This is a genomic window from Stenotrophomonas sp. JAI102, assembly GCF_013409105.1.
In the GTDB taxonomy this organism is placed as follows: Bacteria; Pseudomonadota; Gammaproteobacteria; order Xanthomonadales; family Xanthomonadaceae; genus Stenotrophomonas; species Stenotrophomonas maltophilia_AA.
This window is the reverse complement of sequence record NZ_JACCCI010000004.1, coordinates 113249-337683: the sequence shown is the minus strand read 5'-3', so window position 1 is coordinate 337683 and position 224435 is coordinate 113249. Positions and strand designations below refer to the sequence as shown.

The following is a 224435-nucleotide window of genomic DNA, read 5'->3' as shown; positions in this document are numbered from 1 at the left end:
AGGCGCATGCGCGGTCCGTTCGGATCGGCATGTCGGCGCGGCACCTCCAGGTAGCCCGCCTCGGCCGCGATCGTGCCGTGCTTCTGTGTCTCGAGCGCATACGGGGTGAACACCAACGGCGCCGGCGCATCAGCTGCCAGCACGGGTGCCGCACCGACCAGGGTCAGGCAGAGCGCTGCCCACCGCGTGACCCGCAGGCACAGGCCGGGAGCAGGAGAACGGAACAGGGACATCGGGACGTTGGACATGACGGACTCCGGGTGGGAGGTAAGGGAATCGAGCGCCGAGTGACGGCGCATGCACCACGCCGCCAGCATCACCTTCCCCACGCCAGCCGAGGATGGCCCGTCCGCCGAACAGCTCCAGGCGGGGGTCCAGTGACTCCGTGCAACCGATACGATGGGTACATGCAGATGCCACGCACCCTGACCGCCCTCGTCGTGTTGCTCATCGCGGTCGCCGCGTGGCTGCTGCTGGTCGCGCCTCCACCGGGCGTGCACTACTACGAGGCCCAGGAGATGGCACCCGCCACGCTGGGCGCTGACGGCGCACTCCCCACCGCTCCGCCAACGACACTGGCGTGGCAACCGGCCAACCAGCGCGAACTGGTGCAGTGGCGCGGCCCCTACTGGCTGCGCTGGCGCCTTCCTGCGCAGCCAGCACACGACGCGACCGACCGTGCACTGCGCATCTCGGTACGCGCCGCGAGCCAGCCCTTCTGGAACGGCCAGCCGTTGGCCGCCAATGGCACCGTCGGCCGAAACGCACGCGAAGAGCGGCCGGGACAGGTGGACATCATCCGTGTGCTGCCGCCCTCTGCCTCAAGCGGCACCGACGCGCTGGTGCTGCTCGCCTCCAGCCACCATCAGTGGTTCAAGCTGCGGGGCGCGGATGCCTTCGTTGCGGTCGGGCCAGCCGCCTCGATCTACCGCCTCAGCCTTGGACCGTGGTTGATCGCCGCGCTTGCCACGGGGGCGCTGGGTGCGGCCTGCCTCTACTTCCTCGCTGCACAGCGCGGCCGGCCACGGGTGCCGGGTGCGCGCCTGCTGCTCGCATTGGGTGTCGTCGGCCTTGCGTTGCCCGTCGTCGAAGCATGGCGTCCGCTGGTCGGCTATGCCTATCCGTGGCACGGCCCGCGACTGCTCATGCTGCTTCTGCTGCACCTCGCCGCAGCGATCCTGCTGCCGGCTTACCTGGCGCGTCGTTTCGGCGTCGCGGTGCCGAAGACAGCCCGCATCGCCTATCTCGCCACACTGCTGGCGCTGGCCGCCTTCGTGCCCAGCTTCGACGGCCGCGGTGCCGCACTGCTGCTGCTCAGCCTGCTGACCTCCACCTACGTGCTGCTGCGCGCCCGCGGCGAGCCCGACGAGCGCTGGCCGATCCTGACCCTCGTAGTGGCCGGTGCACTCGCCGTGCCGCTCGCTGGCGGGATTTTCCTCGACGGCCCCTACTTCCTGTTCCTGTCCGTGCTGATGGGCTTCCTGCTGATCCGCCACGCCGCCCAGTTGCGGACGCTGGACCACCACAACGCGCAGCTGCGCGAAGAGCGTGCCCGCCTCTCGCTGCAGCTGCTGCAGCGGGGCATCCAGCCGCATTGGCTGATGAACACCCTCACCGGCCTGCAGGAACTGATCGAACAGGCTCCGATGCGCGCCAGCCGCATGGTCGAATCCCTGGCCGAGCAGTTCGACCGCCTGCGCGAGAGCAGCACCCGCCCCAGCGTGCCGCTGGAGGAAGAGCTGGCGCTGTGCCGCAACCACCTGGACATCGTCGGGCTCGCATTGGATCGCCACATCGGCTTTGAGGTCGAGGGCGAGCACACGGGCCTGTGGCTGCCGCCCGGCGTGCTGCATGCGCAGGTCGAGAATGCGCTCACCCATGCGGGGGCGGGGCCGTGTGCCGAGCATCCGTTCCGCCTGCGCATTCAAGGCGAGGGCGACCGTTGGTTGCTGGAACTGCGCAGTGCACGTGGCACTGCCCCGCATCGCGGGCAAGGCACGGGCACACGCTACATCGAGGCCAGCCTGGCCGCCACCTGCCCGGAGGGCTGGCGCTTTGAGCAACGCCCCGATGGCAACGACTGGTGCGGCCGCATGGAGCTGTCATGCGCATCCTGATCGTCGAGGACGAACTGCTGGTCCGCCAGCGGCTGCTGCGGATGTGCACCGAACTGGCTGGCAGCCGCGCCCGATTCGATGCCGTGGCCGACCTGGACGCCGCGGGTGACCGGCTGCAGCGCAGCGTGTATGACGGCCTGCTGCTGGATTTGAATCTGGGTGGAGAGGATGGCTTCGACCTGCTGAAGCGCGTGGTGGCTGGGCGCTATCACTGCGTGGTCGTCTCCGCACATCGGGAGCGGGCGCTGCAGGCGTTTGAGCATGGGGTGCTGGACTTCGTGCCGAAGCCTTTCTCTCGCGAACGGCTGGGGCAGGCGCTGGAGCGGCTGCTGGATGTTGGGCGGTATCGGTCTGGGGCGGCGCGTTACCTGGGCATCTGGCATGCGCAGGGGACGGCGATGGTGGAGCTGGCCGATGTGCTTTGGATTCGTGCTGATGGGGACTACAGCGAAGTACGTATGCGCGATGGGCGGAGTGAACTGCATGACAAGTCGCTGGCGAGTCTTACTGCCGTTCTACCGCCGGACTTTGTGCGTTGCCATCGGTCGTATCTGGTCAATCTGACGCATGTGCGGACGCTGCATGCTGCTTCGGGGAGCCGTTACTGGTTGGTGTTGAATGATGGGGCTGAGGTGCCGGTGGGGCGGGCGTTTGTTGAGGACGTGCGTGGAGAGCTCGGGTCGAGATGAGCTTTTCGAGGGAAACGCTGTAGTACCAATGTCCGCGTTCGGCCAAAAGCTGACATCTGTTGCACTAAAGGACCCCTACAAAACTCTGAGCAATTCAAAACAGATACTGCTGCCTTTGAAGATACGCTCCTGCTAGCATTGAAGCGACCTACAATGGGGGGGGGGAGATGCAATCCAGGTTTTCACAACGTTGGCATTCGTTCCGAAAAGCACGAGGCGCGACCCTTTGGGCCTATGCCGCGCCGACTATACTGTCTGGGCTGGCATTGGCTTCTCTGTTTGCTCTAGGTCCGCTTGTGCAAGCTATCGCGGTTGCGCTCGTATCTGGAGAAACATCGTCACTTTACGACAGTGAGAACGTTGGCCAACTCGTTAATGTCAAGGCATATCTGACTTCGGCTTTGTGGCCGCCCTATCTGGCAGCTGGAGTGTTCTCGGCAGCTGCAATGCTGCTAGCTTCTACAAAGCGAGCCGTATTTGCTTCCGGGACAGTAGCGATTGGCCTCTCTCTAACAGCCATAGACTTGTCGTCAGGTGTGCTGGATGGATTGGCGGCATCCATCCTCTGCAACTTTGCAGCGGGCGCAATCCTGGCAACCTTGACCTTAGTTCTAGTCCTAGACAACAGGATAGTCCGGCGCATAGCTAACGGCAACGCAAAGGTCGAGCGAATCGTTTGGCTACTCGCTCCAGCGATAGGATATTTTGCCCTGGCGACGATCCTTTTCTGCGTTCTCGGATTCTTGACTACAGTGCCGACAACTCCCGTCAGCTTTCGGCTCGAGCCCTCTCTCAACGGCTACTACGTCACAGAGGAAGAACAGCAGTGCCGGGCTGGTAACCAGGACGAGTCGAAGCAATGTGGTTCAGTGGACGGGAAGGATCACAGCAAGTTCTCATTCTTAGGAAACTTTAGCGAGGCAGAGAATGGCAGAACTGATTTCATTGGCGGTGGAGCCGGCCTAAAAATTGGATGGTCGAGGACTACCGAAGGCTCGACAAGAGGCTCTCTGTGGGCAACGCAAGGCTGCGTGGGAGAAAATGCTCCCTATGAAGATGCAATCAAGTCGCCCCCTATATACACTGGCGAGATTCGCAATCTATCACTTACAGCGGATGAAGGACTATCTGATTTTCGCGTCATTCATCCGAAGCTCAATGAAGTCACGGTTTCAGATGATCGCATCACCCAGTTCTGGGTCAATCCATCACGCGATGATCCTGAGAAGATTGACGTGAGTAGATTCCTTGGGAATGGAACCATCCAAGTTGCTAATAATTTCACCAAAACAACATTCGTGCTTGGACTTATTCCTTTGACTGGAAATGAGGAAGGCGCCGCATTCAAGGCACGAAGCGTGACCTACTCGATCAACGGTGATGATGAGCGAGTGATTAACTTTAGGATGGCCTCAGAAATGATACGGGCACAGGCTTCCATTTCCTGCGAAGCCTTGGAAGTGTTCGAGCATGGTGAGCAAATGTCGGCAGCTACGAACGTCCCGTACGTCAGCCTAGTGGTATCCCTGGAAGCTCCGGAGCAACTTAGTCTGGAGGAACTCGGCAAACCTAGTCACGTTACCGTTTCTGGAGCAAATGGCTGGATAAAGAGTATTGGCTACCGCAAAGAGAATTTCCATGAGGCGATTACGCCAGGCAGGATCTCACAGCTGTCGCTAATTGGGGTTGTGAGAGATCTGGTTATCGATGGACAGGCAGTTCCCACGGGGGCAACGAGCACGCTCCAGCTAAGCGGGAAAATGTACGCCCGTACAGATGGCCCCGCCATACTGATTGAAGGCGGAGCTGACTATCTCATTCTTAATGGAAAACGACTTAGTAGTACGAGGTGGGAGCAATTAGACGCAGGCGTAAGGATTCCGATAATTCTTGGGGTCCCGACGGCAGCATACTTCCTGCTAAGTTTCGCTGGCGCCGCGTTACGAAGGCCGGCTCGCCTGGTCTGGAGGCTTCCAGGAAAGCACAAAAGGCAGACATCAGAGTCTCGCTATCGGCATAGCGCTGTCCGCTAAGGGATGCCCTGTCTTCACGGACACTTACTAGAAGACCTACCAATGCCTTGACTCAGATCCGCCCAGTGCACTTAAACAAGAACTGGTTCCACAGTGAGCTTAAGTCAGAGGGCTAAAACAGTGTTACGAAGACGAACTTTCCTTGCCTCTCGAGTACCTGGAGACACGGTAGAATCATTCAAGCTTCAACGCTGCTGCACTATCCACGCAGTAGACAGATCCACTTTGAGGGCGACCTACAGGAAAGGCTTGCGGCCAGATTTTGGCGGCACAACATCTCCTTGGTAAGCGGACATTAGTCAGGCAGGCACCAGGGGCCGATGCTGGTAGCCACTCATCAATTGAGAGCGGCCCCACTCTGCGCACCGGATTAATTCAGGAGTTATATTATCTATGCGACATCCACATCGACTGTTGCAGATGCGCTTCCCAGTGTTCACGTATCGGCGCGATTTCCATTCTGCTATGAACTTTTCGAGAGAGCAGGGTCTTTCTGTGGACAACGAAAAACTGGCGACGACGCTACCGATGCTCAGTGAGTTGATTGTTGAGCTTTCACACAGAATTCCAGAAATTCTAGACCAGCTTTCTGGACAGAGTCGGGAGCCAGTTCATGAGTTCGGAGCTCAATGCGCCAACACCCACTACGCGATTCTTGGGTTCATCCAAGCCCACTATGGTGATATGCGCCCAAATTTGACCATCGGGGAATTTGGCGTCGACAACAAGACGCTCTACAACTTCTCTCGCGAGAAATTCAGAGATTGGTTGAAAGCGCGTCCCTCAATTGTTGATTTCCACACTTGGATCGCACTTGGGTCGGGAATAATCATTGACTGTACCGGGCCCACCTACCTGCAGACGCGCGTTAATCTTCAGGACGTTCTAGGAGGCATAGCACATGGCGAGCCTGGAAATCTAGAAATTACTCGCATTGAATCATTAGCGTATGAGCACCTTGATCTAGATACACGCGGAGTTCGCTATTTCCCAGTGGCTGTTGGGGCTGAGGCACTATTTGCTGTCGCCCCCAAGTTTGATGGGGACGACCCAAGAGCTCACTAGGATGGACTTGCAATATGTTGGTGGGATTTGAGTTGCGGAATGCGTAGGCCCGCAGCCCTTTGCGGCTCTCAAGACTCTCACAACGCTCGGGCCGAAGCCAACTTCCGCAATCAAGCAGAAGCACATATTGACTCCCTCCGCCCCCTCCCATCACCGAATGGACGCTTTGACCTCAGGCACAAACTGCATCGGCCGCTCGGGCCACGCGCATGCTTTGTTGAACGTGAACTCCAGATTCGGCGGTGCATGGCGAGGCGTCAGTCCGCTTCGGAACCCGAGCCACATCAGCGCCGTGTCCAGCGGCTGTTCCTGCTCGAATTCCGCACGCACGAAGCATTGGCGGTTCAGGTCGCCCACGGGCACGATGTGCAACTGAGTGGGGCAGCCAGGCGCAGCCGCGTCGGCCACCTGGCGATCGATCTGCACCTGCATGGCGTCAAGCATTTCTCCAATGGTGAGCAGATACCAACCCGTCGTGTCGATCCGGATCTTGTGCATCGTCGCGAACTGGCAGTGCAGGGATGCGCGTAACACGGGATCTGTCTGCGCCTGCACTCTGTCCCACAGTCCCTCGAGGATGACGATCGAACACCCCTCCGGATCGTCCGTTCCGCAGGACCTGAGCAGGGCATCGTTGCCACCCCACAAGCCGAACTGGTTGCGCACGCCTGTGCCGTATCCCATGTAGAGCTGGCTGATGACAGCGTCCTTTGGGTTGCGCCGCATCCAATCGACGTCATCGGCGGGAAGTTCGCCCAGAAGTCGATCGACGGCTTCATCAACCGTACCAGGCCAGGGTGTGCTCGCCGGCGCTTCAGGCGCGCGCGGCGCGCACGCGACCAGCCCCAGCGAAAGCACCGTGATCGTCCAGATCAACGTCTTGCGCATGACTGGCCGGCCTCAGCGCGGGCGCTGGCGGCGCGCGTAGTCCACCAGGTCGCGCGGATAGACGCGATGGTCGATGGCGCTGTCGTCGATATCGTAGAGATACGCGATCGCGGCCGCCTCGAACGCCCAGTAGCCGACGAAGCGGCCATCGTCGTCCACATGGCTGTCATGCCAGGGCGCGTGCTCGAAGGCGGCGTACCAGCCCTCGCAGTAGGTGGCAAGCAGCGTGCTGGCCTCTTCCGGTGTATCGGCGTAGATGGCCTGGACCAGCGGCGTGCAGTAGTCGTGGAACCACTCGTCGACATCATGCCGGTCCGGCAGCACGCGCATCAGCAGGTCTTCATACAGCGTATCGCTGGCGACGAAGTTGGCCTGGTCCATCAAGGCGGCCACGCGCGCCAGCAGGTCCGGACGCCCCAACAGGATGCACAGCGCGAACAGCTGCGTGCATTCCAGGTATTCATCCGGCCAGTGATCGATCGCAAACGGCGCAATCAGCGGTTGCCGCTCGTACTGGGCAAGCATCTGCTGGCGATGCTCCACGTGTTCCACCAGCGCTTCCAGCAGGGGCGGCAGCGACTCGACCGGGTGGCCGGCGGTGTAGGTGATGTACAGGTGCTCGGCGGCCAGGCGCTGGAACCAGCGCGCGCGCAGCGAGCGTTCTTCCGTGTCCGAATCGGACTGGAAGCGGTGTTCCTGGAAAAAGGCGATCGTCGCTTGGCGGTCTTCCAGGAACTGCGCGTAGTGCTGGGCTTCAAGCGGGGCTTGGCGTGGCTGCATGGATCTTCCTTGACCGGGCATGTACCCGCGGGATCGCCGGGCGCCGCAAACAAAAAAGCCGACCAAACGGCCGGCTTCTTCATGTTGCAGCGTGGTGGGCGGTACAAGGTTCGAACTTGTGACCCTTGCCGTGTGAAGGCAATGCTCTACCGCTGAGCTAACCGCCCGATGCTGCTGAGCCGCTCATTATAGAGCGGCAAATTTCGACGTCAACGGTTTCGCCGAAATTTCTTCACATCGTGTGCGTGGGCTTGTCCGCAGTCAGGATGCCGGCCAGCAGGGTCTCGATCCGGTGGCGAACGACCTCCCCTTCGGCGCCGTCGGCCAGCTGTACGCCGATGCCTGCGGCACGGTTGCCCTGGGCCCCGGCGGGGGTCACCCAGATCACCTTACCGGCCACTGGCAGGCGCTCGCTGGAGTCCGGCAGGGTGAGCAGCAGGAACACCTCATCGCCCAGGAAGTAGCGCTTGGGCGTGCGCACGAAGATGCCGCCGTTCTTCACGAACGGCATGTAGGCGCTGTACAGCGCAGCCTTGTCCTTGACGGCAAGGGACAGGATGCCCTGTCGGGCGTTGGTGGCGCTCATGCTCTATTCCCCTTGGCGTGCCGTTCGTTGACCTTTCCCCAGGCCAGCAGCAGCTCAACCACCGCTAGATCGGCGCGCACCGTGGTGCGCAGCAGGTCACGGGTGCGGTTGGCCGCATCGAACCAGGCGGCCAGCTTGTGCAATCGATCGGGATCGGTCAAGCCACCGCCGGTGGCCTGGGCCAGGGCGAGATCGGCGGCGTGGCGCAGGCGCAGGGCGGCGTTGTCGTCGGCGGTCCAGCGCTGGGCCAGTTCGACCGCGCCGGAGCGGCCGGCGACGAGGGCTTCCAGATCCGTGGCGACCTGGCGGCGCAGGGCCAGGCCATCCTCGCGCAGCCACTGGTCGGCCAGGCCGGGGTGGCCGCGGGCGGCGTCCAGTGCTTCGCGGGCGCTGGCCTCGCTGTGGCCCAAAGTCTGCAGCCAGGCGAGCGCTTCCTCGCGCGGCGGCAGCTTGAACTCCAGGCGCTGGCAGCGGCTGCGGATGGTGGCCGGCAGGCGCGCGGGGTCGGCGCTGATCAGCCACAGGTAGCGGCCGGGTTGCGGCTCTTCCAGGGTCTTGAGCAGGGCGTTGCAGGCGGCGCGGTTGATGGCGTCGGCGGGATCGACGATCACCACCTGGGCCACGCCGTACTGCGGGGTCAGCGAGAGCTTCTGCGAGACCTCGCGGATCTGCTCGATCACGATCTCGGTGCGCAGCTTGTCGCCGGATTTGTTGGGGATGAACGAGATCCGCTGCAGGTCCGGGTGGGTGCCGGCGGCCAGCAGCTGGGCGCTGCGCTTGGCCGCGGCCGGCTCGCCCTGCCCCAGCACGTGCTCGGCCAGCCGCAGCGCGACGCCGAGCTTGCCGAGGCCAGCCGGGCCGCAGAACAGCAGGCCATGGCCGAGGCGACCGGCGTCGAGCGCGGCCACGGTCTGGTCATAGGCGCGCTGCTGCCAGGGGGAAAAGGGTTCAGCCACGATCCGGCTCCTGTGCCAACCATGCATCCACGGCCGCCACCACCGCACCGGCGACGCCGGCCTGGTCTTGGCCGGCGTCGATCAGGCGGTAACGTGCGGGGTCTTCGCTGGCACGCTGGCGGAATACCGCGCGCACCCGCTGGAAGAAATCATCGTGCTCGCTTTCAATCCGGTCCGGCCACATGTCGCGGCCGTTGGCGCGCGCACGGCCGACCGCCACGTCCACATCCAGCAGCAGGGTCAGGCCGGGCAGCAGGCCGACGGCGCGGCGCTCCAGATCGGCGATCCACGCCGGGTCCAGGCCGCGGCCACCACCCTGGTAGGCGTAGCTGGAATCGGTGAAGCGGTCGCACAGTACATAGGCACCGCGCTGCAGCGCCGGGGCGATCACCTGGCGCACGTGCTGGGCGCGGGCGGCGAACACCAGCAGCAGCTCGGCCTCGGCCGAGAGCGGCTCGGCGGCGATCTCCGCGTCCGGCTTGAGCACCAGCGCGCGGATGCGCTCGGCCAGCGCGGTCCCGCCGGGCTCGCGGGTCAGCACCACCTCATGCCCGCGGGCCAGCAGGGCCTCGCGGATCGCGTTGATGGCGGTGGTCTTGCCGGCGCCCTCGCCCCCTTCCAGGCTGACGAAATGCGGGTGCCGGTGCAGCGCGGGACTCATCGGGGTGCGGCCTCTTGGGTACGTTTGCTGCGCAGCTGCTGCAGGTAGCGGGCAACGGCGGCGTTGTGGTCGGTGTAGGTGGCCGAGAAGATGTGCGCGCCACTGCCATCGCCGACCGCCACGAAGTACAGCGCATCGCCCTTGGCCGGCTGCGCGGCCGCATGCAGCGCATCGCGCCCGGGCATGGCGATCGGGGTCGGGGTCAGGCCGGCGCGCGTGTACGTGTTGTACGGCGTATCGGTGGTGAGGTCGCGCTTGCGGATGTTGCCGTCGTAGCTGCTGCCGATGCCGTAGATCACGGTCGGGTCGGTCTGCAGGCGCATGCCGATCTTCAGGCGGCGCATGAACACGCCGGCGATCTGCGGGCGCTCGCTGGGCAGTGCGGTTTCCTTCTCGATGATCGAGGCGAGGATCAGCAGCTCATACGGCGAGTTCAGCGGCAGATCGTCCACGCGGCTGTCCCACGCTGCGGTGAGTTCTTTTTCCATCGCGGCATGCGCGCGCTTGAGCACGTCGATGTCGCTGTCGCCGCGCTGGTAGACGTAGGTCTCGGGCAGGAAGCGGCCTTCCGGATGTTCGCCGGGGAAACCAAGCGCCTTCATCAGCGCGGCATCGTCCAGCGCATCGGTGGTGTGCACCAGCGGATCGGCACGCTTGAGCGCGGCGCGCAGCTGGCGGATGTTCCAGCCTTCCACGATGGTGACGCGGTGCTGCAGGACGCGGCCCTGGCGCATGCGGGTCAGCAGCTCGCGCGGGGTCAGCGCGGGATCGAGCGCGTATTCACCGACCTTGAGCTTGCCGGCGGCGTCGAGCTGGCGCGCCAGCAGCTGCCATTGGGTGTCACTGCCCTCGTCCACGCCGGCCTGGCGCAGCTTGCCCAGCACGGTGCTGAAGCCATCGCCCGAGGCGATCACCATGCTCTCGGCGCTGGGGGTGACCGGCGCATCGGCAAAGGTGCCCTGGCGATGCCAGAACCATGCGCCCGCGGCCGCGACCAGCAGGGCCACCACCAGCAGCACGGCCAGTACGGCCAGACATCCGCGTTTCGCACCCGCCATGGTCACCTCGAATGAAATTCTTCGCCGCGCAGCATACCGCGCGGGTACTGCACACCGCCAAACGGCTCAGGCATCGCTGCCCAGCGCACGCAGCAGGCCGCGGGCCTTGGCACGGGTTTCGTCCAGCTCCTTGTCGGCGACCGAATCGACCACGATCCCGGCCCCGGTGCGGAAGCTGGCGGTGTCGGCGGCCACTTCGGCGGTGCGGATCAGGATGTTCAGGTCCAGATCGCCATCGCGGTTCAGCCAGCCGAACGCGCCGGTATAGGCACCGCGCGCGGTCTGCTCCAGCTCGGCGATGATCTGCATGCAGCGCACCTTGGGGCAGCCGGTGATGGTGCCGCCGGGGAAGGTCGCAGCGATCACCTGGCCGGGGCTGATCTCCGCACGCAGGCGGCCACGCACGTTGCTGACGATGTGGTGGACGTGGGCGTAGCTCTCCACGGTCATCAGCTCATCCACCTCCACGCTGCCCGGCGCGCAGATGCGGCCGAGGTCGTTGCGCTCCAGATCGATCAGCATCACGTGCTCGGCGCGCTCCTTGGGATGGCCGACCAGCTCCTGGATGCGCGCGGCATCGTCATCGCCGGCGAAGCGTGGGCGGGTGCCGGCGATCGGGCGGGTCTGCACGTCATCGCCGTGCACCGAGACCAGGCGCTCGGGCGAGGAGCTGACCACCGCCCTGCCCTGCGCCATGAACAGCCCGGCGAACGGCGCGGGATTGGCCACGCGCAGCTGCGCGTACAGCGCCTGCGGCGAGAGCGTCCCGGCGAACTGCGCATTCCAGCGCCGCGAGAGATTCACCTGGAACACGTCACCCGCACGCAGGTAGTCGATCACCTTGCCGACGCCATCGGTGAAGCGCTGTGGCGCGTCCTCACCGATCGCGACCGGTGGCTGCCACGTCGGCAGCGGAGCCAACGTGGCGGCCGCGGCGAGGTCGTCCTGCAGGGTCTGCAGCAGCGCCGCCTGTCCAGTCTCGCAGACGGCGTGGAACTGGCCGAGCACGCGGTCATGCAGCACCGCCGCCGGGCAGCGCAGGGCCAGCGCGGCGGGCAGCCCATCGGCGCGCGCCGGCAAGGCCAGCACGTCCTCGATCTGGCCAGCCAGTTCGTAATCCAGCATCAGTGCCCAGCCACCGCGGAACGGCAGCGTGGTCGCTTCGCGCGGCAGCCGCAGCGCGGCCCAGTGCGCGTCCAGTACGTCGAGGAAGCGGCCGTCATGGGCGACGCCGTCCGCATCGCGCACCACGCCGTCGGCGTGCAGTGCGAGCGCTTCACCGTTGCCCATCAGCAGCAGATCCCAGCGCCCCTGGGCGGTGCCCGAGGCGGTGGACTCCATCAGCAGCGGGTAGCGCTGCGGGGCCAGGCGCTGCAGGGCCAGCAGGTCGGTGGTGGCGGGCAGCGGAAGCGTCTGGAACATGACAGGACACCGGAAGGGCGCAGCGTGCGCGGGGGCCAGATACACCAAGGCCGCCATGATGGCGGCCCGGGTGGGAGGACACGGAACGGGCGGTCAGACGCGCTTGAACACCAGCGTGCCGTTGGTGCCGCCGAAGCCGAAGCCGTTGGACATCACCACATCGACCTTGGCCTCGCGTGCGGTGTTCGGCACGTAATCCAGGTCGCAGCCCTCGCCCGCTTCATGCAGGTTGATGGTCGGCGGAATGATGTTGTCGCGCAGCGCCAGCACCGAGAAGATCGCTTCCACGCCGCCGGCCGCGCCGAGCAGGTGGCCGGTCATCGACTTGGTGGAGCTGACCATCATCTTGTAGGCGTGGTCGCCGAACGCGGTCTTCATGGCCATCGTTTCGCCCAGGTCGCCCAGCGGCGTGGAGGTGCCGTGCGCGTTGAGGTAACCGACCTGGTCCGGGGTCACGCCGGCGTCCTTCAACGCCATGGTCATGCAGCGTGCCGCGCCTTCGCCGTTCTCGCTGGGGGCGGTCATGTGGTACGCGTCCGAGCTGGCGCCGAAACCGGCCAGCTCCGCATAGATGCGCGCGCCACGCGCCTTGGCGTGTTCGTACTCTTCCAGGATCAGGATGCCGGCGCCGTCGCCGAGCACGAAGCCGTCGCGTTCCTTGTCCCACGGGCGCGAGGCTTCCGCCGGCGCATCGTTGCGGGTACTCATCGCCTTCATCGCGCAGAAGCCGCCCAGGGCGGTCGGCGAGGAGCCGCGCTCTGCACCGCCGACCACCATCACGTCCGCATCGCCGTACTGGATCATGCGCATCGCGGTGCCGATCGAGTGGTTCGAGGTCGCGCAGGCGGACACCGCCGAGAACGACGGACCCTTCAAGCCGGTGATGATGCTCAGCTGGCCCGGGAGCATGTTGATGATGGTCTTGGGCACGTAGAAGGGCGAGATCTTCTTGCCCTCGTGGAAATCGATGGTCTGCTCTTCGATGCCCAGCAGGCCGCCGATGCCCGCGCCCACGATGGCGCCGATGCGCTCGGCGTTGCCGTCGGTGATTTCCAGGCCCGAATCGTTCAAGGCCATGAAGGCGGCACCGAGGCCGTAATGAATGAACGGGTCCATCTTCTTGGCATCCTTGCCAGTGACCCGGAACTTGCCGAACTGTTCGTTGTCGGCGGTGATGTCGAAGTCCCTGACCTCACCTGCGATCTTGGTGGTGAAACGGTCCAGGTAGGACTGCGAAACGTTGGTCAGCGGACCGATGCCGGAACGGCCTTCGGTGATGCCCTTCCAACTGCTGGCCATATCATTGCCCAATGGCGAGACCATGCCCATGCCGGTAACGACGACGCGACGCTTCATTGCAGATTCTCCTGACCCGGATGTTGCGGGTATCACGCGGTATAACGCTCAAAAGCACAGGGCCGCAAGCGCGGCCCCATGGGTTTGCCGCACGCGGTCGCGGCAATCGCCACGGCCGCGCGCGAGCCGCCTGACATCAAGCCTTGACGTGGGCGTTGATGTAGTCGATCGCAGCCTGCACGGTGCTGATCTTTTCGGCTTCTTCGTCCGGGATTTCGCACTCGAACTCTTCTTCCAGCGCCATCACCAGTTCAACGGTGTCCAGCGAGTCAGCGCCCAGGTCATCGACGAACGATGCGCTGTTGGTGACTTCCTCTTCCTTGACGCCAAGCTGTTCGACGACGATTTTCTTGACGCGTTCTTCGATGGTGCTCATTGGATATCGCTCCAGATGGAGTAGTGGTTCAAAAATGACGCCATCCGGTGAGGGATGACCGTGGGATAGTGTAGTGGAAACCAGCGACACCTTGCATTGCAGCAAAACATCAAACGGATCAACCACTTGCGGCGCAATCCATGCGCCACATGCTTACGGCATGTACATGCCGCCGTTCACATGGAGGGTTTCGCCGGTGATGTAGCTGGCCGAAGGACCGGCCAGGAACGCCACCGCGTTGGCGATATCGGACGGCTCGCCGAGCCGCTCCAGGGCGATCGACTTGACCAGGCCGGTGCGCTGCTCTTCCGGCAGGGACTTGGTCATGTCGGTATCGATGAAGCCCGGCGCGACCACGTTGACGGTGATCCCGCGCGAGCCGATTTCCTTGGCCAGCGACTTGGAGAAGGCAATGATGCCGGCCTTGGCCGCGGCGTAGTTGGCCTGGCCGGCATTGCCGGTCACGCCGATCACCGAGGCGATGTTGATGATGCGGCCCTTGCGCGCCTTCATCATGCCGCGGATGACGGCCTTGGAGGTGCGGAAGACGCTGGTCAGGTTGGTGTCCAGGATCGCCTGCCAGTCTTCTTCCTTCATCCGCAGCAACAGGTTGTCGCGGGTGATGCCGGCGTTGTTGACCAGGATGCTGATGGCGCCGAATTCCTTGGCGATACCGTCGAGGACGGCCTCGAGCGCAGCGGCGTCGGTGACGTTCAGCGCGCGGCCGTGGCCACCCACAGCGGCCAGGCGTTCGCCGATGGCGGCGGCACCGGCGTCGGTGGTGGCGGTGCCGATGACGATCGCGCCCTGCGCGGCCAGTGCGTCGGCGATCGCGGCACCGATACCCCGGCTGGCGCCGGTGACCAGTGCGATTTCACCCTGAAGGGGCTTGCTCATCTCATTTCCTCAAACGGGACCGGTCCGGCCGGCCTGGCACGAAGCCATTCCAGCACGGACGCGATCGGAAGACATCAGGCGGCCCAGGTCTCGCGGGCCGTCTCGAAATCGGCGGGCGTGGACAGTGTGCGCGCGTCCAGCGATTTGTCGATGCGCTTGATCAATCCGCTCAGTACCTTGCCCGGGCCGCATTCGGCCACGCGGGTGACGCCACGGCCGGCCAGGGCCTGCACGCAGCCGGTCCACTGGACGGGCAGGTAGAGCTGCTGCACCAGCGCCTGGCGGATGGCGTCGACGCCGTCATGCACGCGGGCATCGACGTTCTGCACCACCGGCAGTGCCGGAGCGCGCCAGTCCAGGCCGGCCATGGTTTCCGCCAGGCGGTTGGCGGCTTCGCGCATCAGCGGGGTGTGCGAGGGCACGCTGACGGCGAGCTTGACGGCCTTGCGGACGCCCTTCTCGGCCAGCAGCGCCAGCGCACGATCCACGGCGGCAGCGTCGCCACCGATGACGATCTGGCCGGGCGAGTTGTAATTGGCGGGCACCACGACCTGGCTGCCGGCGGCCTGCTCGCAGACCTCCGCGACCAGGGCGTCTTCGGCGCCGAGCACGGCGGCCATGGCACCGACGCCGGTCGGGGCGGCTTCCTGCATCAGCTGGCCGCGCAGGCGCACCAGATGCGCGCCGTCACGCAGGGTCAGCGCGCCGGCGGCCACCAGGGCGGTGTATTCGCCGAGGCTGTGGCCGGCCAGCACGGCCGGCTGGGTGCCACCCACGGCGTTCCAGGCGCGCCACACGCCGATGCTGGCCGCGAGCAGGGCCGGCTGGGTGTATTCGGTGCGGTTGAGCATTTCCTCGGGACCGCCCTGCGACAGCGCCCACAGGTCGACACCGGCGCCGTCGGAGGCTTCGGCGAAGGCCTCGCGGATCTGCGGGTGCAGCTCGGCCAGTTCGGCCAGCATGCCCAGCGACTGCGAGCCCTGGCCCGGGAACACGAATGCGAGATTGGTATCGGTCACGCGATCATCCGCCTGCAAAAATCGAACGGCGAATGATAAAGGGGAACGTCGCCCTTCGTCTGTACTGCCGCGTATGTCGGGCCCTTCGTCAGGTGAACAGCTGGAGGATGTCCAGGTCGCCGTCGGTGAAGAAATCGAAGCAGAGGGCCACGACCATCAGCACGCCCAGCGTGGTGGCGCCGTGGACGATCAGGATGGAGTGGGCCAGCGCGCGGGCGGAGCGGCCCATCTTCAGGCTGGCGCGGGCCAGGCCCTGCAGGCGGCCGGTGACGTCGTGGGCATGCGCGAGGACCGGGGCTTCGGCGCCGTCCATGGCCTGGGCCATGAGGGTCTGGAGCTGCTGCGGGCGGTCCTCGTAGTACTTGGCGACGCCGTAGCCGAACATCAGCCAGTCGCGGGCCTGGGCCTGGGCGAGGTCCATGACTTCCAGGGGGTCTTCCTCGAAATCGATGAAGCCGATGGCGCTGCCATCCCAGGTGAGGTTGCGCGGCAGCGGCTGGCCGAAATAGGCGCCCTTGCCGTGCGCCTGGGCGATCGCATGCATGGCCGCGGACACGAGGCGGTCGCGGCCGGCGTCGTCGGCGTCGCGCAGGCAGGTGTTGAACGAGGAGCCGTTGTCGCCCAGCACCAGGGCCGCGTGGCCACTGCCGATGACGTTGGGGACGTTGACGCCCTGGGCCTGCAGTTCGGACAGGCGGCGGGCTTCGGTCCTGCGGGCGGCGTCGCCGCCACGGTGCGGCGGCGGGCGCAGCGCATCGAGCTGGAAGCGTCGTGCGATGAAATTCAGCAGGCCCAGCGCGACCACGCGGCTTCCTTCGCCGTACTGCTTCAGCCAGGCGCGCTGCCCTTCAATGACGATGGGCTCAACCATGACAGTTCTCCTGAAATGCATACGACCCCGTAATGGGGCCGTAACGACAGCGTCACGTTGTCGTAACTGACTCTATCAATAGCGCAGCAGAGCCGAACCCCAGGTGAAGCCGCCGCCGAAGGCTTCCAGCAGCAGCAGCTGGCCACGTTCGACGCGGCCGGAGCGGACGGCGTGATCCAGCGCCATCGGCACCGAGGCCGAGGAGGTGTTGCCGTGCTTGTCCACCGTCACCACGACCTGGTCCATGGACATGTCCAGGCGCTTGGCGGTGGCTTCGATGATGCGCAGGTTGGCCTGGTGCGGGATCAGCCAGTCCAGGTCGTCCTTGGTCAGCGCGTTGGCTTCCAGGGTTTCGTCGACGACCGAGTCCAGCGCCTTGACGGCGTACTTGAACACGTCGTTGCCCTTCATCAGGATCGCGCCGCGGGCATTCTCGCCCTCGCCGAAGCCGGCCGAGACACCCACCGGGTTCCACAGCAGCTCTTTCTTGCTGCCATCCGAGTGCAGGTGGGTGCTGAGGATGCCGGTGTCTTCGTCGGCCTTGAGCACGACGGCGCCCGCGCCATCGCCGAACAGCACGCAGGTGGTGCGCTCGGTCCAGTCGACGATACGGGTCAGGGTTTCTGCACCGATGACCAGCACGTGGCGTGCATCACCGGAGCGGATGAATTTGTCGGCCACGCTCAACGCGAACACGAAGCCCGAACAGGCGGCGTTGACGTCGAAGGCGGGGCAGCCGGTCGCACCGAGCTTGGCCTGGATCAGGCACGCGGTGGACGGGAAAATCAGGTCAGGCGTGGTGGTACCCACCACGATCATGTCGAGCTGCGAAGCGTCGATACCGGCCGCTTCAAGCGCACGTACCGCGGCGTGGTAGCCGAGGTCGCTGGTGGTCTCGCCTTCGGCCGCAATGTGCCGTTCGCGGATACCCGTGCGCGATTGAATCCACTCATCGCTGGTGTCGACCATTTTCTCCAGATCCTGGTTGGTCAACACTTTTTCGGGCAAATAACTACCAGTGCCCGCGATCCTCGAGTAGATCCGCTTGCTCATTGCATGTCCTGTAGCACGATCACCAAACGTGGTGATCGGGAAGAATGGGGCAAAGGCCGCCACCCGACCGGGCAGCGGCCTTCACAAATCAATCTTCTTCGACGGCCGAGTTCGACTTGGTCGTGATCACCTTCTTGCCGCGGTAGAAACCGTCAGCGGTGATGTGGTGACGCAGATGCACTTCACCGGTGGTCGGATCGGTGGACAGCTGCTTGGCGCTCAGGGCGTCATGCGCACGGCGCATACCGCGGCGGGACGGGGTGACACGGGATTTCTGCACAGCCATGGGATTGCTCCAAACTCGGTTCGTTTTGCTTCGTCGTATCGTCGCGCAGGACGCCAGCGCCCAGCACAGTTTTCGCTTTCGCCGCAGCCGCCGACGACAATCCGGCTGCTATTGTTTTTTCAGTGCCGCCAATGCCGCGAACGGATTGGCCTTGCTGATTTCTTCTTCGGTCGGTGCCCAGTCCTTGTCCACGGCCTCACCATCGGGAGACAGCGGCACGACGGGCACGGCCAGGACGAGTTCGTCCTCGACCAGTTCCAGCGGTCGCAGCATGCCGTCTTCCGGCACCAGCCACGGTTCCCAGCCTTCCGGCAGCGAGGACTCTTCCTCTTCGCTGCGGATCAGGCCGAGCCGCTGCACCATCGATACCGGCAACAGGAAACGCTGCAGGCTGCGCTGACAGATCAGCGGCAGCGCGGTGTCGATGGACAGTTCAACATAGGATACCTGCAGGATGTCGTCGTGCGCGAATTCCAGTGCATAGGTGCACGTTCCTTCGGTATCGGCGACAAGGCCCTGGAGGCGGGTCAATTCCGCTAGATCCACCTGGCCGTCGAAGCACCTGCGTGCTGCGACCATCCGCCAAGCATCCAGCATTTCGGGCACGTTTGCGGACATAAGCCGCTGAATGTTAAGGATCGTCCGGGCTGCTGTCAAATACCTGCGCAGTCAGGTTGCCGATCCCCGCCCGAAGGGCCCAGACTGCCGACCTTCCGTGCCGGTATTGTCGCATGACCCCACTGCTGCTTGCCTCTACTTCCCGCTACCGCCGCGAGCTGCTGGAGCGGCTCGGCCTGCCCCTGGAGACCGCCCGCCCCGAGGTGGATGAGACGCCCGCCGCCGGCGAGGCCCCACGCGCCGTGGCGGTGCGCCTGGCGCGGGCCAAGGCCGAGGCGGTGGCCCGGATCCACCCCGGCCGCTGGGTGATCGGCTCGGACCAGGTCGCGGAACTGAACGGCGCCCCGCTGGGCAAGCCGGGCACGGTCGACGCTGCCCACGCGCAGCTGGCCGCGATGTCCGGGCAGGTGGTGGCGTTCCACACTGCGGTGAGCCTGGTGCGCGATGGCGAGGCGCTGGAGACCTGCGACCTGACCCGGGTCCACTTCCGGGCCCTGGGCGCAGCCGAGATCGCCCGCTACGTGGCCGCCGAGCAGCCGCTGGACTGCGCCGGCAGCTTCAAGTGCGAGGGCCTGGGCATCACCCTGTTCGAGGCGATCGAGAACCGCGATCCGACCGCCCTGATCGGGCTGCCGTTGATCGCGCTGAGCCAGCTGCTGCGCCAGGCCGGCTACACCCTGCCCTGAGTCTCAGCGCAGCTGCCGCGCCTGCAGGCAGCCCGCATCGAGGTCGCCGGTCGCCCAGCCGACCCAGCGCCCGGCCACGGGCATGGCCAGGCCCACCGGCCGTCCCGCACAGTGCAGGACCAGCCGCGGCGCCCTGCTCTGCGCGGCGAAGTCGATGCGCCACGCCGTGCCACCGAGCGTGTTGCGCACGGCCACCAGGGACACATCGCGGATCGGGACGGCCACGGTCGTTGTCGCCGTTCGCGCCTCCTGCAGATAGACGGTTTCCGGCCAGGCGAACATCGCGCTGCGGTGCGCGCGCAGGCTGGGCAGCGCAGCCTGCACTTCGGCGGGCACGCTCTCGCCATGGGTCTGGTCCGGATCGACCACGCCGGCCGCCGCGGCCGTGGCGGTCATGTTGGCCACGCGCTGCATGCTGGCGCCCAGGTAGGCCATCCATGCCGTACTCGGCAGGGCCGCCAGCGCGAGCAGCAGCGCCGCCCAAGCCACCGCGCGGGGACGCCGCGGGCCGACGCGCACGATCGTCCACAGCAGCAGGCCGGACCAGAACAGCCACGACCAGGGCACATAGCGCGGCGCGGCCAGCTGTGCGGGGAAGTCGGCGAAATACGACCAGCGGCTGAGCGCAACCAGCCCCCCCACGGCGAGACCGAACCAGGCCATCGCGAGCGCGACGGATTCGCCTGCCCCGGCGCTGCGTCCGCGCTGCCCGCTGCGCCAGGTCATGCCAAGCAGGCCGACCACGCCGGCCGCGCCGATCAGCAGATGCGGCCAGCGCGAGGTCATGACCGGGCCGAACAGCGACTGGTATGCGCTGGCCACGGCATGCACCGCGCTGCGCAGCGGCGCGAACGGCAGCTGCTGGGCGGCCGCCGGATCCAGTGCCGGCCACGCCAGATATATGAAGGGCGAGGCCAGCCAGCGCAGCAGCACGTCCAGTTGTGCCAACGGCATCAGGCCCATCTGCGAGGGCATGCCGGTGCGCCCCATGCCCAGGTGCAGGCCGACCGCCGCGAGCAGCCCGGCGATCAAGGGCAGCCAGTGCGACACCGGCGCACGACGCACCGCCAGCACCGCCGCCAGACCGACGAACACCGCCACGCCACTGCCGAAGGAGAACGTCGCCGCCACGCCACACACGGCGGCCAGCACCGCACCGCGGCGATCCCCACGCAGCAGCAGGGCGACACCGGCCATCAGCGCCACGGTGATCAGGTAGGCATGCACGGACTCGTTGCCATGGGTCAGCACACGCTGGCTGCCCAGCCAGAAGATCGACAACACGCCGACCAGAGTTGCCGCGGCGCGCACCGACGGCGCCAGCGCATCGGCCTTGAGGATCCGGGCCAGCAGCCACACCGTCGCCAGCGCCAACACCATGCCGGTGCCGATCTGCAGCCATTGATTGCCGTGCAGCCAGCACAGCTCGGCGTAGCGCACCAGGTTCGGCAGGATTTCGCGGTGACCGTTGTCCGACACCAGCACGTTGGACGGCCATGGCATCTCCAGCAGCTTCTGGGTGAAGCGCCACGGATCGGCGTACGGCACGCGCGGCGAGAGCCAGGCCATGGCCGCCAGGCCCACCCCGACGACGGCCGCGACCGCGCACCACAGCAGGCGCGTCAGCACGGGCGATACCTTCGCGGCAGGCGCGTGGGCAGCAGGCGGGCAGACAGCAGACAAGGGGGCAGATTCCTGCGACGTAGTGCGCATGACGGTTTCATCCATGGAAGAGCATGTGCGCTCAGCGCGCGGGGACGGTGAAGGCCTGTTCCTGCCATTGCTCCACGCTGCCGTCCTTGCCGTGCAGCGTCATGCCCAGCCAATGGCGGCCGGGCGCAAGGTGGTCGGTCTTCAGCGTGGCATCGAAGGCCACGTTGGGGTGCTGCGGATCGGTGGAAATCTCCCAGGCGCCGGTGATGTCATACACGCGCCCATAGACCGCATCGCCAACCGGCGTGCCATCGATCAGCAGCTCGACCCGATCGATGCCGACGCCATCCTTGAAGGCCCAGCCCCGCACCTCGAGCGTGTCGCCGACTGCCGCGCCGGGCTGCGGCGCATCCACCCAGGCCATCGCCGGGGTCACGCACGGCCCTTCGGCGCGCTCGGCCGGCAGCCTGAAAAGCAGGAAGCGCTGATAGCCGTGATCGTTGCTGACCACGCGCGGCGGCGGCAGCGGCCCCACCTGCTCGCAGACCGCGTGGTAACGCTCCAGCAGATCGCGATAGCGTTGATCGCTGGGCGAGAGCACCAGCAGCATCGGCGTATCGCGCTGGCCGTCGTGCAGCAATCCCCACAGGCCGAGCTGCGCGCTGCGGCCATGTTTGTCGTTCAACGGATGCCGCAGCACCTCGATCGAGGCATCGCGCAACTGGAACCCCAGTTCCGCGCCGACCTTGAAGTTGCCGGCCAGCACGCGCGTACCGGGCGGCATGCGTTTCAGTTCTTCGCGCACCGCGCCGGCCAACGGCTCCCAGCCGGCGAAATTGCGCGGGTAATACTTGTAGCCCGCCAGCTGCTCGCGCACGCTCGGGATGGAGACCATCAGGTAGTAGCCGAAGGCCAGGGCGAGGCCGGCACCGGCCAACCACCAGCCGGTGCGGCGCAGCCAGCGCGGCCAGCCGTTGAGCACCACCGGCACCGCGATCAGCAGCGCGAGATAACCCGGCAGCGGCCAGTGGAAACTGATGCGCTCCACATCGGTGAAAAAGCCCAGGCCGAAGATGGACAGCGTCGATACCGCACCGATCAGGCCGAAGTAGCGCCACTGCGCGCGCGCGCCACCGCCGGAGCGGGTGCCGGCCAGGGCCACCTTCCACATCGCGATGCACAGGATCGGGGTGACCAGCATCGGCTGGATCACCAGGAACCACAGCCCGCTCCATTCGAACGCCCACGGGTGACGCTCGACCACCTGGAATTTCAGGCCCGCATCATGGTTGTCGGCATTCCACGACAGCAGCGGCAGCCACGCCACCACGCCGACCGCCAGTGCGACCCATACGCGCGGATCGCGCAGCATGCGCCGACCCTGCGGCAGCACCAGCAGCGCGATGAAGCCGACCACGATCACGCCGATGAAGCGGTAATGGCTGAGCGCGCCGATCGCCAGGCCGGCGGCCAGCTTCACTGCCGCCGCCGCATCGACACTGCGCAACAGGCGCGCGCCGGCATCCAGGCACAGCACCGCCGCCAGCGCCATCGGCACATCCGGCACGGCCAGCATGCCCAGCGTGGCCGACAGCGGCATCAGCAACGTCAGGCTGCCGGCCTGCCACCCGGCCACCGCGCCGAACCAGCGCGTGGCGATGCGCGAGACCAGCCAGGGCAGCCAGGCACCGATCGCCAGGAACGGCAGCCGCAGCGCGAGCACATGGTTGCCGCCCACCTCCACGCCCAGACGTGCCAGCCATGCGGTCAGCCCGGGCAGGTCCGAATAGGCCGCGGCCAGGTGCTGGCCTTCCTGCCAGTAGAAGGCTTCGTCCACGAACAAGGGCAGACGTGCGGCCACCACCAATTTGACGGCGGTGACCAGCGTCCACAACAACAGGAATATGGTGCGTGCGCGTTGTTCGCCCTGCATTGCTCTATAGAATCAGTGGAATCATCGAATCGAGACGGACATGGATCATTCGCCCCCCGTGCCAGCCATGCTAACCGATGTACTGCGCCAGTCCCTTCGCGCCGCCCAGGATCAGGTCAACGGACTGGTGCTGGGCAAGGCGCAGGAGGTGCGGCTGGCCTTCGTGGCGCTGCTCTCCGGTGGCCATCTGCTGATCGAGGACCTGCCCGGGCTGGGCAAGACCACCCTCGCCCATGCCATGGCCTCCAGCCTCGGGCTGGGCTTCCAGCGGGTGCAGTTCACCTCCGACCTGCTGCCTGCCGATGTGCTCGGCGTCTCGGTGTACGACGCCGGCAGCCGCCAGTTCCAGTTCCACCCCGGCCCGGTCTTCACCCATGTGCTGCTGGCCGACGAGATCAACCGCGCGCCACCGCGCACCCAGAGCGCGCTGCTGGAAGCGATGGCCGAGCAGCAGGTGACCCTGGATGGCGTGACCCATCCGCTGCCGGATCCGTTCTTCGTCATCGCCACCCAGAACCCGGTCGACCTGTCCGGCACGTTCCCGCTGCCGGACTCCCAGCTGGACCGCTTCCTGCTGCGGCTGGCGCTGGGCTACCCCAATCCGGAATCCGAGCGCGAGCTGCTGCGCGGGACCGATCGCCGCCATCTGATCGCGCAGGCCACCGCGCGCCTGAGCGAGATCGAGGTGCGCACGCTGCGCGAGGCGGTCGGCCAGGTACATGCCAGCGAAGCCCTGATCACCTACGTGCAGGCCCTGCTCGCCCGCAGCCGCCAGCACGCCGGGGTGCGCGTCGGCCTGTCGCCGCGCGCCGGCCTGGCGTTGCTGCGCGCGGCGAAGGCGCATGCGCTGCTGCTGGGCCGCGCGCACGTGGTGCCCGAAGACGTGCAGACGCTGTTCGTCGCGGTGGCCGGGCATCGCCTGGTGCCGGAGGCCGAAGCCGGCAACGGGCCCGCGCTGGCCCGCGCCATCCTCCAGACCGTGCAGGTCGACTGAGATGCGCCGCGGCTGGGGAGCCCGCTGGCAGCAACTGCAACACCTGGCGCGGCCGCGCCGACCGGAGCACCTGCCGTGCCGGTTCGACCGGCGCCGCATCTACGTGCTGCCGACGCGCTTCGGCCTGTTCGTCGCCGCGCTGCTGTCGGCGATGCTGATCGGCGCACTGAACTACAACAACAACCCGGCCCTGCTGCTGGCGCTGCTGCTGGCCACCGTCAGCATCGCCAGTGCGATCAGCGCGCACCTGCAGCTGTCCGGCCTGCAGGTGGATGCGGTCTCGGCCGAACCGGTGACGGCGGGCGCGCCGTTGCGCCTGCGCATCAGCCTGTCCCGCGCCGATACCCGCGCCCGTCGCGGACTGCAGGTGGAGCACGCCGGGGTCAGCGCGTTCGGGCATCTGGTCGACAGCGATCAGATCGAAGTCGATCTCGACCTGCCCACCCACCAGCGCGGCTGGTTCGACCTGGCGCGGATCCGCCTCGCCACCACCCAACCGCTCGGTCTGGTGCGGGCGTGGTCGTGGGTGTGGCCGGAGACGCCGCTGCTGGTCTATGCCGCACCGGAATCGCACGCCCCCGCACTGCCGGAAAGCGGCGGCGATCCGCTGCATACCCGCGTGCACGCCAGCGGCGACGAGCTGCATCAGTTGCGCCCCTATCGCGCCGGCGACCCCACCCGCAGCATCGCGTGGAAGCACTCGGCGCGGCGCGACACCCTGCTGGTGCGCGAGTACGAAAAACCGGTCGGGGTGGAGATCGTGCTGGACTGGTGGCGCCTGGCGCCGCTGGGCACCGAAGCACGGATCGCGCGGATGGCGCGCTGGGTCGACCTGGCCGAACGCGAAGGCCGCCGCTACACGCTCAAGCTGCCGGGCCAACCGGTGCTCGGTCCCGGCAACGGCAGCGCCCATCACCATCTGTGCCAGCGCGCGTTGGCGCTGTTGCCCCATGAGTGACACGCCCGCCGCCCTGCTGAGCCCCGGGGCGCGCGCCTGGACGCTGGCCAGCGCGGCGCTGGGTCTGGTGCCGCTGCTGCTGCAGTTGCCCACCGTGCTGGCCGCCGTCATCGCCGGTGTCGCCCTGCTCACCGCCGCCGCCTCACGCCAGCGCCTGCTGCCGGGCGCGCTGCGCCTGCTGCTGGTGCTCGGGATGCTCGCCGCCATCTACTGGCAGATGGGCCCGCGTCCCGGCCGCGACACCGGCTGCGCGCTGCTGGCAGCCATGCTCGCGCTGAAATCCAGCGAGCTGCGCAGCCTGCGCGATGCCCGCAGCCTGGTCGGCTTCGGCCTGTTCGGCCCGTTCGCCGCGTTCCTGCTCGACCAGGGCCCGCTGACCATGGCGCTGGCGGTGCTGGCCGGCCTGGTCGCCCTGCTCGCCCTGCAGCGGCTGGCGCACCTGGAGGGCCAGGCACCGCCGGCGCCGCTCAAGCGCCAACTGCGCGGCATCGGCCGGCTGGTCCTGCTCGGCCTGCCACTGGCGCTGGCCGGCTTCTGGCTGTTCCCGCGCTTGAGCGAACCGCTGTGGGGCATCCCAGACCGCGCGGTCGGCAAGCCCGGGCTGTCGGACACGATGGAGCCCGGTCAGTGGCTGGACCTGATGGCCGATGACACCCCGGCGCTGCGCGTGCAGTTCTTCGGTGCGATCCCGGCGCCGCAGCAGCGGTACTGGCGCGGCCCGGTACTGACCCGTTTCGATGGCCAGCGCTGGGAACAGGACACGCGACAGAGCGAACGCGCGCCCGCCGCGGTGACCCATGCCGCCACCCAGTGGGAGTACCAGATCGATTACGAGCCGACCGACCGCCGCCAGCTGGTCGCGCTGGACCTGCCGCTGCAGGCGCCGCCCGGCAGCGAGCTGGATGCCAACCACAGCCTGCGCAGCCGCGCGCCGCTGAACGCATTGACCCGCTGGCGGCTGACCTCCGCGCCGGCCGTGGCCTATACCGAAGCGTTGACGCCGTACGAACGCCGACTGGCGCTGCAGCTGCCCGCCGGCGTGAACCCGCGTACGGCCGTGCTGGCCCGCCAATGGCGACAGGAGGCCGGCAGCAACGATGCGGTGATCGTGCAGCGCGCGCTCGACTGGGTCCGGGCGAGCTTCGTCTACACCCTGGATACGCCCGAGCCGGGCCGCGATGGCGTGGACGAATTCCTGTTCGATCAGCAGGCCGGTTTCTGCCAGCACTTCAGCTCTTCGTTCGTCGTGTTGATGCGCAATGCCGGCATCCCCGCGCGGGTGGTGACCGGCTTCGCTGGCGGCATGCGCAATCCCTACGGCAACTACTGGGTGCTGCGCCGGATGGACGCGCACGCCTGGGCCGAAGTGTGGCTGCCCGGGCGTGGCTGGGTGCGGGTCGACCCGACCGCCGCCGTGGCGCCCGAGCGCGTCTACGACACGCTCGAAGACCGGCTGGCCGCCGGCGCGGCCGGCGCCACGTTCGACAGCCGCTGGCTGCAGATCGGACAGATGGGCGATTGGCTGCGCCGGGGCTGGAACGACCTGGTCCTGTCCTTCGATGCCAACCGCCAGCAGCAGCTTCTTGAACCGTTTGGTTTCAAACGGCTGGATCCGGGCCAACTGGTCGGAATTTTCATCGTCTTCGCGCTGGCCGCGCTAGGCTGGATGGCATGGCTGCTGGCCCGCGGCGAACGCGAGCGCGACCCGCTGTTGCGGGCCTGGCATCGGCTGGGACGCCGTTACGCACGCTATGGGCTGTCCCGCGCCAGCGCCGAACCCGCTGGCGAGTGGGCGCGCCGGGTGGACCGGCAGCGACCCGATCCTGCGCTGCTGTCGCTCAGCGCGCGTTTCGTCCAGGCGCGCTACGCTGGCGCTGACGTCGACCTCACTTCATTATTGCGCGACCTGCGCAGGCATCGCCCGACCTCCGGAGCATCCCCATGAAGATTCAAATCCTGCTTCCCCTTGCTGCCTCTCTGGCACTGGCTGCCTGCGCCACCGCGCCGAAGCCGTTGCAGGGGCAGTTCAGTATGGTCAGCCCGCGCGACGCGGTTCCCACCCAGCAGGTGGGCACCCCGGTACGGTGGGGTGGTCGCATCATCGAAACCAATCCGGGCCAGGGCCAGACCTGCTTCCAGATGATCTCGCGCCCGCTCAACGGCAGCGGCCGCCCGAGCACCACCTCGGCCGACGCCAGTGACGGCCGCTTCATCGCCTGCCGTGCCGGCTTCTACGATCCGGCGGTGTTCGAGCCGGGCCGCGACGTGACCTTCATCGGCAAGATCGGCGGCTACGAGAACACCCGCATCGGCGAGTACGACTACCGCCTGCCGAAGCTGGACGCCGACGTCATCTACCTGTGGCCGGAACAGCGCCAGGTCGATGTGGTGCCCGCCTACCCGTACGGCCCGTGGGGCCCGGGCTGGGGTCCGGGCTGGGGCTACCGCGGCTGGGGCTGGTGGTAACACGCTGACGCAGAAACGCCGCCCTCGGGCGGCGTTTTTGTTTGCGCCTGACCGGCTCAGCCGTTCGGCGTACCGAAGTGACCCAACTGCGCGCCGGCCAGCAGGTGCAGGTGGATATGGAACACGGTCTGCCCGGCATGCTCGCGGCAGTTCATGACGATGCGGTAGCCGTCCTGCGCGAAACCTTCGCGGCGCGCGTACTCGGCGGCGGCCATGGCCAGCTTGCCGATCAGGTGCGCCTGGTCCGGCCGCACATCATCCAGGGTCGGGATCGCCTCGTGCTTCGGAATGAACAGCACGTGCACCGGCGCCTGCGGGGCGATGTCCTTGAAACCGAGCACCTCCTCGTCCTCGTAGACGATGGTGGCCGGAATTTCGCGGCGGATGATCTTGCCGAACAGGGTGTCGTGGCTCATGAGGGCACCTCGTGGAACAGGGCTTTGGAGAGTAGCGCGGATGCGCGTCCGGTTTCGATCATTGCCGTGCGCTGCGCGGCGTCACTCCTGGACTTCGGTCCGCGTACCGAACGCGTGCGACAGCGTGCCGCGATCCACGTATTCCAGCTCGCCGCCCAGCGGCAGGCCCTGCGCCAGGCGGCTCGGCCGCACCTTGTAGCCGCGCGCCATCTGCGCGAGGTAATGCGCGGTGGCTTCGCCTTCCACGGTAGCGCTGGTGGCGATGATCAACTCGTTGACCTCGCCCTGCTTCAGGCGCGCCTCCAGCTGATCCAGGCCCAGTTCGCGCGGGCCGATGCCGTCCAGTGGCGACAGCCGCCCCTGCAGCACGAAATACACCCCGCGGTAGCCGGTGGCCGTTTCGATCGCCAGCCGATCCGCGGGTGATTCCACCGCACACAGCTGCTGGCGCTCGCGGCTGCCGTTGGCGCAGACCGCACAGATGTCGTTCTCGCTGAAATCCCGGCACTGTTCGCAATGCCCGATCCGCTCGATCGCCTTGGCCAGCACCTCGGCCAGCTTCTGGCCGCCCTCGCGCTCGCGTTCGAGCACGTGGTACGCCATGCGCTGGGCAGTCTTCTGGCCCACGCCCGGCAACACGCGGAAGGCCTCGATCAATTGTTCGAGCAGGGGCAGGCTCATGGCGGATCGCTCATCTCAGAAACAAGCGCGCGAAGCCCGAAGGCTTCGCGGCGCGGTCACCACGGTCGCGCCAGGCGGGCACCCGGCGCAGGCGGTGGGTCAGAACGGCAGCTTCATGCCCGGGGGCAGCTGCATGCCGGCGGTCGCCGAACCCATGCGGTTCTTCGACTCGGCATCGATCTTGTTGGAGGCATCGTTGAACGCGGCGGCCACCAGGTCTTCGGTCATTTCCGCATCGGCCAGCACCGACGGATCGATGCGCACCTTGCGGCATTCCTTGGTGCCGGTCAGGGTCACGCTGACCATGCCGCCGCCGGCACTGCCGGTCACTTCCAGCTTGGCGAGGTCTTCCTGGGCTTTCTGCAGGTTTTCCTGCATCTTCTGGGCCTGCTGCATCAGTTGGGCGATATTGCCGCGCATGGGTCTTTACTCTTCAAAAGGACGAATGGAATCGGCGACGACCCGGGCACCATGTTGCTGGACCAGCAACTGCACCGACGGATCGGCCATGAAAGCGGCTTCCGCCGCCGTTTGGCGTTCGCCACGCTGGCGGTCAGCGCGCTGATGCAGGGTCTCGGCACCGGCCGCGCCGGTATCGATCACCAGGCGCGGGGCCTGCCCCAGGGGGCCGGTCAACGCCGCGATCAGCGCCGCCTGCGAGCGGTCCGAACTCAAGTACTCAAATCCGGGCGAAATCGCCAGTTTCAAGACGCCGTGCTGGTAGCTGATGAACGCCGAGTGCGCGGCCAGCTGCTTGGACGGGCCATTGAGCTGGCTGCCGGCGACCAGTTCCAGCCACGCTTCGGCGGTCAGGTCGCCCTGTGCCTCCGAGGGCGCGGTCTCCGGCGCCGAGGGTGCGATGGCGATGCCCTGCGGGCGGACCACCGGGGCCGGGGCATCCCGTACAGGCGCGGGAGCAGCAGGTGCCACGGTCCGCTCGGGCGGCGCTTCCCACGGGGCGACCATGGCCGCATCCGGGGTGGCCATTTCAGCGGCCAGCGCTTCGTCGCGATCAGCCGCGTCGCTTTCACGGTGCCACGGCGGCAGATCGTCGTCGGCCGCGGGGGCTGCGACGGCAGGCTTGGCCGGTTTCACCGGTTCGGCGGCTGCCGGGGCCGGGGCAGGTTTCTTGGGTGCCTCGGTCGCCTCGGGCGCCGCGGAAACCGCGGCAACGACGGGGGCCATAGCGGCCGCCTGAGCGGCGGGGGCGCTGGCCCTGGTCGGCACCGCGGCCGGAGCCGCGCTCGCGGCCGCAGCGGCCATGCCGGTGCCCTGGCCGCTGGCCTGGCCACCACTGTTCACTTCGGTGCCGGTGCCCGGATCGCGGGGCACCGGCGGTACGGCGGCGGCCGGACGGAACGCCAGCATGCGCAGCACGGCCATCTCGAACCCGGCACGCGGGCTCGGGGCCAGGTGCAGGTCACGGCGACCGCCCAGGGCCATCTGATACCAGAGCTGGACCACTTCCGGGCGCAGGCGCTGGGCGAAGGCCTCGGCATCGATCCCCTCGCCTGCCGTCGCGGCGCCCGGCACCAGCTGCTGCACCTGGATCCGGTGCAGGGCTTCGGCCAGGGCATCGAGCACCCCGCTCCAGTCCGGCGAGAACTCGGCCAGCAGGGCCACGGTCTGCAGCAGGCGCGGGCCATCACCATCGGCCAGCGCATCCAGCATCGCCGCGACCTGCGTGCGGTCGACCGTGCCCAGCATCGCGCGCACGACATCCTCGCGCAGCGCGCCGCCGGCGTAGGCGATTGCCTGGTCCAGCAGCGACAGGCCGTCACGCAGGCTGCCATCGGCCGCCTTGGCCAACTGCACGATCGCCGTCGGGTCGGACTCGATCTCCTCGGCGGCCAGGATCTTCGTCATCTGGCCCTGGATCTGGTCCTCGTCCAACCGCTTCAGGTTGAACTGCAGGCAGCGCGAGAGCACCGTCACCGGCAGCTTCTGCGGATCGGTGGTGGCCAGCAGGAACTTCACATGCTCCGGCGGCTCTTCCAGCGTCTTCAGCAGCGCATTGAACGCCGCCTTGGACAGCATGTGCACTTCGTCGATCAGGTAGACCTTGTACTTGCCGCGGGAGGGCATGTACTGGGCGTTCTCGATCACCTCGCGGACATCATCCACACCGGTATTGGAGGCAGCATCGATCTCGAGCAGATCGATGTAGCGGCCGGAGTCGATATCCAGGCAGGCCGGACACTGGCCGCACGGATCGGCGCTGGTGCCCTGCTCGCAGTTCAGCGACTTGGCGAAAATACGGGCAATAGTGGTCTTGCCGACCCCGCGGGTGCCGGTAAACAGGAACGCATGGTGCACACGGCCGCTGTCCAGCGCATTGCTGAGCGCACGGACCACGTGTTCCTGGCCCACCAGCTCGGCAAAACGCTTCGGACGCCACTTGCGGGCAAGGACGAGATAGGACATCAGGCCACCGTCTTCATCGGGACGACCATTGTGCCACGCCTGTCCAGCCCCCCTGCCCCCTGTGACGAACCGCTTGTGCGATTCCAATTCCCCCGCTAGAATCTGCGCCCCTGCAGCGGGTTATCGCAGCAGGTCCGGAGAGGTGTCCGAGCGGTTGAAGGAGCACGCCTGGAAAGTGTGTAAGCGTCTAAACCGCGCTTCGGGGGTTCGAATCCCCCTCTCTCCGCCACACAAATAAAAAGGCCGCCCTCAGGGGCGGCCTTTTTATTTGTGCGACGGACAGCATGGGGGCCGAGAACCCCAACGGGTTCGACGGATTCGCCCGGAGCGAATCCGGACAGCCGAACGGCTGGCCCTGGAGCGCGTCAGCGCGGAAGGGCTGGGTGCATGGATGCACCCAGCAATCCCAATGACGCGGCCAGCCCGCATCCGAAGCCCTCAGCGCCATCGCCTACGCATCCGGCCGCGAACCACGGAATCAGACTATCGACCATCTCCAGCGATCTGCGTCGAAGGTACACAGGGCCACAATTCCGCCCCTCTCAAGCCGGCGCCCTTGATGGCCGCAGCGACCGTGGCGCTCACAACAATGGCATTGGCCGATTGGTGCTCTACGCCAAAACGTTGAGCACTGCGGAACAGTGGAACTTCCGGCGACAACACGGGCGCTGGGAAGAACCCGCGCTCGTGCCATGGATAACGCACTCTCCCACACCGTCCACAGCGGATTCCTTCTTCCTCTTCCAGGGAGAGTGGAAGTGCAGGGCCTGGATCAAGCTGAACGACGTCGTCCAATACCTCTCCCCTGCTGTCCTCCACCGGTAGCCGAGCAATGCCCAGGCTTGCGAGATGCTCTGCCCAGACAGAGGTCTGCACGAAGTAAGCCTCCTCGACCCAGTGCAGCTTCAAAAACGCGTTTCTTCCCCATTTGAGCGATCGCTTGATCCTGAAGGGTGCCACTTGGACCGCCCCCTCCCCGCATTTGGAGCACCAGTTGCTTAGGTCGTAGGCACGTTCTCGAAAGGAAAAATCCTGCTCTGGCTGTGGATAGCCGCTGGCATGAACGACGTGAAGCGCACAGTGATCAGCACCAGCAAACTCTGCAGGCGTGAACTCAGTGGTGACGGTAGTCATACCCTTCCATGAGCGGATGAGATGGCACGCCTCACTCCACCCAGGGTCACCCTCCACGGCATGACTCACCGCGATGCCCCCCACCTCCGGGCGAGGCTCGGCGGGCGCGAGCACCTTCAAACCCAAAGCGGCAAGCTTGGAGCCTCGGGACTCATCCCAAACGAAGGTGAACCGGTATCTGATCTTCATAAAATGATGCTATCAGAGCCCAAACGCCTCCCTTCCGGTGGGATTTCCGGCTCCTCGTCTTCCCAATCGCCCAATAGTTCACCATCCCAAAGGATCCGCCAGGAGCGAATCATGCCCAACCTCCGCCCCTACACCCCGACAGACGCCCCCGCCTGCCTCGCACTGTTCGACACCAACGTGCCGCGTTATTTCGCCCCACACGAACGCCAGGACTTCGCCACCTACCTGCTCCACCCGGAGCGCACCCACGATTACCTCGTGATCGACCACAACGGCCAGCTCGTCGCCTGCGGTGGCCTCGCCCTCGACAACGAACACACCGCCGCCTTCTGCTGGGGCATGGTCGACCGCACCCGGCATCGCCAAGGCCTCGGCACGCAGCTTTCCCACGCACGCCTGGCCCACGCAGAAACGCTCGGCGCCCAGCGCGTAACGCTAAGCACCAGCCAGCACACACAGGCGTTCTACGCCGGCCTTGGCTTCGTCGTCACCCACATCACCCCCGATGGGCATGGTCCCGGGCTGGATGCGGTGGAGATGGCGCTAGAGCTGGCGCCGCACTGAGCGGCGCCAGCGATTCGATCGGGTCGGCCGGGCGTCAGCCACGCATGGCGTGGCTCTACCCTTGAAGCCGCAGCCTGCGCTTCAACGCCTCAGGTGCTCGACAGCTTCATCAACACCAACCCGCTCACGATCAACACCGCCGCGGCAATCCGCATCGCGCTGACCTGCTCGCCGAGGAAGGTAATGCCGATGACGAACGCGCCGACCGCACCGATGCCGGTCCAGATCGTGTACGCGGTGCCCAGCGGCAACGTGCGCATTGCCAGCGACAGCAGCCAGAAGCTGGCGATCATGGTGACGAGGGTGATGATCGAGGGGGTGAGCCTACTGAACCCCTCGGATTGCTTCATCGAGAACGCCCAGACGATTTCCAGTACACCGGCTGCCAACAGATAGATCCAGGCCATGCGGCCCTCCTTGATGGGGGCCAGGCCGTCCTGGTCAGTGGGTCCCGAGATGGGGGAGGCCGTTCCTCCTGTGCCGCGTATTTTAGCAACCCGCCCACGGATTGGCCGCTGCCTGCGGCAATGGGCTACACGGGATTCAGCCTCCGCGTCTGGCACTGCATGCCGCGCATGCGCTAGAATGCGCGACTGCACTGCCGGACCTGCTCCTGCGCTGCAGCTTCCGCCTGCGGTTGGCTGATCCTTGATCGCCCAGCAGCCGGAACGTCTCTATGGTGGCCCCGTCGGCCCCTCGCGACGCTAGGTCGAAAATCCCGCCAGGGCCGGAAGGCAGCAACGGTATCGATCGACGCGGGCGCCGAGGTCAGCCGGCGGGGCCGCCACCTTTTTGGGCCCCTTGTTTTCCTTCGCGATGCTGCCGCTCAAGGCGCCGCGGGCGTGCCCTGGTGAAACACCACCCGCCACGCCTCGCCACGCCGTCGCCACAGCGAACTGCGCAGCACCTCGCGCTGGCGCTCGCCCTCGATCACATACCAGCTGCGGTAGCGCACCTGTGCCAAGGTCGGGGCCAGCAACACGACGTGGTAGTCGGTGGACACGATCTCGACCTGCGCGCGCTCGCGCGGAATCTCCGCCAGCGTAGCAGCCCGATCGAAACACGCACCCGAGCTGCCGATCTCACTGAAGTCGTCATCCAACAATGCCGCCAGCTGCCCGACATCGCCACGGACCGCAGGCTCGTGCAACGCGCGCTCGAGCGCCTGCAGATGGGCGGCCAGCGCGTCGTCCATGCTCAGGGAGGATCCTGCGCCAGCACGTGCATGGCGGTTGGAGTCGCCAGCGCCACACGTTCACCGGGCAGCGCCACGCGATGGCCACGCTGGCGCAATGCCTCGCCGTCGGCCTCGCTGGCGTAGTGATAGAGCATCATCCGCGCCTGCAGCTCGGCCGTGTACTCACGTTCCAGGTCGTCCACGCCGGTGTGCGACGGGTTGCCGTGCAGGCCGCAGTCATGGGCAATCAGCTCGTTGTCGTCGGCGTAGCGCGCCAGCATTTCCGGAATCGGACGGGTATCGCCGCTCCAGGTGACCGCCCCCTTCAGGCGCAGGCCATAGGCGGTTTCCGGCCAGTGATGGCGCACCGGGAACACCTCCAGGCGCACACCGTCATGCCAGAACGCGTCGCCGACGACGATCAGCTGGAAGGCGTCCCAGAAATTCGCACCGCCCTCGGCCAGCACGTTCGGGTAATCGGCTACGCGCTTGTGCAGCAGCGGCACCACGCTTGCCGGCACGTAGACGCGGATGCGCCCACGGCGCTGCGGCGAGAAGTACCCATCCACGAACAGGCGCTCGAAACCGGCGACATGGTCCAGGTGCACATGGGTGACGAACAATGCCTGCGGCACGTGGCCATAGTGAGCCTGGAATGCAGTGAGCCCTTCCCCGCCGCAATCGATGGTGAGCCACGGGCGGCCATCGCGCTCGATCACCGCCATCGGCGAACCCAGCTGCACGGCCGACGCATTGCCGACCCCCATGAAACGCAATGCCCAGTCCATCAGTAACCCCGGTTCCAGGCCAGATCGTAGGCGCGGCGCAGCCGTGCGTAGTCCTTCTCGACGTCGTCATGGCTGCGCTCACCACGCAGTTTGATCAGCGAACGCAGCAGCCGCTTGAGATTGCGCTCGCGCCAGCGGGTGGCGGGGATGCGCAGCACGCCACGATCGAAATCGATCAGCCAGCCGTGGCCGTTGGCGTCGAACAGAATGTTGTGGGCGTTGAGATCGGCATGATCCAGCCCCACGCGGTGGAAGCGCGCGATCAGCCGGCCGGTCTCTTCCCAGGGGGCGCCGCGCCCGGCAACCAGCGCGCGGTCGGCCAGCGAGCGCACGCCCTCCAGCCGCTCCATCAGGATCGCCGCCTTGTAGCGCAGGCCTTCGCGCATGTAGAACGCGGCGATCGGTCGCGGCACCGGCAGCTTCTGCGCGTGCAGGGCACGCATCAGCCGGAATTCGGCAAAACTGCGGGTGCGGTTGGCGCCGCGCCAGATGTAGTGGTCCCGGCTCAGCTTGGCCGCCAGGCCGCCGCGCAGGTACTGGCGCAACACGGCGTGGCCAAGGGGCGCATCGACGAACCAGGCGCCGCCGCGGCCGCCATCGCCGACCGGCCGCGCCCGCTCGCCCCAGTGGGCCGGCGAGAACAGGCTCATCTCGGCTTGCCGCAGGGCTTCGCGGTCGAACAGAATGGCACCGATACCGCGTCCATCGCGGCAGGGCGTCAGCGCTTCAGTGGCGTCGAATGCGACCATTCCTTCGAGTCTAACAACACCATGGCACCAACGTCCTCTTCCTTGTGTCTTTTGCGTTTGTCCGCGCTGGGGGACGTGACCCATGTGGTGCCGCTGGTGCGCACGCTGCAGCAGGCCGATCCCGGGGTGTCGCTGCACTGGATCATCGACAAGGCCGGCCACAAGCTGCTCGACGGGCTGCCCGGCGTGACCTTCCACAGCTACGACAAGAAGACCGGCCTGGCTGGCATGCGGGCCCTGCGCGACAGCCTTCCCGCCGGGCGCTTCGATGCGCTGCTGCAGATGCAGGTCGCCTTCCGCGCCAACGTGCTCTCGGCCTTCGTACCCGCCAAGCGCCGCATCGGCTACGACAGATCGCGCTCCAAGGACCTTCACGGGCTTTTCATCAATGAGCGCATTCCCGACCGCCCGGGCATACACGTGCTCGATGCGATCGGCAGCTTCTGCGAGCCACTGGGCCTGAAACAGACCGAGGTCAGTTGGGACCTGGCCGTGCCGCCAGCGGCGTTCGAGTGGGCCAACGCCCAGTGGGCCGACGACGGCCGCCCGGTGCTGATGATCTCGCCGTGCTCCAGCCACGTGCGCCGCAACTGGTACGCCGACCGCTATGCGGCCGTGGCCAACCACGCCACCTCACGCGGCTGGCGGGTGGTGCTGTGTGGCGGACGCAGCGAGCTTGAGCGCGGCATGGCCGATGCCATCCAAGCACAGCTCACCACGCCGGCGCTGGATCTGGTCGGCAAGGACACGCTGAAGCAATTGCCGGCCCTGTTGGCGCGCGCCGCGCTGGTGATGACGCCCGATTCGGGCCCGATGCATATCGCCAACGCGATGGGCACCAAGGTGCTCGGCCTGCATGCGGCGAGCAACCCGCACCGCAGCGGCCCCTATTCCGACCGCCGCTACTGCGTGGACCGCTACGACGATGCCGCGCGCAGATTCCTGGGCAAGCCGGCCAGCGAACTTAAGTGGGGCGCGAAGGTCGAGTTCGACGACGTGATGCAGCTGATCACGGTCGAGGACGGCATTGCCGCCTTCGAGCGGTATGTCGCCGATTACACGCCGCGCGGCGCGTAATCCTTGTACGACTTCTCTTCCACGTAGAGCGAGCCCAGCGCCAGGTTGATGTCCTTCTTGATGCGGGCGCGCTCATCGTTCTGCTGGTAGACGCTGCGGGCCAGTTCGACGAAATGGTCGTCGAAGGCCTGCGCCTTGTCCTGCAGGCGGATGTTGTCTTCGATGTCCCACAGGCGCTCGTTGACGGCCTTGAGCTCGGCACGCAGGCGCGCGATGTCCTTGACACCGGCCGGGTGCGCCATCCAGGTCTTTTCCAGCGCGCTCAGCTCGGTGCGGATGTTGGCCAGCTTGGCCTCGTCGCTGATGCGCTCGGACTTGATCTGCAGGATCGAGATCTTGTCGAGCAGTTCACCGAAGGACACGGGGACGAGGATTTCAGCGGTCATGGTGGGGATCCGTTACGTGAGGTGGGCAGTTTAGCGGAGCGTATGTTGGGCGGGTGTGGGGCGGGGGTGTTGCCTGTCCGCGGGTGGTCGAACCGGAAACGATGGTGGCTGCTTCGTTGCCGGGATTGCGGGGTGCATCCATGCACCCCGCCCTTCCGCGCTTGCGCGCTCCAGGGCCAGACGTGCGTCTGTCCGGATCTGCTCCTGCAGATCCGTCGAACCCCCGTCGGGGGTTCTCATCCGCCCATCAGGCAGATAAAAAGAAAAGGGCTGCCCGATGGGCAGCCCTTTTCTTTTTATCTGGCGGAGAGGGGGGGATTCGAACCCCCGAGGCGCTATAAACGCCTGCCTGATTTCGAGTCAGGTACATTCAACCGCTCTGCCACCTCTCCAGATGGTCCCGGCGAACCGGGACGCGAATGATACGGGTAGGACGCGCTGGCGACAAGTCATTGCGGGCAAAGAAGTGAATTTCTTCTGTATGGATGCCTTGCCGGATGTCCGGCGGGCCGCGATCATGCCGTTATCCCTCGCAATCCTCACCGGCCCGCGCCTTCATGATCGAATTCGGACACCTGACCCACCCCGGCCTGCGCCGTGACCTCAATGAGGATACGTATTACGGCGATGGCGAACTGGCGCTTTGGCTGGTCGCCGATGGCATGGGCGGGCACGCCTGTGGTGAGGTGGCCAGTGCGCTGGCGCGCGAGACCATCGTGCGCGAGATCCGCCGCGGCGCGACGCTGGCGCATGCGATCCGGATCGCCGATGAGGAGATCATCCGCACCTCGCGCCGCCGCAACGACAGCCTGCCGATGGGCACCACCGTGGTGGCGGCCCGGGTGCAGGGCAATCGATACGAGGTGGCGTGGGTCGGTGACAGCCGCGCGTATCTGTGGCGCGACGGCACGCTGGCCCAGCTCAGCCAGGATCACAGCGTGGTCCAGGAGCTGGTCGCACAGGGCAATCTGACCGCCGAGCAGGCGCGCGCGCATCCGCACCGCAATGTGGTGACCCAGGCGCTGGGCGTGACCGATCCGGCGCACCTGAATGTGGCGACCACCACCGGTGAGCTGCGCCCGGGCATGCAGCTGCTGCTGTGCAGCGATGGTCTGACCGAGGAGGTCGAGGACGGGGGCATCGCGCGCACCCTCGCCTTCGACGATGCCAGTGCACAGGAATGCGTGGATACCCTGGTCGCCGCCGCGCTGGATGGCGGCGGCTCGGACAACATCACGGTGATCCTGGTGCGGTGTCACTGATACCACCGTCCCGACCAACGGTCGGGACCTACCGCCGGGGTTGGGTCCTCAGGCGCTGACCGCTTCTACCGCTTCCGGTTCACCATCCCAGATCGCGCGGCCGGCCTTCTTGCGCAGCTTGGCCAGGCGCGCTTCGTGCGCTTCCAGCTCCGAGGCCGTGGCGACCACGCGCGGGCGTGGCAGCAGGCGCGAGGTGTCGAAGGTCTGCGCGTGGGCGCTGCCGGGCTTGTGGTCGTCGGCCGAGCCGAAGCCGATTTCTTCCTGGCCCGAGGTCAGCGCGATGTACACATCGCCCAGGATCTGGGCATCAAGCAGGCCGCCGTGCAGCTGGCGGTGCGCGTTGTCCACGCCCAGGCGTCGGCACAGCGCGTCCAGCGAGTTGCGCTGGCCGGGGAAGCGCTCGCGCGCCATCTTCAGCGTATCGATCACCGTGCAGCGGTCGGTGATCTTGCCGTAGTGGTCGCCGAGCAGCGACAGCTCGTTGTCCAGGAAGCCCAGATCGAACGCCGCGTTGTGGATGATCAGCTCGGCGCCGTCGATGTAGGCGAGGAAGTCATCGACGACCTGGGCGAAGTCCGGCTTGTCGGCCAGGAACTCCAGGGTCAGTCCGGTGACTTCCTGCGCGCCCTGCTCGAACTCGCAGTCCGGCTTGAGGTACTGGTGGTAATTGTTGCCACTGGGGCGGCGCTCGAGCAGTTCCACACAGCCGATTTCGACGATGCGGTTGCCCTTCCGCCATTCCAGGCCGGTGGTTTCGGTATCAAGGATGATCTGACGCATGGGCTCAGTGTACCGGGCCGGCGGCGCGGATCCGGATCGCGGCGTCGCGCGCCAGCTGGTCCACGCGCTCGTTGTCCGGGTCGCCGGAGTGGCCCTTGACCCAGCGCCAGTCGATGGTGTGCTTCAGCGTGGCCGCGTGCAGGCGCTCCCACAGCTCCCGGTTCTTGACCGGCGAGCCGCCGGCGGTCTTCCAGTTCTTGCGGATCCAGCCGGGCATCCACTCGGTCAGGCCCTGGCGCACGTACTGCGAATCGGTGAACAGCACGATGTTGCACGGCTCGGTGAGCGCTTCCAGCCCCGAGATGGCCGCCATCAGTTCCATGCGGTTGTTGGTGGTATGCGCTTCACCACCGCTCAGCTCGCGCTCGTGCGCGTTGTAGCGCAGCAACGCCGCCCAGCCGCCGGGGCCGGGATTGCCAAGGCAGGAACCGTCGGTGTGGATTTCTATCGTCTTCATTCCATTCCAGATCAGGTGGCCACGGTCCCGTGCCAGCGTGGCACGGCCACGGGCGTCGGTCCCGGCAGGGCCAGAGTGCGTTTTTCAGCGGTGAACAGACAGGCGGCCCGCAGCGGGGCGAGGTCGCGCCGGGCCGGCGAGCGGTCGCGCCACATCGGGCCGAGGTACTGCAGGTCCTCGCAGCTCAGGCCGGCCTGGGTGAGGGTGTGGCGCAGCCGCTGCGGGCTGCGCACGACCAGCCCGTGGTGGCGCCACTGGCGGCGGTACGGGCTGAACGGGTTGAGGGTGGACAGCCACAGGCGGCCGCCCGGCATCAGCACGCGGGCGCAGTCGGCGATCAGCTGCTCGGCATCGCGCGCGGTGACGTGCTGCAGGACGATCGCATTGACGCTCTCGTCCGGCAGCGGCAACGGCAGGCCGCAGTGCACGTCACCGGCGTAGGCCGCCCCGTCCCGGAACAGGCGCAGGCCGCGGCCGGGCAGTTCGACCCGCTCCAGCCAGCCGGGCGTCGGTGCCACCCACAGCCAGGGGTTCACCGGGCGCTCGGCGAGCAGGCTGCGCAACCGCTCGGATTCCAGACGGCACAAGGCGTGTGCCGCTTCAGTATCAAACCAGGATGCGACGGTCGCTTGACGGGGGCTCGGCACGAGGGGCATGGTCCAATTCTATGCGACTGACCGCCCTACCCGCGTTTGCGGACAATTACATCTGGGCGCTGGTCGCCGACGACGGCCGCGCCGTCGTCATCGACCCCGGCCAGGCCGACCCCGTCCTGGCCGCCGCAGCGCAGCAGGGATGGGTTCCCCACAGCATTCTGTTGACCCACCACCACGACGACCACATCGGCGGCGTGGCCGAGCTGCAGGCCCGTTTCCCCGCGGTGGAGGTGTACGCACCGGTGGAACCGCGCATCGCGGTCCCTGCCCAGCGGGTGGCTGAAGGTGAATGCGTTCAGGCATTGGGGCTGGGGTTCCACGTAGTATCCGTGCCCGGGCACACCCGGAGCCATATCGCGTTTCACACCGCTGAACACCTTTTCAGTGGCGATGCGTTGTTCAGCCTGGGCTGTGGGCGCATGTTCGAAGGTACGCCTCCCCAGCTTCTGGCATCCCTGCGGAAGCTGGCGTCCCTGCCAGCGCAACTGATGGTCTGTTGCGCCCACGAGTACACCCTGTCCAATGCCGTCTTCGCGCGGCATGTAGACCCCACCAACGCTGCGCTGTCGCAGCGCCATGAGGAGGCCTTGGCCATGCGCCGCGATGACCTGCCCACGCTGCCGGTTTCACTGGCAAGCGAGCTGGAATGCAATCCGTTCCTGCGTACGAACACCCCCGCCATCCAGGCGGCCGTCAGCGCCCATCTCGGGCGTCCCGTTACCGATGAAGTCGATGTTGTCGCAGGCCTGCGACACTGGAAAGACGGATTTCGAACATGAGTCGGCGATTGTTGCCGCTCGCGCTTGGCCTGGCGGTCGCCGTGGCCGGCAGCGCGGGCGCCCAGTCGTTGACCGCCGGCATGTCGCAGAACGTGGCCGGCCTGTCCTCCCTTCCCCTGACCGCTGCGGCCCTGCCGCCGGCCTCGGTGCGCAACGGGCAGGAGATCTTCGCCAGCTTCCGCGCTGGCCTGGCCGAACCCACCTGCAACGCCGAGGCGACCAGCCCGCGTTGGCAGAAGCAGTTCGCGCACGCGCCCTCGCGGTTGGCCAACCAGGACGATGACGCCCTGGTGCTGTTCGGCTACGTGGTCGAAGAGCTGCGCAAATCCGACCTGCCGACTGAGTTCGCGCTGATTCCCTTCGTGGAAAGCGGCTACCGGCCCAACGCCCGCAATGGCAGTGGCCCGGCCGGCCTGTGGCAGTTCATCGCCACCACCGCCAAGAACCACCGCGTGCAGATGACCCCGGGCTATGACGGCCGGTTGTCGGCGGTGGATTCGACCCAGGCCGCGGTGCGCTACCTGAAGACCCTGCACGGCATGTTCGGCGGCGACTGGCGCCTGGCCACGATGGCCTACAACGCCGGCGAGTACCGCGTGCTGCAGTCGCTGCGCAAGGCCGGCATGAATGCGCAGAACGCGCGTCCGGCCGAACTGCCGGGGCTCTCGCCGGTTACCTATGCCTACGTCGAGAAGCTGCATGCCCTGGCCTGCGTGCTGGAAGACGCGGAAACCGAGCCGGCGGTGATGGCCTCGCTGGACCGCACCGTGCCGGTATTGAAGGGTCATACCTTGCCGGCCGGCACCAGCGTCCAGCAGTGGGCCCAGCAGCGCGACCTGGATCCGGCACGGATCGCCCGCCTCAATCCGGCCCTGGCCAGTGGCAAGGGCCGTCCGGCCGGCCAGGTGACGGTTCTGGCCCCTACCGCGCACGCGCCGGTGGATGCCAGCGCCAGCGTGGCCGCCATCGCGGTGGCGCCGAGCGCGCCGACGGACACCACGGCCGCGCGTACTGCGCCCGGCCCGGTGGCCACCCGCGCCGTGGCCAGCGCGGATCGCCCGCGCAGCCGCCGCCACACCGTGCGGGATGGCGAGTCGGCCTGGGCGATCGCCCGCCGCTACGGGATGCCGCTGAAGGCCCTGCTGTCGCTCAATGGGCTCAGCGGCAGCAGCGTGCTGAAGCCGGGTGCGGTGCTGCGGGTCGAAGACTGACCCCACGCAGCCGGGCATCGCGCGGTGACGACAATGCCCGGTTCTGCCGGGCATTGTCGTTTCCGGGCATTGAACGTCCGAACAACAAAAAACCCGGCAGTGCCGGGCTGTTTGTTTTCCTGCAGAAGCCGACCCGGTTAGAGGTTGGCTTCTTCGGTCTGCACCTTGAAGTGCTTGCGCATCGCGTCGACGTAGGCCTTGGCGGCGGCCATGCCGTCGATCTGGCTCAGCTGTTCCTTGAGCTGCTGCTGCTGGGCGGCGTCCACTTCGGCGACGTTGCCCGGGCTGACCTTGGTGACCGCATAGATCACGTAGCGGCCCTGCACGGCGACCTTGCCGTAGCTGGGCTTGCCTTCGGCCGGCAGCGGCGCGCTGAACACGGCGCGGTTGATCTCCGGGGTCGGCACCGGCTGGGTGCGCGGCAGGCCCGGCAGCGGGCTGATCTGCAGCTTCTCGCTGGCAGCCAGCGCCTGCAGGGTCTGACCGGCCTTCAGCTTGGCCAGCACGGCGTCCACGGCCTTCTCCGAGGCCTGGCGGGTGCGATCGGCATGGATCGCGGCGATGACCTGCTCACGGGCCTTGGCCAGCGGCATCGCCTGCTCCGGGCTGTGCTCGGTCACGCGGATCATCACGGTGTGGTTCGGGCCCAGCTCGATCGGGTCGCTCACCGTGCCATCCTGGGTCAGGATGTCGGAGAACGCCGCGCGCAGCACGGCCGGGTTGGCGGCAATGCCACTGGCGGTGGTGCGGGTGAACGGGCCGAGGGTCTGCACCGGCAGGCTCATGTCCTTGGCCGGGCCTTCCAGCGAGGTCGGGTTCTTGTAGACCAGGTCGACCAGGCGGCCGCTCAGCTCGGTGAACACGCGATCGGCGTCGGCCTTGGCCTGCTCGGCGACCAGCTGGTCACGCACGTCTTCGAACGAACGGCCTTCACCGCCCTTGGTCTCGCGCAGCTTGAGCACGTGGAAACCGAAGTCGGTCTTGACCGGACCGGTGATCTCGCCCGCCTTCATGGCGAACAGCGCGTCTTCGAACGGCTTCACCATCGCGCCGCGCTCGACCCAGCCCAGGTCACCGCCGGTGTCCTTGGAACCCGGATCTTCGGAGTTGGCCTTGGCCAGTGCAGCGAAATCGGCACCCGGTGCCTTGGCTTCGGCGGCGATGCGCGTGGCCTTTGCTTCGGCTGCCTTCAGCTTGGCCGGATCGCTGCCGTCGACGGCGATCAGGATGTGCGAGGCCAGGCGCTGTTCCGGCGTGGCAAAGCGTGCCTTCTCGTCCGCATAGCGCTTGCGCAGCGTGGCTTCGTCGGCCGCGGCGGCAGCCGGCAGGTTCGCGCCGTTGATCTCGACGTATTCCAGCGACACGGTTTCCGGCTGGCGGAAATCCTTGGTGTGGCCGTCGTACCACTGCTTGATCTGCGCGTCGGTCACTTCGGCGGTATCGGCCGGGATTTCCGGCAGCGCGGCCAGCTCGACGTCGCGGGTTTCACCCAGCAGCTTCATCAGGCGCTCGGCTTCGCTCTGGGTGGTGAACCCCGAACGCTGCAGGGCCGACGGAATGATCGACTGCTGGATGCTCTCGCGGACCAGCGCTTCGAACTGCGTCGGCGTGCGCGGCGGATTGCCGCTGGCCAGCGCGATGCGGTAGTTGTCCTGGTTGAACTTGCCGTTCGCATCCAGGAAGGCCGGGATCGAGGCGATGTACTCGCGCACGGCACCATCGCCGATCACGATGCCGGACTGCTCGCCGGCCAGGCGCACGACCTGCTCGTCGATCATCTGGTCCAGCACGGCCAGCTTGCTTTCCGTGCTTTCGAACTGGCGCGGATCGAAGTCCTCGCCCTGTTCCTGGCGTGCCTGCTGGCGCGCCTGCTCGAAGCGCACGCGGAAATCATTGGAGCTGATCTCATGGTGCTGCCACAGGAACGAGACCGGCCACCACGACGGGGCGGACTTCCACCAGGTCGGCGGTGCGGCCACTTTGGCCACGTTCTGCGAGCCGACGCCACCGAGGTAGCTGGAGTCGATCACGAACAGGAACGGAATCATCAGCAGCCCCAGGATCACGGTAACGATCCAGCCCGAGGTCTTGTCGCGAAGTTTCTGCAGCATGGGAAAAATCAAGGCCTGATTGGCGAGCCCGGCAGTGTAACCCGCTTCGCGGCAGGCTCCAAAAGTCCGCGCGCCGCGCCCCTGCGCGCGATCCGCCCGGTGCCACGCCGGCGCATCGGCGGCTGGCGGACGACCGGCAATGCGAAGCCGATCGACCTGCTGGATCGGGGACAAAAAAAAGCCCTTGGTTTTCACCAAGGGCTCTTCAAAGATTGGCGGAGCGGACGGGACTTGAACCCGCGACCTCCGGCGTGACAGGCCAGCATTCTAACCAGCTGAACTACCGCTCCGCACTTGAAACTTTGCAGACGCTCATTCTATCCGAAGATATTCAGATTGCCCACCCCGAAATGCTGCTTTTTTCGAGGTTTTTGTAAAACTGGCGGAGCGGACGGGACTTGAACCCGCGACCTCCGGCGTGACAGGCCAGCATTCTAACCAGCTGAACTACCGCTCCGCACTAAACCGCTTTTGTTTCCGCCGCGACCTGCGTCGCTGGAGAAAACAAGGCCCCCGATCGCTCAGGGGCCCTATTGAAACTGGCGGAGCGGACGGGACTTGAACCCGCGACCTCCGGCGTGACAGGCCAGCATTCTAACCAGCTGAACTACCGCTCCACATTTCAAACCTTTTTACTGGCAGTGCCTGGTGGGTGCTGAGGGTTTCGAACCCCCGACCCTCTCCGTGTAAAGGAGACGCTCTACCGCTGAGCTAAGCACCCCAGCAAGCCGCTTAGTTTACGGCATCCTTCAGGGCTTTGCCAGCCTTGAACGACGGATTCTTCGACGCAGCGATCTTGATGGTGTCGCCGGTCTTCGGGTTGCGGCCGGTACGGGCAGCGCGGTCGCGGACCTGGAACGTGCCGAAGCCCACCAGCGTCACCGCGTCACCGCCCTTCAGGGCCTTGGTGACGGAAGCGATGACGGCATCAACGGCGCGGCTGGACTCGGCCTTGGTCAGGTCGGCGGCTTCAGCAACGGCGTCGATCAATTCGGTCTTGTTCATTCTCTACAGCTCCTTTGGCGGGGATTCCGCGGATTCAACATTGAGACACCCGACGACGATGCGCCGGCGGATGCCAGTGAAGTTCTCTGTTCGCCGAATTCAGAATTACGCTGACTCGCGAGTGGTGCTTTTATACCAGTGCCCCCCTACCCGCGCAAGCTGAAAAGCCAATAACGACGCGGGTTTCGGGCAGTTGGACAGCGCGCGTCAATGCTTGACGCGCGTGGTGGAAGCTGTCTTGGACTTGCCGCGTACCGTGACACGTTGCCCATCTTTCTTCGGCTTCGGCGCGGTCAGCGGCGTCTCCAGCGCCAGGTCGAGCACTTCCTCGATCCACTTCACCGGCACGATCTTCAGATCACGGGTGACATTGGCGGGGATATCGGCCAGATCCTTGCGGTTCTCCTCGGGGATGATGACCGTGGTGATCCCGCCACGCAGCGCCGCCAGCAGCTTCTCCTTGAGGCCGCCGATGGCCGTGACGCGGCCCCGCAGGGTGATCTCGCCGGTCATCGCCACTTCGGCCCGGATCGGCACCTTGGTCAGCGTGGAGACCAGCGAGGTCACCATCGCAATGCCCGCGCTGGGACCGTCCTTCGGGGTGGCGCCATCGGGCACGTGGACGTGCACGTCGTGCTTCTGCAGGAACTCGTTGTCGATGCCCAGCCGCTCGGCACGCGAACGCACCACCGACAGGGCCGCCGAGGCGGATTCCTTCATCACGTTGCCGAGCTGGCCGGTCAGGATCAGCTGGCCCTTGCCCGGCACCAGCGTGGATTCGATCTGCAGCAGATCGCCGCCCACTTCGGTCCAGGCCAGGCCGGTGACCAGGCCCACTTCGTTCTGTTCTTCCGCACGCCCGAAATCGACACGGCGCACGCCCAGGTACTTGTCCAGGTTCTTGCCGTTGACCACCACCAGCGCCTTCTTCTTCGCGCTGGCCTTCTTGCCGGCCTTGGCCGGCTTCGCAGCCTTGGCCGGCGCGACCGGACCGGCGAGCGCGATCTCCTTGACCACCTTGCGGCAGATCTTGGCGACTTCGCGCTCGAGGTTGCGCACGCCGGACTCGCGCGTGTAATAGCGCACGATGTCCTGGATGGCGTCCGCCTCGATCTCCAGCTCTTCCGGCTTCAGGCCGTTGGCCTTGATCTGCTTGGGCACCAGGTAGCGCATGGCGATGTTGAGCTTCTCATCCTCGGTGTAGCCGGGGATGCGGATCACTTCCATGCGGTCCAGCAGCGGGCCGGGGATGTTGAGCGAGTTGGAGGTCGCCACGAACATCACTTCGGACAGGTCCAGGTCCACTTCCAGGTAGTGATCGTTGAACGCGTTGTTCTGCTCGGGGTCGAGCACTTCCAGCAGCGCCGAGGACGGATCGCCACGGAAGTCCATCGACATCTTGTCGATCTCATCGAGCACGAACAGCGGGTTCTTGCTGCCGACCTTGTTGAGGTTCTGCACGATGCGGCCCGGCATCGAGCCGACGTAGGTACGACGATGGCCGCGGATCTCGGCCTCGTCGCGCACGCCACCCAGGCTCATGCGCACGAACTTGCGGTTGGTCGCCTTGGCGATGGACTGGCCGAGCGAGGTCTTGCCCACGCCGGGCGGGCCGACCAGGCACAGGATCGGGCCCTTCATCTGCTTCACGCGCGACTGCACCGCCAGGTATTCGAGGATGCGGTCCTTGACCTTGTCCAGGCCGAAATGATCGGCGTCCAGCGTGTCCTGCGCGGCCTTGAGATCCTTGCGGACCTTGCTGCGCTTCTTCCACGGCACGCCCAGCAGCCAATCCAGGTAGTTGCGCACGACCGCGGCTTCGGCGGACATCGGCGACATCTGCTTGAGCTTGTTGAGCTCGGCCTTGGCCTTGGTCTCCACCGGCTTGGGCATGCCCGCCTCGGCGATCTTGCGGGCCAGCTCGTCCATCTCGCCCGGCGCATCGTCCAGGTCACCCAGTTCTTTCTGGATGGCCTTCATCTGCTCGTTGAGGTAGTACTCGCGCTGGCTCTTTTCCATCTGCGACTTCACCCGGCCGCGGATGCGCTTTTCCATCTGCTGGACGTCGATCTCGCCATCGACCAGGCCGACCAGCATTTCCAGGCGGTCGCCGATCTGCAGCGTTTCCAGCAGCCGCTGCTTGTCGGCCAGGCGCACGCTGATGTGCGCGGCGATGGTGTCGGCCAGGCGCGCGGGCTCGTCGATGCCGGCCAGGGTCTGCAGCAGCTCCGGCGGCAGCTTGCGGTTGGTTTTCACGTACTGCTCGAACAGCGACATCAGCGAACGGGCGATCGCCTCGATCTCGCGCGGCTCGCGCGACTCGTCCGATTCGATTTCCATGCCCACGCCGTGCAGCGAGCCATCGCGCTCGGTCACTTCGGTCACGTTCACGCGCGACAGGCCTTCGACCAGCACCTTGATGGTGCCATCGGGCAGCTTCAGCAGCTGCAGCACCTGGGCGAGCGTACCGACCTGGTACAGATCGGCGGCGGACGGATCATCCGTCTCAGCGGACTTCTGCGCGAGCAGCAGGATGCGCTTGTCGGCCTCCATCGCCTGCTCCAGCGCGTGCATGGACTTGTCACGGCCGACGAACAGCGGAATGACCATGTGCGGGAACACCACCACGTCACGCAGCGGCAGTACCGGCAGGTCGAGAGTCTCAGTTGGGGAACGGGCCATGTGGGCTCCAGTGGAACAGTGGGGATGGCCTCCGGGCGCCTCGCCCGGATACAAAAAAAGCCGATGGCCTCGTTATGGGGCCATCGGCTTCTAGATGCAAGCTGTTCTGAAAAATTTCTTTCAATTCAATTACTTGAACTGATTATTCAGCACCAGCCGCCTTCTGTTCAGGCGCCGGTGGCGTCTGGTAGATCAGGTACGGTTCGGACTTGTGTTCGATCACCGATTCGTCCACCACCACCTTGCTGACGTTCTCTGCCGAGGGCAGGTCATACATGGTGTCCAGCAGGACGGATTCGACGATCGTACGCAGGCCACGGGCACCCGTCTTGCGCTTGAGCGCCTTGCGGGCGATCGCGGCCAGGGCGTCCGGACGGAACTCCAGCTCGACGTGCTCCATCTCGAACAGCTTCTTGAACTGCTTGGTGATGGCGTTCTTCGGCTCGGTCAGGATGCGCACCAGGGCAGCCTCGTCCAGCTCTTCCAGGGTCGCCACGACCGGCAGGCGGCCGACGAACTCCGGGATGAGGCCGAACTTGATCAGATCTTCCGGCTCGACTTCGGCCAGGATCTTGCCCACTTCCTGCTTGCGCTCGGAACTCTTCACCTTGGCACCGAACCCGATGCCACCCGAATCGTTGGAGCGCTGCTGGATCACCTTGTCCAGGCCGGCAAACGCGCCGCCACAGATGAACAGGATGTTCTTGGTGTCGACCTGCAGGAATTCCTGCTGCGGGTGCTTGCGACCGCCCTGGGGCGGCACGCTGGCCACGGTGCCTTCGATCAGCTTCAGCAGGGCCTGCTGGACGCCTTCGCCGGACACATCGCGGGTGATCGACGGGTTCTCGCTCTTGCGCGAGATCTTGTCGATTTCATCGATGTAGACGATGCCCTGCTGTGCCTTCTCGACGTCGTAGTCGCACTTCTGCAGCAGCTTCTGGATGATGTTCTCCACGTCCTCGCCCACGTAACCGGCTTCGGTCAGCGTGGTGGCGTCGGCCATGGTGAACGGCACATTGAGCAGGCGGGCCAGGGTCTCGGCCAGCAGCGTCTTGCCCGAACCGGTCGGACCGACCAGCAGGATGTTCGACTTCGCCAGTTCGACTTCGTCGTTCTTCTGGCGGCTCTCGATGCGCTTGTAGTGGTTGTATACGGCCACGGCCAGGGTCCGCTTGGCGCGGTTCTGCCCGATCACGTACTGGTCCAGGACCTCGAGGATCTCGCGCGGCTTGGGCAGCGAACTGCGGGCCGACTGCGCCTTCTCCTCCAGCTCCTCACGGATGATGTCGTTGCACAGCTCGACGCATTCATCGCAGATGAATACGCTCGGACCCGCAATCAGCTTGCGCACCTCATGCTGGCTCTTTCCGCAGAAGGAGCAGTAGAGGATCTTGCCGGTGTCCGTGGAACGACCTTGGCGGTCTTCGCTCATGCTTCGCTTACCCAGTTACCCCACCCGACTGAACGGGGGTTCGATTCGAGAATAGCACAGGGTCAGGAGGACGCCAGTCCTGCCCGACCCGGTGGAAACAAGCCGGTTTCCCGGCCTGGTACAACCTTACGCCGGCTGGATCGACTCTTCCGGACGACGCTCCAGGACCTGGTCGACCAGACCATAGGCCACTGCATCGGCCGCGCTCTTGAAGTTGTCGCGCTCGGTATCCCGGGCGATGGTCTCCAGCGACTGGCCGGTGTGCTTGGCCAGCACTTCGTTCAGGCGCGAACGCAGGGTCAGGATTTCACGGGCGTGGATGTCGATGTCCGAGGCCTGGCCCTGGTAGCCGCCCAGCGGCTGGTGGATCATCACGCGCGAATTCGGCAGCGCATAGCGCTTGCCGGGCGCGCCCGATGCCAGCAGCAGGGCGCCCATCGAGGCCGCCTGGCCGACGCAGATGGTGCTCACGTCCGGCTTGATGTACTGCATGGTGTCGTAGATCGCCATGCCGGCGGTGACCACGCCACCCGGCGAGTTGATGTAGATGCTGATGTCCTTTTCCGGGTTGTCCGCTTCCAGGAACAGCAGCTGCGCCACCACCACGTTGGCCATGTGATCGTCGATCGGGCCCACGAGGAAGATCAGACGCTCTTTCAACAGGCGCGAATAGATGTCATAGGCGCGCTCGCCGCGGCTGGTCTGTTCGACCACCATCGGAACCATGTTCAGGGCTGTGGTTCGGTTGTCCATTAGTGAGGCACCTATTTTGGGGGGAACGACCCCGCGCCGGGGCGCGGGGCGTAAAACGCGGGCCACTTACTGGCGGATCGCGTCCTGGAACGACAGCTTCTCTTCGGTGTGCTGGGCGCGCTCGGCGATCCAATCGATCACCTGCTCTTCCATCACGCGATTCTGCAGCCCAGTCATCAGCTGGGGGTCATTGCGGTACATCTCAATGACCTGCTCCGGCTCTTCGTAGGTCGAGGCGATCAGGCGCATGGTTTCATTCAGGCGCTTCGGGTCCAGGCGCAGGTCGTTCTTGCGGGCCACCTCACCGACCAGCAGGCCGACCAGCACGCGCTTGGCAGCGGCGTCCTTGAAGCCTTCATGGGCGTCGGCCGGGACGTCGCCCGGGTTGCGGCCGCTGCGGCGGATCTGCTCGATCTGCTGGGCCAGCATGGCGCGGGCTTCGTTCTCGACCAGGCGCGGCGGCATTTCCACCGAGGCGTAGGCGGCGATCAGCTGCTCACCGACTTCGCGGCGCAGGCGGTTCATCAGGGCACCCTTGAGCTCACGCTCCAGGTTGGCGCGGATGTCCTTGCGGAACTGCTCCACGTCGCCACCCTTCACGCCGAAGCTCTTGATGAACTCGGCATCCACCTCCGGCAGCACCGGCGCGGACACGTCCACCGCCTTGACGGTGACCTTGACCTGCTTGCCCGCCAGCGCGGGAACGCGCCAATCGGCCGGGAACTCGACGTCCAGGGTCTTTTCTTCACCGGCGGCCAGACCGACCAGGCCCTGCTCGATCTGCTCGAACATCATGCCCTGGCCCACGATCACGCTGCCCTTTTCGGTGCCTTCGGCCGGCAGGCGCTCATCGCCGGCCTGCGACCAGGTTTCCAGGGCGACCAGATCGCCGTCCTGGGCGCCACGGGTGACCGGGCTCCAGCTGCGGCGCTGCTCGCGCAGGTTGGTGATCATCTGGTCGATGTCGGCGTCGTTGATCTCGGCGGTGTGGCGGACCACGGTCAGCTTGCTGACGTCCACGTCGCCGAAGTCCGGCACCAGCTCGACGGTGGCCACGAAGGACAGCTCGCCCTCGCCCTTGTCGATGCGCGGGGTACCGGCGATGCGCAGTTCGTGCTCGCGCAGGGCGGCATCGAAGGTTTCACGCAGCAGGCCGTCGACGGCTTCGCTGCGGACCTGCTGGCCGAAACGCTGCTCGATCACCTTGGCCGGCACCTTGCCCGGGCGGAAGCCCTTGATGCGCGTGGTGCGGGCGATCTCGCCCAGACGGCCGCTGATATGCGTCTGCAGGCGGTCTTCCGGCAGCGAGAAGGTCAGGCGGCGTTCCAGATTGCCAGTGGATTCGATCGAAGCTTGCATGTTGACTCCTGCCACCGGCGGCATGGGCCCCGGCACGATGTGATGGATGAAACGGGTTTTGGACGCGGGGTCGTGGACGCGCATGCCCGCCGCAGCCCTGTAGTTTCGCCGATAAACGCCAGCGCCGCCAGCACGGGCCGAGAACGTCCGGGGCCACCACGGGCCCAGCATGTGGCCGTCTCCCCGATCCGGGACGTGCCCATGGTCATGGTGCCGGCGAAAACGCCCTGCACTGGTGCGAAAGGGGGGACTCGAACCCCCACGCCTTGCGGCACTGGAACCTAAATCCAGGGCGTCTACCAATTCCGCCACTTTCGCGAGTTTTTCCACTCAGGCGCGCATTGTTGCAGGACCGGGCCGAAAGCAGAAGCGCCGGGCAAGAAAAAAGCCGCCTGGCTGACCAGGCGGCTTCTGTCTTGGTGGGCTGTCAAGGATTCGAACCTTGGACCTATTGATTAAGAGTCAACTGCTCTACCAACTGAGCTAACAGCCCGAAAATCGGGAGGCGAATTATGCAGGATTCCTGCACGCGACGCAAGCGTTTTGTTTGAATGGAGGGCGAATGGCGTCCGCAGACGCTCAACGACCCGTTCGTTCAACGCGATGTCTCGAACAAGAAAAAAGCCACCGGGCGGACCCGGTGGCTTCTGTCTTGGTGGGCTGTCAAGGATTCGAACCTTGGACCTATTGATTAAGAGTCAACTGCTCTACCAACTGAGCTAACAGCCCTGAAAACTCAGGCGCACATTGTAGCGTGTGTGCTGCCTTTTGCAACCCTGATTCACTTTCGGCGAACCAGTTTGAATCAGTGGGGTGGCTGAGGGGACTCGAACCCCCGACCACCGGAATCACAATCCGGAACTCTAACCAACTGAGCTACAGCCACCACTGAAAACCTTTGTTTCCTACCGCTTGCACCGGATGGTGCGCCCGACAGGAATCGAACCTGTAACCGCCGGCTTAGAAGGCCGGTGCTCTATCCAGTTGAGCTACGGGCGCTCGGTCCGGATTGTCGCACTCCAATCCCGATTTGAGCAGCGGGCTTGGTCGGGGTAGAGGGATTCGAACCCCCGACATCCTGCTCCCAAAGCAGGCGCGCTACCAGACTGCGCTATACCCCGGCGGTTTGTTTCCCTCCGGGGTTCCCCCCGAAAGAGCCGCCTATTGTGGGAATCGGTGTGGCATCTGTCAACGGTTTTCACACATCAATTCACATCCCGTCGTTGCCGATGGCGGCTTGGGCTATGCTCGGGTCAGCGGCCGGATGGCCGAACCCCTACCCCTTCAAGGAGATTGGCAATGCGCAGCGGCAATCCCGCACTTTCCGAGTCGACCTTCCTCGACCTGGCCAGCGGCTCGGTCGTGGCCCGCCCCGACCAGGCGATGACCATCAACGGCACGGTCAACAAGACCGGCCTGCTGTTGCTGCTCACCGTGCTGACGGCCGCCTTCGCGTGGAGCCAGTCGGTCGACGCGAACGGCCTGCCCACTTCCAGCGCCATGCTGTACACGCTGGTCGGTGCGATCGGCGGCCTGGTACTGGCGCTGGTGACGGTGTTCAAGAAGGAATGGTCGCCGGTCACCGCGCCGATGTACGCGCTGGTGGAAGGCCTGTTCCTCGGCGCGATCTCGGCGATGTTCAATGCCAAGTTCCCCGGCATCGTGATGCAGGCGGTGATGCTGACCTTCGGCACGATGTTCGTGATGCTGGCGGTCTACCGCAGCGGCCTGATCAAGGTCACCGAGAACTTCAAACTGGGCGTCGTGGCCGCGACCGGCGGCATCGCGCTGCTGTACCTGGCCTCGTTCGTGCTGAGCTTCTTCAACATCAACGTGCCGATGATCCACGAAGGTGGCTGGCTGGGCATCGCCTTCAGCCTGTTCGTGGTGGTGGTGGCGGCCTTGAACCTGGTGCTGGATTTCGACTTCATCGAAACCGGTGCCGAGGCGCGCGCGCCGAAGTTCATGGAGTGGTACGGCGCGTTCGGCCTGATGGTCACGCTGGTGTGGCTGTACGTGGAATTCCTGCGCCTGCTGTCCAAGATCCAGCAGCGCTGATCCACGCACCCGCGATGACATGACGAAGGCGCCGCAAGGCGCCTTTTTCATGCCTCCGCCGCCTGTCGCGACCCGCACGACAGGCAACAAAAAAGCGGGACGCCGAAGCGCCCCGCTTTCTGGACGTACGCCCCGCGCGCTTACAGGCGGCTGGCGATGGCCTGGGCGAAGCCCATGGTGTTGCCGGTGCCACCCAGGTCGCCGGTCAGCGAATCCTTGGCTTCCAGCGTGGCCACGATGGCCTTGCGCAGGCGCTCGGCGTTCTCGACCTGGCCGACGTGGTCCAGCATCTGTGCGGCGGCCAGCAGCAGCGCGCACGGATTGGCCTTGCCCTGGCCGGCGATGTCCGGTGCGGTACCGTGCACGGCTTCGAAGATTGCCGCGTTCTCACCGATGTTGGCACCCGGGGCCAGGCCCAGGCCGCCGACCAGACCGGCACACAGGTCGGAGATGATGTCGCCGAACAGGTTGGTGGTCACGATGATGTCGAACTGTTCCGGACGCATCACCAGCTGCATGCAGCAGTTGTCGACGATCATTTCCTGGAACTCGATGTCCGGGTACTTGGCCGCCACTTCGCGGGCCACGGCCAGGAACAGGCCCGAGGTCGACTTGATGATGTTGGCCTTGTGCACGGCGGTGACCTTCTTGCGGCCGGTGCTGCGGGCCAGCTCGAAGGCGTAGCGCACGATGCGCTCGGAGCCCTTGCGGGTGATGCGGGTGCCGGAGAAGGCGGTCTCGCCATCGGCCGAGACTTCCTGGCCTTCGGCCAGGTACGCGCCTTCGGTGTTCTCACGGACGGTGATCAGGTCCACGCCGTCGCCGAAACGCGACTTGGTGTTCGGGAACGAGACGGCCGGACGCACGTTGGCGTACAGGTCGAAGTGGCGACGCAGGCTGACGTTGATCGAGGTGAAGCCACCACCGACCGGCGTGGTCAGCGGGCTCTTCAGCGCGATCTTGTTGCGTGCGATCGACTCCAGGGTGGAGGCCGGCATCAGATCGCCGTGCTTTTCCAGCGCGACCAGGCCCGCGTCGGCGTCTTCGTATTCAAAGCCGGTGTCCAGCTTGCCGAGCACGAACAGGGTAGCGTCCATGATCTCCGGGCCGATGCCGTCACCGCGGATGACCGTGATTTTCTGCGTCATTGATGTGTATTCCGAACCGAGGGGGGAGCGCCGTCCGTGAGGTGCGCGAAGCGCGGGCGCAAGGGAAGTTTCATCGGCAATTATGCCTTACCCGCCCAATGGACCCCAAATGGGCCATTGGTCCAAGGCGGGTAAGGCAGAATTGCCCGCGCATTCCTCCTCTACCCCGCGCCGTTGGCGCGCCCCCTTCAACAGAAGGGGGCTCTTCTCCAGACACGCCATCGGTAGTGCCGGCCGCTGGCCGGCAACCAGGGGCGGCTGAACCCGGGTAGCCACCGACCGTTGGTCGGTGGGAACGGGGTCTCGAACATGAGCGGCGCACTGCCGGGCGCCGACGTCGCTGGGGCACCCAAGCAGCCGACCAACGGTCGGCTTCTACCGGGGTGGGGCCCTCACGGCCCCGACCTCAATGCTCGTGAACGGCCGGCGCTTCGGCGCCGCCTTCGAGCTGGTCCAGGAAATCCACGGCGCGGCGCAGGTGCGGGATCACGATCGAGCCGCCGACCACCAGGCCCACGGAGAAGGTCTCGAAGAACTCCTCGCGGGTCACGCCGGCGTCCTTGCACTGGGCCACGTGGTAGCTGATGCAGTCATCGCAGCGCAGCACCATCGAGGCGACCAGGCCCAGCAGCTCCTTGGTCTTCACGTCCAGCGCGCCGGCCTGGTAGGTCTGGGTGTCGAGCGCGAAGAAGCGGCGCACGACCTGGTTGGGTTCGCCCAGGATGCGCTGGTTCATGCGCTGGCGGAACTCGGTGAATTCGGCGATGCGGTCCTTGCTGCCGTCATCGGCCGCGCTCATGCCGGGCCCTGCCCGGCCAGCAGCGGCTCCAGCTTGCCGGCGCGGTGCAGGGCCATCATGTCGTCGTAGCCGCCCACATGGACCTCGCCGACGAAGATCTGCGGGACGCTGGTACGGCGGGTCTTGGCCATCATTTTCTCGCGCTCGACCGGGTCCAGGTCGATCCGGACCTCGGTCCAGTCGCGGCCCTTGCTCTTCAGGAAGTTCTTGGCGGCCACGCAGTACGGGCACACCGCGGTCGAGTAGATGGTGATGGCGGGTGCGCCACCGGGGGTGGAAACAGCATCTTGGCTCACGGGAAACTCCACAGCGGAACGTTGGTCTGTATATGGTAGCGGTCCGCTGGATTTTCCACGTCACCGTCGCAACACTGTGGTTTAACTGCAGGTTGCCGTCGCTCTGTCACGCTGTTGCCCGCCTTCCCCCCAGGAGCTTCGTTTGCGTCCCTTGCTGCTCTCTGCCGCGTTGACCCTGGCTCTGGCCGTGCCGCTGGCCGGGGCGCAGGAAAACAAGCTGCCGGACATCGGCTCCTCGGCCGGCGAGCTGCTGACCCCGGCCCGGCAGGCCGAGTACGGCGGGATGATGCTGCGCGAACTGCGCAACTACGGCTATCTGCTCGACGATCCCCTGGTCGACGACTGGCTGCAGACCATGGGCGCCCGGCTGGGCTCCAACAGCGCCCAGCCGCGCCAGTCCTACACCTTCTTCATGCTCAAGGACCGGCAGATCAACGCCTTCGCGACCCTGGGCGGCTATATCGGCGTCAATGCAGGCCTGGTGCTGACCGCCGAACGCGAAGACGAGGTGGCCGCGGTGCTGTCCCACGAAATCGCCCACGTCACCCAGCAGCACGTGCTGCGCGGGGTCGAGCGGGCCCAGCGCGACCAGATCCCGATCCTGCTGGGCATGCTCGCCGCGATCGTGGCCGCGCAGCAGGCCGGCGGCAATTCCTCCGGCGACGCCACCATGGCCGCGATCACCTCCGGCATGGGGCTGATGCAGCAGCGCCAGATCAACTACACCCGGTCCAACGAATCCGAGGCCGACCGCCTGGGCATCCGCACCCTGGCCCGCAGCGGCTACGACGTGGATGCCATGGCCGGCTTCTTCGAGCGCATGTCGGCCTCGATGCGCGGCAACCAGGGCGGCTACAGCGTCCCCGACTTCCTGCAGACCCACCCGGTCACGACCACCCGCATCAGCGAGGCCAAGGCCCGCGCCGAGCAGATGAAGAAGGACACGGTGCTGCTCACCACCAAAGTGCCCGGCGGGGTCCGCCAGGAGCGGGTCAACCCGGCCGATCCGGCGCTGTCGGACCCGCTGGTGCGGCGGAGCAACCCGTTGCTGCCCGCCTCCATGCAGATTTCGGTCAATTCACTCAGCCGCGGCAGCACCGGCCAGTTCGACTGGGCGCGCGAGCGCCTGCGCGTGCTCAGTGCCGACACGCCCGGCGATGTGATCCGTGAGTACGAGAGCCTGCAGCGCGCGCAGAAGAACGGGCTGACCGAGCCGCAGCGCTACGGCCTGGCCCTGGGCCGGCTGCGCAACAGCGCGGCCGCCCAGGCCAGCCGCGACCTGGGCGAGCTGCTGCGCGACCACCCGGACAATGTCTGGGTGGCGCTGGCGCTGGGTGAGGCGGAGTCGCGCAGCGGCCAGCCGGCGCAGGCCAACGCCCGGTTCGAAGCCCTGATGCGCCAGCACCCGGGCAGCCGGCCGGTGGCGCTGACCTATGCGGCCATCCTCAATGAACAGGGCGGACGCGAGGCCGGCCAGCGCGCGCAGGCGATGCTGCGCCCGATGCTGTCGCAAAGCGGCAATGATCCGGTCTTCCAGCAGCGGTTCGCCCGCGCCAGCGAGCTGGCCGGCGACACCACCCGGGCCAGCGAGGCCTATGCCGAGGCCGCCTTCCTGAGCGGCCGCCCGGAACAGGCCCTGATCCAGCTGCAGGCGCTGAAGCGGCAGCCGAACCTGGACTATGTCGGCCGCGCCCGTGTGGACGCCCGGATCGAGAGCATTACCCCGACCGTGCTGGAGATGCGCCGCCAGGGCATCGACGACCCGGAGCTGGACCGCCGCTGAGGGCCGTCCGGCACCCCGTCACAAACCTGTCATGAAACCGTAGTCTACTGGGCTCAATCCCGATCTGATGAGTAATACGGTGGGCATGTGCAGAAACGCATCCTGATCGTCGATGACGAACCCGCGATCCGCGAAATGGTCGCCTTTGCCCTGCGCAAGGGCGATTACGACCCGATCCATGCCGGCGACGCCCGCGAGGCGCAGACCGCCATCGCCGATCGCGTCCCGGACCTGATCCTGCTGGACTGGATGCTCCCGGGCACCAGCGGCCTGGACCTGGCCCGGCGCTGGCGCAAAGAAGCCCTCACCCGCGAGGTGCCGATCATCATGCTGACCGCGCGCGGCGAAGAGAACGACCGCGTCGGTGGCCTGGAGGCCGGTGTCGACGATTACGTGGTCAAGCCGTTCTCGGCGCGCGAACTGCTGGCCCGCATCCGTGCGGTGATGCGCCGTGCCCGCGACGATGACGAAGACGGCAGCGTGGCCGTCGGTACGATCCGCATCGATGGCGCCGCTCACCGCGTCTTCGCCGGCGACCAGCCGGTCCCGATCGGTCCGACCGAATACCGCCTGCTGCACTTCTTCATGACCCATCCCGAGCGTGTCTACACCCGTGCCCAGCTGCTGGACCACGTCTGGGGCGGCAGCGTGTACGTGGAGGAGCGCACCATCGACGTGCACATCCGCCGCCTGCGCAAGACGCTGGAGCCGTTCGCCGCAGAGAACATGGTGCAGACCGTGCGTGGCGCCGGCTACCGGTTCTCCACCTCGACCTGAGTCTCGCCGGGCCGGAACCGGGCGCGCATGCCCGGTTCCGGCCACTCCTGCTATAACCTTGGATCGATTCCGAGGCCCGCACTTTCTGCGAGACCGCAATGCCCCGCCACATCCGTTCTGCCTGGTTGAAAACGCTGGCCACCCTCGCCGCCCTGCTGCTCGCGGCCGGCTTGCTGGGCCTGGCGGTCGGACATGTCTGGATGTGCATCGCACTGGCCTCGATCGGTGCGCTGACCTGGCATTACTGGCGGTTGCGCCGGGTGCTGCGCGGGCTCACCGCGCGCCATCGCTGGGACATGGGTGACGGCACCGGTGTGTGGAACGAACTGGACCGCCTGCTCTACCGCAACCAGTGGGAAATGCGCACGCGCAAGCGGCGCCTGCTGGACATGCTGCGCAGTTATCGCGCCGCCGCCGCCGCCCTGCCCGACGCGGTGGTGGTGGTCGACCGCAACAGCCAGCGCGTGCAGTGGTTCAACGAATCGGCGACCTCGCTGCTCGGCCTGCACCATCCGGGCGATCTCGGCGAAGCCCTGGTCGAACGCCTGCAGCCGATGCCGCTGGCGCACTGGCTGGCCGGTGGCCGCAATGCCGAACCGATCCTGGATGTGCCCTCGCCGGTCGACCCGGCGATCCGCCTCAACCTGCGCCTGATTCCCTACTCGCCCGACTACTGGCTGCTGATCGCACGCGACGTCAGCAAGCTGCTGCGACTGGAGCAGGTGCGCCGCGACTTCGTTGCCAACGTCTCGCATGAACTGCGCACGCCGCTGACCGTGGTGCACGGTTACCTGGACATGATGGACCCGGAGGACTTCCCCGGCACCGGCCCGATGCTGGAGGAGATGCGCAAGCAATCCCAGCGCATGGCGCAGCTGGTCGAAGACCTGCTCACCCTGTCGCGGCTGGAATCGCAGGAACACACCGAAGCCGAAGCCGTGGCGATGACCCCGATGCTGGCCACGCTGCGCCGCGAAGCCGAAGCGCACAGCCAGGGCCGCCACCAGATCAGCATCATCGACACCGCCGGCGTGGACCTGCAGGGCTCCAACAAGGAACTGCACAGCGCGTTCTCCAACCTGGTCACCAACGCGGTGCGCTATACGCCCGCCGGGGGCCGCGTGGAAGTCGAGTTCGCGCGCGAAGGCGATGGCGTGGTGCTGTCGGTACGCGACACCGGCTACGGCATCCCGGCCAACCATCTGCCGCGCCTGACCGAACGCTTCTACCGCGTCTCCAGCAGCCGCTCGCGCGAGAGCGGCGGCACCGGGCTGGGGCTGTCGATCGTCAAGCACATCCTCGGCCTGCACCATGCCCGCCTGGAGATCCAGAGCGAGGTGGGTAAAGGCAGCACGTTCTCCTGCCATTTCGATGCCGACCAGGTGCGTGCGCGCACCGAGGCCGTCTCCCTTCCTTCTTCCGAAGACTTTTCCGCATGAGCACTCCTGTTCCCGTCGCCGTGCCTGTGGACGGCGATCCGCTGCGCGATCCCGCGCTGTACATCAACCGTGAACTGTCCCAGCTGGATTTCAATTTCCGCGTGCTGGCCCAGGCCATGGACCCGCAGGTGCCGCTGCTGGAGCGCCTGCGCTTCATGTGCATCTCCTGCACCAACCTGGATGAGTTCTTCGAGATCCGCGCGGCCGCGGTGCGCCATGCGCAGGAGTTCGGCCTGCCGCCCGCACCGGACGGCATGACCCCGCAGGCGATCCTCAACGCGATCCACGACCGCGCCGCACAGCTGGTCGACCAGCAATACCGCTGCTGGAACGAGACACTGCGCCCGGCGCTGCACGAGGCCGGCATCGACGTGCTCGGCCGGCACTCCTGGAACCACCGCCAGAAGCGTTGGCTGCGTGCGTACTTCCGCAACGAGATCATGCCGGTGCTGTCGCCGCTTGGCTTGGATCCGTCGCATCCGTTCCCGAAGATCCTCAACAAGTCGCTGAACATCGTGGTGGTGCTCAAGGGCACCGACGCGTTCGGTCGCGCCGGGCATCTGGCGATCGTGCGGGCGCCGCGGTCGCTGCCGCGCATCATCCAGCTGCCGGAAAAACTCGGCGGCCCGCAGACCTTCGTGTTCCTGTCCTCGGTGCTGTCGACCTTCGTCGATGAGATGTTCCCGGGCATGGAAGTCCAGGGCGCGTACCAGTTCCGCGTGACCCGCAATTCCGAGCTGGTGGTGGACGAGGAAGAAGTCGAGAACCTGGCCCTGGCGCTACGCGACGAACTGGTCGACCGCGGCTACCGCCCGGCAGTCCGGCTGGAGATCGCGCAGGACTGCCCGCGCGACATCGTGCGCACCCTGCTGCAGAACTTCGGGCTGACCGAGAACGCGGTCTACCGCATCGACGGTCCGGTCAACCTCAACCGCGTGATCCAGCTGTACGACGTGATCCAGCGGCCGGAACTGAAGTATCCCTCGCTGAGCCCGCGTGTCCTGCGCGACAGCGATGGCATCTTCGAGATCGTCGCGCGCCGGGACGTGCTGCTGCACCATCCCTTCGATGCGTTCACCGCCGTGCTGGATGTGATCAAGCAGGCCGCGGTCGACCCGAACGTGCTGGCGATCAAGCAGACCCTGTACCGCACCGGCAAGGATTCGCTGATCGTCGATGCGCTGATCCAGGCCGCACGCAATGGCAAGGACGTCACCGTCGTCGTCGAGCTGCGCGCGCGCTTCGATGAGGAAGCCAACCTCGGCCTGGCCGACCGCCTGCAGGAAGCCGGTGTGCAGGTCGTCTACGGCGTGGTCGGGTTCAAGACCCACGCCAAGATGCTGCTGATCGTGCGCCGCGAAGGCCGCAAGCTGCGCCGTTACGTGCATCTGGGCACCGGCAATTATCACAGTGGTACCGCACGGGCCTACACCGACCTGAGCCTGATCACCGCCGATCCGGACATCGGCAACGATGTGCACCTGCTGTTCCAGCAGCTCTCCGGCCTGGCCCCGCGGATGAAGCTCAAGCGCCTGCTGCAGTCGCCCTTCACCCTGCACCCGGGCCTGCTGCAGCGGATCGAACGCGAGACCCGCCTGGCCGCCAGTGGCCGTCCGGGGCGGATCATCGCCAAGATGAACGCGCTCAACGAACCGCAGATGATCCGCGCCCTGTATGCGGCCTCGCAGGCCGGCGTGCAGATCGACCTGATCGTGCGCGGCGCGTGCACGCTGCGACCGGGCGTCCCCGGCGTGTCGGACACCATCCGGGTGCGCTCGATCGTCGGCCGCTTCCTCGAGCACAGCCGGGTCTACTGGTTCGGCAATGACGGCGCCTCCGAGCTGTTCTGCGCCAGTGCGGACTGGCTGGAGCGCAACCTGCTGCGCCGGGTCGAGACCTGCTTCCCGATCCTGGACCCGGAACTGGCGCGCAAGGTCTACCGCGATGTGCTGCAGAACTACCTGGACGACAACCTCAACGCCTGGGAACTGCAGGCCGACGGCAGCTACATCAAGTGCACGCCGGGCCATGACGAGCCGCCGCACGCGGCGCAGATGGCCCTGCTGCAGGGTCTGTAGGCTGCGACCCCGCGTCGCATCCCCTGTGAAGGCCGCGCGGTGACGCGAGGCCCCACCCTTCGGCTAACATTCGCAAATGCCGCATACCTCCACGACTCCGCCCGCTTTGCAGGATGGCGACCTGCTCGCCGCCATCGACCTCGGATCGAACAGCTTCCACATGGTCATCGCGCGATACACCCTCGGGCAGTTGCGGGTGGTCGACCGCCTGCGCGAGACCGTGCGCATGGCCGATGGCCTGGATGGCAAGGGCGGCCTGTCCGCCGAGGCCCGCCAGCGCGCGCTGGAGTGCCTGGCCAGGTTCGGCCAGCGCATCCGCGCGATCCCCTCGGTGCGGGTCCGCGCCCTGGCCACCAACACGGTCCGCCAGCTGCGCTCGCCGCAGGCCTTCCTGATGCCGGCCGAAACCGCGCTCGGGCATGCCATCGAAGTGGTCAGCGGCCGCGAAGAGGCGCGCCTGATCTACCTGGGCGTGGCCCATGCGCAGCCGCCCAAGCCGGACCAGCGCCGGCTGGTGATCGACATCGGCGGCGGCTCCACCGAATTCATCATCGGCCAGGGCATGCAGACCCTGGAGCGCGAAAGCCTGCAGGCCGGCTGCATCGCCAGCACGCGCCGCTTCTTCCCCGGCGGCAAGCTGAGCAAGAAGCGCTGGAAGGATGCGCTGACCGAAATCGGCGCCGAGTTCCAGCAGTTCGCCAACAAATACCGCGCCCTGGGCTGGCACGAAGCGCTGGGCTCGTCGGGCACCCACAAGGCGATCAGTGAAATCTGCGCCACCATGAAGCTGAGCAAGGGCGCGATCACCGCCGAAGCCCTGCCGCAGCTGCGCGATGAACTGCTCAAGGCCAAGCGCATCGAGGACATCGACCTGCCCGGCCTGTCCGCCGATCGCCGCCCGATCATCGCCGGCGGCATTCTGGTGCTGGAAGCGGCCTTCCAGGCGCTGGGGCTGCAGAAGCTGCTGGTCAGCAAAGCGGCCATGCGCGAAGGCATCCTGTATGACATCCTCGGCCGCGCCAGCGAGAACGACCTGCGCGACGAGTCGGTCGCCGCACTGACCCAGCGCTACGGCATCGATACCGTGCAGGCCGACCGCGTGGAAAACACCGCGATGAACCTGCTCGCCCAGGTCGAGGAAAGCTGGCAGCTGGACCCGGACGATGCGCGCATGCTCGGCTGGTCCGCGCGCCTGCACGAGCTCGGCCTGATGATCGCGCACAGCGGCTATCACGTGCACGGCAGCTACGTGCTGGAGAACTCGGACATCGCCGGGTTCTCGCGGCAGGAACAGCAGCTGCTCGCCGCACTGGTGCGCAGCCATCGCCGCAATATTTCCAAGTCCGCCTTCGACGCGCTGCCCGAGCGCCTGCTGCAGCCGGCACGGCGCATGACCGCGCTGCTGCGCCTGGCGGTCCTGCTCAACCGTGCGCACGAAGACACCCCGATGCCGGCGCTGGAACTGACCGCGGATGACGCCCGGCTGTCGCTGATCCTGCCGCAGGCGTACATCGATGCGCGTCCGCTGCTGCGCGCGGATCTGATCGGCGAAACCGAGGGCATGGCCGGGCTCGGCGTGCAGTTCCGCCCCTTCGTCGCCTGACCGCGTGACTGACACGGCCCTGCAGGGCCGTGAGGCTGCCGGCCAGGGAGCGGCGTCATGCCGGCGTCATACGGCGGTCATGTCGGCTACATCGCCCGGCCCCAGCATGCATGGCATACCGGAGGCCCGCCATGCGCTATGCCATCGTCACCGAAACCTATCCCCCTGAAGTCAACGGCGTTGCGTTGACCGTGCAGGGCCTGGAACTGGGGTTGCGCGCCGCCGGCCACCAGGTCGATCTGGTCCGCCCGCGGCAGTCATCGGATGTCGACGCGGCCGACGGCACCGTCCTGGTCACCGGTGCCAACCTGCCACGCTATCCCGGCCTGCGCTTCGGCCTGCCCGCGCCGTCCCGCCTGACCCGCCAATGGCAGCAGCAGCGCCCGGATGCGATCTACATCGCGACCGAGGGGCCGCTGGGCTGGTCGGCCCTGCGCACGGCACGCCGGTTGGGCATTCCGGTCGCCACCGGCTTCCATACCCGCTTCGACGAATACCTCCCCGACTACGGCGTGGCCTGGCTGCAGGCCGCCGCGCTGCGCTGGATGCGGCGCTTCCACAACCAGGCCGATGCGACCCTGGTGCCCACCCAGGAACTCCAGCAGTTCCTCGGCGAACAGGGCTTCGACCGGGTCCGCCTGCTGGCACGCGCGGTGGACAGCAGCCAGTTCGAGCCCGAGCGCCGCGACCCGGCCTTGCGCGAGGAATGGGGCATCGATGGCAATGGCTTCGCCGCGATCTACGTTGGCCGCATCGCGCCGGAGAAGAATCTCGGGCTGGCGGTCAAGGCGTTCCGCCGGCTGCAGCAGGTGCGGCCCAAGGCGCGCTTCGTGTTCGTCGGCGATGGACCGGCGCGGGCCAGGCTTGCCCACGACAACCCGGACTTCATCTTCTGCGGCGTGCAGCGCGGCGATGCGCTGGCGCGCCACTTCGCCAGTGGCGATCTGTTCCTGTTTCCCAGCCGCAGCGAGACCTTCGGCAACGTGACCCTGGAAGCGATGGCCAGTGGCGTGGCCACGGTCGCTTTCGACTACGGCGCCGCCCGCGAGTACCTGCGCACCGATGACAACGGCATCGCCGTGAACGACGACACCGAATTCGTGACCGCCGCCGTGCAGCTGGCCGGCGATGACGCCCTGCGCCACCGGCTCGGCCGCAACGCCGCCACCGCGATGAAGCGGCTGCATCCACAGCAGGTGGTGGCCGAGTTCGATGCCCTGCTCGCCGAACTGGCCCAGGCCCGGAGGCCGCATGCCGACCACGCCGCTTGATGCCCTGCGCGGACACGAAACGCGCTGGTGCCGACGTGCCAACCACTACTGCCGGCGCCGCCGTGTCCGGCATGCCTTTGCGGTGATCAGCCGCCTGGGTGATGGCGTGTTCTGGTACGCACTGATGGCCGGGCTGGTGCTGCTGGACGGCGTCGACGGTCTGCGCGCCTCGCTGCACATGGCCGCCACCGGCCTGATGGCCCTGCTGCTGTACAAGGGGCTCAAGCGCTGGACGCGACGCCCGCGGCCGTTCGCCGCCGACCTGCGCATCCGTGCCTGGGTGGCGCCGCTGGACGAGTTCAGCTTCCCGTCCGGGCACACCCTGCATGCGGTGTCCTTCACGATCGTGGCGCTCGCCTACTACCCGTGGCTGGCACCGCTGCTGGTGCCGTTCACCGCGCTGATCGGGCTGTCGCGGGTGGTGCTGGGCCTGCACTATCCCAGCGATGTGCTGGCCGCGACCGGGATCGCCGCGCTGCTGGCCGCCGCCAGCCTCCAGTGGCTGCCGTTGTAGCGGCTGTCGCCGCGCGCCCCTGAATTACGCGGGCTCTTCACCCTGCAGCGATGCCTCGTCCCGTGATCCCGTTTTACAATGTGGGCATGACCACGCTGTTCATCTCCGATCTGCACCTGGACCCGAGTCGTCCAGCCATCACCGACCTGTTCCTGGCTTTCCTGCGCGATGAAGCGATGCAGGCCGATGCCCTGTACATCCTGGGCGATCTGTTCGAAGCCTGGATCGGCGATGACACGCCCTCCCCGGCCGCCGATGCGGTGGCGATCACGCTGCATGCCGTGGCCGATGCCGGCGTGCCGGTGTATTTCATCCGCGGCAACCGCGATTTCCTGGTCGGCGAGGACTACGCGCGGCGCGCGGGGTTCACGATCCTGCCCGACCCGAGCGTCATCGATCTGTATGGCCGTCCGGTGCTGCTGCAGCACGGCGACCTGCTGTGCACGGACGATGTCGCCTACCAGCAGTTCCGCGCGCAGACCCGCGACCCGGTGTTCCAGGCGCAGTTCCTGTCGCAGCCGCTGGCCGCGCGCATCGCGTTCGCGCAGAAGGCGCGCGACGCCAGCCAAGCGCGGCAGTCGGACATGAAGCAGGGCGACCGCGCCAAGTTCGAAACCGTCACCGACGTTGCCCCCGCGGAGGTCGATGCCACCTTCGGCCGCTATGGGGTGGACACGATGATCCACGGCCACACCCATCGCCCGGCCATCCATCCACTGCAGGCCGGCGGCCGCGACTGCACCCGCATCGTGCTCGGCGACTGGTACGAGCAGGGCTCGGTGCTGCGCGTCACGCCGGAAGGCTGGACGCTGGACGCGCTGGCCGGCTGATACCCGCGACGGCGTACAGCCGCCGCGGGGAGGCGCAGATCAGCGGAAAGCGGCCACCGCCGCCTTGGTGTTGACCAGCACGCGCTGATTGTCGGCGCTGCTGGCGATGCCCGTCGGGATCCCGTTGTACGTGATGTTCGGGTTGGACCAGTAGTTCAGGCGCGGGCAGCTGCGGGTGCAGTTGTAGGCCATGATCGTGCGCCAGCCGGTGCCGGTCGCCGGCTGGTAACGGTACCCGTGCCCGTAGGTATACGGCGAGGTGCTGGAGTCGGTGGCGATGTCATGCCGCGCGCTCTGCAGATGGCCGATCTCGTGCGCGAAGGAGTAGTAGCCGGTCGCGCAGTCCCAATGCACCGCCGCGAACGCGGTGGCCGCGGTGGAGCCGATGCCCGAGGCCAGCCCGCACGAACTGGCGTTGTTGATCACCAGCACCGCGACGTCTGCGCGGGTGGTGTTGCGGCTGGCGTGGATGCTGTCCATCACGCCATCGCTGGTGTTGCGGAAGCGCGCCAGATCGGTGGAGAAGCTGCTCGATTCCACATAGGGCGTGGTCTCGTACCCGGCCAGCTGCAGGGTGATGCCGACATTGCTGTTGCTGTAGCCCTGGTTGGATTCCGCGACGGCCAGCTGCACCAGCGACTGCATGTTGCCGCCGTACGCGGCCACAGCGCCGTTGGTGGCCACCACCAGCACCCGGATGGTGGCCGGGGTGCCTGAGGAAGCCGCGGCGATACCGGCCCGGTCACTGGCCGGCATCGCGATGGTGGGCAGGCTGTTGTAGTCGGCCGGATGGTCGGCCGGCATGCGCGCCTCATCCACTTCCACCAGCACATGCCGCCCATCACTGACCGGACGCAGCCGGTACAGCTGGCCGTCCCTGCGGATCGAGCCGGTCACCGTGTCGCCGTTGCGCACCAGGATCACCGCGTTCATCGGATCCGGGGCGCCAGCCTTGAGCAGCCGCGCGCCGGCGCGCGTGCCGATCTGCCCGTACCAGATGCTGCCGCCGTCGGCGAGCGTCTCCACCCGGCTCTGCAGGGCCTGCACCGGCTGCCCCAGCAGTTCGAACTCCAGTTGCTTCTGCGCCGACGCCACCGCCGCCGCATCCACGCGCACCTCCTGCACCGCGCTGGTCGACGGCGCGCCCATCAGCGCCTGCAGGGCGGGTTGCTGGGCGGTGCCGGCCCGGGTCAGCACCGTGACCGGCTCGAACAACGGGGCGGCGGCGGCGCCACCGGCGCCCAACAGACACAACGCGATCACACCTGCGGCCTTGCTCATCGAACTGGACATCATGTCGCCTCTCTTTGAGTGAAAAACGGAGTGGAGTCGGTTTGCTGCAATCCGCCGGGCGAGCCGGCCTGCCCATCTGGCGCGACGCGGTCGTGTGAATTCAATAGCAATTGCAGATGGGATTCCGGAACTGTGATCGACCGCATCTTGGTTCAGGGAGATCATGACGGCCCGCCGGTGCTGTCGCGGCGCGTGGATTCCGCGCTACCTTAGCCAGGCATCCTCGGGGAACAGGGACGACATCGCGGTGGCAGCTACCCAACCCGCAACGGCGACCACGGTGTCGCTGCATATCGGCCTGTTCTTCGACGGCACCCGCAACAACGCCGACAACCTGCAGCGCGCGTCGCGCCCGGCCGGCGCCACCACGCCCGCACCGCGGCCGCCCGCCGTGATCGCCGATGATGCATCGCCCTACCAGAGCCGGTTGACCAGCAGCTACAGCAATGGCCTGACCAACATCGCGCGGCTGCAGGCGCTGTACCCCGATCACCGGCAGATGCCGCCGGTGGACGACACGCTGGCGCTGTCGCTCTACATCGAAGGGGTGGGCACGCGCACCGGTGAGGATGACGATCTCATGGGGCTGGCATTCGGGATCGGCCGCACGGGCGTGCGCGCCAAACGCCGCCAGGCGCTGGAGCAGCTGCTGCCCGAGGCGCTGCGCCAGCTCGCCCGCGCCCAGCCCGGGCGCACGCTGGGCAGCGTGCGGGTGGATTTGTTCGGCTACTCGCGCGGCGCGGCCAGCGCGCGCGATGCGGTGAACGTGCTCAACGCGCCCGCCGCCGCCGCATGGCTGCGCGAACAGCTGGTGCGATCAGGCTGGACGCTGGCACCGGCGTTTCCCGGCACCGCGCGTCCGGTGCGCTTCGTGGGGCTGCTCGAAACCGTCGTGGCGATCGGCCGTCAGCATCGCGACGAGATACCGGCGGTCGCGCTTCCCGCAGGATGCGCGGACAAGGTCGTGCAGTTGGTCGCGCGTGACGAACACCGTGAGCACTTCGCGCTCACCAGCGTCGCGCCCGAACATGAAGAGATCGCGCTGCCGGGCGTCCACGCCAACATCGGCGGCGGCTACGACCAGCGCGTCGAAGGACCCAAGCTGCTCAGCCGTCCGCAGGGGCAGCTGCTGCGTGGCAACGAATTGGCGCCCGGCGCGGTGCCGCCGTTGGCGCTGCTGCGCGCGACCACGGTGTACCGCAGCGCACAGGCCACGTGCCGTCGCTGGCAGCGCGCACTCGGCCTGGGCGATGACGCGATCTGGGTCGACGTGTGGCATCAGTGGCAGCCGCAACGCCGCGTCGGGAGCCGCAGCGTCCTGCCGCAGCCCACCCTGCGTGCGTATGCGGCAGTGGTGCTGCGCCGCGAGATCGATTCGCGTTACCAGTTCATCGCGCTGCGGCTGCTGCACCAGCGTGCCGCGGCCGCCGGCGTGGCGTGGACAACCTCTCCGGACGCACTGCCTGCCTTGGCGCTGCCAGCGGACCTGCAGCCCATCGCCGCCCGGCTGCTGGCCGGCACGCCGCTCGATCCCGCGCAGGAACGCCTGCTGCGCCAGCGCTACCTGATGCAGTCGGCGCATTGGAACTTCGATGCGCTGGGCGACACCGCCCTGCTCTATGCCGCCGATGCGGGCACCCGGGAACTGCCGTATCGGCCGGGTCCCGGGTTGTTCTACATCAACCGGCCGACCGCAAGCGGTCAGCGCGTGGTGCTGGCCAACACCTGACCGCGCAGTTCGGTCTGTTCGATCAGCTCGGCGAGTTCTTCCTCGTCGAAGCCGGCCAGCAGGCGCGCTTCCAGGTTGAACGGGCCATACAGGAAGCCGCCGGCGTATTCCTTCAGCAGCGCCATGAACCGCGGCCGCGGCTCGACCCCTTCGCGCGTGCAGTACCAGCGATACCAGCGCGAGCCGGCCGCGACGTGCGCCACTTCTTCGCGCAGGATGATTTCCAGCACATCGGCGGTGGCGTGGTCGCCCCCGGCGCGCAGTTTCACGATCATGCCCGGCGTGACATCCAGCCCGCGCGCTTCGAGCACGCGCGGCACCAGCGCCATGCGGGCCAGCCCATCGTGCGCCGTCTTCTCGCATTTCCCACAGGCCGTTGTGCGCGTCGAAATCGCCGTAGGCATAGCCGTTGGCCTGCAGCCGATCGTGCAGCAGCATGAAGTGGCGCGATTCGTCATCGGCCACGCTGACCCAGTCGGCATGGAAGGAGGTCGGCAGGCCACGGAAGCGGTAGACCGCATCCCAGGCCAGGTCGATCGCGTTGAGTTCGATGTGCGCGATGGCGTGCACGAACGCCGCACGCCCTTCCACGCTGCCCAGGCCACGCCGCGGCAGATCGCGCGGGTGGACCAGGGTCGGCTTGGCGGGCCGCCCCGGCATCCGGATCGGGTCCGGTGCCGGCGCATCGGCCGGTGCCTTCAAGCGACCGGCGCGGAACTGCACGGCGTAGTGCTGGGTCAACGCAACCTTGCGCAGCGGATCCGGCTCGGCCAGGCAGTGCTGCGCGGCCTGCAGCAGATCGCCGGCCGCGGTATCCAACACATCACTCATGCCCTGCCCTCAGGCGCGACGCTTGTGCTTGGCATCGTCCGAACGCAGCTGCTGGATGCGCTCGAAATAGCCCGGCTCGATGCCGGTCGGATAGACGCCGTTGAAGCACGAGGAATCGAACGATTTCAGCTCGGGGTTGCCTTCGCTGACCGCCGCTTCCATGTCCTCGATGTCCTGGTAGATCAGCCAGTCGCAGCCCAGGTGCTTCTCGATTTCTTCGATGCTGCGGTTGTGCGCGACCAGTTCTTCGGCGGCCGGCATGTCGATGCCGTAGATGTTCGGGTAGCGCACCGGCGGCGCCGCGCTGGCCAGGTAGACCTTGCGGGCACCGGCGTCGCGCGCCATCTGCACGATCTGCTGGCTGGTGGTGCCGCGCACGATCGAGTCGTCCACCAGCAGCACCACGCGGTTGCGGAACTCCAGGTGGATCGGGTTGAGCTTGCGGCGTACCGACTTCACCCGCTCACCCTGGCCCGGCATGATGAAGGTGCGGCCGATGTAGCGGTTCTTGATGAAGCCTTCGCGGTACTTCACCCCGAGCGTGTTGGAGATCTCCAGCGCGGCATCGCGCGAGGTATCCGGGATCGGGATGATGGTGTCGATGTCGTGGTCCGGGCGCAGGCGCAGGATCTTCTCGCCGAGCTTGATGCCCATGCGCATGCGCGCCTTGTGCACCGAGACGTTGTCGATCATCGAGTCCGGGCGCGCGAAGTACACGTACTCGAAGATGCACGGGCTGTGCTCGACCGGCTCGGCGCAGACTTCGGAGAACAGCTCGCCGCGCGCGGTGATGACCAGCGCTTCGCCCGGGCGCACGTCGCGCACGCGCTGGAAACCGAGCACGTCGAGTGCGGCCGATTCGGAGGCCACGATGTATTCGTCGCCTTCGGCGTGGGCGCGCTTGCCCAGCACCAGCGGACGGATGCCGTGCGGATCGCGGAAGGCGACCAGGCCCAGGCCCAGCACCACGCTGATCACCGCATAGCCACCCTTGACGCGACGGTGCACGGCGGCCACGGCACGGATCGCCGCTTCCGGGGTCAGCTGGCGCTGCGCATCCAGTTCGAAGGCGAACACGTTCAGCAGCACTTCGCTGTCCGAGTCGGTGTTGACGTTGCGGCGGTCCTGCTCGAACACCTGCTGGCGCAGGGCTTCGGTATTGATCAGGTTGCCGTTATGGGCCAGCGCGATGCCGTACGGCGAGTTCACGTAGAACGGCTGCGCCTCGTCCATGCCTTCCGATCCGGCGGTGGGATAGCGCACGTGCGCGATGCCGACACGGCCTTCCAGCGTGGACATCCGCTTGGCATCGAACACATCGCGTACCAGGCCATTGGCCTTCTGCACGCGCAGGCGGGTGCCGTCGGCGGTGGCGATGCCGGCCGCGTCCTGGCCACGATGCTGGAGGACGGTCAGGCCGTCATACAACTGCCCGGCGACGTTCTGGTTGCCGACGATTCCGACGATGCCACACATGGTGCGAATCTCCGCTGGGCTGCGCCCATTTACTGTGAAGGTGGCCGTGCCTGGCCGGGGGAACCGCTCCGTGCCGGATCGGTGGGATCCGGGCGCACGAGCGCCGGATCGATGTTGTCGGGGGTGCCTGGGTGAGACCCACGCGCCGATACGTCGGCGGGGTCTCCCCCCTGCTCTGGCGTCTCGTCCAGCGGTCGCGGCCATCCGCGCCCGGCCAGCAGCCCGTCAAGCACACCATTATCGCCTGTCAGCAGCGGCTTGCCCAACTCCGAGCCGGGAAGTTGCGCCATGTTCACGTCAGGCAGCGCCATCGGCATGCCCTGCAGGTTGGGCAGCTGCGGCATGTCGGGCATCTGCGGCATCCTGGCCTGCATCCAGCCCACACCGGGGCTGAGCATCGCGCGCAGGTTGGAATCACGCCAAGCTGCCTCGCGCGGCAACGGCGTATACGAGGCGATCAGCAGCAGCACACAACCGATCAGGCCGCCCCGGGCCAGGCCCAGCACGCCGCCCAGCATCCGGTCGGCGCCGTTGAGGCTCGTCGAACGCACGGCCTGCCGGATTACCAGGCCGATGGCCCACACCGCCACCATCACCAGCAGGAACACGCTCAGGTAGCCCGCGAACAGGTGCCAGGTACCGGGCGCGGCCGGCGCCGACCACCAGCCTGCGGCCGCCGTACCGAACATCAGCGCCGCCCAGCTGCCGAGCAGCCAGGACAGGGTGCTGATGAGGATGCTGACGAAGCCGCGCATCACCCCGAGCAGGGTCGAGATGCCGATCACCGCCAACAGTACGAAATCGATCACGCGCGTCCTCCGGGGAGGAACGTTCGGGCCTCACGGCACGGGCGCATGGCCGGCATCAGGGATGCGGCCGGACCATGCCGGCGACGCCGACCTTGGCAGCCACCTGGGCCTTGAGGTTCTCCGCATCACCGCGGTTGGCGACCGGCCCGACGCGGACCCGGTTGAGGGTGCCCTTGTCGGTGCGGACCTGCTCGACGAAGGCGCTGAAGCCGGCGGCACGGACCTTGTCGCGCAGCGCGTTGGCCTCGGCTGCCTGGCCGAAGGCACCCAGCTGCACGGCGAAGCCGACGCTGCTGGCCGCCGGCGCAGCCGGGGCCGCGACCGGTGGCGCGGCGGCCGTTTCGGGCTTGGGTGCCGGGGCCGGCTTGGGCTCGGGCTTCGGCGCGACCGGCTTCGGTTCCGGCTTGGCAGCCGCGACCGGTTCGGCCGGCAGGGATTCGGTTTTCACGGTGTTGCCGGACGGCGCAGCGGCGGCGCTGGAGGCGGTCGGCGCCGTCGCAGCGGCCGCCGGGGTGGCGGCGACAGCGGTATCGGCGCGCGCGTCCAGGGTGATGACTTCGGCCTTGACGTCGTTGCGTACCTTCACCGCCTGCAGGCGGCCGGCTTCGGCCAGCGCGCGGTCGGCATAGGGGCCCACGCGGACACGCCAGGCCTGGCGGCCATTGATCGTGGCCGGCTCGCGGAAGCCCGCCAGCTGGGCGCTCTTCAGCGTGGCGATGACGCGGTCGGCATCGGCCTCGCTGGCATAGGCGCCAAAGCTCACGGCGTAGTTGCCCGCGGCCACGGCCGGCGAGGTATCGGCCGGCGCTGGATCGGCGGCGGCAGCGCTGTCGGCCAGTGGCTGGGTGGTCGATGCCCCGCTCTGCAGGCCGGTGGCGCCACCGGTCGGTGCGACCAGCGGCAGCTCGCGGGTTTCGAACTGGCCATCGGATGGCGCGGCCGGTGCGCTGATCGGCACGTTGGCAACGCCACTGTCAGGCGCGGGACCCTTGACGAGCATGGGCAGGAAAATCACGGCCAACGCCACCAGGACGATGGCACCAATCAGTCGCTGTTTCAGAGGAGTATCCACGTGAAGGCAGGCAGGCGGCGCGGCGGAATGCCACGGGGATTATACGGGTGCGCGCGTGTGCGGCGGCTGATGCGGCTGAACGGCGCTGCAAAGACCCCTCAGGTGCCGGGATCCAGGGTCTGCAGTGCCTCGGCAGCGGTATGGAAGGAGCCGAACACCAGCAGCCGATCACCGGCCTTGGCCTGCTGCAGGGCGTGCTGCAGGGCGTCGGCAACGGTGGCGTGGAGTGTGGCGCCGGCCGCTGCCGTGCCGTCCAGGCGTGCCTGCAGTTCCCCGGCGCTCTGCGCACGGGCACCGGCCAGCCCGGCCAGATGCCACTGCTGGACCTGGTCGGCCAGGGCATCGACGACGCCGGCCGCGTCCTTGTCCTGCAGCGCGGCGAACACGGCGAGGGTACTGCTGCCGGCGACGCGGGCGGCCTTGAGTGCCCCCGCCAGTTCGCGGGCGGCCTGCGGGTTGTGGCCGACATCGACCAGGACCTCGACACCGTCACGATCGAAGGCCTGCAGACGGCCGCGGATACGCGCGGCGGCAACGCCTTGGATGAAGGCCGTGCGCGGCAGTGGGCGATCCAGCGCGCGCAGGGCGGCGATCGCGGTGGCGGCATTGGCGCGCTGGATGGGACCGCGCAGCGTCGGGTACGGCAGTTCGAGACGGAAGCCGACATCGCGCCAGCGCCAGCGTTCGCCATCGATGTCGTCGGCGAAGAAGTCACTGCCACCCCGGATGGCGTTGGCCCCCACCAGATAGGCACGCGCGAGCACGCTCGAGGGCGGGTCGATTTCGCCGAGGATGACCGGCTTCCAGCCGCGGATGATGCCGGCCTTCTCGGTGCCGATCGCTTCACGGTCCTCGCCCAGCCAGTCGCTGTGGTCGATGTCCACGGTGGTGATCACCGCGACGTCGCTGTCGACGATGTTGACGGCATCCAGGCGGCCGCCAAGGCCGACTTCCAGCACGGCCAGGTCGAGCCCGGCCTGCGCGAACAGGTGCAGCGCGGCCAGCGTGCCGTATTCGAAGTAGGTCAACGTGGTGTCGCCACGGGCATCTTCGATGGCATTGAACGCCGCCATCAGTGCCTCGTCGCTGGCGTCCTCGCCATCGATGCGCACGCGCTCGTTGTAGCGCAGCAGGTGCGGCGAGGTGTACGCGCCGACCTTCCAGCCGGCGGCACGGGCGATCGCTTCGATGAAGGCGACGGTGGAGCCCTTGCCGTTGGTGCCACCGACCACGATGCTGCGCTCGGCCGGTGCGCCCAGCCCCATCGCCTGCGCCACGGTACGCACCCGGTCCAGCCCCATGTCGATGGTGGCGGGGTGCTGCTGCTCGATGTAGCTGAGCCAATCGGAGAGGGTCAGGGGACGTTGTGGCACGACGGTGGTTCCAGGTGGATCTGCTTGACCGTGGCCCCCAGCCAGGAGCGCTTGCCGGTCAGATGGGCAGTGACGGGTTGATGCGGATAGCGATGATAAAGCCTGCGGTCGATGCAGACACGATCGCGCGGGCCCTGCTTCAGGCTCTCACCGCGGATCGAGGCGCAGCGGCGACCGCCGTGGTCGGTGCGTACCTGGTGCAGTTCGGCATAGGGCTGGCCGGCCACTGCGGTATACAGCCAGGGCAGCGTGCGCGTGGCGGTGCACCAGTACATCGCGGCAAGCAGGAACGGCGTGGCCAGATACCCGAGCAGCAATCGCCCGGGGGTTGCCCGGAGCGTGCGCTGCACCTCGTCCGTGGTCAGTGCGCGGCGGCACAGCCAGAACGCGGTGCCGGCGCCGAGTACCGCAGACGCCGCCACGCAGGCCGGGGAATACAGGACAGGACGCGGCAGGAACTCGACCCACCACCCCAACAGCGACGCCACGGCCAGTCCACCGGTCGCCCACGGCACCCCACGATGGGGCGGAACAGGCGGCCCTGCGCGGCTCGCCAGCCAGTGACCGAGCCGTCGCGTCCAGACGCACACCGCTTACAGCGCGCGGTGCTTGGCTTCGCCGAAGAACGGGGTGTGGTGGGCGCAGTCGTTCAGGCGCACCACTTCGAGCTGGTCGAGGTCGGGGCCTTCGAGCAGGTTGAGGGTGGTCGGTGCCTGGCGGAAGGTCCACAGGCGCGAGATCGGCAGGCCGAGGATGCGGCACAGGATCACGCGGTTGACGGCGTCATGGGCGACGACCAGCAGGGTGTCATGTTCACCCAGGCCTTCGGCGGCACGCGCCAGGCCACGCCAGCTGCGCTCAAGCACCAGGCGCAGCGATTCGCCGCCGGGCATCAGCACGGTGTCCGGCTCTTCGCGCCAGGCACGCAGGCGGGAGGGATCCTTGTCATGGATTTCGCTGGCGAGCAGGCCTTCCCATTCGCCGTGGGCGATTTCCTGCAGGTCCGGTTCAGTCAGCAGCATCGGGGCCCGCTCGGCGCCAAGAGCGAGCTGGGCGGTGAGCTGGGCGCGCACCAGCGGCGAGGCGACGGCGCGGGTGATGTCCACGGACTTCAGCCGTTCGCCCAGCGCGTTGGCCTGGGCTTCGCCGATCGGCGACAACGGGATATCGATCTGGCCTTGGTAGCGGCCTTCGGCATTCCACGGCGTTTCGCCGTGACGGGCAAGCAGGATGCGCATGCGGACAAGGGTTCCTTGGGGGGAGGAGGTTTCGGCGTTTCGTTCACATCCTGTGAAACCACACCGAACGGGGATCATACCCGGTCGCGGCGGTGAAGCTGCGCGGCTCTTTTGTCTTTGACGGATGGCTCGTAGAGCGTTGGCGCCTGACTGGCCCGCGCAGGCTGAGGCGGGGCAGCCTCTGGCAGGACGCGCCGTGAACCCATCCCTGGGGGCTCGTACGACGGCATCCATGCCGTCGAACGGTCCTGCCAGAGGCTGCCCCGCCTCATCCACCAAGGTTTCCGTCGCTGACGCGGACACGAGAGCAACTGCAGTGCCGCTGCTTTTCCGTCCGTACAACGGTCCTGCTAGAGGCTGCCCGGCCTCATCCAACAAGGTTTGTCGCTGAAGCGGACGCAGAGAGCAGGTGCAGTGCCGCTTCGCTTTTTTTGTCCGCACGCAGGCATCTGTCCAGAGCGCGTCGGGCAGGGCTGGGCGAGACCGTTCGACCGCACGGATGCGGTCGTACGAGCCCCCATGGATGGGTTCACGGCGTGTCTCGCCCAGCCCTGCCCGACGCGCTCCCTCAGGGAAAAACAAGACGCCACGAGTTGGAGGTATAGCGGACCATAAAAAAAACCCCGCAGATTTCGCTGCGGGGTTCTGGAAACCGACGTGTCGGCTTACTTGCTGAGGTTCAGCTCTTTCAGCAGCTGCGGCGCCGGCGCCACTTCCTGCATGATCCACTGCATATAGCGGCTGTCGACCGCGATCATGCGGGTCATCACCGGATCGAACACCCAGTTCGAACTCACCGACTCCCAGTTGCCATCGAAGGCCAGGCCGACCAGCTTGCCGTTGGCATCCAGCACCGGCGAACCGGAGTTGCCGCCGGTGATATCCAGGTTGGACAGGAAGTTCACCGGCACCGAACCGATGCGCTTGTCTTCCAGGCCGCCGTAGCGCTTGGCCTTGACCGCATCGAGCAGCGCCTTCGGTGAATCGAACGGATCTTCGCCGGTTTCCTTCGCCGCCACGCCTTCCAGGGTGGTGAACGGGGTGTAGTTCACGCCGTCCTTGCCGTAGCCCATGACGTTGCCGAAGGTGATGCGCAGCGACAGGTTGGCGTCCGGGTAGACGAACTCGCCCTTGCTCTTCTTGTAGTCGGCCACGGCCTGCAGGTACAGCGGGCGCGACACCAGCGACTCGCCTTCGCGGGTCTTCTTCTGCTCTTCCTGCTTCAGCAGCGCCGGCATCACCGCCACCGCGTACTGGATCGCCGGATCGGTGCTGGCCTCGAACGCCGCGCGGTCGGCCTTGAACCACGTCAGGCGCTCATCCAGGCTGCCCAGCTTGGTGGCCGAGAGCTTGCCGACCAGACCCTGCACGGCGGCCGCGTCGCTGCCCGCCAGCCACTGGTTGAGCACCTCGTTGCTGCGCTGCGCGGCCGGCAGTGCCACGTACTGGCTCAGCCAGTATGTCTGCAGCTGCTGGTCCATGCGCGCGACATAGCGGCGGTCCATCTGCTTCAGGCCGCCTTCGATCGACGGCAGGTCGCGTTCCTGGTAACCGGCTTCACGCTCGGCGTCGGGCTTGCTGCGCTCGATCGACAGGCGGTACAGGTTGATCGCCGCCCCCACTGCCGAGGTGCTGTTGAACTGGCTGACGAACAGGTCGCGCTCACGCGTCGCCTTGCTGGTGTCCAGGTGCTGGATCAGCTGCGCATGCGCGGCCAGGGCCGGCTTGCCGGCGGCGCCGCGCTTCTTCAGCCAGGCCAGCACGGCGGCTTCCTCGGCCTGCTTCTGGCCGGCCGCGTCGATGCGCTTGAAGCCCTCCAGCTGGCCGGCGTAGTTCTTGGCCACGTTGTTCATGCTGGCCGCGGTGGCGGCGTACTTCACCTTGACGTCCGGATCGGCCTTGCCGGCCTCGTCGATCATCTTCAGCACCGCGTTGTAGTGGCGCGCGATGGTCGGGTAGGTCCAGCTGGCGGTTTCATTGAACTCACCGGCCAGGGCGTAGCGGTTGGTGCGGCCCGGGTAGCCGGCCACCATCACGAAGTCGTCGGCGCCCAGCGGCTGGTCGGCGAATTTCAGGAAGTGCTTGGGCTGGTATGGCACATTGTCGGCGGAGAAGGCGGCCGGCTTGCCGTCCTTGCCCACGTAGGCGCGGTAGAACGAGAAGTCGCCGGTGTGGCGCGGCCACATCCAGTTGTCGATGTCGCCGCCGAACTTGCCGACGCTGCCCGGGGGCGCGTAGACCAGGCGCACGTCCTTGATTTCCATGTTGCGGAACAGGCGGTAGGTGTTGCCGCCGGAGAAGCTGTACAGGCGGCAGCGGAAGCCGGCATCGGCTTCACAGGCGGCGGTCTGGGCCTTGTCGAAGGCCTCCAGCGCGCGGGTGCGGGCCAGCGGGTTCTTGCCGGCGGCAGCGATCGCGGCCTTGGCCTGGTCGGTCACGTCGATGATCTGGTCCAGCACGAACACGCGGGCGTTCGGGCCGGCGCTCAGCTCGTCCTTCAGGGTCGGCGCGTTGAAGCCGTCCTTGATCAGGTTCTTCTCGGCCGTCGAGTTCAGCTGGATCGCACCGTAGGCACAGTGGTGGTTGGTGACCACCAGGCCCTTCGGGGAGACGAAGCTGGCGGTGCAGCCGCCCAGCGCCACGACCGCGCCCATCGGGTCGCCGGTCAGGTTGGAGATCTGCTCCGGGGACAGCTTCAGGCCGGCCTGCTTGAGCGGACCGGCGATTTCCGGCAGCTGCTGCGGCACCCACATGCCTTCTGCGGCATGGGCGACCTGGACCAGCCCAAGGCTGGCGACGACGGAGAAAGCAAGCAGGTTCGAGCGCATAGAGCAGCCCCTGGTGAAAGAACCGCCGATTCTAGCCCAGCCGCTGCGCCGCCAAACCACCCGCGCTGCAACATGGGAAAACCGCCGGCGGCTCTATAATCCGCGTTTTCCCCCAGACGAGTTCCACCCCGATGGCGCAGCAAACAATGAAGGCCCTGGTCAAACGTGAAGCCGCCAAGGGCATCTGGCTGGAAGAGGTTCCGGTCCCCACCCCCGGTCCCAACGAGGTCCTGATCAAGCTGGAAAAGACCGCCATCTGCGGTACCGACCTGCACATCTACCTGTGGGACGAGTGGAGCCAGCGCACGATCAAGCCGGGCCTGACCATCGGCCACGAGTTCGTCGGCCGCATCGCTGAAATCGGCCCGGGCGTGACCGGCTATGAAGTCGGCCAGCGCGTCTCGGCCGAAGGCCATATCGTCTGCGGCCATTGCCGCAACTGCCGTGGCGGCCGCCCGCACCTGTGCCCGAACACCGTCGGCATCGGCGTCAACGTCAACGGCGCCTTCGCCGAGTACATGGTGATGCCGGCCAGCAACCTGTGGCCGATCCCCGACCAGATCCCGTCCGAGCTGGCCGCCTTCTTCGATCCGTACGGCAACGCCGCGCACTGCGCGCTGGAGTTCAACGTGATCGGCGAAGACGTGCTGATCACCGGCGCCGGCCCGATCGGCATCATTGCCGCGGGCATCTGCAAGCACATCGGTGCACGCAACGTGGTGGTCACCGACGTCAACGATTTCCGCCTGAAGCTGGCCGCCGACATGGGCGCCACCCGCGTGGTCAACGTGGCCAACACCTCGCTCAAGGACGTGATGAAGGACCTGCACATGGAGGGCTTCGACGTGGGCCTGGAAATGAGCGGCAACCCGCGCGCGTTCAACGACATGCTCGACTGCATGTACCACGGCGGCAAGATCGCCATGCTCGGCATCATGCCCAAGGGCGCCGGCTGCGACTGGGACAAGATCATCTTCAAGGGCCTGACCGTGCAGGGCATCTACGGCCGCAAGATGTACGAGACCTGGTACAAGATGACCCAGCTGGTGCTGTCCGGTTTCCCGCTCGGCAAGGTGCTGACCCACCAGCTGCCGATCGACGATTTCCAGAAGGGCTTCGACCTGATGGAACAGGGCAAGGCCGGCAAGGTCGTACTGAGCTGGAATTGAGGCATCGCGCCGTTGGCGCGCCGGCCGGTGTCACGACCAACGGTCGTGATCTACCCGGTAGGTACCGACCGTTGGTCGGTACGCGCCTCGGACGTGGCATGGCCCCGGTAGGTACCGACCGTTGGTCGGTACGCGCCCGGCAAACGAAAAAGGCGCCTTTCGGCGCCTTTTCCATATCCATCGCAGCGTCAGGTCATTTGCCAACAGCCACGGTGAACACCACGCGGTTGTCCGCCAACTTGCCGTTGTTGTCGCGACCGGCGCCATCGGTGCCGTGGTACCCCAGGCCCAGGTTGAACAGGCCGAACTGGCGGCTCACGCCGACGTTGAAGTCGGTGTAGTCCTTGCCGAAATCGGTCTCGAGCGAGGTGCGGCCCACGTTCGCGCTCAGGGTGAAATCATTGGGCAGGCCCCACTCGCCGCCCACCGCGTAATACCAGCTCTTGGTATCGGACCCGGACAGGTCGTCGGTGTAGGCCACCGTCAGCTTGTACTGCTCGGCGAAGGTGGTGGTGGTGATCAGCTCGTTGTAGTTCAGCTCGCTGGCGCCCGGATAGGTGTAGCGGTTGAGCAGCACGTCGAAATTGACGCCGTCGGTGACATCCACCCCGTAGCCGATCAGGTAGTCGATCTCGGTGCTTGGGTCGCCCGGCCCGAAGTCCACGCCCGAGCCCCAGACACCGGCGTACAGGCCCACCGGGGAGGTATAGGTGAAGCCGGCCTGGATCGTCGGGTCCTCGTCAGTCTGGGAGACACCGCGGAACACGTAATCCGATACGGCGGTGACGCTCCAGCTGAAGGGAGAGGCGTCCTCGTCCTCGTCCTGGGCACTGGCGGCGAACGGGGCAAGCAGGGCGGCGCAGAGCACAGCGGCGGCGGTACAGCGCGTGGCGTGGTTCATGCGGGGTCTCTCCAGACGTGGGTGGGGGTGGGCGGAACGGCGCGGTTTACAGTTTTTTAACCTGATTGATATTGCGATGCAACAATCACGTCTGCAACCTTCTCCCGGCCTGCCCCGCCCATCGGCCGCCCGCGGCAACCCCGCCGTCGCCCCCGACAGGTAAAATCCCGGGTTTCCCGTGCCGAAGACTGCCTGCCATGACCGACGCCACCACCGCCTCGTTGACCCAGCACTACGTTGAAGAACTGGAGGCGATCCGCGCCCAGGGCCTGTTCAAGTCCGAACGCATCATCACCAGCCCGCAGTCGGCCGAGATCACCCTGGACGACGGCCGCACGGTGCTGAACTTCTGCGCCAACAACTACCTGGGCCTGGCCGACCATCCGGACCTGATCCAGGCCGCGAAGGACGCCCTGGATACCCACGGCTTCGGCATGGCCTCGGTGCGCTTCATCTGCGGCACCCAGGACCTGCACAAACAGCTGGAAAAGCAGATCGCCGAGTTCTTCGGCAAGCAGGACACCATCCTGTACGCGGCCTGCTTCGACGCCAACGGCGGCCTGTTCGAGCCGCTGCTGGGCGAGCACGACGCGATCATCTCCGATGCGCTCAACCATGCCTCGATCATCGATGGCGTGCGCCTGTGCAAGGCCAAGCGCTTCCGCTACGCCAACTGCGACATGGCCGATCTGGAAGCCCAGCTGCAGGCCGCCGATGCCGCCGGCTGCAGGACCAAGCTGATCACCACCGACGGCGTGTTCTCGATGGACGGCTTCATCGCCCCGCTGGACGAGATCACCGCGCTGGCGAAGAAGTACAACGCCCTGGTGCACATCGATGAGTGCCATGCCACCGGCTTCCTTGGCGCGACCGGCCGCGGCTCGGCCGAGGTCAAGGGCGTGCTGGAGAAGATCGACATCATCACCGGCACCCTGGGCAAGGCCATGGGCGGCGCGCTCGGCGGCTTCACCTGCGCCAGCGCCGAAGTGATCGAACTGCTGCGCCAGCGCTCGCGCCCGTACCTGTTCTCCAACTCGCTGCCGCCGCACGTGGTCGCCGCCGGCATCAAGGCCTTCGAGATGCTGGCCGCCGCCGATGACCTGCGCGACACCCTGGCGCAGAACACCGCCTACTTCCGCGAGAAGATGACCGCCGCCGGTTTCGATGTGAAGCCGGGCGTGCACCCGATCAGCCCGGTGATGCTGTACGACGCGCCGCTGGCGCAGAAGTTCGCCGAGCGCCTGCTCGAAGAAGGCATCTACGCGATCGGCTTCTTCTTCCCGGTGGTGCCCAAGGGGCAGGCCCGCATCCGCACCCAGATCAGCGCCGCGCACACCCGTGCGCACCTGGACCGTGCGATCGATGCCTTCACCCGGATCGGCCTGGAGCTGGGCGTCATCAAGGGGTGAGCGGACGACGGCGCCTGGCGCGCCGTCCCCCCGAAACGCCGGGCCATGCCCGGCGTTTTTTTATTTCTTCTTTTTCTTCTTGTCCTTGGCCGATTCCTTGCTGGCCACCACCACCGGCGCGGCGACCGGACCGTCCTGGCCGTTGCCCTTGGCCACGCGGATGCCGTTGGCCTTCATCCAGGCGTCGAACTCGTCGGCGCTCATGCGCTTGTCGCCATCGCTCATCATGAAGCGGTAGCTGCCGCGGCCGTCCAGTTCGGGAATCTTGATCTCCACCACCTTGTCGGTCACCGGCGGATCCTGCTTGGCGATCTGTTTGTGGCCGCCACAGGCGGTCAGCAGCGCGGCCGGCAACAACAGGCAGGCGCCGCGGAACAGGGAACGGGTGAGGCTACGGATGTGCATGGTCTTACTCCCGGTGTTGAACGGAACGTCCCTTCGAAGGCCATCCATTGCCCGGGTCGATTGGCCTGCCACATGCCGGCAGGCCACGAGGTCACGGTGTGGCCGCGGCGCTGTCGGCCACGGCGTACAGCAGATCCAGATCGTGCTGGCTGAGCTCGCGCCAGGCGCCCTTGCCCAGCTCGCCCAGCGGCAGCTGGCCGATCGCCACGCGCACCAGGCGCAGCACGTTGATGTCGAACGCGGCCAGCAGGCGGCGGATATGCCGGTTGCGGCCTTCCTCCAGCACCACTTCCAGCCAGGCGGTCTTGTCGCCGCTGCGCAGCAGCGTGGCGCGGCGCGCGCGCAGCAGCTCGCCCTCGTCCTCGATGCCCGCGCACAACGCCTGCAGCTGCGCGGCATCGGGGATGGCGTCAATCTGGACGTGATAGGTCTTGTCCGGGCCGGTGGCCGGATCGGTCAGGCGCGCGGCCCACTGCGGATCGTTGCTGAAGAGCAGCAGCCCTTCGCTGGCCTTGTCCAGGCGCCCGACCGGCGCGATCCACGGCAGGCCGGCAGCATCGAAGCAGCGGTACACCGTGTCGCGGCCGCGCTCATCCTGCGCGGTGGTGACCAGGCCGCGCGGCTTGTTGAGCATCAGGTGCACGCGCTTGGGCGCATCCAGCGGCTGACCATCGACGCGCACGTGATGGCGACCGTCGATGATCGGAAATTCGGGGTTGTTGATGACACGGCCGTCGACCGTGACCCGGCCGTCGGCGATCCAGCGCGCGGCTTCGGTGCGCGAGCACAGCCCGGCCTTGGACAGCACACGCGCCAGGCCATGGCGCGGTGTGGTTGGAGTTGCCTTCGCGGCGGTGCTGCGGGTGCCTGTTGCAGGGCTCGCACGCCGCTCGGGGCGGCGTGGTCGGGACGCGGTCGCGGCGGGTGGCCGGCGTGTCGTCATCGTGCTCCGCCCGGGCGGCTTACTTCTTGTCCGCCGGCTTGGTCTCAGCCGGTGCTTCGGCGGCAGCGGCCGGCACGGCAGCCGGTGCCGGGCGTGCCTTGACCACGCGCACGCCACGCGCCTTCATCCACGCGTCGAATTCTTCAGCGGTCATGCGCTTGCCGTTCTGGCTCATGTCGAAGCGCCACGGCGTGTTGTCGAACTCGGTCTGCGGTTTGTAGGCGGCCGGATCGTTCGGATTGATCACCGGTGCGCTGGGAATCGCCTTGGCGATGTTCTGGCAGCCGTCGATGCGCAGGCGCTGCAGCACGCGATCCAGCGACTGTTCCCGGTCGAAGCTGGAGGTCAGCACGCCGGCGGGCATGCCCAGCTGGACGTTGCGGATGTACAGCTCTTCGGCAACCGGTGCGATCGCGGTGGCCGGCAGCGGCAGCGGCGATGCGCTGGCAGGTGCCGAACAGTCCACGGCAGCGTGGGCGGCGGGAACCAGGGCCAGGCCAAGCGCGGCGGCCAGTGCAAAACGCTGCATGGGATGCATCCAGGAAGGGGTCGACGCGGCGAGTTTAACAGCGCCACAACGTCTTTCAAGCGCCACCTTCAATGAATACGGCAACTTATTGGATTTATTGTTGAATTCCGGGATCCAACCGCCCCGGACACACAAAAAAAACAGGGCCCGGCAATGCCGGGCCCTGCTTGGTGAGACTGTACCGCCAGAAGGATTAGTTCTGGACGTTCAGCTCGGTACGACGGTTCTTGGCGCGGCCTTCCGGGTTATCCGAACCATCCGGGTTGGTGTTCGGCGCAATCGGACGGCTCTCGCCGTAACCGATCGGACCGACCAGACGCGAAGCGTCAACGCCGTTCTGGGTCAGGTAGTTGTACACCGAGGTAGCACGACGCTCGGACAGCTTCTGGTTGTAAGCGTCGGAACCCTTGGAATCGGTGTGACCGGCGACTTCAACGCGCAGATCCGGGTAACGCTTCAGGATTTCCGAAGCTTCGCTCAGGATCGCAACCGCGTCCGGACGCAGGTTCGACTTATCGAAGTCGAAGTTCACGCCCTTCAGATCGATCGACACCGGGACCGGGCAACCGTCCGGACCGATGGTCTGACCCGGCTGCGAGTTCGGGCACTTGTCGTCGCAGTTGTTGACGCCGTCACCGTCGTCATCCAGATCGGCGCAGCTCGGCGCAACCGGAGCCGGAGCCGGCACGGCAGCGACCGGGGCCGGGCCCAGCGGGATCACGACACCGACCGAAGCCAGCACGTCGCCGAACCAGTCTTCGCTCGGAGCAGCAACGCTCTGGTCGTCGAAGTCAGCGCGGTAGGCCACTTCGGCACGCACGGCGACGCGCTTTTCGAAGGTGGTCTGCAGACCGACGCCGAGCTTGGCGGCGAAGTTGCCGTCCTTGCGCTCACGCGGACCGTTGGTGTCCAGCGCTGCGTACTCTTCTTCCGACTTCTGGTAACCCAGGCCGAACAGCAGGTACGGGTTCCAGCCGCGGCCTTCCTGGATGAAGTGGCGACGCAGATCGACGGACGCGCCGTACTGGCTCCAGTTCAGATCCTGGTTGGCATCGAAGTTCGGGTTCTGGTAGTTCAGCTCGCCGTCCAGCGACCAGTTGGGGCTGATGAACTTACCGAGGCCCAGGGTAACGAACGGAGCGTCGTTGGTCAGACGGTCGCTATCCTGGAAGTTGAAGCCGGCCGAACCGGTCAGGTACCAGCGGTCGTCAAAATCCTGCGCCGATGCAGCCTGGGCGAAAGCCAGACCGCCCAGCAGCGCGGCAGTAAGGATCTTCTTGTTCATTGAGTACAGCTCCTATTTCGGGGGTATGAAACCGGTAGAGGCATGGGCCAGCACTACTGCGTCGTTTTCAGACTGCCGATTCAGCACGCCACCGCCGCGAACATTATGCTCAGGCGAGTGAAGGTGATGTTAACAGTCCCGTAACATGTGAAGACGACCGCCAGACCTCTACCGGGTCCAGCTGGTGGCACCCTATACAGGTTGATGAAATTCCGCAAGACCCAGCAATGACAAGGGTTTTGCGCAATTCAGGCGACGTCGCGACACATTTTTCACGTTAGGGTTCAAATCACCGGTGCGCCTTGATTCAGCGCAGAAACAGCGACGGCGTGATCCGTATGATGAAGATCATTCCCCCCGATGACGGAGCCGACATGAAAGCCGTGGGATTGACCCAGTATCTTCCGATTGAAGACCCCGCCGCGCTGCAGGACCTCAGCATCGCCCCGCCTGGCAGCCCGCAGGGACGTGACCTGCTGGTGCGGGTACACGCTGTTTCGGTCAATCCCGTGGACACCAAACAGCGCGCGCCGCGCGCGCAGCAGGAGGATCCGCCGCGCGTGCTGGGCTATGACGCGGCCGGCGTCGTTGAAGCCGTCGGTCCTGACGTCACCGCCTTCGCTGCGGGCGACGAGGTGTATTACGCCGGCGACGTCACCCGCTCCGGTTGCAATGCGCAGTATCACTGGGTGGACGAGCGCCTGGTCGGACGCAAACCGACCACGCTGGATTTCGCCGAGGCCGCGGCGTTGCCGTTGACCACGTTGACCGCATGGGAACTGCTGTTCCAGCGCATGCCGCTGCACTTTGAAGACAGCCGCCATCGTGGCCAGCACCTGCTGATCATCGGCGGCGCCGGCGGTGTCGGTTCGATCGCCATCCAGCTGGCCCGGCATGCCGGCTTCACCGTGATCGCCACCGCCTCGCGCGAGGAAACCCGCGCGTGGTGCCTGCAGATGGGCGCCGACCACGTGATCGATCATCGCCAGCCACTGGCTGCCCAGTTGCAGGCGCTGGGCATCGCGCAGGTGCAGGTCGCGCTCAACCTTGCCGATACCGATCACTACTGGGAGACCGTGGGCGAGCTGCTGGCACCGCAGGGGCATGTCGGCCTGATCGTCGAGCCACGCGGGCCGCTGCGCATCGGCGATCCCTACAAAGCCAAGTGCATCGGCATCCATTGGGAATTCATGTTCGCGCGCGCGCGCTTCCAGACCGGGGACATGATCGAGCAGCACCGCATCCTCAGCCGTGCGGCCAGCCTGATCGACGCCGGGGAGCTGCGCACGACCGCGCACAGGCACCTGGGCACGATCAATGCCGCGAACCTGCGTGAAGCGCACCGCCGGCTGGAAGGTGGCGGCGTGATCGGCAAGCTGGTGCTGTCCGGCTGGGCGTAGTCGCGCGGCAACGTGTCAGCGCGCATTCGCCTTCATCTGTATCTGTCGGCGGCGCCCGGTGCCGCCTACAGTCAGTGGCCCTTCCGGTGAATCCGCCATGCCCACGTCCCTGCCCCTGCGCCTGCTGCAACTCCTGCTTGGTCTGTTCCTGTACGGCTTCGGCGCGGCGGTGATGATCCGCGCGGCGATCGGGGTGGCGCCCTGGGATGTGCTTTCCCAGGGCATCGCGCTGCAGACGCCGCTGTCCTTCGGCGTGGCCACCAATGTGATCGGCGCGCTGGTGCTGCTGCTGTGGTGGCCGATCCGGCAGAAGCCCGGGCTGGGCACGGTGCTCAACGTGATGCTGATCGGCCCCAGCGCGCAGTTCGGGCTGTGGCTGCTGCCGGAGGTGCATGGCCTGGCCTGGCAGATCCCGATGTTCGTCTGCGGCCTGCTGCTGGTCGCGCTCGCCACCGGCCTGTACATCGGCGCGCGCTTCGGCCCCGGCCCCCGCGACGGCCTGATGACCGGCCTGCATGCCCGCACCGGCTGGCCGATCTGGATCGTGCGCAGCGCGATCGAAGGCACCGTGCTGCTGATCGGCTGGTGGCTGGGCGGCAACGTCGGCGTGGGCACCCTCGCCTTCGCCCTGCTGATCGGCCCGCTGTGCGGGGTCACCCTGCCGCTGTTCGGCATCCGCAAGCCCGCCCCGGCCGCCGTCGCGCCATAACAGCGCCGGTGTCGACCGGGCGTCGGCATCGGCCAGGCGCCGCCGCTTGCTCTTCAGAAGCATTCGCGGCACCCTGCGGGCTTCCGTACGCAAGCGTATCCACATGTCGCCAGCCGCCGAATCCACCGCCTACCCACATCTGTTCACCCCGCTCGATCTGGGCTTCACCCAGCTGCGCAACCGGGTCCTGATGGGGTCCATGCACACCGGCCTGGAAGACCGCGCGCGCGATTTCCCGCGGCTGGCAGCGTATTTCGCCGAGCGGGCCGCCGGCGGTGTCGGCCTGATCGTCACCGGCGGCTTCGCGCCCAACGTGGTCGGCTGGCTCAAGCCGTTCGGCGGCAAGCTGTCCTGGCCCTGGGAGGTGCGCCCGCATCGCCAGGTCACCCGGGCCGTGCACGACAACGGCAGCAAGATCTGCCTGCAGCTGCTGCACGCCGGCCGCTACGCCTACCACCCCCTCTCGGTGGCACCTTCCAAGCTGAAGGCGCCGATCAACCCGTTCACCCCGCGGGCGCTGTCCGCGCGCGGCGTGGACCGCCATATCGCCGATTACGCACGCAGCGCGCGGCTGGCCCGCGAAGCCGGCTACGACGGCGTCGAGGTGATGGGCTCGGAAGGCTATCTGATCAATGAGTTCATCGCGCCGCGCACCAACCAGCGCACCGACCGCTGGGGCGGCGACGCGGCACAGCGCATGCGCTTCGCGGTGGAGATCGTGCGCCGCATCCGCGAGGCCTGTGGGCCGGACTTCATCATCATCTACCGGCTTTCGCTGGTGGACCTGGTGCCCGACGGCAGCAACTGGGCCGAGATCGTGCAGCAGGCGCAGGCCATCGAAGCGGCGGGCGCGACCCTGATCAACTCCGGCATCGGCTGGCACGAGGCGCGCATCCCGACCATCGCCACCTCGGTCCCGCGCGGCGCCTTTGCCGGGGTCACCGCCAAGCTCAAGCCGCATGTCCGCGTGCCGGTGATCGCGACCAACCGCATCAACATGCCCGACGTTGCCGAGCGCATCCTCGCCGCGGGCGGTGCCGACATGGTCTCGCTGGCGCGGCCGCTGCTGGCCGACCCGCAGTGGGCCAACAAGTCGCGCGCCGGTCGCCCGGAGGCGATCAACACCTGCATCGCGTGCAACCAGGCCTGCCTGGACCACGTATTCGAGAACAAGACGGCCAGCTGCCTGGTCAACCCGCGCGCCGTGCACGAGACCGAGCTGGTCTACCGCCCGACCACCGCCCCGCGCCGCATCGCCGTGGTCGGCGCCGGTCCGGCCGGGCTGGCCTGCGCGACCGTGGCTGCCGAGCGTGGCCACGCGGTGACGCTGTTCGATGCCGGCAGCGAAATCGGCGGGCAGTTCAATGTCGCCAAGCGCATCCCGGGCAAGGAAGAATTCCACGAGACGCTGCGCTATTTCCGCCACAAGCTGGGCGAGACCGGCGTCGAGGTGAGGCTGGATACGGTGGCCGACGTGGCCGCGTTGGCCGGTTTCGACGAGGTGGTGATCGCCACCGGCATCACCCCGCGCCGGGTCGATTTCCCCGGCGCCGACCATCCCAAGGTGGTCACCTACCTGGATGTGCTGCTCGGCAGGGTCCAGGTGGGCGAGCAGGTCGCGATCATCGGCGCCGGCGGCATCGGCTTCGATGTCGGCGAGTTCCTGGTCCACGAGGGGCCCTCCTCCGCGCTGGACCCGGCGCGCTGGATGGCCGAGTGGGGCGTGGACCCGACGTTCGAGGGCCGCGGCGCGCTCGCCAAACCGGCACCTGAAGCCCCCGCGCGCAAGGTCTGGCTGCTGCAGCGCAGCCCGGGCAAACCCGGCGCCCGCCTGGGAAAGACCACCGGCTGGATCCACCGCGCCACGCTCAAGGCCAAGGGCGTGAGCATGCTCGGTGGCGTTGAGTACCTGGGCGTGGACGACGCCGGCCTGCGCATCCGCGTGGACGGTCAGGAACAGCTGCTGCCGGTGAGCCATGTGGTGGTCTGCGCGGGGCAGGAACCGCGCCGTGATCTGCACGCCGCGCTGCAGGCAGCCGGCATCCAGGCACAGTTGATCGGCGGCGCGGATGTCGCCGCCGAACTCGACGCCAAGCGCGCGATCGATCAGGGCAGCCGGGTCGCCGCTGCCCTCTGATCCGGGTCCAAACGGACCTGAATACGGGGCTGAACCACCGATTCAGCCCGACCTCCGAACCTGAATGTCAAGCTTTCGGGTTCAGGATGCATTGGGAAATCCCCCCCTATCGTGCGCCAACTTTCCCGCTCACCACCCAGTTCGAGTGAGCGCGCGGACCCCACGTCTTCTTTCGGGTCCGCCCCCGGGCGGCCCCGATGGCCGCCTCCCCATGACGCCAAGTCGTACCCACGCCCCGTCCGCACGATCGGATGGAACAGCCAGGTGCGGCCCACACGGAGCAAGGAGATTTATGAAACTGGCCTGGATTCTCTGGCTGTCACAGTTGTTGCCGCAGCCTGCCGCCGATTCGTTGTGCCTGAGCACGACCGTCTACCTCGAAGCGCGTGACCAGACCCTGCGCGGCCAGCAAGCCGTCGCGGAAGTGGCCCTGCGCCGCCTGGACAGCGGCCTCTGGGGCGACTCGATGTGCCAGGTGGTGACCGCCCGCAAGCAGTTCGCCCCGACCATCGTCGCGCCCGGCACCCAGCTCGGCAACGCCGATGCCTGGCAGGAAGCGATGACCGTCGCCTTCGATGCCGAGCGCAACTGGGCCCTGCCGGCCGGTGAGCGCAAGGAGATCGTTCCCGGCGCCAGCCACTTCGCGGCCCTGGCGATCGCCAACCCGAGCTGGCGCAATGCCTACCAGGTGGCCACGATCGGCGATCACACCTTCTACCGCGTGCAGAAACTCAAGCCACGCGCGTCGTAACGATCTGTTACGGCCATACCGTTGAGGATGCGGGGCCGGCTCTGGAATAGTGGGCGGCTCACCTTCCACCCATCCGCAACGGAGTTCCCATGAAGCTGTACAGCAAGCCCGGAGCCTGCTCCACCGCCGACCACATCGCCCTGCAGTGGACCGGCCAGCCGTTCGAGGTGGAACTGCTCGACAAGGACACCCTGAAGGCGCCGCCGTTCCTGGCCCTCAATCCGGCCGGCTCGGTGCCGGTGGTGGTCGATGGCGATTTCGTGCTGACCCAGAACGCGGCCATCTTGGGCTACATCGCCGATACCTACCCGCAGGCCGGCCTGACCGGTGACGGCAGCCCGAAGCAGCGCGCCGAAGCCACCCGTTGGCTGTCCTTCGTCAACTCCGACCTGCACCCGGCGTTCAAGCCGCTGTTCGGGCCGGGCACCTTCATCGAAGACGACACCCAGTACGACGCGCTCCGCGCCACCGCCCGCAAGCGCCTGCGCGGCTTGTTCGAACGCGCGGACAAGCAGTTGGCCGACCGCCCGTGGCTGGCCGGCTTCCGCAGCTTCGCAGATCCGTACTTCTACATCACCCTGCGCTGGGCCGCGGGCGCGAAGATCGACCTGAGCGGCCTGGACAACCTCGCCGCCTTCAAGCAGCGGATGGAAGCCGATACCGGCGTGCAGGCGGCACTGAAGGCGGAAGGCCTCCTGTAGAGCCACCCCATGGGTGGCTGCAGGCGGTCCGGCCGGAGCACACGCGTCCGGCCGGACAAGGAGCCACGCATGGCGTGGCCCTACCCGATCGTACGCACTACATTGCCCTCGGCATCGCGCCGTTCGCTCGGCTCCACCACCACCTGCAGCGCCGGCCAGCCCGGGATCGCATAGGTCCCGCGGCGTGGCATGACCGTGGCGACCAGCGCCTGCACCGTGGCCGGTGCCAGCTGGCAGTCCAGCGCTTCGTCTTCGACCACCAGCGCATTGACCGCGGCCGGCGACAGCGTGATCTGCCGATCGTTGCTGACCAGCGTCAACGGCTGCCCGAACAGCAACCGCGCCGGCAGCAGCGCGAGCAGCGATTCCACCTGGCGCGCGCCCAGCGTCACGGTCAACTGCTGTCCCGCGCCCTCGCCCCGCACCGACCAACCCAGCTTCTCCAGGAACAGATAGGCCGTCTGCGAGCCTTCGCGTGCCGCGCCCTCTGCCACCGCGGCAGCGAGCGCGGGGTCGTCCAGCAGCGAGCCACGCGCGATATCGGTGATCCACAGCGGCATCTTCGGCAGCAGCGCCTCGAGCACGCCGGTGCTCGACCAGCGCTTCACCGCATCCATCTCGTCATCGGTCAGCCCGATCACCTGCAGGAACTCCAGCGAACCGTTGGGCGTCTCGCGCGGCGGCAGCTGCGGGTCGCGCATGAAGGCGATGTGCCGCAGCAGCGTATCGGTGTCGGCCGCGATCGGCCCGCCTGCGTTGAGGTAGTGGCCCTGCTGGAACACCTTGCCGTTGGCGAACACGTAGCGCGCCAGGTTCTGCAGGAAGTTCATCGCCCACGCCGGCGGCTCGCTGCCCGCCGCCGCGGCAACCCGGAAGCTCAGCTCGAAGCCGTAGCCACTGGTGGCCGGATCATCGCTCTCCTTTTCATACAGCTCGGAGAAGCCGTAGCTGACGAAGTGCCAGTGCGGCAGCGGCGCATCGTTCCAGTACGCGCTGATGCCGTCCAGCGGCTCCTCGCCACCGAGCAGCGAGCGCAGCACCGGGCCGTAATGCTGCGGCGCCTGCGTGGGATACACCGCCTTCAACGCGGCATCGATGGCATTCCACCCGGGTGCGCCGTCGTCCTCGATCTCATCCACCATCGCTACTCTCCCGCACACGAAACAGCACGCATTCTAAACAGCGTGCTGCCTGGCCGCCGTCGACGTACCGGCTCAGGCGATCAGGGGCTCGCTCTGCAGCAACGCGCGCGTCTCTTCCAGCCAGCGGTTGGCCAGCGCCGGGCTTTTCGCCTTGCTGATCGCGGTGGCCATGTCCGGCCACAGTTTCTCCAAGCTGCCGGCATCGGTGCAGCGCTCGACTTTCAACTGCATGAAGTAGCCCTTCAGACCCAGGTGTCTGCGCACTGATTCGCTCATCCAGTCGTACAGACGCTTGTAGAGCTCCGGGTCCTGCTCGCGCCCGGCGGTCAGTGCCGCGGCGACGACCGGTGCAGCACTGCCGCCGACGATCTCGATCAGGCCCATCGCCGAGAGCTGCGCCAGCGCGTCATCCGGCGCACGCAGGCCCGGCAACAGCGCGGTCAACGCGGTGTCATCGCGCTGACCATCGACCATCAGCAGAATGGACCGCAGCGCCGGCGGCAGGCGCCGTGCACGATCCTCGATTTCCTGACGGCCAGCGGCCGTCTTCGCATGGATGTACGCCATGTGCTCCCCCTTTCACGTGGTGCATCATCGCGCGTCGCGCCGGCCGTTCGCCGACGCGTACGCGCCCCCTTTCCCATCTTCCAGGCCGATGGGCGTCGGTGGCCGCCCCAGGCGCGCCGCGTCCCCAGCGATCACCTCCGGAGCTTACCCGAGCGCTCGCGTCCTCGGTAATGCACTGCAACATGGGCCCGGCGGCCGCCCCTCACACGCAGGAAAAAGGCCCGTCTCTCCGAGGAGGACGGGCCTTGGGGAACGCGTCAAATGCCGGTGCGCATCGCGACCACGCATGGCGTGGCACTACACGACCGGGCTGACCTGCAGCACCTCAGGTTCCCAGCGCGCGCCGGATCTCGTCCAACGCCGCCGGGTCATCCAGGGTCGACAGATCACCCGGGTCACGCTCCTCGGCCAGCGCCTGCAGCGAGCGCCGCAGCAGCTTGCCCGAGCGCGTCTTGGGCAGTGCGTTGACGATATGGATGTGCGCCGGCCGCGCGACCGCGCCGAGGGTGTTGGTCACCCGCTGCATCATCTCGGCCGCCACGGCGCTGCCGTCTCCCTGCAGGGGCTGCTTGAGGGTGACGAACACCAGTGGCACCTGGCCCTTGAGTTCATCCTTGACCCCGATCACGGCAGCCTCGGCCACCAGCGGATGGCCGGCGATGCACTCTTCGATCTCGCGCGTGCCCAGGCGGTGCCCGGCCACGTTGATGACATCGTCGGTGCGGCCCAGGATGAAGGTGTAGCCGTCTTCGTCCTGGATCGCCCAGTCGAGCGAGCTGTACAGCAGTTCCTTGAAGTGGCTGAAATAACTCTGGATGAAGCGCGCGTCGTCCTTCCAGACCGTGGTCATGCAGCCCGGCGGCAGCGGCGGGATCATCACCAGCACGCCCTTCTGCCCCGGCGCGACGGTCTCGCCGGTGTTCTCATCGATGACCTTCATCCGGTAGCCGAGGTTCGGGAAACCGGGCGAGCCGAAGCGCACCGGTTTCATGTCCACGCCCGGCAGCAGGGTCAGTGCCGGCCAGCCGGTTTCGGTCTGCCAGTAGTTGTCGATGATCGGCTTGCCGAGTGCGTCGTTGATCCAGTGCGCGGTCGGCTCGTCGAGCGGTTCGCCGGCGAGGAACACGTACTTCAGTGCTTCCAGATCGTGGCGGCGGATGAAATCGGCATCGTGCTTCTTGAGCACGCGGATCGCGGTCGGCGAGGAGAACAGCGTGCGCACGCCGTACTGTTCGCACAGCGCCCACCAGATGCCCGGGTCCGGATTGGTCGGCAGCCCTTCGTACAGCAGCGAGGTGCAGCCGCCGATCAGGGGGCCGTAGACGTTGTAGGAATGCCCGACCGCCCAGCCCACATCCGAGGTGGAGAACATCACCTGGCCGGGTTTGCAGTCGAACACCGTCTCCATCGACTGCGCCATCGCGACCGCGTAGCCGCCGACATCGCGCTGCACTCCCTTGGGCTTGCCGGTGGTGCCGGAGGTGTACAGCAGATAGCTCGGCTCGCTGGATTCCAGCCACACCACCGGCACATCCTGGTCGCCCACTTCGGCACGCAGCGTGGCGTAGTCGACGTCGCGGCCGGGCACCTTCGGTTCGGCCGGGTCCAGGCCGCGCGAGACGATCAGCACGTGCGGTGGCGGCGAAGCGGCTTCGGCGCAGGCAGCATCGACCATCGCCTTGTACGGAATCACTTTGCCGCCGCGCTTGCCGGCGTCGGCGGCGATCAGCAGCTTCGGTTCGGCGTCATCGATGCGCAGTGCCAGGTTGTGCGCGGCGAAGCCGCCGAACACCACCGAATGGATCGCCCCGATGCGTGCGCAGGCCAGCATCGCGAACACGGCTTCGGCCATGTTCGGCATGTAGATCACCACGCGGTCGCCACGCTGTACGTCCAGCCGCTGCAGCACGGCGGCGAAGGCATTCACTTCACGGTGCAGCTCGCGGTAGGTGATCTCGCGGGTGACGCCGGTTTCGCTGGAGACCGCGACCAGCGCGAGCTGATCCGGGCGATCGACCAGATGGCGGTCGACCGCGTTGTAGCAGAGGTTGGTTTCCCCGCCGACGAACCAGCGCCGGAACGGCGGGGTGCTGTAATCGAGGATCTGCTGCGGTGGTGTATGCCAGTAGATGCGCTGGGCCTCTTCGCCCCAGAACGCCTCGGGTTCATCGACCGAACGTCGATAGACATCTTCGTAACGCATGACAGCCCTCCCAGACAAAGTCATGGGATCGAGCATAGTCCGATGGCGGCGCGCGGGCCGTCCGACCTTGGTCGTACGTAGTGCCGGCCGCTGGCCGGCTCCTTGCACTGCCGGGGACCTGGAGAGCCGGCCAGCGGCCGGCACTACCGGGAATAGGCGACCGACGGTGCGGACAAAAAAACGCCGGGCAGTGCCCGGCGTTTTTCCAATCCGTGCCGACCAGCAGCCGGCACCTGGTGCAGCTCGATCAGCCCAGCAGGTGGGCGACGCCGGAGCGCTCTTCTTCCAGCTCGGCCAGGGTCTTGTCGATGTACTTCTGGCTGAAGTCGTCGACCGGCAGATCCTTGACCAGGGTGTACTCGCCGTTCTCGGTGGTGACCGCGAAGCCGAAGATCACGCCTTCCGGGATGCCGTAGGAGCCGTCGGACGGCACGCCCATGGTGACCCACTTGCCGTTGCTGCCCAGCACCCAGTCACGGATGTGGTCGACGGCGGCATTGGCGGCCGAGGCCGCCGAGGACGAGCCACGGGCTTCGATGATCGCCGCGCCGCGCTTGCCCACGGTCGGGATGAAGGTCGATGCGTTCCATTCCTGGTCGTTGATCGCCTCGGCGATGGAGGCCCCCTCGGCGGTGGCGAAACGGTAATCCGGGTACATGGTCGGGCTGTGGTTGCCCCACACGATCAGCTTCTCCATGCCACCGACCGGCTTGCCGAGCTTGGCCGACAGCTGGCTCAGCGCACGGTTGTGGTCCAGGCGCAGCATGGCGGTGAAGTTGCGCGGGTTCAGGTCCGGCGCCGACTTCATGGCGATGTAGGCGTTGGTGTTGGCCGGGTTGCCGACCACCAGCACCTTGACGTCACGCTTGGCGACCTTGTTCAGTGCCGCGCCTTGGGCGGTGAAGATCTTGGCGTTTTCCAGCAGCAGATCCTTGCGCTCCATGCCCGGGCCGCGCGGACGCGCGCCGACCAGCAGGGCGATATCGGCGTCCTTGAAGGCCACTTCGGCGTCATCGGTACCGACCATGCCGGCCAGCAGCGGGAAGGCGCAGTCTTCCAGTTCCATCATCACGCCGCGCAGTGCGGCCTGGGCCTTGTCGACCGGCAGCTCGAGCAGCTGCAGGATGACCGGCTGGTCCTTGCCCAGCATGTCGCCGGAGGCGATGCGGAACAGCAGGGCGTAGCCGATCTGGCCGGCGGCGCCGGTCACGGCAACACGAACAGGTGCTTTCATGGGGATTTCCTCTGCTAAGAAACGTAAAAACGGCCCCCTTCACAGGGGGCCGTCGGGATCGGATCAGGCGGTGGGGATCAGCTTGTTCCACTCCGCCACGCGCTCGGCCTGGGCGGCCAGCACGGCGTCGGTGTCGCCTTCCAGGGTGATCGAGTGGATCACGTCGCCCTGCTTGACCGAGTCCACGATGGCCTGGCCGTCGAGGACCTGGCCGAACACGGTGTGCTTGCCGTCCAGCCAATCGGTCTTGATGTGGGTGATGAAGAACTGGCTGCCGTTCGTGTTCGGGCCGGCATTGGCCATCGACAGCGAACCGACCTGGTGCTTCACGCCGTTCTTTTCATCTTCGAACTTGTAGCCCGGGCCGCCGGTGCCCTGGCCCTTGGGGCAGCCGCCCTGGATCATGAAGTCCGGGATCACGCGGTGGAAGACCAGGCCGTCGTAGAAGCCGTGCTTGACCAGGTTGACGAAGTTGGCGACCGTCAGCGGGGCCTTGTCGGCGAACAGCTCGACCTTGATCGGGCCCTGGGTGGTGTCGAAAGTGGCGATGAGGGACATGCAAATCCTTGGGGTACGGGGGTTTGTCGTTAGCCCCATAGGATACACCGCGCCCCCTGACCAACGGGCGCCTGTTGGACAAACGCGTCGCCACGCGCCCAGGCACCTCCGCGCCGACACGGAAACGCTTTGCTGAATGCCTCAGGGACAGCGGCAGTGCCGGCCGTTGGCCGGCAGCCAGGCAGAACCTGCCGGAGATCATGGGGTTGCCGGCCAGCGGCCGGCACTACCTGAATGCCCGTCCGGCAAGGCTTGCGACGCACTTTTCGCGATTGGTCATCTTGGCCGTATAATGTTGGACTTCTTTTTCCAAATCCGGCGCCGACTGGCCCCCTTTCGCATGTCTATCGAAAATCTTCGCAACATCGCCATCGTCGCCCACGTCGACCACGGTAAGACCACCCTCGTCGACCAGCTGCTCAAGCAGTCCGGCACCCTCTCCGAGCGCACCGTGCTCGCCGAGCGCGTGATGGACAGCAATGACCAGGAAAAGGAACGCGGCATCACCATCCTGGCCAAGAACACGGCCATCACCTGGGAAGACAAGAAGACCGGTATCAAGAACCGGATCAACATCGTCGACACCCCGGGACACGCCGACTTCGGCGGCGAAGTGGAGCGCGTGCTGTCGATGGTCGACACCGTGCTGATCCTCGTCGACGCGATGGACGGCCCGATGCCGCAGACCCGCTTCGTGACCCAGAAGGCCTTCGCGATGGGCTTCAAGCCGATCGTCGTGGTCAACAAGGTCGACCGTCCGGGCTCGCGTCCGGATTGGGTGATCGACCAGGTCTTCGACCTGTTCGACAAGCTCGGCGCCACCAATGAGCAGTTGGACTTCCCGATCGTCTACGCCTCGGCCCTGAACGGCTACGCTGGCCTGGAAGACACCGTGCGCGACGGCGACATGACCCCGCTGTACGAAGCGATCATGCAGCACGCGCCGATGCCGGAAGTGGACCCGGAAGGTCCGTTCCAGATGCGCATCAGCCAGCTGGACTACAACAACTTCGTGGGCGTGATCGGCATCGGCCGCGTGCAGCGCGGCACCTTGAAGAAGAACATGCAGGTCGCGGTCATCGATCGTGAAGGCAAGAAGCGCAACGGCAAGGTCGCGCAGGTGCTGGGCTTCCTGGGCCTGGAGCGCATCGAGCAGGACACCGCCGAAGCCGGCGACATCGTCGCCATCTCCGGTATTCCGGAACTGACCATCTCCGACACCCTGTGCCACCCGGATACCCCGGAAGCCCTGCCGGCGCTGACCGTCGATGAACCGACGATCTCGATGACCTTCCAGGTCAACAACTCGCCGTTCGCCGGCAACAAGGACCTGTCCGGTGGCAAGTTCCTGACCAGCCGCCAGATCAAGGACCGCCTGGATCGCGAGCAGGTCCACAACGTGGCCCTGAAAGTCGAACAGCTGGAAGACGCCGACAAGTTCCTGGTTTCCGGCCGTGGCGAACTGCATCTGTCGGTGCTGATCGAGAACATGCGTCGTGAAGGCTACGAGCTGGCCGTGTCGCGTCCGGAAGTGATCATCAAGCAGATCGACGGCCAGGCCATGGAGCCGATCGAGCAGCTGGTGGTGGACATCGAAGAACAGCACCAGGGCGGCGTCATGGAAAAGCTGGGCACCCGCAAGGGCCAGCTGAAGAACATGGAGCCGGACGGCAAGGGCCGTGTCCGCCTGGAATACCAGATCCCGGCCCGTGGCCTGATCGGTTTCCAGAACGAGTTCAAGACCCTGACCCAGGGTTCGGGCCTGCTGTTCCACGTGTTCGACCATTACGGTCCGAAGGAACAGGGTTCGATCGCCAAGCGCCAGAACGGCGTGATGATCGCCAATGCCCCGGGTGCCACCCCGGCGTACTCCCTGGGCCCGCTGCAGGAACGCGGCAAGCTGTTCGCTGCTGAAGGCGACAACGTGTATGAAGGCCAGCTGGTCGGCATCCACTCCAAGGACAACGACCTGACCGTCAACGCGATCAAGACCAAGCCGCTGACCAACATGCGCGCTTCGGGCAAGGACGATGCGATCCAGCTGACCCCGGCGATCAAGTACTCGCTGGAACAGGCCCTGGACTTCATCGAAGACGACGAGCTGGTCGAGATCACCCCGAAGGAAATCCGCCTGCGCAAGAAGGGCCTGACCGAAAGCGACCGCAAGAAGGCATCGCGCGGCGGCTGATCGGACCCATTGTCGTGATCGACAAGCCCTACAACCCGGATCCTCACCAGCATCCGGGGCTTCACCTGATCGCCTTGCTGGAAGCCAGCAAGGCGGTTCTGGCGCTGTTGGCTGCGACCGGGCTGGAAATGCTCGGCCCGCAGCCCCTGCGCGATGCGGTCAATGCCCTGATCCGCCGGTTCAGTCTGGACCCGGATCACGGCACCCTGCCCTCGCTGCTCAACATGATCAGCCCCGATGCAGTGCATCTGGCGGCTGCTGCAATGGTCGCTTACGGCGTCCTGCACCTTTTCGAGGCCTGGGGCCTCTGGCGCGCCAAGGCCTGGGCCTCCTGGCTGGGCTGCGTCACTGCCGGCATCTACCTGCCGTTCGATATCTACGCCATTCTCCGTCACCCGGGCTGGGCCTCGTGGACGGTGCTGGTGATCAATCTGATCGTGGTCGGCGTGCTCGCCCGCGATATCCGCAAACGCCATGGCACGGCCGCCCAAACGGCTTGAGTTGCCAAGCGACGCCCGCGCTGGTTAGCCTGACGGCCGGTTCGGGGGGACAGGCATGCGCCTGACACTGACATCGCTGATGCTCATCGCGCTGGCCGGCTGCAGCCCGGGCCCGGCGCCCCTGCATGCCCGTGAATCGCCTGCGCCTGCGCCCTCACCGGTCGCCACGCTTCCGTTTGCCTACGCCGAAGCCGACATCGCTGATCTGCAGTCGCGCATGGCCAGCGGCGAGCTGGACAGCGTCACCCTGACCCGCGCCTACCTGGACCGCATCGCCCGCCTCGACCGGGCCGGCCCACGCCTGCGCGCGATCATCGAGCTCAACCCCGATGCGCTGCGCGAGGCTGCACAGCTGGACGCCGAGCGTCGCCAGGGCCAGCTGCGTGGCCCGCTGCACGGCATCCCGCTGCTGCTCAAGGACAACATCGGCGCCAGCCCCATGAGCACCACCGCCGGCTCGCTGGCCCTGGATGGGTTCCGCCCGGACGATGCGTTCCTGGTCCAGCGCCTGCGCGCGGCCGGCGCGCTGATCCTGGGCAAGACCAACCTGAGCGAGTGGGCCAACTTCCGCTCCAGCCGATCGATCTCGGGCTGGAGTGCCCGCGGCGGCCAGACCCGCAATCCGTACCGGCTCAGCCACAACCCGTGCGGCTCCAGCAGCGGCAGCGCGGTGGCGGTCTCGGCCAATCTCGCGGTGGCGGCGATCGGCACCGAGACCGACGGCAGCATCGTCTGCCCGGCCGCGGTCAACGGCGTGGTCGGCTTGAAGCCGACGGTCGGACTGGTCAGCCGCGAGGGCATCATCCCGATTTCCTTCAGCCAGGACACCGCCGGCCCGATGACCCGCAGCGTGGCCGACGCAGCCGCCCTGCTGACCGCCATGGCCGGCCGCGACGAGGCCGACCCGGCCACCGCGACCATGCCCGGACGTGCGGTCTACGACTACACCTCGCGCTTGAACGCCGATGGCCTCCGCGGCGCGCGGATCGGCGTGCTGTACGGCGACCTGATGCAGACGCCGGGCATCGCCCCGGCCCTGCAGCATGCCGTGGCCGTGCTGCGCGATGCCGGCGCGACCGTGGTGCCGGTGCAGTTGCCGACCCAGGGCCAGTGGCAGGACGCCGAACGGATCGTCCTCATGCACGAGTTCAAGGCCGGGCTGCAGCGCTACTTCACGACCTACCGGGCGCCGGTGCGCAACCTGGACGACGTGATCGCCTGGAACCGCCAGCATGCGGGCAAGGAACTGGCGCTGTTCGACCAGGACCTGATGGACACCGCCGCGACGATGGGCGGCCTGGGTACGCCCGAGTACATCCGCGCGCGCAGCGATGCCCGCCGGCTGGCCGGCCCGGAAGGCATCGATGCGGTGCTGCGCGAACAGAAGCTGGATGCGCTGGTGGCACCGACCACCGGCGTGGCATGGCCGATCCGGCCGGGCAGCGGCGATGACTTTCCCGGCGAGAGCTACAGCGCCGCGGCGGTGGCCGGCTACCCTAGCCTGACCGTGCCCATGGCGCACGTGGACGGCCTGCCGCTGGGGCTGCTGTTCATGGGGACGGCGTGGAGCGAGCCGCGCCTGATCGAGCTGGGCTACGCCTATGAGCAACGGACCCGCGCACGCCGTCCGCCGCGGTTCCAGACCGATACCCTGCTGACGAACGGGGTCGCACCCTGAGGGCGTGTACCGACCAACGGTCGGTACCTACCGGGTCGCATCGCCCGGGTCCGGCAGGATCGCCGGCTCACCATCCTCGGCACCGGGCGAGCGCACATCCTCGGCTGGCTGCGAACGCGCGCGGCGCGTCGGCGTGGCTTCCTGGTTGAGCTCGGCACGGGTGCGCGGCAGTGCCTGCGGATGCTCGCGTGCCAGGAAGTCGAGCATGCGCTCGCGCACGATGCAGCGCAGGTCGAAGGCATCACCAGAGTTGCGCGCGCTCACCAGCAGACGCACCTGCAGCGTGTGCTCGCTGGTTTCGGTCACCTGGGTCACGCAGACCTGGCCATCCCATAGCGCCTCGCCTTTGCAGATCCGCTCCAGTTCGGCGCGGATCGCCGGGATCGGCGCGGTGTAATCCAGCCACAGGAACGCGGTGCCAAGCAGATCGGCGCTGCGCCGGGTCCAGTTCTGGAAGGGGTGTTCGATGAACCAGGTCAGCGGCACCACCATCCGCCGCGCATCCCAGATCCGCACCACCACGTAGCTGCTGTTGATCTCTTCCACGCGGCCCCATTCGCCCTCGACGATGACCACATCGTCCAGCCGGATCGGCTGGGTCAACGCGATCTGCAGACCGGCGATCAGGTTGCCGAACACCGGCTTGGCCGCGATGCCCGCGACCAGCCCGATGATGCCGGCCGAGGCCAGCAGCGCGGTGCCGATCTGGCGCACCATCGGAAACGTCAGCAGGATCAGCGACACACCCACCAGGATGATCGCGCCCATCAGCACACGGCTCAGCACCCGGGTCTGGGTCTGGATGCGGCGTGCCTCGAGGTTGTCGGCCACCTCCATCGGGTGATCGCGCAGGATCGCCTGCTCGCCCGCGGCCACCGCGCGTACCAGCAGCCAGATGAAGCAGCCGGTCAGGCCGATATGCAGCAGCCGCAGTGCCTGCTCGAGCCGGTGCTCCTGCAGCGGCGTGGCCTCCAGGGCCGGAATCAGCAGCAACAGCGGCAGCGCGAACGCCAAGGGCCGGCTGATCACCCGCGCGATGCGGGCACGGCGGTAATCACGGTCTTTCAGACGACGCGTCAACGCCATCAGCAACCACCAGCCGCTGATCCCGATCGCCAGCGCGATCGAGATGGGCCAGAGATACAGCGCTGCCTGCTGCCAGTCGACGGTCACGGCACGCTCCTGTGTTCTTCGCGGGGAAGTCCACAGGATGCCGATGCCGCCATGACCATGGTGTCAGGCGAATGTAAGGTGCGTGTCGAGGACACGCACCGATATCAGTCGGCGTAGTGCGCCTGCTTGCGCACGATCGCCATCGCGATCTCCAGCGACTGTTCGTAGTTCAGGCGCGGATCCACCGAGGAGCGATAGGCACGCTCCAGATCGCGCTCGGTCAGCTCACGTGCCCCGCCGGTGCATTCGGTCACGTCCTCACCGGTCAGCTCGAGATGCACGCCGCCCAGCCGGGTGCCGGCCGCTGCGTGCAGGTCGAAGGACATCTCGACCTCGCCACGCACGTTGTCGAAACGACGCGTCTTGTAGCCGTTGCTGGTGCTCTCGGTATTGCCATGCATCGCATCGCACACCCACAGCACGCGCCGGCCATCGCGCTTGACCGCGTTCAACAGCGGCGGCAGTTTCTCGGCGATCTGCGCCGCGCCCATGCGGTGGATGAAGCTCAGGCGGCCCGGCTCGTCATCGGGATTGAGCACATCGATCAGACGCAGCAGCTGGTCCGGCTGCACCGACGGCCCGACCTTGATCGCGATCGGATTGCGCACCCCACGCAGGTATTCCACGTGCGCGCCATCCAGTGCGGCGGTGCGCATGCCGATCCACGGGTAATGCGTACTGAGGTTCAGCCAGCCCTGCTGGCGCGGCACCTGGCGGGTCAGCGCCTGCTCGTACGGCAGCAGCAGCGCTTCGTGCGAGGTGTAGAAGTCGATCCGGTTGAGGTTGTACACCTGCGCGCCGGACAGCGTCTCCATGAAACGCACCGCATCGCCGATCGAGGACACCATCTTCTGGTAGTCGGTGGCCAGCGGCGAATGCCGCACCCACTCCAGGTTCCAGTACTCGGGGTGGTGCAGATCGGCGAAGCCGCCATCGATCAGCGCGCGCACGAAGTTCATCGTCATCGCCGAGTGCGCGTGCGCCTGCAGCATCCGGCGCGGGTCCGGCAGGCGGGCCGCTTCGGTGAACTCCGGCGCATTGATCACGTCGCCGCGGTAGCTCGGCAGGGTCACGCCGTCGCGGGTTTCGGTATCGGCCGAGCGCGGCTTGGCGTACTGCCCGGCGAAGCGCCCGACCCGGATCACCGGCTTGCGCATGCCGTGCACCAGCACCAGGCTCATCTGCAGCAGCACCTTCAGCCGGTTGGAGATGGTGGTGGATTCGCAGTCGCTGAAGTTCTCCGCGCAATCACCGCCCTGCAGCAGGAAGCGCTTGCCCTCCTGGGCCTCGGCCAGCTGCTGCTTGAGCGCCAGGATCTCCCAGGAGGTCACCAGCGGCGGCAGCCGCTTCAGCTCGTGCAGGGCGGCATCCAGCGCCAGCGGGTCCGGATAGGTCGGCAGCTGCAGCGCGGGCTTGCCACGCCAGCTCTCCGGCGACCAGGCAGCGTCGACAGCGGTCGCGGCGGGATCGGCTACGGGCGGGGCGGACAGGCTCATCACGGACTTCCGGGGTGTGGGGCCGGTCATGGTCGCAGAGCGCGCCCCCGACGCAAAGGGGCGGCCATGCCGGGCAAGGCTGAACGCCGAAGAAAGGCCACGGCGATCGGCCAGATCGCGCATGGTCCACCGGCGCGGGACAGGCGCATGATTTGTTACGGAGTAACACTCGCCAGGCCGGCCCCTCCTCCCTTTGCCCAGCCAAGCCATCCCCATGAAGCCCTCCCTGCTTGCTACCGGTATTGCTGTTTCCCTGGCCCTGACCGGCCTGCCCGCCCTCGCCGCCGCCCCCGCCAGCGGCGCCCCGGCCCCCGCGGTCACCGATCTGGACGCGGTCACCGTCAGCGCCCAGCTCGACCAGGCGCGCAACGCGCTGTCGCCGGATATCGGCAGCAGCCAGTACCAGATCACCGCCGAAGACATCCAGCACCTGCCGCTGGGCGCCTCCACCCCGTTGAACCAGGTGCTGCTGCAGGCGCCCGGGGTGGTCCAGGACTCCTACGGCGGCGTCCACGTGCGCGGCGACCACGCCAATCTCCAGTACCGGCTCAACGGCGTCCTGCTGCCCGAATCGATCTCCGGCTTCGGCCAGACCCTGGACGCCCGCGCGATCAAGAGCATCCGCCTGATGGACGGCGCCCTCCCCGCGCAGTTCGGCGAACGCACCGCCGCCGTGGTGGACATCACCACCCGCAGCGGCGCCGAGCTGGGCAATGGGGGCAGCGCCGGCCTCACCGCCGGCGCCTACGGCAAGCTCAACCCCAACGCCTCGTGGTGGGGCAGCCAGGGCCGCTGGAGTGGATACCTGACCGGCAACTACGACCAGAACCAGGCCGGCATGGAAAACCCCACCGCCTCGCGCAGGCCGGACCACGATGACACCCACCAGGGCAAGGCGTTTGCCGACCTGACCTACCTGGTCAACGAAGACACGCGCCTGAGCCTGTTCGCCGGCGTCTCCAACAACCGCTTCCAGATCCCGGTCAACCCTGGCCAGACGCCGCAGTTCGGCTACCTCGATACCGTCAACGCGGACTCGGCCGCGCTGGACGAGAACCAGCGCGAGACCACCCGCTTCGGCATGCTGGTGCTGCAGGGCTCGCTGGGCAGTACGGCGTACCAGGTCTCGGCCGGCCAGCGGTACAGCGACCTGTCCTTCCGCCCGGACCTCGCCGGCGACCTGATCTTCAACGGCGTCGCCTCGCAGGTGGAGCGCAGCAATCGCGCCGACACCGTGCAGGCCGATGTCTCCACTCCGCTCGGTGAAAACCACACGCTGCGCTATGGCCTGTACGTCAACGCCGAACGCGCCCGGGCCGGCAGCGACACCTGGGTGTTCCCGGTCGACGCCGACGGCCAGCAGGCCAGCACCACGCCACGGCGCATCCCGGAGGCGAGCGCCTTCAACGCCACCACCACCGCGGTCTACCTGCAGGACGAATGGCGGATCGGCGCGGACTGGACGGTCAACTACGGCCTGCGCGGCGACCGCTACACCGCCTTCGGTGGCACCGAAGGCCAGCTCAGCCCGCGCTTGGGCGTCGTCTGGAATGCCAGCGACAGCACCACCGTGCATGCCGGCTACGCGCGCTACTTCACCCCGCCGGCAAGCGAACTGGTGGCCAGCAGCGACATCGCCCTCTACGACGGCACCACCAACCAGCAACCGGCCGGTGGCAGCACCACCCCACTCTCCGAGCGCAGCGATTACTACGACATCGGCGTCTCCCAGCAGGTCGGCGAACACCTCACCCTCGGCCTGGACGCCTACGACCGCAAGGTCGACCGCCTGCAGGACGAAGGCCAGTTCGGCGCCGCCTACATCTACTCCACCTTCAACTACCGCTTGGGCCACATCCACGGCGTCGAGTTCAGCGCCGACTACAGCCACGGTCCGCTCAGCGCCTACATCAACGCCGCCTACAACAAGGCCATGGGCAAGCAGGTCATCACCGGCCAGTACAACCTCGATCCCGAGGCACTGGCCTACGTCCAGAACAACTGGATCCACCTGGACCACGACCAGAAACTGACCTCGTCGGGCGGCATCAGCTACGCCTTCGCCGGCCACAACCGGCTGGGCGCCGACTACGTGTTCGGCAGCGGCCTGCGCTCGGACACCGACGGCGTCCCCAACGGCGGCGAACTCCCCGCCTACCTCCAGCTCAACCTCAGCGCGGCCCACGACTTCAACGCCGACAGCGGCCACCCGCTGCACGCACAGCTCGCCCTGGTCAACGCACTGGACCGCAGCTACCCACTGCGCGACGGCGGCGGCATCGGCGTCTTCGCCCCACAATGGGGCCCCCGCCGCGGCGCCTACCTCAGCCTGCAGCAGGACTTCTGAGCGGAGCCCTGACCGCCGCACCCGACCTGGCCGCGCAACGCGTGCCAGGTCGGGTGGCGGATCTGACCGGCCTCAGTGGCGCCGACGTGCACGGAACGCCGTCACCAGCGCCCACACCGCCAACGCCGCAAACCACACCAGGCTCCACATCGGCATCGTCAGGCCCAGGAACTGCCAATCGATATTGCCGCAGTTGCCGGTACCGGTCAGCACCGTCCGGAACACCTCGAACGGCCCCATCGTCTCACTGAGGAAGCTCAACGGCGGCCCACAGCTCGAGCCCATGTCCTGCGGCAGCAGCTGCACATACACATGCCGGCCGGCAATGCCGATCCCGACCGCCGCCGCGATGAAAGCCAGCACCCCATACGTCTTCCGCCCAGCCGGATCGCGCGGACCATGCAGCGCCCCGATCAGGAACAGCAGGCCCAGCGCCGCGAACGCAATCCGCTGGAAAATGCACAACGGACACGGCTCCAGCCCCATCTTCAACTGCAGGAAGATCGCATACCCCAACAGCGCCGCGCAGACCAGGAACCCCAGCAGGAACTGGGCGCGGAAACTCCAACGCAATGGATTCATTGCCAACACTCGTGAAAGTCCAGGCCCCAAGATTAACAGGGCCGTGACCGCCCACGTCCATGCGCACCTGCCGACCATCGGCGCAGCGGACCGGACAGCGTGTTCCGTACACCAAGCGGAACCACCCGAACGTAGCGACGGTACTGCGGAGCCGGCCAGCGGCCGGCACTACCCACGCATCGAGAGGCGCATGCTCCGCTTCACCCCATGCGCACCGACCATGTATGCAGGCGTTGGCGCGGGTGGGTTGGCGGGACCATGAGCGCCATGGATGGCGCGACATGAGCCTCCATGGATGGATTCACGGCGTGTCCCGCCAACCCACCCGCGCCGACGCCCCCCCCGCATCGCTCGCGGCAGCATGCGGTTGCGGTTGCGGTTGCGGTTGCCGTCGCCGTCCCCGTCCCCGTCCCCGTCCCCGTCCCCGTCCCCGTCGCGATGATCCAACCCCCGGAAACGGAAAAACCCGGCACAAGGCCGGGTTCTTCACCGAATTACGGGTGTAGCTCGAAGATTACTCTTCGACGGCCTCAGCCACGGCAGCCGGACGATCGACCAGCTCCACGTAAGCCATCGGCGCATTGTCGCCAGCGCGGAAACCGCACTTCAGCAGACGCAGGTAACCGCCCGGACGGGTCGCGTAACGCGGGCCCAGGGTGGTGAACAGATTGCCAACGGCTTCGTTGTCGCGCAGGCGAGCGAACGCCAGACGACGGTTGGCAACCGAATCAACCTTGGCCAGGGTGATCAGCGGCTCGGCAACGCGGCGCAGTTCCTTGGCCTTCGGCAGGGTGGTCTTGATCAGCTCGTGCTTGAACAGCGACGCAGCCATGTTCTTGAACATCGCTTCGCGATGGGCGCTGGTACGGTTGAACTTACGACCGGACTTCATATGACGCATGACGGTGATTCCTGAAGTGAATGTTGGATCGGTTGGGTATCGCTGTCGCCATCCTGGCGTTGCTGCTTGGACTGCGGATGGTCCGGTGCCAGCCGTCCTGGCTGGCCGTCACCGCAGGCTATCGACCTGTCGGTGCGGGGTGTTGCGGGTGAAGCCCCCGCACCCGAAGGTGCGGGGTCAAGCATCTTGCGTAGCGCTGGATCAGCCGAGCATGCCGTGCTGGGCGACACCGGCCGGCGGCCAGTTCTCCAGCTTCATGCCAAGCGAAAGACCGCGCTGTGCGAGGACTTCCTTGATCTCGGTCAGCGACTTCTTGCCGAGGTTCGGGGTCTTGAGCAGCTCCACTTCGGTCTTCTGGATCAGATCGCCGATGTAATAGATGCTCTCTGCCTTGAGGCAGTTGGCCGAACGCACGGTCAGTTCCAGGTCGTCGATCGGGCGCAGCAGCACCGGATCCACGCCGTTGTTGGCCGGCTTGGCTGCACCGCGGTCGCGGTGGGTGAAGTCACCGAAGACCGACAGCTGATCGCTGAGGATGTCGGCGGCAGTGCGCACGGCTTCCTCGGCATCGATCGTGGCGTTGGTTTCGATGTCCAGCACCAGCTTGTCCAGATCGGTACGCTGTTCAACGCGGGCCGCTTCCACCGAATAGGCGACGCGACGGACCGGCGAGAACGAGGCGTCCAGAACCAGACGGCCGATGGCACGGGTTTCTTCATCCGGACGACGACGGGCAGCAGCCGGCTGATAGCCGAAACCGCGCTCGACCTTCAGACGCATGTTGATCGCCACATCCTTGGTGAGATGGCAGATCACATGATCCGGATTGAGGATCTCGGTGTTATGGTCGATCTTGATATCGGCAGCGGTCACGACACCCGGACCCTGCTTGGACAGCGACAGCGTAGCGTTGTCACCGGTATGCATGCGGATGGCCACATCCTTCAGGTTGAGCAGGACTTCCAGCACGTCCTCCTGCAAGCCTTCAAGCGTGGTGTACTCGTGCAGTACGCCATCGATTTCCACTTCGGTGATGGCGAAGCCCGGGATGGACGACAGCAGCACGCGACGCAGGGCGTTGCCCAGCGTATGCCCGTAACCACGCTCCAAGGGTTCGATGACGACCTTGGCGCGGGTATCGGTAAGGCGTTCGATCTGCGGACCGCGAGGACGCAGAACCTGGTTGGCGGTAACCGTCATGTTGCGGGTTCTCCTGCGAACCTCCGGTGTGACCCGGAGGTTCTCCAATGTGAATTACTTCGAATACAACTCGACGATCAGCGCTTCGTTGATATCCGCAGGCAGGTCCGAACGATCCGGCACGGCCTTGAAGATGCCGGCGAACTTGCCGGAATCCACTTCAACCCACGACGGACGCAGGTCATGCGTGGCAGACACGGTCAGGGCTTCCTGGACGCGCAGCTGCTTGGCAGCCTTCTCGGACAGAGCGACGGCGTCGCCAGCCTTGACCTGGTACGAAGCCAGGTTGACCGACTTGCCGTTCACGGTGACACCGCGGTGCGAGACCAGCTGACGGGCAGCCGGACGGGTCACTGCGAAGCCCATGCGGTAAACGACGTTGTCAAGACGGGTTTCCAGCAACTGCAGCAGGTTCTCGCCGGTGTTGCCCTTCTTGGTCGAGGCCTTCTTGTAGTAGTTGCGGAACTGACGCTCCAGCAGACCGTAGATACGCTTGACCTTCTGCTTTTCACGCAGCTGGGTAGCGTAGTCGGACAGCTTGCCCTTACGGGCAGTGGCGCCGTGCTGGCCGGGCTTCTGCTCCAGCTTGCACTTGGAGTCCAGCGCGCGCGCCGGGCTCTTGAGGGAAAGGTCGGCGCCTTCGCGGCGGGCGAGCTTACAGGTAGGACCGATATAACGAGCCATTTCTTATCGCTCCTTTAGACGCGACGCTTCTTCGGCGGACGGCACCCGTTGTGCGGGATTGGCGTCACGTCGATGATGTTGGTGATCTTGTAGCCCACGTTGTTCAGCGAGCGCACGGCCGACTCACGACCCGGACCCGGGCCCTTGATGCGGACTTCCAGGGACTTGACGCCGTAGTCGAGCGCGGCACGGCCGGCCTTCTCGGCAGCCACCTGGGCAGCGAACGGGGTGGACTTACGCGAACCGCGGAAGCCAGCGCCACCGGAGGTCGCCCACGACAGAGCATTGCCCTGACGGTCGGTGATGGTCACGATGGTGTTGTTGAAAGAAGCGTGGACGTGGGCGACGCCGTCAGTGACGACGCGCTTGATCTTCTTCTTGGTCTTAGCGACGGGCTTAGCCATTTCTTAGGTCCCTTACTTCCTGATCGCCTTGCGCGGGCCCTTGCGGGTGCGGGCGTTGGTACGGGTGCGCTGGCCACGAAGCGGCAGACCGCGACGGTGACGCAGACCGCGGTAGCAGCCCAGATCCATCAGGCGCTTGATCGCGATACCGATTTCACGGCGCAGATCGCCTTCCACGATGTACTTGCCGACTTCGAGACGCAGACGCTCGATTTCCGGCTCCGACAGATCGCGGATCTTGGTGGTCGAGGTCACGCCTGCGGCGTCGCAGACCTTCTTCGAACGGGTACGGCCGATGCCGTAAATGCTTTGCAACCCGACCCAGACGTGCTTCTGGGCTGGCAGGTTGACGCCTGCAATACGCGCCATGACGCGGTTCTCCAGCTGAGTGATGGCCGACAGCGCACCATGGGCGCGCCAATCCGGCAGGATGGATCAAAAAATGAACGTGCGATTCTATCAAGGTCTCGGTTTACTTTGAAGCCCGTGGAACCTGGCGGTTCCATGGACCCGGCGTGGGGAGTGTGCCCATGCTCCGGCGCCGGATGTCGTTGACTGCAGAGGTTGCCCTCGCCGTCGCCTGCGCTACTCCCGCGCAGGACCACCACATCACACCCCCACCCGAAACCGCTGCGGGGGCCGCCCTTCGATTTGGAAGGCCAGTCCGGGAACCGGAGGGCCTTCGCAACAAGAAGACTAGTGTAACAGGTCAATCAGCCGCGGGCAAAACCGCCGCGGTTGCCGCCCTTCAGGTTGGCCTTCTTCAACAGGCTCTCATACTGGTGCGACATCAGGTGCGCCTGGATCTGGGCAATGAAGTCCATCACCACCACCACCACGATCAGCAGCGAGGTGCCGCCGAAGTAGAACGAGGCGCCGAGCTGGGTGCGCAGGATTTCCGGCAGCAGGCAGACGATCACCAGGTACAGCGAACCGGCCGCGGTCAGGCGGGTCAGCACGGCATCCACGTAGTCGGCGGTGGCTTTGCCCGGACGGATGCCCGGAATCAGCGCGCCCGACTTCTTCAGGTTGTCGGCGGTTTCCTGCGAGTTGAACACCAGCGCGGTGTAGAAGAACGCGAAACCACTGATCAGCGCGGCGAACACGATCATGTGCAGCGGCTCGCCCGGCCCTAGGGCATTGGCGACCTTCTGCAGCCACGTGGCCGAACTGGCCTGGCCGGACCACATGGCCAGCGTCGTCGGGAATGCCAGGATGCTCGAGGCGAAGATGGCCGGGATCACGCCCGCCATGTTCAGCTTCAGCGGCAGGAACGAGGTCTGGTTCATGTACGCGTTGCGGCCACCCTGGCGACGTGCGTAGTTCACCGTGATGCGGCGTTGGCCGCGCTCGACGAACACCACGAAGTAGGTGAAGGCCAGCACCACCAGCACGATCAGCAGCAGGGCGATGAAGCTCATGTTGCCGTCGCGGTAGGCTTCCACGGTGTGGATGACCGCGCCCGGCAGGCCGGCGACGATGCCGGCGAAGATGATCAGCGACACACCGTTGCCGATGCCGCGCTCGGTCACCTGCTCACCAACCCACATCAGGAAGATGGTACCGGCGGTCAGCGCGACGATGGCGGTGAGCACGAAGCCCATGCCCGGTGCGTAGACGACCGGGGCACCGCCCGGGGACACCTGGTTCTGCAGCGCCAGCGCGATGCTGCCGCCCTGCACCACCGCCAGGAACACGGCGCCGATGCGGGAATATTGGGTGATCTTGCGACGACCCGACTCACCTTCCTTCTGCATCGACTTCAATGCCGGGAAGATGTGGACCGCCAGCTGCATCACGATGGATGCCGAGATGTACGGCATCACGTTCAGCGCGAAAATGCTGAAACGGTGCAGGGCGCCGCCCGAGAACATGTTGAACATGTCCACGATGCCGCCGCCCTGCGCCTGCATGAGCGCAAGCATGGCATCGGGATTGACGCCAGGCACCGGCACATAACAGCCGATGCGGTAGACGATCAATGCCCCGATGACGAACAGCAGTCGCTGGCGGAGTTCCGTGAACTTGCCGAGCCCGCCGCCGAGGTTACCAATGCCAGCTTGCGCCATGTCTTACTCCTGTACGCTGCCGCCGGCAGCTTCGATCGCGGCCTTGGCACTGGCCGTTGCAGCGACGCCCTTCAGGGTGAAGGCCTTGGTCAGGTCACCCTTCATGACGATCTTGGCACGCTTAGCGGTGCTCGGGACCAGCTTGGCAGCGCGCAGCGCGGCAAAGTCGATCTCGCCAGCTTCCAGACGCTCAAGCTGGTAGGACAGCACTTCAGCAGTGTCCTTGGCGATCTTGGAACGGAAACCGACCTTCGGCAGACGACGCTGCATGGGGGTCTGGCCGCCTTCGAAGCCCGCCTTGATCTTGCCGCCACCCTTACGGGCGAACGAACCCTTGTGGCCGCGGCCGCAGGTCTTGCCCAGGCCGGAGCCGATACCACGACCGACGCGGGTACGCTCTTTGCGAGCGCCCGGTGCCGGGCTCAATTCATTCAGATGCATGGTCATTGGATTATTCCTCAACCTTGACGAGGTAGTGGACCTTGTTGATCAGACCGCGAACCTGCGGGCTGTCCTTCAGTTCACGCACATCGTTGAGCTTGTTCAGGCCCAGGGCACGCACCGACAGGCGGTGACGCGACTGGGTGCCACGCAGGCCAGCCACCAGGCGGACCTTGACGGTCTTGACGGTTTCATTAGCCATGGTTGAGATCCTCCACCTTCTTGCCGCGCTTGGCCGCGATGCGGGCCGGCGACTGCATTTCGCTCAGACCCTTCAGCGTGGCGCGAACCAGGTTGATCGGGTTGCGCGAACCGACGGCCTTGGCCAGCACGTTCTTGACACCAACGGCTTCCAGGACGGCGCGCATGGCACCACCGGCGATCACACCGGTACCTTCGGAGGCCGGCATCATGAACACGCGGGCTGCGCCGTGGCCGGACTTCACCGGGTGCCACAACGTGCCGTTGTTCAGATCGACATCGGCCAGGTTCTTGCGAGCCTGTTCCATCGACTTCTGGATGGCGACCGGCACTTCGCGCGCCTTGCCGTAACCGAAACCGACCTTGCCTGCGCCGTCACCGACCACGGTCAGTGCGGTGAAGGTGAACTGGCGACCGCCCTTGACGGTCTTGCTGACGCGGTTGACCGCGACCAGCTTCTCGATCATGCCGTCGTCGACTTTCTCTTCGCGGCGATCGCGATCGCGACCCCGCTGCTGACGTTCTTCTGCCATGTTGATTCCTTGATTGATTGAGTATGTACGGCTCAGGGCCGCTTATAGCTGTGAGATGGAGCGGTGATTCGAGAGCCCCTGCAGAAGAAGGACGTCGCCCGGCGCAACCCGCGCCGGCAGGCAGGTGGAAGCGGGGACCAGCCCCGCTTCCTTATCCCTTAGAACTGCAGGCCGCCTTCGCGGGCTGCATCAGCCAGTGCCTTGATGCGACCGTGGTAGCGGTAGCCCGAGCGGTCGAAAGCGACCTTCTCGATGCCCGCAGCCTTGGCGCGCTCGGCGACCAGCTTGCCGACCTTGGTGGCGGCGTCGCTGTTCTTGCCGTTCTTCAGGCCTTCCTTGACGTCGGCCTGGGTGGTGTTGGCCGACGCCAGCACCTTGGAGCCATCGGCGGTGAAGACCTGGGCGTACAGGTGCTGGCCGGTGCGCAGCACCGACAGGCGCGGCACGCCGAGCACACGGATGTGTGCACGGGTCGACTTGGCACGACGCAGACGAGCGATGTTCTTGTTCATGATCTTTTTCCTTGGAAAGCTGAGGACCTGAATTAGGCCTTCTTGGCTTCCTTACGAATGATGACTTCGCCGGCGTACTTCACACCCTTGCCCTTGTAGGGCTCCGGCGGACGGAAGCCACGGATCTTGGCGGCAACTTCGCCAACGCGCTGCTTGTCGGTGCCCTGGACCAGCACTTCGGTCTGGGTCGGGGTCGAGATGGTGATGCCTTCCGGCGCCACGAACAGGACCGGATGCGAGAACCCGAGCGACAGGTTCAGATCCTTGCCCTGCATGGCGGCACGGTAACCGACGCCGACCAGCTCAAGCTTGCGCTCGAAGCCTTCGGTGACGCCCTTGACCATGTTGGCCAGGATGGCGCGCACGGTGCCGGTGAGGGCGACCAGCGAGGCATCGTTGGCGGCCAGGGTGGCAACGCCGTTGTCGACAGTGATTTCAACGCCAGCAACCTTGACAAGCGACAGGGTGCCCTTCGGGCCCTTCACGCTGACGGATTCCGGCTGGATGTTCAGTTCAACGCCCTTGGGCAGGTTGACTGGCTTCTTGGCTACGCGGGACATAGTTGGTTCCTTCTCGCCTTAGGCCACGAAGCACAGGACTTCGCCGCCGACGCCCAACTGGCGCGCCTGCGCATCAGTCATGATGCCCTTGGAGGTGGAGATGATGGAGATACCCAGGCCGTTGAGGACCTTCGGCAGCTCGGACTTGCCACGGTACTGGCGCAGACCCGAACGCGAGAAGCGCTTCAGGGTCTCGATGACCGGCTTGCCCTCGAAATACTTCAGGACGATTTCAAGCTCGGCCTTGTTGTTCTCGATCTTGGTCACGCGCAGATCGGTGATGTAGCCTTCGGCCTTCAACACCTCTGCGATTGCCACCTTGATCTTGGACGACGGTGCTTTCACCGTCTGCTTGCCAACCGCGGCCGCATTCTTGATGCGTACCAGCAGGTCGGCGATGGGATCAGTCATGCTCATAGTCGATACCTTTGAGTGCACCGATATCCGCTTTCGCGAAAATCTTGTGTCTACCTGGAATGGGCCAGGGCCCGTCTTCACACACTGCTCACGCCTTGCGGGCGAGCAAGACGCGGGAGTATACGGCAAAAAGAGCCCGACTTGCGTCGGGCTCCCTTAATCCGGGATCAGGGCCGGTAAACCGGCCCCTCTCCCCTGCCCTGCACCGTGAAGGCGCCGGGCAGTTGAAGGGACGAATCCCTTACCAGCTGGCCTTGCGCAGGCCCGGCACGTCACCACGCATGGTGGCTTCGCGCAGCTTGTTGCGACCCAGGCCGAACTTGCTGTACACGCCACGCGGGCGGCCCGAGAGCTCGCAACGGTTGCGGTGACGGCTCGGCGACGAATCGCGCGGCAGCTTCTGCAGCTTGATGACGGCCTCGGCCTTTTCGTCGTACGAAGCGGTCGCGCTGGAGATGATCTTCTTCAGCTCTTCACGCTTGCCGGCGTACTTGACGGCCAGCTTCGCACGCTTGAGGTCGCGGTTGACCATGGAGGTCTTTGCCATTTCGGATTCCTCGACGTATCAGTTACGGAACGGGAACTTGAACGCTGCGAGCAGCGCCTTCGCTTCCGCATCGGTCTTGGCGGTGGTGGTGATGGCGATATCCATGCCGCGGATCGCGTCGACAGCGTCGAAGTCGATTTCCGGGAAGATGATCTGTTCCTTCACACCCATGTTGAAGTTGCCACGACCGTCGAAGGAACGACCCGACACACCACGGAAGTCGCGCACGCGCGGCAACGAGATGTTGATCAGACGGTCCATGAACTCGTACATCTTTTCACGACGCAGCGTGGTCTTGCAGCCGATCGGCCAACCATCGCGGATCTTGAACGATGCCACCGAGACGCGGGACTTGGTCACGATCGGCTTCTGACCGGAGACCTTGGCCATGTCGGCGACGGCATTTTCCAGGATCTTCTTGTTCGTGGCTGCTTCGCCGACACCCATGTTCAGGGTGACCTTGACCAGCTTCGGAACCTGCATCGGATTGGTGTAGCCGAACTGCTTCATCAGCGCCGGCACCACTTCTTCCTTGTAAAACTTTTCGAGACGGGTATTCATCAGCGCATCCTCAGGCGTCGAGCGCCTCACCGCTGGAGCGGAACACACGCAGTTTGCGTCCATCCTCCAGCACCTTGAAACCAACGCGTTCGCCCTTGCCCGAAGCCGGGTTCAGCACATTCACGTTGGAGATATGGATCGACGCTTCACGCTCGACCACGCCGCCGGCAACGCCTGCCTGCGGGTTCGGCTTGGTGTGGCGCTTGACGATGTTCACGTTGGCGACGATCACACGATCGCCGTCGACGCGGACGACTTCGCCCTGCTTGCCCTTGTCCTTGCCGGTGTTGACGACGACCTGGTCGCCCTTCTTGATACGGTTAGCCATGATTATCTCCTGTCGCTCACAGCACTTCGGGAGCGAGCGAGACGATCTTCATGAACTTCTCGGTACGAAGTTCACGCGTCACCGGTCCGAAGATGCGGGTGCCGATCGGCTCTTGCTTGTTGTTGAGCAGGACCGCAGCGTTGGCGTCGAAACGGATCAGCGAACCGTCGGCGCGACGCACACCCTTGCGGGTACGCACCACGACGGCGTCGAACACTTCACCCTTCTTGACCTTGCCGCGCGGGATCGCATCCTTCACGGTGACCTTGATGATGTCACCGATGTGGGCGTAGCGACGCTTGGAGCCGCCCAGCACCTTGATGCACATCACTTCCTTGGCACCGGAATTGTCCGCGACCTCGAGGTAGCTCTGCATCTGGATCATGATTCAGATCTCCTTATTGAGCCGCACGCGTGATGACTTCCACCACGCGCCAGTTCTTGGTCTTGGACATCGGAGCAATCTCGGTCACGCGGACGACATCACCTTCGTTGCAGGTGTTGTCGGCGTCGTGTGCATGGAGCTTGGTCGAACGCTTGATGTACTTGCCGTACAGGGCGTGCTTGACCAGGCGTTCCACCAGCACGGTGACCGTCTTGTCCATCTTGTTGCTGACGACACGGCCTTCGACCGTACGCAGCGTTTTGTTTTCAGTATTTTCGCTCATCGCGGCCATCCTTACTTGGTGCTGCCGAGCAGGGTCTTGACGCGAGCAATCTCGCGGCGAACCCGGCGGGTTTCGTGGGTCTTCGGCAGCTGGCCAGTGACCTGCTGCATACGGAGCGAGAACTGCTCCTTACGCAGGTCGATCAGGTGGCTCTTCAGGTCGTCAGCCGACTTTTCGCGAAGTTGTTTGATATCCATCAGAGCACCGTCCGGGTCACGAAAGTGGTGGTCACGGAGAGCTTGGCGGCCGCCAGGCGGAACGCCTCACGTGCCACGTCTTCCGCGACGCCTTCGATTTCATAGATCATGCGGCCGGGCTGGATCTGGGCTACCCAGTACTCCACGTTGCCCTTACCAGAACCCATTCGGACTTCGATGGGCTTCTTGGTGATCGGCTTGTCGGGGAACACTCGGATCCACATCTTGCCGCCGCGCTTGACGTAGCGGCTGATCGAGCGGCGGGCCGCTTCGATCTGACGCGCGGTCAGCTGACCATGAGCGGTTGCCTTCAGGCCGTATTCGCCGAAGCTGACAGCGTTGCCGCTCCAGCTCAGACCATCGTTACGGCCCTTGTGTACCTTGCGGTATTTGGTTCGCTTGGGTTGCAACATTGTCGTTACCTCGCTTCACGAGCCGGGCGCGACGGACGGTCACCGCGGTCGCCGCGATCGTTACGATCGTTGCGCGGGGAGTCGTCCTGCTTTTCCTGGCCAACCTGGGAGAAATCGAAGACTTCGCCCTTGTAGATCCAGACCTTGATGCCGATGATGCCGTAGGTCGTCTTGGCTTCAGCGAAGCCATAGTCGATGTCGGCACGCAGCGTATGCAGCGGCACGCGGCCTTCGCGGTACCACTCCGAACGGGCGATTTCCGCGCCGTTCAAGCGGCCACCGACGTTGACCTTGATGCCCAGGGCACCGAGGCGCATCGCATTGCCGACCGAACGCTTCATCGCGCGGCGGAACATGATGCGACGCTCCAGCTGCTGCGCGATCGACTCGGCAACCAGCTGTGCGTCCAGCTCGGGTTTACGCACTTCGGTGACGTTGATGTGCGCCGGGACGCCCATCATTTCGCTCACTTCCTTGCGCAGCTTCTCGATGTCCTCACCGCGCTTGCCGATCACCACGCCCGGACGGGCGGTGTGGATCGTCACGCGAGCGGTCTTTGCCGGACGCTCGATCAGGATCTTGCTGATGCCGGCCTGCGCAAGCTTCTTGCGCAGCATTTCCCGCACCTTCAGGTCGGCTGCCAGATAACCAGCGAACTCGGCCTTGTTGGCGTACCACTTGGAGTTCCAGTCCTTGGAAATGCCGAGGCGGATACCAATCGGATGAACTTTATGACCCATGGTGTTTTCCTTTCCGCTTACTTGCCGGCGCCCACAACCACAGTGATGTGGCTGGTGCGCTTGAGGATGCGGGTGCCGCGGCCTTTCGCCCGCGCCATGAAACGCTTCAGGGTCGGACCTTCATCTACCATGATGGTCTGTACCTTCAGCTCGTCGACGTCGGCGCCCTGGTTGTTCTCGGCGTTTGCAATAGCCGACTCCACCACCTTCTTGATCAGGTGGGCAGCCTTCTTGTCCGAGAACTTCAGCAGGTTGACCGCACGCTCGGCCGGCAGGCCACGCACCTGGTCAGCGACCAGGCGGGCTTTCTGCGCAGAGATGCGCGCGGAGCGCAGGATTGCTTTCGCTTCCATTGTCATCTCTCCTTACTTGCCCGACTTCTTGTCACCACCGTGACCCTTGAAGGTCCGGGTGATGGCAAATTCGCCGAGCTTGTGGCCGACCATGTTCTCGTTGACGAGCACCGGAACGTGGTTCTTACCGTTATGAACGGCGATGGTGACGCCTACCATTTCCGGCAGGATCATCGAACGGCGCGACCAGGTCTTGATCGGCTTCTTGCTACCCGCAGCGGCTTCCACCTTCTTGATGAGGTGGTGATCGACAAACGGGCCCTTCTTGAGTGAACGTGCCATGGTCGATTAGCCCCTACGATCGCGGACGATGAATTGCTGGGTGCGCTTGTTATGGCGCGTCTTGTAACCCTTGGTCGGGACACCCCACGGGGTGACCGGATGCGGGTTGCCCTGGCCGGCCTTCGCCTCACCACCGCCGTGCGGATGGTCAACCGGGTTCATGGCAGCACCACGAACGGTCGGGCGGACACCACGCCAGCGCTTGGCGCCAGCCTTGCCCAGCTTTTCCAGGTTGTGTTCGTCGTTGCCGACTTCACCGATGGTGGCGCGGCACTCGACCGGCACCTTACGCATTTCACCCGAGCGCAGGCGCAGGGTGGCGTAGATGCCTTCACGAGCGACGAGCTGCACGGCAGCGCCGGCGGCACGCGCGATCTGGGCACCCTTGCCCGGCTTCAGTTCGATGCCGTGGACAGTGGTACCGACCGGGATGTTGCGCAGCGGCAGGGTGTTACCGGTCTTGATCGGCGCATCCGAACCCGCGATCACCTGGTCACCGGCCTTCAGGCCCTTCGGTGCGATGATGTAGCGGCGTTCGCCGTCGACGTAGCACAGCAGGGCGATATGGGCGGTGCGGTTCGGATCGTATTCGATGCGTTCCACGCGCGCCGGAATGCCTTCCTTGTTGCGCTTGAAGTCGATGACACGGTAGTGCTGCTTGTGACCACCACCCACGTGACGGGTGGTGATGCGGCCGTGGTGGTTACGACCACCGGACTTGCTCTGCGGCTCCAGCAGCGCAGCATGCGGCGCGCCTTTGTGCAGATCGGGCGTGACCACGCGCACGGCCGAACGACGGCCGGGAGAAGTGGGTTTGAATTTCATCAATGGCATGGGATGGACCTCAGGCCTTGGCCGTTACATCGATGGACTGGCCATCGGCGAGACGCACGTACGCCTTGCGCCAATCGCCGCGGCGGCCGGTGCGGTTACGGAAGGACTTGTTCTTGCCCTTCACGTTCAGCACGTTGACCGACTCGACCTTGACGTCGAACAGCTGCTCAACCGCGGCCTTTACATCGGCCTTGGTGGCTTCGTTCGAAACTTCGAAGACATACTGGTTGGAATGTTCCTGCAGGCGCGCGGTCTTTTCGGAGACTCGCGGAGCGCGCAGCACGCTGAAGACTTTTTCGTTGCTGCTCATGCCAGCCACTCCTCGACCTTCTTGACCGCATCAGCGGTGATGACGACCGTGTCGGCACCGACCAGCGACACCGGGTCCAGGCCCTGCACGTCACGCACTTCCACGTAGGGAATGTTGCGGGCCGACAGGTACAGGTGCTCGGAAGCATCTTCGGTGACGATCAGCGGACGCTTGCCCACTTCCAGGCCGGCCAGCTTGGCGATCAACGACTTGGTGTTGGTCGCTTCGACATCGAAGGACTCCACGATCGTCAAACGGCCCTGGCGGTTCAGCTCGGACAGGATCGCGCACATGGCTGCACGGTACTGCTTGCGGTTGACCTTCTGCTCGAAGCTGCGCGGCTTGGCCGCGAAGGTGACACCACCGCCGACGAAGATCGGAGCCGTCAGTGCGCCATGACGCGCGCCGCCGCCCTTCTGCTTCTTCGACTTCTTGGTGGTACCAGCCACTTCAGAGCGAGTCTTCTGTGCCTTGGTGCCGGCGCGACCGGCGTTGCGGTAAGCAACGACGACCTGGTGAACCAGATCTTCGCTGAAATCGCGACCGAACACGGCATCGGAGACCGAGACCTTGTTGTTGCTACCCGTGATAACGAGTTCCATCGTCATCTCTCCTTATGCCTTGCTAGCCGGACGAACGATCACGTCACCACCCGCTGCGCCCGGAACGGCACCACGGATTGCGATCAGACCACGTTCGACATCGACCTTCACCACTTCAAGGTTCTGGGTGCTCTGCTGCACCGAACCCATGTGGCCGGACATCTTCTTACCCGGGAAAACACGACCCGGCGTCTGGCGCTGGCCCAAGGAACCCGGCGCGCGATGCGACAGCGAGTTACCGTGGGTTGCATCGCCCATACGGAAGTTGTAGCGCTTGATGGTGCCCTGGAAGCCCTTACCCTTGGTGACACCCTGGACGTCGACCTTCTGGCCAACTTCAAAGATGTCCGCCTTGACTTCGCCGCCAACGGCGAAATCGCCGAGCTGCGCGTCTTCAACGCGGAATTCCCACAGGCCACGGCCCGCGTCGACCTTCGCCTTGGCGAAGTGACCGGCTTCCGGCTTGTTGACCAGGGCAGCGCGACGCGCGCCGACGGTCACCTGCACGGCGCTGTAGCCGTCAGCTTCGACGGTCTTGATCTGCGCGATGCGGTTCGGGGTAGCTTCAATCAGGGTTACCGGGATGGCCTGGCCATCTTCGGTGAACACGCGGCTCATGCCAGCCTTGCGGCCCACGAAGCCCAACGAATATTTCTTCGTCATGGTCGTAGTCCTCAGGTCAGCTTGATCTGAACGTCGACGCCGGCAGCCAGTTCGAGCTTCATCAGCGCGTCCACGGTCTTGTCGTTCGGGTCAACGATATCGAGCACGCGCTTATGCGTGCGGGTCTCGTACTGGTCACGCGCGTCTTTGTCGACGTGCGGCGAGACGAGAATGGTGTAACGCTCGATCTTGGTCGGCAGGGGGATCGGGCCACGCACTTGCGCGCCGGTCCGCTTTGCCGTTTCTACGATCTCGCTGGCCGAACGGTCGATCAAACGATGATCGAACGCCTTCAGCCGAATCCGGATCTTTTGGTCCGCCATGACGGTGGGTTCCTTCGTTAAAAGAGCGACGGACAAGGCCTCTGGGTTGCCTTGTCCCATGAATATCCTGAATGCAGACGCCGCACATTCCTGCGCGGCGACAAGATCTTTCCGTAGACCTCAAAAATCGAGGCAGACCGGTCTCCCGATCTGCCCAGACAAAAAGTATAGCGCGCATACAAGTTGGCAGTCAACAGGGGTACTGTTGACAAAGCCTGAATGGCGCGACCCTTCCTGGTCTGGGGAACACGAGGAGCATCCTGCGCCTCTTTTCCCGTTTGGTTACGCCCCGATGCCCTACCCAGGCAACATCGGGGCGCAGATTCTAGCAGATTACGCGATGATCTTGGAGACCACGCCGGCGCCGACGGTACGGCCGCCTTCGCGGATCGCGAAGCGCAGGCCTTCATCCATGGCGACCGGGTTGATCAGGGTGACAACCATCTTCACGTTGTCGCCCGGCATCACCATTTCCACACCTTCCGGCAGTTCGCAAGCGCCGGTGATGTCGGTGGTACGGAAGTAGAACTGCGGACGGTAGCCCTTGAAGAACGGGGTGTGACGGCCGCCTTCGTCCTTGGACAGCACGTACACTTCGGCGTCGAAGGTGGTGTGCGGCTTGATCGAACCCGGCTTGGCCAGGACCTGGCCACGCTCGACGTCGTCACGCTTGGTGCCGCGCAGCAGCAGACCGGCGTTGTCGCCTGCCTGACCCTGGTCGAGCAGCTTGCGGAACATTTCCACGCCGGTGACAGTGGTCTTCTGGACCGGACGGATACCGACGATTTCGATTTCTTCGCCGACCTTGATCACGCCGCGCTCGATACGACCGGTCACCACGGTGCCGCGGCCCGAGATCGAGAACACGTCTTCCACCGGCATCAGGAACGGCTTGTCGATGTCGCGCTCCGGGGTCGGGATCCAGCTGTCGAGAGCCTCGACCAGCTTGATCACGGCCGGCACGCCGATGTCGCTCTGGTCGCCTTCCAGCGCCAGGCGGGCCGAACCCGAGATGATCGGGGTGTCGTCACCCGGGAAGTCGTACTTGCTCAGCAGCTCGCGGACTTCCATTTCGACCAGTTCCAGCAGCTCGGCGTCATCAACCATGTCTGCCTTGTTCAGGAAGACGACGATGTACGGCACGCCGACCTGACGCGAGAGCAGGATGTGCTCACGGGTCTGCGGCATCGGGCCGTCAGCAGCCGAACAGACCAGGATCGCGCCGTCCATCTGGGCAGCACCGGTGATCATGTTCTTGACGTAGTCAGCATGGCCCGGGCAATCGACGTGGGCGTAATGACGTTCGGTGGATTCGTACTCGACGTGTGCGGTCGAGATCGTGATGCCACGTGCCTTTTCTTCCGGCGCGGCGTCGATCGAGGAGTAATCCTTGAACTCGCCACCGAAGCGCTCGGCACCGATCTTGGTCAGTGCAGCGGTCAGCGTGGTCTTGCCGTGATCGACGTGACCGATAGTGCCGACGTTGACGTGCGGCTTGGTGCGCTCGAACTTACCCTTTGCCATTGTTGTATACCTTGGATATCAGAAAAGAATGAGGTGGAGTCCTGAGCTTATGCTCAGGACTTCTTGACCACGGATTCGGCGATGTTCGACGGAGCCGGCTCGTAATGGTCGAATTCCATCGTGAACGTTGCACGACCCTGGGTCTGCGAACGCAGCGAGGTCGCGTAGCCGAACATTTCACCCAGCGGAATCATCGCATTGATGATTTCAGCCGAACCGTCACCGGTCACGCTCGAACCCTGCAGCATGCCGCGACGACGGCTGACGTCGCCCATCACGTCACCCTGATAGTCGCTCGGGGTCACGATCTCGACCTTCATGATCGGCTCCAGCAGGACCGGCTTGGCCTTGGAGAAGCCCTGCTTGAAGGCCATCGAGGCGGCCAGCTTGAACGCCATTTCCGAGGAGTCGACGTCGTGGTACGAGCCGAACACCAGCTTGACCTTGACGTCCACGACCGGGAAGCCCGCCAGCGGACCGCTGGTGATGGTTTCGCGCAGGCCCTTTTCGATCGACGGAATGAATTCCTTCGGAATCACGCCGCCGGTGATGTCGTTGATGAACAGGAAGTCGTCCTTGATCAGCGGCCCGATCTTCGGGTCGGCACGATCTTCGGCGGTGATCGGCGACAGCTCGATCACGACGTGACCGTACTGACCCTTACCACCGGACTGCTTGGCGTGCTTGTAGTCCGACTTGACGTCCGCGGCCTGGATGGTTTCGCGGTACGCAACCTGCGGCTTGCCGACGTTGGCTTCAACGTTGAACTCGCGCTTCATGCGATCCACGATGATGTCCAGGTGCAGCTCGCCCATGCCCGAGATGATGGTCTGGCCGGATTCTTCGTCGGTCTTGACGCGGAACGACGGATCTTCCTGGGCCAGACGGCCGAGGGCCAGACCCATCTTTTCCTGGTCGGACTTGGTCTTCGGTTCGACGGCCATCGAGATGACCGGCTCCGGGAACACCATGCGCTCCAGGATGATCGGGTGGTCCTGCGAGCACAGGGTGTCACCGGTGGTGGTGTCCTTCAGACCCACCGCCGCGGCGATGTCACCGGCCAGCACTTCCTTGATCTCTTCGCGATCGTTGGAATGCATCTGCAGGATGCGGCCGATGCGCTCCTTCTTGCCCTTCACCGAGTTCAGCAGCTGGTCGCCGGCATTCAGCGTGCCCGAGTAGACACGGAAGAAGGTCAGCGCGCCGACGAACGGGTCGGTGATGATCTTGAAGGCCAGCGCCGAGAACGGTGCCTTGTCATCGGACTTGCGGCTCAGGGCGATGGTTTCATCGTCCACGTCGGTACCGGTCACGTCCGGCACGTCGATCGGCGACGGCAGCAACTGCACCACGCCGTCCAGCATGGCCTGCACGCCCTTGTTCTTGAACGCCGAGCCGCAGTACATCGGCACGATGTCGGTGGCCAGGGTGCGCACGCGCAGGGCTTCGACGATTTCGGCCTCGGTCAGCTCTTCGCCGCCCAGGTACTTTTCCATCAGCTCTTCGCTGGCTTCAGCCGCGGCTTCGATCATGTAGGTGCGGGCCTCTTCGGCCTCCGCCTGCATGTCCGCCGGGATCTCCAGGTACTCGAACTTCATGCCCTGCGAGGCTTCATCCCAATGGATGGCCTTCATCTTGATCAGGTCGACGACGCCCTTGAAGTTGTCTTCAGCGCCGATCGGCAGCTGCATCGGCACCGCGACGGCACCCAGCTTGGCCTTCAGCTGGCCAACGACCTTGGTGAAGTTCGCGCCGGTGCGGTCCATCTTGTTGACGAACGCGATGCGCGGCACCTTGTAACGGTTGGCCTGGCGCCACACGGTTTCCGACTGCGGCTGCACGCCACCAACGGCGCACAGCACGAAGACGGCACCGTCAAGCACGCGCAGCGAGCGCTCCACTTCGATGGTGAAGTCGACGTGTCCGGGGGTGTCGATGATGTTGAAGCGGTGCTCCGGCAGGGACTTGTCCATGCCCTTCCAGAACGCGGTGGTGGCAGCGGACTGGATCGTGATGCCACGCTCCTGCTCCTGCTCCATCCAGTCCATGGTGGCAGCGCCGTCGTGCACTTCACCGATTTTGTGGCTCTTGCCGGTGTAGAACAGGATGCGCTCGGACGTGGTGGTCTTGCCGGCATCGATGTGGGCCATGATGCCGAAATTGCGGTAACGCTCGATGGGAGTGGTGCGGGCCACGGGAGCCTCTCGATTTCTTGGAATTCGGATGGCCGAACGCCGCCTTTCGGCGGCCTTCGGATTGGCGCGACACCCCAGGTGCCGCGGGGCAGCACCTAGATGGTGCTGCCGTGCCTGTTTTGCAAGGCCGTCAAACTCACCAGCGGTAGTGGGCGAATGCCTTGTTGGCTTCGGCCATGCGGTGGGTTTCTTCGCGCTTCTTGATGGCGCCACCACGATTTTCCGAGGCGTCCAGCAGTTCGGCAGCCAGCTTCTTCGGCATGGTGTTCTCACCACGCTTGCGAGCCGAGTCGATCAGCCAACGCATGGCCAGGGCCATCTTGCGCGACGAACGCACTTCGACCGGCACCTGGTAGGTCGCACCACCGACACGGCGGGACTTGACTTCGACCGACGGAGCCACGTTTTCCAGAGCCTTCTGAACCAGCTCGACGGAATTCGGGTTCTTTTCGCCGATCACGTCCATGGCACCGTAGACGATCTTTTCAGCGACCGACTTCTTGCCGCTCAGCATCACCATATTGATGAAACGAGCGATGGTTTCACTTCCGTGCTTCGGATCCGGCAGGACAGAGCGCTGCGGCGTATTACCTTTACGAGACATGTGTACTTTCCCTTAGCTCTTCGGACGCTTGGCGCCGTACTTGGAACGGCCCTGGCGACGCTTGGCAACGCCGGAGGCGTCCAGCGAGCCACGCACGGTGTGGTAACGCACACCCGGCAGATCCTTGACGCGGCCGCCACGGATCAGGACCACGGAGTGTTCCTGCAGGTTGTGGCCTTCGCCGCCGATGTAGCTAATCACTTCTTCCTGGTTGGTCAGGCGAACCTTGGCAACCTTGCGAAGCGCCGAGTTCGGCTTCTTCGGAGTGGTGGTGTACACGCGCGTGCAGACACCACGGCGCTGGGGGCACTTATCGAGCGCCGGGGAGGCACTCTTATAAGTGGTTGCCTGCCGCGGCTTGCGGACAAGCTGATTGATCGTCGCCATCAGTATGTTCTTCTGAGAGAGGCCAATGAAAAGACTGGCCATGAATGCGGAAATGTGCGAGCAGGCGAAAGACCGGCCTGCTGAGACAGACGATTGTAGCAACCCGGCGAAAACGCAGTCAAATGCGCACGCGCCAAGCCAGCCCTGATCCCGGGCCGTTACAGGGGAGCCTTTTCCATGCCCCCCGTTCAGGTTGTCAAGCCGGTCCGTTGAAAGACCGGCGGGCATCCTACCTCATCGGCAGGCATCCGGCCAGTGGCCGGTGCCGTCGATTTGCCGGGAAGGGGCCGACCGGAGTCGGCGCCCTGCCCTGCCGCGGTCCCGGCCGGAGCCGGGACTGCGTATTACTCGTCGCTGCCCGGAGCCTGTTCAGCTTCGGTCGGCTCGACCGCCACGGCGGCCACTGCGGCCACTTCAGCCACGGCCGGCGTGCTGCCGGACAGGGTCTGCATTTCCGAGTCGGTCAGCCCGGAGGCGTTGCGACGTCGGTTGGCGTGGTACGCAAGGCCCGTACCGGCCGGGATCAGACGGCCGACGATGACGTTTTCCTTCAGGCCGCGCAGGTTGTCCGAGGTGCCGCGAACAGCCGCTTCGGTCAGCACGCGGGTGGTTTCCTGGAACGACGCCGCCGAGATGAACGACTCGGTCGCCAGCGAAGCCTTGGTGATACCCAGCAGGACCGGATCGAAACGGGCCGGCAGCTCGTTGCGGGTGGCCAGGCGGGCATTTTCCTCGATGACGCGCTGGCGCTCGGCCTGCTCGCCATTCAGGAACTTGCTGGTGCCCTGGTCGGTGATCTCGACCTTGCGCAGCATCTGGCGGGTGATCACCTCGATGTGCTTGTCGTTGATCTTCACGCCCTGCAGGCGGTACACGTCCTGGATTTCCTTGACCAGGTAGGCCGCCAGCGGTTCGACACCCAGCAGACGCAGGATGTCCTGCGGGCTCGGCTCGCCGTCCACGATGGTTTCGCCCTTGGTCACGTGCTCGCCTTCGAACACGATCACCTGACGGTACTTCGGGATCAGCTCTTCGTGTTCCGAACCATCGGTGTCCTTGATGATCAGGCGCTGCTTGCCCTTGGTGTCCTTGCCGAAGCTGATGATGCCCGAACGCTCGGCCAGGATCGCCGGATCCTTCGGCTTGCGTGCTTCGAACAGATCGGCGACGCGCGGCAGACCACCGGTGATGTCGCGGGTCTTGGACGCTTCCTGCGGGATCTTGGCGACCACGTCACCCACGCCGACGGCGGCGCCGTCCTGCAGGTTGACGATCGAGCGCGGCGGCAGCAGGTACTGCGCCGGCAGATCCGTGTTCGGAATGGTCAGATCGTTGCCGTTCTTGTCCACGATGCGCACGATCGGGCGCAGGTCCTTCGCCTGCGAACCACGACGCTTCGGATCGGTGATTTCACGCGATGCCAGGCCGGTCAGTTCGTCGGTCTTCTCGATGACGGTGACGCCGTCGATGAAGTCGATGAAGCGGATGAAACCTGCCACTTCCGACACGATCGGGTGGTTATGCGGGTCCCAGTTGGCCACGGTCTGGCCAGCCTTGACCGCATCGCCGTCCTTGGACGTGATGGTCGCGCCGTACGGCAGCTTGTAACGCTCACGCTCACGGCCGTGGGCATCGAGCACCGACATTTCGCCCGAACGCGAGACCGCCACCAGCGAACCGCTGGCGTGCTCGACCGACTTCAGGTTGTTGAACTTCACCGAACCGGTGGTCTTGACGGTGATGTTGTCGACCGCAGCAGCTCGCGACGCCGCACCACCGATGTGGAACGTACGCATGGTCAGCTGGGTACCCGGCTCACCGATCGACTGCGCGGCGATGACGCCGACCGCTTCGCCGATGTTGACGATGTGGCCACGGGCCAGATCGCGACCGTAGCAGTGTGCGCAGACGCCGAACGGCGAGGCGCAGCTGATGGTCGAACGGACCTTGACCGACTGCACGGAAGCATCTTCCAGCTTGGCCACCCAGGCTTCGTCGAGCAGGGTGTTGCGGGTCACGATCGGATCTTCGTCGTTGCCCGGCAGGAACACGTCCTCGGCCACGACACGACCCAGCACGCGGTCCTTCAACGGCTCCACGACGTCGCCGCCTTCCACGATAGGGGTCATGGTCAGGCCTTCGGTGGTACCGCAATCCACCTCGGTGATGACCACGTCCTGCGCCACGTCGACCAGACGACGGGTCAGGTAACCCGAGTTCGCCGTCTTCAGCGCGGTATCGGCCAGACCCTTACGGGCACCGTGGGTGGAGTTGAAGTACTCCTGCACGTTCAGGCCTTCACGGAAGTTCGCCTTGATGGGCGTTTCGATGATCGAGCCATCCGGACGCGCCATCAGGCCGCGCATACCGGCCAGCTGACGGATCTGCGCCTGCGAACCACGCGCACCGGAGTCGGCCATGATGTACAGCGAGTTCATCGACTTCTGGTCGATGGTCTCGCCTTCGGCATTGACCACCTTCTCGGTACCGATGGTGTCCATCATCGCCTTGGCGATGCGCTCATTGGTGCGCGACCAGATGTCGACCACCTTGTTGTAGCGCTCGCCGGCGGTGACCAGGCCCGACTGGTACTGCTCCTGGATTTCCAGGACTTCGGCTTCGGCCTCGGTGAGGATGCCGCGCTTCTCGTCCGGGATCAGCATGTCGTCGATGCCGATCGACACGCCGGCGCGGGTGGCGTAGGCGAAGCCGGTGTACATCAGCTTGTCGGCGAACACGACCGTGTCCTTCAAGCCCAGCTGACGGTAGCTGGAGTTGATCAGGCGGCTGATGTTCTTCTTGGTCAGCTCGGTGTTGGCCAGCGCGAACGGCAGGCCTTCCGGCAGGATTTCAGCCAGCAGGGCGCGACCGATCGTGGTGTCCACGATCGAGGTCTTGTTCTGCTTGTTGCCTTCCTCGTCGGTCACCACTTCGGTGATGCGGACCTTGACGCGCGCGTGCAGTTCCACCACGCGGTTGTCGTAGGCGCGCTTGACTTCGGCGATGTTGGCGAAGGCCATGCCCTCGCCCTTCTTGTTCACCAGCGAGCGGGTCATGTAGTACAGACCCAGCACGACGTCCTGCGACGGCACGATGATCGGCTCGCCGTTGGCCGGCGACAGGATGTTGTTGGTGGACATCATCAGCGCACGCGCTTCCAGCTGGGCTTCCAGCGAGAGCGGCACGTGGACGGCCATCTGGTCACCGTCGAAGTCGGCGTTGAACGCGGTGCAGACCAGCGGGTGCAGCTGGATGGCCTTGCCTTCGATCAGGACCGGCTCGAACGCCTGGATGCCCAGACGGTGCAGGGTCGGCGCACGGTTCAGCATCACCGGATGTTCGCGGATGACCTCTTCCAGGATGTCCCAGACTTCGGCTTCTTCGCGCTCGACCAGCTTCTTGGCGGCCTTGATGGTGGTGGCCAGGCCACGACGCTGCAGCTTGGCGAAGACGAACGGCTTGAACAGCTCAAGCGCCATCTTCTTCGGCAGGCCGCACTGGTGCAGGCGCAGGTACGGACCGACCACGATGACCGAACGGCCCGAGTAGTCGACGCGCTTGCCCAGCAGGTTCTGGCGGAAGCGACCCTGCTTGCCCTTGATCATGTCGGCCAGCGACTTCAGCGGGCGCTTGTTGGTGCCGGTGATGGCACGGCCGCGACGGCCGTTGTCCAGCAGCGCATCGACCGATTCCTGCAGCATGCGCTTTTCATTGCGCACGATGATGTCCGGCGCGTTCAGCTCGAGCAGGCGACGCAGGCGGTTGTTGCGGTTGATGACGCGGCGGTACAGGTCGTTCAGATCGGAGGTCGCGAAGCGGCCACCGTCCAGCGGCACCAGCGGACGCAGGTCCGGCGGCAGCACCGGCAGCACGGTCATGACCATCCACTCCGGACGGTTGCCCGACTCGAGGAAGGCCTCGACCAGCTTGATGCGCTTGGTCAGTCGCTTGAGCTTGGTTTCCGAACCGGTGCTGGCGATTTCTTCGCGCAGGCGGGTCATTTCCGACTGCAGGTCGATCGTGCGCAGCAGCTCGTACACGGCCTCGGCGCCCATGGCGGCATCGAAGTCGTCGCCGTGTTCCTGGCGGGCCTGCAGGTACTGTTCTTCGGTCAGCAGCTGGCGGCGTTCCAGGGCGGTCAGGCCCGGCTCGGTCACCACGTAGGCTTCGAAGTACAGCACGCGCTCGATGTCACGCAGGGTCATGTCCAGCATCAGGCCGATGCGCGACGGCAGCGACTTGAGGAACCAGATGTGCGCGACCGGCGAGGCCAGGTCGATGTGACCCATGCGCTCGCGACGCACCTTGGCCAGGGTGACTTCGGTGCCGCACTTTTCGCAGACCACGCCGCGGTGCTTCATGCGCTTGTACTTGCCGCACAGGCACTCGTAGTCCTTGACCGGTCCGAAGATGGCGGCGCAGAACAGGCCGTCACGTTCCGGCTTGAACGTACGGTAGTTGATGGTTTCCGGCTTCTTCACTTCGCCGAAGGACCACGAACGGATCAGGTCCGGCGAGGCCAGCGCGATCTTGATCGCGTCGAAGTCCAGCGTCTGGCGCTGCTGGTTGAAGAGGTTGAGCAAGTCTTTCATGGTGTTTCTCCGAAAGGAGGAAATCTTGTCGATGGGGCTGTCGGTTCAGATCCGGCGGCGCGGCTGCCGGGGCAGCCGCGCCTGCACGATCAGTTGCCGTCCAGTTCCATGTTGATGGCCAGCGAGCGGATTTCCTTCACGAGCACGTTGAAGGATTCCGGCATGCCCGCGACCATCTCGTGCTCACCGTCGACGATGTTCTTGTACATCTGGTTGCGGCCCTGCACGTCATCGGACTTCACCGTCAGCATTTCCTGCAGGGTGTAGGCCGCGCCGTAGGCTTCCAGCGCCCAGACTTCCATTTCACCGAAGCGCTGGCCACCGAACTGCGCCTTGCCGCCCAGCGGCTGCTGGGTAACGAGCGAGTACGGGCCGGTCGAACGGGCGTGCATCTTGTCGTCGACCAGGTGGTTCAGCTTCAGGTAGTGCATGTAGCCCACGGTGGTGTGGCGATCGAATGCCTCACCGGTGCGGCCGTCATACAGCTGGGTCTGGCCGCTCAGCGGCAGGTCGGCCAGGGCAAGCATGTGCTTGATCTCGGCTTCGGTCGCACCGTCGAACACCGGCGTTGCCATCGGCACGCCGTCGGTCAGGTTGTCGGCCAGGCGCAGCAGCTCCTCGTCGCTGAACTGGGTCAGGTCGACGTGGTTGGCGTGCTGGGTCTTGTCGTGGTTGTAGACATCGTCCAGGAACTTGCGCAGGTCGCTGATCGCGGCCTGGGCTTCCAGCATGCCCTGGATCTTGCGACCCAGGCCCTTGGCGGCCCAGCCCAGATGCACTTCCAGAATCTGGCCGATGTTCATACGCGACGGCACGCCCAGCGGGTTCAGCACGATGTCCACGGTCTCGCCCGAGGCCATGTACGGCATGTCTTCGACCGGCACCACGTTGGAGACCACACCCTTGTTGCCATGGCGGCCTGCCATCTTGTCACCCGGCTGGATGCGACGCTTCACGGCCAGGAACACCTTGACCATCTTCAGCACGCCCGGCGCCAGGTCGTCGCCCGCGGTGATCTTGCCGCGCTTGTCGGCGAAGCGACGCTCGAATTCCTTCTCGTGCGCCTGGATCTGCTTCTGGGCGCGTTCGATGGCTTCCGAGGCGTCCTCATCCTTCATGCGCAGCACGAACCAGTCGGCCTTCTTCAGGCCGTCCAGGTAGGCGTCGGTAACGGTGTCGCCCTTCTTCAGGTTGGCACCGCCGTTGACCACCTTGCCCACGATCTGCGAGCGCAGACGGGCGTAGATGGCGCCTTCCAGGATGCGGAACTGGTCGTCGAAGTCCTTCTTGACGCGCTTGATTTCAGACTCTTCGATCTGACGGGCGCGCTTGTCCTTCTCGATGCCATCGCGGGTGAAGACCTGCACGTCGATGACGGTGCCGTCCATGCCCGGGGGCACGCGCAGCGAGCTGTCCTTCACGTCCGAGGCCTTCTCGCCGAAGATCGCGCGCAGCAGCTTCTCTTCCGGGGTCAGCTGGCTCTCGCCCTTCGGGGTGACCTTGCCGACCATGATGTCGCCGGCGCGGACTTCCGCACCGATGTACACCACGCCGCTCTCGTCCAGGCGGTTCAGTGCCTGCTCGGAGACGTTCGGGATGTCGGCGGAGATTTCCTCCGGCCCCAGCTTGGTGTCACGCGCGACGCAGGTCAGCTCTTCGATGTGGATCGTGGTGTAACGATCCTCTTCCACCACGCGCTCGGAGAGCAGGATGGAGTCTTCGAAGTTGTAGCCGTTCCACGGCATGAAGGCGATCAGCATGTTCTGGCCCAGGGCCAGTTCGCCGATGTCGGTGGACGGACCATCGGCCAGCACGTCGCCACGCGCCACCACGTTGCCCACTTCCACCAGCGGACGCTGGTTGATGCAGGTGTTCTGGTTGGAGCGGGTGTACTTGATCAGGTTGTAGATATCCACGCCGGCATCGCTCGCGTCGGTGATCTCCACTTCGTTGACCTTGACCACGATGCGGCCGGCGTCGATCTGCACGATCTCGCCGCCACGACGGGCGTTCACGGTCACACCCGAGTCACGGGCCACGGCGCGTTCGATACCGGTACCCACCAGCGGCTTCTGGGCACGCAGGGTCGGCACGGCCTGGCGCTGCATGTTGGCGCCCATCAGTGCGCGGTTGGCGTCATCGTGCTCCAGGAACGGGACGAGCGCGGCAGCGATCGACACGGTCTGCATCGGCGAGACGTCCATGAAGTGGACTTCTGCCGGCGGCTTGAGCAGCGACTCACCCTGGAAGCGGCACGGTACGAACTGCTCGGTGAGCATGCTCTTGGCATCGGTCAGGGCGTTGGCCTGGGCGATGACGTACTCGTTTTCTTCGATGGCCGACAGGAATTCGATCTCGTCGGACACCTTGCCGTCAGCGACCTTGCGGTACGGGGTCTCGAGGAAACCGTACTGATTGGTGCGGGCGTACACGGCCAGCGAGTTGATCAGGCCGATGTTCGGGCCTTCCGGCGTTTCGATGGTGCAGACGCGGCCGTAATGGGTCGGATGCACGTCGCGCACTTCGAAGCCGGCGCGTTCGCGGGTCAGACCGCCCGGACCCAGGGCCGAGACGCGACGCTTGTGCGTCACTTCCGACAGCGGGTTGTTCTGATCCATGAACTGCGACAGCTGCGAGGAGCCGAAGAACTCCTTGATGGCCGCGGCGACCGGCTTGGCGTTGATCAGCTCCTGCGGGGTCAGGCCTTCGGATTCGGCCATCGACAGGCGCTCCTTGACCGCGCGCTCGACGCGGACCAGGCCCACGCGGAACACGTTCTCGGCCATTTCACCGACCGAACGCACGCGACGGTTGCCCAGGTGATCGATGTCATCGACCACGCCACGACCGTTGCGGATCTCGGTCAGGACCTTGATCACGTCCAGGATGTCGGAGCTGTCAGCGTGCTCGGCGACCAGGCGCTTGGATTCTTCGTCGTTGCGCTCGCCGAAGTACTTGCGGTCGTAGAGCACGGCTTCGCCGGTGACAGCCTTGCGGCCGACACGGCGGTTGAACTTCATGCGGCCGACCGTGGACAGGTCGTAGCGCTCGAAGGTGAAGAACAGGTTGTGGAACAGGTTCTGCGCGGCGTCCTTGGTCGGCGGCTCGCCCGGACGCATCATGCGGTAGATCTCGACCAGGGCTTCCAGCTGGGTCTTGGTCGGATCGATGCGCAGGGTGTTGGACAGGTACGGGCCACGATCCAGATCGTTCACCCACAGGGTGCCCACGGCATCCACGCCGGCCTTGCGGAAGGCCTGCAGCTGCTCGTCGGTGATTTCGTCGTTGGCCTGGGCCAGCAGTTCACCGGTGTTGGCATCGACCACGTCGTGCGACAGGATGCGGCCGACGATGTAATCGTCCGGCACGGCCAGGGCGGCAATGCCCGAGGCTTCCAGCTGCTTGACGTGGCGCGCGGTGATGCGTTTGCCGGCTTCGACGATGACCTTGTCGCCATCGGCCAGGTCGAAGTTCAGGGTTTCGCCGCGCAGACGCTCGGCCACCAGTTCGAGCTGCACGCCTTCATCGGGGTTGATGTGGAACGTGTTGATCTCGAAGAACTCGGCCAGCATCTCTTCGTTGCTGTAACCCAGCGCACGCAGCAGGATCGACACCGGCAGCTTGCGGCGACGATCGATACGGGTGAACAGGGCGTCCTTCGGGTCGAACTCGAAGTCCAGCCAGGAGCCGCGGTACGGGATGATGCGGGCGCTGTACAGCAGCTTGCCCGAGCTGTGGGTCTTGCCACGGTCGTGGTCGAAGAACACACCCGGCGAACGGTGCAGCTGCGAGACGATCACGCGCTCGGTACCGTTCACGATGAAGGTGCCGTTGTCGGTCATCAGCGGGATTTCGCCGAGGTAGACCTCCTGCTCCTTCACGTACTTGATGGCCTTGGTCGACGACTCACGGTCGTAGATCACCAGGCGCACGGTCACGCGCAGCGGCGCGCCGTAGCTCATGCCGCGCTGGCGGCATTCGCGCTCGTCGAACACCGGATCGCCGAGCTTGTAGCCGACGTATTCCAGGGCAGCGTTGCCGCTGTAGCTGGAAATCGGGAACACCGACTTCAGGGCCGCATGCAGGCCGTGGTCCGTGCGCTTGGCCGGATCGACGTTTTCCTGCAGGAATTCACGGTAGGAATCGACCTGGATGGCAAGCAGGAACGGCACTTCGAGGATCGAGCGCTGCTTGCCGAAATCCTTGCGGATACGCTTCTTTTCGGTGAACGAATAAGACGTCATGAGGTATCACCTTGGCTGTGCGGATCGTGCGTCCACGACCCGAGGGGAAACTGAAATTGTCAGTTGGAAGTCGCTGGTATTGCCGGCACCAGCACGCCTTCTCCCGCTACTTCCAACTGCCAACTCGTCTGCATCCACTCCCCTGCCCGCGCGCCTGGGCGCCGCTGTGACCGGGGATGACCGCAGCCCGTGTTGGGCTCGTATTTCGGGTGTTGCGTGAAACGACCAAAGGCCGGGGGCTTACGCCCCCAGCCTTGGCTGCATCGCCGTGATTCGGTGGCGAGGCAAGGAACTGCTTACTTGACTTCGACAGTCGCGCCAGCAGCTTCCAGGTCCTTCTTGAACTTGGCAGCGTCGTCCTTCGAAGCGGCTTCCTTGATCATGCCGCCGGCTTCAGCCAGATCCTTCGCTTCCTTCAGGCCCAGGCCGGTGATGGCGCGGACAGCCTTGATGACTTCGACCTTCTTGTCGCCGGCCGACTTCAGGATGACGTCGAATTCGGTCTGCTCTTCAACAGCGGCAGCCGGGCCAGCAGCAGCAGCTGCGGCGACCGGAGCAGCGGCGGAGACGCCGAACTTCTCTTCGATGGCCTTGACCAGCTCCATCACTTCCATCAGGGACTTCTCGGCGATGGCGTCGACGATCTGTTCGTTGGTAAGGGACATTTTGATTACCTTTGGATAATTTTCTGGGTTGAGGTTCCGTTCGGAACCACGGAAACGTCGACTCAGGCGGTTTCGGCGACCGGCTCGGCAGCGTCAGCGGTTTCACCGCCACCCTGCTTGTCGGCCACGGCCTTGACGGCACGGGCGAACATCGTGGCCGGCTCGGCCAGGACGCGGGCCAGCATGGCCAGGGCCTGATCACGGGTCGGCAGCGAGGCCAGCACGTCGACATGGCCAGCCGGGAACAGTTCCCCGCCGATGGCCACGACCTTTGCCTGCAGCTTGTCGTTGGTCTTGGCAAAATCCTTGATCAGGCGACCGGCTGCGCCGGGCTCCTCGAGCGAGAACGCGTACAGCAGCGGACCGACGAGTGCGTCTTTGGCGCATTCGTATTCGGTACCTTCCACTGCACGTGCCGCCAGCGTGTTCTTGACAACTTTCAAGAAAACGCCGGTTTCGCGTGCCTGCTTGCGCATCGCGGTCATCTGGGAGACCGTGGTGCCAGCGTATTCGGCTGCGATCAAGGAGTGGGCCTTGGCGGCGACGTCTGCCAGCTCGGCGACTACTTCTTGCTTCTGGGACAGATTGAGAGCCATTGCACTCCTCCAATTGAACTCCGCTTACGGCTCCTGCCGTGTGCGGTCCTGGGCGGCGTCCGTCCTGGACACCGGGAACATCAGGTGATGTTCCAAGGGTGGGCCGTTCTAGACCTGGATGGCCAACCTGGGAGGACCCAGACGTGCGTAAACCAGAAAAACTCCAGAAGGGCACCATCTACGCAGGGTGATTCCCGAAGGAATCGATTAAGCGTTCGGTACTGCGCCGGCGGCGACTCCCTGCCAATGCGAGCATCCCTGCCCGTCGCCGGTATGTACTGACCGCGCCTGCGGTCTTTGACGGCTATCTCCGCAGGGCGAGCCCCACTCGGATTGCCTTCAAATATCGCGGGTACCGGACCGGGGCCCGGCACCCGCTTGAAACGATTACTTCAGCGACAGCGAGGACTGGTCGATGGTCACGCCCGGGCCCATCGTCGAGCTGACCGAAACCTTCTGCAGGTAGGTGCCCTTCGAGGTGGCCGGCTTGGCCTTGACCAGATCCATCAGCAGCGCCTGCAGGTTCAACTTCAGCGCGTCTTCGGCGAAGTCGGCCTTGCCGATGGTGCAATGGATGATGCCGGCCTTGTCGGTGCGGTAACGCACCTGACCCGACTTGGCATTCTTGACGGCTTCGCCCGGGTTGGCCGACACGGTGCCGACCTTCGGGTTCGGCATCAGGCCGCGCGGGCCGAGCACGGTGCCCAGCTTGCCCACGACGCGCATGGCGTCCGGGGTCGCGATGACGACGTCGTAGTTCAGATCGCCCGCCTGCATCTTCTCGGCCAGGTCGTCCATGCCCACGGCTTCGGCGCCAGCGGCCAGGGCTTCGTCAGCCTTGGCACCGGCCGGTGCGAAGACGGCAACGCGCACGCTCTTGCCGGTACCGGACGGCAGCACGGTGGAACCGCGCACCTGCTGGTCGGACTTCTTGGCGTCCACGCCCAGGCGCACAGCGACGTCGAAGGACTCGACGAACTTGGCCTTGGTAGCGGTCTTCAGGATCTTGATGGCGTCCTCGAAGGCATATGCCTTGCCCGGGACGACGGCGGCCTTGATGGCCTTCTCACGCTTGGTCTGTGCCATCTTCTTAACCCTCTACCACGAGGCCCATGGAACGGGCAGAACCGGCGATGGTGCGCACCGCGGCATCCAGATCGGCAGCCGTCAGGTCTGCTTCCTTGGTCTTGGCGATCTCTTCGAGCTGCTTGCGGGTCACCTTGCCCACCTTCTCGGTGTTCGGGCGCTTGGAGCCCGACGAGATGCCTGCAGCCTTCTTGAGCAGCACGGCAGCCGGGGTGCTCTTGGTGATGAAGGTGAAGGTACGGTCCGAGTAGGCCGTGATGATGACCGGCACCGGCAGACCCGGCTCCAGCTTCTGCGTGGCGGCATTGAAGGCCTTGCAGAATTCCATGATGTTCAGGCCACGCTGACCCAGCGCAGGACCGACCGGCGGCGAGGGGTTGGCCTGACCGGCCTTCACCTGCAGCTTGATGTAACCGACAACTTTCTTTGCCATGAGTATGCTCTCCGGGTGCTAGCGCCTTACGACAACAGGCTCCCCATCGGACCGGGAATCACGCGTCCCGGCATCGCGTTTTGAATTCACGCAGAAGGCCACCTCGCGGCGGCCCTTGCTTTTTGCCAGCTTCCTGGCAGGAAGCCGCGCACTATATCAGGTTTCTTCCGCCCTTGCCTCAAGGGCTGGCGGGCGCAGACTGTTCAGGTTCCGGGCGGCCGCCCGGAACCTTGCTGCCTCAGGCTCAGACGGCCTTTTCGACCTGGCCGAACTCGAGCTCCACCGGGGTGGCACGACCGAAGATCAGCACCGAGACGCGCAGACGGCTCTTCTCGTAGTTGACTTCCTCGACCACGCCGTTGAAGTCGTTGAACGGACCTTCGGTGACGCGGACCATCTGGCCCGGCTCGAACAGCACCTTCGGACGGGGCTTTTCCACACCTTCCTGAACGCGGTCCAGGATGGCGGCAGCCTCTTCATCACGGATCGGCAGCGGACGATCGGCGGTGCCGCCGATGAAGCCCATCACCTTGGAGGTGTCCTTGACCAGATGCCAGCTTTCGTTGTCGATGCGCGGGATCCCGTTTTCTTCGTGGGTCTCGATCTGGACCAGCACGTACCCCGGGAAGAACTTGCGCTCGGAACGGCGCTTCTGGCCGGCGCGCATCTCAACCACTTCCTCGGTCGGGACCAGGACGTCACCGAAGCGCTCCTGCATCTCGTCACGCACGATGCGATCGCGCAGAGCCTGCGCAACCGACTTTTCGAAGCCCGAATAGGCGTGAACGACGTACCAACGCTTCACTGGTTTCTCCTTATCGACCCAGGAACCACTGGGTCAATTTCTGAATCACGAAGTCAAATCCGCCCAGCAGCAGGCTGAGGATGATCACGACAACGATCACCACCCAGGTCATGCGAATGGCTTCCTGGCGCGTCGGCCAGACCACCTTGCGCAGTTCGAAACGCGATTCGGAAAGGAATTCCCGCGTGTCGCGACCCTTGCCGGTCAGCAGGAACACGCCGAGGCCGGCCACCAGGCCAACGACAACGGCCAGACCGCGAAGCGGACCGGCCCATGCACTCTGGGAGGCATGCTCAGGAGCACCGAACCAATACCAAGCAAAAAGACCCGCCAGCACCAGGATCGCTGCGACGGCGTACTTGACGATGTCACCCCCCGTGGAGGCGTTGTCTTTGGAATGCTCGATCTTGCTGTTCATCCGGCTCTGGCTACTGTGGCGGCATAGCCGCTGGAAGGGAGAAGTGGCACGCCAGGAGGGACTCGAACCCCCAACCTGCGGTTTTGGAGACCGCTGCTCTGCCAATTGAGCTACTGGCGTACTGAAAAAACTTGCCTTCCCTTAGACGGCGAAGGCGGACCGAGGTTCCCGGCCCGCCTTTCGCGAGACCGGCAGCGCTAAGCAACCGCCGGTAGTGCAAAAATTACGCGATGATCTTGGAGACCACGCCGGCGCCGACGGTACGGCCGCCTTCGCGGATCGCGAAGCGCAGGCCTTCATCCATGGCGACCGGGTTGATCAGGGTGACAACCATCTTCACGTTGTCGCCCGGCATCACCATTTCCACACCTTCCGGCAGTTCGCAAGCGCCGGTGATGTCGGTGGTACGGAAGTAGAACTGCGGACGGTAGCCCTTGAAGAACGGGGTGTGACGGCCGCCTTCGTCCTTGGACAGCACGTACACTTCGGCGTCGAAGGTGGTGTGCGGCTTGATCGAACCCGGCTTGGCCAGGACCTGGCCACGCTCGACGTCGTCACGCTTGGTGCCGCGCAGCAGCAGACCGGCGTTGTCGCCTGCCTGACCCTGGTCGAGCAGCTTGCGGAACATTTCCACGCCGGTGACGGTGGTCTTCTGGACCGGACGGATACCGACGATTTCGATTTCTTCGCCGACCTTGATCACGCCGCGCTCGATACGACCGGTCACCACGGTGCCGCGGCCCGAGATCGAGAACACGTCTTCCACCGGCATCAGGAACGGCTTGTCGATGTCGCGCTCCGGGGTCGGGATCCAGCTGTCGAGAGCCTCGACCAGCTTGATCACGGCCGGCACGCCGATGTCGCTCTGGTCGCCTTCCAGCGCCAGGCGGGCCGAACCCGAGATGATCGGGGTGTCGTCGCCCGGGAAGTCGTACTTGCTCAGCAGCTCGCGGACTTCCATTTCAACCAGTTCCAGCAGCTCGGCGTCATCGACCATGTCTGCCTTGTTCAGGAAGACGACGATGTACGGCACGCCGACCTGACGCGAGAGCAGGATGTGCTCACGGGTCTGCGGCATCGGGCCGTCAGCAGCCGAACAGACCAGGATCGCGCCGTCCATCTGGGCAGCACCGGTGATCATGTTCTTGACGTAGTCAGCATGGCCCGGGCAATCGACGTGGGCGTAATGACGTTCGGTGGATTCGTACTCGACGTGTGCGGTCGAGATCGTGATGCCACGCGCCTTTTCTTCCGGCGCGGCGTCGATCGACGAGTAGTCCTTGAACTCACCGCCAAAGCGCTCGGCACCGATCTTGGTCAGTGCGGCGGTCAGCGTGGTCTTGCCGTGGTCAACGTGACCGATGGTGCCGACATTGACGTGCGGCTTGGTGCGCTCGAACTTACCCTTGGCCATGGCTGCTTATCTCGAAATCGTCTGAATTGGTGGCACTTAGATGGTGCTCACGAAAGGAATCGAACCTTCGACCTCCTCCTTACCAAGGAGGTGCTCTACCGACTGAGCTACGTGAGCGAGTTTTGTATTATGGCACGAATTTGAATATATTCAAACTCATTCAATGGAGCGGGAGACGGGGATCGAACCCGCACCATCAGCTTGGAAGGCTGAGGTTCTACCATTGAACTACTCCCGCATCGGAAGCTCTTGCCACAACATGAAACTGGTGGAGGGAGGTGGATTCGAACCACCGAAGGCGTAAGCCAGCAGATTTACAGTCTGCCCCCGTTGGCCGCTTGGGTATCCCTCCTTACCACCCTGTCCCGTGGCGCCGAAGCGTTTTCGGTGTGGGGTGGAAGAGCCGTGAATTTTGGGGATAAACGGGGGTTCTGTCAACAACCTTTTTGAATTTTTTCACATGAATTTCGAATTGCCCTGCCGGGACGGGCTATTGGCCCGGCAAGGCCAGGGTTTCGCTGGCGAAGATGGCCACGTGCGGCACGCCATCGGCACCGATCCAGCCGCGATACATGCCCTTGGTGTTGAACGGCGTCGCGGCGCGACCATCGGCGGAGAGCACGATCGCGCCACCATCGCCGCCGAGGGCGGGAATGCGCTCGTTGATCACCGCACGCCCGGCTTCCACCGGCCCCTGCTTGAGGTACTGCATGCGCGCGCAGATATCGTGCGCGGCCGCGGTGCGGATGTAGTACTCGCCCCAGCCCGTGCCGGACACCGCACACCCTGCATCGGCATAGGTGCCGGCGCCGATGATCGGTGAGTCGCCGACACGTCCATAACGCTTGTTGGTCATGCCGCCGGTGGAGGTGCCCGCGGCGAGCTTGCCGTCCTTGTCCAGTGCGACCGCGCCGACCGTGCCGAAGTGGCGCGCCGTTTCCAGATCCGCATGGGCCTGGCCGCTGGCCTCTTCCTTCAGCGCCTTCTGCAGCTGCTGCCAGCGCTTGTCGGTGCGGAAGTAGGACGGATCCACCAGGGTGATGCCCTGGCTGCTGGCGAACGCCTCGGCGCCCTGCCCGACCATCATCACGTGCGGAGAATGCTGCATCACCGCTTCGGCGAGCAGGACCGGATTGCGCACGCGCTGCACGCCGGCCACCGCGCCGGCCTTGAGCGTGGCGCCATCCATCAGCGAGGCATCCAGTTCATTGCGACCGTCGTGGGTGAAGACCGCCCCTTTGCCGGCATTGAAGCTGGGATCGTCCTCGAGCACGGTGATCGCCGCAGTAACGGCTTCCAGCGCCGGCCTGCCCGCCGCCAGTGCGGCATGCCCTTTCAACAGCGCCTGCTGCAGGGCCGCGCGCGCGGCTTTTTCCTCGGTGGGCGAGAGATCCTTGCGCTCCACCCCCGCTCCGCCATGGATGACCAGCACCGGCTCGGCGGCGGTGGCCGCCAGCGGGATCGACAGACACAGCGAGAGCAGCAACGCGCTTGGACGGGGCATGGGCAACGCACTCTGATGGGTGGGCCCCATCATGGCGACAGCGGCCCGGCGTGGGTAGACCGCTGTCGCCCGCGCAGGCGCCCGCCGCTGCGGGCAGAGAGCATGAAACGCAGGTGTAAGCGCTTCCACCCCGTGCCAGAGAAATTGGCAGTGGTCAACCTTGTAAAAAAGGCGTTAAATGCGCGCCGTCCATTCGCGAAATGTGAATGGGGGACAGGCCTCCCTCGAGGCCGACACTTTCTTCTCGAGAATTCTCATGCGTAAACAGGCGATGGCGTGGTCGATCCAGCTGGCGTTGATGGGTGTGGCCGCAACCGCGGCTGCCCAGACGTCCGCCCCCGGGGTGCAGCAACTGGATACGGTGCAGGTCACCGGCTCGCGCATCCCGCGCGCGCAGGTGGAGGGGCCGGCCCCCGTCACCGTCATCACCGCCGAGCAGATCCAGGCCAGCGGCTTCACCAGCGTGCCGGACGTGCTGCGCTCGATGACCCAGAACGGGGGTGAGACCCAGAGCCAGCAGTCCTCCAGCGGCGCGGACTTCTCCCCCGGTGCGCAGCAGGTCGACCTGCGCGGGCTCGGCCCCAACCACACCCTGGTGCTGGTCAACGGCCGCCGCATCGCCGATTTCCCGATGCCCTTCCAGGGCCGCAGCAACTTCACCGACGTCTCCAACATCCCGATCGGGATGATCGAGCGCATCGAAGTGCTGACCGGCAGCGCCTCGGCGATCTACGGCTCGGACGCCATCGCCGGCGTGGTCAACTTCATCCTGAAGAAGCAGGTCGATGGCACCACGGTCGACATGCGCATGGGCACCACCCGCGAAGGCGGCGGTGAGTCCTTCGACATGAGCATCGCCAGTGGCTTCGACGCCGGCCGCTTCAGCGCGGTCTACAGCCTGGAACTGCAGTCGCAGACGCCGCTGTGGGCGTATGAGCGCAGCCAGCAGGATTCCACCCTGGATGCACCGACCGAAAGCGCGCGCGCCGCGCGGCGCGCCTACCTGCGCACCGACTACAACGATGACTACCTCGATCCAGGCCAAGCAACCTGCGATGCGCTGGCCGGCCAGAACAACGGCAGCACCCAGTACGCCGAGCGTGCGCGCTACGGCTTCTACTGCGGCAGCGACCGGTCGATCGGCTACGGCACGATCCTGAGCAAGCGCCGCGGCGCCAACGGCTATGCCGCGCTGCGCTACGCCTTCGACAACGGCGCGGAATGGTTCGCCGATGTGCAGATGGGTTACCACGACCTGGCGCTGATGCGCGATGTGACCCAGTGGGGCCGCATGGCCGCCGACGGCAATGAAGACGGTTACTTCTACAACCAGGCCACCGACCAGGTGGAGTTCTGGCAGCGCCAGTTCTCCCCGGAAGAAATGGGCGGGTTGAACAACGGCATGGTGCGCAGCACGCAGAAGACCTTCAGCGTGACCACCGGCTTCAAGGGCGCGCTCGGTGCGGACTGGGAATACGAGGCGTCGTTGAGCCACTCCCAGTACCAGTCCCGCATCCGCTGGCCGCAGATCATCGCTGCCAAGGCCAATGCGCTGTTCCTGGGCGAGCAGCTGGGCGAGTACACCGATGACGACGACAATGTGTTCCCGGTCTTCAATGCCGACCCGGCGCGCCTGTATCGGCCGCTGAGCCGCAGCGAGTACGACCCGATCGCCGCACGCACCACCTATACGCCAAAGTCGCGCACCGATACCGCCGCGCTGACCCTGACCAACGGCGAGCTGTTCGAGCTGCCGGGCGGCAAGGCCGGCTTCGCGGCGACGGCCGAGTTCGGCAACCAGTCCTATGCGCTGAATCCGGACCCGCTGGCGACGCAGTACTACTACTACAGCTGGAAGGATTCGGACGGCCACGGCAGCCGCAACCGCTGGGCGACCGCGGCCGAGCTGCGCCTGCCGCTGCACGACACGTTCAACCTCAGCGTGGCCGGCCGCTTCGACCAGTACCGCTACTCGGGCAACACCATCGGCAAGGCGACCTGGAGCGGCGGCCTGGAATGGCGCCCGATCGAGACCCTGCTGGTGCGCGGCTCCTACGGCACCGCCTTCCGCGCGCCGGACCTGCACTACGTGTACGCCGGCCCGGGCAATGACGAAACCAGCGCCAACGACTATTACGCCTGTGCGGTGGACGGCGGTGATGACTGCTCGGATTACGAGGAGAACCTGATCCGCACGCGCGAAGGCAATCGCACGCTGGATCCGGAAACCAGCACCTCGTGGAGTGCCGGCTTAGTGTGGTCGCCAGCGCTGGGGCTGGACCTGTCGGTGGACTGGTTCGACATCGACATGCGCGACCAGGTGCAGGACATGGACGTGAGCACGATCCTGCGCGATGAGGCGGCCTGCCGCCTGGGCGGCGCCGATGCGGCCTCGCCGACCTGCGTGGATGCGATCAGCCGGGTCACCCGCACCAGCGATGGCCGCCTCTATGGCGTGCATGTGAGCCCGATCAACATCGCGCGCGAGACCACGCGCGGCATCGACGTGGGCCTGCGCTACCGCCTGGGCACCGGGATCGGCGACTTCATCTTCAGTGGCAACCACACTTGGGTGAAGACGCACGATTTCCAGCAGTTCGAGGGCGATGTGGTCGAGGACCAGTTCGCGGTCAACAGCGGTTTCGACATTCCGCGCACCAAGACCAGTGCGAGCGTGACCTGGGAGAACGCGGCGTGGTCGGCCACGCTGTACGGCTCGCGCCTGGGCAGGCTGCCGACCTACGACAGCTACGACCAGAGCTTCGATCCGGACAGCGGCGACAGCCCGTGGATCGGCGCGACGTACCGTTACAACGTGTCGCTGCAGTACCGCTTCGACGATCATTCGCGCCTGTCGGTGTCGGTGGTCAACATCGCCAACAAGCTGCCGCCGAAGGATGCGACGTATACGCCGTATCCGTACTACCACGTGTCCTGGTTCGATACGGTGGGCCGCACGATCAACCTGCAGTACACGCACAAGTTTGGCGGTTCGGCGCTGTAAGCGTCGTTCCGTGGGCCCCGGTGGGGCCGGCCGCTGGCCGGCTCCTCATGCACCGGTAGTGCCGGCCGCTGGCCGGCTCCTCGCGTTGCGGGTGGGCCTTCCTGTTTTCCACACACCCCGTGGAAACCCATGGGGGTTTGATGTGGACAAGTGCATGCAAGCCATGCAGCGCAACGTTTTCAGGGCGTGGCGATATTTTGTCCAGGCATCCGTCGCGGTTTTCCACACACACCGTGGAAAGCGATGGGGGTTTGCTGTGGACAACCCCGGGTGAGCGATGCACTGCAACGGTTTTCAGTGGTGGTCATGAATTGACCACGTCGCTTGAGGGCGGGTGCGTCGCGGTGCCGGCCAGCGGCCGGCACTCCCGCGCAGGGGTTTTCCACACGGTGCGTGGAGAGGCGTGGGGGTTTGCTGTGGACAAGTGAGGCGGAGACATACCAGGCAAGGGTTTCGATGCCTGGTCATTTTTTATCCATCCCACTCGGGTGCGGAATGTGCGCGGCACAAACGCAAACGCCCCGCGCGAGGCGGGGCGTTCGGGCATCAACGTGCGAGGAACTCAGACGTTGAAGCGGAAGTGCAGGATGTCGCCTTCCTGGACGCGGTATTCCTTGCCTTCCAGGCGCAGGCGCCCGGCTTCCTTGGCACCGGCTTCGCCCTTGTACTTGATGAAGTCGTCATACGCGATGGTTTCGGCGCGGATGAAGCCCTTCTCGAAGTCGGTGTGGATCACGGCGGCGGCCTGCGGGGCGGTGGCACCCTTGCGCACGGTCCACGCGCGGACTTCCTTCACGCCCGCGGTGAAGTAGGTCTGCAGGCCCAGCAGCTGGTACGCCGCGTAGATCACGCGGTTCAGGCCCGGCTCGGACAGGCCCAGGTCGGCCAGGAACGTATCGCGGTCTTCGTCGTCGAGCTGGGACAGCTCTTCTTCGATCGCAGCCGAGACCGGCACGACCTGCGCGCCCTCTTCTGCGGCACGGGCGCGCACGGCGTCCAGATGCGGATTGTTCTCGAAGCCGTCTTCCAGCACGTTGGCGATGTACATCACCGGCTTGAGGGTCAGCAGGAACAGCTCACGCACCAGCGCCTTCTCTTCCTCGTCCAGGCCGGCGGTACGACCGGCCTTGCCGTCGGCCAGCGCGGCCTGCAGCTTGGCCAGCACCGGCTTGCGGGCGGCCGCTTCCTTGTCGCCCCCCTTGGCGGCGCGCTCGGCGCGGTTCAGGGCCTTCTCGACGCTGTCCAGATCGGCCAGGGCCAGTTCGGTATCGATGGTGTCGATGTCCGAGAGCGGGTCCACCTTGTTGTTGACGTGGATGACGTCGGCATTCTCGAAGCAGCGCACCACGTGGGTGATCGCATCCACTTCGCGGATGTGGGCCAGGAACTTGTTGCCCAGGCCTTCACCACTGGCCGCGCCGGCGACGAGGCCGGCGATGTCCACGAACTCGACCGCGGTCGGGATGACCTTCTGCGGGTTGATGATCGCGGCCAGCTCGTTCAGACGCGGATCCGGCACCGGCACGATGCCGACGTTCGGTTCGATCGTGCAGAACGGGAAGTTGGCCGCCGCGATGCCCGCCTTGGTCAGCGCATTGAACAGGGTCGATTTGCCGACGTTGGGCAGACCGACGATGCCGCATTTGATACCCATCTTTGACAACCTCTGGGGTGAAAGTGATTGGGGAAACAGCGACGTTCGGCGCTGCTTTTCCAATCATTCTCCGTACCGACCAACGGTCGGTACCTACCGGTAACGTCAATTACCGGCCACGCTACTTCGGGGTGTGCAGCCGCTTCATCGCTTCGCTGAAATCGCCGCGCACTGCCAGCGGCAGGACGTCGATCGCATCGTTGACCGCATGCCCGATCAGCACATCATCGTCCTTGCTGGCACGCCCCAGGACCCACGGGACCACGCGGTCCTTGTGGCCGGGATGGCCGATGCCGATGCGCAGGCGGTGGAACCTGCCATGGCCGAGCAGGCGGATGGTGTCGCGCAGGCCATTCTGGCCGCCGTGGCCACCGTCGAACTTGAGCCGTGCCACGCCGGGCGGCAGGTCCAGCTCGTCGTGCGCCAGCAGGGTTTCTTCCGGTTCGATCTTCCAGAAGCGCTGCGCCGCGGTGACCGATTTGCCACTGAGGTTCATGAAGGTCGCGGGCTTGAGCAGCCATACCGGCTGGCCGGCGATGTCGACCTTGGCGGTCTCGCCGAACAACTTGCTGTCCACGCTCCAGCGCGCGCCGGCCTGTTCGACCAGGGCGTCAATGAAACGAAACCCGGCATTGTGCCGGGTCTGGGCGTGCTCGGGTCCGGGGTTGCCCAGACCAACGATCAATCGCAATCCTGTCATTACTCTTCTTTCGTCGGTACCAGCCCTGTGCCGGTACATACAGAAACGGCGCCTGCCCCGAAGGACAAGCGCCGCAATCACTTACTCTGCAGCCGGCGCTTCGTCGGCAGCTTCTTCCTTGCCGAGCTTGGCGGTGACGATCGCGTCGTCATGGTCCTTGCCCTGGGCCAGGGCCGGGATCTCGACGCCCTTCGGCAGCTTGATGTCCGACAGGTAGATCACGTCACCAGCCTTCAGGTCGGCCAGGTCGACGTCGATCGATTCCGGCAGGTCCTTCGGCAGGCAGGTGATGCTCACTTCCTTCAGTTCGTGGGTGACCACGACGTCGGCAGCCTTGCCGGCCGGCGAGGTGTCTTCGTTGATGAAGTGCAGCGGGACGTTGGCGGTCAGCGCTTCGTTCTCGTTCACGCGCAGGAAATCCAGGTGCAGGATCAGCTGCTTGAACGGGTGGCGCTGCATGTCACGCAGCAGCACCTTGGTGACCTTGCCGTCCAGGTTCAGGTCCAGGATGGACGAGTAGAACCACTCGTTCTGCTGGGCCAGCCAGATTTCGTTGTGGTTGAGCTGGATGACGCTCGGCTCGACGTCGCCGCCGTAGATGATCGCCGGGATCTGGCCAGCGCCACGCAGGCGGCGGCTCGCACCCTTGCCTTGCAGTTCGCGCTGGACGACCTTGATTTCATGATTCTTGGCCATGCTGGTTTACTACCTTCGTTGTTTGCCCCGCCGTGATGGCGAAGCGATGAGGGAACATCCGCGACCAGATGTCCCCGGGAAACCACCCGCCGTTGCCGGCGGGCGGAAAAATCAATCCACGTACAGCGAGCTGACCGACTCACCGAAGGCGATGCGGCGCATCGTCTCGGCCAGCATTTCCGCCACGCTGAGCTGGCGGATCTTGCTGCACACCCGCGCCTCTTCACGCAGCGGGATGGTGTCGGTCACCACCAGCTCATCGAGCTGGGAGTTGTTGATGTTGTCCACCGCCGGGCCCGAGAGCACGGCGTGGGTGCAGTACGCGGCGACCTTGAGGGCGCCACGCGCCTTCAGGGCTGCAGCGGCCGCACACAGGGTGCCGGCCGTATCGACGATGTCATCGACCATCACGCAGGTCTTGCCTTCGACGTCACCGATGATGTTCATCACGGTGGAGACGTTGGCGCGCGGGCGGCGCTTGTCGATGATCGCCAGATCGGCATCGTCCAGGCGCTTGGCGACGGCGCGCGCGCGCACCACACCACCCACGTCCGGGGACACCACGATCAGGTTCTCCGTGCCGTAGGCGCGCCAGATATCGGCGAGCAGCAGCGGCGAGGCGTACACATTGTCCACCGGCATGTCGAAGAAGCCCTGGATCTGATCGGCATGCAGATCCACCGTCAGTACCCGGTCAGCCCCGACAGCGCTGAACATCTTTGCAGCCACCTTGGCGGTGATCGGCACGCGCGAGGAGCGCATGCGGCGATCCTGGCGCGAGTAGCCGAAATACGGCACCACGGCGGTGACACTGTTGACCGAGGCGCGCTTGAGCGCATCGATCAGGACCAGCAGTTCCATCAGGTTCTCGGCGCTGGGCGCACAGGTCGGCTGGATGACGAAGACGTCCTGCTTGCGGACGTTTTCCTCGATCTCGACCTGCACCTCACCATCGGAGAAGCGCGACACCAATGCCTTGCCAGGCCGCACCCCCAGTTCCTTGCAGATGCTCTGCGCAAGGCGCTTGTTGGCGTTGCCGGAAAATACCAGCAGGTTGGGGTGTTCTTGCATCATGACGGTCTCGGGCGGGAGCGATTGGCGGAGAACTGGGCCGCCGGCACCCGGAGGCGTCTGCGGTGACAACACCGCGGCGTATGCACCGCGCCCGCGCAGACATGCGCATGGAGTCGCGGCAGATATCCGCTAGTGGCAGGGGCGGGAGGATTCGAACCTCCGAATGCCAGGATCAAAACCTGGTGCCTTGGGCCTCTTGGCGACGCCCCTGCATCAAAATCAGTAACGCTCGAGTACATCAAGCAGTGGCGAGCGCTCCACGCCCGCAGCCACCCATGCCCGCAGTTCTTTCGGCAATTGCGCCAGGCCCTGCTCTGCAGCAGCGCGCGTGGCGAACTCGACGAAACAACCGCTTCCCGACCCGGTGAGTCGTGCCCGGCCGATACTGCTCAACGCTGCGAGCGCTGCCTCTACGGCAGGTTCGCGGCGGCGCAGGACCGGCTCGAACGCATTCCCGAGCAAAGACCCGGAAGCGAAGTCCGCTATTTTCGCCACTGGGGCATCCCGCGTCAAATCCGGTGATGCGAAAAGTGCCGGGGTCGGCACGTGAACACCCGGATGGACCAGCACGAACCAGGCCGGCGGCAACGTCATCGGGGTGAGCCGTTCGCCCACGCCTTCGGCCCAGGCGTTGTGCCCGCGCACGAAGACCGGCACGTCCGCGCCCAGCTGCAGACCCAGCGCGGCAAGCGCATCCACGTCCAGGCCGGCGTTCCAGAGGCGGTTCAACGCAACCAGGACGGTAGCGGCGTCGGACGAGCCTCCGCCGAAGCCACCACCCGCCGGCACCACTTTTTCGATGCCGATGTCGGCACCTTGGGCGACATTCGCTGATTTTTTAAGCAGATGGGCGGCACGCACCGCCAGATCATCGGCTTCGGCCACCCCGGCGACCGAGATACCTTCACGCCGGATCCGGCCATCGTTCCGCACCCGCAGGTGGATGCGATCGCCCCAGTCGAGCAGCCGGAACACGGTCTGCAGCTGGTGATAGCCGTCCGGGCGCCGCCCGGTGATGTGCAGGAACAGGTTCAGCTTGGCCGGGGCCGGCCAGGTCGACCCGCCATCGACCGTATCCAGCATCTTCATGGGCCGGCCAGCACCCAGCTGTCGACCACCAGGCGCACCTTCGCGTCGCCATTGACCGCTTCGATCCGGCGCGGCAGCACCGGGCGACCGGCTTCGGCCGGGTACCAGTCGAGGTACTGGATCTCCCACCCCATCTGCTGCACACGACGCGGGCGCCCCTCGCCGTCGCGCTCGATCAGCTCTACCGGGGCCGCGTCGGCGACCAGGCCGCGCACCCAATCCGGCAGCTGGTTGACCGGGATATCCCAGCCGGTGGCTTCCAGCAGGACCTGCTGGGCATCTTCGCCCTCGCGCGTGCCGCCTTCCAGACCTTCCAGGCGGCCGCCCTCGTGATGGCTGTCGCCGGTCAGCTTCCAGCTCTGCCTTGTGACCGGCGCGCTGAGCTCGACCACATACCCGGCGGCCTGCTGCTGCCAGTCGATGCGGCCACTGCCCCCGTTGCGACCCTTGCTGATCGCCACCCGGCCCTGGAACGACCAGGCCGGCTGCGTGCGCACGGCGGCGACGCGTTCGGTCTCGGCCTGCTGTGCAGCGGCCGAGACAGTGCTGACCACGGTCGGAGCGGAGGGGGCCTTGCGCTCATCCAGCGACACGCAGGCGGAGAGCGACAACGCCACGGCCGCGGCGAACGCGGCCTTCAGGGACACCAGATTCATACGCCGTATTTCTCGATCACGCGCTGCAGGGCGCGGTTGTCCGGGTCGAGCTTGCGGGCCTCTTCAAAGAAGTGGCGCGCCTCGTCCTTCTTGTTCAATACCCACAGCACCTCGCCCACATGCGCGGCGATCTCGGGGTCCTTGGACAGGGTCCAGGCGCGGCGCAGCTGCACCAGCGCTTCTTCATTGCGGCCCAGGCGATACAGCACCCAGCCGTAGCTGTCGACGATGGCGGCGTTGTCCGGCTCGGCCACGCGCGCGCGGTCGATCAGCTCCAGTGCTTCCTGATAACGCTGCGTGCGGTCGGCCAGGGTGTAGCCGAGCGCGTTGAGCGCGGCGATGTTCTCCGGGTCGGTGACCAGCACCTTGCGCAGGTCGGCCTCGGCACGCGGGATGTCATCGCGGCGCTCCCAGGCCAGCGCGCGGGCATACAGCAGCGCGTTCTCGTCCGGATATGCGGCCAGGCCACGGGCCAGCGCATCCAGCTCGCCGGCATCGTCGTTGCCGCGCTGGCGCAGCTCGGCCTCCAGCAGATAGGCATCGCGGCGGGCATCGTCATCCACGGTCGCATCGGACTGGATCGCGTGCACCTCGGCCAGCGCCTTGTCGGTGCGGCCCAGTTCGTTCTGCGCATTGGCCGCGCGCAGGCGCGACTCATCGCGTTCCGGGCCACCGGGCACGCTGTGGTACCAGTTGACCGCCTCCTCGTAGCGCTTGAGGTACTCGGCGATCTTGCCCAGCAGCAGGCGCTGGGCCGGATCCGGCTTGGTCGCCTGCTTCGAGATAGCGGTATACAGCGCCAGCAGGCCCGGATCATCCTTCTGCTTGGCCAGCAGCGAGGCGCGCATGCCGTAGGTCTGCACATCCTGCGGGCCGACCGCCAGCACGCGCTCGGCCGCCGCAGGCTGCCCCATCAGGTCGTAGGAGATCGCCACCGCGTTGCGCAGCTCGGGATCCCGGGTGGTCTTGGGCTCCACGCCCTTCAACAGGGCCAGGGCCTCATCGGTCTTGCCGGCCTGGTTGAGCTGGCTGGCATGCAGCAGGGCCACGCGCGGCTCATCGGGGAAGCGCCTGACCACCTCATCGACCATGCGCCGGGCCAGCTCGGGCTGCTCCATGCGCATCGCCAGGCGGCCGAACTCCTGCCAGACCTCCAGGCGATCGGGGATCGCGTTGGCATCGACCAGCTCGCCGAGCACCTGGGCCGGCACCTTCGGATCGTTGCCGCCGCTGATCAGGGCACCGATCGCGAACTTCCACGCGGTCGGGTCGGGATCCTTGAGCAGGGCCTGCAGCTCGGTGCGGGCGGCTTTCACCTTGTGCTGGCGCATGTCCAGCGCGGCCGTGCTGCTGCGCATGGCCAGCGAGCGCGGTGCGCGCTGCTCCCACAGGGCCAGCGCGCGGGCGGCGCGCTTGTCGTCGTTGGCCAGCATGGCGATCCGGGCGGCGCGCTCGGCCAGCCCGGCATCGCCGTCGCTGGCCTCGGCCGCCTCCAGGTACCAGCGTGCGGCATCGCCCAGTTTGCCGGCCTGCAGGGCGAATTCGCCCGCCATGACCGGGGCCAGGGGGATCGCCTCGGCCGCGCTGTCCCTGGCCTTGGCCGGGGCTGCCGGAGGGGCGGCCAGGGCGTTGGCGGTGAACAAAGACAGCAGCAGAACGCTGGAGATGCGAATCAATGCGGGCATCGGGGGCATCTGAGCCTTAAAATGACGACTTGAATGGCCAGCAGCTTATCGCAAGCAACTGAACAATGACCCTGTGGGTGCTCGGACTGAATCACCAGACCGCGCCAGTGGAACTGCGCGAACGCGCCTCCTTTGGCGGCGACGCCCTGCCCCAGGCATTGGCGTCGCTGCGCGATACCCCGCAGGTGGCCGAGGCGGTCCTGCTCTCCACCTGCAACCGCACCGAGCTGTACGCGGTCGCCGAATCCGGTGACGCGCTGGCGCAGTGGCTGGAGTCGCATGCCGGCACGCTGCACGGCTACCTCTACCAGCACGCCGACGCCGATGCGGTCCGCCACCTGTTCCGGGTCGCCACCGGGCTGGACTCGATGGTGCTGGGCGAGCCGCAGATCCTCGGGCAGGTGAAGGATGCCTGGGCCCTGGCGCGCGATCACGGCCTGCTCGGCCAGCGCCTGGACCGGTTGTTCCAGCAGACTTTCTCGGTGGCCAAGCGCGCCCGCACCGATACCCGCGTGGGCGCCAACCCGGTTTCGGTGGCCTCCACCGCGGTGCGCCTGGCGCAGAACTCGTTCGCGCGGCTGGAAGATTCCACCGTGCTGCTGGTCGGCGCCGGCGAGACCATCGAGCTGGCCGCGCGCCACCTGAGCGAAGGGCGCGTGCGCCGGCTGCTGATCGCCAATCGCACCCTCACGCATGCGCAGGAGCTGGCCAGCCGTCATGGCGGTGTCGCCCTGCCGCTGAGCGAGCTGGACCGTCATCTGGGCGAGGCCGACGTGGTGTTCTCGGCCACGGCCGCGCGTGAGCCGGTGATCACCCGGGCGCAGGTGGCCGCCGCGCTGAAGACGCGCAAGCACAAGCCGATGCTGCTGTTCGATCTGGCCGTGCCGCGTGACATCGAGGCCGGCGTGGGCGAACTGGCCGACGCCTTCCTGTACACCGTCGACGATCTGGAGCGCGCGGTCGAAGACAACCGCCGCAGCCGTCGGGAAGCTGCAGCCGAGGCCGAGGCGATCATCGAACTGCAGGTCGCGCGCTTCGTTGAAACCCTGCAGGCCAGCGCTCACCAGGCCCCGCTGCGGCAGCTGCGCGCCTATGGCGAAGCGACCCGCGTGGAGATGCTCGAGAAAGCCCGCCAGCAGCTGGCCCACGGCAAATCGCCGGAGGAAGTGCTCGAGCTGCTCGCGCACGGCCTGACCAACCGCCTGCTGCACCCCCCGACCGCCGCCCTGCGCGCGGCCGCGCTCAGCGGCGATACTGAACTCACCCGCGCCGCCGAGCGCCTGTTCCCGGCCAAGCCGGGTTACCAGCACCCTGCCGTGCGTAACGATGTAGCGAGGAAAGATGACGCCGACCCTGCGCCGTAAGCTCGAAGCGCTGGCCGAGCGCCGCGAAGAACTCGAACGCCTGTTGTCCGACCCGGCCGTGGTCGGCGACAACGACCGTTTCCGCGCGCTCTCGCGGGAGTTCTCGCAGCTGGAGCCGGTCGCCACCGCGCTGGCCGACGAAGCCCGTGCCAAGGCCGATCTCGCCGCCGCCGAAGCGATGCGCGACGATCCGGACCTGCGCGAGCTGGCCGACGAGGAAATCACCGCCGCGCAGCAGCGCCTGCAGCAGCTGGATGAAGAACTGGCCCTGCTGCTGGTGCCGCGCGATCCGCGCGACGACGGCAACCTGTTCCTGGAAGTGCGCGCCGGCACCGGCGGCGACGAGGCGGCGATCTTCGCCGGCGACCTGTTCCGCATGTACGCGCGCTATGCCGAGCGGCAGGGCTGGAAGGTCGAAATCGAATCGGACAACCCGGGCGAACACGGCGGCTACAAGGAAGTCGTGGCGCGCGTGGTGGGCCGTGGCGCGTTCTCGCGGCTGAAGTTCGAATCGGGCACGCACCGCGTGCAGCGCGTGCCGGCGACCGAGTCGCAGGGGCGCATCCATACCTCGGCCGCGACCGTGGCGATCATCCCCGAGGCGGACGATGTCGAGGACGTGGTGATCAACCCGGCCGACCTGCGCGTGGACACCTACCGCTCCTCCGGCGCCGGTGGCCAGCACGTCAACAAGACCGAATCGGCGATCCGCATCACCCACCTGCCCAGCGGCGTGGTGGTGGAGTGCCAGACCGAACGCAGCCAGCACGCCAACCGCGACAAGGCGATGAAGCGCCTCAAGGCGCAGCTGCTGGATACCGAGCGCAGCAAGCAGGCCGCGGCCCAGGCCGAAAGCCGCCGCTTGCAGGTCGGCAGTGGCGACCGCAGCCAGCGCATCCGCACCTACAGCTTCCCGCAGGGGCGGATCACCGACCATCGCGTGGAAGGCCTGACCCTGTACGACCTGCCCAACATCCTGACCGGCGATCTGGATGCGCTGGTCAGCCGCCTGACCCACGAACACCAGGCCGACGAGCTGGCCCGGCTCGCGGAAGGCCACTGAGCATGGCGGCCGCCGAGCGGCAGCGATGAGTGCCGATCCGCAGCGCCTGCAGCTGCGCCAGGCCGTGCAGCGGCAACCGGCGGACTTCATCGCCTGGGTCATGCTGGCCGACGCGGAGCTGGAGGCCGGCGATGTGCGGGCGGGCGAACAGGCCGCTACGCGCGCCCTGCAACTGCGCGGCGACCATCCCGAAGCGCTGGCCCGGCTGGGTCGCGCACGCTGGATGCAGGGTCGCCACGGCGAGGCGGCCACGCTGCTGCGCCAGGCGGCGGATCGCGCCCCCCAACATCCCGGCATCACCCTGTGGCTCGGCCACGCACTGGAAGATGCCGGCCAGCCCGAAGCGGCCGCCGATGCCTATCGCCATGCGCATCGCCTGCTGCCGGGCGAGCCCTACATCACCGCGCAGCTGCTCAACTGGCAGCGCCGCCTGTGCGACTGGCGCGATCTGGAGCGGCTGTCGGCGCAGGTCCGCCAGGCCGTCGCGCAGGGCCAGGCGGTGGTCGAACCGTTCGCCTTCCTCAGCGAAGACAGCAGCGCCGCCGAGCAGCTCGCCTGCGCCCGCCAGCGCGCGGCCGCCCTGGCCGAGGGCATTGCGCGCCTGCCCCCGAGCACGGTGCGGCCGCAGGGCAGGTTGCGGGTCGGCTTTCTCTCCAACGGCTTCGGCGCCCATCCGACCGGCCTGCTGACCGTCGCGTTGTTCGAGCAGCTGCGTGCGCTCGGCACGCTGGAGCTGCATCTGTTCGCGCTCACCGGGGACGACGGCAGCCCCATCCGCCAGCGCCTGCAGCAGGCGGCCAACATGCTGCACGATGTCAGCACGCAGCCGCATCAGATCATCGCCCGGCGCATCCGCGAGTCCGGCATCGATGTGCTGTTCGATCTGCGCGGCTGGGGCGGCGGCGGCACCCCGCAGGTGCTGGCGATGCGCCCGGCCCCGGTGCAGATCAACTGGCTGGCTTACCCGGGTACCTCCGGCGCGCCGTGGATCGATCATGTACTGGCCGATGCCTTCGTGCTCCCCGAGGCGATGGCGCCGGCCTTCAGTGAGAACGTGCGGCGGCTGCCGCGCGCGTTCCAGCCGTCGGACAACACCCGGATGCTGGAGCCGGTGCCCGCGCGCGAGGATTGCGGCCTGCCCGCGCACGGCGTGGTGCTGTGCTGTTTCAACAACAGCTACAAGCTCAACCCGCGCAGCATGCAGCGGCTGTTCGCGGTGCTGCAGGGTGTGCCCGGCAGCGTGTTGTGGCTGCTGTCCGGCCCGGGCAACGCCGATGCGCGGCTGCGCAGCGCGGCCCGCCAGGCACAGCTGGATCCGGCGCGGCTGGTGTTCATGCCACGCCTGCCGCACCCGCAGTATCTGGCGCGTTACCAGCACGCCGACCTGTTCCTGGACACGCATCCCTACAACGCCCACACCACCGCCTCGGATGCGCTGTGGGCCGGCTGCCCGGTGCTGACCTGCCCCGGCGCGACGTTCGCCTCGCGCGTGGCCGGCAGCCTGAATCATCATCTGGGCATGCACGATTTCAACGTGGCCGACGACGCGGCGTTCGTGGCCACCGCCCTCCGGCTCGGCAACGACCCGGCTGCGCTGCAGGTCGCGCGCGCCACGCTGGCACAGCGCCGCGAGGACAGCGGCCTGTTCGACATGGCCGGCTTCGCACGCGACATCACCGAGGTGATCGAAACGCTTGCCCGTGAGCGTGGCTGGCAGGGCCCACACATCGCCTGAGCATCGGCTGCGCTAGGCTCGGGCTCCCCGTGGATCACCGAGGCACGCCGATGGGCAAGCTCAAGCGCAAGGAGTACCAGGCCCTGCTGGAACCGATGCAACTGGAACTGGCGGCGATGGCGCGCTGGGTGCAGCACACCGGGCAGCGCGTGCTGGTGCTGTTCGAAGGCCGCGACACGGCCGGCAAAGGCGGCGCGATCCAGGCCATCGCCGAGCACCTCAATCCGCGCCAGTGCAAGGTGGTCGCGCTGCCCAAACCGACCGACCGCGAAAGCACGCAATGGTATTTCCAGCGCTATGTCGCCCACCTGCCTGCGGCCGGCGAGATCGTGCTGATGGACCGCAGCTGGTACAACCGCGCCGGCGTCGAACGTGTCATGGGGTATTGCACCGAAGCGCAGTACCACAGCTTCCTGGCGCAGACGCCGGTGTTCGAGAAGCTGCTGGTCGACGATGGCATCGTGCTGTTCAAATACTGGCTGAGCGTGGACCAGGCGCAGCAGGAAAAGCGCTTCGCCGAGCGTCACCTCGATCCGCTGAAGGGCTGGAAGCTGTCGCCGGTGGATCTCAAATCACGCAGCAAGTACAGCGCCTATACCGAGAGCCGCGAAGCGATGCTGCGCGCGACCCACAACGACGCGGCGCCGTGGACCCTGGTGGACTTCAATGACCAGAAACGCGGGCGCCTGGGCCTGATCCGCAACCTGCTCGACCGCCTGCCCGATACCCGCGTGGACGAACCGGTGCTGGCGCTGCCACCGCTGAAGGGCAAGCTGTACAAGGAGCACTTCGGGGTCTTGAAGCCCATTGAACCCTTCGTTGTCGCGTAGATCCACGCCATGCGTGGATGCTTTCATGCATTTCGTATCGACGCGTGGCGTGGATCTACCGGGCACAGCGAGGCACAGGCATGCCGGGTATCCGCCGGCACGCCCGTGAGGCTCAGCCTTCCTTGATCCGCGCTTCGATGTCATGCGCGGTGACCGGGCCGAGGAATTCCTTGGCGACCTTGCCATCCGGCGCGATCAGGTAGGTCATCGGCAGGCCGCGCGGGATCGCGAAGTCTTCCGGCGGGTTGTAGGTATCCACGATCACGATCGGATAGGTGACCGGACGCTTCTGCAGGAAGGCCTTCATCTCGGCCGGCTCGATGTCCTCGAAGGCCAGCCCGACCACTTCGATCTCGCTGCGCATCGCGTGCAGCGCGGACAGCTCGGGCATTTCCTTGCGGCACGGCGCGCACCAGGTCGCCCAGAAGTTCACCACCACCCATTTGCCGCGGTGCGCGGCCAGGTCGTAATCGGTGCCATCCAGCGCCTTGGCCTTGAGCGTGGGCTGTTCAACGGTCTTGCGCTCGGTGGCCGGAACGGCCTCCGTCGACGGCGTGCCCGGTTCTTCGATCGGCGCCGGGGCGGCGGGCGCGGCGGCCTCGCTCTGGGCGGCGGGTTTGTTGCAGGCGGCCAGCGTCAGCAGGCCGAGGGCCAGCAGCAGGGGCTTGGCGGTCATGGCTTTTCTCCAGGGATCGTGTAGATATCGCTGACGCGGCGCTTGAGCAGTTCGCGCAGCGGCAGGCGCAGCGTGTCCAGCGCGGCCACCGAGGCCGTACCGAGACTGTCGTCGCGATACGGCAGGTAGGCTTCCTTGATCGGGATACGCATCTGCGTGGTCTCGTACAGGTCGGCCAGGGTGAGTTTGTCCAGGTCGCGTGCCAGCAGCCATTCACCCTGCTCGTCACGACGGACCACGCGGATCGCTTCAAGGTCGCAGAGCAGGGTCTGCAGCAGCGAGTCGGTCAGCATCGGTTCCAGCCTCAGGATCTCGTCGTCATCCAGGCTGCGGCCTTCGGCGCGTGCCTGGTGGAACCGGCCGATCAGGCGCAGCAGCCCGTAGAGTTCATAGCCTACCGGCAGGCGCAGGTCGGCCGGCTGATAGCGGAACGCGGCGATCGAAGAGGCCAGCGAGGCGCCGAGCAGCACCGACACCCAGCACAGGTAGATCCACAGCAGCAGGATCGGTACGAAGGCGACCGTGCCGTAGAGCTTCTGGTAGGACTGGAAGCTGCCCAGGTAGGCGCCCATGCCCCACTTCACCAGTTCGAGCATGAGCGCGGCCAGGATCGCACCGGGAATGGCATGCCGCCACTTGACCGTGTGGTGCGGCACCACGCGGTAGACCAGCATGATGCAGATGAACTCGATCAGGATCGGGGCGACCGTCAACGACACGTTGGCCAGCCAGCGGCCTTCGCTGGTCCCGAACAGGGGCAGCGCGAACACCCGCGCCGAGACCGCCAGCGAGGCCGCGGCCAGCATCGCGCCGAGGGTGAGCACGGTCCAGTAGACCAGGAAGCGGGTCAGCTTCGGCCGGGTGGAGCTCACCCGCCAGATCTGGTTGAAGGTTTCCTCCACGCTGTTGAGGGTGATCAGCAGCGACACCACCAGGGCGATGAAGCCTGCGGCAGTCAGCTGCCCGGCACTGGCCGAGAACTGCCGCAGGTAGCCTTCGGCGGCACGCGCCGCGTTGGGCACGAAGTTGGAGAACACGTAGTCGCTGAGGGTATCGCTCCAGCGGTCGAACACCGGGAACGCGGAGAGCACCCCGAACACGACGATGGCCAGCGGCACCAGCGCGAACACCGTGGTGTAGGCCAGCGAGGCGGCCGCCTGGAACAGGCGGTCATCGAGGAAGCGGCGCCACAGGAAGCGGCCGAAGCTGGTCGCGCGCGCGCGGTCCCGGACGCGTTCGATCCACAGGTTGATCGTATCGAGAGGTTCCATCGGCGCAAGGGTACCCGATGACGGGTGTGCGGCATGCACGGACCTCGCCCTCAGCGGGCTGCGTTGCCATACTGGCCGCATCGGACTCAACGAGATGGAAGCGAAATGGCGGAGATCCTGGTGCTGTACTACAGCCGTGGCGGTTCAGTGGCACGGCTTGCCCGCCAGATTGCCCGCGGCATCGGTGAGGTGCCGGGCATGAGCGCGCGCCTGCGCACGGTGCCGCCGGTGGCGGCGGTGACCCAGACGGCGCTGCCGCCGGTGCCCGAGGACGGCGCACCGTATGTGAGCGTGGCCGACCTGGCCGAGTGCACGGGGCTGCTGCTGGGCAGCCCGACCCGGTTCGGCAACATGGCCGCGCCGGTGAAGCATTTCCTGGACGGGCTGGGCGCGGAGTGGGTGAACGGCACGCTGGCCGGCAAGCCGGCGGGGGTATTCACCTCGACGGCGTCGCTGCACGGGGGCCAGGAATCGACCCTGCTCTCGATGCAGGTGCCGCTGCTGCACCACGGCTGCCTGATCGTGGGCATTCCCTTCACCGAGCCGGCGCTGAGCCACACCACCACCGGCGGCACGCCGTATGGCGCCAGCCATGTCGCCGGCGCGGACGACAACCCGGTGCCGAGCGAGGATGAAAGCATCCTGGCGCGGGCGCTGGGGCGGCGGGTGGCCGATATCGCACGGCGGCTGGCGTGAGCACGCGGGCGCAGGAAATCGTCCTTGCCCTGCTGCTGGTCGCGCTGGCGGTGCTGTTCGCGGTCTGGTTCGCGCAGGACAAGCATTGGCTGGCCACACAACTGGTGTTCACCCTGCCGCCGCTGCTGCTGGCGCTGGGGGTGCTGGTGCGGCGCGGCAAGGCGATGTTCTGGGCCGGCGTGCTGGCGCTGTTCTGGTTCAGCCACGGGGTGATGAGCGCCTGGAGCCATCCGGAAGTGGCGCTGTGGGCCTGGATCGAGCTCGGGCTTGCACTGGCCGTGATCGCGGTGGCGAGCACGCCCGGGCTGCGGCGTCGCTTCGGCCCGAAGAGCACGGCCGACTGAGCGTCCGGCGTCGCGGGCCTGCATCCGGCGGGCGGCAGCCGTATCATCTACGGGTCGGCGCGGCGGTTCCGTGCCCTTCTGTCTGGTACCCAGGATGCTTGCAATGGAAGAACTACTGATCATCACCACCGGTGGCACGATCGACAAGATCTACTTCGACGACAAGTCGGACTATCAGATCGGTGATCCGCAGATCGGGATGATCCTGCGCGAGCTGGGCGTGACCTTCCGTTTCAATGTGATTCCGATCCTGCGCAAGGATTCGCTGCACATCACCGACGATGACCGCGAGTTGATCCGCGCGACGATCGCGGCGCAGCCGACGCGGCATGTGCTGGTGACGCACGGGACCGACTCCATGGTCCAGACCGGCCAGGTGCTGAAGTCGATCACCGACAAGACGATCGTGATGACCGGTGCGCTGAGCCCGGCGCGCTTCCGTGGCTCGGATGCGGAGTTCAACATCGGGTGTGCGATCGGTGCGGTGCAGTCGTTGCCGAGCGGTGTGTACATTGCGATGAACGGCCGCATCTGGAATCCGGAGCAGGTGCGCAAGAACGTGGCCGCCAACCGGTTCGAAGCGGCGTAATCCCTGGCGCCGCGTGTTGATCGAACGAACGCCCCGGCATGCCGGGGCGTTCTGCGTTGGTGCGATGGGAACGCGATCAGTACTGCGCGGTGAGGGTGACCCCGGAGAAGGTCGAGTAGGCCTTCACCCGCACATGCCAGGTGCCGGCCGCTGGGGCGCTGATCGTGCAGGTTTCGTTGTTGCCGCTGAGGTACGGGCGGCAGGCATAGACGGTATCCGTCGGGGCGCTGCCGGAGCGGACGTAGAGATCGGCATCGCCGCTGCCGCCGGCGATGGTGACCTTCAGCTGGCTGCTGCCCGACGGCACGGCCACGGTGTAGGCCAGCGAGGCACCGCTGGCGGCGCCGAGGCCGGTGACCGGGACGTTGTTCTGCAGCACGGTGCCGGTACCCGGTCCCGGGCCGGTGCCGTTGAGCGCTGCCGTCACCGCCGCATCGGCGTCGACGATGCCTGCGCCGCAGCCACCCGAGCAGGCGCCCGGCAGAGGTCGCGCAGTGCTCTTGAGCAGGCTCTCGATGAAGGCCGGGCTCAGCGCGGTGGGGGCGACGGACTGGACCAGGGCCACGACGCCGGCGACATGCGGGGCCGCCATCGACGTGCCGTTGTAGGACGCGTACGAGGCGCTGCCCGGGACCGTGGTGCCGCTGTTGAGGGTGGAGAGAATCGCCTGCCCCGGCGCCGAGATGTCGATGCCGGTGCCGTAGTTGGAGAAGCTGGCACGGGCGCCGGCCGACGTGGTCGCGGCGACGGCGATGACGTTGGCGCAGTTGGCCGGCACCGAGGACGAGACGTTGGTGTTGCTGTTGCCCGCGGCGACCACCACGGTAGTGCCGCGCGAGACAGCGCCATTGATCGCGGTCTGGTAGGTGGTGGAGCAGCTGCCACCACCGCCGAGCGACATGTTGATCACTTCGGCGGGATTGGCGTTGGCCGGGACGCCGCTGACGGTGCCGCCGGAGGCCCAGACGATCGCGTCGGCAATGTCGGAGGTGTAGCCGCCGCACTTGCCGAGCACGCGCACCGGGACGACCTTGGCATTGAAGGCCGTGCCGGCCACACCGGTGCTGTTGTTGGTCACCGCCGCGACGGTGCCGGCCACGTGGGTGCCGTGCCAGCTCGAGTTGGAGGCCGGAATGCCGGAGCCGCATTCGTTGGCGGCGTACCAGTCGCCTTGGTCATTGGGGTTGTTGTCGCGGCCACCGCCATCGCGCGCCATCGCCGCGTCGCTGATGAAGTCATAGCCGGGCAGGATGTTGGCGTTGAGGTCGGGATGGTTGGTGATGCCGGTATCGATCACCGCGACCACCACGCCGGTGCCGGTGGCCTTGTCCCATGCCGGGCGCACGTTGATCGAGGCATTGCTGGTGCCGAAGCCCCACTGCTCGGAGAAACGCGTGTCGTTGGGCACCAGGGTGGCCTGCATCAGCTGGTCGACTTCGACGTATTCCACGCTCGGGTCGGCGGCCAGGCGACGCATCAGCAGCTCGGCTTCGGCACGGTCCAGCGGCCGGTCGGCCTTGACCACGGTCGGGCCGATCGCCAGCTGACGCAGCTTCTGCAGCCCCAGCGCACGGCCCTGTGCGGCCGGCACTGCCGCGGCGGCGGCCTTGAGCGAGCTGGCCAGCGCGGTCGGGGTGGCGACCTCGGTGCTGCCGTCCTTGTACTTCACGATGAAGCGCTGATGGGTCGGCGCCGAGGACAGGCCGCTCAACTGCACATCGCCGGCGAACGCCGGGGTGGCCAGCAGCAGGGTCGACAGAACGGACGCGCCCAGTACAACCAATGCACGGTGACGCAAACGGTGTTGCGAGACATGAGACATCGGATTTCCCTTTCAGACAGTGAATGCCGTCGTCGCGGCTGAGAATCCAGGTCCGATCCGGGGGCTGCTGAAATCGATGGCGCGGATCGGCCGGGTGAGTGGATCGGTTCCCCTGAATCAAACCGCCCAACCCGACGCTAGTGGCTGGCTGGCCGATCAACAACGTTTCAGCTGCACTTCAGTCACATGAAATGTCGGATCTGAGACTTTCCGGGTCGAGGGTTTGTGAAAGTGAAGGAACTCACGGCCTTTCGGGTGGTCCGATTGCGCCACGGATTGTCTGAAATGGCTGTCGCGCGCGACAAAATCGGGACACCCCTTGCGCATCAATGACTTACGCCACTGCCACCGCAGGACAGTAGTGCCGGCCGCTGGCGAACGCTGCACCACCGTTGCGGTGGCGGCCCCGGCAACAAAAAACCCGCCTGTCGCCAGGCGGGTTTCGATGCTTCAGCTCAGACCGGAAGGACTCAGGCGTCCAGGCGGACCAGCCAGCCATGACGGTCCGGCAGGCGGCCGTACTGGATGTCGGTCAGTTCCTTGCGCAGCGACATCGTCACTTCGCCGGCCGGGGCGTTGATGTCGCCCACCGAGAAGCCTTCGCCCTTGAGCTGGCCGATCGGGGTGACCACCGCAGCGGTGCCGCAGGCGAACGCTTCCACGATCTCGCCGGAGGTCACGCCGTCCTTCCACTCATCAAGGGTGACCTTGCGCTCTTCGACCTTCATGCCGCGGTCGCGGGCAAGCTGCAGGATGCTTTCGCGGGTGATGCCTTCCAGGATGCTGCCCGACAGCGACGGGGTCACCAGGGTGCCGTCCTTGTAGACCAGGAACACGTTCATGCCACCCAGTTCTTCCAGGTACTTGCCCTCGACCGGATCCAGGAACAGCACCTGCGAGCAGCCCTGCGCCTGCGCCTTCTGCTGCGGCAGCAGTGAAGCGGCGTAGTTGCCACCGCACTTGGCCGCGCCGGTGCCGCCCTTGCCCGCGCGCGCGTACTCGGTGGACAGCCAGATCGACACCGGGGCCACGCCCTTGGCGAAGTACGGGCCGGCCGGGCTGGCGATCACGTAGTAGCCGGCCTTGTGCGCGCCGCGCACGCCGAGGAAGGCTTCATCGCCGATCATGAACGGACGGAAATACAGGCTGGATTCGTCGGCCGACGGCACCCAGCTGGCGTCCACGGCGATCATCTGCTTGAGCGATTCGACGAAGATCTCAACCGGCAGTTCCGGCAGCGCCAGGCGCTGCGCCGAACGCTGCAGGCGGCGGCCGTTGGCCTCCGGGCGGAAGGTCCAGATCGAACCGTCGGCGTGACGGTAGGCCTTGATGCCTTCGAAGATCTCCTGGCCGTAATGCAGCACCGCGGCGGCCGGGTCCAGCTGCAGCGGGCCGTACGGGCGCACCACCGCATCGTGCCAGCCGGTGTCCTTGTCCCAGCGCACTTCCACCATGTGATCGGTGAAGTGCAGACCAAAACCGGGGGCGGCCAGGATGCGTTCACGCTCCTCGCTGCTGCGCGGCTGGGCGGAACGGGTGGTGTTGAAGCTCACGGAAGACTGGGACACCGGATATTTCCTGTTCTGGTTACGGGGAACGCCGTGACGCCGGCTGGCGATGGGCGGTTACAGCATGCCGGTTTCGAGCCGGGCGGCCTCGGACATCATGTGGCGGCCCCACGGCGGGTCGAACACCAGCTCGACGTCGGCCTCGGCCACCGTCGGGATCATTTCCAGCTTGCTGCGCACGTCATCGACCAGGATCTCGCCCATGCCGCAGCCGGGCGCGGTCAGGGTCATCTTGATCTCGACCTCGCGCCGGCCGTCGTCCAGGTGCTTGAGGTCCACTTCATAGACCAGGCCCAGATCGACGATATTGAAGGGGATTTCCGGGTCGAAGCAGGTGCGCAGCTGCTGCCACACCAGTTTTTCGACCTCCTCGTCGGAGGCATCGGCGGGCAGTTCCAGCGCCGGGGGCGCCTCCTTGCCGATGGCATCGCCATCCTTGCCGGCGATGCGGAACAGATTGCCTTCGACAAAGACGGTATAGCTGCCACCCAGGGCCTGGGTGATATAGCCATAGCTGCCAGCGGGCAGCGTGACCGTTTCGCCCTGCGGGACCATGACGGCCTCGCAGTCGCGTTCGAAGTGGACAGGTTCACTGCTACGGGAATACATGTGGATCGATATGGGGGTCGCGGCGAATTCCCGCAAGGCGACCATTTTAGCCCAGTGGCCGCCCATGCGCCGGTCACCCCGCAAGCCGGTATCCTGTCCGGACTCACAGGAAGATTGCATGTCGCCCACGTCCGTGCCTGTCCGGAGCCGCCACTGGCTCTGGCCCCCGCTGTTTCTGCTTGGTGTCGTCACGGCCACGCTGGCCTGGTTGTTCATCGCCCTGCTCACCGGCCGCCAGGCCGGCTGGATGGCGGTTATTGCGGCATTGGAGATCGCATTCATGCTGCGTCTGGGGACCCTGCGCGCGGGTGCTGCGCGGGTGGTGCTGACCCTGCTGGCCACCGTGCTGGTGGCGCTGGCCGCCAACTGGGGCATCGCCTCGGCCTACCTCGGCGGCGCGATGGGACTCACGCCGTGGGAATCAGCGTTGCGCATGGGGCCCTATCTGGCCTGGACCCTGAGCGGCCTGGCCAACGGCGCGGTCGAATGGCTGTGGCTGGGCGTGGCGCTGGTCGTGGGCGGGTGGGTGGCGAGGTAATCGCCCCACGACCAACGGTCGTGGGCTACCGATGACCGGATGACTGCGCACGGACGCCGGTAGGTCACGACCGTTGGTCGTGACCATTGCATCCGCCCCTCAATGCCCGCCGTCGAGCGCCTTCAATTCACTGACCAGCGCGCTCGCCGCACCGGCGCCATCGCCGTACAGCATGCGGGCGTTGTCGGCGTAGAACAGCGCATTCTCGATGCCGGCAAAGCCGGTGCCCTTGCCGCGCTTGATCACCACCACGTTGCGGGCGTTGACCACGTCCAGGATCGGCATCCCGTAGATCGGGCTGGCCGGGTCGGTGCGCGCGACCGGATTGACCACGTCGTTGGCGCCGATCACCAGCACCACGTCGGTGTTCGGGAACTCCGGGTTGATGTCGTCCATGTCGGCGATCAGGTCGTAGGGCACGCCCGCTTCGGCCAGCAGCACGTTCATGTGCCCCGGCATGCGCCCGGCAACCGGGTGGATCGCGAACTTCACCTTGATGCCGCGATCGATCAGGCGCTGCGCCAGCTCCCACACCTTGTGTTGCGCCTGGGCCACGGCCATGCCGTAGCCGGGCACGATCACCACGCGCTCGGCGAAGGCCAGCATCGCGGCGACATCGCTGGCCTCGATCGGCTTCTGCGCGCCGCTGATCTCCTGCGCGACCCCGCCGCCGCCGAAGTTGGAGAACAGCACGCCGCTGATCGGGCGGTTCATCGCCTTGGCCATCAGGCGGGTCAGCAGGATGCCGGCCGCGCCGACCATCATGCCGGCGATGATCAGCGCCTCGTTGCCGAGCACGTAGCCCTCGAAGGCCACGGCCAGGCCGGTGAACGCGTTGTACAGCGAGATCACCACCGGCATGTCGGCGCCCCCGATCGGCAGCGTCATCAGCACGCCGAGTGCGAGCGCGACCACGAAGAAGCTGATGATCGCCACCGGGCTCAGCGTCACCGCTGCCCAGATGCCCAGCACCACCATCGCCAGCGCGACCAGCAGGTTGAACGCCTGCTGCCCCGGGAAGGTGACGCGTCGGTCGAGCCGACCATCGAGTTTGGCCCAGGCGATGATCGAGCCGGACAGCGAGACCGCGCCGATCGCCGAGCCGATCACGGCCAGCGCCAGCACCGTCGCGGACGGCTGGCGCGCGGCGAGATCGGCCAGCGCCTGCTCGCTCCAATGGGTGGTATCGCGGTTGGCCAGGAACGAGAAGCGCAGCAGTTCGACCGCGCCGATCGCCGCCGCGGAACCGCCGCCCATGCCGTTGTAGAGCGCCACCATCTGCGGCATGTCGGTGATCGCCACGCGCTTGGCCGACCACCACGCCACGCCGGTGCCGATCGCCACCGCAGCCAGGATCAGCGGGATGTTGTGCAGCTCGGGCAGGAAGAACGTCGCCACCGTGGCGATCAGCATGCCCAGGCCGGCCCAGCGGATGCCGCTGCGCGCGGTCATCGGCGAGGCCATGCGCTGCAGGCCAAGCAGGAACAGGGTCGCGGCGACCAGATAGCTCACCTGGACCAGCCACTGCAGCAGTTGCGCGGTGGTCACGTTCAAGGTGTCTTCTCCCCGGCGTCGCGCTTGGCGCTGGGCTTGAACATGTCGAGCATGCGTTCGGTCACCACGTAGCCGCCGGCCGCGTTGCCCGCGCCGAGCACCACCGCGATGAAGCCGATGATCTTCTCCAGCGGGGTCTGCGCATGCCCCAGCACCACCATCGCGCCGATCAGCACGATGCCGTGGATGAAGTTGGAGCCGGACATCAAAGGGGTATGCAGGATCACCGGCACCCGTGAAATGATCACGTGGCCGGCAATGGCGGCCAGCATGAAGATGTACAACGCCACGAACCCGTCGCTCATTGCAGTCACTCTCCCAGGCGGTCATCCCGTCCCCTGCATCATAACCATGCGCTGAACCAATCGGGCAGGCCGGTCAACCGCAGCCGCCCTGGCGCGTTCTCACGGTATCCCCCTGCCGGAACGCTACCCTGTGCTGGTGAGCTCTCCCCTACCGTCGACGGATGCCGACCTGCCTGCCACGCCCGAGGTGGCGCTGCCGGTGTCGCTGGATGCGTTCCTGGCCGGGATCGGCCCGCGCGCGTTCCGCTTCGCCGAGGCCGGCCTGCGCCAGCGCGACGACGCGCTGGATGCGGTGCAGGACAGCATGTTGAAGATGCTCGGTTACCGCGACAAACCCGCCGCCGAGTGGGCGCCACTGTTCTGGAGCATCCTGCGCCGCCGCGTCGTCGACCTGCAGCGCCGCCGTGGCTTCCGCCTGAAGTTCTGGCGCAGCAGTGACGACGCCGGCGGCGACCATGACATCGACTGGGCCGACCACGCGCCCGGCCCGGCCCAGGCCCATGAGCAGCGCGATCAGTACGCGCAGCTGGTGCAGGCGCTGCGGGAGCTGCCCGCCCGCCAGCGCGAGGCCTTCACCCTGCGCGTGCTGCAGGACCTGGACGGCGCCACCACGGCCAAGGCCATGGGCTGCAGCGAAGGCGCGGTCAAAACCCATCTTTCGCGCGCCCGCCAGGCGCTGCAGCAGTCTCTGGAGATCGCCCTGTGAACCGCCCCCTGCCCCCTTCGATGCATGACGATGCCGCCCTGCGGCAGCTGCATGCGCAGGCGCTGGATAGCCTCTCGCCGGTTGCGCTGGCGCGGCTGCGCAGCGCGCGTCATGCCGCCTCGCCGCCCAGGCGGCATGCCCCGTCCTGGTGGATGGCCACCGCCTGTTCAGCGGTGGTCGCGCTCGCGTTGGGCTACAGTTTCCTCCTCGGCGAATCGACCGCCCCGCCGGCCGCGGTCGTGGCGAGCGCGGCCGATGACGGCAGCGATGTCCTCGACGAAAATCCCGATCTGTACGTGTGGCTGGGCAGTACCGACCTGGCAATGGAGTGATGATGAAACTGCGACTGCCCCTGGGGCTGGTGTTGCTGACGCTGAGTGCGGCGGGCTTGGCCCAGACCGCCCCGCTGCCGGACTGGGACACACTCACCCCGCAGCAGCGCGAGGCGTTGATCGCGCCCGTGCGTGACCGCTGGAACGACGCGCCAGCGCCGCAGCGCGAGCGCATGTTGCAGCACGGCCAGCGCTGGCTGAGCATGACCCCGGAACAGCGCGCGCAGGCGCACCGGGGCCGGCACCGTTTCGAGAACATGACGCCGGAGCAGCGCGAGCAGGCGCGCGCGCTGTTCGCTCAGATGCGCAGCATGACCCCGGAGCAGCGGCAGGCACTGCGCGACCGCTGGGCGCGGATGACCCCGGACGAACGCAAGGCCTGGCTCAAGGCGAACCCCGCCCCGAAGCGCTGAGCAATTAACGGGGACGGAGGGGATTATTAACTACCTCCGTCCCCGTTTTTTCAGGCGGCGACCCAGCGGGTTTTCGCGAGCAGTTCGTCGTCCCAGTCGAAGCTGACGGCGCCCTCTTTCAGGAACAGGGCGACGAAGTTGTAGAGGTTGCGGGCATACATCTCGCTGGCATGCACCGCGCCCTGGCTGGCCAGGTTGAGCGGGCCATCGATGAGCACGCCGTCCAGGTCCACCACCTCGCCCGGTTGCGTGGCCTCGCAATTGCCGCCGGTTTCCGCGGCGAGATCGACGATCACGCTGCCCGGTCTCATGCCACGCGCCATCGCGGTGCTGACGATCTTCGGCGCCGGTCGCCCTGGCACGGCGGCGGTGCAGATCACCACATCCACCGTACGCAGATGCTCGCCGAGACGACGCTGCTGCTCGGCGCGTTCTTCATCGGTCAACGGGCGCGCATAGCCACCTTCGCCGACCGCGCTGACGCCCAGGTCGAGGAACTTGCCGCCCAGCGATTCGATCTGCTCGCGGGTTTCCGGGCGCACATCGAAGCCTTCCACCTGCGCGCCCAAGCGACGCGCCGTGGCGATCGCCTGCAGGCCCGCCACGCCGGCGCCGACCACCAGCACCTTTGAGGGACGGATCGTGCCGGCGGCGGTGGTGAGCATCGGGAAGAAGCGTGGTGCGCGCTGGGCGGCGATCAACGTGGCTTTGTAACCGGCCATGCCGGCCTGCGAACTGAGCACGTCCATCGACTGCGCGCGCGTGGTGCGCGGCAAGCGCTCCAGCGGAAACGCCTGCAGGCCGCGCGACTGGATCAGGCCGGCCCGCTCGGCGTCGGCCTGCGGGTGCAGCATGCCGATCAGGCTGGCGCCGGATTTCAACCGCGCAAGGCGGTCGTTGGACGGTGGCTGCACGCACAGCACGATGTCGGCCTGGCCCAGGCGGGTGTCATCGGCGGGCTGCGCCCCCACCTCCTGATACACCGCATCGGGGAAGCCGGCAGCCAACCCGGCGTTTGGCTCGAATGACACGCCCGCGCCGAGCGCGATCAGCTTGCGCGCCGTTTCCGGCGTCATCGCCACGCGCCGTTCCCCCGGCGCATGTTCCTTTACCACCAACACCTCGACAGCCATGCCTGTCCCCGACGATCAGCGGATTGTGGGCTGATCGTAACCTGATCGCCGGGCCAGCGTGGCCCGGGGGTTCAATGCACGGTGGCGTTCCTGGTATCCAGCCGATCGATCACGCCCTGCATGGCGCTGTCGAACGCGCCATCGTCGATATGCGCCCGCAGGCGACCCAGGCGCACCATCACCGCCAGTTCTTCCGGCGAGGCCACGCAGAAGCGCACCCCGCGCCGGTTGACGAACAGCAGGCGCTGGGAGATCGGGCTCACCCAGGACAACTTGCCGGCCTGGACCTTGCCGTCCTTGTCGACGAAATCCAGCCAGGTGCCGATCTCCAGGCCACGGAAGCGGTCGGCATCGGCATTGTCGAAATCGCTGACATCGACCTTGCTGCCCAGCTCCACCGCCGCCGATTCCTGCGTCGGCGGCGACGGCAGCGCCACCTGCGGCAGTTCGGGCAGCGCGCGTTCCAGCTCGGGGCGCGATTCGGCGATGCCCTGCAGGGTGTCGTGCAGCGCATCGATGGCACTGGTCGCCGCATCGGCATGCACGCCGACACTGGCAAACACCTTGCGCAGCGCCGGATGCCAGGCCTGCAGCCAGGGCTTGCCGACGATATGGCGGCGTGCCTCGGCCACTTCCTCCAGCATGCCATCGGCCAGGCTCAGTGCCTCACCGACCGACGCCCCGTCTTCGCCTTCGCGCAGCACGGTCAGGGTCAGATGGTGCTGCCACGGCTGGCGCAGGAACTCACCGATCGCCTGCGGCAAGGTGGTATCGCCGATCCGGCGGTCCAGTTCGGCACTGGCGCGCTGGCGGGCCATTTCGAGCTTTTCCTGGCCGCGCTGGGTTTCGGCGGCACGCCGCTCGGCGATCTCGATCCGGCGCCGGTGCTGGGTCAGGAAGTCGCGGAATTCTTCTTCCAGGGTCAGGAAGATCGCCAGGTTCTCGTTGAACTCGGCGACCAGGCGCTCGATGATTTCCTCGACCTTGCCCATCAGCACGCGCTCGGCCTGGCTCTCGCCGGTGTTGCCTTCGCAGGCCTCGGCCAGCGAGTTGAGCAGCTTGCGCGCCGGGTGGGTCTTCTGCACGAACATGCGGCGATCAAGCATGGCGACCTTGACGAAGGGCACCACCAGCCGGCCGATCAGCTCGCGCGAGCGGCCCTCCAGGTCGCGCTCGTCGAGCATCACGTCGAACAGCATGCCGACCAGGTCGATCGCATCCTCGTCCTGCGGGTCCAGCCGCGCCTGCGCGGGATCGACCCCGAGCCGGGTCGCGCCGGACAGCACTTCACTCTTCAGGCGTTGCGCCAGCGATTCGCCGTCCTCGCCGATCGCCGCGCGCAGGGTCGCGCTCGGCGTGGCCTGCAGCAGCGAAAGCACCGACATCATCTCGCGCTGGCTCAACGGGCGTTGCTGGCCCACCGCGACGCTGGCCGCCGACGTGGCGTCCTCGCGCACGTGGCGGGTCTGCTGCAGGAGTTCATGCAGGGCATCGAGCAGCATGCCCTGGTTGCCGCCAAGGCTCTCACCGCCTTCGCCATACCCGTCCTGCGCGGCCTGCGCGCCACCGCTACCCTGGAGGCGGCCACGGCTCTCGGCCCAGCGGTCGGCGAAACGACGGGCCCAGGCGGGTGCCTGCCCCTCGTCGCCCGCCGCGCCCAGCCCGGCCTCGGTCTCGAACCCATCGAAGGCGTCGCGGTCATCCCGCTGTGGCGGCGACGGTGCGCGCGGCGCAGGCCGGCGCGCGGCCATCTGCGGCATCACGCCAGCCGCGGCCAGTTGTTCGTCCAGATACTCGTACCGCTTGCCGATCGGCTGCTGCAGGTCGCGCTCGCACAGTTTGATCAGCACCAGCCGCACTTCCGGGGCCAGTTCACAGTCGGCGAAGGCCTCATGGATGGCCACGCCGAGGTGCTCGGGGCTGATCGGATTGGTATCGGCCTGCAGTTCCAGGCCGCCGGCGATCACGCCCAGGCGGCGGTCCAGCCGCGACAGCACCGGCTTGAAGTCGCGCAGCAGCACGGTGGCGAAGTTGCGCACCGCCAGCCGGGATTCCAGCACGTGTTCGGGCACCAGGCTCAGCCCGTCCTCGATCTGGCCGGCCAGGGTGGCCTCGGCCGACAGCGGCTCGCCCCGCTCCAGCGCGTCCCAGGCCTGGGCCAGGTGGGCGCGGAAGCCGGACACGATGTCCTCCCGGCGGCGGCGCAGCTCGCGCATGCCGTCCAGGAACAGCAACTGCGACGCGCCGGCGGTACCGGCACGGTCGAACAGCACATCATCGAAGCGCGCCAGCACCGTCGAGAACGACTCGACCAGCCCCGGCAGCACGGCCTCGCGGGCCATCTTCAACAACGCCGGGTCACGGCCCGGGTGCCCCCCTACATTGGGCGTGGCAATCATGCGAAAAGGCTCCCCACCCTCGCAGGCACTGAGTACAGCATGGAAACAACGAGCGCCGGCGCACCCCATGCGCCCACGTTCGGATGGTAGGCCGGCCGACCGGTCAGAGACAGTGAAACAGTCGACACTTTAAACCTCGTTACCGGTGGCCCGGCAGGCTTTGTATCGTAAGCGCAGCAGGCCCCGGAAGCGAGTACAGCCACGTGAAGGAAGTCCGCTGATTAGGTGATGTTCATCACGTTTTGTCGCAAATTGCACCGAGATACCTAGGACCGTGTCACAAACGGTCGCGACTATAATCGGGGCACCGTGAAGCCAGATCGAGAGCCCATGTCCGTTCCCCCCGCGCTGCATGCCCTGGACGCCCGCCGTTCGGTCCCCGCCAAGCAACTCGGCGAGCCCGGCCCCGACCCGGCGACCCTGCTGCGGATGCTGGCCTCGGCCGTGCGCGTGCCCGACCACGGCAAGCTGGTGCCCTACCGCTTCCTGCGGATCGCCGGCGATGCGCGTCACAGTCTGGGCACGTTCCTGGCCGAGCGCGCCGTCCAGCGCGACCCCCAGGTGTCGCCGGCCCAGCTGGACAAGGACCGCCAGCGTTTCTCCCATGCCCCGCTGGTCATCACCGTCATCGCCAGCCCGCGCCCGAACCCCAAGGTGCCCGAGGCCGAACAGCTGATGACCGCCGGCTGCGTCTGCTTCGCCCTGCTGCAGGCCGCGCAGGCGCTGGGCTTCGGCGCCCAGTGGTTGACCGCCTGGATGGCCTTCGACCCCGCCGTGCACGCCCACCTCGGCCTGGCCGAGGGCGAGCAGATCGCCGGCTTCATCCACATCGGCACGCCGAAGACCGCGGTTCCCGAGCGCGAGCGCCCGGATCCCGCCGCGCTGCTGCAGGACTGGGAGGGCTGAGATGTCCGCCCTTGCTGCCGGCCCCGGCATGGCCCCGCCGCCGCTGCGTGCGCCGTTGTACCTGGTCGATGCCAGCCTGTACGTGTTCCGCGCCTGGCATTCGATGCCGGATGAGTTCCAGGACCAGCAGGGCTGGCCGACCAATGCCGTGCACGGCTTCGCGCGCTTCCTGCTCGACCTGCTCGAGCGCGAGCGGCCGGCGAACATCGCCATCGCGTTCGATGAGGCGCTGGACAGCTGCTTCCGCCACCGCATCTATGCCGCCTACAAGGCCAACCGCGATCCCGCGCCGGATGCGCTGCGCCGCCAGTTCGCGCACTGCAAGGCGCTGTGCACCGCGCTCGGCCTGGCGGTGCTGGCCCACCACGAATACGAAGCCGACGACCTGATCGGCAGCGCCCTGCACGCGCGCCGCGACGCCGGCATGCGCGGGGTGATCATCTCCGCCGACAAGGACCTCTCGCAGCTGCTGTTCGAGCATGACGAGCAGTGGGATTACGCGCGCAACCAGCGCTGGGGCATGGCCGGTGTCAAAGCCCGCCACGGCGTGCATGCGCACCAGATCGCCGACTACCTGGCGCTGTGCGGCGATGCGGTCGACAACATCCCCGGCGTGACCGGTGTGGGCGCCAAATCGGCCGCCGTTCTGTTGGCGCATTTCGGCAGCATGGACGTGTTGTATGAGCGCCTGGACGAAGTGCCCTTCCTGCGCCTGCGCGGTGCGGCGCAGATGGCGGTGCGGCTGCGCGAACAGCGCGAGCATGCGCTGCTGTGGCGCCAGCTGACCACCATCGCGCTGGATGCCCCGCTGGAGGGTGCTGCCGTTGATTTCAGCCGCGGCGTGGCCGACGCGCAGATGCTGCAGGGCCTGTGCGATGCACTGCGGTTCGGGCCGTTGACCCGTCGCCGCCTGTTCACCGCCGCCGGCCTGTCCGATTCCTCTTCCGTTGCCAGCGAGTTCGCATGAGCCCTACTACGCAAGAACCGAAAGTTGTGTTTGAAGGCAAGTACCAGCGCATGGTCGTGCGCGGCACCTGGGAATACAGCGAGCGCACCCACGCCGGCGGCCTGGCCGCGATCATCATCGCGGTCACCCCGGCAGACACCGTGCTGTTCGTCGAACAGTTCCGCATCCCGCTGCAGGCCAGGACCATCGAGATGCCGGCCGGGCTGGTCGGCGACATCGATGCCGGCGAGTCGATCGAGGTTTCCGCCGTGCGCGAGCTGGAGGAAGAAACCGGCTGGACCGCCGAGCACGCCGAGGTGCTGATGATCGGCCCGACCTCCTCCGGTGCGAGCAGCGAGAAGATCGCCTTCGTGCGCGCCACCGGCCTGCGCAAGGTGGGTGAGGGCGGTGGCGATGCCAGCGAAGACATCACCGTGCACGAGATTCCGCGCGCCCGCGCCGCGGCATGGCTGGTCGAGAAGATGAGCCAGGGTTACGAGCTGGATGCCAAGCTGTGGGCCGGCCTGTGGATGATCGAACATCACCTGGACGGCACCCCGCGTGGCTGATTCGTTGGCCCATCCGGACACCGCCACGCCCCTGCTGGGGCCGGCCGACCCGGCGCCGTTCACCGTGCACCAGACGCAGGGCCGCTCACCGTTCCTGCTGATCGCCGACCATGCGGGGCAGCAGGTGCCGGCGTCACTGGCCGGGCTCGGCCTGCCGCAGGCCGAACTGGACCGCCACATCGGCTGGGACATCGGTATCGCCGGGGTCACCGTGGAACTGGCGCGGCGGCTGGATGCATGGGCGATCACCCAGACGTACTCGCGGCTGGTGATCGACTGCAACCGGCCGTTGGCCTCCCCCACGTTGATGCCGGCAGTCAGCGACCTCACCGTGGTGCCCGGCAACCAGGGCCTGTCCGCGCTGCAGCGGCAACAGCGCATCGCGGCGATCCATGCGCCCTACCATGCGCGCATCGATGCCGAGCTGGACACGCGCCAGGCGCAGGCCCGGCCGACGTTGCTGGTGATGATGCACAGCTTCACCCCTGTCATGAATGACGCCGAGCGGCCGTGGCATGCCGGCGTGCTGTACCACCGCGACACGCGGTTCGCACATCGCCTGCGGGATGCGCTGCGCGATGAAGGCGACCTGGTGGTGGGCGACAACCAGCCCTACGCGGTCAGCAGCACCAGCGACTATGCCGTGCCGGTGCATGGCGAAGGCCGCGGGCTGCTGCACGTGGAGCTGGAGATCCGCCAGGACCTGATTGCCGATGCCGCCGGCCAGCAGGCCTGGGCACAGCGGCTGGCGCGCATCTTCACCGCCCTGCAGCCGCAGCTGGTCGCAGTGCCAGCGGCGTAAGGCGTACTGTCGACCAGCGCCGGTAGTGCCGGCCGCTGGCCGGCAACCCAACATCACCCCACCGCAGGCGCCTCCAGCCACGGAAACGCACGGTATCCCCGCATCTCCGACGTGATGCAGGACGCCCGGAACATCCCGCACCAGAACCGCGCATCACGTTCGTCGCCGTCGGTTGCGTAGACCCAGCCATACCGGTCCCACACGTCACGTTCGTTGCTGCATCCCGCGATGGCCTCAAGCGCCTGGCCCAAGGCAAGACGGTCGGTCATCGGCTCATCCTTCACCCGCGCACACCGGCGCCGGCGTCGCGGCATCTTCCTGCGGCCGCAGCCACAGCGCGACGCCCACGCCCAGCAGCGCGAACAGCGCCGCGCCGTACTGCGCGTGGATCATGCCCTGCAGGGCCGCGTCACTGCTGGCACCCGCGTTGCCACGACCGGTATTGGCCACCATCACCAGCAGCGCCAGGCCCAGCGCGCCACCGATCTGCTGCGCCGTGGCGGCCATGCCGGAGGCCACGCCCTGCTGCGCGGCCGGCACGCCCTGCCCGGCTACGATCCACATCGAGGTCCAGGTGATGCCCTGGCCCAGGCTGAGCACCACGATGCCCGGCAGCAGCGCCCAGTAGGTCGCGCCATAGGGCAGCGCGACGGCGACCGCGGCGATGCCGACCGCGCCGGCCAACATGCCCACCGTCAGCACCTGGCGCGGGGAACGCCGGGCGAGCATGCGCTCGGCGATGCGGATGCCGAACGTGCACACCAGGGTCGGCGGCAGGAACGCCAGGCCCGCCTGCAGCGCGCTCCAGCCATAGCCATCCTGGTAGTACAGCGCCAGGAAGTAGTACTGCACGCCGTAGCTGCTCATGAACAGCATCGTCAGCAGCATCGCCGCACGCAGGCTGCGCAGGCGCAGCAGCGAGAACTGCATCAGCGGGTCACGGCTGCGGCGTTCGATCTGCACGAAGGCCGCCAGCATCACGGCCGACACGGCCAGGCAGATCAGCGTGCGTGGCGCCAGCCAGCCCCACTCCGGGCCCTGCACCAGGGTGGTCACCAGCAGGCTGCCGCCGACGGTCACCGTCACACAGCCGGCCAGATCGAACGAGCGGCCCGTCAGCGGCGCGGCGTCGCGCGGCAGCCACCAGCCACCCAGCAGCGCGCAGCCGCCGGCGAACGGCACGATCACCAGCAGCACCGAAGCCCAGCCGAAGCTCTGGGTCAGCACGCCACCGAGCAGCGTGCCCAGGGCCAGGCCGCCGGCGCTGGCCATCGACCAGATCGCCAGCGCGCGGTTGCGCGGCGCGCCTTCGGCGTAGAGCGTATTGATCAGCGCCAGCGTGGCCGGGAACAGCAATGCCGCACCGATGCCCTGTACCGCGCGGGCGGCGATCAGCAGCCAGGCGCTGTTGCTGAAACCGCCGACCAGCGAGGCCAGCGCGAACAGCGCCATGCCCAGCCGATAGATCCGGCGGCGTCCCAGCAGATCGGCCGCGCGGCCGCCGAGCAGCAGGCAGCCGCCGAACGCCACCGTGTAGCCGCTGACGATCCACTGCAGCTGCTGGGCATTGATGTGCAGCTGCGCGCCCATCTCGTGCAGGGCGACGAAGATGATCGTGGAATCCAGCGCGATGATCAGCTGGGCGGTGGCGAGCAGGGCCAGGGCCAGACGGGGGAACGCCGGCGCCGGGGCGCCAGCGGGAGACAGGGGGGAGGTCATGCCGACTCGGTGGAACGTAAGAAGGTGGGCAGTCTCATTGATGACGCTGCATAAATAAACCCGGATACTTCGATATCTGTCATGCATATCCGCATGAATCGGAGGAGCGATGGACCTCAACGCCGTGCGCATGCTGGTGCAGGTGGCCGAAGCACGCAGCTTCACGGTCGCCGCCGGCCAGCTGGGGATCAGCCAGTCCGGGCTGTCGCGGGCGATCGGGCGGCTGGAAAGCGCGCTCGGTGTGCGCCTGCTCCACCGCACTACCCGCAACGTCAGCCTGACCCCGGATGGCCGCCAGTTCGTCGAACATTGCGCGCCGCTGCTGAGCGGGCTGGAGGATGCCGAGCGGCGCCTGGGCGATCGGCCGTCTACGCCTTCGGGCGTGTTGAAGCTGACCGCGCCGTCGATGTTCGGGCGCAAGGTGCTGGTGCCGCTGGCCGGGCAGTTGATGGCCACCCATCCCCAGCTGCAGTTCGAGCTGGTGCTCAATGACCGGCTGGTCGATCTCGTCGAGGAAGGCTTCGATGCGGCGCTGCGCACCGGGCCGATCAGCGATGTGCGCATGGTGGCGCGGCCCCTGCGGCCGTTGCACTGGGTCACGGTCGCCTCGCCGGCCTATATCGCGCGGCACGGAGAACCGGCCAGCATCGATGCATTGCACGATCACGCCTGCCTGGCGGTCCGCAATCTGCGCAGCGGGCGGTTGGTGGACTGGCAGTTCCGCGAGGCCGACGGTCAGCTGCGCGACTTCACCCCGCCGGCGCGGATGGTGTTCGACAGCGGCGACCCGCTGGTGGAAGGCGCGCTGGCCGGGATCGGCATCGTGCAGGTAATGGATTTCGCGGTGGCCGATGCGCTCGCCGACGGCCGACTGCAGCGGGTGCTGCAAGCGTTCGAGGGGCGCAGCCGGGTGCTGTCGCTGGTATACCCGCCCTCGCGCCAGGCCTCGCCGAAGCTGCAGGTGCTGGCGCAGGCGTTGTTGGCGGGGAACTGGTAAACCGCGGATCACGACCAACGGTCGTGATCGGCCGGGCGACGCACGGGGCAGCCCGGTAGGTGCCGACCGTTGGTCGGCACGCCTCCATCAACCTGCGAAACGATCCGTCGCACGCACCAGCGCGTCGACATTCTCGGCTTCGAACGCGGAGTGGCCCGACGCCGGGCTGATCTCCAGCGTCGACTTCGGCCACGCCTTGTGCAGTTCCCACGCACTCTGCAGCGGGCAGACCACGTCGTAGCGGCCGTGCACGATCACGCCCGGAATATCGGCGATGCGGTGCGCGTCGCGCAGCAGCTGTTCTTCCACCTCGAAGAAACCGCCGTTGACGAAGTAATGGTTCTCGATGCGGGCGAAGGCCAACGCGAACTGCGGATCCTGATGGCTGTTCACGAAGTCATCGTCCACGTGCAGGAAGCTGGTCGCGCCTTCCCACACGCTCCACGCCTTGGCCGCGGCCAAGCGGGTGGCTTCATCGTCGCTGGTCAGGCGGCGGTGGAAGGCGGAGATCAGGTCGTGGCGCTCCACGGCCGGGATCGGCTTGAGGTAATGCTCCCACGCATCCGGGAACAGGCGGTTGGCGCCTTCCTGATAGAACCATTCCAGCTCCCAGCGGCGCAGCATGAAGATGCCGCGCAGGACCAGCTCGGTCACACGCTGCGGGTGGGTCTGGGCATAGGCCAGCGCCAGGGTCGAGCCCCAGCTGCCGCCGAAGACCTGCCAGCGATCCACCTTGAGGTGCTCGCGCAGCGTCTCGATATCGGCGACCAGGTCCCAGGTGGTGTTGTCGACCAGGTCCGCGTGCGGCGTGGAACGGCCGGCACCGCGCTGGTCGAACAGGATGATCCGGTACTTGGCCGGGTCGTGGAACTGGCGCATTTTGTCGCTGCAGCCGCCGCCCGGGCCACCGTGCAGCATCACCACCGGCTTGCCGTCGGGATTGCCGCACTGCTCGAAGTACAGCGTGTGGCGGTCATCGACCTTCAGGGTGCCGACGTCGTAAGGGGTGATGGCGGGATACAGCGTACGCATGACAGGAACTCCATGTGGAATGACAGTCGCCGCATCACGCTGCGCGGCGGCCCGTTGGACAGGTCATTCTAGCGTCGGGGTCACCGCAGGGACGGCACGCGGTCAGGCCGCCAGACAGCCCAGGCTCACCCGGTCGCGCTGTTCCAGATCGCGTTCGGTGGCGACCGACTGGAAACCGGCGTGCCGCAGCAGCGCGCGGATCGCCTCGCCCTGGTCCCAGCCGTGTTCGATCAGCAGCCAGCCGCCGGGAAGCAGGTGCGCTGCCGCACCGGCGATGATCAGCCGGATGTCATCCAGCCCATCAAGGCCGGAGGCCAGCGCGGTGGCCGGCTCGAAACGCAGGTCACCCTGGACCAGGTGCGGATCGTCGCTGGCGATATACGGCGGGTTGGTCGCGATCAGATCGAACCGCTCACCGGCCAGCGGGGCATACCACGCGCCCTGCCGGACGCTGACGTTGCCCCGTGCATGGCGCTGCGCGTTGCGCGCCGCGACCGCCAATGCGGCCTCGCTGAGGTCGGTGGCGATGACCCTGGCCTGCGGCCGTTCGCTGGCCAGCGCCAAGGCGATCGCGCCGCTGCCGGTGCCCAGATCCGCGATCCGCAGCGGGCTGTCCGCCGGCAACCGCGCCAGCGCCAGCTCGACCAGCAGCTCGGTCTCCGGGCGCGGAATCAGGGTGGCCGGGCTGACCTCCAGATCCAGCGTCCAGAAACCGCGGCGGCCCAGCAGGTAGGCCACCGGCGCGCCGGCCACGCGCTGGTCGAGCAGGGCCTCGAACGCCGCGGCATGCGCCGGCTCGACCGGATCGGTGGCGTGCGCGAACAGCCAGCTGCGCTCGCGCTCCAGGACGTGCAGCAACAGCAGTTCCGCTTCGTGCCGGCCTTCCACGCCGGGCAGGCGGGCGGCGGCATCGGCGAGCAGCTGGCGGATGTCAGGGGCGGCGGCGGTCATGGCGGGACGGAACAGCGGTGGGGCGCGCAGTGTAGTCCACGGGGCCATGGGGGCCGGACCCACGCCCGGGCTGTCCGCGACCGGCTGTCGATTGAATCCACGCATCGATACGCATATATGCATCTGTGGCCGTTATCGATTTCAGTCCGAAATCCGGGGGTGCCGGCCGCCCGAGCCGCGCGACCGTTCAGGTTGCTGCGTCCCCGGATATGCAGAAGCTATTGCAGCGCCTGCCGCCTCAACGGGCGCGGTCATTGCGCTGCAACGGTTTTGACGGATAGGGCGGCCACCCTTCATCGCAGGATCAGCTGGTTCTGATAGTCTTTGACTATCACATAGATGCAATCAATGGATTGTCCTTATTGGAACGGAGCCGCTAACCTGTGTTGGTCGCTTCACCCACCCCCTTCACCAAGAGGAACAACGATGTCGCTCATCAACACCCAGATCCAGCCGTTCGAAGCCAACGCCTACCAGAACGGCGAGTTCATCAAGGTCTCCGACGCCACCCTGAAGGGTCACTGGTCCGTGCTGATCTTCATGCCGGCCGCGTTCACCTTCAACTGCCCGACCGAGATCGAAGACGCCGCCGATCATTACGCCGAGTTCCAGAAGGCCGGTGCCGAGGTCTACATCGTCACCACCGACACGCACTTCTCGCATAAGGTGTGGCACGAAACCTCGCCGGCCGTCGGCAAGGCCCAGTTCCCGCTGGTCGGCGATCCGACCCACCAGCTGACCAACGCCTTCGGCGTGCACATTCCGGAAGAAGGCCTGGCCCTGCGCGGCACCTTCATCATCAACCCGGAAGGCGTGATCAAGACCCTGGAGATCCACTCCAACGAGATCGCCCGTGACGTCTCCGAGACCCTGCGCAAGCTGAAGGCTGCCCAGTTCACCGCCGCCAACCCGAACCAGGTGTGCCCGGCCAAGTGGAAGGAAGGCGAAAAGACCCTGACCCCGTCGCTGGACCTGGTCGGCAAGATCTAAGCCGCTTCTCATCCCCATCCCCGCCCGCCGGGGATGGGGGTGAACCCAAGCCGGTGCTCCACGCGCCGGTTTCGGTTCACCCCCATGTCGCGCAGATGCACCCGCGGGGTTCGTCGACGCTGTTCCCTTGCCTGAATCAAGGAGTTTTTCGATGTTGGATGCCAACCTCCAGTCCCAGCTGAAGACCTATCTGGAACGTGTCACCCGTCCGATCCAGATCACGGCGCACGTGGATGACGGCGCCAAGTCGCAGGAGATGCTCGAGCTGCTGAACACGCTGACCTCGCTGTCGACGCAGATCAGCCTCGACGTGCGTCGCGACAGCAGCGAGCGCACGCCCTCGTTCGCGCTGACCACCCCGGGCCAGGACATCCATCTGGTGTTCGCGGGCCTGCCGATGGGCCACGAGTTCACCTCGCTGGTGCTGGCACTGCTGCAGGTCGGCGGCCACCCCTCCAAGGCCACGGCCGAGCTGATCGAGCAGGTGCGCAACCTGGAGGGCGAGTACCGCTTCGAAACCTACTTCTCGCTGTCCTGCCAGAACTGCCCGGACGTGGTCCAGGCGCTGAACCTGGCGGCGGTGCTGAACCCGCGCATCCAGCACGTGGCGATCGATGGCGGGCTGTTCCCGGCCGAGGTCGAAGCGCGCCAGATCATGTCCGTGCCGACCGTGTACCTCAACGGGGAAGTGTTCGACCAGGGCCGCATGACGCTGGAGCAGATCGTGGCCAAGCTCGACACCGGTGCGGCCAAACGCGATGCCGAAAAGCTCAGCACCAAGGCACCGTTCGACGTGCTGGTGGTGGGCGGTGGTCCGGCCGGCGCGGCTGCGGCGATCTATGCCGCGCGCAAGGGTATCCGCACCGGTGTGGCGGCCGAACGTTTCGGTGGCCAGGTGCTGGACACCATGGCGATCGAGAACTTCATCTCGGTCAAGGAAACCGAAGGCCCGAAGCTGGCTGCAGCGCTGGAACAGCATGTGCGCGAGTACGAGGTGGACATCATGAACCTGCAGCGCGCCAGCGCGCTGGTGCCGGCGGGCGACGATGGCCTGGTCGAGATCAAGCTGGAGAACGGCGCGTCGCTGAAGTCGCGCTCGGTGATCCTGTCCACCGGCGCACGCTGGCGCCAGATGAACGTGCCCGGCGAAGACCAGTACCGCAACAAGGGCGTGGCGTACTGCCCGCATTGCGACGGTCCGTTGTTCAAGGGCAAGCGGGTCGCGGTGATCGGCGGGGGCAACTCCGGCGTGGAAGCGGCCATCGATCTGGCGGGTCTGGTGACGCATGTGACCCTTCTGGAATTTGATGACAAACTGCGGGCCGATGAAGTGCTGCAGAAGAAGCTGCGCAGTCTGGGCAACGTCACCATCATCACCAGCGCCCTCACCCAGGAAGTGCTGGGCGATGGCCAGAAGGTGACGGGTCTGGTCTACCAGGACCGCGTCGGGGGCGATTCGCACCGGGTGGAACTGGAAGGCATCTTCGTGCAGATCGGTCTTCTGCCGAATACCGAATGGTTGAAGGACACGGTGGCTCTGTCACCGCGTGGCGAGATCCTGATCGACGACCGCGGCCAGACCAGCGTGCCGGGTGTCTTCGCCGCAGGCGATTGCACGACCGTTCCGTACAAGCAGATCGTCATCGCGATGGGCGCCGGTTCCACTGCGGCACTGAGCGCCTTCGATCACCTGATCCGTACCTCCGTTCCGAAGAGCAGCGGCGCTGTCGCCGAAGCTGCCTGAAACGTCCGGTTCCCGGTCCGCCGGGAACCTTGTCTGTCTGCTGGGTAGCCACGCCATCACCCGGTCCATTGCCGTGAGAGGTCCAAGGAAATGAACCTACGTGATTTGAAATATCTGGTGGCGCTGGCCGACCACCGCCATTTCGGCAAGGCCGCCGCTGCCTGCTTCGTCAGCCAGCCCACCTTGTCCACCCAGATCCGCAAGCTCGAGGATGAGCTGGGTCTGCCGCTGGTGGAGCGCGCACCGCGCAAAGTGATGCTGACCCCGGCCGGGGTGGAAGCCGCCGCGCGTGCACGCACGATCGTGGCCGAAGTGGAGCAGATGAAAGAAGCCGCGCGGCGCAGTCGCGATCCCGAGGCCGGCACCGTCCGGCTCGGCATCTTCCCGACGCTGGGTCCGTACCTGCTGCCGCATGTGATCCCCAACATCCGCGAGCGCTTCCCGCAGCTGGAACTGCTGCTGGTCGAGGAAAAAAGCGACGAACTGCTGACCCGCCTGCGCGAGGGCAGGCTGGATGCCGCCCTGCTGGCGCTGCCGCTGGACGATGACCAGCTGCATGCCGAGTTCCTGTTCGAAGAGCCCTTCCTGCTGGCGGTTTCGCAGCAGCACCCGCTGGCACGCCGCCAGCACCTGGACGTGCAGGAGCTGTCGTCGCAGAAGCTGCTGCTGCTCGAGGACGGGCACTGCCTGCGCGACCAGGCGCTGGCGGTGTGCCGGCTGTTCGGGGCCAACGAGAAATCGGAGTTCCGCGCGACCAGCCTGGAAACGCTGCGGCAGATGGTGGCCGCCGATGTGGGCATCACCCTGCTGCCGACGCTCTCGGTGAAGCCGCCGGTGCCGCGCTCGGACAACATCCGCCTGCTGGATTTCAGTGGCGATGACCGCCCCAGCCGCCGCATCGCGATGGCGTGGCGCCGCAGTTCGGCGATGACCGGCTTCCTGGAGCAACTGGCCCAGCAGTTCAAACGGCTGCCGCAGGGCCTGTTCGCGCTGGAGTCCACCGATGTCCCGGTGGCCGCCGCCACGCCGTTGCCACGCGCCGGCTGAGCCTGCCTGAACCGGCCGACGCGGCCGATACGCCGGACGGGTCGCATCCGTCTACGATTGTCAGCACAATAGGACGAGGCGGTGCCAGCAGGCGCCGCCTTTTTGCATGGGTCTTCCACAAACGCAAGGAGCTACACCATGTCCACTTCCAGCGGACTGCCCCCCTCGATCATCGTTTCAAGCCACGACATGGACCGCCTGGACGCCATGCTCGAGTCTCCCGCTGTCAGCCAGACCCCCGCCGGGATCGCCCTGGCCGAGGAACTCAACCGCGCGACCGTCGTGGCGCCGGACCAGGTTCCCGAGGGCACCGTCATGATGCATTCGCGCGTGGAGTGCGAAGATGAGCTGCAGAACGAAAAGCATGTTCTGACGCTGGTCTATCCGCGTGAGGCCGATGTTGAACAGGGCAAGGTCTCGATCCTGGCACCGGTGGGCACCGCCCTGCTGGGCCTGTCGATCGGCCAGACCATGGATTGGGTGGCCCCGGGTGGGCGCAAGCTGCGCCTGCGGGTGACCGCCGTCCATCACCAGCCCCACGCCTGATCCCGCCTGCTGCGTCGCCGCGCAGGCTCCACCGTTCCGTCCCAGGAGTAGCAATGAGCACCGTTTCGCTGTCCAAACTCTCCCAGCTGCGCGATCTGTCCGTGGTGGTTGCCGATACCGGCGATTACGAAGCGATCAAGCGCTTGAAGCCGGTCGACTGCACGACCAATCCCACCCTGGTGAAGAAGGCGCTGGATCTGCCGGTGTACGCCGATCTGATCGACAGCGCGCTGGCCTGGGGACGCGAGCAGGCGGGTGAGCGCGAGACCATCGTGCACGCGGTGGCTGATCGGCTGACGGTGGGCGTGGGTACGCTGCTCAGCACGCTGGTACCGGGCCGGGTCTCGACCGAAGTCGATGCGGACCAGGCCCACGATACGGCGGCGACGGTGGCCAAGGCGCGCCAGTTCATCGCGATGTACGAAGCGGCCGGCGTGCCGCGCAGCAAGGTGCTGATCAAGATCGCGGCGACCTGGGCAGGCGTGGAGGCGGCACGCCAGCTGCAGGCCGAGGGGATCGACTGCAACCTGACGCTGATCTTCAATCCGACCCAGGCGCTGGCCTGCAGCGAGGCCGGGGCGTTCCTGATTTCGCCGTTCGTGGGCCGCATCCTGGACTGGTATGTGGCCAATGGCCAGTCGCCAGCCAGCATCGATGAGGACCCGGGCGTGGTGTTCGTGCGCGGCGTGTATGCCGAGTTCAAGCGCCGCGGTTCGCCGACGGTGGTGATGGGTGCGTCGTTCCGTTCGACGGCGCAGATCGAGGCGCTGGCGGGCTGCGATCGCCTGACGATCTCGCCGGACCTGCTGGAGAAGCTGGACGCCGATCACGGCGAACTGCCGCGCAGGCTGGTGGCCGGTGCGGCGGAATCCGTCCAGGTGACGCCGATCGATGGCGCGCGGTTTGCGGCGGATCTGGCAGCCGACCCGATGGCCACGGAGAAGCTGGCGAGCGGCATCGATGCGTTCGCCAAGGATCTGGAGGCGTTGCGCCAGACGATCCGCGAGCGGCTGTAAGCGCTGGCGGTTGGGTGGACGACGAAAGGCCCTGCTCTGCGGGGCCTTTTGTTTTTGGCGCGGACGGCGACGGCAACGGCAACGGCAACCGCTCACTTTCGTCTGGGTTGGCGCGGTGTGGGTGGGTTTGCTGGACGCGCCGTAAACCCATCCCTGGGGGCTCGTGAGCGGCATCCATGCCGCTCCAACGGTCCTGCAAACCCACCCACACCGCGCCGTCGACACATGGCTGGTGCGTTGGGGAGAGCAGTAGAGCGGCGAGCCTAGGGCTGTCTGCTGGACCTGGTAGAGCCGACCGTTGGTCGGCTCTGGGGTATCAGGCGTCCACGCCGATGGGGCAGCTGACGCCGGTGCCGCCGATGCCGCAGTAGCCGTTGGGGTTCTTGGCGAGGTACTGCTGGTGGTAATCCTCGGCGTAGTAGTACTCGGGCGCGGGGAAGGCGATGTCGGTGGTGATGGCGCCGTAGCCGCTGTCGTTCAGGCGCTGCTGGTAGGCGTCGCGGCTGGCCAGGGCGGCGTCGAGCTGGGCCTGGGTGGTGGCGTGGATCGCGGAGCGGTACTGGGTGCCGGTGTCGTTGCCCTGGCGCATGCCCTGGGTGGGGTCGTGGCTTTCCCAGAAGACCTGGAGCAGGCGTTCGAGCGGGACGATGTCGGGGTCGTAGACCACCTCGACGATTTCAGTGTGCCCGGTCAGGCCGGAGCAGACTTCTTCGTAGGTGGGGTTCGGGGTGACGCCGCCGGCGTAGCCGACCGAGGTCGAGTAGACGCCCGGGATGGTCCAGAATTTGCGCTCGGCACCCCAGAAACAGCCCATGGCGAAGCGGATGCGCGCCAGGCCGCTGAAGCTGTCTTTCAGCGGGTGGCTGTTGACGTAATGCTGGTTGTGCAGCAGCGGCAGGGGCTGGTCGCGGCCCGGCAACGCTTCTTCCGGGCGCGGCAGGCGCTGCTTGAAGGCGCCGATGCCCAACAGACCGTTTCCAATACCCAACATGGCGTTCTCCTAGGCCGGCAACAGGCCGGCGCTTTCGTCTCCGTCGAATATGGGGTCGTCCGGGGCCGTGCCCAAGTCCAGTTGGGCGACGATGTCTTCCGCTTCGGGACGGGCCAGATCGGGGACGCAGACGCGCAGGACGCCGAACAGCGGGAGTTCGCCCATCCCGCCCAGCAGCGATTCGCCGAAGACGAACGCAGGGATGCCGGCGTCCTCCAGGGCGTGTTTGACCAGATGGGCGTCGAACAGGTTGTCGGCCTGGTAGATCACGTGCATGGGCGGACTCCGGAGGGCATGGGGCCAGCATACGCCCGGGGGCTGAAGGCGTGCCGACCCACGCGACCGGGCAAGCCCACCCTCGACAGGCTAAACTGTTGGTCTTTCTGCCTTTTAACTGCGACCGCGCATCATGTCCGAGTCTACCGCCGCCCCCACCGACGCCCTTCCGGAAGCCCAGGAAAAACGGGATTTCATCCGTCAGATCGTCCGCGAGGACCTGGCGGCCGGCAAGCATGCCGCGATCAAGACGCGCTTTCCGCCGGAGCCCAACGGCTACCTGCACATCGGCCACGCCAAGTCGATCTGCCTGAACTTCGGCATCGCCGGTGAGTTCAACGGCGTGTGCAACCTGCGCTTCGACGACACCAACCCGGCAAAGGAAGATCCGGAGTACGTGGCCGCGATCCAGGATGACGTGCGCTGGCTGGGCTTCGAGTGGAACGAGCTGCGCCATGCCTCGGACTATTTCGATGCCTATTACCTGGCCGCGCAGAAGCTGATCCGCGATGGCAAGGCCTACGTGTGCGACCTGTCCGCCGAAGAAGTGCGCGCCTACCGCGGCACCCTGACCGAGCCGGGCCGTCCGTCGCCGTTCCGCGAGCGCAGCGTCGAAGAGAATCTGGATCTGTTCCGCCGCATGCGCGCGGGCGAGTTCCCGGATGGTGCACGCACCGTGCGCGCCAAGATCGACATGGCCAGCGGCAACATCAACCTGCGCGACCCGGCGCTGTACCGGATCAAGCACGTCGAACACCAGAACACCGGCAATGCGTGGCCGATCTACCCGATGTACGACTTCGCGCATGCACTGGGCGATTCCATCGAGGGCATCACCCACTCGCTGTGCACGCTGGAGTTCGAAGACCACCGCCCGCTGTACGACTGGTGCGTGGACAACGTCGATTTCGCCCACGACGATGCGCTGACCCAGCCGCTGGTCGATCGCGGCCTGCCGCGTGAAGCCGCCAAGCCGCGCCAGATCGAATTCTCGCGCTTGAACATCAACTACACGGTGATGAGCAAGCGCAAGCTGATGGCGCTGGTCACCGAGCAGCTGGTGGATGGCTGGGAAGACCCGCGCATGCCGACCCTGCAGGGCCTGCGTCGTCGTGGCTATACCCCGGCGGCGATGCGCCTGTTCGCCGAGCGCGTGGGCATCAGCAAGCAGAACTCGCTGATCGATTTCAGCGTGCTCGAAGGCGCGCTGCGCGAAGACCTGGACAGTGCCGCCGCACGCCGCATGGCGGTGGTCGATCCGGTCAAGCTGGTGCTGACCAATCTGCCGGAGGGCCACGCAGAAACCCTGACCTTCGCCAACCATCCCAAGGATGAGGCGTTCGGGACCCGCGAGGTGCCGTTCGCGCGCGAGCTGTGGATCGAGCGCGAGGATTTCGCCGAGGTCCCGCCCAAGGGCTGGAAGCGCCTGGTGCCGGGCGGCGAAGTGCGCCTGCGCGGCGCCGGCATCATCCGCTGCGATGAGGTGATCAAGGACGCCGACGATACCATCACCGAGCTGCGCGGCTGGCTGGATCCGGAATCGCGCCCGGGCATGGAAGGCGCCAACCGCAAGGTCAAGGGCACCATCCACTGGGTCAGCGCCGTGCACGCGGTGCCGGCCGAGATCCGTCTGTACGACCGCCTGTTCTCGGTGCCGAACCCGGACGACGAGTCCGACGGCAAGACCTACCGCGATTACCTCAACCCGGACTCGCGCCGCACCGTCACCGGTTATGTCGAGCCGGCCGCGGCCAGCGCCGCGCCGGAGCAGTCGTTCCAGTTCGAGCGCACCGGCTACTTCGTCGCCGACCGCCGCGATCACACCGCCGCCAAGCCGGTGTTCAACCGCAGCGTGACCCTGCGCGATACCTGGTCGGCGTAAGCGGCACCCGGCCGGTGCCTGGCACCGGCCACCGTGTCATTCCAGCGCGGCCCTGCCACGGCAGGGCCTGCGCTCCAGCACGCCTGCGAACGGTGCAGCCCTGCGCCGGCGCCCGCGTAGCCGCGTGGCCGCGTTCAGCGCGGGCACGGCATCCCTACGCACGGCCCGATACACTGCCGCTGCTCCATCTTCCACGAGGTCCATGTCCCGATGCTGTACGCGCAAGTCCATCTCACCCTGCCCGCCTGGATCCACGACCAGATCGATCTGGGCCGTGTCTATCCCGAGGACGCCGACAAGGTCGCGCTGGCGATCGAGCTGTCGCGCCTGAATGTCGAGGCGCAGACCGGCGGCCCGTTCGGCGCCGTGGTGTTTGGGCCGGATCACCGCGTGATCGCTGCTGGCGTGAACCGCGTGGTCCCGCATACGACCTCGCTGGCGCATGCCGAGAACATGGCCTACATGCTGGCCCAGCAGCGCCTGCAGACGCCACGCCTGAACGATGTGCTGTCGCCGATCACCCTGGCGACCTCCTCGCAGCCGTGCTGCCAGTGCTACGGCGCGACCGTATGGGCCGGCATCGATCGTCTGCTGATCGGTGCCAGCGCCCAGGATGTGGAAGAACTCACCCCGTTCGATGAAGGCCCGCTGCCGGCGGACTGGATCGGCGAACTCAACAAGCGTGGCATCGAGGTCGTGCGCGACATCGAGCGCGATGCAGCGCGCGCGGTCCTGCGCCAGTATGGAGAAACCAACGGTGCACATTACTGATTCCCGCGCTTCAGGCGCGAACCGATGAGCGGCCTGCTGTGCCTGTGCCGCCAGGGGTTTGAGCCGGAACTGGCCGCCGAGCTGTCCGAGCGCGCGGCCTATGCCAACGTCGCCGGCTATGCGCGCACCCAGCGCAACGACGGCTACGTGGTGTTCGTCACCGAGGACGCCGCGGCGCTGTCCAAGGCGTTGTCCTGGCGTTCGCTGATCTTCGCCCGGCAGAAGCTGCAGGTGCTGGCCGAGCTGCCCCAGCTCGATGCCGCCGACCGCATCACCCCGATCATTGCCGCCCTGCAGGGTCAGCAGCGCTTCGGCGACATGTGGGTCGAGCATCCCGATTCGGACGAAGGCAAGCCGCTGGCCGGCCTGGCCCGCGCATTCGGCAATGCGCTGCGCCCGGCACTGCGCAAGGCCGGTCTGCTGACCGACAAGCCGAACACCGGCCTGCCGCGCCTGCACATCGTGTTCGTCGATGGACGCCATGCCTTCGTGTGCGTCGCCGATACCCGCGACAGCGCGCCGTGGCCACTGGGCATCCCGCGCCTGAAGCTGCTGCCCGACGCGCCGTCGCGCTCGGCGCTGAAGCTGGACGAAGCACTGCTCACGCTGATGACACCGGAAGAGCGCGAGCTGCTGGTCAAGCCGGGCATGCGCGCGGCCGATCTGGGCGCCGCACCGGGTGGCTGGACCTGGGTGCTGACCCGCCAGCACCTCAGGGTGATCAGCGTCGACAACGGCCCGCTGCGCGAACACGTGCTGGAGACCGGCCTGGTCGAACATCTGCGCGCCGATGGTTTCCACTGGCAGCCGGAGACGCCGCTGGACTGGATGGTCTGCGACATGGTCGAACAACCGCGCCGCGTGGCCGAACGCATGGCCACCTGGTTCCGCGAAGGCTGGTGCAGGCACGCAATCTTCAACCTCAAGCTGCCGATGAAAAAGCGCTGGGATGAAACCCGCATGTGCCTGGAGCTGTTCCAGGAGCAGGCGGGCAAGCCGCTGCATCTGCGCGCCAAGCAGCTGTACCACGACCGCGAAGAGATCACGGTGTTGGCCTCGCCGCTGCGCTGACCCACGCGCACCACTGGTAGGGCCGGGCCATGCCCGGCTGGCCGCGCAACGCGCGGCCATGATCGAAGCACGCGCCGGTCGCCCGGCGCCCCTCCCCACGTCAAGTACGGAGTTTCCATGCGACGCCGATCAAGCCTCATCCTGCTGCTGACGCTGCTGCCCACGCTCGCCCTCGCCCAGGTCCGCACCCCGTCACCGGCGGTCAGCGAACCGTTGCGCGAGGTGCCGGTGAGCGTGCGCGCGCAGCCGCTGTCGCAGGGCGAGGTCACCCATCAGGTGACACTCGCCGCCCCGGCCGGGGAGGCGGCGGTGACGGTGCGTTCGGTGCAGCCGGTGAGCGTGGTCGGCCAGTACCGCATCGCATTCGCGGCGTTGGATGTCGACGGCGATGGCTTCATCAGCCGCGCCGAGGCGCAGGCCAACCCGACCCTGGCCGATGAATTCAACGCACTGGACGTGAAGCGCCGCGGCAAACTGGACCGCGCCGATCTGGCCGGCTGGCTGATCGACTGAGCGCGCGGGTCACACCCCCGCCGCGCGCTTCCAGAACATCGACACCAGTGGCGGCAGCTTGCCGGCGCAGCCCAGCGCGCGGCCGCGCGCCAGGGTCAGGTGCATCTCATCATTGGAGAACACCGTATTGATCGCATCGAAGCTGTACGCAGCGACGGTGTTCTCACTGCGGCGTTCGCGTGCCCAGCGCTGCAGCCGGTGTGGCGACATCCAGTCCTGGCGGCGCTGCTGCGCAGCCAGCACCAGCGCCCGCAACGCAGCGACATCACGCAGGCCGAGATTGACGCCCTGCCCGGCCAACGGATGCACCACGTGCGCTGCATCACCGAGTGCGAGCACGCGGCCGACCACGTAACCCGTGGCCAGCTGCCGGCGCAGCGGGAAGGCCGCCCGCCGGGAGGCCAGCGTCATCGCGCCCAGGCGGCCGGCGAAGGCGTTGGTGAGTTCGCGTCCGAATGCCGCGTCATCCAGTGCCAGCACGCGCCCGGCGTCGGCATCGGGCAGCGTCCACACGATCGAACTGCGCTGCGCGCTGATCGGCAGCACCGCCAGCGGCCCGGTCACCAGGAAGCGCTGCCACGCGGTGGCTTCGTTGTTCTTTTCGGTATCGACATACGCCACCACGCCACGCTGGCCGTACTCCTGGCGGGTCACCTCCAACCCGGCCAGGCGGCGCAGGGTGGATTCGGCACCGTCGGCGGCGATCGCCAGCGATGCGTCGAGGCGACGGCCGTCGTCCAGGCGCAGGCGCACCCCGTCGGCGTCCTGCTCCAGCGCCTCGACCCGCGCCGGGCAGCACAGCTGCACGCCGGCCGCAGGCAGCGCCGCCCACAGGCGGTCCACCAGCAGATCGTTCTCGACGATCCAGCCCAGTTGTTCGCGGCCGAGGCTGTCGGCATCGAAGCGCAGTTCATCGCCGCCGGCCGCATCCCAGACCCGCATGCGGCGGTAGGCACAGGCGCGCGCGGCCGTCACCGCCGGCCACACGCCGAGCGTGGCCAGCAACTGCGCGTTGTCCGGCGCGAACGCGTACACGCGCAGGTCCGGCTGCTGCGGCTGCCAGGCCGCCGGCTCGCGGCCTTCGACCAGCGTCACCGACAGCCCGGCATCGGCCAGCGCCAGGGCGCAGGCCGCGCCGACCACGCCCCCCCCGACCACCACCACGTCCTGCGGGCGCCGGCTCACAGGCCGGCTCCGCGGCACAACGCCGGCACCTGGCCGCGGAAGCCCATCGCGCCCCCGACCAGCATCGACTGCATCGGCGTGGCCTGCGCGGCCAACAGACCGAGCGAACGCAGCGGACGCATCAGCGGTGCCGGATTGCTGGTCAGGCGCGCCAGCCCGCCGGAGAACGCGATGGTCTGCTCGCGGTCTTCCAGGCGCCGGGCCACGTGTTCCTGCAGCAGCGCATCGCTGCCGGCGTCGTCGGCCCCGGCCACCAGTTCGGCCAGCGTCAATGCATCGCGCAGGCCCAGGTTGAAGCCCTGTGCGCCCAGCGGGTGGATGGTCTGCGCCGCATTGCCGAGCAGCACGGTGCGTTCACCGACCAGCGCGCGCGACAGCACCTGGATCAAGGGATAGGCGCTGCGCGGGCCACTCTCCAGCAGGCGGCCGGCGCGCCAGCCGATGGCGCCCTGCAGGCGGTTCACCCAGGCGGCATCGTCCAGCGCCATCACGGCCTCGGCCTGGTCACGGGCAACCCCGTGCACCGCGCCGAAATGACGGTCGCCACGCGGCAGCAGCGCGGTCGGCCCGGTGTCGGTGAAGCGCTCGTACGCGGTGCCGTCCGGCGCACGCGCGGCGCGGACCCGCGACACGAACAGCGTCTGCTCGAAATCATGTTCATCCACGCCGATGCCGAGTGCCTCGCGCACGCCACTGCGGGTCCCGTCGGCACCGACCACCAGACGCGCCAGCAGACAGCGTTCGCCGCTGTCATCGGCGATGAAGACCTGACGGTAGCCGTCCACCGTGCTGCCCAGGCGCACGAAGCGCGCCGGACGATAGCGGGTCAACCGGGTGAGCGTCTCCAGCCGCGCCTCCAGCGCCTGGCCGAAATCGCGGGCGACCACGACCTGTCCGAACCACGGGCGCTGGTACTGCGCGGCCTCCATCTGCACCCGGCCGAAATCGCCGGCGCGGCTGACATGGATGCGGGTGATCGCGCCCGGCGCACCGGCCAGCGTCTGCATTACACCCAGCGCGGTCAGCGCGTTGACGGTCGCGGCGGCGAAACTGAGGTTGCGCTGGTCGAACACCGCCGGAAGCGCGCCCAGCGGCGAAGCCTCGACCAGGCCGACATCGCGGCCGGCGCGGTCCAGGGCGATGGCCAGGCTGGCACCGACCAGCCCGCCGCCTACGATCACTACATCATGTCGTTCACTCATGCCCGCCATGATAAGGGTTCGCCCGCTCCGGCGGCGTGCGGCGGGCTGCCGCAGCAGGCGCTAGAATGAATGCCTGCCCCCACCCGTCACCGCCATGACCTCCACTGCCCAACGCGCCTTCGTCCTGTCCGTGCTCGTGCTGTTGATGGCGGCCACGCGGGTCAACCATTTCGCGGCGATTCCGGATGCCTCCTGGGCGGTGTTCTTCATCGGCGGCTTCTACCTGCGCGCGTGGACCCGCTGGGCCTTCCCGCTGCTGATGGCGCTGGCGGTGCTGGTCGACTGGCTCGTGATCCGCCGCAGCGGCCTGGATTTCTGGCAGCACTACTGCGTCTCGCCGGGCTACTGGATGCTGCTGCCGGCCTATTTCGCGATGTGGAGCGGCGGCCTGCTGCTGCGCCGCGGCTACCACGGCGCCACCTGGGCCGCGCTGGGCAAGGGCGCGCTGCTGCTGGTTGCGGCGGTGGCGGTCTGCCATCTGTTCGCCCAGGGCGGTTTCTACTGGACCAGCGACACCGTGGCCGCCCCCACCCTCGACGGCTGGGCGAAGAACTACAGCGACTGGTTCCTGCCCTACCTGCGCACCGCGGCGGTCTACGTCGGCCTGGCGGCCGCGCTGCAGCTGGCGACCGAACAGGTCGGCAAGCTGCTGCAGGCGCGCCGCGACGTGCTGCACTGAGCGCGGCCGGCCTCGTTCGTGGGCAATCGCCTGTCCCGCATCTATACACGCACCGGTGACGATGGCAGCACCGGCCTCGGCGATGGCAGCCGCGTGGCCAAGGACGACGCCCGGGTGGCCGCCTACGGCACGGTCGACGAGGCCAACTCGGCGCTCGGCGTGCTGCTGGCGGTGCCGCTGCCGGAGGATGTCCGCGCCCTGCTGACGGTGATCCAGCACCAGTTGTTCGATCTGGGCGGCGAGCTGTGCATTCCCGGCCATGCCGCCCTCCACGCCGCCGACATCGAGGCGCTGGAACGGCAGCTGGACCACTACAACGCCGACCTGCCGGTGCTGAAGGAGTTCATCCTGCCGGCCGGGGGCGAGGCCGCCGCGCGCTGCCACCTGGCCCGCACCATCGTGCGCCGCGCCGAGCGCGAGACGGTCACGCTGGCGCGCCGGGAGACGGTCCGCCCCGAAGCACTGCACTACCTCAACCGCCTGTCCGACCTGCTGTTCGTGCTCGCGCGCGTGCTGGCCCGGGCGGATGGCCACGGCGAGGTGCTCTGGCGCCACGAGCGCCGCCACGCCTGAGCGGCCCTGCCGCCCCACCGGATATCCTGCCCGCATGCTGGTTTTCACCCACCCCGCCTGTCTGCAACACGATCCCGGCCGCGGCCATCCCGAATGCCCGGCCCGTCTGCAGGGGGTGCTCGATGCGCTGAAGGCGGCCTATCCGGACCAGCTGGACTGGCGCGAGGCGCCGCCGGCCAAGCTCGGTGAGCTGGCGCGGGTCCACGACAGCGAACTGATCGACCTGGTGCTCACGCCGCAGACCGAGCCGCTGCGCCTGATCGACATGGACACCATGACCTCGCCCGGCTCGGCCAGCGCGGCCCTGCACGCGGCCGGTGCCGGCGTGGCGGCGGTCGATGCGGTGATGCTGGGCGAGGACCCAGTCGCCTTCTGCGCGGTGCGCCCGCCCGGCCACCACGCCAGCGCCAGCACCGCGATGGGCTTCTGCCTGTTCAACAACATCGCCATCGCCGCCGCCTATGCGCGCGACCGCTATGGGCTGGAGCGGATCGCCATCGTCGATTTCGATGTCCACCACGGCAACGGCACCCAGGACATCTTCATCGCCGATCCCGGCGTGGCCTACTACAGCACCCACCAGGCCGGACTGTTCCCCAACTCGGGCCTGCGCCGCGACCGCGGGGCCGGCAACCTGATGAACATCCTGCTGCCGCCGGGCAGTGGCGGCTTTCGTTTCCGCAACACCTGGGCCGACGAGATGCTGCCGGCCATCGACGATTTCCGGCCCCAGCTGCTGCTGATCTCGGCCGGCTTCGATGCGCACATGCGCGATCCACAGGCCGATCTGATGCTGGAAACCGAGGATTTCGCCTGGATCACCGCCGAGCTGCGCGGGCTGGCCCGCCGCCACGGGGCCGGCCGGATCGTGTCGATGCTGGAGGGCGGATACGACCTGCAGGCCCTCGCCGAATGCAGCGTGGCCCACGTCGGCCAGCTGCGCTGATCCGCGCGGACCGGGCCGACGAATGAACCCGGGCCCCTGCGTGGGCGAGACCTTCATTGCCCCTATGCAAGGGATGGGGCAAGCTACGATCCGTTTTCGCCCGAATCCGATACCGCGTGCGCCGAGCCCTCCGCCTGCTGCCCCTCCCCCTCAGTATCGCCATCTGCCTGCCGGCCCTGGCCGACGACAAGCCGGTGAACTGGGGCCTGTGCCCGGTGACCGACGTGCTGCCCGTGTTCGACGATGCGCCCAAGGCCGACAAAGCCGCGGCCGCGACGCGTGACCAGCAGCCGACGGACATCGAAGGCGACCAACTGACCGGGACCTCCGTGGTGCCCAACTACCAGGGCAACGTCGCGCTCAAGCGCGGCGACCAGTTCCTGGGCACCGACAACCTGAGCTTCGATACCGAAAGCGGCAACTACATCGCCGAGGGCAACGTCCGCTACCAGGACTCCTCGATCCGGATGAAGGCCCGTCGCGCCGAAGGCAACCAGGAAAGCGACACCCACAAGATCAGCGACATCCAGTACCAGCTGGTGTCCCGCCGGGGCAACGGCGGTGCCGAGTCGATCGACCTGCAGGGTGCGGTCGGCCAGATGCACCGCTCCACCTACACCACCTGCGACCCCTCGCAGCCGGTGTGGAAGCTGTCGGCACCGCAGATCGAGGTCGATAACGACGCCGGCTTCGGTACCGCGCGCAATGCCGTGCTGCGCATCGGCAAGGTGCCGGTGCTGTGGGCGCCGTACTTCAAGTTCCCGATCGATGACCGCCGCCAGACCGGCCTGCTTTACCCGCAGGTGGGGCTGTCCGGCCGCAACGGCTTCGACTACACCCAGCCGATCTATCTGAACCTGGCGCCGAACTTCGACGACACCCTGATGCCGCGCTACATGAGCAAGCGCGGTTTCATGCTCGACAACGAATTCCGCTATCTCTACGACGGCGGCCGCGGCGAGCTGCTCACCGCCTACCTGCCCAACGACAAGCTGCGCGACAAGGATCGCGGCCGCGTGGAGTTTGGCGGGTACCACAACATCAATGCCAACTGGCAGGCCCGTGCCAGCCTGGCCTGGGTCAGCGATGAGCGCTATCTGGAGGATTTCTCCAACAAGCTGCTCGGCGTGACCACCTCCAACCTGCAGAGCCAGATCGGCATCTACGGCACCGGTGAGAACTGGACCGGCGGCCTGATGGCCGACTATTGGCAGCTCACCGATTACACGCTGACCGAAGCGTCCCTGCCGTACGCGCGTCAGCCGCGCCTGTTCGTCAACTGGGACAAGCCGCTGCTGCCGTGGCTGGAAACCGGCGTGTATGCCGAAGCGGTGAACTTCACGCATCTGGACGTGCACGGCAAGATCATTGATGCCGAAGGCGAATACGTCCGCGACGGCCTGCCGCCGACGCGCATGGACGGTGGCTCGCGCATCGACATCAAGCCCTATGTCTCGATGCCGTTCAGCGGCGCGGCCTGGTACGTCACTCCGACCCTGGCCTACCGCTACACCGGGTATGACCTGGAACGCGGCCTGGCTGACAGCATCCGCCGCAGCCAGATGACCCCGGAACAGCTGGCGGTTGCCACCCCCGACCAATTGCGCGGCAACACCTCGCCGAGCCGCAGCCTGCCGATCGGCACCATCGACGCCGGGCTGTTCTTCGATCGGGAAACCACCATCGGCGGCACCCGCTTCCTGCACACGCTGGAACCGCGCCTGTTTTACCTGCGTACGCCGTACCGCGACCAGAGCGACCTGCCGATCTTCGATACCCGTGACTTCACCTTCAGCTGGGGCCAGCTGTTCCGCGATTCGCGCTACTCCGGCGCCGACCGCCAGAACGACGCCAACCAGCTGACCATGGCGGTGAGCACCCGCTTCATCGACCAGGACACCGGCAAGGAGCGCTTCTCGGGCAGCATCGGGCAGATCCTGTACTTCGATGATTCCCGGGTCACAATCAACAGCAGTGAAACCCCGGTCGAACAGGGCAAGTCGGCCTGGATCGCGGACGCCAACTACGCCATCAACGACCGCTGGAACCTGGGCGCCACCTATCAGTGGGATCCCAAGTACAAGCGTGAGGATCTGGCCAGCGTGCGCGCGCGCTACCTGATGTCCAACGATGGCGTGGTCAACCTGACCTACCGTCACCGCCTGAACCCCAACGGCAGCGAGTTGCTGGAGCAGGCCGACCTGTCCTTCCTCTACCCGCTCAACGAGCGCTGGAGCCTGGTCGGCCGCTACTACTACTCCATCCAGGACCGCGCCCCGCTGGAAATCATCGGCGGCGTGCAGTGGGACAGCTGCTGCCTGGCCGTCCGCGCAATCGCCCGCCGCTACGTGCGCAACCGCGAGGGTGAACTCAACAACTCCTTCCAGATCGAGTTCGTGCTCAAGGGCCTGAGCTCCATCGGCCAGAACACGGACCGCACCTTGCGCCGTGCTATTCTCGGGTACTACCGAGACGACCTCTATCTGGTGCCGCCCAGCAACACCGGTGCAGCCCGCGACGACTACGATCCGAATCAGATCCCATGACCAAGACCCTTCCCGTACTCCTCGCCTCCCTGCTGGCGGTCTCCTCCGCGACGGCCCCGTTGCAGGTGCTGGCCCAGCAGAGTCAGCCGCTGGACCGCATCGCGGCGATCGTCGATGAGGACGTCGTGCTGCAGAGCGAACTGGACCGCGCCGTCCAGAACATCAAGGCCCAGTACGCCGGTCGTGAAAACCAGCTGCCGCCCGATGACGTGCTCAGCCGCCAGGTGCTCGAGCGCCTGGTCCTGGTCAAGCTGCAGGTGGCGCGCGCGGAGAGCAGCGGCATCAAGGTCAGCGACCAGGAACTGAACCAGGCGATCAACGCCATCGCCCAGCAGAACGGCTCCACGCTGGACGCCCTGCGCCAGCGCCTGGCCAGCGATGGCCTGGATTTCAACGATTTCCGCAATTCGGTGCGCGACGAGATCACCGTCCAGCGCCTGCGCCAGAGCTTCGCACAGAGCCGGATCAGCGTCAGCGAGGGTGAAGTGGATGGCGCGCTCAAGCAGCAGGCGGCGGTCGGTACCCAGTACCACCTCGCCCATATCCTGATCGGCCTGCCCGAAGGCGCCACCGCCGAGCAGATCACCACCGGCCAGAAGAAGGCCGATGGCGTCAAGGCTCTGCTGGACAAGGGCGAGATCGACTTCAACGCGGCTGCCGTCCGTTATTCGGACAGCCCGAACGCGCTGGAAGGCGGCGACCTCGGCTGGCGTTCGCTGGATGAAATCCCGAACGCGTTCGCGCAGATGATGAAAGACATGAAGACCGGCGACGTGGTCGGTCCGCTGCGTGGCCCGAGTGGCTTCCAGCTGTTGAAGCTGGTGGAAGTGCGTGATGCCAGCGCCGCCGCCGGCGGTGGTCACACCATCACCGAGTACCACGCCCGTCATATCCTGGTCCGCATCACCGACCAGCAGGACAATGCCGCGGCCAAGGCCAAGATCGACACCCTGCGCGCCCGCATCGCCGGCGGCGCCGAGTTCGACGCGGTCGCCAAGGAGTCCTCGGAAGACAACAACAGCAAGGGCCAGGGCGGCGATCTGGGCTGGTTCCCGGCCGACGCGTTCGGCCCGGACTTCGGCAAGCAGGTTGAAGGCGTCGCTGACGGCGGCGTGAGCCAGCCGTTCCGCACGGATGCCGGCTGGCACATCGTCCAGCGCGTCGCCACGCGCCAGACCGATGCCACCACCGACAACCAGCGCGCCCAGATCCGTGAAACGATCGGCCGCCGCAAGCTGGAAGAAGAGTACAACCGCTTCCTGCAGGAACTGCGTGGCGAAGCCTACGTGGACATGCGCGGCTACGCCCCGGGCGCGCCTGCGGCCGCCACCCCGCCGCAGTCCTGATCCATGCTCCCGCAGCTCGCGCTGGTACCGGGCGAGCCGGCGGGGATCGGCCCGGAGCTCTGCCTTCGACTGATCCAGCAGCCGCGCACTGATTGCCGGCTGCTGGCCTTCGCTGACCCGGACACGCTGCAGGCTGCCGCCGCCGCGTTGTCGCTGCCCCTGCAGCTCCTGCCTGAAGACGCCATCGCCCGCCAGCCGGGCGATCTGCCGTTGCGCGCGGTGCGCAATGCCGTCCCCTCGCGCTTCGGCACCCCGGACCCGGCCAACGCCGGCGCGGTGATCGGTGCCCTGCGCCAAGCCGGCCAGGCCTGCCTGTCCGGTGAACTGACCGGCGTGGTCACCGGCCCGGTGCACAAGGCGGTCATTAACGAAGGCGGCATCGCCTACAGCGGCACCACCGAACTGCTGGCCGACCAGGCCCGCACTCCGGTGGTGATGATGCTGGCCAACGCGATCGTGCGGGTCGCCCTGGCGACCACCCACCTGCCGTTGCGGTCGGTGGCCGATGCGATCACCGCCGATGGCCTGGCGCTGACCCTGCAGATCCTCCACGACGCCCTGCAGCGCGATTTCGGCCTCGCTTCGCCGCGTATCGCCGTGCTCGGCCTCAACCCGCACGCCGGCGAAGACGGACATCTCGGCCGCGAAGAGCTCGACCTGATCATCCCGCTGCTGGAGCGCCTGCGCGCCCGGGGCATGGACCTGGTCGGGCCGCTGCCGGCCGATACCGCGTTCCTGCCGGCCAAGCTGGCCGGCTTCGACACGGTGCTGGCGATGTACCACGACCAGGGCCTGCCGGTGCTCAAGTACAGCGGCTTCGAGCAGGCCGTCAACATCACCCTGGGCCTGCCCTACCCGCGCGTCGCGGTCGACCACGGCACCGCCCTGGATCTGGCCGGCCGCGGCATCGCCGACCCCTCCAGCCTCCTCGCTGCCACCGCGCTGTGTGCCCGGCTGGCGCGCCAACGTACACTGGTGCCATGACTTCTTCGTATTCCTCCTCCGGCGCGCCCGGTTTCTCCGGCCCCGCCAAGAAGCAGCTCGGCCAGCACTTCCTCGCCGACCGCAGCTACATCGACAAGATCGTCCTCGCGGTCAACCCGAAGGACGGCGACCGCCTGGTCGAGATCGGCCCGGGCCAGGGCGCCATCACCCTGCCGCTGCTGCGCCGCCACCCGAAGCTGACCGTGATCGAGTTCGACCGGGATCTGGTCGGGCCGCTGGCCGCCGCTGCCGAACCGCTGGGCGAGATGACCATCATCCACCGCGACGTGCTGCAGGTGGATTTCACCGAGTTGGCCGCGGGCAGCCCGATCCGCCTGGTCGGCAACCTCCCCTACAACATCTCCTCGCCGATCCTGTTCCATGCGCTGGACCACGCGGCGGTGATCACCGACATGCACTTCATGCTGCAGAAGGAAGTGGTCGACCGCATGGCCGCCGATCCGGGCAGCAAGGTATACGGCCGGCTGAGCGTGATGCTGCAGGCCTTCTGCAAGGTGACCTCGCTGTTCGTGGTGCCGCCGGGTGCGTTCCGGCCGCCGCCGAAGGTCGACTCGGCCGTGGTGCGGCTGGTCCCGCGCGATCCGGCCACGGTCGGCATCCTGGACCGCAAGCGCTTCGCCCACGTGGTCAAGGCCGCCTTCGGGCAGCGCCGCAAGACCCTGCGCAACGCGCTGCAGAACGTGTGCACGCCCGAGCAGTTCGACGCCGCCGGCGTGCGCAGCGATGCCCGCGCCGAGCAGCTGGACGTGGCGCAGTTCATCGCGCTGGCGAACGTGCCCTGCGCCGACGGTGATGCCGCCCCGCAAGGGTGAGCGCGCCGCCGGCGGCCCTGAGCAGCCGCACGCAGGTGGAACCGCCTGGCCTTCATGACGGGAGCGCTGCCAGCTTGGGCAGCACTCATCCCATCGTGCACAACATTCACTAAACTGCCTGCATGAACGACGCTGCAAACTACGCGATCTCCGTCGAGGTCGCCCCTCGCTTCCTCGATGACCAGTCCACCCCGGAGGACGGCCGCTACGCGTTCGCCTATACGATCCGCATCCTCAACCGGGGCCGCGTCGCGGCACGGCTGGTGGCCCGCCACTGGCGGATCACCGATGCCAACGGCCGCATCGAGCATGTCGACGGGGATGGGGTGATCGGCGAGCAGCCGCGGCTGCGCCCCGGTGAAGACTTCCGTTACACCTCCGGTGTCATGCTGGAGACCGAGCACGGCACGATGCAGGGGCACTACGACATGGTGGCCGACGACGGCACCGAGTTCGCCGCCGCCATCGCGCCGTTCGTCCTGACCGTTCCGCGCACACTGCACTGATGGAGGCGCACGCATGAGTGTCTGGGCCATCGGCGACCTGCAGGGCTGCTACGACGTCACCCAGCGGTTGCTGGAAAAAATCAAGTTCGACCCCGCAGTCGACAAACTCTGGTTCTGCGGCGACCTGGTCAACCGGGGCGGGCAATCGCTGGAAACCCTGCGCCTGGTCCATTCGCTGCGCGAGAGCAGCGTGATCGTGCTGGGCAACCACGACCTGTCCCTGCTTGCCGTCGGTGCCCGCACCGAGGAAGAGCAGCGCAAGGTCAACCCGGACCTGCTGCGGATCGTGCAGGCCGAGGACCGCGACGAGCTGCTGGAGTGGCTGCGCCTGCAGAAGCTGGCCCACGTGGACCGTGAGCTGGGCTGGATGATGATCCACGCCGGGCTGGCCCCGAAGTGGACCACCCAGCTGGCCGAGAAGCACGCCCGCGAGGTCGAGCAGCAGCTGCACGGCAGCGGCTACCGCAAGCTGTTCCGCAACATGTACGGCGACAAGCCGAGCTGGTCGCCCGGCTTGGCCGGCTACGACCGCTCGCGCGCGATCATCAATCTGTTCACGCGCATGCGTTACTGCACGCCGCGGGGCCGGATCGGGATCGAGGACAAGGGCACGCCGGGGACGCAGGAACAGGGGCTGTACCCCTGGTTCGAAGTGCCGGGCCGCGCCGAGCGCGATCTGAAGATCGTCTGCGGGCACTGGTCCGCGCTGGGCCTCACCATCACCCAGGGCGTGCACGCGATCGATACCGGCGCCGTATGGGGTGGCAAGCTCACCGCGCTGCAGCTGGATACCGAGGAGCTGCGCGTGGTGCAGGTGCCGGGCCGCGATGTGCCCAAGCCGGTCTCCGCGCCACGTCCGCCGGCACGCCGGCCGGCCGCCGAGGGTGCGCCGCCGAGCGGGCGCCCACCGCGTCAGGGTCAGGGTCAGGGCCGCGATCGTGGCCGGGGTGGCCAGGGCCGCCAGCAGGGCAGCGCTGCGAAGCCCGCACAGAATGCCCAGCCGCAGACGCAATCGCAGCCGCAGCGCAGCGACGTCACCAGCGACGCGGACTGAGCCGCAGGCCGGTCAGCATGACCGGCCTGCCGGCACCGCCCGCTCAGGCCCGGCGGTAATCCACGAAATCGAACGCGTACGCGTGCCGCTCGTCGGCCGCGTGGTGTTCGCGCGCCACTTCCACCCACAGCGCCGCATCGACCGGCGGGAAGTGGGTATCGGCCGGCACGGTGGTGTGCACCCAGGTCAGGTGTAGATCGGTGGCCTGGGCCATCGCCAACCGATAGATTTCGCCGCCACCGATGACGCACAGTTCTTCCGCGTCGGTGTCCGCCGCTGCCTGCAGCGCCTGCTCGATCGAGGCCACCGCCTGCATGCCTTCGAACGGCACCTGCCCGCTGCGGGTCAGCACCAGGTTCAACCGGCCCGGCAGGGCCCGCCCGAGCGACTGCGCGGTCCTGCGCCCCATCAGGATCGGCTTGCCGACGGTCAGCGCCTTGAAGCGCTTGAGATCATCGGGCAGCTTCCACGGCAGGTCGTTGTCGCGGCCGATGCCGTGGTCGGTGTCGAGCGCGGCGATCAGCGAGAGTTTCAGGGGCGTGCCGCTCACACCGCCACCGGGGCCTTGATCGCCGGGTGCGGATCGTAGCCATCGATGCGGATGTCATCGAACTGGAAACCGAACAGATCAGTCACCTCGGGGTTCAACCAGAGCTGTGGCAGCGCGCGCGGCTCACGCGCGAGCTGTTCGCGCGCCTGCTCGAAGTGGTTCGAGTACAGGTGCGCATCGCCGAGGGTATGCACGAAATCGCCCACGCCCAGGCCGGTCGCCTGCGCCACCATGTGGGTGAGCAGCGCGTAGCTGGCGATGTTGAACGGCACGCCGAGGAAGATGTCGCCGCTGCGCTGGTACAGCTGGCAGCTGAGCTTGCCGTCCACCACGTAGAACTGGAACAGGTTGTGGCACGGCATCAACGCCATCTGCGACAGCTCACCCACATTCCAGGCGCTGACCACCAGCCGCCGCGAATCGGGGTTGCGCTTGATCTCGTCCACCAGCCACTGCATCTGGTCGATCGCGCCGCCATCGGCGGTGGCCCAGCTGCGCCACTGTTTGCCGTAGATCGGGCCGAGGTCGCCGTTGGCATCGGCCCACTCGTCCCAGATCCGCACCTGGTTGTCCTTGAGGTACCCGATGTTGGTATCGCCCTTCAGGAACCACAGCAGCTCGTGGATGATCGAGCGCAGGTGCAGCTTCTTGGTGGTGACCAGCGGGAAGCCGTCGTTGAGGTTGAAGCGCATCTGCCACCCGAACACGCTGCGCGTGCCGGTGCCGGTGCGATCCGACTTTTCCGTGCCGTGCTCCAGCACATGCGCGAGCAGGTCCAGGTAGGCCTTCATGCCTTGGCCCCGGCAGTGGCGGCCGGCAGCACCGGCTGCAGCACCGGTGCGCGACGCGACAGCGCCAGCAGCACCAGGCCGAAGGCCACCAGCGGCAGGCTGAGCAGCTGGCCACGGGTGAACCAGTCGAAGGCGAGGTAGACGCCGTTGTCCGGCATGCGCACGAACTCCACCGCGAAGCGGAAGATGCCGTACATCAGCGCGAACAGGCCGGCGATCACGTAGCGGTGGCGCGGCTTGGCCGACACCGCCCACAGCACGACGAACATCACCAGGCCTTCCAGCAGCGCTTCATACAGCTGCGACGGATGGCGGGCGTACTGGTTGAGCGCGCCGGTGGCGAACTCGGCCTTGAGGGTGGCCAGGTCCAGCCCGTTCAACGGGGCCGGCAGGCCGCTCGGGAACACGACGCCCCAGCTGCCATCGGTGTACTTGCCCCACAGTTCGGCACCAATGAAGTTGCCGATGCGGCCGAAGCCCAGGCCCAGCGGTACCAGCGGCGACATGAAATCGAGGGTGTCGAACAGATGCAGGCGGTGCTTGCGCGACCACCACCACGCGGCGAACAGCACGCCGAGCAGGCCGCCATGGAAGCTCATGCCGCCGTCCCAGACCTTGAACAGCAGCAGCGGGTTGTGCAGGAATTCCGAGGTCGCGTAGAACAGCATGTAGCCCACGCGCCCACCGACGACGACGCCGAGCATCGCGTAGAACAGCAGGTCGGAGAAGCCGTTGGCATCGACCCCGGGCAGACGCCCGGCCGCGATCCGCTTGCGCCCCAGCCACCAGGCGGCAGTGAAGCCGAGCAGGTACATGATGCCGTACCAGTGCACCTTGATCGGCCCGAGCGAGATGGCGATGGGGTCGATATCGTGGAAATAGATCATGAAGGGCGCCTTGCAGGGATGCGGATATTCTAGCGCCGCCCGGGAGCGGCCTCGCGGCGGCCCCGATCGCGCGATTGCCGGGCTTCAGCCCAGAATCTGCGGCGTGTCCGGCAGGCCGTCATCCTGTGACCCCGGAACGGGCGGATAGTGCCCGGCCAGCAGGTCCGAGACCTCTTCGATCGCCAGCAGCACGGCCTCCTGCAGGGCGCCCTCGCGCAGCCGCTGCTGCATGTGCGCGCAGATGGCCCGCCACTGCGCCTCATCGATCCGCCCGCGCAGGCCGCGATCGGCGACCAGCTCGATCGCATGGTCGGCCAGCAGCAGGTAGATCAGGACGCCGTTGTTGTGCTCGGTATCCCAGGTACGCAGCTGGGCGAACGCCTGCCCGGCGCGCTGCTGTGCGGTGATGCCCTGCCACAACGCGGCCAGCGGCAGATCCGCTTCCACCGCGAACATCACCTGGCCACCGTGGCGGCGCTCGCCCGCCGTGATCGCCTCGGTGATCGCCTGCAGATGTGCGGGTGGGAAGGCGCGCCGCACCGATGGGGAGAACACGTGCCGGAGCCAGCGCATCACCAGCCTCCCGAGGCGCCACCGCCTCCCGAACGTCCACCACCCCCGCCCCAGCCGCCTCCACCGCCGCCGAAGCCACCCCCGCCGCCACCGCCCCAGCCACCCCCACCCCAGCCGCCACTACGCGCGAACACGCCGCCGCGACCGGCCGACGTCAGGCCGACCAGCAGGCCCACCACGGCGGCCGCGCCACTGGCGACCACCAGCGAGGTGAACAGGAACGCGGCCACCCCGGCCCCGGCACCGCTCGCCAGCGCGCGCAGGGGGCGCGGCAGCCAGCCCAGGATGCCGCGCAGGAACAGGCCGGCGAACAGGCCGATGCCCAGCGCCATCGTCCAGTTGCCACCCGCAGGGGCGTCCTGAGCGCGATGTGTGCTGACCGGCGCAGGCAGCGCCTCGCCGTCGATCAGTTTGACCAGCGCAGCGCTGGCATCGGTGAGGCCACCGGCGTAGTCGTTGCTGCGGAACCGCGGGGCCAGGTACTCCTGGATCACCCGGTTGGCGATCGCATCCGGGATCGCGCCTTCCAGGCCGTAGCCCGGCTCGATGCGGACCCGGCGATCGTCCTTGGCCACCACCAGCAGCACGCCGTCATCCACGCCCTTGCGGCCAATGGACCACTGCTCGAACACGCGCTGGGTGTACTGCTCGATGGTTTCCGGCGCGGTGCTCGGCACCATCAGGATCTGCAGCTGGCTGCCCTTGCGCTGCTGCAGGGCCAGCGCCTGCGCCTCCAGCGCCTGGATCTGCGCCGCGTCCAGGGTGCCGGTGGTGTCCACCACCGGCGAGGACATCGGCGGGATCGCGGCCTGGCGCTGCGCCCAGGCCGGCAACGCCAGCGCGAGGCAGAGCAGCAGGAGGCAGCGCAGCAGGCGCGTGGTCACGGGCTCAGTTCGCCGGCTGCGGCTGCGGCTGCGACTGCGGCGCGGGCGGCTGCGGTGCGGGCGCCGGGGCCGGAGCCTGCGAGCCGAACTTGACCGCCGGCGGCTGCGAGATCTGCGCTTCGTTCTCCACCGTGAAGTTCGGCTTGGTCGCATAGCCGAACAGCTTGGCGGTGATCACCTGCGGGAACTGGCGGATGTAGGTGTTGTAGTCCTGCACCATCTGGATATAGCGGCCGCGCGCCACGGTGATGCGGTTCTCGGTGCCTTCCAGCTGCGCCTGCAGATCGCGGAAGCCCTGGTCGGACTTCAGGTTCGGGTAGTTCTCGGTGACCACCAGCAGGCGTGACAGCGCACCGCTCAGCTCGCCCTGGGCCTGCTGGAACTGCTTGAGGGAGTCGGCATCGTCGGCGTTGACGTTGACCTGTCCCACGCGCGCACGGGCGTTGGTGACATCGGTCAGGACCTGGCGTTCCTGGTTGGCATAGCCTTCCACGGTCTGCACCAGGTTGGGGATCAGATCGGCGCGGCGCTTGTACTGGTTGAGCACCTCGGCCCAACCGGCCTTGACCTGCTCATCCTTCTGCTGGATGGCGTTGTAGCCACAACCGGACAACAGGGAGGCCAGCACGGCCAGGCACAACAAACGGGAGAACGATCGCATGGCCGGCTCCGGATCTCGATGAACGGGATCCGGAGCATGCCACGTCTTGGGTAAAGCGGATGTGGTAACGGCGGTTGGTCGGCACCCACGGAGTGCCGACCAACGGTCGGCACCTACCAGTTGCCGGCGCCCGGCACGTGGTGGGCCACGGCGCGGCGGCGCATCAGCAGGTTCAGCCATTCCACCAGCACCGAGAAGCCCATCGCGGCGTAGATGTAGGGCTTGGGCACGTGCACGTCCAGGCCATCGAGGATCAGTACCGCGCCGATCAGCAGGATGAAGGCCAGCGCCAGCATCTTCACGGTCGGGTTGGCGTCGATGAAGCGGCCCAGCGGATTGGCGGCCAGCAGCATGACGGCGACCGACAGCAGGATCGCGGCGACCATCACCGGCACATGTTCGGCGATGCCGACCGCGGTGATGACCGAGTCCAGCGAGAACACGATGTCGATGATGGCGATCTGCGCGATGACCATGCCGAACACGGCCGACGCCTTGGTGGTGGTCGGATCCTCATCCTCGCCGCCGGTGATCAGCTCGCGGATTTCCATGCCGCCCTTGATGATCAGGAACAGGCCACCGACGATCAGCACCAGGTCGCGGATCGAGATGCCCATGCCGGCCACCGTGAACAGGTTGGCCTGCATGTGCGCCAGGTACGCCAGCGACACCAGCAGCAGGATGCGGGTGATGCAGGCCACGGCGATGCCGAGCTTGCGCGCGAACGGACGCCGCGCTTCGGGCAGCTTGCTCACCGCGATCGAGATGAACACCAGGTTGTCGATGCCCAGCACGATTTCAAGTGCGCTCAGGGTAAGCAGGGTCAACCAGACATTGGGGTCGGACAACAACTCAAGAAACATGGACTTCCATCCTTACAGGGGGGATGACGCGGGTGACGCGCCAGAAGTTTTAGGTCAGAAAATCTGCGGCAGCAGGATCAGGGTCCAGCACACCAGTACGTTCATCATCAGCACGAACACGGCGGCCGAGCCCATGTCCTTGGCGCGCCCGGCGAGCTCGTGGAACTCGGCGCCGTAGCGTTCGATCACCGCCTCGATCGCCGAGTTGGCCAGTTCCATGGCCAGCACCAGCAGCAACGAACCGATCATCAGCGCGCGCTCCACCGGGGTCTGGCCGAGCCAGAGCGCCAACGGGGCGAGCACGATCAGCAGGTACACCTCCAGCCGGAACGAGGACTCGTGCAGCCAGGCCGCACGCAGCCCCTGCCACGACCAGACCGCCGCCTTGAAGATGCGCCGGGGGCCGCGCGGCAGGTGCCCGATTTCATCCGCCATGGGCAGGTACCCCGGTCGACAACGCGGGCCGGAACGGCAGGAACAGCACACGGCAGACGGTCATGGGCATCGCTGAATGGGGCAGGCAATCCCTCATTTTGCCATAAGCCGGTCGGGGCATTGTCGAAGGCGGCCAACGCCCGTCCGTGGTAAAGCGCGGCCCGGCGGCAGCTTCTATGATGAACGCCTACCCGTCCGGGCGCCTTCGGTGCCCACCACAGGAGTCGTCCATGCTGCACCGCCGTGCCCGCCCCCTTCTGCTTGCCCTTGCCCTGGGCGCCGCCCTGCCCGCGCTGGCGCGCACGCCGGCCCCTGCCGCGCCGCAGGTGCCGACACAGGTCTCCAACGTGGCCTGGGCCGGTGACATGGCGCAGTTCGCGGCACAGGACGCGGCCAGTCCGCCGCCGCGCGGCGGCATCGAGTTCATCGGCAGCTCGTCGATCCGGATGTGGGAGAGCCTGGCCGCCGATTTCCCGGGCCAGCCGGTGTTCAACCGCGGCTTCGGCGGTTCGGAAGTGCGTGACAGCACCTGGTATGCCGACCGCATCGTGATCCCGTATGCGCCGTGCAAGGTGTTCTTCTACGCCGGCGACAACGACCTCAACAGCGGCCGCAGCCCGGTCCAGGTCCGCGACGACGTGGTGGCCTTCGTCAACCGCGTGCACCGCGACCTGCCGAAGACCACGGTGGAGATCATCTCGATCAAGCCCAGCCCCTCGCGTGCGCAGTTGCTGCCGGCGGTGGTGGAGGCCAACGGGCTGATCAGGAAGGCGCTGGCCACCCTGCCCCACACCGGCTACACCGATGTCTACACGCCGATGCTCGGCGCCGACGGCCAGCCGCGTGCCGCGCTGTTCCGCGAGGACATGCTGCACATGACGCCCGAAGGCTATGCGATCTGGCGGGCCGCGCTGGCGCCCAAGGTGCAGTGCGACTGAGCGCGGCTCAGCGGTAGTGGATCGTGGCCTGCGTGCCCTGCCCGGGCTCGCTGGCCAGGCCGATCTTCCAGCCGAAGCGGTCACACAGCCGGCGCACGATCGACAGCCCCAGCCCGGTGCCCTGCGGGCGGCTGGGCTCGGCGCGATAGAACGGCTCGAAGGCACGGCCCAGCGCTTCGGCGGACATGCCGATCCCCGTATCGCGCACGACCACGCGGTCGGCTTCGACGTCGACGTCGATGCGGCCTTCGTCGGTATAACTGCAGGCGTTGCGCAGCAGGTTGCTGACCACCACCTGCAGCACCCGCGGCGGTGCGTGCAGCATCGCCGGGCCGCTGCTGTGCAGATGGATGTCCACGGGCCGGCCGGCGATCAGCTCGCGGGCGTTGTCCACCTCGTAGCGGACGATCTCGTTGACGTCGAACAGCTCGACCTGCGGCTCGACATCGGCCTCGCGGGCGAGGATCAGGAAGGCATCGATCACCGCCTCCATGTCACGTCCGGCGCGCTGGATGCGCTGCAGGCCGCGGCGCAGGCGCGGGGTCATGTCCTGGTCGCCCAGCGCCATGTCGCTGGCCACGCGGATCACGGTGAGCGGCGTGCGCAGCTCGTGGCTGGCATCGCGGGTGAAGTTGCGCTCGCGCGCGACATGCGCGGTGACCTTGGTCGCCAGCGAGTGCAGCGCGGCCGCCAGCTGGCGGGTCTCGCCCTGCATGTCCGCCGGCAGCTTGGCCGGGGCCAGGTCGGCTGCTTCCGGGTGCCCCGGATCCCAGCGCGAGACGCGCCGGGCCAGCCAGTTGACCGGCGACACCAGGCGTTTGGATGCGCGGTAGGTGATCCACGAGGCGCCATAGACGGCCAGCAGCGTCAGCAGCACCGGCACGATGCCGAACCAGAACGCCAGCATCTCCGCGCGCGAACGCAGGAACACCAGGTACAGGCGGCCTTCCGGGCGCGCATCGACCAGCACCAGCTGGTCGTCGTCCTTGAGCTCATGGAAGCCGGGCGTGAGCGTGCGCAGGTTCGCCGGCAGGCTCAGCGGCGACTGACCTGTCTCGAGCAGGTAGCCGCGGATGTTCTGGGTATTGGGCGGCGGCTGCACCGGCGAGGCCTCGTGCAGTTGCCAGTAGTAGCCGGCCTCTTCCTTCAGTGCGCTGCTGACCAGACTGTGCTTGATCACCAGCGATACCAGCCAGGCACCCAGCAGGATGCCCAGGCTGGCGAGCACGGCTTGGAGGATGAAGACGATACGGATCTTGCGCGGCAGACCGTGCGGCATTACGGGGTCCAGGGCGGTTCGCGGCGATTATAGGAAAGCTTGCCGTGAGTCCATCGTGCAAACCATGACAACGGCCCGGCAAACGCCGGGCCGTCATGCTCCAGAGGGTCCCGGAGGATCGGATCGCTCATGCCGCCCGCAGGCGGCCGAGCGGCGATCGACCGCCCATCAGCTCATCGGCTGGGCGATATCGGCAATACGGTAACCGGCACTCTGCACGGTGTGCAGCAGCGGGCGGTCGAACGGCTTGTCGATGATCTTGCGCAGGTTGTACAGATGGCTGCGCAGGGTGTCCGAGTCGGGCAGGCCATTGCCCCAGATCTCGCGTTCGATTTCCTGGCGGGTCACCACGCGCGGCGATTCGCGCATGAGGATCGTCAGCAGGCGCAGGCCGATCGGCGAGAGCTGCAGTTCGGTCCCGGCACGGGTGGCGCGCATGCTGACCGGATCGAGCACGAGGTCGGCGACCTTGAGCACTTCCGAGCCGACCTGGCGACGCTCGCGGCGGATCAGCGCGCGCAGGCGGGCTTCCAGTTCCTGGATCGCGAACGGCTTGGTCAGGTAGTCATCGGCGCCGAACCCCAGGCCGGTGAGCTTGTCGTCCAGCGTGTCGCGCGCGGTCAGCATCAGCACCGGCGTCGACTTGCGGGCGTCGTTGCGCAGCCGGCGACAGACTTCGATGCCGTCCAGACGCGGCAGCATCAGGTCCAGCACGACCACGTCGTAGCTGTTCTCGGCCGCCAGACGATAACCGTCCAGCCCATCCTGGGCGTAGTCGACTTCGAAGCCGCGCCCTTCCAGGTACTCGCCGATCATCTCGGAAATATTACGGTTGTCTTCGACCACCAGCACCAGGCCGGAGGTCTCCTTTGTCTGACGCATGGGATTCCCTCTTTCTTCAGCTTTGTGAAACATGCCGCATCGCCGGTGGACGCGGCGTGAAGTTCACCGCATACCGATCAGAGCAGGGGTTTGAGCAGCGGCCAGACGTTCTCCAGCACCTGCGGCTGCGCAGCCGCGGTGGGGTGCAACCCGTCGGCCTGCATCAGGTTCGGCTTCAACGCCACGCCTTCCAGCAGGAACGGCAGCAGCGGCACCTTGTACGCCTTGGCCAGTTCCGCATAGGTCTGGCGCAGGCGCTGGCGGTAGGCCGGGCCGTAATTGGGCGGCACGTCGATGCCCAGCAGCAGCACCTTGGCCCCGGCCTTCTGGCTGGCCACGATCATCTTTTCCAGGTTGCCGCGCAGCTGGGCCGGGGTCAGCCCGCGCAGGGCATCGTTGCCGCCCAGTTCGATCACCACCACCGAGGGGCGGTGCTTCTCCAGCAGCCCGGGCAGGCGGGTCAGCGCGCCGGCGGTGGTCTCGCCGCTGATGCTGGCATTGATGATCGCCGGCGGGGGCGTGATCTGTTGTTTGACCCGCTGCTGAAGCAGGTTTACCCAGCCCGACGCGGCCGGGATATTGTGGGCGGCACTGAGACTGTCGCCGACCACCAGCACCGCTGCACGGGTGTCCGGACCTTTGGCACAGGCCAGCATCGGCATCAGCAGCAACCATGCCAGCAGCCAGCCCATCGAGGCCGCGCGGCCCCTTCCGTTTGCTTGGTTCATTGGAGAATCCTCATCGACAGCCTGTCCCCCCGCAGCGCGCCCGTCGCCATCGCCGCCCACAACGTGGGCAAGTCCGCACGTGGCCCGGAGGGTGAAGTCCACATACTGGACAACATTGACATGACCGTCCATGAAGGCGAGAGCGTGGCGATCGTCGGCGCTTCAGGTTCGGGCAAGACCACCCTGCTCGGCCTGCTCGCGGGATTGGACCTGCCCAGCCACGGTACGATCGCGCTCGCCGGTGCCGAGCTCAACACGCTCGATGAGGAAGCCCGCGCGCAGCTGCGCGCCCGCGAGGTCGGCTTCGTCTTCCAGAGCTTCCACCTGCTGCCGGCCTTGACCGCCGAAGAAAACATCGCGCTGCCGCTGGAACTGGCCGGCCGCGAGGATGCCGCGCGCGTGCGCGAGGTGCTGGAGCAGGTCGGCCTGGGCCACCGTGCACGCCATTACCCGCGCCAGCTCTCCGGCGGCGAGCAGCAGCGTGTGGCGCTGGCCCGTGCGTTCGTGGCGCGGCCGCGCATCCTGTTCGCCGATGAGCCGACCGGCAGCCTGGACCAGGCCACCGGGCAGCAGATCAGCGACCTGCTGTTCGCGCTCAACGCGACCAGCGATACCACCCTGGTGCTGGTCACCCACGACCTGCGCCTGGCCCAGCGCTGCGAGCGCATCTACCAGCTCGACGGTGGCCGCCTGGCCGACACCGTTGCCGGCGCGGGCGCATGAACGTCGTGCGCCACGCGGCGCGGGCGCTGCGCCGCGAGTTCCTCGCCGGTGACCTGCTGACCGTGTTCGCCGCGCTGGTGCTGGGCGTGGCGGTGATGACCGCGGTCGGGACGCTGGTCAACCGGGTCACGCTGGCATTGACCAGCAGCGCGGCGGAAATGCTCGGCGGCGACCTCGGCCTGAGCGGGCGCGAGGATGTTCCGCAGACCTTCGCCGATGCAGCGCGCGAGCGCGGGCTGGCCACGACGCGCATGGTCAGTTTCCCCAGCGTGCTGTTCCACGGCGATGACAGCCAGATGGCCAACATCAAGGCGGTCGCCGACGGCTATCCGCTGCGTGGCGAACTGCGGGTCAGCCGCACCCTGCACGACAGCGCCAGTGAAACCGCGGGAACGCCGCCGCCAGGCGAAGCGTATGCCGATCCACGGCTGATGCAGGCGCTTGGCCTGCAGGTGGGCGATGCACTGGAGTTCGGTGCGGGCGCGTTGACCGTGACCCGGGTGCTGCAGGCCGAGCCGGACACCTCCGGTGAGCTGATGCAGCTGTCGCCGCCGCTGCTGGTGAACCGCGTCGACGTCGATCGCGCCGGCCTGCTCGGACCCGGCAGCCGCGCGTCCTACCGCATGATGTTCGCGGGCGACCAGGCGCAGATCGAGGCCTTCCGCGAATGGCTCACACCGCAGGCCAAGGGCTACCGCATTGTCGGCATCGCCGACGCCCAGCGCGGTGTACGCGGCGCGTTCGATCTGGCCGGGCGCTTCCTCTCGCTGGCCGCGTTGCTGGCGGTGTTGCTGGCCGGTGTCGCCACCGCACTGGCGGCCAACCGCTTCGCGATGCGACGCATCGACCAGGTCGCGATCCTGCGCTGCCTGGGCGCGCGCCAGCGCGACATCCTCTCGGCGATGGCGCTGCAGCTGGTGATGCTGGCGGTACCGGCGTGCCTGGTCGGCATCGGCCTGGGCATGGCCGCACAGGCCGGGCTGGTGCAGGCACTGGGCGGGTTGATTCCGAACCGCCTGCCGTTGCCGCAGGCCACACCGGCGCTGAGTGGAGCGGGCATCGGACTGGTGCTGCTGCTGGGCTTCGGCCTGCCGCCGCTGCTGCGCCTGCGCAGCGTGCCGCCGATGCGCGTGCTCAACCGCAGCTTCGCCGCGCTGCCGCCGAGTTCCATGCTGGTCTATGCCGCCGCGCTGGCCGCGACCGTGGCACTGACCGTGCAGGCCACCGGCGATGTGAAACTGGCGACGTGGGTGCTGGGTGGGCTGGCGGCGCTGGCGGCCCTCGCCGGTGCGCTCGGCGCGCTGCTGCTGTGGCTGCTGCGTGGGCTGCAGCCTCGCCTGCGCGGGCGCTGGAAGCTGGGCCTGGCCTCGTTGACGCGCCGACGCGGACTCGCGGTGATGCAGTTGGTCGGCCTGTCGCTGTCGCTGTGTGCATTGTTGCTGCTGTCGGTGATCGGCCCGGGGCTGCTGGCGCAGTGGCGCGACCGTCTGCCCACCGATACGCCGAACTACTTCCTGATGAACATCCAGCCCGGGCAGCGCGACGCGGTGCTTGCCACGTTGGGTGGGCTCGGGGTGGTCGCGCCGGGCATCGAGCCGTTCAGTACCGGCCGCCTGCTGGCGGTCAACGACCGGCCGCCGCAGCGGCAGGCGCGCGAGGACAACAGCAACGCGGATGACGATGCCAACCGGCCGGTCAACTTCTCGTGGCGGCACGATTTCCCGCCGGCCAATACGCTGCTCAGCGGAACGTTCTGGAAGGCTGGAAGCACGGCCGCCGAGGCCTCGATCGAGCAGGGTTGGGCCGAGCGCTACGGGATGAAGCTGGGCGATACGGTGACGCTGCAGATGGGCGACCAGGAGCGCAGCTTCACGGTCACCAGCATCCGCAAGGCGGACTGGGATTCGTTCCGGGTCAACTTCTTCCTGCTACTCAACGAAGGCGCGGTGGCCGATGCGCCGTACAACCTGATCACCGCGTTCCATCTGCCGCGCGCGCAGGCGCCGGCACTGGCCGGGCTGACGCGGGAGTATCCGAACATTTCGCTGCTGGATATCGACGGCATCCTGGAGCGGGTGCGCGAAGTGATCAACCGGGTGACGCAGGCGGTGCAGCTGGTGATGGGCTTCAGTCTGCTGGCCGGTCTGCTGGTGTTGCTGGCGGCGTTGCAGGCCACGGCCGGTGAGCGGCGCTACGACAGTGCGGTGCTGCGTACGCTGGGGGCGACGCGCCGTCAGCTGCGCGGTGCGGTGCTGGTGGAGTTTGGTGCGCTCGGCCTGTTGTCGGCGTTGTTGGCCGTGGGCACGGCGGCCCTGCTGGGCAGTGTGGTGGCGCGGCAGGTGTTCGAGCTGACGCTGAGCCCGCCGTGGGTGCCGTTGCTGGTGGGCGGCGCGCTCGGGGTTGGGTTGAGCATGCTGGCCGGCTGGTGGGGTACGCGGCGGATTCTGCATACGCCGCCGGCGTTGGCGCTTCGGGAGGCGTGAGTTTGGGGCGCCGTTGCACTGAAAGCGAAAGCGAAAGCGAGGGCGTCTTGGCGTTCATGGCCTGAAGGCTGGCGGGCAGCCCTGCCCAGGACGCGCCGTAAACCCGTCCCTGGGGGCTCGTGGGCGCCATCCCTGGCGCCCTGACGGTCCTGGGCAGGGCTACCCGCCATCCTTCCCTATGGATGGCTTTGGGCAGAGGGTCGAGCGCCATCGATTGCGTCTGTGTCAGCGCGCGTTTTCTTTCGGTGCTTTTTCCACCCACTGCTGGAAGACGGCGTCGATCTCGGTGTCCGCCACTGTCTTGCCGTCCCGGATGTCCTGGGCCTGGGTGAACAGCGGGATGATCATGGCCATGCCGTCGGGTGTGGTTTTCAGGTGCACGCCTGGTGCGTTGCCGAGAAATCTGTTCCAGCGCTGGCGCACCTTCGCCCAGTAACCGGCGGTGGCCGCCCAGTAATCGTAGGCGGGCCTGAAGTCCACCTCGGTGGTCTTGTTGTACTCGTTGAAGCCGAATTCGCGAGCGATCGGTATTTGGCTGGCGTCGGTGCCGCGCAGGATCTTGGTGTTGAACTGCTCGTGGGTCCAACCGTTCGGTGTGCGCGTGTGCCGGTTGATCACCGCGAGCGCGTTGTAGTCGCTGCGGCGGGTGTATTCGCGGCGCGGCAGGGGGCGCCAGCTGAGGTCGCTGGTCCACGCGGTGATGCCGTTGTCGTAGGTCCAGCGGCCGGTGCCGCAGTAGCGCGGTGCGTCGCTGACTTCATAGACGCATTGGGTCCAGGCGCCGCGGGTGAGCGCTGCGGGAATCGGGCGCACCTGCCAGGTCTGGTCGGCGCTGAACTCGAACCGGTCCGGTGCCTGGTATACCCAGTCCTGGCGCCAGTGCTTGGTGACGTGGCCACTCTTGGGTTCGACCAGCAGGTGCTGCAGCACCACCCGCGTCGGAGTGTCTTCGACCACGATCACCACTTCGTTGCCGCCGGTGCGCACGGCCGGCGCGCGTTCGTAACCAGGGGCTAGCAGGACGGTTTCGTCGAAGGCGAAATCGACGGTGTATTCGCCCTGCATCGCCAGGATGCTGGTGTGGTCGCGCGCAGGGTCGGCCGGCACGGCATGCGCACTGGCGGTGAGCGCGAGCAGCAGCCCTGCGAGGGCGAGCGAGTGCGCCATTACAGCTGGATCACCGGCATGCCATCGGCGGTCCACGGTCCGCCGCGGCGGGCGGCGGTGGCGCAGCAGCAGTCATCGACCCAGAGCTCGCCTTCGGCGCCTTCCACGTTGCCGATCCGGCGCGCGGTGGTGGCGCCCAGCGACGACAACGAGGCCAGGCTGGCGGCGAGTTCGCGGCCTTCGCCCACCTGCAGGCGCAGCGCGCACATGCGCCAGGCGTCGTTGCCCAGGCGCACCGCGAGGCGGCGCCACAGACGTTCGGCGACACCCGCGTCGTTGACCGGTTCGGACCGTGCGGGGAACGCGGAGACCAGGCGGTCCCAGGCGAGGAAGTCGCTGTCCGGCAGCAGATACAGGCGCCAGCAGCAGCGTCCGCGGGCATCGACGAAGCACAGGCTTTCGCGGATGCCGTCGCTGTCCATGCCCTGGCAGGCATGCGCGGAGACGGCGTGTTTCCAGCCACCGAGTTCACTGCTGTCAGGACGGTACAGGCACAGCACGGTCCCCAGCGAGGCCAGCTGCGTGGCCGAGGGTAGACCGGCGATGGGATGGCGGCCCGGTGGGCGGCCGACGGAGAGGGCGCGGCTCATGGCGATCTACCTGCAATCGGCGGTTGCGGGGGAGACCCTCGACCCACGCCGGCGACCGGAGTCGACGGCGGAGTGTCGAGGGGGAGAGAGCTGGGACCATGGCGAGCCGCGGGGGGAGGTGCGCGACCCGCATGGAGGTGGAGCATCGTCGGTGACCGCTGAAGCAGCCGGCCAGCGGCCGGCACTACCGGAGTCGGCTAACGGACGGCAGTACTGCAGTCGGCCAGCGGGCCGGCGTTACTTCGTCAGAATGAGCTTGTCGTTGCTGGTATGGCGCAGGCGATAGAACCGGTCGCCGTGCTGGATCAGGATTTCGCGACGTCCCTTGAGCAGGGCTTCGCTGTCGATCACTTCTTCCGGCGGGACCACGCGGACCGGACGGTCGCGGAGGGTCAGCGTTTCGGGGCGCAGCAGTACAGCAGCTTGAGTGTTCATCGTCTGGACTCGTTGCGAGGGGCGAGTCAAATGATAATGATTCTCAGTTGACAATCAACAACCATTCTCACTTTGATAGATGGCATTAATGATCGAACGCCAAATATCAATAGATTTTGTCAATCCCACTAGGGGGAGCGTGCCGTTTCAGGGGGGTTGGGGAGCTGGGGAGCTGGGGAGCCGGCCAGCGGCCGGCACTACCCTTCCACATGCTGGCTACCTCGATGTCCTGCCGCACCCGGACCGGTAGTGCCGGCCGCTGGCCGGCTCCCCCACATCCAACCCGACCCGATCAACCAAACACCGCGTCCACCTGCTGCCAGACGCCCTCATCCAACTGTTCGAACATGGCCAGCGCCCCCAGGTTCTCTTCCAGCTGGCTGACCCGGCTGGCGCCGAGGATCACGCTGGACACATTGGGGTTGCGCAGGCACCAGGCGATCGCCAGCTGCGCCGGGGAAACACCGAGCTGCGCGGCCAGTGCGGTATAGCGGCGCACCCGTTCCATGCGGTCGCTGCCGTCGTCGAGCACCTGCGTCCTCAGCCAGCCCAGCTGTTCCTGGCCCAGCCGGGACTGCGGGTCGATCCCCGCGTTGTACTTGCCGGTCAGGAGGCCGGAGGCCAGCGGCGACCAGATCGTGGTGCCCAGGCCGGCCTCCGCGTACAGCGGGGCGTATTCGCGCTCGACCCGCTCACGGTGCAGCAGGTTGTACTGCGGCTGCTCCATCGAGGGCGCATGCAGGTTGCGCGCGCGGGCGATGTCCACCGCCTCCTGGATCTGCGCGGCCGACCACTCCGAGGTGCCCCAGTACAGCACCTTGCCCTGGCGGATCAGGGTATCCATCGCCTGCACGGTCTCGGCGATCAGGGTGTCCGGATCCGGGCGATGGCAGTAATAAAGGTCCAGGTACTCCACCCGCAGGCGCTTGAGCGCAGCATGGCAGGCGTCGGTCACGTGCTTGCGCGACAGGCCGTGCTGGGTCGGGCGCGGGTCGTCGACGGCACCGAAGAACACCTTGCTGGAGACGCAGAAGCCATCGCGCGGCAGGCGCAGGTCGGCGATCACATCCCCCATCACCTGCTCGGCGCGACCGCGGGCATAGCCCTCGGCGTTGTCGAAGAAGTTGACCCCGGCATCCCAGGCGGTGGCGATCAGTTTGCGGGCCTCGTCGCGGCCGATCTGATCGCCGAAGGTCACCCAGGCCCCGAAGGACAGGGCCGAGAGCTTCAGGCCGGTGGAGCCAAGACGGCGATAGAGCATGTGCTTCTCCTGCTGCGGGCCCGCGACCGGGCCGGATCGATACCGGTAAGTGTAGAGGGTGGCGCGCAGCGCGCGCAGGCCGGACCCCCTGATCTCACGGGCCATGACACGCTCTGTGGAAATCGAGCCATGCCTTGCCGATACTGGCCCGATCACGACCGATCGGCTCGCGGACGCTGCTTTTCCTTGCCCCGCCCTTGCCGCTGCTCTAGGCTTCCCGTTTTTCGCGGCGCCCCAAAGGGAAGTCTCATGGTCGAAGGTTTGGGCAGGATTGGCTTCGGCCTGTTCGGGTTGGCAGTGCTGATCGGCATTGCCTGGTTGTTCTCGAACAACAAGCGGGCTGTCGACTGGCGCCTGATCGTCACCGGTATCGCCCTGCAGATCGCCTTCGCGGCGGTGGTGCTGCTGGTGCCCGGTGGCCGCGAGGTGTTCGATGCGCTGGGCAAGGGCTTCGTCAAGATCCTCGAGTTCGTCAATGCGGGCTCGATCTTCATCTTCGGCAGCCTGATGGACACCAAGCGGTTCGGCTTCATCTTCGCCTTCCAGGTGCTGCCGACCATCATCTTCTTCTCGGCGCTGATGGGGGTCATGTACCACCTCAACGTGATGCAGGCGATCGTGCGCGCCATGGCCTGGTCGATCACCAAGATCATGCGCGTGTCCGGTGCGGAAACCACCAGCGTCTGTGCCAGCGTTTTCATCGGCCAGACCGAGGCGCCGCTGACCGTGCGCCCGTACATCGCCAAGATGACCCAGTCCGAACTGCTCACCATGATGATCGGCGGCATGGCGCACATCGCCGGCGGCGTGCTGGCCGCCTACGTGGGCATGCTCGGCGGCGACGATCCGGTGCAGAAAGCCTATTTCGCCAAGCACCTGCTGGCCGCCAGCATCATGGCCGCCCCGGCCACCCTGGTGGTGGCCAAGCTGCTGGTGCCTGAAACCGGCACCCCGCTGACCCGCGGCACGGTCAAGATGGAAGTGGAGAAGACCTCCAGCAACATCATCGACGCGGCCGCAGCTGGCGCCGGCGACGGCCTCAAGCTGGCGCTGAACATCGGCGCGATGCTGCTGGCCTTCATCGCGCTGATCGCCCTGGTCAATGCTCCGCTCACCTGGTTGGGCGAGATCAGCGGCCTGCAGGCGATGATCGGTCGCCCGACCGACCTGTCGACCATCTTCGGCTACGTGCTGGCCCCGATCGCCTGGGTGATCGGTACCCCGTGGGTCGATGCCACCACCGTGGGCTCGCTGATCGGCCAGAAGGTCGTCATCAACGAATTCGTGGCGTACTCGAAGTTGTCGGAAATCGTCAACGGCCGGGTGCCGGGCGTGACCCTGTCCGACGAGGGCCGCCTGATCGCGACCTACGCGCTGTGCGGTTTTGCCAACTTCAGCTCCATCGCGATCCAGATCGGTGGTATTGGTGGCCTGGCCCCGGAGCGTCGCCACGATCTGGCCAAGTTCGGCCTGCGTGCAGTGCTCGGCGGTACCATTGCCACCTTCATGACGGCGACCATCGCCGGCGTGCTGACGCATTTCAGCTGATATCCGTTCCCTGAGAAACAGTCTTTATGAGTAGCAGTGTCGTCGTAATCGGTTCCTTCAATGTGGATCATGTCTGGCGTTGTGAGTCGCTCCCGGCCCCGGGTGCGACCATTGCCGGCCGCTACAGCACCGGTCCCGGCGGCAAGGGCTTCAACCAGGCCGTGGCCGCCCGCCGTGCCGGCGCGCCGACCACGTTCCTGTGCGCGCTGGGCGATGACGCCGGCGGTGCGATGGCCCGCGGGCTGGCCGAGCAGGACGGCTTCGCGCTGACCGCCGAGGCCAGCAGCGAGCCGACCGGCACCGGCGGCATCTATGTCGACAGCCGCGGCCGCAACACCATCGTGATCGGCCCGGGTGCCAACGCGGCGCTGAGCCTGGACTTCGTCGAACAGCAGCGCGCGCTGCTGGCCGGCGCCAAGGTGGTGCTGGCACAGCTGGAATCGCCGGTGGAAACCATCGAGGCCGCCCTGGCGATCGCGCGTGAGGCCGGTGCCACCACCGTGCTCAACGTGGCCCCTGCCGATGCGCCGTCCAGCATCGGCCTGCTCAAGCTGGCCGACGTGCTGACCCCGAACGAGACCGAGTTCGCCGCCCTGCTCGGCCGTCATGTCGGCGAGCGCGTGGAGGCCAACGACGTCGCCGCGCTGGATGGCGCCAGCCTGCATGCGCTGTGCCGCAAGCTGGTCGGCAACGGCACCGTGGTGGTGACGCTGGGTTCGGTCGGGGTGTTCGTTTCGCACGCCGAAGAGAACCTGCGTGGCGACACCCAGCCGTACTACCGCGTGGGCGCCGAGCAGGTGCAGGTGCTGGACACCACCGGTGCGGGCGATGCGTTCAACGGCGCCCTGGTCGCTTCGATCGCGCAGGACCCGGAGGCGGCGTTTGCCCGCCATGTGCGCTTCGCCAACCAGTTCGCGGGCCGTTCGACCGAGAAGGAAGGCGCCGCCGCGGCGATGCCGCACTTCACCCCGGCCGACGCCGAAAACAAGTAAGCGTCACCCGTGTGGATACCGAGAGGCCAGCGTTCGCGCTGGCCTTTTTTTGGTTCTTCTCCCATCTGCATGAAAGCAAGAAACGCCCTCTGAGTCTCTCCAGGCGCGGCGGCGGGCAGATCGAGCGCTGGCGCACGATGCCCTTGCCGGCGAATGTCCCCCGGCGTCGGCCTGCGGCCGACCCCTCCTCCTTTATTTCGCCCACAAGGGCATCGCGCCCCACGTATCCAGACCACTGGCGCTGCATGGAAAGCGCCGGTTTTCCTTCTGCCTGCCGCGAGCCGGAGCCCCGTAGCGGCCGGTAGGCCCCTGGGCAAAATCAAGGAGGAGGCCGTCGCCGCCAGGCGGCGGCCGGGGGACATTTGCCGAGGGGCCTACCGGTCGCTACGGGGCCCTTGATCTCGCGGAACGCCCCAACGACATCGGCATGCATCGCGTGATCCACAGCGCCAGCGCGCCCACCAGGAGTCCGGCAAGTACGTCCAGCAGATCGTGCTGCCAGGTGGTGAGCGTCGAGAGCAGGATCAGCCCACAGGCGCCGTGCCACAGCCAGCGCAGTGCCGTCGCATCGTCCTGCAGCCACTGCCGCCATGCCTGCCAGACCACCACCAATACCGCCGCATGCAGCGACGGCGCCATGTTGAACGGCGCCTCGAACGCGCGCAGCTGTGCGAACAACAGCCCGCTCACCCCATCCGGCTGCGGCAAAACACGGACGTTGCCGGTCGGCCAGCACACGAAGGCGAGCATGCAGGCGGCCTGCACCAGCGCGATGGCCAGCGCATGGCGGCGCAGGGCCGATCGGGTCGGGCAGAGGAAGAACGTCAGCGGGTACAGCAGGTTCAGCGCCAGGTAGGGCCAGATCGACCACGCCCAGAACGGCATCGCCTCGTCCCAGCGACCGTGCAGGCTGTAGGTCTGCGCCTGGCTGGCGGCCCAGTGGTTGGTCCAGCTGTAGCCATGGATGAACATCGCGCCGAGCAGGAGCATCCACAGCATGGCCTCGCGCCAGGGCGGCTGGGGGACCGAAGGGTTGGCATGAGGTGGGCGGGACACGCGCGCACCCTAGCAGAACGTGGCACGCCGGTTTGCCGCTATCCTTGCGCTTTCGCGGATACAGGGACTGTACGCAGTGGCAGCAGCAGGCAGTCAGCAACACGCAGGCCCGCACGCGGACGCACCGCGCTGGACGCGCAATCCGGCCTGGGCCGTGTTCTCGCAGACCCATGCGCAGCGCCCGCTGCTGCTGGTCTCCGGTGGCGCCGACGAGCTCTACGTGGTCGATGAGGCGGATACGCCGACGGTCGTCGAACGAATCCTCGGCCACTGGCAGGACGACACGCTGGCGATACTCGAGGACGATCCCGACTGTGGCCCGGCGGTCCGCCAGCTGATACGCCTCGGCGTACTGGTGCCACTGCAGGCGGTGCGCAGCGTGCGCCGCTATGCACTCGATTGGCTTGGCGACCCCCTGCCCGGATTGGCCGACGCCTTCGACCAGCATGCCAGCGCGGATCTGCAGCGCGTGGATGCCGTCGCCGATGCCGATCTGCTGGTCCTGGTCCGGCATGGGCTCGGCTGGGAACAGGCCCTCACCCGTTACCGCGCACGCATGCCGGCACAGCCGCATCTGCTGCTCGACCTCAGCTATCACCACACGCTCGCGCTCGGGCCGTATGTGGTGCCTGGCCAGAGCGCCTGCGTGTATTGCCTGGGCAACCGGGTGCTGCGCCGCTGGGGCGACGCCGTGGTGCCGGCGCTGCCTGCCGTCGCGACGCAGCCGGCGCGGATCGCGGCGCTGGTCGCCCCCTTGCTGGATCAGCCCCACCTGTTGCTGGGCTATCTCGAACGCAGCGTCTGGCTCGACCTGCATCGCCTGCATGGGGAACGCGACCGGGTGCTGCGGCTGCCGTGGTGTCCCGCCTGCCAGGGCGGCGAGGCGGCGCTGCCGGCACCGCTGCCGCTGCCTTGGGACGCCGCGCGCCCGTGATAATGTGCCTCCCGCGCCGGGCGTTTCCGCCTCGGTCAAGGGAGTGACCCGATGTATCGCCTGCCGACCCAGTTCGATGCCAGTGCCTCGCGCCAGGACCTTGCCGCCGCAGGCGGCGGCTCGACCTCGACCACCTGCAGTTCCTGCGTCGTCACCCTGCTCGGCACCTCGGTGCTGTCGGCGGTGGTGCTCGGCAGGCTGGACCCCGTTGCGCCTGCCGCCAACAGCAGCGACGGGCACGCCACGGCCGTTCCCGTCGATACCGGCACCGGTGTTCGCGCGCCACAGCCTCCCCCGTTGCCGGAGCCGCCGCTTGCTGCGGAGCCGGACCGTCCGGAGACAGCTTCAGGGTCAGCGTCAGCCACACCTACAGTGCCGACGGCCGGTCTGAGTCGCACGAGCCGGGTGCTGCTGGGCCTGTTCGCCTTGCCGCTGGCCGCGATCGGCGGCGGCATTTTCATGAGCACCTCCAACCCGATCTTCGGGCTGTTCGTCGCCGTCGGGCTGTATCTCGGCATCTATGCCCTCGTCTACGAACGCGCGGGGCGCTCGCTCGGGCGCGGCATCGGCATCGCCATCGGGCTGCTGCTGGGCCTGTTCGCGGTCGGCGCGCTCGAGATGATGCTCTGGCTGAGCGTGTTGAAATGAGCCGCGCCGCCGTGCAGGCGGCGGCGCTGGAAACACCCACGCTG

Annotated in this window: 220 protein-coding genes, 18 tRNA genes, 1 other RNA gene and 1 pseudogene (2 of these 240 running past the window's edge); 80 read left to right on the top strand and 160 right to left on the bottom strand. The window is 66.6% G+C overall.

Going from position 1 to position 224435, the window contains the following annotated elements; all coding sequences use genetic code 11:
* Positions 1-248, bottom strand: the 5' end (the start) of a protein-coding gene (locus HDC96_RS16685; RefSeq protein ID WP_179460922.1) for an alpha/beta fold hydrolase. 1270 nt of this gene lie to the left of the window's left edge; 248 of the gene's 1518 nt are visible here — the first part of the coding sequence; its start codon is at positions 246-248; its stop codon lies beyond the left edge, outside the window.
* Between the two features lie 159 nt (positions 249-407).
* Here HDC96_RS16685 and HDC96_RS16680 point away from each other — a divergent pair, with 159 nt between their 5' ends.
* The 4 genes from HDC96_RS16680 to HDC96_RS16665 all read left to right on the top strand — a co-directional run bounded on the left by HDC96_RS16680 (position 408) and on the right by HDC96_RS16665 (position 5904).
* Positions 408-2117: a sensor histidine kinase gene (locus HDC96_RS16680; RefSeq protein WP_179460921.1), complete on the top strand. Its 1710-nt coding sequence runs from the start codon at positions 408-410 to the stop codon at positions 2115-2117.
* Positions 2105-2806, top strand: coding sequence for a LytTR family DNA-binding domain-containing protein (locus tag HDC96_RS16675; protein WP_179460920.1), 702 nt, complete (start codon positions 2105-2107; stop codon positions 2804-2806). Before HDC96_RS16680 ends, HDC96_RS16675 begins: the two co-directional genes overlap by 13 nt.
* Positions 2807-3102: 296 nt before the next feature.
* Complete coding sequence (locus tag HDC96_RS16670; protein WP_179460919.1) at positions 3103-4839, top strand: hypothetical protein; 1737 nt, start codon at positions 3103-3105, stop codon at positions 4837-4839.
* A 420-nt stretch (positions 4840-5259) separates the two neighbouring features.
* Entirely contained in the window at positions 5260-5904 is a 645-nt protein-coding gene (locus tag HDC96_RS16665; RefSeq protein ID WP_179460918.1) for a hypothetical protein, read from the top strand.
* A gap of 150 nt (positions 5905-6054) precedes the next feature.
* On the opposite strand, the gene HDC96_RS16660 is transcribed toward HDC96_RS16665, so the two are convergent.
* The 16 genes from HDC96_RS16660 to HDC96_RS16585 all read right to left on the bottom strand — a co-directional run bounded on the left by HDC96_RS16660 (position 6055) and on the right by HDC96_RS16585 (position 18731).
* On the bottom strand, positions 6055-6792 hold the full coding sequence (locus HDC96_RS16660) for a DUF6794 domain-containing protein (protein ID WP_179460917.1): 738 nt from the start codon (positions 6790-6792) through the stop codon (positions 6055-6057).
* A 12-nt stretch (positions 6793-6804) separates the two neighbouring features.
* Positions 6805-7572: a PoNe immunity protein domain-containing protein gene (locus HDC96_RS16655; protein WP_179460916.1), complete on the bottom strand. Its 768-nt coding sequence runs from the start codon at positions 7570-7572 to the stop codon at positions 6805-6807.
* Positions 7573-7664: 92 nt separating this feature from the next.
* Positions 7665-7739, bottom strand: a tRNA-Val gene (locus HDC96_RS16650).
* A gap of 65 nt (positions 7740-7804) precedes the next feature.
* The gene (locus HDC96_RS16645; RefSeq protein ID WP_179460915.1) at positions 7805-8158 is read right to left on the bottom strand and encodes a PilZ domain-containing protein; all 354 of its coding nucleotides are present in this window, start codon (positions 8156-8158) and stop codon (positions 7805-7807) included.
* Entirely contained in the window at positions 8155-9114 is a 960-nt protein-coding gene (locus HDC96_RS16640; protein WP_176990982.1) for a DNA polymerase III subunit delta', read from the bottom strand. Before HDC96_RS16640 ends, HDC96_RS16645 begins: the two co-directional genes overlap by 4 nt.
* Positions 9107-9775, bottom strand: coding sequence for a dTMP kinase (gene tmk / locus HDC96_RS16635; protein ID WP_179460914.1), 669 nt, complete (start codon positions 9773-9775; stop codon positions 9107-9109). Before tmk ends, HDC96_RS16640 begins: the two co-directional genes overlap by 8 nt.
* Positions 9772-10833: an endolytic transglycosylase MltG gene (gene mltG / locus HDC96_RS16630; protein WP_179460913.1), complete on the bottom strand. Its 1062-nt coding sequence runs from the start codon at positions 10831-10833 to the stop codon at positions 9772-9774. The genes tmk and mltG overlap by 4 nt, the downstream gene beginning before the upstream one ends.
* A 66-nt stretch (positions 10834-10899) precedes the next feature.
* The gene (locus tag HDC96_RS16625; protein ID WP_179460912.1) at positions 10900-12255 is read right to left on the bottom strand and encodes an aminodeoxychorismate synthase component I; all 1356 of its coding nucleotides are present in this window, start codon (positions 12253-12255) and stop codon (positions 10900-10902) included.
* A gap of 93 nt (positions 12256-12348) precedes the next feature.
* Positions 12349-13611 (bottom strand): beta-ketoacyl-ACP synthase II, encoded by a 1263-nt coding sequence (gene fabF / locus HDC96_RS16620; protein ID WP_176990978.1) that lies wholly within the window; start codon positions 13609-13611, stop codon positions 12349-12351.
* A 136-nt stretch (positions 13612-13747) separates the two neighbouring features.
* Positions 13748-13987, bottom strand: coding sequence for an acyl carrier protein (gene acpP, locus HDC96_RS16615; RefSeq protein WP_017357544.1), 240 nt, complete (start codon positions 13985-13987; stop codon positions 13748-13750).
* A gap of 153 nt (positions 13988-14140) precedes the next feature.
* Positions 14141-14884 (bottom strand): 3-oxoacyl-ACP reductase FabG, encoded by a 744-nt coding sequence (gene fabG / locus HDC96_RS16610; RefSeq protein ID WP_179460911.1) that lies wholly within the window; start codon positions 14882-14884, stop codon positions 14141-14143.
* Between the two features lie 74 nt (positions 14885-14958).
* Complete coding sequence (gene fabD, locus HDC96_RS16605; protein ID WP_179460910.1) at positions 14959-15903, bottom strand: ACP S-malonyltransferase; 945 nt, start codon at positions 15901-15903, stop codon at positions 14959-14961.
* 88 nt (positions 15904-15991) lie between these two features.
* Positions 15992-16774, bottom strand: a complete 783-nt coding sequence (locus HDC96_RS16600) for a serine/threonine protein phosphatase (protein WP_179460909.1) — start codon at positions 16772-16774, stop codon at positions 15992-15994.
* A 75-nt stretch (positions 16775-16849) separates the two neighbouring features.
* Positions 16850-17827, bottom strand: coding sequence for a beta-ketoacyl-ACP synthase III (locus HDC96_RS16595; protein WP_176990974.1), 978 nt, complete (start codon positions 17825-17827; stop codon positions 16850-16852).
* Positions 17828-17915: 88 nt separating this feature from the next.
* Positions 17916-18113, bottom strand: coding sequence for a 50S ribosomal protein L32 (gene rpmF, locus HDC96_RS16590; RefSeq protein ID WP_017357626.1), 198 nt, complete (start codon positions 18111-18113; stop codon positions 17916-17918).
* A 108-nt stretch (positions 18114-18221) separates the two neighbouring features.
* Entirely contained in the window at positions 18222-18731 is a 510-nt protein-coding gene (locus HDC96_RS16585; protein WP_121043054.1) for a YceD family protein, read from the bottom strand.
* Between the two features lie 113 nt (positions 18732-18844).
* Between HDC96_RS16585 and HDC96_RS16580 the strand changes: the two genes are divergently transcribed.
* Positions 18845-19417, top strand: coding sequence for a Maf family nucleotide pyrophosphatase (locus HDC96_RS16580; RefSeq protein WP_179460908.1), 573 nt, complete (start codon positions 18845-18847; stop codon positions 19415-19417).
* A gap of 3 nt (positions 19418-19420) precedes the next feature.
* Here HDC96_RS16580 and HDC96_RS16575 read toward each other — a convergent pair whose 3' ends face one another.
* Both HDC96_RS16575 and HDC96_RS16570 read right to left on the bottom strand, forming a co-directional pair.
* A complete protein-coding gene (locus tag HDC96_RS16575; protein ID WP_343203022.1) occupies positions 19421-21046 on the bottom strand; it encodes a hypothetical protein in 1626 nt (541 codons plus the stop codon).
* Between the two features lie 115 nt (positions 21047-21161).
* Positions 21162-23003: a glycosyltransferase family 39 protein gene (locus HDC96_RS16570; RefSeq protein WP_179460907.1), complete on the bottom strand. Its 1842-nt coding sequence runs from the start codon at positions 23001-23003 to the stop codon at positions 21162-21164.
* Between the two features lie 40 nt (positions 23004-23043).
* Here HDC96_RS16570 and HDC96_RS16565 point away from each other — a divergent pair, with 40 nt between their 5' ends.
* From HDC96_RS16565 to HDC96_RS16550, 4 genes are read left to right on the top strand one after another with little or no spacing between them, the layout of a single operon-like run.
* Positions 23044-23997 (top strand): MoxR family ATPase, encoded by a 954-nt coding sequence (locus tag HDC96_RS16565; protein ID WP_179460906.1) that lies wholly within the window; start codon positions 23044-23046, stop codon positions 23995-23997.
* Position 23998: 1 nt separating this feature from the next.
* Positions 23999-24955 (top strand): DUF58 domain-containing protein, encoded by a 957-nt coding sequence (locus HDC96_RS16560; RefSeq protein WP_179460905.1) that lies wholly within the window; start codon positions 23999-24001, stop codon positions 24953-24955.
* Positions 24948-26900 carry a DUF3488 and transglutaminase-like domain-containing protein gene (locus tag HDC96_RS16555; RefSeq protein ID WP_179460904.1) on the top strand — a complete coding sequence of 651 codons (1953 nt, stop codon included), beginning with the start codon at positions 24948-24950 and terminating at the stop codon, positions 26898-26900. Before HDC96_RS16560 ends, HDC96_RS16555 begins: the two co-directional genes overlap by 8 nt.
* The gene (locus tag HDC96_RS16550) at positions 26897-27421 is read left to right on the top strand and encodes a Slp family lipoprotein (RefSeq protein ID WP_019185338.1); all 525 of its coding nucleotides are present in this window, start codon (positions 26897-26899) and stop codon (positions 27419-27421) included. The genes HDC96_RS16555 and HDC96_RS16550 overlap by 4 nt, the downstream gene beginning before the upstream one ends.
* A 56-nt stretch (positions 27422-27477) precedes the next feature.
* On the opposite strand, the gene HDC96_RS16545 is transcribed toward HDC96_RS16550, so the two are convergent.
* The 4 genes from HDC96_RS16545 to dnaX all read right to left on the bottom strand — a co-directional run bounded on the left by HDC96_RS16545 (position 27478) and on the right by dnaX (position 30942).
* Positions 27478-27837, bottom strand: a complete 360-nt coding sequence (locus tag HDC96_RS16545) for a histidine triad nucleotide-binding protein (RefSeq protein ID WP_019185337.1) — start codon at positions 27835-27837, stop codon at positions 27478-27480.
* Between the two features lie 81 nt (positions 27838-27918).
* Positions 27919-28518, bottom strand: coding sequence for a recombination mediator RecR (recR, locus tag HDC96_RS16540; RefSeq protein ID WP_179460903.1), 600 nt, complete (start codon positions 28516-28518; stop codon positions 27919-27921).
* A 99-nt stretch (positions 28519-28617) separates the two neighbouring features.
* Positions 28618-28938, bottom strand: a complete 321-nt coding sequence (locus HDC96_RS16535; RefSeq protein WP_179460902.1) for a YbaB/EbfC family nucleoid-associated protein — start codon at positions 28936-28938, stop codon at positions 28618-28620.
* A 6-nt stretch (positions 28939-28944) separates the two neighbouring features.
* The gene (dnaX, locus tag HDC96_RS16530; RefSeq protein WP_179460901.1) at positions 28945-30942 is read right to left on the bottom strand and encodes a DNA polymerase III subunit gamma/tau; all 1998 of its coding nucleotides are present in this window, start codon (positions 30940-30942) and stop codon (positions 28945-28947) included.
* Between the two features lie 136 nt (positions 30943-31078).
* Here dnaX and HDC96_RS16525 point away from each other — a divergent pair.
* Positions 31079-31171: transfer RNA gene (locus HDC96_RS16525), tRNA-Ser, on the top strand.
* A gap of 254 nt (positions 31172-31425) precedes the next feature.
* Here HDC96_RS16525 and HDC96_RS16520 read toward each other — a convergent pair.
* On the bottom strand, positions 31426-32076 hold the full coding sequence (locus HDC96_RS16520; protein WP_179460900.1) for a hypothetical protein: 651 nt from the start codon (positions 32074-32076) through the stop codon (positions 31426-31428).
* A 300-nt stretch (positions 32077-32376) separates the two neighbouring features.
* Between HDC96_RS16520 and HDC96_RS16515 the strand changes: the two genes are divergently transcribed.
* Positions 32377-32829 carry a GNAT family N-acetyltransferase gene (locus HDC96_RS16515; RefSeq protein WP_179460899.1) on the top strand — a complete coding sequence of 151 codons (453 nt, stop codon included), beginning with the start codon at positions 32377-32379 and terminating at the stop codon, positions 32827-32829.
* 89 nt (positions 32830-32918) lie between these two features.
* Here HDC96_RS16515 and HDC96_RS16510 read toward each other — a convergent pair whose 3' ends face one another.
* Positions 32919-33236: a multidrug efflux SMR transporter gene (locus HDC96_RS16510; RefSeq protein WP_179460898.1), complete on the bottom strand. Its 318-nt coding sequence runs from the start codon at positions 33234-33236 to the stop codon at positions 32919-32921.
* Between the two features lie 278 nt (positions 33237-33514).
* Between HDC96_RS16510 and ffs the strand changes: the two genes are divergently transcribed.
* Positions 33515-33611, top strand: an RNA gene (ffs, locus tag HDC96_RS16505) — signal recognition particle sRNA small type.
* Between the two features lie 44 nt (positions 33612-33655).
* Here the strand turns inward: ffs and HDC96_RS16500 are convergent.
* Genes HDC96_RS16500 through HDC96_RS16490 form a run of 3 tightly spaced genes read right to left on the bottom strand, consistent with a single transcriptional unit; the run spans position 33656 to position 35543 of the window.
* Positions 33656-34024, bottom strand: coding sequence for a nuclear transport factor 2 family protein (locus tag HDC96_RS16500; protein WP_179460897.1), 369 nt, complete (start codon positions 34022-34024; stop codon positions 33656-33658).
* Between the two features lie 2 nt (positions 34025-34026).
* On the bottom strand, positions 34027-34794 hold the full coding sequence (locus HDC96_RS16495) for an MBL fold metallo-hydrolase (RefSeq protein ID WP_179460896.1): 768 nt from the start codon (positions 34792-34794) through the stop codon (positions 34027-34029).
* A complete protein-coding gene (locus HDC96_RS16490; protein ID WP_179460895.1) occupies positions 34794-35543 on the bottom strand; it encodes a 3-deoxy-D-manno-octulosonic acid kinase in 750 nt (249 codons plus the stop codon). The genes HDC96_RS16495 and HDC96_RS16490 overlap by 1 nt, the downstream gene beginning before the upstream one ends.
* A 21-nt stretch (positions 35544-35564) precedes the next feature.
* Between HDC96_RS16490 and HDC96_RS16485 the strand changes: the two genes are divergently transcribed.
* Positions 35565-36620, top strand: a complete 1056-nt coding sequence (locus HDC96_RS16485) for a glycosyltransferase family 9 protein (protein ID WP_179460894.1) — start codon at positions 35565-35567, stop codon at positions 36618-36620.
* Here HDC96_RS16485 and HDC96_RS16480 read toward each other — a convergent pair.
* Both HDC96_RS16480 and HDC96_RS16475 read right to left on the bottom strand, forming a co-directional pair.
* A complete protein-coding gene (locus HDC96_RS16480; RefSeq protein WP_179460893.1) occupies positions 36599-37006 on the bottom strand; it encodes a DUF6165 family protein in 408 nt (135 codons plus the stop codon). The two genes, HDC96_RS16485 and HDC96_RS16480, sit on opposite strands and share 22 nt — an antisense overlap.
* A 301-nt stretch (positions 37007-37307) precedes the next feature.
* Positions 37308-37398, bottom strand: a tRNA-Ser gene (locus tag HDC96_RS16475).
* Positions 37399-37563: 165 nt separating this feature from the next.
* Here HDC96_RS16475 and HDC96_RS16470 point away from each other — a divergent pair.
* A complete protein-coding gene (locus tag HDC96_RS16470; protein WP_179460892.1) occupies positions 37564-38268 on the top strand; it encodes a protein phosphatase 2C domain-containing protein in 705 nt (234 codons plus the stop codon).
* 48 nt (positions 38269-38316) lie between these two features.
* Here HDC96_RS16470 and dnaQ read toward each other — a convergent pair whose 3' ends face one another.
* The 3 genes from dnaQ to HDC96_RS16455 are packed head-to-tail and all read right to left on the bottom strand — an operon-like array spanning position 38317 to position 40161.
* Positions 38317-39048, bottom strand: coding sequence for a DNA polymerase III subunit epsilon (gene dnaQ / locus HDC96_RS16465; RefSeq protein WP_176990740.1), 732 nt, complete (start codon positions 39046-39048; stop codon positions 38317-38319).
* Between the two features lie 4 nt (positions 39049-39052).
* A complete protein-coding gene (rnhA, locus tag HDC96_RS16460) occupies positions 39053-39505 on the bottom strand; it encodes a ribonuclease HI (protein WP_121042991.1) in 453 nt (150 codons plus the stop codon).
* 11 nt (positions 39506-39516) lie between these two features.
* Positions 39517-40161 carry a methyltransferase domain-containing protein gene (locus HDC96_RS16455; RefSeq protein WP_179460891.1) on the bottom strand — a complete coding sequence of 215 codons (645 nt, stop codon included), beginning with the start codon at positions 40159-40161 and terminating at the stop codon, positions 39517-39519.
* Between the two features lie 11 nt (positions 40162-40172).
* Here HDC96_RS16455 and gloB point away from each other — a divergent pair, with 11 nt between their 5' ends.
* Entirely contained in the window at positions 40173-40940 is a 768-nt protein-coding gene (gloB, locus tag HDC96_RS16450; RefSeq protein ID WP_179460890.1) for a hydroxyacylglutathione hydrolase, read from the top strand.
* Entirely contained in the window at positions 40937-42151 is a 1215-nt protein-coding gene (locus HDC96_RS16445) for a lytic transglycosylase domain-containing protein (RefSeq protein WP_179460889.1), read from the top strand. The genes gloB and HDC96_RS16445 overlap by 4 nt, the downstream gene beginning before the upstream one ends.
* Before the next feature lie 137 nt (positions 42152-42288).
* On the opposite strand, the gene HDC96_RS16440 is transcribed toward HDC96_RS16445, so the two are convergent.
* The 16 genes from HDC96_RS16440 to HDC96_RS16365 all read right to left on the bottom strand — a co-directional run bounded on the left by HDC96_RS16440 (position 42289) and on the right by HDC96_RS16365 (position 52614).
* Positions 42289-44262 (bottom strand): peptidyl-prolyl cis-trans isomerase, encoded by a 1974-nt coding sequence (locus tag HDC96_RS16440; protein WP_179460888.1) that lies wholly within the window; start codon positions 44260-44262, stop codon positions 42289-42291.
* Positions 44263-44475: 213 nt separating this feature from the next.
* Positions 44476-44552, bottom strand: a tRNA-Asp gene (locus HDC96_RS16435).
* A 90-nt stretch (positions 44553-44642) separates the two neighbouring features.
* Positions 44643-44719 (bottom strand) — tRNA-Asp (locus HDC96_RS16430).
* Positions 44720-44802: 83 nt separating this feature from the next.
* A tRNA-Asp gene (locus tag HDC96_RS16425) sits at positions 44803-44879 on the bottom strand.
* A gap of 29 nt (positions 44880-44908) precedes the next feature.
* Positions 44909-44983 (bottom strand) — tRNA-Val (locus HDC96_RS16420).
* An 11-nt stretch (positions 44984-44994) separates the two neighbouring features.
* On the bottom strand, positions 44995-45267 hold the full coding sequence (locus HDC96_RS16415; protein ID WP_019185801.1) for an HU family DNA-binding protein: 273 nt from the start codon (positions 45265-45267) through the stop codon (positions 44995-44997).
* A gap of 207 nt (positions 45268-45474) precedes the next feature.
* On the bottom strand, positions 45475-47949 hold the full coding sequence (lon, locus tag HDC96_RS16410; protein ID WP_176990735.1) for an endopeptidase La: 2475 nt from the start codon (positions 47947-47949) through the stop codon (positions 45475-45477).
* Between the two features lie 142 nt (positions 47950-48091).
* Positions 48092-49381, bottom strand: coding sequence for an ATP-dependent Clp protease ATP-binding subunit ClpX (gene clpX, locus HDC96_RS16405; RefSeq protein WP_019185803.1), 1290 nt, complete (start codon positions 49379-49381; stop codon positions 48092-48094).
* A 126-nt stretch (positions 49382-49507) separates the two neighbouring features.
* The gene (gene clpP / locus HDC96_RS16400; protein WP_179460887.1) at positions 49508-50134 is read right to left on the bottom strand and encodes an ATP-dependent Clp endopeptidase proteolytic subunit ClpP; all 627 of its coding nucleotides are present in this window, start codon (positions 50132-50134) and stop codon (positions 49508-49510) included.
* Positions 50135-50200: 66 nt separating this feature from the next.
* Complete coding sequence (tig, locus tag HDC96_RS16395) at positions 50201-51493, bottom strand: trigger factor (RefSeq protein ID WP_179460886.1); 1293 nt, start codon at positions 51491-51493, stop codon at positions 50201-50203.
* Positions 51494-51726: 233 nt separating this feature from the next.
* A tRNA-Leu gene (locus tag HDC96_RS16390) sits at positions 51727-51811 on the bottom strand.
* 99 nt (positions 51812-51910) lie between these two features.
* Positions 51911-51986: transfer RNA gene (locus HDC96_RS16385), tRNA-Lys, on the bottom strand.
* Positions 51987-52146: 160 nt separating this feature from the next.
* Positions 52147-52222, bottom strand: a tRNA-Lys gene (locus HDC96_RS16380).
* Between the two features lie 80 nt (positions 52223-52302).
* Positions 52303-52379 (bottom strand) — tRNA-His (locus tag HDC96_RS16375).
* A 36-nt stretch (positions 52380-52415) separates the two neighbouring features.
* Positions 52416-52492, bottom strand: a tRNA-Arg gene (locus HDC96_RS16370).
* A 45-nt stretch (positions 52493-52537) separates the two neighbouring features.
* Positions 52538-52614, bottom strand: a tRNA-Pro gene (locus tag HDC96_RS16365).
* Positions 52615-52792: 178 nt separating this feature from the next.
* Between HDC96_RS16365 and HDC96_RS16360 the strand changes: the two genes are divergently transcribed.
* A complete protein-coding gene (locus HDC96_RS16360) occupies positions 52793-53551 on the top strand; it encodes a Bax inhibitor-1/YccA family protein (protein WP_179460885.1) in 759 nt (252 codons plus the stop codon).
* Positions 53552-53691: 140 nt separating this feature from the next.
* Here the strand turns inward: HDC96_RS16360 and HDC96_RS16355 are convergent, their stop codons facing one another.
* From HDC96_RS16355 to grxC, 3 genes are all read right to left on the bottom strand, one after another.
* On the bottom strand, positions 53692-54699 hold the full coding sequence (locus HDC96_RS16355) for an isocitrate dehydrogenase (RefSeq protein WP_179460884.1): 1008 nt from the start codon (positions 54697-54699) through the stop codon (positions 53692-53694).
* Between the two features lie 406 nt (positions 54700-55105).
* Positions 55106-55498 carry a carboxymuconolactone decarboxylase family protein gene (locus HDC96_RS16350; RefSeq protein WP_019185812.1) on the bottom strand — a complete coding sequence of 131 codons (393 nt, stop codon included), beginning with the start codon at positions 55496-55498 and terminating at the stop codon, positions 55106-55108.
* Positions 55495-55794: a glutaredoxin 3 gene (gene grxC / locus HDC96_RS16345; RefSeq protein WP_179460883.1), complete on the bottom strand. Its 300-nt coding sequence runs from the start codon at positions 55792-55794 to the stop codon at positions 55495-55497. The genes HDC96_RS16350 and grxC overlap by 4 nt, the downstream gene beginning before the upstream one ends.
* 142 nt (positions 55795-55936) lie before the next feature.
* Between grxC and HDC96_RS16340 the strand changes: the two genes are divergently transcribed.
* From HDC96_RS16340 to lpxH, 8 genes are all read left to right on the top strand, one after another.
* Positions 55937-57577, top strand: coding sequence for a M48 family metalloprotease (locus tag HDC96_RS16340; RefSeq protein ID WP_179460882.1), 1641 nt, complete (start codon positions 55937-55939; stop codon positions 57575-57577).
* Between the two features lie 87 nt (positions 57578-57664).
* Positions 57665-58354 carry a phosphate regulon transcriptional regulator PhoB gene (gene phoB / locus HDC96_RS16335; RefSeq protein ID WP_123728486.1) on the top strand — a complete coding sequence of 230 codons (690 nt, stop codon included), beginning with the start codon at positions 57665-57667 and terminating at the stop codon, positions 58352-58354.
* 98 nt (positions 58355-58452) lie between these two features.
* Entirely contained in the window at positions 58453-59793 is a 1341-nt protein-coding gene (gene phoR, locus HDC96_RS16330) for a phosphate regulon sensor histidine kinase PhoR (RefSeq protein ID WP_179460881.1), read from the top strand.
* The gene (gene ppk1 / locus HDC96_RS16325) at positions 59790-61871 is read left to right on the top strand and encodes a polyphosphate kinase 1 (protein WP_176990728.1); all 2082 of its coding nucleotides are present in this window, start codon (positions 59790-59792) and stop codon (positions 61869-61871) included. Before phoR ends, ppk1 begins: the two co-directional genes overlap by 4 nt.
* Positions 61872-61947: 76 nt before the next feature.
* Entirely contained in the window at positions 61948-63474 is a 1527-nt protein-coding gene (gene ppx, locus HDC96_RS16320) for an exopolyphosphatase (protein WP_179460880.1), read from the top strand.
* Positions 63475-63605: 131 nt separating this feature from the next.
* Entirely contained in the window at positions 63606-64745 is a 1140-nt protein-coding gene (locus HDC96_RS16315; protein WP_179460879.1) for a glycosyltransferase family 1 protein, read from the top strand.
* The gene (locus HDC96_RS16310; protein ID WP_179460878.1) at positions 64726-65259 is read left to right on the top strand and encodes a phosphatase PAP2 family protein; all 534 of its coding nucleotides are present in this window, start codon (positions 64726-64728) and stop codon (positions 65257-65259) included. The genes HDC96_RS16315 and HDC96_RS16310 overlap by 20 nt, the downstream gene beginning before the upstream one ends.
* Before the next feature lie 86 nt (positions 65260-65345).
* Positions 65346-66089 (top strand): UDP-2,3-diacylglucosamine diphosphatase, encoded by a 744-nt coding sequence (gene lpxH / locus HDC96_RS16305; protein WP_179460877.1) that lies wholly within the window; start codon positions 65346-65348, stop codon positions 66087-66089.
* Positions 66090-66128: 39 nt separating this feature from the next.
* Here lpxH and HDC96_RS16300 read toward each other — a convergent pair whose 3' ends face one another.
* Positions 66129-67385, bottom strand: a complete 1257-nt coding sequence (locus HDC96_RS16300; RefSeq protein ID WP_179460876.1) for a zinc-dependent metalloprotease — start codon at positions 67383-67385, stop codon at positions 66129-66131.
* A 244-nt stretch (positions 67386-67629) separates the two neighbouring features.
* Between HDC96_RS16300 and HDC96_RS16295 the strand changes: the two genes are divergently transcribed.
* Complete coding sequence (locus HDC96_RS16295) at positions 67630-69111, top strand: DUF2235 domain-containing protein (protein ID WP_343203021.1); 1482 nt, start codon at positions 67630-67632, stop codon at positions 69109-69111.
* Here the strand turns inward: HDC96_RS16295 and HDC96_RS16290 are convergent.
* The 8 genes and pseudogenes from HDC96_RS16290 to HDC96_RS16255 form a co-directional block, all read right to left on the bottom strand.
* Positions 69084-69942, bottom strand: a pseudogene (locus tag HDC96_RS16290) (ferritin-like domain-containing protein). The gene HDC96_RS16295 and the pseudogene HDC96_RS16290 sit on opposite strands and share 28 nt — an antisense overlap.
* 9 nt (positions 69943-69951) lie before the next feature.
* A complete protein-coding gene (purF, locus tag HDC96_RS16285; protein ID WP_019185825.1) occupies positions 69952-71418 on the bottom strand; it encodes an amidophosphoribosyltransferase in 1467 nt (488 codons plus the stop codon).
* A gap of 29 nt (positions 71419-71447) precedes the next feature.
* A complete protein-coding gene (locus HDC96_RS16280; protein WP_179460875.1) occupies positions 71448-72227 on the bottom strand; it encodes a CvpA family protein in 780 nt (259 codons plus the stop codon).
* 55 nt (positions 72228-72282) lie between these two features.
* Positions 72283-73299, bottom strand: coding sequence for an SPOR domain-containing protein (locus HDC96_RS16275; RefSeq protein ID WP_179460874.1), 1017 nt, complete (start codon positions 73297-73299; stop codon positions 72283-72285).
* Positions 73300-73397: 98 nt separating this feature from the next.
* Positions 73398-74672 (bottom strand): bifunctional tetrahydrofolate synthase/dihydrofolate synthase, encoded by a 1275-nt coding sequence (gene folC, locus HDC96_RS16270; RefSeq protein ID WP_179460873.1) that lies wholly within the window; start codon positions 74670-74672, stop codon positions 73398-73400.
* On the bottom strand, positions 74654-75160 hold the full coding sequence (locus HDC96_RS16265) for a hypothetical protein (protein ID WP_179460872.1): 507 nt from the start codon (positions 75158-75160) through the stop codon (positions 74654-74656). The genes folC and HDC96_RS16265 overlap by 19 nt, the downstream gene beginning before the upstream one ends.
* A 105-nt stretch (positions 75161-75265) precedes the next feature.
* On the bottom strand, positions 75266-75910 hold the full coding sequence (locus HDC96_RS16260; RefSeq protein ID WP_179460871.1) for a histidine phosphatase family protein: 645 nt from the start codon (positions 75908-75910) through the stop codon (positions 75266-75268).
* 665 nt (positions 75911-76575) lie between these two features.
* Positions 76576-78738 (bottom strand): S46 family peptidase, encoded by a 2163-nt coding sequence (locus tag HDC96_RS16255; protein WP_179460870.1) that lies wholly within the window; start codon positions 78736-78738, stop codon positions 76576-76578.
* Between the two features lie 146 nt (positions 78739-78884).
* On the opposite strand from HDC96_RS16255, the gene tdh reads away from it, so the two are divergent.
* Positions 78885-79907 carry an L-threonine 3-dehydrogenase gene (tdh, locus tag HDC96_RS16250; RefSeq protein ID WP_176990742.1) on the top strand — a complete coding sequence of 341 codons (1023 nt, stop codon included), beginning with the start codon at positions 78885-78887 and terminating at the stop codon, positions 79905-79907.
* A 193-nt stretch (positions 79908-80100) separates the two neighbouring features.
* Here the strand turns inward: tdh and HDC96_RS16245 are convergent, their stop codons facing one another.
* Positions 80101-80808 (bottom strand): TorF family putative porin, encoded by a 708-nt coding sequence (locus tag HDC96_RS16245; protein WP_179460869.1) that lies wholly within the window; start codon positions 80806-80808, stop codon positions 80101-80103.
* Between the two features lie 197 nt (positions 80809-81005).
* Between HDC96_RS16245 and kbl the strand changes: the two genes are divergently transcribed.
* Entirely contained in the window at positions 81006-82217 is a 1212-nt protein-coding gene (gene kbl / locus HDC96_RS16240) for a glycine C-acetyltransferase (RefSeq protein ID WP_179460868.1), read from the top strand.
* Positions 82218-82277: 60 nt separating this feature from the next.
* Here kbl and HDC96_RS16235 read toward each other — a convergent pair whose 3' ends face one another.
* The 4 genes from HDC96_RS16235 to HDC96_RS16220 form a co-directional block, all read right to left on the bottom strand.
* Complete coding sequence (locus HDC96_RS16235; protein ID WP_176990714.1) at positions 82278-82622, bottom strand: hypothetical protein; 345 nt, start codon at positions 82620-82622, stop codon at positions 82278-82280.
* Between the two features lie 91 nt (positions 82623-82713).
* Positions 82714-83565: a pseudouridine synthase gene (locus tag HDC96_RS16230; RefSeq protein WP_179460867.1), complete on the bottom strand. Its 852-nt coding sequence runs from the start codon at positions 83563-83565 to the stop codon at positions 82714-82716.
* 19 nt (positions 83566-83584) lie between these two features.
* Positions 83585-84094: a hypothetical protein gene (locus HDC96_RS16225; RefSeq protein WP_179460866.1), complete on the bottom strand. Its 510-nt coding sequence runs from the start codon at positions 84092-84094 to the stop codon at positions 83585-83587.
* Positions 84095-84287: 193 nt separating this feature from the next.
* Entirely contained in the window at positions 84288-85379 is a 1092-nt protein-coding gene (locus HDC96_RS16220) for an OmpA family protein (protein WP_179460865.1), read from the bottom strand.
* A 374-nt stretch (positions 85380-85753) separates the two neighbouring features.
* On the opposite strand from HDC96_RS16220, the gene HDC96_RS16215 reads away from it, so the two are divergent.
* The 5 genes from HDC96_RS16215 (at position 85754) to HDC96_RS16195 (ending at position 91077) form a co-directional block, all read left to right on the top strand.
* Positions 85754-86779, top strand: a complete 1026-nt coding sequence (locus HDC96_RS16215; protein WP_179460864.1) for a zinc-binding alcohol dehydrogenase family protein — start codon at positions 85754-85756, stop codon at positions 86777-86779.
* A gap of 97 nt (positions 86780-86876) precedes the next feature.
* Positions 86877-87488: a hypothetical protein gene (locus tag HDC96_RS16210; RefSeq protein WP_179460863.1), complete on the top strand. Its 612-nt coding sequence runs from the start codon at positions 86877-86879 to the stop codon at positions 87486-87488.
* 103 nt (positions 87489-87591) lie between these two features.
* Positions 87592-89625 carry an NADPH-dependent 2,4-dienoyl-CoA reductase gene (locus tag HDC96_RS16205; RefSeq protein WP_179460862.1) on the top strand — a complete coding sequence of 678 codons (2034 nt, stop codon included), beginning with the start codon at positions 87592-87594 and terminating at the stop codon, positions 89623-89625.
* A 292-nt stretch (positions 89626-89917) separates the two neighbouring features.
* Positions 89918-90376, top strand: coding sequence for a cell wall hydrolase (locus HDC96_RS16200; protein WP_088435200.1), 459 nt, complete (start codon positions 89918-89920; stop codon positions 90374-90376).
* An 89-nt stretch (positions 90377-90465) separates the two neighbouring features.
* Positions 90466-91077, top strand: a complete 612-nt coding sequence (locus HDC96_RS16195; protein WP_179460861.1) for a glutathione S-transferase N-terminal domain-containing protein — start codon at positions 90466-90468, stop codon at positions 91075-91077.
* A gap of 80 nt (positions 91078-91157) precedes the next feature.
* On the opposite strand, the gene HDC96_RS16190 is transcribed toward HDC96_RS16195, so the two are convergent.
* The 5 genes from HDC96_RS16190 to HDC96_RS16170 form a co-directional block, all read right to left on the bottom strand.
* The gene (locus tag HDC96_RS16190) at positions 91158-92219 is read right to left on the bottom strand and encodes a suppressor of fused domain protein (protein WP_179460860.1); all 1062 of its coding nucleotides are present in this window, start codon (positions 92217-92219) and stop codon (positions 91158-91160) included.
* Positions 92220-92291: 72 nt separating this feature from the next.
* The gene (locus tag HDC96_RS16185; protein ID WP_179460859.1) at positions 92292-92786 is read right to left on the bottom strand and encodes a hypothetical protein; all 495 of its coding nucleotides are present in this window, start codon (positions 92784-92786) and stop codon (positions 92292-92294) included.
* Positions 92787-93111: 325 nt separating this feature from the next.
* Entirely contained in the window at positions 93112-94989 is a 1878-nt protein-coding gene (prpE, locus tag HDC96_RS16180; RefSeq protein WP_179460858.1) for a propionate--CoA ligase, read from the bottom strand.
* Between the two features lie 247 nt (positions 94990-95236).
* Positions 95237-96223, bottom strand: coding sequence for a malate dehydrogenase (locus tag HDC96_RS16175; protein ID WP_179460857.1), 987 nt, complete (start codon positions 96221-96223; stop codon positions 95237-95239).
* 63 nt (positions 96224-96286) lie between these two features.
* Complete coding sequence (locus tag HDC96_RS16170) at positions 96287-96781, bottom strand: peptidylprolyl isomerase (protein ID WP_088435214.1); 495 nt, start codon at positions 96779-96781, stop codon at positions 96287-96289.
* Between the two features lie 340 nt (positions 96782-97121).
* Here HDC96_RS16170 and typA point away from each other — a divergent pair, with 340 nt between their 5' ends.
* Genes typA through HDC96_RS16155 form a run of 3 tightly spaced genes read left to right on the top strand, consistent with a single transcriptional unit; the run spans position 97122 to position 101147 of the window.
* Entirely contained in the window at positions 97122-98969 is a 1848-nt protein-coding gene (gene typA / locus HDC96_RS16165; RefSeq protein WP_121042902.1) for a translational GTPase TypA, read from the top strand.
* 14 nt (positions 98970-98983) lie between these two features.
* A complete protein-coding gene (locus HDC96_RS16160; RefSeq protein WP_179460856.1) occupies positions 98984-99469 on the top strand; it encodes a DUF2127 domain-containing protein in 486 nt (161 codons plus the stop codon).
* Positions 99470-99524: 55 nt separating this feature from the next.
* Positions 99525-101147, top strand: coding sequence for an amidase (locus HDC96_RS16155; protein ID WP_179460855.1), 1623 nt, complete (start codon positions 99525-99527; stop codon positions 101145-101147).
* Positions 101148-101174: 27 nt separating this feature from the next.
* Here the strand turns inward: HDC96_RS16155 and HDC96_RS16150 are convergent, their stop codons facing one another.
* Both HDC96_RS16150 and HDC96_RS16145 read right to left on the bottom strand, forming a co-directional pair.
* Positions 101175-102320: a mechanosensitive ion channel domain-containing protein gene (locus tag HDC96_RS16150; RefSeq protein ID WP_179460854.1), complete on the bottom strand. Its 1146-nt coding sequence runs from the start codon at positions 102318-102320 to the stop codon at positions 101175-101177.
* Positions 102321-102424: 104 nt separating this feature from the next.
* Positions 102425-103816, bottom strand: a complete 1392-nt coding sequence (locus HDC96_RS16145; protein WP_179460853.1) for a 3-deoxy-7-phosphoheptulonate synthase class II — start codon at positions 103814-103816, stop codon at positions 102425-102427.
* Positions 103817-104030: 214 nt separating this feature from the next.
* On the opposite strand from HDC96_RS16145, the gene HDC96_RS16140 reads away from it, so the two are divergent.
* Positions 104031-106163 (top strand): TonB-dependent receptor, encoded by a 2133-nt coding sequence (locus HDC96_RS16140; RefSeq protein ID WP_179460852.1) that lies wholly within the window; start codon positions 104031-104033, stop codon positions 106161-106163.
* Positions 106164-106235: 72 nt separating this feature from the next.
* On the opposite strand, the gene HDC96_RS16135 is transcribed toward HDC96_RS16140, so the two are convergent.
* The 46 genes from HDC96_RS16135 to HDC96_RS15910 all read right to left on the bottom strand — a co-directional run bounded on the left by HDC96_RS16135 (position 106236) and on the right by HDC96_RS15910 (position 141955).
* Entirely contained in the window at positions 106236-106745 is a 510-nt protein-coding gene (locus HDC96_RS16135) for a disulfide bond formation protein B (protein ID WP_070426690.1), read from the bottom strand.
* Between the two features lie 514 nt (positions 106746-107259).
* Positions 107260-107646, bottom strand: coding sequence for a 50S ribosomal protein L17 (gene rplQ / locus HDC96_RS16130; protein WP_123728453.1), 387 nt, complete (start codon positions 107644-107646; stop codon positions 107260-107262).
* A 201-nt stretch (positions 107647-107847) separates the two neighbouring features.
* Complete coding sequence (gene rpoA / locus HDC96_RS16125) at positions 107848-108846, bottom strand: DNA-directed RNA polymerase subunit alpha (RefSeq protein WP_176990880.1); 999 nt, start codon at positions 108844-108846, stop codon at positions 107848-107850.
* 54 nt (positions 108847-108900) lie between these two features.
* On the bottom strand, positions 108901-109530 hold the full coding sequence (gene rpsD / locus HDC96_RS16120) for a 30S ribosomal protein S4 (RefSeq protein WP_019186164.1): 630 nt from the start codon (positions 109528-109530) through the stop codon (positions 108901-108903).
* A gap of 14 nt (positions 109531-109544) precedes the next feature.
* Entirely contained in the window at positions 109545-109934 is a 390-nt protein-coding gene (rpsK, locus tag HDC96_RS16115; RefSeq protein WP_017355427.1) for a 30S ribosomal protein S11, read from the bottom strand.
* Positions 109935-109946: 12 nt separating this feature from the next.
* Entirely contained in the window at positions 109947-110303 is a 357-nt protein-coding gene (gene rpsM / locus HDC96_RS16110) for a 30S ribosomal protein S13 (RefSeq protein WP_019186163.1), read from the bottom strand.
* A 344-nt stretch (positions 110304-110647) separates the two neighbouring features.
* A complete protein-coding gene (gene secY / locus HDC96_RS16105) occupies positions 110648-112003 on the bottom strand; it encodes a preprotein translocase subunit SecY (RefSeq protein WP_176990879.1) in 1356 nt (451 codons plus the stop codon).
* A 3-nt stretch (positions 112004-112006) separates the two neighbouring features.
* Positions 112007-112450, bottom strand: a complete 444-nt coding sequence (gene rplO / locus HDC96_RS16100) for a 50S ribosomal protein L15 (RefSeq protein WP_019186161.1) — start codon at positions 112448-112450, stop codon at positions 112007-112009.
* Positions 112451-112454: 4 nt separating this feature from the next.
* Positions 112455-112646, bottom strand: a complete 192-nt coding sequence (gene rpmD, locus HDC96_RS16095; protein WP_019186160.1) for a 50S ribosomal protein L30 — start codon at positions 112644-112646, stop codon at positions 112455-112457.
* Positions 112639-113178, bottom strand: coding sequence for a 30S ribosomal protein S5 (gene rpsE / locus HDC96_RS16090; RefSeq protein ID WP_179460851.1), 540 nt, complete (start codon positions 113176-113178; stop codon positions 112639-112641). Before rpsE ends, rpmD begins: the two co-directional genes overlap by 8 nt.
* 158 nt (positions 113179-113336) lie before the next feature.
* Positions 113337-113690: a 50S ribosomal protein L18 gene (rplR, locus tag HDC96_RS16085; RefSeq protein ID WP_121042882.1), complete on the bottom strand. Its 354-nt coding sequence runs from the start codon at positions 113688-113690 to the stop codon at positions 113337-113339.
* A 32-nt stretch (positions 113691-113722) separates the two neighbouring features.
* Positions 113723-114250 (bottom strand): 50S ribosomal protein L6, encoded by a 528-nt coding sequence (rplF, locus tag HDC96_RS16080; RefSeq protein WP_176990877.1) that lies wholly within the window; start codon positions 114248-114250, stop codon positions 113723-113725.
* Between the two features lie 18 nt (positions 114251-114268).
* Positions 114269-114667, bottom strand: coding sequence for a 30S ribosomal protein S8 (rpsH, locus tag HDC96_RS16075; protein ID WP_019186156.1), 399 nt, complete (start codon positions 114665-114667; stop codon positions 114269-114271).
* Positions 114668-114908: 241 nt separating this feature from the next.
* On the bottom strand, positions 114909-115214 hold the full coding sequence (gene rpsN / locus HDC96_RS16070; RefSeq protein WP_121042878.1) for a 30S ribosomal protein S14: 306 nt from the start codon (positions 115212-115214) through the stop codon (positions 114909-114911).
* Positions 115215-115232: 18 nt separating this feature from the next.
* A complete protein-coding gene (rplE, locus tag HDC96_RS16065; RefSeq protein WP_176990876.1) occupies positions 115233-115775 on the bottom strand; it encodes a 50S ribosomal protein L5 in 543 nt (180 codons plus the stop codon).
* A gap of 10 nt (positions 115776-115785) precedes the next feature.
* Positions 115786-116103 (bottom strand): 50S ribosomal protein L24, encoded by a 318-nt coding sequence (rplX, locus tag HDC96_RS16060; protein ID WP_017355416.1) that lies wholly within the window; start codon positions 116101-116103, stop codon positions 115786-115788.
* A gap of 16 nt (positions 116104-116119) precedes the next feature.
* The gene (rplN, locus tag HDC96_RS16055) at positions 116120-116488 is read right to left on the bottom strand and encodes a 50S ribosomal protein L14 (protein ID WP_038690286.1); all 369 of its coding nucleotides are present in this window, start codon (positions 116486-116488) and stop codon (positions 116120-116122) included.
* Between the two features lie 13 nt (positions 116489-116501).
* On the bottom strand, positions 116502-116771 hold the full coding sequence (gene rpsQ / locus HDC96_RS16050; RefSeq protein WP_176990875.1) for a 30S ribosomal protein S17: 270 nt from the start codon (positions 116769-116771) through the stop codon (positions 116502-116504).
* Positions 116772-116782: 11 nt separating this feature from the next.
* Positions 116783-116968, bottom strand: coding sequence for a 50S ribosomal protein L29 (gene rpmC, locus HDC96_RS16045; RefSeq protein ID WP_019186151.1), 186 nt, complete (start codon positions 116966-116968; stop codon positions 116783-116785).
* Positions 116968-117381: a 50S ribosomal protein L16 gene (gene rplP, locus HDC96_RS16040; RefSeq protein ID WP_019186150.1), complete on the bottom strand. Its 414-nt coding sequence runs from the start codon at positions 117379-117381 to the stop codon at positions 116968-116970. The genes rpmC and rplP overlap by 1 nt, the downstream gene beginning before the upstream one ends.
* 5 nt (positions 117382-117386) lie before the next feature.
* Complete coding sequence (gene rpsC / locus HDC96_RS16035; protein ID WP_121042874.1) at positions 117387-118121, bottom strand: 30S ribosomal protein S3; 735 nt, start codon at positions 118119-118121, stop codon at positions 117387-117389.
* Positions 118122-118138: 17 nt separating this feature from the next.
* On the bottom strand, positions 118139-118474 hold the full coding sequence (rplV, locus tag HDC96_RS16030) for a 50S ribosomal protein L22 (RefSeq protein WP_017355410.1): 336 nt from the start codon (positions 118472-118474) through the stop codon (positions 118139-118141).
* Between the two features lie 12 nt (positions 118475-118486).
* On the bottom strand, positions 118487-118756 hold the full coding sequence (gene rpsS / locus HDC96_RS16025) for a 30S ribosomal protein S19 (protein WP_019186148.1): 270 nt from the start codon (positions 118754-118756) through the stop codon (positions 118487-118489).
* A 6-nt stretch (positions 118757-118762) separates the two neighbouring features.
* The gene (rplB, locus tag HDC96_RS16020; protein WP_017355408.1) at positions 118763-119590 is read right to left on the bottom strand and encodes a 50S ribosomal protein L2; all 828 of its coding nucleotides are present in this window, start codon (positions 119588-119590) and stop codon (positions 118763-118765) included.
* A 10-nt stretch (positions 119591-119600) separates the two neighbouring features.
* A complete protein-coding gene (gene rplW / locus HDC96_RS16015; RefSeq protein WP_019186147.1) occupies positions 119601-119900 on the bottom strand; it encodes a 50S ribosomal protein L23 in 300 nt (99 codons plus the stop codon).
* On the bottom strand, positions 119897-120502 hold the full coding sequence (rplD, locus tag HDC96_RS16010) for a 50S ribosomal protein L4 (protein ID WP_128095571.1): 606 nt from the start codon (positions 120500-120502) through the stop codon (positions 119897-119899). Before rplD ends, rplW begins: the two co-directional genes overlap by 4 nt.
* A 12-nt stretch (positions 120503-120514) precedes the next feature.
* Positions 120515-121165 (bottom strand): 50S ribosomal protein L3, encoded by a 651-nt coding sequence (gene rplC, locus HDC96_RS16005; protein WP_019186145.1) that lies wholly within the window; start codon positions 121163-121165, stop codon positions 120515-120517.
* Positions 121166-121176: 11 nt separating this feature from the next.
* Positions 121177-121488 carry a 30S ribosomal protein S10 gene (gene rpsJ, locus HDC96_RS16000; protein WP_010341589.1) on the bottom strand — a complete coding sequence of 104 codons (312 nt, stop codon included), beginning with the start codon at positions 121486-121488 and terminating at the stop codon, positions 121177-121179.
* Positions 121489-121821: 333 nt separating this feature from the next.
* On the bottom strand, positions 121822-123012 hold the full coding sequence (tuf, locus tag HDC96_RS15995; protein WP_179460848.1) for an elongation factor Tu: 1191 nt from the start codon (positions 123010-123012) through the stop codon (positions 121822-121824).
* 53 nt (positions 123013-123065) lie between these two features.
* Complete coding sequence (gene fusA / locus HDC96_RS15990; protein WP_176990873.1) at positions 123066-125207, bottom strand: elongation factor G; 2142 nt, start codon at positions 125205-125207, stop codon at positions 123066-123068.
* A 136-nt stretch (positions 125208-125343) separates the two neighbouring features.
* Positions 125344-125811: a 30S ribosomal protein S7 gene (rpsG, locus tag HDC96_RS15985; RefSeq protein WP_019186122.1), complete on the bottom strand. Its 468-nt coding sequence runs from the start codon at positions 125809-125811 to the stop codon at positions 125344-125346.
* Positions 125812-125823: 12 nt separating this feature from the next.
* Positions 125824-126198 carry a 30S ribosomal protein S12 gene (gene rpsL, locus HDC96_RS15980; RefSeq protein ID WP_017356008.1) on the bottom strand — a complete coding sequence of 125 codons (375 nt, stop codon included), beginning with the start codon at positions 126196-126198 and terminating at the stop codon, positions 125824-125826.
* 344 nt (positions 126199-126542) lie between these two features.
* On the bottom strand, positions 126543-130790 hold the full coding sequence (gene rpoC, locus HDC96_RS15975; RefSeq protein WP_179460850.1) for a DNA-directed RNA polymerase subunit beta': 4248 nt from the start codon (positions 130788-130790) through the stop codon (positions 126543-126545).
* Positions 130791-130879: 89 nt separating this feature from the next.
* The gene (rpoB, locus tag HDC96_RS15970) at positions 130880-135034 is read right to left on the bottom strand and encodes a DNA-directed RNA polymerase subunit beta (protein ID WP_179460849.1); all 4155 of its coding nucleotides are present in this window, start codon (positions 135032-135034) and stop codon (positions 130880-130882) included.
* Positions 135035-135330: 296 nt separating this feature from the next.
* Positions 135331-135699 carry a 50S ribosomal protein L7/L12 gene (gene rplL, locus HDC96_RS15965; protein ID WP_019186119.1) on the bottom strand — a complete coding sequence of 123 codons (369 nt, stop codon included), beginning with the start codon at positions 135697-135699 and terminating at the stop codon, positions 135331-135333.
* Positions 135700-135761: 62 nt separating this feature from the next.
* On the bottom strand, positions 135762-136295 hold the full coding sequence (rplJ, locus tag HDC96_RS15960) for a 50S ribosomal protein L10 (RefSeq protein ID WP_121044660.1): 534 nt from the start codon (positions 136293-136295) through the stop codon (positions 135762-135764).
* 387 nt (positions 136296-136682) lie between these two features.
* Complete coding sequence (gene rplA / locus HDC96_RS15955; protein WP_121044663.1) at positions 136683-137381, bottom strand: 50S ribosomal protein L1; 699 nt, start codon at positions 137379-137381, stop codon at positions 136683-136685.
* A 4-nt stretch (positions 137382-137385) separates the two neighbouring features.
* A complete protein-coding gene (gene rplK, locus HDC96_RS15950) occupies positions 137386-137814 on the bottom strand; it encodes a 50S ribosomal protein L11 (RefSeq protein WP_019186116.1) in 429 nt (142 codons plus the stop codon).
* Positions 137815-138058: 244 nt separating this feature from the next.
* Positions 138059-138619: a transcription termination/antitermination protein NusG gene (gene nusG, locus HDC96_RS15945; protein WP_019186115.1), complete on the bottom strand. Its 561-nt coding sequence runs from the start codon at positions 138617-138619 to the stop codon at positions 138059-138061.
* A gap of 10 nt (positions 138620-138629) precedes the next feature.
* Positions 138630-139037 carry a preprotein translocase subunit SecE gene (gene secE / locus HDC96_RS15940; protein WP_121044666.1) on the bottom strand — a complete coding sequence of 136 codons (408 nt, stop codon included), beginning with the start codon at positions 139035-139037 and terminating at the stop codon, positions 138630-138632.
* Positions 139038-139081: 44 nt separating this feature from the next.
* Positions 139082-139157: transfer RNA gene (locus HDC96_RS15935), tRNA-Trp, on the bottom strand.
* 103 nt (positions 139158-139260) lie between these two features.
* Positions 139261-140451 (bottom strand): elongation factor Tu, encoded by a 1191-nt coding sequence (gene tuf / locus HDC96_RS15930; protein WP_179460848.1) that lies wholly within the window; start codon positions 140449-140451, stop codon positions 139261-139263.
* A gap of 41 nt (positions 140452-140492) precedes the next feature.
* Positions 140493-140568, bottom strand: a tRNA-Thr gene (locus tag HDC96_RS15925).
* 47 nt (positions 140569-140615) lie between these two features.
* Positions 140616-140689: transfer RNA gene (locus HDC96_RS15920), tRNA-Gly, on the bottom strand.
* A gap of 28 nt (positions 140690-140717) precedes the next feature.
* Positions 140718-140803 (bottom strand) — tRNA-Tyr (locus HDC96_RS15915).
* A gap of 138 nt (positions 140804-140941) precedes the next feature.
* On the bottom strand, positions 140942-141955 hold the full coding sequence (locus tag HDC96_RS15910) for an isoaspartyl peptidase/L-asparaginase (RefSeq protein WP_179460847.1): 1014 nt from the start codon (positions 141953-141955) through the stop codon (positions 140942-140944).
* 256 nt (positions 141956-142211) lie between these two features.
* Between HDC96_RS15910 and HDC96_RS15905 the strand changes: the two genes are divergently transcribed.
* A complete protein-coding gene (locus HDC96_RS15905) occupies positions 142212-144959 on the top strand; it encodes a TonB-dependent receptor (protein WP_179460846.1) in 2748 nt (915 codons plus the stop codon).
* Between the two features lie 562 nt (positions 144960-145521).
* Here HDC96_RS15905 and ychF read toward each other — a convergent pair.
* From ychF to HDC96_RS15865, 8 genes are all read right to left on the bottom strand, one after another.
* Entirely contained in the window at positions 145522-146613 is a 1092-nt protein-coding gene (ychF, locus tag HDC96_RS15900; protein ID WP_179460845.1) for a redox-regulated ATPase YchF, read from the bottom strand.
* 121 nt (positions 146614-146734) lie between these two features.
* Entirely contained in the window at positions 146735-147313 is a 579-nt protein-coding gene (pth, locus tag HDC96_RS15895) for an aminoacyl-tRNA hydrolase (RefSeq protein WP_179460844.1), read from the bottom strand.
* Between the two features lie 81 nt (positions 147314-147394).
* Entirely contained in the window at positions 147395-148009 is a 615-nt protein-coding gene (locus HDC96_RS15890; RefSeq protein WP_102789571.1) for a 50S ribosomal protein L25/general stress protein Ctc, read from the bottom strand.
* A 111-nt stretch (positions 148010-148120) separates the two neighbouring features.
* The gene (locus HDC96_RS15885) at positions 148121-149080 is read right to left on the bottom strand and encodes a ribose-phosphate diphosphokinase (RefSeq protein ID WP_026070235.1); all 960 of its coding nucleotides are present in this window, start codon (positions 149078-149080) and stop codon (positions 148121-148123) included.
* A 136-nt stretch (positions 149081-149216) separates the two neighbouring features.
* A tRNA-Gln gene (locus HDC96_RS15880) sits at positions 149217-149293 on the bottom strand.
* Positions 149294-149302: 9 nt separating this feature from the next.
* Positions 149303-150166 (bottom strand): 4-(cytidine 5'-diphospho)-2-C-methyl-D-erythritol kinase, encoded by an 864-nt coding sequence (gene ispE, locus HDC96_RS15875; protein WP_179461001.1) that lies wholly within the window; start codon positions 150164-150166, stop codon positions 149303-149305.
* 2 nt (positions 150167-150168) lie between these two features.
* Positions 150169-150828 (bottom strand): lipoprotein insertase outer membrane protein LolB, encoded by a 660-nt coding sequence (gene lolB / locus HDC96_RS15870; protein WP_179460843.1) that lies wholly within the window; start codon positions 150826-150828, stop codon positions 150169-150171.
* Positions 150825-152513, bottom strand: coding sequence for a tetratricopeptide repeat protein (locus HDC96_RS15865; protein ID WP_179460842.1), 1689 nt, complete (start codon positions 152511-152513; stop codon positions 150825-150827). Before HDC96_RS15865 ends, lolB begins: the two co-directional genes overlap by 4 nt.
* A gap of 65 nt (positions 152514-152578) precedes the next feature.
* Here HDC96_RS15865 and hemA point away from each other — a divergent pair, with 65 nt between their 5' ends.
* The 4 genes from hemA to ppk2 are packed head-to-tail and all read left to right on the top strand — an operon-like array spanning position 152579 to position 157505.
* Positions 152579-153877 carry a glutamyl-tRNA reductase gene (gene hemA / locus HDC96_RS15860; RefSeq protein WP_179460841.1) on the top strand — a complete coding sequence of 433 codons (1299 nt, stop codon included), beginning with the start codon at positions 152579-152581 and terminating at the stop codon, positions 153875-153877.
* Positions 153855-154940, top strand: a complete 1086-nt coding sequence (gene prfA, locus HDC96_RS15855) for a peptide chain release factor 1 (protein ID WP_179460840.1) — start codon at positions 153855-153857, stop codon at positions 154938-154940. The genes hemA and prfA overlap by 23 nt, the downstream gene beginning before the upstream one ends.
* A 25-nt stretch (positions 154941-154965) precedes the next feature.
* On the top strand, positions 154966-156675 hold the full coding sequence (locus HDC96_RS15850; RefSeq protein WP_179460839.1) for a tetratricopeptide repeat protein: 1710 nt from the start codon (positions 154966-154968) through the stop codon (positions 156673-156675).
* 50 nt (positions 156676-156725) lie between these two features.
* Positions 156726-157505, top strand: coding sequence for a polyphosphate kinase 2 (gene ppk2, locus HDC96_RS15845; RefSeq protein ID WP_179460838.1), 780 nt, complete (start codon positions 156726-156728; stop codon positions 157503-157505).
* 112 nt (positions 157506-157617) lie between these two features.
* Here ppk2 and HDC96_RS15840 read toward each other — a convergent pair whose 3' ends face one another.
* Together HDC96_RS15840 and HDC96_RS15835 are read right to left on the bottom strand one after the other, a co-directional pair.
* Complete coding sequence (locus tag HDC96_RS15840; protein ID WP_179460837.1) at positions 157618-158181, bottom strand: TlpA disulfide reductase family protein; 564 nt, start codon at positions 158179-158181, stop codon at positions 157618-157620.
* Positions 158178-159452 carry a YihY family inner membrane protein gene (locus tag HDC96_RS15835; protein WP_179460836.1) on the bottom strand — a complete coding sequence of 425 codons (1275 nt, stop codon included), beginning with the start codon at positions 159450-159452 and terminating at the stop codon, positions 158178-158180. The genes HDC96_RS15840 and HDC96_RS15835 overlap by 4 nt, the downstream gene beginning before the upstream one ends.
* 105 nt (positions 159453-159557) lie before the next feature.
* Between HDC96_RS15835 and wrbA the strand changes: the two genes are divergently transcribed.
* The 3 genes from wrbA (at position 159558) to HDC96_RS15820 (ending at position 161081) form a co-directional block, all read left to right on the top strand.
* Entirely contained in the window at positions 159558-160148 is a 591-nt protein-coding gene (wrbA, locus tag HDC96_RS15830) for an NAD(P)H:quinone oxidoreductase (protein ID WP_019186096.1), read from the top strand.
* Positions 160145-160492, top strand: a complete 348-nt coding sequence (locus HDC96_RS15825) for a DUF2069 domain-containing protein (RefSeq protein ID WP_179460835.1) — start codon at positions 160145-160147, stop codon at positions 160490-160492. The genes wrbA and HDC96_RS15825 overlap by 4 nt, the downstream gene beginning before the upstream one ends.
* Before the next feature lie 103 nt (positions 160493-160595).
* Positions 160596-161081, top strand: coding sequence for an asparaginase domain-containing protein (locus tag HDC96_RS15820; RefSeq protein WP_121044584.1), 486 nt, complete (start codon positions 160596-160598; stop codon positions 161079-161081).
* Between the two features lie 76 nt (positions 161082-161157).
* On the opposite strand, the gene HDC96_RS15815 is transcribed toward HDC96_RS15820, so the two are convergent.
* From HDC96_RS15815 to sufT, 3 genes are all read right to left on the bottom strand, one after another.
* Positions 161158-162903 carry a S8 family peptidase gene (locus HDC96_RS15815; RefSeq protein WP_179460834.1) on the bottom strand — a complete coding sequence of 582 codons (1746 nt, stop codon included), beginning with the start codon at positions 162901-162903 and terminating at the stop codon, positions 161158-161160.
* Between the two features lie 470 nt (positions 162904-163373).
* Positions 163374-164471 (bottom strand): branched-chain amino acid aminotransferase, encoded by a 1098-nt coding sequence (locus HDC96_RS15810; protein WP_179460833.1) that lies wholly within the window; start codon positions 164469-164471, stop codon positions 163374-163376.
* A 57-nt stretch (positions 164472-164528) separates the two neighbouring features.
* Positions 164529-165080: a putative Fe-S cluster assembly protein SufT gene (gene sufT, locus HDC96_RS15805; RefSeq protein WP_179460832.1), complete on the bottom strand. Its 552-nt coding sequence runs from the start codon at positions 165078-165080 to the stop codon at positions 164529-164531.
* Between the two features lie 118 nt (positions 165081-165198).
* Here sufT and HDC96_RS15800 point away from each other — a divergent pair, with 118 nt between their 5' ends.
* Positions 165199-165618, top strand: coding sequence for a hypothetical protein (locus HDC96_RS15800; protein WP_179460831.1), 420 nt, complete (start codon positions 165199-165201; stop codon positions 165616-165618).
* 99 nt (positions 165619-165717) lie between these two features.
* Here HDC96_RS15800 and HDC96_RS15795 read toward each other — a convergent pair whose 3' ends face one another.
* Together HDC96_RS15795 and HDC96_RS15790 are read right to left on the bottom strand one after the other, a co-directional pair.
* Positions 165718-167172 carry an NAD(P)(+) transhydrogenase (Re/Si-specific) subunit beta gene (locus HDC96_RS15795; RefSeq protein WP_176990317.1) on the bottom strand — a complete coding sequence of 485 codons (1455 nt, stop codon included), beginning with the start codon at positions 167170-167172 and terminating at the stop codon, positions 165718-165720.
* Positions 167169-167477: an NAD(P) transhydrogenase subunit alpha gene (locus HDC96_RS15790; protein WP_121044596.1), complete on the bottom strand. Its 309-nt coding sequence runs from the start codon at positions 167475-167477 to the stop codon at positions 167169-167171. The genes HDC96_RS15795 and HDC96_RS15790 overlap by 4 nt, the downstream gene beginning before the upstream one ends.
* A 130-nt stretch (positions 167478-167607) precedes the next feature.
* Here HDC96_RS15790 and HDC96_RS15785 point away from each other — a divergent pair, with 130 nt between their 5' ends.
* The 3 genes from HDC96_RS15785 to HDC96_RS15775 are packed head-to-tail and all read left to right on the top strand — an operon-like array spanning position 167608 to position 168928.
* On the top strand, positions 167608-168183 hold the full coding sequence (locus tag HDC96_RS15785; protein ID WP_179460830.1) for an RNA polymerase sigma factor: 576 nt from the start codon (positions 167608-167610) through the stop codon (positions 168181-168183).
* Positions 168184-168203: 20 nt separating this feature from the next.
* Positions 168204-168515 (top strand): hypothetical protein, encoded by a 312-nt coding sequence (locus tag HDC96_RS15780; RefSeq protein WP_179461000.1) that lies wholly within the window; start codon positions 168204-168206, stop codon positions 168513-168515.
* Positions 168515-168928, top strand: coding sequence for a DUF3106 domain-containing protein (locus HDC96_RS15775; RefSeq protein ID WP_179460829.1), 414 nt, complete (start codon positions 168515-168517; stop codon positions 168926-168928). Before HDC96_RS15780 ends, HDC96_RS15775 begins: the two co-directional genes overlap by 1 nt.
* A 50-nt stretch (positions 168929-168978) precedes the next feature.
* Here HDC96_RS15775 and HDC96_RS15770 read toward each other — a convergent pair whose 3' ends face one another.
* Together HDC96_RS15770 and HDC96_RS15765 are read right to left on the bottom strand one after the other, a co-directional pair.
* Entirely contained in the window at positions 168979-170061 is a 1083-nt protein-coding gene (locus HDC96_RS15770) for an NAD(P) transhydrogenase subunit alpha (RefSeq protein ID WP_179460828.1), read from the bottom strand.
* Between the two features lie 71 nt (positions 170062-170132).
* Entirely contained in the window at positions 170133-172460 is a 2328-nt protein-coding gene (locus HDC96_RS15765; protein WP_179460827.1) for a DUF1631 domain-containing protein, read from the bottom strand.
* Between the two features lie 330 nt (positions 172461-172790).
* On the opposite strand from HDC96_RS15765, the gene HDC96_RS15760 reads away from it, so the two are divergent.
* From HDC96_RS15760 to HDC96_RS15745, 4 genes are read left to right on the top strand one after another with little or no spacing between them, the layout of a single operon-like run.
* Complete coding sequence (locus HDC96_RS15760) at positions 172791-173366, top strand: nitroreductase (RefSeq protein WP_179460826.1); 576 nt, start codon at positions 172791-172793, stop codon at positions 173364-173366.
* A 28-nt stretch (positions 173367-173394) separates the two neighbouring features.
* Entirely contained in the window at positions 173395-174333 is a 939-nt protein-coding gene (locus tag HDC96_RS15755) for a 5'-3' exonuclease H3TH domain-containing protein (protein WP_179460999.1), read from the top strand.
* Positions 174330-174881, top strand: coding sequence for an NUDIX hydrolase (locus HDC96_RS15750; protein WP_179460825.1), 552 nt, complete (start codon positions 174330-174332; stop codon positions 174879-174881). The genes HDC96_RS15755 and HDC96_RS15750 overlap by 4 nt, the downstream gene beginning before the upstream one ends.
* Complete coding sequence (locus tag HDC96_RS15745) at positions 174874-175683, top strand: N-formylglutamate amidohydrolase (RefSeq protein ID WP_179460824.1); 810 nt, start codon at positions 174874-174876, stop codon at positions 175681-175683. Before HDC96_RS15750 ends, HDC96_RS15745 begins: the two co-directional genes overlap by 8 nt.
* A 53-nt stretch (positions 175684-175736) precedes the next feature.
* On the opposite strand, the gene HDC96_RS15740 is transcribed toward HDC96_RS15745, so the two are convergent.
* Positions 175737-175952 carry a hypothetical protein gene (locus HDC96_RS15740; RefSeq protein WP_179460823.1) on the bottom strand — a complete coding sequence of 72 codons (216 nt, stop codon included), beginning with the start codon at positions 175950-175952 and terminating at the stop codon, positions 175737-175739.
* Positions 175953-175956: 4 nt separating this feature from the next.
* Positions 175957-177402, bottom strand: coding sequence for an MFS transporter (locus HDC96_RS15735; RefSeq protein ID WP_179460822.1), 1446 nt, complete (start codon positions 177400-177402; stop codon positions 175957-175959).
* A 109-nt stretch (positions 177403-177511) separates the two neighbouring features.
* Here HDC96_RS15735 and HDC96_RS15730 point away from each other — a divergent pair, with 109 nt between their 5' ends.
* The gene (locus HDC96_RS15730) at positions 177512-178399 is read left to right on the top strand and encodes a LysR family transcriptional regulator (RefSeq protein WP_179460821.1); all 888 of its coding nucleotides are present in this window, start codon (positions 177512-177514) and stop codon (positions 178397-178399) included.
* An 87-nt stretch (positions 178400-178486) separates the two neighbouring features.
* Here HDC96_RS15730 and pip read toward each other — a convergent pair whose 3' ends face one another.
* Both pip and prmC read right to left on the bottom strand, forming a co-directional pair.
* Positions 178487-179431 carry a prolyl aminopeptidase gene (pip, locus tag HDC96_RS15725; protein WP_179460820.1) on the bottom strand — a complete coding sequence of 315 codons (945 nt, stop codon included), beginning with the start codon at positions 179429-179431 and terminating at the stop codon, positions 178487-178489.
* Between the two features lie 102 nt (positions 179432-179533).
* Positions 179534-180382 carry a peptide chain release factor N(5)-glutamine methyltransferase gene (gene prmC / locus HDC96_RS15720; protein ID WP_179460998.1) on the bottom strand — a complete coding sequence of 283 codons (849 nt, stop codon included), beginning with the start codon at positions 180380-180382 and terminating at the stop codon, positions 179534-179536.
* Positions 180383-180808: 426 nt separating this feature from the next.
* Here prmC and ahpC point away from each other — a divergent pair, with 426 nt between their 5' ends.
* The 5 genes from ahpC (at position 180809) to HDC96_RS15695 (ending at position 185725) form a co-directional block, all read left to right on the top strand.
* The gene (ahpC, locus tag HDC96_RS15715; RefSeq protein ID WP_176990330.1) at positions 180809-181372 is read left to right on the top strand and encodes an alkyl hydroperoxide reductase subunit C; all 564 of its coding nucleotides are present in this window, start codon (positions 180809-180811) and stop codon (positions 181370-181372) included.
* A gap of 151 nt (positions 181373-181523) precedes the next feature.
* The gene (ahpF, locus tag HDC96_RS15710) at positions 181524-183116 is read left to right on the top strand and encodes an alkyl hydroperoxide reductase subunit F (RefSeq protein ID WP_179460819.1); all 1593 of its coding nucleotides are present in this window, start codon (positions 181524-181526) and stop codon (positions 183114-183116) included.
* A 90-nt stretch (positions 183117-183206) separates the two neighbouring features.
* Complete coding sequence (oxyR, locus tag HDC96_RS15705) at positions 183207-184163, top strand: DNA-binding transcriptional regulator OxyR (RefSeq protein WP_179460818.1); 957 nt, start codon at positions 183207-183209, stop codon at positions 184161-184163.
* A 138-nt stretch (positions 184164-184301) separates the two neighbouring features.
* Positions 184302-184709 (top strand): nucleoside diphosphate kinase regulator, encoded by a 408-nt coding sequence (rnk, locus tag HDC96_RS15700; protein ID WP_019182413.1) that lies wholly within the window; start codon positions 184302-184304, stop codon positions 184707-184709.
* 53 nt (positions 184710-184762) lie between these two features.
* Positions 184763-185725, top strand: coding sequence for a transaldolase (locus HDC96_RS15695; protein WP_179460817.1), 963 nt, complete (start codon positions 184763-184765; stop codon positions 185723-185725).
* A gap of 316 nt (positions 185726-186041) precedes the next feature.
* Here HDC96_RS15695 and msrA read toward each other — a convergent pair whose 3' ends face one another.
* Complete coding sequence (gene msrA, locus HDC96_RS15690; RefSeq protein ID WP_179460997.1) at positions 186042-186695, bottom strand: peptide-methionine (S)-S-oxide reductase MsrA; 654 nt, start codon at positions 186693-186695, stop codon at positions 186042-186044.
* Positions 186696-186725: 30 nt separating this feature from the next.
* On the bottom strand, positions 186726-186992 hold the full coding sequence (locus HDC96_RS15685) for a DUF2007 domain-containing protein (protein ID WP_176990334.1): 267 nt from the start codon (positions 186990-186992) through the stop codon (positions 186726-186728).
* A 133-nt stretch (positions 186993-187125) separates the two neighbouring features.
* Between HDC96_RS15685 and HDC96_RS15680 the strand changes: the two genes are divergently transcribed.
* The 4 genes from HDC96_RS15680 to HDC96_RS15665 all read left to right on the top strand — a co-directional run bounded on the left by HDC96_RS15680 (position 187126) and on the right by HDC96_RS15665 (position 191229).
* On the top strand, positions 187126-188874 hold the full coding sequence (locus tag HDC96_RS15680) for a glutamine--tRNA ligase/YqeY domain fusion protein (RefSeq protein WP_179460816.1): 1749 nt from the start codon (positions 187126-187128) through the stop codon (positions 188872-188874).
* Between the two features lie 210 nt (positions 188875-189084).
* Positions 189085-189645 (top strand): nucleoside deaminase, encoded by a 561-nt coding sequence (locus HDC96_RS15675; RefSeq protein ID WP_179460815.1) that lies wholly within the window; start codon positions 189085-189087, stop codon positions 189643-189645.
* 24 nt (positions 189646-189669) lie between these two features.
* Positions 189670-190716 (top strand): 23S rRNA (cytidine(2498)-2'-O)-methyltransferase RlmM, encoded by a 1047-nt coding sequence (rlmM, locus tag HDC96_RS15670; RefSeq protein ID WP_179460814.1) that lies wholly within the window; start codon positions 189670-189672, stop codon positions 190714-190716.
* A 117-nt stretch (positions 190717-190833) separates the two neighbouring features.
* Positions 190834-191229 (top strand): EF-hand domain-containing protein, encoded by a 396-nt coding sequence (locus HDC96_RS15665; protein ID WP_179460813.1) that lies wholly within the window; start codon positions 190834-190836, stop codon positions 191227-191229.
* 9 nt (positions 191230-191238) lie between these two features.
* Here the strand turns inward: HDC96_RS15665 and HDC96_RS15660 are convergent, their stop codons facing one another.
* A complete protein-coding gene (locus HDC96_RS15660) occupies positions 191239-192414 on the bottom strand; it encodes a UbiH/UbiF family hydroxylase (protein ID WP_179460812.1) in 1176 nt (391 codons plus the stop codon).
* On the bottom strand, positions 192411-193616 hold the full coding sequence (ubiH, locus tag HDC96_RS15655; protein ID WP_179460811.1) for a 2-octaprenyl-6-methoxyphenyl hydroxylase: 1206 nt from the start codon (positions 193614-193616) through the stop codon (positions 192411-192413). Before ubiH ends, HDC96_RS15660 begins: the two co-directional genes overlap by 4 nt.
* A 94-nt stretch (positions 193617-193710) precedes the next feature.
* On the opposite strand from ubiH, the gene HDC96_RS15650 reads away from it, so the two are divergent.
* The 9 genes from HDC96_RS15650 to HDC96_RS15610 all read left to right on the top strand — a co-directional run bounded on the left by HDC96_RS15650 (position 193711) and on the right by HDC96_RS15610 (position 203083).
* Positions 193711-194295 (top strand): hypothetical protein, encoded by a 585-nt coding sequence (locus HDC96_RS15650; RefSeq protein WP_179460810.1) that lies wholly within the window; start codon positions 193711-193713, stop codon positions 194293-194295.
* 18 nt (positions 194296-194313) lie between these two features.
* Positions 194314-194868, top strand: a complete 555-nt coding sequence (locus HDC96_RS15645; RefSeq protein WP_179460809.1) for a cob(I)yrinic acid a,c-diamide adenosyltransferase — start codon at positions 194314-194316, stop codon at positions 194866-194868.
* Positions 194869-194902: 34 nt separating this feature from the next.
* Positions 194903-195814, top strand: a complete 912-nt coding sequence (locus HDC96_RS15640; RefSeq protein ID WP_179460808.1) for a histone deacetylase family protein — start codon at positions 194903-194905, stop codon at positions 195812-195814.
* Between the two features lie 116 nt (positions 195815-195930).
* Positions 195931-198360, top strand: a complete 2430-nt coding sequence (lptD, locus tag HDC96_RS15635) for an LPS-assembly protein LptD (RefSeq protein WP_179460807.1) — start codon at positions 195931-195933, stop codon at positions 198358-198360.
* Positions 198357-199706, top strand: a complete 1350-nt coding sequence (locus HDC96_RS15630) for a peptidylprolyl isomerase (protein WP_179460806.1) — start codon at positions 198357-198359, stop codon at positions 199704-199706. Before lptD ends, HDC96_RS15630 begins: the two co-directional genes overlap by 4 nt.
* A 3-nt stretch (positions 199707-199709) precedes the next feature.
* Positions 199710-200690, top strand: coding sequence for a 4-hydroxythreonine-4-phosphate dehydrogenase PdxA (pdxA, locus tag HDC96_RS15625; RefSeq protein WP_179460805.1), 981 nt, complete (start codon positions 199710-199712; stop codon positions 200688-200690).
* The gene (rsmA, locus tag HDC96_RS15620; protein ID WP_179460804.1) at positions 200687-201523 is read left to right on the top strand and encodes a 16S rRNA (adenine(1518)-N(6)/adenine(1519)-N(6))-dimethyltransferase RsmA; all 837 of its coding nucleotides are present in this window, start codon (positions 200687-200689) and stop codon (positions 201521-201523) included. The genes pdxA and rsmA overlap by 4 nt, the downstream gene beginning before the upstream one ends.
* Positions 201524-201645: 122 nt before the next feature.
* Positions 201646-202029, top strand: a complete 384-nt coding sequence (apaG, locus tag HDC96_RS15615; protein ID WP_176990348.1) for a Co2+/Mg2+ efflux protein ApaG — start codon at positions 201646-201648, stop codon at positions 202027-202029.
* A gap of 13 nt (positions 202030-202042) precedes the next feature.
* Complete coding sequence (locus tag HDC96_RS15610) at positions 202043-203083, top strand: symmetrical bis(5'-nucleosyl)-tetraphosphatase (protein WP_179460803.1); 1041 nt, start codon at positions 202043-202045, stop codon at positions 203081-203083.
* 43 nt (positions 203084-203126) lie between these two features.
* Here the strand turns inward: HDC96_RS15610 and HDC96_RS15605 are convergent, their stop codons facing one another.
* From HDC96_RS15605 to HDC96_RS15570, 8 genes are all read right to left on the bottom strand, one after another.
* The gene (locus tag HDC96_RS15605) at positions 203127-203618 is read right to left on the bottom strand and encodes a dihydrofolate reductase (protein WP_179460996.1); all 492 of its coding nucleotides are present in this window, start codon (positions 203616-203618) and stop codon (positions 203127-203129) included.
* Between the two features lie 11 nt (positions 203619-203629).
* On the bottom strand, positions 203630-204424 hold the full coding sequence (locus tag HDC96_RS15600; protein ID WP_179460802.1) for a thymidylate synthase: 795 nt from the start codon (positions 204422-204424) through the stop codon (positions 203630-203632).
* Positions 204421-205311 carry a prolipoprotein diacylglyceryl transferase gene (lgt, locus tag HDC96_RS15595; protein WP_179460801.1) on the bottom strand — a complete coding sequence of 297 codons (891 nt, stop codon included), beginning with the start codon at positions 205309-205311 and terminating at the stop codon, positions 204421-204423. The genes HDC96_RS15600 and lgt overlap by 4 nt, the downstream gene beginning before the upstream one ends.
* 84 nt (positions 205312-205395) lie before the next feature.
* Complete coding sequence (locus tag HDC96_RS15590; protein WP_179460800.1) at positions 205396-205884, bottom strand: TPM domain-containing protein; 489 nt, start codon at positions 205882-205884, stop codon at positions 205396-205398.
* Positions 205884-206768, bottom strand: a complete 885-nt coding sequence (locus HDC96_RS15585) for a TPM domain-containing protein (protein WP_179460799.1) — start codon at positions 206766-206768, stop codon at positions 205884-205886. The genes HDC96_RS15590 and HDC96_RS15585 overlap by 1 nt, the downstream gene beginning before the upstream one ends.
* 4 nt (positions 206769-206772) lie before the next feature.
* Positions 206773-207429 carry a LemA family protein gene (locus tag HDC96_RS15580; protein WP_179460798.1) on the bottom strand — a complete coding sequence of 219 codons (657 nt, stop codon included), beginning with the start codon at positions 207427-207429 and terminating at the stop codon, positions 206773-206775.
* A gap of 113 nt (positions 207430-207542) precedes the next feature.
* Positions 207543-208292 (bottom strand): TerC family protein, encoded by a 750-nt coding sequence (locus HDC96_RS15575; RefSeq protein ID WP_123728386.1) that lies wholly within the window; start codon positions 208290-208292, stop codon positions 207543-207545.
* Between the two features lie 54 nt (positions 208293-208346).
* Entirely contained in the window at positions 208347-208727 is a 381-nt protein-coding gene (locus HDC96_RS15570; RefSeq protein WP_179460797.1) for a diacylglycerol kinase, read from the bottom strand.
* A gap of 230 nt (positions 208728-208957) precedes the next feature.
* Between HDC96_RS15570 and HDC96_RS15565 the strand changes: the two genes are divergently transcribed.
* A complete protein-coding gene (locus HDC96_RS15565; RefSeq protein WP_179460796.1) occupies positions 208958-209665 on the top strand; it encodes an SGNH/GDSL hydrolase family protein in 708 nt (235 codons plus the stop codon).
* A 7-nt stretch (positions 209666-209672) separates the two neighbouring features.
* Here HDC96_RS15565 and HDC96_RS15560 read toward each other — a convergent pair whose 3' ends face one another.
* The 3 genes from HDC96_RS15560 to HDC96_RS15550 all read right to left on the bottom strand — a co-directional run bounded on the left by HDC96_RS15560 (position 209673) and on the right by HDC96_RS15550 (position 212554).
* Entirely contained in the window at positions 209673-210944 is a 1272-nt protein-coding gene (locus HDC96_RS15560; RefSeq protein ID WP_179460795.1) for a HAMP domain-containing sensor histidine kinase, read from the bottom strand.
* Positions 210945-211112: 168 nt separating this feature from the next.
* Positions 211113-211826, bottom strand: a complete 714-nt coding sequence (locus HDC96_RS15555; protein WP_019182442.1) for a response regulator transcription factor — start codon at positions 211824-211826, stop codon at positions 211113-211115.
* A gap of 77 nt (positions 211827-211903) precedes the next feature.
* The gene (locus HDC96_RS15550) at positions 211904-212554 is read right to left on the bottom strand and encodes an arylesterase (protein WP_176990358.1); all 651 of its coding nucleotides are present in this window, start codon (positions 212552-212554) and stop codon (positions 211904-211906) included.
* A gap of 120 nt (positions 212555-212674) precedes the next feature.
* Between HDC96_RS15550 and HDC96_RS15545 the strand changes: the two genes are divergently transcribed.
* Entirely contained in the window at positions 212675-213277 is a 603-nt protein-coding gene (locus HDC96_RS15545; protein WP_179460794.1) for an ATP-binding cassette domain-containing protein, read from the top strand.
* The gene (locus HDC96_RS15540; RefSeq protein ID WP_179460793.1) at positions 213274-215760 is read left to right on the top strand and encodes an FtsX-like permease family protein; all 2487 of its coding nucleotides are present in this window, start codon (positions 213274-213276) and stop codon (positions 215758-215760) included. The genes HDC96_RS15545 and HDC96_RS15540 overlap by 4 nt, the downstream gene beginning before the upstream one ends.
* 225 nt (positions 215761-215985) lie before the next feature.
* Here the strand turns inward: HDC96_RS15540 and HDC96_RS15535 are convergent, their stop codons facing one another.
* The 4 genes from HDC96_RS15535 to HDC96_RS15520 form a co-directional block, all read right to left on the bottom strand.
* Positions 215986-216927, bottom strand: a complete 942-nt coding sequence (locus tag HDC96_RS15535) for a DUF6607 family protein (RefSeq protein ID WP_179460792.1) — start codon at positions 216925-216927, stop codon at positions 215986-215988.
* Entirely contained in the window at positions 216927-217517 is a 591-nt protein-coding gene (locus HDC96_RS15530) for a Hemin transport protein (RefSeq protein ID WP_179460791.1), read from the bottom strand. The genes HDC96_RS15535 and HDC96_RS15530 overlap by 1 nt, the downstream gene beginning before the upstream one ends.
* 237 nt (positions 217518-217754) lie before the next feature.
* Complete coding sequence (locus HDC96_RS15525; RefSeq protein ID WP_019182448.1) at positions 217755-217952, bottom strand: hemin uptake protein HemP; 198 nt, start codon at positions 217950-217952, stop codon at positions 217755-217757.
* Positions 217953-218244: 292 nt separating this feature from the next.
* On the bottom strand, positions 218245-219213 hold the full coding sequence (locus tag HDC96_RS15520) for an aldo/keto reductase (RefSeq protein ID WP_179460995.1): 969 nt from the start codon (positions 219211-219213) through the stop codon (positions 218245-218247).
* A gap of 249 nt (positions 219214-219462) precedes the next feature.
* On the opposite strand from HDC96_RS15520, the gene HDC96_RS15515 reads away from it, so the two are divergent.
* On the top strand, positions 219463-220761 hold the full coding sequence (locus HDC96_RS15515; protein ID WP_179460790.1) for a nucleoside transporter C-terminal domain-containing protein: 1299 nt from the start codon (positions 219463-219465) through the stop codon (positions 220759-220761).
* A gap of 26 nt (positions 220762-220787) precedes the next feature.
* Positions 220788-221753, top strand: coding sequence for a ribokinase (locus HDC96_RS15510; RefSeq protein WP_176990365.1), 966 nt, complete (start codon positions 220788-220790; stop codon positions 221751-221753).
* A 384-nt stretch (positions 221754-222137) separates the two neighbouring features.
* On the opposite strand, the gene HDC96_RS15505 is transcribed toward HDC96_RS15510, so the two are convergent.
* On the bottom strand, positions 222138-222752 hold the full coding sequence (locus HDC96_RS15505) for a phosphatase PAP2 family protein (RefSeq protein ID WP_179460789.1): 615 nt from the start codon (positions 222750-222752) through the stop codon (positions 222138-222140).
* Between the two features lie 133 nt (positions 222753-222885).
* Between HDC96_RS15505 and HDC96_RS15500 the strand changes: the two genes are divergently transcribed.
* The 3 genes in view from HDC96_RS15500 to HDC96_RS15490 are tightly spaced (at most 51 nt apart) and all read left to right on the top strand, a layout consistent with a single transcriptional unit that may run on beyond the window.
* A complete protein-coding gene (locus HDC96_RS15500; protein WP_179460788.1) occupies positions 222886-223743 on the top strand; it encodes a hypothetical protein in 858 nt (285 codons plus the stop codon).
* 51 nt (positions 223744-223794) lie between these two features.
* Entirely contained in the window at positions 223795-224391 is a 597-nt protein-coding gene (locus tag HDC96_RS15495) for a hypothetical protein (RefSeq protein WP_179460787.1), read from the top strand.
* Positions 224388-224435, top strand: the 5' portion of a protein-coding gene (locus HDC96_RS15490) for a YcaO-like family protein (protein WP_179460786.1). It continues 1290 nt past the right edge of the window; 48 of the gene's 1338 nt are visible here — the first part of the coding sequence; it begins with the start codon at positions 224388-224390; the stop codon falls past the right edge of the window. Before HDC96_RS15495 ends, HDC96_RS15490 begins: the two co-directional genes overlap by 4 nt.

Coding starts and splice junctions, on each gene's coding strand:
- HDC96_RS16680 (WP_179460921.1), top strand. CDS start 408: ATGCAGATGCCACGCACCCTGACCGCCCTCGTCGTGTTGCTCATCGCG.
- HDC96_RS16675 (WP_179460920.1), top strand. CDS start 2,105: ATGCGCATCCTGATCGTCGAGGACGAACTGCTGGTCCGCCAGCGGCTG.
- HDC96_RS16665 (WP_179460918.1), top strand. CDS start 5,260: ATGCGCTTCCCAGTGTTCACGTATCGGCGCGATTTCCATTCTGCTATG.
- HDC96_RS16660 (WP_179460917.1), bottom strand. CDS start 6,792: ATGCGCAAGACGTTGATCTGGACGATCACGGTGCTTTCGCTGGGGCTG.
- HDC96_RS16655 (WP_179460916.1), bottom strand. CDS start 7,572: ATGCAGCCACGCCAAGCCCCGCTTGAAGCCCAGCACTACGCGCAGTTC.
- HDC96_RS16645 (WP_179460915.1), bottom strand. CDS start 8,158: ATGAGCGCCACCAACGCCCGACAGGGCATCCTGTCCCTTGCCGTCAAG.
- tmk (WP_179460914.1), bottom strand. CDS start 9,775: ATGAGTCCCGCGCTGCACCGGCACCCGCATTTCGTCAGCCTGGAAGGG.
- mltG (WP_179460913.1), bottom strand. CDS start 10,833: ATGGCGGGTGCGAAACGCGGATGTCTGGCCGTACTGGCCGTGCTGCTG.
- HDC96_RS16625 (WP_179460912.1), bottom strand. CDS start 12,255: ATGTTCCAGACGCTTCCGCTGCCCGCCACCACCGACCTGCTGGCCCTG.
- fabF (WP_176990978.1), bottom strand. CDS start 13,611: ATGAAGCGTCGCGTCGTCGTTACCGGCATGGGCATGGTCTCGCCATTG.
- acpP (WP_017357544.1), bottom strand. CDS start 13,987: ATGAGCACCATCGAAGAACGCGTCAAGAAAATCGTCGTCGAACAGCTT.
- fabG (WP_179460911.1), bottom strand. CDS start 14,884: ATGAGCAAGCCCCTTCAGGGTGAAATCGCACTGGTCACCGGCGCCAGC.
- HDC96_RS16600 (WP_179460909.1), bottom strand. CDS start 16,774: ATGGTTGAGCCCATCGTCATTGAAGGGCAGCGCGCCTGGCTGAAGCAG.
- HDC96_RS16595 (WP_176990974.1), bottom strand. CDS start 17,827: ATGAGCAAGCGGATCTACTCGAGGATCGCGGGCACTGGTAGTTATTTG.
- rpmF (WP_017357626.1), bottom strand. CDS start 18,113: ATGGCTGTGCAGAAATCCCGTGTCACCCCGTCCCGCCGCGGTATGCGC.
- HDC96_RS16585 (WP_121043054.1), bottom strand. CDS start 18,731: ATGTCCGCAAACGTGCCCGAAATGCTGGATGCTTGGCGGATGGTCGCA.
- HDC96_RS16580 (WP_179460908.1), top strand. CDS start 18,845: ATGACCCCACTGCTGCTTGCCTCTACTTCCCGCTACCGCCGCGAGCTG.
- HDC96_RS16570 (WP_179460907.1), bottom strand. CDS start 23,003: ATGCAGGGCGAACAACGCGCACGCACCATATTCCTGTTGTTGTGGACG.
- HDC96_RS16565 (WP_179460906.1), top strand. CDS start 23,044: ATGGATCATTCGCCCCCCGTGCCAGCCATGCTAACCGATGTACTGCGC.
- HDC96_RS16560 (WP_179460905.1), top strand. CDS start 23,999: ATGCGCCGCGGCTGGGGAGCCCGCTGGCAGCAACTGCAACACCTGGCG.
- HDC96_RS16555 (WP_179460904.1), top strand. CDS start 24,948: ATGAGTGACACGCCCGCCGCCCTGCTGAGCCCCGGGGCGCGCGCCTGG.
- HDC96_RS16550 (WP_019185338.1), top strand. CDS start 26,897: ATGAAGATTCAAATCCTGCTTCCCCTTGCTGCCTCTCTGGCACTGGCT.
- HDC96_RS16545 (WP_019185337.1), bottom strand. CDS start 27,837: ATGAGCCACGACACCCTGTTCGGCAAGATCATCCGCCGCGAAATTCCG.
- recR (WP_179460903.1), bottom strand. CDS start 28,518: ATGAGCCTGCCCCTGCTCGAACAATTGATCGAGGCCTTCCGCGTGTTG.
- HDC96_RS16535 (WP_179460902.1), bottom strand. CDS start 28,938: ATGCGCGGCAATATCGCCCAACTGATGCAGCAGGCCCAGAAGATGCAG.
- dnaX (WP_179460901.1), bottom strand. CDS start 30,942: ATGTCCTATCTCGTCCTTGCCCGCAAGTGGCGTCCGAAGCGTTTTGCC.
- HDC96_RS16520 (WP_179460900.1), bottom strand. CDS start 32,076: ATGACTACCGTCACCACTGAGTTCACGCCTGCAGAGTTTGCTGGTGCT.
- HDC96_RS16515 (WP_179460899.1), top strand. CDS start 32,377: ATGCCCAACCTCCGCCCCTACACCCCGACAGACGCCCCCGCCTGCCTC.
- HDC96_RS16510 (WP_179460898.1), bottom strand. CDS start 33,236: ATGGCCTGGATCTATCTGTTGGCAGCCGGTGTACTGGAAATCGTCTGG.
- HDC96_RS16500 (WP_179460897.1), bottom strand. CDS start 34,024: ATGGACGACGCGCTGGCCGCCCATCTGCAGGCGCTCGAGCGCGCGTTG.
- HDC96_RS16495 (WP_179460896.1), bottom strand. CDS start 34,794: ATGGACTGGGCATTGCGTTTCATGGGGGTCGGCAATGCGTCGGCCGTG.
- HDC96_RS16490 (WP_179460895.1), bottom strand. CDS start 35,543: ATGGTCGCATTCGACGCCACTGAAGCGCTGACGCCCTGCCGCGATGGA.
- HDC96_RS16485 (WP_179460894.1), top strand. CDS start 35,565: ATGGCACCAACGTCCTCTTCCTTGTGTCTTTTGCGTTTGTCCGCGCTG.
- HDC96_RS16480 (WP_179460893.1), bottom strand. CDS start 37,006: ATGACCGCTGAAATCCTCGTCCCCGTGTCCTTCGGTGAACTGCTCGAC.
- HDC96_RS16470 (WP_179460892.1), top strand. CDS start 37,564: ATGATCGAATTCGGACACCTGACCCACCCCGGCCTGCGCCGTGACCTC.
- dnaQ (WP_176990740.1), bottom strand. CDS start 39,048: ATGCGTCAGATCATCCTTGATACCGAAACCACCGGCCTGGAATGGCGG.
- rnhA (WP_121042991.1), bottom strand. CDS start 39,505: ATGAAGACGATAGAAATCCACACCGACGGTTCCTGCCTTGGCAATCCC.
- HDC96_RS16455 (WP_179460891.1), bottom strand. CDS start 40,161: ATGCCCCTCGTGCCGAGCCCCCGTCAAGCGACCGTCGCATCCTGGTTT.
- gloB (WP_179460890.1), top strand. CDS start 40,173: ATGCGACTGACCGCCCTACCCGCGTTTGCGGACAATTACATCTGGGCG.
- HDC96_RS16445 (WP_179460889.1), top strand. CDS start 40,937: ATGAGTCGGCGATTGTTGCCGCTCGCGCTTGGCCTGGCGGTCGCCGTG.
- HDC96_RS16440 (WP_179460888.1), bottom strand. CDS start 44,262: ATGCTGCAGAAACTTCGCGACAAGACCTCGGGCTGGATCGTTACCGTG.
- HDC96_RS16415 (WP_019185801.1), bottom strand. CDS start 45,267: ATGAACAAGACCGAATTGATCGACGCCGTTGCTGAAGCCGCCGACCTG.
- lon (WP_176990735.1), bottom strand. CDS start 47,949: ATGGCCCGTTCCCCAACTGAGACTCTCGACCTGCCGGTACTGCCGCTG.
- clpX (WP_019185803.1), bottom strand. CDS start 49,381: ATGAGCGAAGACCGCCAAGGTCGTTCCACGGACACCGGCAAGATCCTC.
- clpP (WP_179460887.1), bottom strand. CDS start 50,134: ATGGACAACCGAACCACAGCCCTGAACATGGTTCCGATGGTGGTCGAA.
- tig (WP_179460886.1), bottom strand. CDS start 51,493: ATGCAAGCTTCGATCGAATCCACTGGCAATCTGGAACGCCGCCTGACC.
- HDC96_RS16360 (WP_179460885.1), top strand. CDS start 52,793: ATGCGCAGCGGCAATCCCGCACTTTCCGAGTCGACCTTCCTCGACCTG.
- HDC96_RS16355 (WP_179460884.1), bottom strand. CDS start 54,699: ATGACGCAGAAAATCACGGTCATCCGCGGTGACGGCATCGGCCCGGAG.
- HDC96_RS16350 (WP_019185812.1), bottom strand. CDS start 55,498: ATGAGCGCGGCCGATGACGGCAGCAAGGACCGCATCGCCGAATTCACC.
- phoR (WP_179460881.1), top strand. CDS start 58,453: ATGCCCCGCCACATCCGTTCTGCCTGGTTGAAAACGCTGGCCACCCTC.
- ppk1 (WP_176990728.1), top strand. CDS start 59,790: ATGAGCACTCCTGTTCCCGTCGCCGTGCCTGTGGACGGCGATCCGCTG.
- ppx (WP_179460880.1), top strand. CDS start 61,948: ATGCCGCATACCTCCACGACTCCGCCCGCTTTGCAGGATGGCGACCTG.
- HDC96_RS16315 (WP_179460879.1), top strand. CDS start 63,606: ATGCGCTATGCCATCGTCACCGAAACCTATCCCCCTGAAGTCAACGGC.
- HDC96_RS16310 (WP_179460878.1), top strand. CDS start 64,726: ATGCCGACCACGCCGCTTGATGCCCTGCGCGGACACGAAACGCGCTGG.
- lpxH (WP_179460877.1), top strand. CDS start 65,346: ATGACCACGCTGTTCATCTCCGATCTGCACCTGGACCCGAGTCGTCCA.
- HDC96_RS16300 (WP_179460876.1), bottom strand. CDS start 67,385: ATGATGTCCAGTTCGATGAGCAAGGCCGCAGGTGTGATCGCGTTGTGT.
- purF (WP_019185825.1), bottom strand. CDS start 71,418: ATGTGTGGCATCGTCGGAATCGTCGGCAACCAGAACGTCGCCGGGCAG.
- HDC96_RS16260 (WP_179460871.1), bottom strand. CDS start 75,910: ATGCGCATCCTGCTTGCCCGTCACGGCGAAACGCCGTGGAATGCCGAA.
- HDC96_RS16255 (WP_179460870.1), bottom strand. CDS start 78,738: ATGCGCTCGAACCTGCTTGCTTTCTCCGTCGTCGCCAGCCTTGGGCTG.
- tdh (WP_176990742.1), top strand. CDS start 78,885: ATGAAGGCCCTGGTCAAACGTGAAGCCGCCAAGGGCATCTGGCTGGAA.
- HDC96_RS16245 (WP_179460869.1), bottom strand. CDS start 80,808: ATGAACCACGCCACGCGCTGTACCGCCGCCGCTGTGCTCTGCGCCGCC.
- kbl (WP_179460868.1), top strand. CDS start 81,006: ATGACCGACGCCACCACCGCCTCGTTGACCCAGCACTACGTTGAAGAA.
- HDC96_RS16235 (WP_176990714.1), bottom strand. CDS start 82,622: ATGCACATCCGTAGCCTCACCCGTTCCCTGTTCCGCGGCGCCTGCCTG.
- HDC96_RS16230 (WP_179460867.1), bottom strand. CDS start 83,565: ATGACGACACGCCGGCCACCCGCCGCGACCGCGTCCCGACCACGCCGC.
- HDC96_RS16225 (WP_179460866.1), bottom strand. CDS start 84,094: ATGCAGCGTTTTGCACTGGCCGCCGCGCTTGGCCTGGCCCTGGTTCCC.
- HDC96_RS16220 (WP_179460865.1), bottom strand. CDS start 85,379: ATGAACAAGAAGATCCTTACTGCCGCGCTGCTGGGCGGTCTGGCTTTC.
- HDC96_RS16215 (WP_179460864.1), top strand. CDS start 85,754: ATGAAAGCCGTGGGATTGACCCAGTATCTTCCGATTGAAGACCCCGCC.
- HDC96_RS16210 (WP_179460863.1), top strand. CDS start 86,877: ATGCCCACGTCCCTGCCCCTGCGCCTGCTGCAACTCCTGCTTGGTCTG.
- HDC96_RS16205 (WP_179460862.1), top strand. CDS start 87,592: ATGTCGCCAGCCGCCGAATCCACCGCCTACCCACATCTGTTCACCCCG.
- HDC96_RS16200 (WP_088435200.1), top strand. CDS start 89,918: ATGAAACTGGCCTGGATTCTCTGGCTGTCACAGTTGTTGCCGCAGCCT.
- HDC96_RS16195 (WP_179460861.1), top strand. CDS start 90,466: ATGAAGCTGTACAGCAAGCCCGGAGCCTGCTCCACCGCCGACCACATC.
- HDC96_RS16190 (WP_179460860.1), bottom strand. CDS start 92,219: ATGGTGGATGAGATCGAGGACGACGGCGCACCCGGGTGGAATGCCATC.
- HDC96_RS16185 (WP_179460859.1), bottom strand. CDS start 92,786: ATGGCGTACATCCATGCGAAGACGGCCGCTGGCCGTCAGGAAATCGAG.
- prpE (WP_179460858.1), bottom strand. CDS start 94,989: ATGCGTTACGAAGATGTCTATCGACGTTCGGTCGATGAACCCGAGGCG.
- HDC96_RS16175 (WP_179460857.1), bottom strand. CDS start 96,223: ATGAAAGCACCTGTTCGTGTTGCCGTGACCGGCGCCGCCGGCCAGATC.
- HDC96_RS16170 (WP_088435214.1), bottom strand. CDS start 96,781: ATGTCCCTCATCGCCACTTTCGACACCACCCAGGGCCCGATCAAGGTC.
- typA (WP_121042902.1), top strand. CDS start 97,122: ATGTCTATCGAAAATCTTCGCAACATCGCCATCGTCGCCCACGTCGAC.
- HDC96_RS16155 (WP_179460855.1), top strand. CDS start 99,525: ATGCGCCTGACACTGACATCGCTGATGCTCATCGCGCTGGCCGGCTGC.
- HDC96_RS16145 (WP_179460853.1), bottom strand. CDS start 103,816: ATGAGCCTGTCCGCCCCGCCCGTAGCCGATCCCGCCGCGACCGCTGTC.
- HDC96_RS16140 (WP_179460852.1), top strand. CDS start 104,031: ATGAAGCCCTCCCTGCTTGCTACCGGTATTGCTGTTTCCCTGGCCCTG.
- HDC96_RS16135 (WP_070426690.1), bottom strand. CDS start 106,745: ATGAATCCATTGCGTTGGAGTTTCCGCGCCCAGTTCCTGCTGGGGTTC.
- rplQ (WP_123728453.1), bottom strand. CDS start 107,646: ATGCGTCATATGAAGTCCGGTCGTAAGTTCAACCGTACCAGCGCCCAT.
- rpoA (WP_176990880.1), bottom strand. CDS start 108,846: ATGACGGTTACCGCCAACCAGGTTCTGCGTCCTCGCGGTCCGCAGATC.
- rpsD (WP_019186164.1), bottom strand. CDS start 109,530: ATGGCTCGTTATATCGGTCCTACCTGTAAGCTCGCCCGCCGCGAAGGC.
- rpsK (WP_017355427.1), bottom strand. CDS start 109,934: ATGGCTAAGCCCGTCGCTAAGACCAAGAAGAAGATCAAGCGCGTCGTC.
- rpsM (WP_019186163.1), bottom strand. CDS start 110,303: ATGGCGCGTATTGCAGGCGTCAACCTGCCAGCCCAGAAGCACGTCTGG.
- secY (WP_176990879.1), bottom strand. CDS start 112,003: ATGGCGCAAGCTGGCATTGGTAACCTCGGCGGCGGGCTCGGCAAGTTC.
- rplO (WP_019186161.1), bottom strand. CDS start 112,450: ATGACCATGCATCTGAATGAATTGAGCCCGGCACCGGGCGCTCGCAAA.
- rpmD (WP_019186160.1), bottom strand. CDS start 112,646: ATGGCTAATGAAACCGTCAAGACCGTCAAGGTCCGCCTGGTGGCTGGC.
- rpsE (WP_179460851.1), bottom strand. CDS start 113,178: ATGGCAGAAGAACGTCAGCAGCGGGGTCGCGATCGCGATCGCCGCGAA.
- rplR (WP_121042882.1), bottom strand. CDS start 113,690: ATGAACAAGAACATCGCTCGTCTGCGTCGTGCCAAGTCGACCCGTGCA.
- rplF (WP_176990877.1), bottom strand. CDS start 114,250: ATGTCCCGCGTAGCCAAGAAGCCAGTCAACCTGCCCAAGGGCGTTGAA.
- rpsH (WP_019186156.1), bottom strand. CDS start 114,667: ATGAGCATGACTGATCCCATCGCCGACCTGCTGGTACGCATCAAGAAT.
- rpsN (WP_121042878.1), bottom strand. CDS start 115,214: ATGGCAAAGACCTCCATGGTCAACCGCGACCTCAAGCGTGCGAAGCTG.
- rplE (WP_176990876.1), bottom strand. CDS start 115,775: ATGAATACCCGTCTCGAAAAGTTTTACAAGGAAGAAGTGGTGCCGGCG.
- rplX (WP_017355416.1), bottom strand. CDS start 116,103: ATGGCTAACCGTATCAAGAAGGGCGACCAGGTCGTCGTCAACACCGGC.
- rplN (WP_038690286.1), bottom strand. CDS start 116,488: ATGATCCAGATGCAGAGCTACCTCGAGGTCGCGGACAATTCCGGTGCC.
- rpsQ (WP_176990875.1), bottom strand. CDS start 116,771: ATGAGCGAAAATACTGAAAACAAAACGCTGCGTACGGTCGAAGGCCGT.
- rpmC (WP_019186151.1), bottom strand. CDS start 116,968: ATGGATATCAAACAACTTCGCGAAAAGTCGGCTGACGACCTGAAGAGC.
- rplP (WP_019186150.1), bottom strand. CDS start 117,381: ATGTTGCAACCCAAGCGAACCAAATACCGCAAGGTACACAAGGGCCGT.
- rpsC (WP_121042874.1), bottom strand. CDS start 118,121: ATGGGTCATAAAGTTCATCCGATTGGTATCCGCCTCGGCATTTCCAAG.
- rplV (WP_017355410.1), bottom strand. CDS start 118,474: ATGGAAGCGAAAGCAATCCTGCGCTCCGCGCGCATCTCTGCGCAGAAA.
- rpsS (WP_019186148.1), bottom strand. CDS start 118,756: ATGGCACGTTCACTCAAGAAGGGCCCGTTTGTCGATCACCACCTCATC.
- rplB (WP_017355408.1), bottom strand. CDS start 119,590: ATGCCATTGATGAAATTCAAACCCACTTCTCCCGGCCGTCGTTCGGCC.
- rplW (WP_019186147.1), bottom strand. CDS start 119,900: ATGAGCAGCAACGAAAAAGTCTTCAGCGTGCTGCGCGCTCCGCGAGTC.
- rplD (WP_128095571.1), bottom strand. CDS start 120,502: ATGGAACTCGTTATCACGGGTAGCAACAACAAGGTCTCGGTCTCCGAT.
- rplC (WP_019186145.1), bottom strand. CDS start 121,165: ATGACGAAGAAATATTCGTTGGGCTTCGTGGGCCGCAAGGCTGGCATG.
- rpsJ (WP_010341589.1), bottom strand. CDS start 121,488: ATGGCGGACCAAAAGATCCGGATTCGGCTGAAGGCGTTCGATCATCGT.
- tuf (WP_179460848.1), bottom strand. CDS start 123,012: ATGGCAAAGGGTAAGTTCGAGCGCACCAAGCCGCACGTCAACGTCGGC.
- rpsG (WP_019186122.1), bottom strand. CDS start 125,811: ATGTCTCGTAAAGGTAATACGCCGCAGCGCTCTGTCCTGCCGGATCCG.
- rpsL (WP_017356008.1), bottom strand. CDS start 126,198: ATGGCGACGATCAATCAGCTTGTCCGCAAGCCGCGGCAGGCAACCACT.
- rpoC (WP_179460850.1), bottom strand. CDS start 130,790: ATGAAAGACTTGCTCAACCTCTTCAACCAGCAGCGCCAGACGCTGGAC.
- rpoB (WP_179460849.1), bottom strand. CDS start 135,034: ATGACGTCTTATTCGTTCACCGAAAAGAAGCGTATCCGCAAGGATTTC.
- rplL (WP_019186119.1), bottom strand. CDS start 135,699: ATGTCCCTTACCAACGAACAGATCGTCGACGCCATCGCCGAGAAGTCC.
- rplJ (WP_121044660.1), bottom strand. CDS start 136,295: ATGGCTCTCAATCTGTCCCAGAAGCAAGAAGTAGTCGCCGAGCTGGCA.
- rplA (WP_121044663.1), bottom strand. CDS start 137,381: ATGGCACAGACCAAGCGTGAGAAGGCCATCAAGGCCGCCGTCGTCCCG.
- rplK (WP_019186116.1), bottom strand. CDS start 137,814: ATGGCAAAGAAAGTTGTCGGTTACATCAAGCTGCAGGTGAAGGCCGGT.
- secE (WP_121044666.1), bottom strand. CDS start 139,037: ATGAACAGCAAGATCGAGCATTCCAAAGACAACGCCTCCACGGGGGGT.
- tuf (WP_179460848.1), bottom strand. CDS start 140,451: ATGGCCAAGGGTAAGTTCGAGCGCACCAAGCCGCACGTCAATGTCGGC.
- HDC96_RS15910 (WP_179460847.1), bottom strand. CDS start 141,955: ATGCCCCGTCCAAGCGCGTTGCTGCTCTCGCTGTGTCTGTCGATCCCG.
- HDC96_RS15905 (WP_179460846.1), top strand. CDS start 142,212: ATGCGTAAACAGGCGATGGCGTGGTCGATCCAGCTGGCGTTGATGGGT.
- ychF (WP_179460845.1), bottom strand. CDS start 146,613: ATGGGTATCAAATGCGGCATCGTCGGTCTGCCCAACGTCGGCAAATCG.
- pth (WP_179460844.1), bottom strand. CDS start 147,313: ATGACAGGATTGCGATTGATCGTTGGTCTGGGCAACCCCGGACCCGAG.
- HDC96_RS15890 (WP_102789571.1), bottom strand. CDS start 148,009: ATGGCCAAGAATCATGAAATCAAGGTCGTCCAGCGCGAACTGCAAGGC.
- HDC96_RS15885 (WP_026070235.1), bottom strand. CDS start 149,080: ATGCAAGAACACCCCAACCTGCTGGTATTTTCCGGCAACGCCAACAAG.
- ispE (WP_179461001.1), bottom strand. CDS start 150,166: ATGCTGGATACGGTCGATGGCGGGTCGACCTGGCCGGCCCCGGCCAAG.
- lolB (WP_179460843.1), bottom strand. CDS start 150,828: ATGAATCTGGTGTCCCTGAAGGCCGCGTTCGCCGCGGCCGTGGCGTTG.
- HDC96_RS15865 (WP_179460842.1), bottom strand. CDS start 152,513: ATGCCCGCATTGATTCGCATCTCCAGCGTTCTGCTGCTGTCTTTGTTC.
- hemA (WP_179460841.1), top strand. CDS start 152,579: ATGACCCTGTGGGTGCTCGGACTGAATCACCAGACCGCGCCAGTGGAA.
- prfA (WP_179460840.1), top strand. CDS start 153,855: ATGACGCCGACCCTGCGCCGTAAGCTCGAAGCGCTGGCCGAGCGCCGC.
- HDC96_RS15850 (WP_179460839.1), top strand. CDS start 154,966: ATGAGTGCCGATCCGCAGCGCCTGCAGCTGCGCCAGGCCGTGCAGCGG.
- ppk2 (WP_179460838.1), top strand. CDS start 156,726: ATGGGCAAGCTCAAGCGCAAGGAGTACCAGGCCCTGCTGGAACCGATG.
- HDC96_RS15840 (WP_179460837.1), bottom strand. CDS start 158,181: ATGACCGCCAAGCCCCTGCTGCTGGCCCTCGGCCTGCTGACGCTGGCC.
- HDC96_RS15835 (WP_179460836.1), bottom strand. CDS start 159,452: ATGGAACCTCTCGATACGATCAACCTGTGGATCGAACGCGTCCGGGAC.
- wrbA (WP_019186096.1), top strand. CDS start 159,558: ATGGCGGAGATCCTGGTGCTGTACTACAGCCGTGGCGGTTCAGTGGCA.
- HDC96_RS15820 (WP_121044584.1), top strand. CDS start 160,596: ATGGAAGAACTACTGATCATCACCACCGGTGGCACGATCGACAAGATC.
- HDC96_RS15815 (WP_179460834.1), bottom strand. CDS start 162,903: ATGTCTCATGTCTCGCAACACCGTTTGCGTCACCGTGCATTGGTTGTA.
- sufT (WP_179460832.1), bottom strand. CDS start 165,080: ATGTATTCCCGTAGCAGTGAACCTGTCCACTTCGAACGCGACTGCGAG.
- HDC96_RS15800 (WP_179460831.1), top strand. CDS start 165,199: ATGTCGCCCACGTCCGTGCCTGTCCGGAGCCGCCACTGGCTCTGGCCC.
- HDC96_RS15790 (WP_121044596.1), bottom strand. CDS start 167,477: ATGAGCGACGGGTTCGTGGCGTTGTACATCTTCATGCTGGCCGCCATT.
- HDC96_RS15780 (WP_179461000.1), top strand. CDS start 168,204: ATGCATGACGATGCCGCCCTGCGGCAGCTGCATGCGCAGGCGCTGGAT.
- HDC96_RS15775 (WP_179460829.1), top strand. CDS start 168,515: ATGATGAAACTGCGACTGCCCCTGGGGCTGGTGTTGCTGACGCTGAGT.
- HDC96_RS15770 (WP_179460828.1), bottom strand. CDS start 170,061: ATGGCTGTCGAGGTGTTGGTGGTAAAGGAACATGCGCCGGGGGAACGG.
- HDC96_RS15765 (WP_179460827.1), bottom strand. CDS start 172,460: ATGATTGCCACGCCCAATGTAGGGGGGCACCCGGGCCGTGACCCGGCG.
- HDC96_RS15760 (WP_179460826.1), top strand. CDS start 172,791: ATGTCCGTTCCCCCCGCGCTGCATGCCCTGGACGCCCGCCGTTCGGTC.
- HDC96_RS15755 (WP_179460999.1), top strand. CDS start 173,395: ATGGCCCCGCCGCCGCTGCGTGCGCCGTTGTACCTGGTCGATGCCAGC.
- HDC96_RS15750 (WP_179460825.1), top strand. CDS start 174,330: ATGAGCCCTACTACGCAAGAACCGAAAGTTGTGTTTGAAGGCAAGTAC.
- HDC96_RS15740 (WP_179460823.1), bottom strand. CDS start 175,952: ATGACCGACCGTCTTGCCTTGGGCCAGGCGCTTGAGGCCATCGCGGGA.
- HDC96_RS15735 (WP_179460822.1), bottom strand. CDS start 177,402: ATGACCTCCCCCCTGTCTCCCGCTGGCGCCCCGGCGCCGGCGTTCCCC.
- HDC96_RS15730 (WP_179460821.1), top strand. CDS start 177,512: ATGGACCTCAACGCCGTGCGCATGCTGGTGCAGGTGGCCGAAGCACGC.
- pip (WP_179460820.1), bottom strand. CDS start 179,431: ATGCGTACGCTGTATCCCGCCATCACCCCTTACGACGTCGGCACCCTG.
- prmC (WP_179460998.1), bottom strand. CDS start 180,382: ATGACCGCCGCCGCCCCTGACATCCGCCAGCTGCTCGCCGATGCCGCC.
- ahpC (WP_176990330.1), top strand. CDS start 180,809: ATGTCGCTCATCAACACCCAGATCCAGCCGTTCGAAGCCAACGCCTAC.
- ahpF (WP_179460819.1), top strand. CDS start 181,524: ATGTTGGATGCCAACCTCCAGTCCCAGCTGAAGACCTATCTGGAACGT.
- oxyR (WP_179460818.1), top strand. CDS start 183,207: ATGAACCTACGTGATTTGAAATATCTGGTGGCGCTGGCCGACCACCGC.
- rnk (WP_019182413.1), top strand. CDS start 184,302: ATGTCCACTTCCAGCGGACTGCCCCCCTCGATCATCGTTTCAAGCCAC.
- HDC96_RS15695 (WP_179460817.1), top strand. CDS start 184,763: ATGAGCACCGTTTCGCTGTCCAAACTCTCCCAGCTGCGCGATCTGTCC.
- HDC96_RS15685 (WP_176990334.1), bottom strand. CDS start 186,992: ATGCACGTGATCTACCAGGCCGACAACCTGTTCGACGCCCATCTGGTC.
- HDC96_RS15680 (WP_179460816.1), top strand. CDS start 187,126: ATGTCCGAGTCTACCGCCGCCCCCACCGACGCCCTTCCGGAAGCCCAG.
- HDC96_RS15675 (WP_179460815.1), top strand. CDS start 189,085: ATGCTGTACGCGCAAGTCCATCTCACCCTGCCCGCCTGGATCCACGAC.
- rlmM (WP_179460814.1), top strand. CDS start 189,670: ATGAGCGGCCTGCTGTGCCTGTGCCGCCAGGGGTTTGAGCCGGAACTG.
- HDC96_RS15665 (WP_179460813.1), top strand. CDS start 190,834: ATGCGACGCCGATCAAGCCTCATCCTGCTGCTGACGCTGCTGCCCACG.
- ubiH (WP_179460811.1), bottom strand. CDS start 193,616: ATGAGTGAACGACATGATGTAGTGATCGTAGGCGGCGGGCTGGTCGGT.
- HDC96_RS15650 (WP_179460810.1), top strand. CDS start 193,711: ATGACCTCCACTGCCCAACGCGCCTTCGTCCTGTCCGTGCTCGTGCTG.
- HDC96_RS15640 (WP_179460808.1), top strand. CDS start 194,903: ATGCTGGTTTTCACCCACCCCGCCTGTCTGCAACACGATCCCGGCCGC.
- HDC96_RS15630 (WP_179460806.1), top strand. CDS start 198,357: ATGACCAAGACCCTTCCCGTACTCCTCGCCTCCCTGCTGGCGGTCTCC.
- pdxA (WP_179460805.1), top strand. CDS start 199,710: ATGCTCCCGCAGCTCGCGCTGGTACCGGGCGAGCCGGCGGGGATCGGC.
- rsmA (WP_179460804.1), top strand. CDS start 200,687: ATGACTTCTTCGTATTCCTCCTCCGGCGCGCCCGGTTTCTCCGGCCCC.
- apaG (WP_176990348.1), top strand. CDS start 201,646: ATGAACGACGCTGCAAACTACGCGATCTCCGTCGAGGTCGCCCCTCGC.
- HDC96_RS15610 (WP_179460803.1), top strand. CDS start 202,043: ATGAGTGTCTGGGCCATCGGCGACCTGCAGGGCTGCTACGACGTCACC.
- HDC96_RS15600 (WP_179460802.1), bottom strand. CDS start 204,424: ATGAAGGCCTACCTGGACCTGCTCGCGCATGTGCTGGAGCACGGCACG.
- lgt (WP_179460801.1), bottom strand. CDS start 205,311: ATGATCTATTTCCACGATATCGACCCCATCGCCATCTCGCTCGGGCCG.
- HDC96_RS15590 (WP_179460800.1), bottom strand. CDS start 205,884: ATGCGCTGGCTCCGGCACGTGTTCTCCCCATCGGTGCGGCGCGCCTTC.
- HDC96_RS15580 (WP_179460798.1), bottom strand. CDS start 207,429: ATGCGATCGTTCTCCCGTTTGTTGTGCCTGGCCGTGCTGGCCTCCCTG.
- HDC96_RS15575 (WP_123728386.1), bottom strand. CDS start 208,292: ATGTTTCTTGAGTTGTTGTCCGACCCCAATGTCTGGTTGACCCTGCTT.
- HDC96_RS15570 (WP_179460797.1), bottom strand. CDS start 208,727: ATGGCGGATGAAATCGGGCACCTGCCGCGCGGCCCCCGGCGCATCTTC.
- HDC96_RS15565 (WP_179460796.1), top strand. CDS start 208,958: ATGCTGCACCGCCGTGCCCGCCCCCTTCTGCTTGCCCTTGCCCTGGGC.
- HDC96_RS15560 (WP_179460795.1), bottom strand. CDS start 210,944: ATGCCGCACGGTCTGCCGCGCAAGATCCGTATCGTCTTCATCCTCCAA.
- HDC96_RS15555 (WP_019182442.1), bottom strand. CDS start 211,826: ATGCGTCAGACAAAGGAGACCTCCGGCCTGGTGCTGGTGGTCGAAGAC.
- HDC96_RS15550 (WP_176990358.1), bottom strand. CDS start 212,554: ATGAACCAAGCAAACGGAAGGGGCCGCGCGGCCTCGATGGGCTGGCTG.
- HDC96_RS15545 (WP_179460794.1), top strand. CDS start 212,675: ATGACCGTCCATGAAGGCGAGAGCGTGGCGATCGTCGGCGCTTCAGGT.
- HDC96_RS15540 (WP_179460793.1), top strand. CDS start 213,274: ATGAACGTCGTGCGCCACGCGGCGCGGGCGCTGCGCCGCGAGTTCCTC.
- HDC96_RS15535 (WP_179460792.1), bottom strand. CDS start 216,927: ATGGCGCACTCGCTCGCCCTCGCAGGGCTGCTGCTCGCGCTCACCGCC.
- HDC96_RS15530 (WP_179460791.1), bottom strand. CDS start 217,517: ATGAGCCGCGCCCTCTCCGTCGGCCGCCCACCGGGCCGCCATCCCATC.
- HDC96_RS15525 (WP_019182448.1), bottom strand. CDS start 217,952: ATGAACACTCAAGCTGCTGTACTGCTGCGCCCCGAAACGCTGACCCTC.
- HDC96_RS15520 (WP_179460995.1), bottom strand. CDS start 219,213: ATGCTCTATCGCCGTCTTGGCTCCACCGGCCTGAAGCTCTCGGCCCTG.
- HDC96_RS15515 (WP_179460790.1), top strand. CDS start 219,463: ATGGTCGAAGGTTTGGGCAGGATTGGCTTCGGCCTGTTCGGGTTGGCA.
- HDC96_RS15510 (WP_176990365.1), top strand. CDS start 220,788: ATGAGTAGCAGTGTCGTCGTAATCGGTTCCTTCAATGTGGATCATGTC.
- HDC96_RS15505 (WP_179460789.1), bottom strand. CDS start 222,752: ATGCTGTGGATGCTCCTGCTCGGCGCGATGTTCATCCATGGCTACAGC.
- HDC96_RS15495 (WP_179460787.1), top strand. CDS start 223,795: ATGTATCGCCTGCCGACCCAGTTCGATGCCAGTGCCTCGCGCCAGGAC.